Here is a 224,397-nt window from a genome sequence, read left to right as displayed (position 1 = left end):
GCAACTTCCAGCGAGACGGCCCGGGCGGCGATGTCGATGACGGGCTTTGCGACCAGGCACGGCACCGCCGTACTGCCGATGTGCTCCAGCTCGGTGACCGCGTCCCCGAAGGCTTCCTGCAACTCCGCGGCCAACGCCGCATACTGCCCGGCCCAGGCCTCGTCGTACTCCGCCAGAATCGTCACCCAGGCAGGCTAATCGGGGCGAAGGTCCTCCGGTACGCCGTCGGTGTCGTCGCGAGGGTTTTGGCGAAGTGCTGGCGGAGGAGGAGCGGGCTGCCGAAGCCACACGAGGTGGCGATCTGGTCGATGGTGAGGTCGGTCGTCTCGAGCAGCTCCTGGGCACGGGTGATGCGTTGGCGGATGAGCCACTGGAGCGGAGTACTGCCGGTCTGCGCTCGGAACTGGCGGCTCAGAGTGCGCGTGCTCATCGACGCTTGCGCGGCGATCGAGGCGAGGGACAGCGGCTCGGCCAGGTTCTCCTGCATCCACCGCATCACCGGCTCGAGCGAACCCTTGCCGGCGACGGTCGGTGCGGTGATGAACTGCGCCTGCCCACCATCGCGATGGGGTGCCATCACCAGTCGCCGTGCCACGTTGGCCGCGATCGCCGAGCCGTAGTCCCGGCGTACCAGGTGAAGACAGAGGTCGAGCCCGGCCGTCACCCCTGCCGAGGTCAGCAGGTCCCCGTCGTCGAGGTAGAGCACATCGGTCGCCACCTCGACCTGCGGATACTCGCTCGCGAGCCGCTCCGCGTGCGCCCAGTGGGTCGCGGCGAACCGTCCATCGAGCAGACCGGCCTCGGCCAGCGTGAACGCACCGGTGCAGATGGATGCGATCCGGATCCCTCGCCGATGCGCTTCCCGCACGAGCGCGACGACCTCGGCCGATGCCTTGTACGCCGCGGGCACGATGATCGTGTCGGCCTCCAGCGCTTCCTCGAAGCTGTACGGGGCTTGGGCGCGGAAGATCTCCAAACGGTGCGCGCGCACCGTCGTACCGGCCCGGTCGCCGCAGACGCGCACGTCGTACAACGGCTCTCCGCTGGCCGGGTCATGGGCAGCCGCAAACACCTGACAAGCGCCCGTGAGCTCGACCCCGACGACACCTTCGATGGCCAGCACCGCAACTGTCCTCATGGCTCGAATCTAGCCAACGCCGTCCATCGAGCCACTCTCGGCGGTGGGTGGCCGGCCGGGACCGACCTTGCGTACTGGTTGCTGGAACGAGCGCCGCGGTCGGTTGGTGGGGAGCTGCGTGGGGAGGGCCACGCAGCTCCCGGAGTACTACTTCGTGCCGAAGGTGTAGATGGTGGTGGAGGTGAAGGTTTGGCCGGGGCGGAGGACGGTGGAGGGGAAGGTGGGGTGGTCGGGGGAGTCGGGGAAGTGCTGGGTCTCGAAGGCGAAGGCGTCGCCCTGGCGGTACGACTTGTTGCCGATCCCCTGGAAGGTGCCGTCGAGGAAGTTGCCGCTGTAGAACTGGGCGCCGGGCTGGCTGGTGTGGACGGTGACCGTGCGGCCCTCGGTGGGCTCCCAGAAGCGGGCGGCGAAGCGGAGGCCGTCGTGGTCGGGCTTGCCGCTGAGGACGAAGTTGTGGTCGTAGCCACGCCCGATCACCAGTTGGGGGTGGTCGTCGCGGATCCGCTTGCCGATCGCCGTCGGGGTGTTGAAGTCGAACGGCGTACCGGCCACCGGAGCCAGCTCGCCGGTCGGGATCAGGCCGGCGTCCACCGGCGTGTACTTCGCGGCCTTCAGCTCCAGCACGTGGCCGTCGATCGAGCCGGTGCCCTCGCCAGCGAGGTTGAAGTACACGTGGTTGGTCAGGTTGAGCACGGTCGGCTTGCCGGCGACCGTCGCGAGGTAGTCGATCCGCAGGTTGTCCTGCTTGTCGAGCGTGTACGTGACCGTGCTGGTCAACTCGCCCGGGAAGCCCATCTCGCCGTCCGGGCTGACATAGGTGAACGCGACGCCGACCACCTTGTCGGTCTTCACGACCTTGGCCTTCCAGACCTTCTTGTCGAAGCCGATCGTGCCGCCGTGCAACGCGTTCTCGCCGTTGTTGACCGGGATCTGGTACGTGTGACCGTCGAGGGTGAACTTGCCCTTGGCGATCCGGTTCCCGTACCGGCCGACGGTGGCGCCGAAGTACGGGCTGAGGGCCGCGTAGTCGGGCAGGTTGTCGAAGCCGAGGCTGATGTTCTCGACCCGGCCGCGCCGGTCCGGCGTCTCGACCCGCTGGATGGTCGCCCCCCAGGTCAGCATCGAGATCGTGGTCCGGCCGTTGGTGAACGTGTAGACGTCCACGCCGACGCCTTCGGGAGTGGTGCCGAACGGATCCTTGCGGATCTCCAGCTTTCCGTGACCGTGCTGCGCATTCATGGCGGCGACCCTATCCGGGCTCGCGTCCGCGGTGCTGCTCAGCGCACCGGCCGCGGCGGCGCCGAGACCGAGCGCGCCGGCGGTGCGCAGTACTTGTCGGCGGGGCAGGTTGTCTGACATGGAATCCCCTCACTTGTGCTGGGCGGTCGTCGGCGGGGAGAGCGTGCACATGGCCGACCCGGGCACTGTAAGCAGGGTTGTCCAGTGTTTGGAATAGTTTGTAACGGTTCGAATTCGTCCGATGACTGGCCGGTATCGGCCAGTGTGACTGTCGTATTGACCAGATCCGTCCGGCTCGGGGCTGGTTGAAGCCTTACCGACGGTGGGGCTCGGCGCCGACGATGGAGCCATGACTCAGACAGCGCTTCTCGTGATCGACGTCCAGGAATCCTTCCGGGTTCGGCCGAACTGGAGCGAGGTGAACCACCCCGACATCGCCGACCGGGTGAACCGCCTCGTCCGCGCCGCGCGCGCGAACGGCGACCTGGTCGTCTGGGTGTTGCACACCGAACCCGGGACCGGGGGCGCCTTCGATCCGGCCAACGGTCACGTCCGGTTCATCGACGGACTCGAGCCCGCCGAGGGCGAACCGTTGCTGACCAAGACCTCACACAACGCCTTCACCACGACCAATCTGCAGCAGCTCCTGACCCAGCACGGCGTCCGCGAGGTCGTCGTCAGCGGGATCCGTACCGAGCAGTGCTGCGAGACGACCGCGCGGGTCGCCTCCGATCTCGGGTACGACGTGACGTTCGTGACCGAGGCGACCGCGACCACGCCGTTGCCGCACTGGACGATGCCGGCCGACGCGACCCTGGCCGACGTACTGGCCGACCCGCGGACGCTCTCCCCGGAGACGATCGTGGAGCGGACCGAGTACGTGCTGGCCGGCCGGTTCGCCACCATCCGGACACTGGACGAGGTTGCGCCACCGGTTCTGGCATCCTGACCGGATCATGCCTACCCGGGTCGTCTTCTTCCTGCTGCCGAAACTGCACCTGCTGGACCTCGCCGGTCCGGCCCAGGTGTTCTCGACCGCGAACGACCTCGGGTACGGCTACGACCTGACTTACGTCGCGGAGTCGGCGGAGATCGTCACGGCCCAAGGGGTGCCGGTCAAGGCGCAGTTGGAGTGGCCGGAGCTTGGGTGCGCCGACCTGATCGTCGTACCGGGCTGGCGCTCGCCTGCCTTCACGCCGACTCCGCACATGTCCGCGATGGCCAAGCATCGGCTGCGGGCTCATCATGCGGCCGGTGGTTCGGTGGCCAGCGTGTGTTCTGGCGCCGATGCGCTGGGCGCCGCCGGGCTGCTCGACGGGCGGCGCTGCACGACGCATCACGACCTCACTGATGAGCTGGCCGCGCGCTACCCGAAGGCGCACATGGTCCGCGATGTCCTGTACGTCGTTGACGACCGGGTGATCACCTCGGCCGGGATCGCCAGCGGTATCGACCTAGCGCTGCACCTGGTCGCCGCCGCCCGCGGAGCCGAGGCGGCGGCCCGAGTCGCTCGCCAGATGGTCGTCTACGCCCGTCGCAACGGCGACGACCGCCAGGAGAGCGCGATGCTCCGCCACCGCGGCCACCTCAGCGACCTGGCCCACCGAGTCCAAGACATCATCGACAGCCGGTACGCCGACCAGCTCCGCCTAGCCGACCTGGCCGCCGGCGTAGGCGTCAGTGAACGGACCTTGACCCGACTCTTCACGACCGCCACCGGCCTCACCCCGTTGCGCTACCAACAACTCCTCCGCCTAGAACGAGCCGAACACCTGATCAGCCACGGCACCACCGTAGAAGCCGCAGCCCGAGCCGTCGGCTTCGAAGACGCCCGAATGCTCCGCCGCCTCCGCTCCAGAACAATCCCAGCCTGACTGGCGGTGTGCCGCGTCGGGTGGGGGGCTCGGATGGCTTGGTGGCTGGAGTACGTGTCCCCACCCGTGCTCGTGCTGCGCGCACAGTCTTGAGCCCACCCGAACCACTGGGAGTGCGCTGCGTTGGGTGGGGGACTCGGATGGCCGGCGCGGGCTGGCGTGCGGGGCCTCGGTCGGTCACTTGCCGATGGTCGCGTTGCCGTTGGTGTCCTTGTCGCCTCGGTGGGTGCGGGCGATCATCGCGCCCTACTCGCACCCTGGCTGGCGGGGGTCGGCTGGCGACTTGTTCGGCGGCTGACGTCCTGTAGGCGGGCAGTCGCCGAACAACCGGCGTTCGCTCGCAGGGCTCGTCCCGGGGAGCGGGTGCTGCGTGCCACTGGTACCGAACCCGGCAGTGCCCCTTCCCGGGTCGGGAGGGGGCACTGCGGTGTGGTGCGCGATGCGAGTGCGGGTGGGCGAGTGCGCCGACCGGAGCAACCGTTTGAGTCCTTTAGTCGACGCGGTGACCCGCGGGTGGTTCGGGTGGGCTCAAGACTGTACGCGCAAGGCGAGTACGGGTGGGGCTGCGTATGGTCGGTGGGTTAGCCGACGAGGGTGACGGTTTGGGTTGCGTGGTTGAGGGTTTGGGTTAGGGCGGTTTTGTCGGTGGGGCGGCCGCCTACGGTTAGTTCGACGTAGGCGCGGCCGTCGCCTAGTTGGTCGGCGTAGCGGGTGGTGGCGAGGCGCTGGGCGCCGGTGGTGTCGCGGTAGGTGTAGGTGATGTCGTAGTAGGCGACGGTGGGGGCGTTGCCTTGGACGAGGGTGGGCTTTTTGCCGGAGCTCTGGGAGATGATTTTCAGGCCGGGGACCTTCTTCAGGGCGGCGAGCTTTTGGGCTTGTACGGAGCGCGGGCTGTACTTGCTGTAGATCGCGCGGACGCGTAGCTGCGAGGTGCCGTTGGTGAAGCGGGCCTGGAACTTGTCGAGTTTGGTGAACTTCCAGCCCTTCGGGGCCTGCACGGTGACGTTGCAGTGGTCTGCCGAGGTTCCCCAGCACTTGTAGGTGTAGCTCGGGCTCGAGGCCTGGGTGGCGGCGTCGCTGGGGAGGACGGTGGCGAGCATGCTTGCGGTGCCGAGCATCGCGGCGGTGGCCAGGACCCGGGTGAAGTGCTTGTTCATGGTTCGTGCTTTCTGTTCTCGTCGCCGTGCCCCGTTGGCCTGGCACAACTGAGACGCGCGGTTCTGCGAAAAGTTGGGAGCAGTTTGCCCACGTGTCCGTTCGGGCAGGAGGGGCGAAGGTAGGCCTAGCACCACCGGTCCACGGGGGCTGCCACTCCTGAGAACTCGGCAGCCAGCCGCCAGGCTCGTCGTGAGCGGGTACAGCGCCCGTGCGGGGACGGCGAGAGGGCTAACCAGGATGAGCAGGGGATCGGTGACGGTGCGCGTCGCGCGCTGGAGTGCTACCCATCCATGGCGGGCGATCGGCTTGTGGCTGATGCTCGTCGTCGTCGCGGTCGGACTGATGGTCGCGATACCCACCCAGAAGACGAAGGCCGAGGACACCTGGATCGGTCAGTCGGGGACGGCTTCGGAGCTGATCCGCGATGCAGGGCTGGAGGGGAAGCCGAGCGAGACCGTGCTGGTGACCGACGCCGGCCAAAAGCTGGACAAGGTGGCAGCGACGGCGGCGTTCGCGCAGTTGCGGCAGAAGATGACGGCGATCGACGCGGTGGCCTCGGTGGGGCAACCGGTCTGGTCGGGCGACGGCAAGGCCGCGCTGCTGCCGATCTCGTTGAAGGGTAACGAGGACGACGCCGCCGACAACATCGACAAGTTGCTTGCGGCAACCGCTGAGGTGCAGAAGTCCAATCCGGAGCTGACGATCGAGCAGGCCGGTGGCGCGTCGCTGGACAAGGGAATCTGGAAGCAGGTCGGCGACGACCTCGCGCGGGCGGAGAAGATCAGCCTGCCGTTGACGTTCGGGTTGATGCTGCTCGCCTTCGGTGCGCTGATCGCGGCCGGGATCCCTGTACTGCTGGCGTTCTCGGCCGTCGGGGCGGCACTCGGCTTCTACGCGCCGCTGTCCTACGCCTTCCCGGACGGTGGCTCGGTGGCGAACGTCGTCCTGCTGATCGGTATGGCGGTCGGCGTCGACTACTCGCTCTTCTACCTCAAACGCGAGCGCGAAGAACGGCGACGAGGTCATGGCACGGTCGACGCCGTCGAGATCGCCGCAGCCACCTCGGGACACTCGGTAGTGGTCTCCGGCTTCGCGGTCATCGTCTCGATGGCCGGCCTGTACGTCGCTCAGGACCCGGTCTTCTCCTCGATGGCCACGGCGACGATCGTTGTTGTCGCAGTTGCCGTGCTCGGATCGCTCACCGTACTTCCGGCACTGCTGGTGAAGCTCGGCCATCGGGTCGACCGCCCGCGCGTACCGTTGCTGTGGCGGCTCAACCGTCGCATCGGTCCGGGTGGCATCAGCCGGCGGATTCTGGCTCCCGTACTGCGCTTCCCCAAGGTCGCGCTGGTGATCTCGACCGTCGCGGTGGTGGCGCTCGCAGTACCGGCGCTGGGGATGAAGACCGAGCCGGGTGGGTTGAGCACCTTGCCGCAGAGCATCCCTGAGGTGAAGACGATGACTGCGCTGCAGAAGAGCTTCCCGTCGCAGGGCATGCCCTTCGATATCGTTGCGCAAGGCAAAGACGCGGCGGCCGGTCTGGTGAAGTTGCAGGACGCGGCGGTTGCGAGCAAGGAGTTTGTGCCCGGCGGTGAAGTGAGGCAGGCGGGCGATACCGCGGTACTGACGTTGGTGTCGGTGCGTCCGGATACGAGTGAGGACGCGCGGCTGGCTCTGGACAAGCTGCGTGACGAGCTGGCTCCGCAGACGCTGGGGTCGACGCGATGGGCGGTCGGTGGGGAGACGGCGCAATCGGCGGACTACGGGCAGCACCAGCGGGATCAACTGCCTTATGTGATTGCGTTCGTGCTCATTCTGACGCTGGTGATGATGGCGTTCACCTTCCGCAGCCTGGCGATCGCGCTCGTCACGACGTTGCTCAATCTGGCATCGGTGGCGGCCTGCTTCGGCGTACTGTCGCTGGTCTTCCAGCACACCTGGGCCGAAGGGTTGCTGGACTTCACCTCGCCCGGGTTCGTGGTGTCGTGGATCCCGGTGTTCCTCTTCGTCATCCTGGTCGGGTTGTCGATGGACTACCACGTGTTCGTGCTCGGGCGGATCCGCGAAGGGGTCCGCGACGGGCTGTCGCCGCAGGAGGCGGTGCGCAAGGGCATCACCGAATCGGCGGGCGTGGTGACGAGCGCGGCGGCCGTGATGGTCTCGGTGTTCGCCGTCTTCGCCTCGCTCGGGATGATCGAGATGAAGCAGATGGGCGTCGGCCTGGCGGTCGCCGTACTGGTCGACGCCACCCTGGTCCGGATCGTGATGCTGCCGTCGATCATGGTCCTGCTCGGCCGCAAGGCCTGGTGGCCGAACAAGCTCTCCGCGGCTCGGCCAGCACGCTCCGACGACCGTGAGCTTGTCACCGTATGAACAGCTGAGGGGGCCGGCGAGGTGCAACTCGCCGACCCCCTCGTCCTTGTCCGGCTACAGGTTGTACGCCGCGGTCAGCTTCGCGATCGCGTTGCTCAGTTGGCCGTCGAACGCCAGGTGCTCAGCATCCGACGTGAGCTTCGACGCAGCCTCGTCGAGGTTCTGCCCGATCTTGTTCTGAGCGATCCAGCGGGCGCCGGTGACGATAGCGTCGTCCTGGTTGGAGGTGTCCGCCGTCGTCAACTGCAGAGCCGCTGCCGCCTGACCGAGCTCGGCCAGCACAGTCGTTGCCTGCGGCCCCGACCAGTCCTTCACCTTCAGCGCCTGGTCGAGATGCGCGGTGGCCGCAACCACGTTCGGGTCGGACCCAGCCCGGCGCCGCAGATCGTTCCGCGTGTCCGAGACGTTCTCCCGGGCGGAGGCCTGCGTCGTGAGACCCCAGCCGAACGGGTACTGCGGGTCGTACGCCGCGTCGCCGACGTTGATCGGCTCCTGGGCCTCCGACTTCGGCCAGGTGACCGGCAGCCGGCCGCTGAACGGCTTCGTGCCGAAAAGTACGTCCGCCACGCCGGCGCCTTCGGTACCGGGCAGCCAAGACGCGACCAGCGCGTTGATCTTGCCGAGCTGGTCGGCGATCACCTGCGGGCGGCCGGACACGACCAGCACGACACACTTCATCGCGCCGCACACCTTGTCGACGGCAGCCTTGTCGGCGGCGGTCAGGCCGAGTGTCCGGCCGTTGTTGCCGACGTCGCCGATCCCTTCGGCATAAGGCTTCTCACCGACGACGACCACGCCCACGTCGTACCCGGTCAGCGGAGCCGAGGCATCCTGGCTGAACGTGGCGGTCGGTGCGACCTGCTTGATCCCGTCGAGGATCGTCGTACCGGTGGTGGTGTTGCCGGAGCCGCCCTGCCAGGTGATGCTCCAGCCGCCCATCTGGTTGCCCAGGTCGTTGGCGTTGCTGCCGGCCACGTAGACCTTGGCGGTCGGTGCCAACGGCAACAGGTTGCCGTCGTTCTTGAGCAGTACCTGCGACTTGGCGGCCGCCTCGCGACCGACCGCGCGGTTGGCGGCCGAGCCGACGGTGCCGAGCCGGGTCTTGTCGGCGTACGGGTGCTCGAACAGCCCGAGCTTGAACTTCTCGGTCAGGATCCGGCTGACGGCGTCGTCCACCCGGGCCTGGGTGAGCCGGCCGGCGGTGACCTCGTCGGTCAGGCCCTGGGTGAAGCCCTGGTAGTTGGTCGGCACCATGATCATGTCGAGCCCGGCGTTGATCGACGTCCGGATGTCGCTCGGGTAGTCGCCCGGCAGCTGGTCGATCGCCTGCCAGTCGCTGATCACGAACCCCTTGAAGCCCAGCTTGTCCTTCAGCGTGCCGTTGATCAGCGCGGCGTCGCCGTGCATCTTGGTCGGGCCGCTGATGGTCGCGCCGTTGTCGTCGAGGATCTCGACGCTCGAGTACGACGGCATCACGGTGCCGACGCCGAGATCGACCGCGGTCTTGAACGGCGCGAGGTGAATGTCCTCGAGCTGCTTCTGGGTCACCTGGGTGACGCCCTGGTCGATCTTGTAGCTACCCGTCGTGGACGACCCGTACGTCGTACCGCCGTCGCCGACATAGTGCTTGGCGGTCGCGAGCACCTTGTTGTACTTGCTCAGCTCGCTGCCGTCGGCCTTGCCCTGCATGCCGGTGACGACACTGGCCATCACCTTCACCAGCGCGGGGTCCTCGCTGTAGCCCTCGTACGAGCGGCCCCAGCGGTCGTCGCGGACGACGCAGAGGCAGGGGGCGAAGTCCCACGGGATGCCGGTGGCCCGGACCTCGGCCGCGGTCACCGCACCGGTCTTCTCGGCCAGTTCCTCGTCGTGGGTCGCGCCGATCCCGACGTTGTGCGGGAGGATCGTCGCGCCGATCACGTTGTTGTGGCCGTGGACCGCGTCGACGCCGTAGATCAGCGGGACCTGCAGGCGGGTGGCCTGCGCGTTCAGCTGGAAGGTGTCGATCATCGCGGCCCAGGCGGCCGGGGTGTTCGGCGATGGTACGGAGCCACCGCCGGACAGCAGCGAGCCGAGGGCGTAGGTCGCGATGTCGCTCTTGGAACGCAGCGCGTTGCGCTCGGTCTGGGTCATCTGGCCGACCTTCTCGGCCAGGGTCATCCGGCCGAGCAGGTCCTGGACCCTGGTCGCCACGGGCAGGGCCGGGTTCAGGTACGGGAGGTCGTGCGCGTTGATGACGACCTTCGGCTGGGTGACCGGCGGCTTCGCACCGGTGACGGTGAGGTCCAGCGGGATCGTCTCGGCGACCTCCGCCGTGGTGTCGCGCTGGGTGATGACCTTGACGGTCTGGGAGGTGCCTGACGGCGTACCGGCCGGGAAGGTGATGACGCCGGATACCGGGGTGTAGTCGCCTGCTCCGGCGGTGCCGGTTCCGGTCCGGTACTCGACGGTGACGGGCTCCTCGATCGGTACCGAGCCGGTGGTGGCGAGGCTGATCTTGACCTTCGCCGTACCACCTTCCTTGACCGGGTAGACGTCCGCGTCGGTGACGATGCTCGCCTTCAGCGCCGGATCCGCCTTGCCGTAGACCTCGACCTGGTCGATCGCGAACTCACCAGGAGTCCCGACCGGCATGGTGATCGCATAGCCCCACATCTTGTCGAGGTTGAGCACGTGGTCGATGCCGCCGACGGGCTGGTAGTCACCGCGGTAGGCGAGGTCGGCGAACGGGATCTCGACCAGGTGCCAGCCCTGCCAGTCGTCGGTGAAGCTGGTGTTCCACAGCTCCGACGCCTCGGCGTTCGCGCCGCCGTCCTTGATCTCGAAGAAGATCCGCTTGCCCGAGCCGGGCGGCAGCGGCGCGGTGTTCTGGCCGTACCACCAGAACCGGATGCCCTTGTGCGCCGACCAGTCCTGCGGGTTCTGGTCGTACTGCACGTCGTGGCTGAAACCGCCGTACCCGCTGATGTTGTACGTGCCGTGCAGCACCTTGCCGCCGACCGGCGCGTCGGCGCGGGCCTGGAACTCCATCGTGGGCGGGTCGTCGGCATCGCTGCCCCACCCGAAGATGCCGGCGTTGGGCGGCGAGGCGAACTGCTCGCCGCCCTCGAACGCCGCCAGCACGAGCGGCGCCGGGTCGTCGGCGTTGGCCTGAGCAGCCACTCCGAGCGGCAGCAGGCCGGCCAGCAGCGCGACGGAGCTGACCACCGCCGTCCGCCGTCTGGAACGAATCGATCGATTGACAGGCCACCTGGGCATGGGCGACTCCTCCAGCTTCGCTGCGCGAGCCTCACGCACGCGTCGCGCCCGACTCTCAGCCCTCGAACCGATGGCGTCAATACCCCGGCGGTTCCGGAACTAGAGCGCTCTCACTCCGCAAGATTCCCCCCATGGAGCCGGTTCCTGAGGTAAGCACTGCCCAGTACTTCGGGCCGCATGTACGGCCGTGAGCCACCCGGCGCATGCCAGAACCGGACGAGCTCGGCCCGGTCGATGACGACCTCCCCGAACGTGGTGTCTTGGCGGGCCCGCACCCAGTCGATGAGTCGGCCGGGGTCGGGGATGCCGGTGGTGAAGTGGACGAGGTTGAGATACCAGATGTCGCGCCGGCCGTCGGGGAGTTCGTGCCAGGCGTCGTCGCCGAGCTCGTCCTCGAGCCGGTCCATGAAGAGGTCGGCCTGGTCGTCGAGGGGGACGGCGCAGGCCATCACGGTGCCGCGAGTGAGGGTGAGGCCGGTGACCTCGACGCGGGCAGGGCCGGTGGCGGCTCGTTCCATGGCGGACAGGTAACGCTTGATGGCCGGCTCGTCGGGGTCGACGGTGGGGCGGTAAAGCTCGAGCGCGCGGACCGTGAGGTGGGCGGAGCCGAGTTGGCCGGTCTGCCAGTGGCCGTCAGCGCCGGCGTCCGGCCCGTTGGCCAGGGCTGCCGCCTCCGCTGTCAGCTGGTCGAGGGTTCGGCTCAGCGGGGAGTCGGCCGGCGGGCGTAGTACGACGCTGACCGGCCAGCGGCCGCCTTCCTCGGGCGGGGTGTCGCGGGTGTGGTTGCCCTGGGCGATCAAAGGGGTGGATTCGGTGAACAGTTGATTGAACTTCGGCGGGTTGATGGGGATTCCCCTCGTTGTCGGATGGAGCTCTGGACAGGGTCTGGTTGCTGCGTCACGGTGGTGCGAGGTTCGCGAAGCTAGGGGAGGGGCTCTGTGAAGAAGTCGACGTATCTGGTGAGCAGTTTGTTGCTGATTGCTCCGGCTTTGGTGACGGCGGCGGTGGTGCAACCCGCTGTGGCCGCGCCGGTGGCGGCTCAGCCGTCCAAGATTCCGACACTGTTGAGGGACAGCGCGGCGCTTGCGGGCGCGGCTGCCAAGGCGAAGGTCAGTACGGCCTCGCCGGAGGCGCGTTCGCTGGGGATCAGCGGCAACGGGCGGATCGGAGTACAGGTTTATGCGGCTGCGCCGGTGACGGCTCAGCAGGAGGCGTCGCTCACCTCGCTCGGGGTGTCGGTGCTGAAGAACTCGGCCGACTTCAAGGCCGTGCCGGGCGCTGATCTGCCGACGACCGGTCTGCTGTCGACGACCGTTCCGTACGACAAGCTCGACGCGGTGGCGTCGCTCGGCTGGGTCAGCGCGTTGCGGCCTTCGTTGCGGCCGGCGGTCGACGTCGGGCCGATCGAGGCCGAGAGCGTGCAGTTGCACAAGGCCGACCTGGCTCAGGCGCGGGGGCTGACCGGCAAGGGGCAGAAGGTCGGCGCCATCTCCGGCGATGTCGATCACCTGGCCGAGTCGATCGCGCAGGGCGAGTTGCCGGCCGACGTACAGGTTCTGCGGCAGGCGGCGTACGACGATGACGAGGGCACCGCGATGCTCGAGATCATCCACGACATCGCCCCGGACGCGAAGCTCGCCTACGCCAGCACGCGGGACACCACGGCCGAGTACGTCGAGGCGTTCCACGAGCTCGCCAACGCGGGCGTGACGATGATCGCCGAGGACATCGCCCTCGACGACGAGCCGGCCTTCCAGCAGGGCATCGGCGCAGCGACGGCGGAGGGCCTGGCCGCGCACGGCATCTGGGTCAGCTCGTCGGCCGGCAACCTCGGTGGCCGGCATGCGCCGCGGGTCACCGCCATCGGCACCGGCAAGGGAGCCGACGGCGCGGTGGGTCCGTTCACCGGCTGCCCGAACGCGGTCGACAATGTGGTGAAGCTGCGTGGCGACGACACGACGTACGACCTCAACCTGCTGCCGGGGGCGACGGTCATGCCGACGCTGCAGTGGAGTGAGCCGCGCGCAGTCTTCCCGACCGCGGGCCAGGGCGGGTTCACCGACCTCAACCTGTACCTGATGGATGCCACCGGCACCAAGTGCCTCGCGGCCAGCAACGCCGTCCAGGCCGATGGCGTCGGCGACACCATCGAGCAGTTCATCTACCAGAACACGACCGGGGTGGCGCAGCCCGCCAAGCTCGTAGTGGACGTGCAGGGCACCTCGTCGGCCAAGAAGGCGCCGGTGCTCGACCTGCGCTGGCGCGCGCTGTCGGCCGGCGTCCAGACGATCGACCCGCCGGAGCGGGCCGGTTCGATGAACCCGGACTCCAACTACCTGGGCTTCGCGACCAGTGCCGGCGCTGTCAACGCCAGCACCTCGGTCGACCCGAAGACGATCGCGCTGGAGGCGTTCAGCGCGGCCGGCCCGACCCAGATCATCACCACCACGCGCTGCCCGGGCGGCAAGCCCGGTCCGTGCAAGGGAGTCAGTGGACCGCTGTCCCAGAGCTTCCCGGCGCCGTACTGGACGGCCTCTGACGGCGTCTCGGTCAGCGGCGTAGGACCGTTCGGCTCGGGCACCTGCCCGACCGCGGTGGAAGGCCAGTGCCGCTTCTTCGGTACGTCCGCCGCGGCCCCGTCAGCGGCCGGAGTGGCCGCCCTCACCAGGCAGGAGTTCGGCGGCAAGATCCATCCCGTCGTGCTGAACACCATCCTCGCCGCCCGAGCCGTCCACCGAGACGGCGCCGCCTTCGGCGCCGGAGTACTGAGCGCCCGCTAACCGACCCTTACGTCCGAAGAAGTGGAGGGACGTCACTTCCACTTCTTCGGACGTAAGAGGGATTAAGAAGCTGGAGTGGGGATATTCAGTGGGAATTCAGTAGGTGAGGTGCTGGACCGGTTCAGCACCTCACCTATTGGATGGAGGCATGACAACACGGTTTGGATTGTTCGTTCCACAAGGGTGGAAGATGGATCTGGCGGGGTTCAGCGACCCCGTCGAGCAGTGGGAGGCGATGACCGCCGTCGCGAAGAAGGCCGACGAGGGGTCCTGGGACTCGATCTGGTTGTTCGACCACTTCCACACGGTGCCGGAGCCGAGCACCGAGAGCACCTTCGAGGCCTGGACCACGACCGCGGCGCTGTCCCGTGACACCAAGCGGGTGAACATCGGCCAGATGGTCGGCTGCAACGGCTACCGCAACCCGGCGCTCTACGCCAAGATCGCCTCCACCGTCGACGTCGCCAGCCACGGCCGCCTGTACGCCGGACTGGGCGCGGGCTGGTACGAGCACGAATGGAAGGCGTACGGCTACGAGTGGCCGGAGCTCAAGGACCGGATGGGCGCGTTCCGCGAGGCCACCGAGATCATCTACAAGATGTGGACCGAGGACGAGCCGGTCTTCGACGGCAAGTACTACTCGATCGACAAGCCGATCAACGAGCCGAAGGGTGTCCGCAAGCCGCACCCGAGTTTCTGGATCGGCGGCGGCGGCCCGAACGTCACCCTGAAGCTGGTCGCCAAGTACGCCGACGCGGCCAACATCGGCGGCGGCAACCCCGAGGTGATCAAGGAGAAGGCGGCGATCCTCAAGGGTCACTGCGACGCGATCGGCCGCGACTACGACGAGATCATCAAGTCGACCGGGATCAACGCGTTCCCGATCGACAAGGGCGACGACCCGGTCAAGGCGACCGGGAAGGCGCTCGGCCCGATGAACCGCGAGCGGTTCGACAAGGACAACCTGATCGGCACCGAGGACGAGATCGCGAACAAGGTCGAGGCGGCCCTCGAGGCCGGCGCCGACTACGTGATCTTCTACGTCCCCGGCGTGGCCTACGACCTCGACCTGGTCGACCGGATGGAGCAGATCACCAAGCGCTTCGCCTGAGGCCGGCCTGCAAGGCAAAGCTGAAACATCCTCAACTAAGCGCTTGATCACGTAAAGGGCGACGCCACGAAACCGGGGGGAGAGGTTCCGTGGCGTCGCCAGGGGCGCGCCTAAGGGAGGGGTGGGGGCAGGCGCGCCGGCCTTGGGGGTGTCTGCTCAGCCGCCGAGGAGGCCGCCTCCGAGGATGCCGAGCAGACCGAGCAGCGAGAGCAGGTTGCGGATGACCTGGTCGACGGCCTTGGTGCCGCCGGTCTGGAACGCGGTCACGCACTTCTGCAGTTGCTGCTGGGTCGGGTGGGTGATGGTGACCTTCGACAGCTCCGACTGGCAGTAGGTGGTCGCCTTGGTCAGCTCGGTCAGCGTGCTGCCGACCGTGCCGACGATCAGGCCGACCGAGGTCTGCAGCTTCGCGACCACCGGCGGCGCGGCCGGCGGCTTGGTCGTCGGCGGCTTGCTGGCCGGCGGAGTGCTGGGCTTGCTCGTCGGAGGCTTCGACGTGGTGGGCGGGGTCGACGGCTTCGAGGTCGTCGGCGGCCGCTTGGTCGGGGACGTGGTCGGCTTGCCGTCGCCGCCCTGGACCATGGTCGGCGCCGGGGTCGGCTTGACCCCCGGGTACGTCGGGAGGTTGACCGCCTGCGGCAGGTTCTGGTCGGCCGGAGCGTCGATGTTCGGATCGTCGACCACGCCACCGGCCCGGTCGACACCTTGATCGTCGCCCTCGGTGCCGTTGCCGACGGCGATCCAGCTGCCGCCCGCGTACGCCTTGGCGATGCTGATCACCAGGTCGACGTACTGCTGCGAGTGGTTGTAGCGCAGGACGGCCGCATTGAGGTCGGAAGCCTTGGACAGGTTCCCGGTGCCGGAGCACAGGTAGACGGCCGTCGACATCGCCGCGTCGTCGATGTCCTGCGGGTTCTTCACCCCGTCGCCGTCACCGTCGACGCCCATCATCTGCCACGTCTGCGGGATGAACTGCATCGGCCCGACCGCGCGGTCGTACGCCGCGTCGCCGTCGAGCTTGCCGCCGTCGGTGTCGGTGATCTTCGCCGTGCCCGAACCGTCCAGCCGCGGGCCGAGAATGCCCGGCGTGACGACCCCGTTCGTCATCAGCGAGTTGCCGCCGAAACGTCCGTGGTTCGACTCGACCCGGCCGATCGCGGCCACCAGGGTCCAGGGCAACTGACAGGTCGGATCGGCCTGCGCCATCACCTGCTGAGCCCGCGAGTACGCCTTCAGTGCCGCGTTGGGAATGCCGTTGCGAGACAGGCCGGAGACCACTTGGGTCGGCTGCTCACCGGGGTCGACACCGTTGCCGACCACACCGTTGACCGCCACGTTCGCGGGGTCTTCGATCGGCTGCTTCGGTACGACGACCGGGTTGTTCTTCCCCAACCCCTGATCCAGCGCCGCGGTCGCGACGGCCGGATCGTCGGTGGCACTGACGGTGAACGCGCTCGCGAACAACGCCAGCGGGATCAGTGGCGCCACCTGACGCCACCCGCTCCCGCCCATGGCGCGACGCTTGCCCTTCGCCATCGATGATCCCCTCCGTGACTCATCGACCTGCCCCGCCCCACACTGCGGACAAATCTTCTCGTCTGTACCGGTGCCACCGTCCGTTATCGGGTCTAACGCACGTCCCGTGTGTGGGTTACGAGTCGGGCGCAGACAGTGCACGCACGGTCACCGGGTACCCATACTGGCGCGTAACAAGCCAGCTGTGAACCCCCTGGAGACCGCTTACTCGCAGAACTGCCCGATGAGAGCGTGCTCCCCGCCCACCCGGCGCACTGGTCTGTCGGGGAGAATGGCCGCCGTGCCCGACCTCACTGAGCAGTCCGCCAGCTTGTTCGACCGAGCCTCCGCCGTCACCCCGGGCGGGGTGAACTCCCCGGTCCGCGCGTTCCGCGCCGTCGGCGGCGTTCCGCGCTTCATGTCCTCCGGTGACGGATGTCACATCACCGACGTCGACGGCAACACCTACGTCGACCTGGTCTGCTCCTGGGGGCCGATGCTGCTCGGCCACGCGCACCCGGAGGTGACGGCCGCCGTGCAGGAGGCGGTCAGCCGCGGTACGTCGTACGGCACCCCGACCCGTCCCGAGGTCGAGCTCGGCGAGGAGATCGTCTCCCGCACGCCGGTGGACAAGGTCCGGCTGGTGTCGTCCGGCACCGAGGCGACCATGTCAGCGCTCCGGCTGGCCCGGGGCGCGACCGGCCGGGCCAAGATCGTGAAGTTCGCGGGCTGCTACCACGGCCACGTCGACGCGTTGCTCGCCCAGGCGGGCTCGGGCGTCATCACGCTCGGCATCCCCGGTACGCCGGGCGTCACCGAGGCGACCACCGCCGACACGATCGTCCTGCCGTACAACGACCAGGCAGCCGTCACCGCCGCCTTCGCCCAGTACGGCGACCAGATCGCCGCCGTCATCACCGAGGCCTCGCCCGGCAACATGGGCGTCGTCCCGCCGCTGGACAACTTCAACGCCTTCCTCGCCAAGACCTGCAAGGACAACGGCGCACTGTTCATCTCCGACGAGGTGATGACCGGCTTCCGGATCACCAAGTCCGGCTGGTACGGCGTCGACGGCGTCGTGCCGGACCTGATGACGTTCGGCAAGGTGATGGGCGGTGGCTTCCCCGCGGCCGCGTTCGGTGGCCGGGCCGACCTGATGTCGCACCTGGCGCCGGAGGGCTCGGTCTACCAGGCCGGGACGCTGTCCGGGAACCCGATCGCCACCACGGCCGGCCTGACCACGCTGCGGCTGGCCACGGACGAGGTCTACGCCAGGCTGGACGAGACCTCGGCGACCATCCGGCAGCTCGTCACGACGGCGCTGTCCAAGGAGGGTGTGCCCCATCACATACAGAACGCCGGGAACCTCTTCAGCGTCTTCTTCGTGGAGTCTTCGGAAGGCGCCGTGACATCAGCAGGGCCGATTCGGGACTTCGCCGGGGCCGGAGCCCAGGTACTGCCCAGATTCGCTGCGTTCTTCCATGCCATGCTGGACGCCGGCGTCTACCTGCCGCCGAGCGCCTTCGAGGCCTGGTTCGTGAGCGCCGCCATCGACGACGACGCGCTGGCCCAGCTCGAGACCGCACTTGCCTCCGCCGCCCGCGCGGCAGCGGCCGTAGAGAACTGAAGGGACCGGCAACGGTGACCGAAACGACGGTCGTGCACCTGATGCGTCACGGCGAGGTGCACAACCCGACCGGCGTGCTGTACGGCCGGATCCCCGACTTCCACCTGTCCGAGCTCGGCCGCAAGATGGCCGACCGGGTCGCCGAGCACGTGGCCGGCCGCGACATCGTGCACCTGGTCAGCTCGCCGCTGGAGCGGGCCCAGGAGACGATGGAGCCGATCGCCAAGGTGTTCGGCCTGACGCCGGACATCGACGAGCGGGTGATCGAGGCGGCCAACCAGTTCGAGGGCAAGAAGTTCGGCGTCGGTGACGGCGCGCTGCGCCAGCCGAGTGCCTGGTGGCTGCTGCGCAACCCGTGGAAGCCGTCCTGGGGCGAGCCCTACAGCCAGCTGGTACGCCGGATGCGCGACGCCATCGAGACGGCCCGGCAGAAGGCGGCCGGGCACGAGGCGCTGATCGTGTCGCACCAGCTGCCGATCTGGATCGTCCGGTCCGCGGTCGAGCACCGCCGGATGCTGCACGACCCGCGCAAGCGGCAGTGCAGCCTGGCCAGCCTGACCTCGTTCACCTTCCACGGCGACGCGATCGTCTCGGTCGGCTACGCCGAGCCCGCCAAGGACCTGCTCCCGGTCAAGAACCCCAAGAAGTTCTCGGGCGGCGCCTGATGCGTTTGCTCCGTACTACGTCCGTCGCGGCCGCCGTGCTGCTGGCCGCCACGGCCTGCAGCTCCGGTCAGGACGTGAAGGACACCCGCCAGGGCCAGACCGGTTTCGTCAGCGGCAGCGGCCGGGTCTCCAGCTTCGCGCCGGCCGACCGGGAGAAGGCGCCCGACTTCAAGGGCACCACGCTCGACGGCAAGGAATGGAACTTCGCCGACCAGACCGGCAAGGTCACCGTGCTGAACGTGTGGGGATCGTGGTGCCCGCCGTGCCGCAAGGAGGCGCCGGACTTCAGCGCCGCGGCCAAGGAGCTCGGCGCGAGCGTCCAGTTCATCGGCCTGAACACGCGCGATCTCGACCCGGCTCCGGCGAAGAAGTTCGTCGAGGCGTTCGAGGTGCCGTACCCGAGCATCTACGACCCGTCCGGCAAGCAGTTGCTGCTGTTCCGGGGCCAGAAGATCTCGCCGAGCTCGATCCCGGCGACGATCGTGATCGACAAGCAGGGCAAGGTCGCGTCGAGAGTGATCGGCAGCGTGACCAAGCAGACCCTGCTCGGCATGGTGAAGGACGCGAGTTGACCCGTGGGTGAGTGGTTCGCCCAGTCGATGACTGGTTCGATGCTGGTGGCACTGCCGATCGCGGTGCTGGCCGGTGCCATCTCGTTCTTCTCACCCTGCGTGGTTCCGCTGTTACCGGGCTACCTGTCCTACGTGACCGGGCTGTCCGCGGCCGAGCTCGGGTCCGAGCGCCGCGGCCGGATGCTGGCTGGGACGAGCTTGTTCGTCGCGGGCTTCTCCGCCGTGTTCATCCTGACCGGCGTGCTGTTCGGTGCCGTCGGCAACGCACTGCTCGATCACCAGGCAGTGATCACCAAGGTGCTCGGTGGCGCGACGGTCGTCCTCGGCCTGATCTTCCTCGGTGGCTTCGGTTTCGCGCAGCGCGACGTGCGGGTGCACCGGGTGCCGGCCGTCGGGATCGCGGCGGCGCCGTTGCTGGGCGTGCTGTTCGGCTTCGGGTGGACGCCCTGCATCGGGCCGACGCTCGGTACGGTGATGAACCTGGCCGCGACCGAGGGAAGTACCGGCCGGGGTGCGATCCTGGCGCTGGTGTTCAGCCTCGGGCTGGGCATCCCGTTCATCGTCGCGGCGCTCGCCTTCCGGCGGATGCTCGGCGCGGTCGCCTGGGTGCGCAAGCACCAGGTGATGGTGATCCGGATCGGCGGCGTGCTGATGATCGCCGTGGGGCTACTGCTGCTGACAGGAGTGTGGGACTCGATGACCGCCGAGCTCAGGCAATGGGTCGCGAACTTCGGATCGGCGGTGTGACGTGACGGACGTGAAGGATCGCGTCGAGGCGCCGACGCCGCCAGATCAGCCCGACCTGCCCAAGCTCGGCCTGATCGGCTGGCTGCGCTGGACCTGGCGGCAGCTCACCTCGATGAAGACCGCGCTGGTGCTGCTCTTCCTGCTCGCGCTCGGCGCGGTGCCGGGCTCGCTGATCCCGCAGACCGCGATCGATCCGGTCAAGGTCTCCGACTTCCTCGAGGCGCACCCCAAGCTGGGTCCGTTCTACGACAAGCTCGGGCTCTTCTCGGTCTACAAGTCGGCCTGGTTCTCGGCCATCTACCTGCTGCTGTTCATCTCGCTGATCGGCTGTGTGGTGCCGCGCCTTCAGGTCTACCTGAAGGCGATGCGGGCCCGGCCGCCGAAGCCGCCGCGCAACCTGAACCGGCTGGCGGGCTACCAGTCCTTCGAGGCCGGTACCGACGGCGATGTGCTGGAGCTGGCCGCGACCGAGCTGCGCCGGCGGCGTTTCCGGGTCGAGCTGTACGACGGCGCGGTGGCGGCCGAGCGGGGGTACCTGCGCGAGGCGGGCAACCTGCTCTTCCACTTCTCCTTGATCCTGGCGCTGATCGGCGCGGCCTGGGGTGCGTTGTTCGGATACCACGGCACCGTGCTGGTTGTCGTGGGCAACGAGTTCTCGAACTCGATCGCGCAGTACGACGACTTCAGCCCGGGCCGGGTGTTCAAGCCGGACGATCTGCCGCCGTTCTCGCTGAAGGTGGACAGCTTCACGGTCAAGTTCCAGACCGACGGCCCGCAGCGCGGGGCGGCGCGTGAGTTCAAGGCGCCGATCACGTACCAGGAGACGCCGGACTCGCCGGAGAAGTCGTACGACCTGCAGGTGAATCATCCGTTGCAGGTCGACGGTACCGATGTGCACCTGCTCGGGCACGGGTATGCGCCGAAGGTGACGGTTCGGGACGGGAAGGGTGAGGTCGCGTTCTCCGGGCCGGCGCCGTTCCTGCCGCAGGACAGCAACTTCTCGTCGTTCGGGGTGATCAAGGCGCCGGACGCGCGGCCGGAACAGCTCGGTTTCGAAGGGTTCTTCCTGCCGACCGGGGTGATCGATCCGCAGCGTGGGCCGACGTCGGTCTTCCCTGATGCGCTCAACCCGGTGCTGGCGATGACGGCGTACTACGGCCGGCCGTCGGTGGAGACGGGCAAGCCACAGTCGGTCTATCAGTTGGACAAGTCGAAGCTGACGCAGTTCTCTGGCGACGGTGGGGACAAGCTGCGTTTCCAGCTCGCGCCGGGGCAGAGCTTCAAGCTGCCGGACAACCGTGGCTCGATCACCTTCGACTCGTACGACCGGTGGGTGAAGCTGCAGATCAGTCACACTCCTGGTCTGCATCTGGCGCTGGCCGGGATCCTGCTCGCCATCCTCGGGTTGATGGGGTCGCTGTTCATCCACCCACGGCGTACCTGGGTGCGGGTCCGGACGCAGGACGGGCGTACCGTGGTCGAGGTCGCCGGGCTGGACCGGGGGCCCGAACGCGGCCTCGGGGACGAGATCCAGGCCATCGCAGTCGCCCTGAAGCCAGCGCCGCAATCAGCAGAACCGATGCAGGAGAAGCCATGAGCCCGGAGAACTACGCACACCTCTCCAACCTGGTCATCCCGACGGCAACCGTCATCTACATCCTCGCGATGGTCTCCCACACCCTCGAATGGGCGATGGGCCGGGCTGTGGTGACCGAAGCAGTTGCAGAAGACGCTCTGGTCACATCCGCCGTCGGCGCCGGCACCTCCGCACGGGCCGGGTCCGCCGGCGGCGCAGATGGTGTTACGTCAGCCGGCACGCTTACTTCAGCCTCTGGCTCCGCTGGGGCGTCTGCCACCTCCACCATCTCCGGCGCCTCCGCCGCAGGCGGAGGCGCCGGAGATGCTGTGCGGTCGGAGCGCGCGGATGCGGCTAGTCGGGTTGGGTTGTTGCTGACCTGGTTGGCGTTTTTGCTGCATTTGACTGGGGTGGTTACTCGAGGGCTCGCGGCTGGGCGGGTGCCTTGGGGGAACATGTATGAGTTCTCCATCACCTCTTCGCTGGCGGTAGCGGCTGTTTATTTGTTGTTCGTGCATCGGGCCAAGTTGCAGTGGCTGGGGCTGGGCGTCACGTTGTTCGTGGCCGCGGTGCTGGGGCTGGCGACCTTGGCGCTTTATACGCCGGCTGGGCCGTTGGTGCCGGCGCTGCACTCGTACTGGCTGGTGATTCACGTGTCGGCCGCGGCGATCTCCGGTGGCGCGTTCACCATCGGCGGGCTGGTTTCGATCCTGTACCTGGTCAAGGCGCGCGCCGAGCGGCGGGTGCTGGACGGCGGGACGATGTCGGCGTCGCTGAAGCGGCTGCCGAGTGCCGAGGCGATGGACGGTACGGCGTACAAGGTGCTGGCGTTCGCCTTCCCGCTGTGGACCTTCGGCGTGCTGGTGGCCGGGCCGATCTGGGCGGAGTACGCCTGGGGCCGGTACTGGGGCTGGGACCCCAAGGAGGTCTGGTCGCTGGTCACCTGGGTCGTCTACGCGGCGTACCTGCACGCTCGCGCGACGGCCGGCTGGCGTGGCCGCCGGGCCGCGACGATCGCGATCGTCGGCTGGTTCGTCTTCATCTTCAACTTCGTCGGCGTGAACCTGCTCGTGTCCGGCCTGCACTCCTACGCCGGGGTCTGAGCCATGAAGGAATTCGCCATCTACACCGGCCTGCGGCTGGTGCTGTTCCTGGTCTCCTTCGGCATCCTCTGGGTCGCCTTCCACACCTGGCTGAGCGCCTGGCCGCTGGCCCTGCTCGCCCTGTTCATCACCGCCATCCTGTCCCTGTTCGTCCTCCGCTCCGCCCGCGACCGGCTCGCCGCCAAGATCGACGAGCGAGCCGGCCGGATTGCGTCCCGGATGGAGGCCGCCCGAGCGGCCGAGGACGAGGACTGACACCGCCGTGCAGCAGCAGGGCCGCCGGGCGGTTGATCCCCCCGACGGCCCTCAGCCGGGTCAGCCGGCGATGGTCCAGGCGGTGGTGTACCACGTGCTCGAGCTCGCTGACTTCATCCCGGTCTCGAGGTGCAGGAGCGTCTTGTGGCGGGTTCCAGCGCTTCGCTCCAGCGACGTGTAGGTGAAGCTGGAGGAGTAGTACCTCACCGTCTCGGTCAGTGAGGCGCTCTTGGTGCTGTACTTGCCCGCCGACTTGGTGAGCACCTGCACCTTCAGCCGGACGACGTTCTGGTTGCCGACCGTCTTGTCGGTCTTCTTGAGATACGTGCACCACTTGTTCTTGCCGGCGCCGGACTTGCTCAGGCTCATCGTACGGAGTTCGCCGATCTTGTTCCCGAACCCGTCCTTGCGCAGAGCGATCACGCCGACGACGCTCTTGTACCCCAGCGCTTCACACGCCTGCGCGTGCTTGATGGGGCCGCCTGCGGCCTCGGCCGGGAGGGCGGCGGCGGACAACAGCCCCACCGGCAGGGCGAAGGTGCTGAGCGCGACCAGGAGCTTCTTCTTCATGGGACCCCGAAAGTTCTGGTGAGGGCGGACATCTTCTGGCGAGCCTATGACTCGGTCAGACCATCTCCGGTTCCCCTCCCGGTCGAGGTAAGTCAGGCGGCGTGATACCAGCGGCCGACTGGTACGCAGAGTGACGTAGAACACTGTCAGATTTCCCGCTAATTCATTTGTGCACTCCTTCACTTGAGTCGTAACGTGGTTGATGAAACGAAACCGTTTCGTTCTATCAGCAATCAAACGACTACCGAGGGTGATACAGAGACCATGGCCGATGTTGCCGATGCAGGTCCGCGCCAGCGGCCGCGGGTCGAGGGCGGGCGCGAGGACGAGATCCTCGACGCGACGGTCGCGACGCTGGCCGAGCTGGGTTACGACCGGCTGACGATGGACGCGGTGGCGACGGCCGCCAAGGCCAGCAAGGCGACGCTGTACCGGCGATGGTCGACCAAGGCGGAGCTGGTCGTGGACGCGATCAGCCGCGCCAAGGGCTGCCCGATGCCCGAGGACGTCGACACCGGGAGCCTGCGCGGCGACCTGATCTCGATGTCGTGCGGCGAGGGCGGGTTCACCGAGGAGATGCCGATGTCGGTGATGGCCGGTCTGATGACCGCGCTGCACCGCGACGAGGATCTCAAGCAGGCCTTCCAGGAGCTGTTCCTGGCGCCCCGGATCGCGATCACCAACGGGGTCTACCGGCGCGCTGTGGAGCGGGGCGAGATCGGGCCCGACGTGGATGTCGAGCTGCTCTCGGTCACGCTGCCGGCGATCGTCGTCCACCAAGCCTTCGTACTCGGCATCGAGCCGACCGAGGACCTCATTCTCCGAGTGATCGACAACGTGATCATGCCTGCGGCGCGGGGGTCGCAGGTGAGCTGAGCCGGTGAGGGGCCGGCCGGCGACCTAAAAGCCAGTTACACCCAAGAGGGGATATCGCAGCATGTCTGAAGACGTCATCAAGGCCGACCCGCCAGAGGGGCGACCGGTCGACTCGGTGGCCGAACCGGCTACCCACGGCCACCGCAATCTCGGTATCGCGCTCGCGCTGATCTCCATGGCGCAGCTGATGGTGGTGCTCGACGGCACCATCGTCAACATCGCGCTGCCGCACATCCAGAAGGACCTCGGCTTCACCAACGGCTCGCTGCCGTGGGTCGTCAACGCGTACGCGCTCGCCTTCGGTGGTCTGCTGCTGCTCGGCGGCCGGATCGGGGACATCCTCGGCCGCCGCAAGGTGTTCATGTTCGGTGTGGTGCTGTTCGGCGTCGCGTCGTTCCTCGGTGGTATCGCGCAGAACGAGACCCTGCTGCTGGCCAGCCGGGTCCTGCAGGGCCTGGGTGCCGCGGCGGCCTCGCCGAACGCGCTCGCCCTGATCACCACCACCTTCCCGGCCGGCAAGGAGCGCAACCGCGCGATGGCCGTGTACGCCGCCATGTCCGGCGCGGGTGCCGCCGTCGGCCTGATTCTCGGTGGTCTGCTGACCGAGGCGTCGTGGCGCTGGACCTTCTTCATCAACACCCCGATCGGCCTGATCGTCGCGGTACTGGCGATCCGGTACCTCGGTGAGTCGGCGCGTCAGCACGGGAAGTTCGACCTGCCCGGCGCGATCACCGGCACCATCGGTCTGACCTCGCTGGTCTACGGTCTGACCCACGCCGGCAGCAAGGGCTGGGGCAACAGCGCCACCCTCGCGTTCATCATCGGCGGCGTCGCCCTGATCGGTGTCTTCCTGCTGATCGAGGCCCGCTCGCGGCACGCGCTGATGCCGTTCCGGATCCTCGCGAACCGGACCCGTGGGATCAGCTTCTTCGTGATGCTGATCGTCGGCGCGGCGCTGTTCTCGATGTTCTACTTCCTCGGCATCTTCATCCAGAACGTGCTCGGCTACAGCGCGCTGAAGACCGGCTTCGCCTTCCTGCCGTTCAGCTTCGGCATCGTGGTCGCGGCCCAGCTCGCCTCCACGCTGATCGCCCGGATGGACCCGCGCTGGATCTCCGGTGCCGGTGCAGCGATCGCCGCGGGCGGTATGTTCGGCTTCACCCAGCTCGAGGTGGGCTCCAGCTACGCCGCTCACCTGCTGCCGTACATCCTGCTGCTGTCCTTCGGAATGGGCCTGATCTTCGTACCGCTCACGCTGACCGCGGTCAGTGGGGTCGCGGACGAGGACTCCGGGGTCGGATCCGCGGTCCTGAACACGGTCCAGCAGATCGGTGGTGCGGTCGGCCTGGCGCTGCTGGGCACGGTCTCCACCAACGCGATCAAGGACAAGTTCACCGAGCTCGCGCCGGGGCTGGCCAAGGCATCGCAGGCCGCACCGGATCAGGCCGGAGTACTGGCCAAGCAGGCCGAGGCCGTCGCCACCACGCACGGTTTCACCACCGCGTTCATGGTGTCGGCGATCATGTTCGTCGGTGCCGCGTTGTTCACCCTGGTCGGTCTCTCGGTCAAGCACCAGGACCTGGCCAACGACGGCAAGCCGGTCCACGTCGGCTGACGTCACCGTAGTACGCGAAGGGCCGTCTTCCGGAGGGGGAGGCGGCCTTTCGTCATGCCCGGCTAGAGCGGTTTGCGCATCACGACTTCGTGGTGGACGCCGTCGGGCATCAGTTCGCCCTCGATGTCGGTATCGGCGAAACCGCTGCGCAGGTAGAGCGCGTGGGCCTTGTCGTTGCCATCAGCAACGGACAACTGGAGGGTGTGGGCGGCGGCCTGATCGCGCGCCCATTGCTCGACCTTGGCCATCAGCTGGTCGCCGATGCCGCGGCCACGGCCGGTCGGCGCGATCCACATCGAGATCAGCTCGACGACGCCGTTCTCGTCGGTGCGGACGCCGCTGGCCATGCCTACCGGCGTACCGTCGAGGACCGCGACGAAGTTGCGGGAGCCGGGGAGGTCGAGCCGGGCGCGCCAGCGCTCTTCCTCGGCGTCGACCCAGTCGGCCAGCTGCGAGCCGAAGGCGTAGGGGGCTTCCTCGAGGGCGGCCAGCCGCAGCTCACGCCAGAGCTGCCAGTCGTCGGTGGTGAGTTCGCGGAGTTCGATCACCCCGCCAGCCTCTCGCGCTGACGGGGTCGTGCTCAAATGACTAAGACCGCGGGGGCTGGAACTTCGAGGAGACCCAGTCGCGGACGCCGCCGAGGCCGTCGCCCATGTCGCGCAGCAGCTTGGCCAGCGGGTCCTGGGAGCGGGCGAAGGAGTCGGAGTACGACTTGGCGGCGTTCTTCGCCTCCTGCGTCATCGAGGCGTCGCCGTCCTCCTGCCGCTTCGGGTAGGTGCCGGAGACGATCGAGGTGTACTCGCCCTCGTCCACCCAGCGGCGCAGCTCGTGCGCGCGGATGACGGCCAGCGGGTGCGACTGCGCCTCGAGCAGCAGCAGCTTGAGCACACTGTCGCGCAGGTCGCCGGAGCTCTCGTACTCCGTGCCCTGGGCGAGGAACGCGGTCGTGTCGAGCTGGTCGAGCTGGCCACCGCTGGCGAGCTTCATCTGCACCCGCAGCGCGGCCGCCGGGTCCTGTACTGCGAGCAGGCCGGCCCGGTCGCCGGACAGCTCCGCCTTGCGGGACCACTCGTGCAGTGCGGCGATGATCGCGCGCAGCCCGAAGGCGCCGATCGGCATCCAGTTGACGGCGCCCGTGAGCCGCATCAACCAGAGCAGCAGCGACTGGTACAGCGCGTGCCCGCTCTGCGCGTGGCCGAGTTCGTGGCCGAGGATGAACCGGGTCTCCTCGTCGTCGAGGCCCTGGATCAGCGCGCTGTTGAGCACGATGAACGGCTTGTCCATGCCGATCGTGACCGCGTTCCACACCGGGCTGTTGGTGACGTACAGCTCGGGCAGCTGACGGACGTCGAGCGTCGTCGCGGCCTCGGTGTACAGGGTGTGGATCTTGGGGAACTGACGCTCGTCGACCCGGATCGCCGAACCGAGGAACTGCAGCCGGAAGGCCCGCTCGTTGATCAGCCCGGACATCTTCCGCAGGATGAAGTCGAAGCCCTTCAGCTGCCGCAGCGCGACCAGCGCGCCGCGGTCGGCGGGGTGCTCCCAGGCCCGCGAGCTGATGTCGGTCAGAGTCACCCGCGGCCGGGTCGGCCGCTCTTCGTTCTCACTCATCAATCCCCCACGGGTCGGCGTAGACCACCAACCTAGCTCGCTTCGGGGTCCGGTTGCAGAGAGTAGGAATACCTAAACTGTCGGTACTGTCCTAGCCTGACCAGATGAGTAGCAACCGTCCAATGCCGTCTCGGGAGGTTGATCGGCGCGACGACAAGGCTCGGGCCTGGGTCTCCGAGGCGATCCGGCTCGTCGAGGCCGATGCCAATCGCAGTGCCGACACCCACCTGCACGCCTTCCCGATGCCGGCCTCGGTCGGGGTCGACCTGTACCTGAAGGACGAGTCGGTCCATCCGACCGGCTCGCTCAAGCACCGGCTGGCCCGGTCGCTGTTCCTGTACGCGCTCTGCAACGGGTGGATCGGCGAGGGCACCACGGTGATCGAGGCCTCCAGCGGCTCCACCGCGGTCAGCGAGGCGTACTTCGCCCGGCTGCTCGGGCTGCCGTTCATCGCGGTGATGCCGGCCTCGACCAGCCCGGAGAAGATCGGGCTGATCGAGTTCTACGGCGGCCGCTGCCACTTCGTCGAGCGCTCCGGGCAGATCTACGGCGAGGCCAAGCGGCTGGCCGAGGAGACCGGCGGGCACTACATGGACCAGTTCACCTACGCCGAGCGGGCGACCGACTGGCGGGGCAACAACAACATCGCCGAGTCGATCTTCAACCAGCTCTCGCTCGAGCAGCACCCGGTCCCGACCTGGATCGTGGTCGGCGCGGGGACCGGCGGCACGTCGGCGACGATCGGCCGGTACGTCCGGTACCAGCGGCACGAGACGTCCGTCGCGGTGGTCGACCCGGAGAACTCGGCCTTCTTCCCGGCCTTCGAGTCGCTGGACGGTGACTTCGCCACCGGGCGGCCGTCGCGGATCGAGGGGATCGGGCGGCCGCGGGTCGAGCCGTCGTTCGTGCTCGGGGTGGTCGACCGGATGATCGCGGTGCCGGATGCTGCTTCGATCGCGGCGATGCGGTTCTGCTCGGCCGTGACCGGGCGGTTGGTGGGTGGATCTACCGGTACCAACCTGTGGGGGTCGTTGCGGCTGGCGGCGGAGATGCGGCGTACCGGCGTACAGGGGAGCATCGTGACGTTGCTGTGCGACAGCGGCGGGCTGTATGGCGACACCTACTACGACGACGACTGGCTGAAGCGCAGTGGGATCGATCTGGCGCCGTACACCGAGACGCTGGAGGGGTTTGCTCAGACTGGGCGGTGGCGGGAGCCTGTGCGCTAGTTGCCCAGGAAGAGGCCGACGGTCAGGCCGATGGCGTAGACCAGTTCGGTGAGGCCGGTGCCCTGGAGCACGGGGATGAGTGCGGGGCCTACTGCGTCGCTTAGGACCGTTTTGACGGCCTTGGCGGCCAGGGGCAGGGCAACCAGGGCTAGGAGAGTCCAGGGGGTTGCCACGGCTGAGACGGCTGCCAGGATGAAGGCTAGGGCGATCAGGGCGGCGTACAGGCGTCTTGAGTTGGCTGCACCCAGTACTACGGCCAGGGTGCGCTTGCCCGTTACTGAGTCGGTGGGGATGTCGCGGAGGTTGTTGGCGACCAGGAGTGCGCAGGCGATGCTGCCGATGGCTACTGCGCCGGCTACTGCAGTCCAGTGGAGCTTTTCGGCTTGGACGTAGGTCGTACCGAGTACTGCGACCAGGCCGAAGAACAGGAAGACGCTGATCTCGCCGAGGGCGCGGTAGCCGTAGGGCTTCTTGCCGCCGGTGTAGAACCAGGCGCCGAGGATGGATGCGGCTCCTGGGACCAGTAGCCACCAGGTGGTGGTGATGGCTAGTACCAGGCCGAGTGCTGCACCGATGCCGAAGCAGGTGAACGCTACGGTCTTCACCTGCTGCGGGGTGGCGACCTTGGCACCTACTAGGCGGAGCGGGCCGACCCGGTTCTCGTCGGTGCCGCGGATGCCGTCGCTGTAGTCGTTGGCGTAGTTGACGCCGATCTGGAGCATCAGGGCGACGCCGAGTGCGAGCAGGGCCTTCCACCAGACGAAAGCATCGAGGTAGGCGGCTGCGCCGGTACCGACGAGCACGGGAGCGATCGCGGCGGGCAGGGTGCGAGGGCGAGCGCCTTCGATCCACTGGGCAGGGGTGGCCATGGCAAACGATTCTGTCAGCCGGTCGGTAAGGGCTTGCAGCCGGTACGGGACGCGGGGTCGCGCGGGGTGCGCCGTACGCTCGGAGGGACATGTCTACGTTGCGCCTGGTCCCTGGCACCCCGGATGCCGTCCTGTCGGCACTGACCGCCTTGCTGGACGGCACCGGTACTGCGTTCGCCCCGTTGCCGGGCGATCCGGCCGCTGCGGCGCGCGTCCGCCAGGCGGTGGTACCGGACGAGCCCCTCGAGTCTTCCGAGGTCGGCGTGGTGCTGGCGACCTCCGGGTCCTCGGGTGAGCCGAAGGGTGTCTTGCTCTCGACGGCTGCCCTGGTCGCGTCGGCCACGGCCACGCATGAGCGGCTTGGCGGCCCCGGCCAGTGGCTACTCCCGATGCAGCCGTACTTCGTCGGCGGGCTGCAGGTCCTCACCCGGTCAGTGCTGGCCGGCTACACACCAGTGGTCGCGAGCGACTACCCGGACTTCGCGGCGGGGGCCTCGGCGATGACGGGGGAGCGGCGGTACACGGCGATGGTGCCGACGCAGTTGGCGCGGTATCTGCGCACGGATGTCGAGGTGCTGCGGGGCTTCGATGCGATCGTGATCGGCGGGGCGGCGATGCCGGCCGGGTTGAAGGCCGAGGCGGCCGAGGCGGGCGTGACCGCGATTCCGTCGTACGGGATGACAGAGACGGGCAGTGGGTGTGTATATGCCGGCGAACCGTTGGCGGGGACCTCGCTGCGGCTGGACGACCAGAGGATTCTGATCAAGGGGCCGACGCTCTTCTCCGGCTACCGCTTGCAGCCTGAGTTGACGGCGGAGGTGCTGCGGGACGGGTGGTTTCGGACTCAGGACCGTGGTGAGTTGGTTGATGGCCGGCTGCGGGTGGTGGGGCGGGTGGATGATGTCGTCATCTCTGGTGGGGTGAATGTGACGGTTACTGCCGTGCAGGCGCGGTTGCTGGAGCATCCGGGGGTCAAGGATGCTGTTGTGCTTGGGGTTCCTGACAGTGAATGGGGTTCGCGGGTGGTTGCGTTCGTGGTGGGGGAGGTCGGGCGCGAGGAGCTGCGGGATTTTGTGGGTGAGGTGTTGCCTCGGACGTGGGCGCCTCGGCAGGTGGTGAGGTTGAGCGCGTTGCCGATGCTTGCTTCGGGCAAGGTTGATCGGCAGAGGTTGCTGGACGGTGTGCGGTGATCACTTATGCGATCGGGTTGAAGAACCGGTTTCGCGGGATCACGGTGCGCGAGGGGATGTTGTTCGAGGGGCCGGCGGGGTGGGCCGAGTGGTCGCCGTTTCTGGACTACGACGATGCGACGTGTGTGGCTTGGCTTCGGGCGGCGTACGAGGCCGCTTATGACGGGTGGCCTGCGGCGGTGCGTTCCGAAGTACCGGTGAACTGCACTGTGCCGGCGATCGGGCCGGAGAAGGCTGCGGCGATCGTGCGGGCGTCGGGGTGCGGGACGGCGAAGGTGAAGGTGGCTGAGCCGGGGCAGACGCTCAGGGATGACTTGGAGCGGGTGGAGGCTGTCCGCGATGCCATTGGTGGCGGGCAGGTGCGCATCGATGCCAATGGGGCCTGGTCTGTGGATGAGGCGCTGCGGGCGTTGAAGGAGCTGCAGCGGTTCGACCTGGAGTATGTGGAGCAGCCGTGCGCTTCGGTGGAGGACCTGGCGGCAGTACGGCGGCGTACCGACGTACTGGTTGCTGCCGATGAGTCCATCCGTCGGGCCGAGGATCCCTTGCTGGTCAAGAAGCTTGAGGCGGCCGACATCGCCGTACTGAAGGTGCAGCCGATCGGCGGCGTCCGGGCCTGTCTGGACATCGCTGAGCAGATCGGGCTGCCAGTGGTCGTCTCCTCCGCGTTGGAGACCTCTATCGGGATCGCTGCCGGGGTTGCGCTTGCAGCGGCTCTCCCTGAGCTCCCGTACGCGTGCGGTCTTGCCACTGTCTCCATGTTCACGGCAGAGGTCGTCGACGAGCCGCTGCTGCCGGTCAACGGCTTCCTGCCGGTTAAGCGGCTCGTGCCGGCTCCAGAGTTGCCAACTGCTGACCAAGCGACCACAGCCAAGTGGGAAGCGCGGTTCGCGAGGGTAGAAGCACTGAGAGGAACCAGATGAACCCGTCCACGGCATTCGCGACTGTAGTGGTCGACGAGCTGATCAGGTCCGGGGTCCGTGAGGCCGTACTGGCCCCCGGGTCCCGCAGCACCCCACTGGCTCTCGCGCTGGCCGCTGCCGACCGCGACGGGCGTCTGCGGCTCCACGTACGCATCGACGAACGTACTGCGGGCTTCCTGGCGATCGGCCTGATCCGTGGCACCGGTCTGCCGGTACCGGTGCTGACGACCTCCGGGACTGCGGTAGCCAACCTCTACCCCGCGGTGCTCGAGGCGTCCCACAGTGGTCTGCCACTGATCGTGTTGAGCGCAGATCGCCCGCCGGAGCTGCGGGGGACGGGTGCCAACCAGACGACCGACCAGCTCAAGGTCTTCGGCGACGCCGTCCGCCTCTTCCATGAGCTCGGTACGCCGAGCAAGCAGCTCGGGCAGGTCGCCTACTGGCGCTCGTCGATCGCCCGCGCCGTCTCGGCAGCCGTCGGCGCCCGCACCGCCGACCCAGGTCCGGTCCAACTCAACTGCCCGCTAGTCGAGCCACTGGTCCCCACCGACGACGGCGACTGGCCCGAACCCCTCGACGGCCGCACCACCGGCCCCTGGACGAGTGTGCACGCGACGGGTGCGCAGCCCTCCGCCGTAGCCCCCGGCCCCAAGACGGTTGTGGTCGCAGGCGACGGCGCCTCCCAGGCGGCAAGGTTGGCGGCCGAGGCGGGTGGCTGGCCACTGTTCGCCGAGCCGTCCAGCCGCGCGAGGACCGGCCCGGCGGTCATCTCCGCCTACAGATTGTTGCTTGCAGCAACGTCCATTGCTGATGAGATCGAGCGGGTGATTGTGTTCGGGCATCCGACGTTGTCGCGGCCTATCTCCAAGCTGCTCGCTCGGCCGGAGGTTGAGGTGATCGTGGTTGCGCCGACCGGGCTCTGGCCCGATGCTGCGCACCGCGCTGCGTCGGTCGTGACCGGGCTTGAGGTGATCGGCTCGGATCAAACCGACTGGCTGGATCGGTGGTTGCATGCTGACCAGCTAGCCCGAGCCTCGATGGACAAGGTGCTTGCTCCGGCCGGGTCCGGGGCCGGTGGGCTTTCGGGGCCGCTGGTTGCGGCGGTGGTTGGGGAAGCGGTCGGGGCTGACGGGATGCTTGTTGTTGCCTCTTCCAATGCGGTGCGGGATCTTGATCTGGCTCCGGTGGTGCCGATTCGGACGGTGGCCAACCGGGGGCTGGCGGGGATCGATGGGACGCTCTCCACGGCGGTGGGTGCCGCATTGGCCAACGCGGGGGCGACGTACGCGCTGGTGGGGGATCTTGCTTTCCTGCATGACTCCAACGGGCTGGTGATCGGGCCTGCTGAGCCTCGGCCCGACCTTCGCATTGTGGTGCTCAACGACAACGGGGGTGGGATCTTCGCCACGCTCGAGCAGGGTGGTGGCGACCACGCCGACTACTTCGAGCGCGTCTTCGGTACGCCGCATGACGTCGACCTCGCAGCGCTCTGCGCCGCCACCGGTACGCCACACCAACTAGTGGAGACAGCAGACGAGTTGCGGGAGGTACTGGCTCGCACGGTGGCCGGCATCGACGTTGTAGAGGTCAGAGTGGATCGCTCGGCTCATCGAGAGCTACATGCTGACCTACACCAGGCAGTCAGCCAGTTGTAGCTGCAACTTTGGTTCGTGTGGGGAGAGCCGGCTGGAGGGTGCGGAGTCGGCCGAGTAGACAGCCGACTACGACTAGTACCAAGGCCGTGGTGACCAGGATGGGGATGACTGCGCCGCGCAGTGAGGAGTTGAGCGGCGAGGCGATCGTCAGGACGATGCTGACGCTTATCAAGGCAGTGGTGAGCTTGCGGCCGGGGCGGGCCACCGCCAGGAACGGTAGACACCAGATGAAGTACCAGTCGTGCGCAGTCGGCCCCAGCTGAACCAGTGCCAGCAAGGCAATCCCCACTGCCCGAGCAGCGTTGTGGATCGACGACCGCAACCCCAGTACCGCGATCAGCCCGATCGCGATGAGCATCGCCAGCAACCGCACGATCTGCAGCGCCTGCTGGGCAGCGGTGTCCTCGCCGAGCCACCCCAGTACGCCGGAAGCCCCCAACGCAATCAAGTTGGAAATCGACAAAGGCGACTTGATCAGCCCTGGAACATCGAGCGCACTGAGCCACCCCGACCCCACCCCGGTCAGCTCGCCAACGGTCACCAGGGTCAGTACAGAGATCGCCCCCGCAATCGTCAGGCTGGCCAGTCGCAGGCGAGCGCGCCCAGCCAGCGGACTCATCACTGCGGCGATGGCGACGACCACGAGCCCACCCGGGAGCTTCACGGCCGCAGCAACACCGGCGAGGACAGCAGCTGTGCCCCAATGACCAGTGAGGGCTATCGCGAAGGCAGCGCAGGCCAGTCCCAGCATGAGGATGTCGTTGTGGGCCGCGCCCAACCCGTGCGCGATCAGCATCGGGTTGGCGACGACTAGCCAGGTTGCGATGGCCGGGTTGACCCGGCAGGCGGTGGCGAGCCGTGGCACGGCCCAGGCGATCAGTACGAAGCCCAGTACTGCGAGCAGTCGGTGCGCCAGCATGAGTACGTACGGATCCATGGTCAGCCGCGCGACGAGACCGCCGTACGCGAGCGGTATCGGACCGTACGGCGCAGGCGTCTGCATCCACATCGGGTCGACAGCCTCGATCACATGCCCGGACAGCACCCCCGGGCCGACGCTGTAGGGGTCGTACCCCTCCGCGACCAGCGCGCCCTGCGCCGCATAGCTCCAGACATCCCTGCTGAACAAGGGCGGCCCGAGCAGCAGCGGCACACTCGTCCACACGATGAACGGCGTCAACCGGTACCGGACCCCCGCCAGCACCTGCCGTCCGACCGACAGCCAGGCCCAAACCATCAGCCCCAGCCCAGCCACCATGAACGCCAGCCCGGTCATCCGCCCCGGCAGCGTCGACCGCAGGTCACTGGCAATCGGCAACGACGCCACCCACGACGACTCCGGCACCACCGAGGTCACCAAGGAGGCGGCGGCGACAACGCATGAGCCAACCACCCCACGAACCAGCGCCGACGGTACTCGCATACCGCCGACGCTAGTTCGCTAAAACGACCCTCTGATGAACACGAGGGGTCAGGCGGATTCCTTGCGGAAGGTGCGGGCTCCCACGGCCAGGCCGACGACAGTGAGCAGTACTACCCAGAAGAGGCCCCACAGGGACGCACTGCTGGAGATGTCGCCGCGGAAGAGCGCACGGACCCCGTTGACGACATGCTTGAGCGGGCTGATGTCGGACAGCCGCTGCAGCCAGGTCGGGCCGATCTGCATCGGCAGCAGGATGCCGGACAACAGCAGGAGCGGCATGGCGATGCCGTTGAGCAGCGGCGCCAGGGCGTCCTCGCTCTTGGTGATGAGCGCTACGGAGTACGAGAGGGAGGCGAAGGTCGCGCCGAGCAGGGCGACGATCACCAGCGACAGCAATACGCCGCCCCACGGTGCGCGCAGTCCCAGTGGCAGCGCGGCCAGCAGCAGGAGGATCGACTGCACGACGAGTACCACGACGTCTCGTAGTACGCGGCCTGCCATCAGCGCGATCCGGGAGGCCGGCGTGACCCGGTCGGCCTCGATCACGCCGGCCCGGTACTCCGCGATCAGGCCGAAGCCGACGAACATCGCGCCGAACATGCCGAGTTGGACGATCAGGCCCGGGATGAACACCTGGTAGGCGTTCGTGGTCGCGCCCTGGCTGATCTGCGCGGTGATCGGCTTGAGCAGCGGGCCGAACAGGAACAGGTACATCAGCGGCTGGCTCAGCATCAGGATCGACCACATCGGATTGCGCAGCGACAGTCGCATCGCGCGGTTGAAGACGATCCAGGTGTCGGTCAGGACCTTCATGCGGCCTCCTCCTTGTCATCCGCCGAGGAGGCGTCCTCGTCGCGCAGGGACCGGCCGGTCATCGTCAAGAACACGTCGTCCAGGGTCGGCCGGTGGACCTCGACGCCGTGCAACTCGATGCCCTGGGCATCGATCGAGCGGAGCAGCGACGGAAGTACCGAACCGCCCTTGGGGATCCGGAAGCCCACCACATCACCGTCGGTCTCGACGGCGACCGCACCTGGCAGTTCGGCCACGATCTTGCTCACCGCGGGCGCCTGCGCGGCATCGGCCAGGCTCAGCCGTACGCCGTCACCGGAGACCTGCTGCTTGAGCTCCTCGGGCTTGCCGGCCGCGACGATCTTGCCGTGGTCGATGACCAGGATCCGGTCGCAGAGCGCGTCCGCCTCGTCCAGGTAGTGGGTGGTGAGGAAGATCGTCGCACCGCGGTCGCGCAGGCCGCGGATGTGCTCCCACAGGTTCGCCCGCGCCTGCGGGTCGAGGCCGGTGGTCGGCTCGTCCAGGAAGATCAGCTTGGGGTCGTGGATCAGCCCCATCACGATGTCGAGCCGGCGCCGCTGGCCGCCCGACAAGGTCTTGCACTGCCGCCGCCACAGGCCCGGCAGGTCCAGCTCGTCGAACAGCGCCTGGCCGTCGGCGGCTGCCTTCTTCTTGCTCACGCCGTACAGCCGGGCGTGGTCGACGACCTCGTCGCCGGCGATCGCTTCGGGCAGCGTCGAGCCGCTCTGCGGGACGTACCCGATCCGGCGGCGGACACCGACCGGATCGTTGGCCAGGTCGCAGCCGGCCACGGTCGCGGTCCCGCTGGTCGGCGTGATCAGGGTCGCCAGCATCCGCATCGTGGTGGTCTTGCCGGCCCCGTTCGGGCCGAGGAAGCCGACGATCTCCCCGTCGGCGACATCCAGGTCTACCCCCTGCACGGCCTGCACCGGCCCGCGCTTGGTCTTGAAGGTGCGGACGAGTCCGCGAGCTTCGATCATCATGCGGACAGTGTCGAACAATCAACATTGAATAGTCAATGTTGATTAAATCTGAAACCTGGCTCAGCCGGGCGGGTCGGGGATGGTGCCCCAATGGGTCGTGAGCCCGGGAGGCGGCTCCCAGCTCGGCGGCTCGCCGGCGAACGAGTACTCCCCGTCGGCCACCCGCTGGCGGAAGCCGCGCGTCCACTCCAGCTCGCCCCGGTCGCGGGCGCTGGAGATACGGAACATCTCGACCACGTGGTTCGGCGTACCGGGGTCTTCGGCGATCTGGCGCTCGGAGAACGGCTCGGCCTTCTCGAGTTGCTCCAGCTGCACGATGCGGGACTCCAGGGCGGCCAGCACCTCGTCGCGACGCAGCGACCAGAGGAAACTGAGCGCGGCCTGCATCTGGCCGGGCTGGAAGCCGTTGACCGTCCAGAGCGCCGATCGCAGCAGCGAGAAGTACTCCGACTCGCCGTCGTTGGTCAGCTTGTACGACGTCCTGCCGGGTTTGTGCCCGGCGCCTTCCTCCAGCTCCATCAGGTAGCCGTGCTTGGCCAGCGTGCGCAGCCCGGTGTAGATCGAGCCGGGGTTGATGTTCGCCCAGTGCTCCACCTGCCAGGTCATCAGCTCGCGGCGCAGCTGGTACCCGTACGCGGGCTGGAAGATCCGGACGACCCCGAGCAGGAGTAATCGCGTGGTGGACATGATCGCAGTATAAATTCACCTGCCCGTGTCCGTTGCTGCCCGTAGGGTGACTGGGCATGAGCACGCGGCTGACCACCGATCCGGCAGACTTCCAGGCGACCGTCTTCCCGTTCCTGACCCGCGATCCGGTCCGGCACACCCTCATCCTGAGCAACGTGGCCGACCGTGCCGCCAATCAGTACGAGCCCGAGCCCTCGTACTTCGTCTCCGTCCACGACGACGACACCGGCGAGGTGACCGGCGCCGCGATGCGGACTCCCGGCCGGCGCGTCTACGTCGGCGCCCTCCGAGCGGACCTCGCGGCCGAAGTAGCCGAGGCGTACTTCGAGGTGCTCCCCGGACTCGGCGGCGTCGCCGGCGACCGCGCCGCCGTCACCGCCTTCGGCCAACGCTGGGCGGAGCTGTCCGGCGCAGACCGTGCACCTTGGACGGAGTCAGCGGGCACCCGACTGCACCAACTCGAGACGCTCACCCCACTGACGGCCCCCGGCGCCATCCGTCCGATGCGCGAGACCGACATCCAACTCGCCCACGAGTGGATGCTCGACGGCTTCCCCGAGGAGGCCCCCTTCCTGGAACCCGACTGGGCCGAACACAAACTCGCGCAAGGCACTCTCTGGTTCTGGGAAGCCGACGACGAACCGGTATGCATGGCCGCCCACCGCACCCCCGTCTTCGGCGTCAGCCGCGTCGGCCCCGTCTACACCCCACCCACCCACCGCCGCCACGGCTACGCCGGCGCCCTCACCGGCGAGGTCACCGCAAAACTCCTTGCCCAAGGCATCAAACCCTGCCTCTACACCGATCTCGCCAACCCCACCTCCAACAAAATCTACGCCCAACTCGGCTACCTCCCCGTCACCGACTTCGTCGACTTGATCTTCACCCCATGAAGGTCCGCGTAACCGCCGACCCGGCGGAGTTCAAGGTGACCGTTTACCCTTTCCTGCAACGCGATCCGGTCCTCAACTCCTACATCCTCAGCAACACCGAGGACCGCATCAACGGCATCCTGCACGACCCCGCGCCGCCGGTGTTCCTGTCGATCCACGACGACACGGACGCGGTGCTGGGCGCCGCCTTCTGCACCGCACTCCGCGGCATCCAACTCGGCGCATTACCTGATGCCTTGGTCCCGGCGATCGCCGACACCTGCGCCGCCCAAGCACCCAACCCAGACGTCATCGCCGGTACTGCGAGCGCCGCCCTCCTGCTGACCGAGCTGCTTGCCGCGCGCGCCGGCAGAACCTTCCGCCGGACAACCGGCATGCGGCTGCACAAGCTCGGCACCTTCGTCGAACAGCACGCGGAAGGCACCGCCCGCCAGGCGGCCGCAGCGGATGTGGAGGCTGTCGTCCCTCTCCTGACCGCCTACGGAATCGAGCTCGGACATCCCCTGCCACCCGACGAGCAGGAGCGCTGGGTTCGTACCAGGATCGAACGCGGCCGACTATGGCTCTGGGAAGACGGAGGCCGCGTGGTCAGCGTCGTCGGCCACCAGCAGACCCTCTTCAACTCAACCCGGGTGGGCCCCGTCTATACCCCTCCCTCCGCCCGCGGCCACGGGTACGCCAGCGCTCTCACCGCCCACGTCACCCAGGTCCTCCGAGCCACGGGCTCCGAGGTTTGCCTGAACACCGATCTCGCCAACCCCACGTCCAACAAGATCTACGCCGCCATCGGCTACCGGCCCGTGAACGACTTCGTCGTCTACGAACTCAGCTGAAGCCGGTGCTGTTCAGGTGGGCCTCACCCTCGACGTGGAGTCTCAAGAGTGGTTGCTAGCGGCAACTAGTGGACGGCGGTGCATACCTAACACCGGCAGGCAACCGCTTACCCCGGCGCGCCGCGGTGGTTCGCGGGGGTTGTGTATGCGTGGCGGCCCGGTTCCTCACCGATCCAGGCTCTGAGGCGACTTTGTGCTCGAAGCTAGATCCAGCCGTGGGTGCGGGCTACTTGGACTGATTCGTGGCGGTTGGTGGTGTTCAGTTTGGTGGCGGCTGAGGAGAGGTAGTTGCGGACTGTGCCGGGGGAGAGGGAGACGCGGCGGGCTATCTGTTCGATCGGGGCGCCGTCCGCGGCGTGTTCGAGGACTTCGGCTTCGCGGGGGGTTAGGGGGTTGTCGCCGGCGGAGATGGCTTCGGCGGCTAGTTCGGGGTCTACGTAGCGGCCGCCGGTGTGGATGGTGCGGATGACGTCGGCCAGGACCTGGGCGGAGACGGTCTTGGGGAGGAAGCCGCGGACGCCTGCCGCGAGGGCTTGTTTCAGATGGCCGGGGCGGCCGTGGCCGGTGACGATCAGGCAGTGGCAGGTGGGGAGTTCGGTGCGTAGGGCTTGGACTACGCCTATGCCACCTATGGCGGTGGAGCCGGTTGCGCCGGGCATCTGGAGGTCCAGGACTGCTACGTCTGGGTGGTGGAGGCGGGCCATTGCCAGGGCCTCGTCGGCGGAGGCTGCTTGGGCTACTACGTCTAGGTCGGGTTCCAGGGAGAGGAGCGCGGCCAGGGCGGTGCGGATGAGGTTCTCGTCGTCGGCGAGGAGTAGGCGGATCATGTGCTGGCCGGGAGTTGGACGACGAGGATGAAGCGGCCGGGGGTGCTGCCGACGGTCAGGGTGCCGCCGAGGGAGCCCAGGCGTTCGCGGAGACCGGCGATACCGGTACCGGACGAGCCGCCGGCGTCGGCGGCTGCGGAGCGCGCGGAGGCGGAGGCGGTGGCGGAGACGGTGGAGACGGTGGGGGAAGGGGCGGCAGCGGAGGAGGAGGTGCGGACGCCGTCGTTTTCCATGCGCAGGATGGTGAGCTCGGGGCTGAGGTCCAGCTCGATCTTGCAGACGGTCGCGTCGCTGTGCTGGATGACGTTCGTGGTGCCTTCCCGGACCACCCAGCCGAGCGCCGTCTGGCTCGCGGGCGTCAGCGCGGAGCCGTCGCCGATGATGCGGCAGTTGACGCCGGCGGACCGGAGTACCGATTGGGCGCCGGCCAGTTCAGTGGCGAGGTCGGTGGCGCGGTAGCCGCTGACGACGGCCCGCATCTCGCGGAGCGAGTCGTGGGCGATCTGGCGGACGTCGAGCATCTGGTCGGCGGCGCTGGCGTCCCCTCGCGTCGCCAGTGCAGCAGCCAGCTCACTTCGTACTGCCACCAGGGACAGGTTGTGGCCGAGCGTGTCGTGCAGATCACGCGCGAACCGCAGTCGCTCCTCGGCGATCGCCAGCTGAGCGCTGACCGCCCGCGACCGGTCGATCTCCCAACCGAGCCCGAGGGTCCAGGCCGAGATGCGGCAGGTGAAGGCGATGAAGGCGACCGTACTGAGGTAGGCGAACCCCGGCTCCACCCGAACTGCCAACGCCGCGGTCAGAACGCTGCCGGCGAGCATGACCCCGAAGAGGCTCATCCAGCGCAGCATCGGCGTCAGTGCGAAGGTCAGCCCGCCGGCCAGCACCAGGATCACGCCGTCCCGGAGATCCGAGTCGCCGATCCAAGCGAACCTGGGGAAGGCCAGCGCCGCTGCCGGGACCCCGGCTACTGCCAAGGCGATCGGACCGATCAGCGCACGGCTGCTGACCTGCTTTCCATGCAGGTACCGCCCGAGACTCTCGCGAAGCAGGTAGAGGTTGGCCGCGGTGTGCGCGACAACGACGAGCAGAAAGACGACTACGCCCAGGACGCGGTGTTGCCGCTCGCTGAAGATGGCCAGGGCGGCGATCGGGATCTCGGCACAGCAAATGCCGTAGAGCGGCCAGCGGAGGCTGATGTCGAAGCGCTCGGCTCTGCTGCGCGCAAGCCACCAGCGCGGGACGGGAACCATGGTGGTCAGCCTGTCACGTTGCTCAACGACGGGGCTCCCAGCGGAACCAGCGGCGGGTCGCCACCCCACCGACGATCACCCAGGCCAACAGGACCAGCAGCGGCTGTACTGCGGGTACGAACGACCCCGCCAAGCTCACTGTGCTCCCACCCGGCGTGGTGCCCGACAGGCCGAGCCGCAGCAACTCCACCACCGGCGTCAGTGGCAGTAGCCGTGACAAGTGGTCCAGCCACGACGGTAGTTCGGACAGCGGGAAGTACAGCCCACTGAAGTTCAGCGGAACGATCAGGAAGGGCAGGGTCGTCAGTTGCGCCATCTCCACGCTGCGGGTCAGTGCGGTGGTAGCAGCCGCAAGTAGGACGAACACAGCCCCGCCGAGCAACAGGGCGAGCACCACCAGCAGGAGGTTCACCGGTACGGGTAACCCGACCAGCAACGCGCTGGCGATGGCGGCGAGCACCGCCTGCGCCCAGGCGATGACCACTGCGGGGATCGCGGCACCAGCCAGGATCTGCAGGTCGGTGGCTTCGCCGGTGCGCAGTCGTTTGAGGACGAGTTCCTCGCGGCGAGCGACCAGCGAGCTGACCAGGTTGTAGTAGACGAAGAGGTTCAGCGACACGGCCGCGATCATGGTGAGGATCGCCGTGCCCGGGTCCGGGCCGACGACGGACATCAGCTCTGCCGACGACTGCAGTCCGAGGACGACGAAGATCGGCAGACCGATGGCGACCAGTACGGCCAGCGGGTTGCGGCGGAGCAGCAGAGCCTCCGACCAGGCCAGTGAGGTCATGCGGCTGCTCCTTCGGTCGAGTCGGCGATCGGGCCCGCGGCGGCGATCGCGAGGAAGGCTTCCTCCAGCGAGGCCGGGCGGGCGGTGAGTTCGGTCAGCTGGATACCGGCCTGCGCTGCCCAGGCCAGCAGCGCGGTGAGGGTGAGCTGCAGGTCCTCGGTGTCGAGGAAGACCTTGCCGCCGGCGTCGACGGTGGCAACAGCCTGCGGAAGCGAAGGAAGCCGAGCGTCGGCCGGGAGATGGAACGAGATCCGGGCCGGACGGATGCCGGCGATCTCGGCCGGCGTACCGAGTCCGACGATGCGGCCGTGGTGCATGATCGCCAACCGGTCGGCGAGCTCGGCGGCTTCGGCGAGATAGTGCGTCGTCAGCAGCACCGTCGTACCCGACGACAGCAGCCGAGAGATCAGCTGCCACGTGCGTTGCCGGTTCTCCGGATCGAGACCGGCGGTCGGTTCGTCGAGGAACAGCAGGTCCGGCTGGCCGGCGATCGCGAGACCGAGGCTCAGCCGTTGCCGCTCGCCGCCGGACAGCTGGCGGACGCGGACGCCGGCCCGCGAGGTCAGCTCGACGAGCTCGAGGATCTCGCCCACCGGGCGCGGCGTGCTGAGCGTCCCGGCCCACATCTTGGTGGTCTCGGCGACGGTCAGATCGGCCGCGAAACCCCTGTCCTGCAACATGATTCCGATCCGCGGCCGGACCAATCGCCGATCCCGGTACGGATCGTGGCCGAGCACCCGGACGGTGCCGGAGGTCGGTTGCGCGAGTCCTTCGAGCACCTCCAGCGTGGAGGTCTTGCCGGCCCCGTTGGTGCCGAGTAACGCGAAGAGCTCACCCCGGCGTACTGCGAAGTCGACCCCGCGCACCGCCTCGTAGCCGGGCCTGCCGGCGTACCGGCGGGTGAGCCGCTCGACCTGGATGACCGCTGATTCGTCCATACGGATCAGCTTGGCGGCCGAGCGGCCCCGTACCGCGTGAAGCTGTCACCGGTACCGGTGACAAATGTCAGTTGACCTCGACCGTGGTGCCCGGCTCGAGCTGCTGGTACGGCCGGTCCTCGGCGTTGATGAAGCGCTGCATCATGCCCTGACCGATCGTGCTGAGCAGGGCGTCGTGGATGCCGATCGTCTGGACTGCGTCGACAGCGCGGGCGTACTCGACGGCCGGCGGCAGGGCGAACCACGGACCCGAGATCGGCACCAGGTTGGTGTGCACCTTGCGGTCCGGACGGGTGAACGAATCGCCCGGGTGGTAGACCGCGTCCTCGATCAGGAAGCCGACGTTCTCACACGGAACTCCCCACTCCGGCAGGATGATCGCGTGATCCTTGCCATAGGCACGGACCGCGAAACCGGCCGCCTCGAAGTTGGAGCCATCGGCAACGATCTGGACCCGCTCGCCCAGCTCGCCGAGTTGCCCGGCGACACCCGCGTTGGTCCAGATCGGCGCGTCGAGCCCCTTCACCCGGTCGACGTCGAGGTGGTCCTGGTGCTCGTGCGTGACCAGGATCGCGTCCACACCTTCGAAGGCCGCGTCCTCGGTGAAACTGCCCGGATCGACCAGCAACACCTTCCCGTCCTTCTCGAGCCGGACACAGGCATGCGTGTACTTCGTGAGCTTCAAGATCAATCTCCCAGAGCGTCTCGCATCGGAACCAATTTCGCGTTCGTCTCGGCCAGCTCGGCCTCTGGGTCGGAGCCGGCGACGATGCCGGCGCCGGCGAACAGGCGCATCCTGGTCGGGTCGTCGGGGTCGGCCTGGCCGCAGCGCAGGGCGATGCACCACTCGCCGTCACCGGCCGCGTCCATCCAGCCGACCGGGCCGCTGAACCGGCCGCGGGGCATGCCCTCGATCTCGCCGATCACGTCGCGGGCGACATCGGTCGGCGTACCGCAGATCGCCGCGGACGGGTGCAGGGCGGCGGCTAGGCCGAGCGCGGAGGCTCCGTTGGCGGCCACGCCGGCCACGTCGGAGGCGAGATGCATCACGTTCGGCAGGTGCAGCACGAACGGGGTCTCGGGCACGTTCATCGACTTGCAGTGCGGCTTCAGCGCGTCGGCCACCGAGCGGACGGCGTACTCGTGCTCCTCGAGGTCCTTGCTCGACCGGGCGAGGGAGGCGGCCAGCGCCAGATCGTGCGCGTCGTCGCCGGTACGCCGGATGGTGCCGGCCAGCACCCGGGAGGTGATCAGGCCCTTCTCGCGCCGGACCAGCAGCTCCGGGGTGGCGCCGATCAGCCCGTCGACGGAGAACGTCCAGCAGTTCGGGTACGCCGAGGCCAGCCGGCGCAACGGCCAGCGGAGGTCGATCGGGTTGGGGGAGATCGCGATCAGGTCGCGCGCGAGCACCACCTTGTCGAGCTCGCCGTTGGTGATCCGCTTCACCGCGTCGGCGACGATGCCGGACCACGCCGTACCGGAGCGCGCACCGTCCGCGAACGCGACCGCACCGACCGGTTCCGGCTCGTACGTCGTCAGCTCGGGCGGCGCGGCCAGCGAACTCGCACCCGAGATCGTGGTCACCCAGGTGATCCCGCCACGACGGCCGACGATCACCTCCGGCACCACCAGCTCACTGGCGTCGGTGTCGGTGAAACCGAACGAGCCGAAGCAGACCAGTCCCGATCCTGGTACGCCGATCTCGTCGCGCACCACGGCGTTGGCGGTGAGCTCCTTCCACCACGCCTGGGCCTCCGCGAACCGATTGCTGCCGGCAACGTCCAGCCGGGCGGCGACGCCCCAGCCGACGTGCCCGTCGCCACGGCGTACCCAGGCCAGCCCGCCGGTCTCCGGCAGATGGTCCATCAGCGCGGCGGCCACGCCCTCGACACGCTGGCTGCGAACCACCAGCTGCGGAGCCGGCACCGCGCTGCCGGGTTGGAGCGGGTCAGACAGGCTCACGGTTGCACTCCTCGCTCGCTTCCCGGCCCCGGGTCACGATGGCCGGCCGGCTCATTGGAGATTCGCTCACGAGAGGCAAGCGTAGGCCGCCCCTGTAACCGGCGAATTTCGGTGCCTGTCGCGGCCGTGATCAACTAGACAGGTGACCAGGGCGGATCTCAGCAAACAACCCGAAGCAGTGGCCGCGATGTTCGACAACGTGGCCGAGGGCTACGACCGGACCAACGCGGTCGCCACGATGGGGCTGGAGAAGGCCTACTGGCGGCCGCAGACGCTGGCCGAGATCGCGCCCCGGAAGGGGATGAAGATCCTCGATCTGGCCGCCGGGACCGGCGCCTCGAGCGTGAAGCTGCGCGAGGCCGGCGCCGAGGTGGTGTCCTGCGACTTCTCGGTCGGCATGCTCCGGGTCGGCAAGCGCCGCTACCCCGAGCTGGACCTGATCGCCGGCGACGCGCTGCGGCTGCCGTTCGCGGACGAGACCTTCGACGTGGTGACCATCTCGTGGGCGCTGCGGAACGTGAACGACGTCACGGTCGCGCTGGCCGAGATGCTCCGGGTGACCAAGCCGGGCGGCCGGCTGGTGGTGCTGGAGAACTCGCACCCGACCTGGAAACCGTTCCGGGTCGCCTACCTGGAGTACATGATGCGGGCCGTCCCGGTCGTCGCGAAGGCGGTCTCGACGAACCCCGACGCGTACGTGTACCTGGCCGAATCGGTCCGGGCGTGGCCGGCCCAGGCGCCGCTCGCCGACACGATCGCGGCCTCCGGCTGGACCCACGTCCAGTGGCGCAACCTGACGGGTGGTCTGGTCGCGATCCACCGGGCCGTCAAGCCGCTCTAATTACGCAACGAAAAGAGCGCATAAATCGGTTGCAGGCAAGGGGTTCCGGGCCGGTTTCGTGTCCAAGTCAGGCAGTCCTAGACTGTCGGATGACCAGGCCTCGTGAATCCCTTCACGAGTGACACAGCCCTCCACCAGGCCGGGATGAGATGAGCCAGAGCGTGCCTAGCAGGCAGCAGGCCGAGACCGCTGATGTGATCGTCGTCGGCGCCGGGCCCGCAGGCTCGGCAGCGGCGTACCATCTCGCGAACGCGGGCCTCGACGTGCTGCTGCTCGAGAAGACCGCGTTCCCGCGCGAGAAGGTGTGCGGCGACGGCCTCACGCCCCGCGGGACCAAGCAGCTGATCAACATGGGCATCGACATCTCGCCCGAGGCCGGCTGGATCAAGAACTACGGCCTGCGGATCCGCGGCGCCGGGCACGAGTTGCAGCTCGACTGGCCGGACCTGGCCAGCCACCCGAACTACGGGCTGACCCGCAACCGGATGGACTTCGACGACATGCTGGCCCGCCAGGCCGTCAAGGCCGGCGCCCAGTTGCGCGAGCGGACCAACGTGACCGCGCCGATCCTGGACGACCAGGGCTTCATCGTCGGCGTCACCGCCAAGCCGGTCGACGACAACGGCCGCCGGGCCGGCGAGGACCTCGAGTTCCGCGCCCCGCTGGTGATGGCCGCCGACGGCAACTCGTCGCGGCTGAGCGTCTCGATGGGCCTGCACAAGCGTGACGACCGGCCGATGGGCGTCGCGGTCCGGACGTACTTCACCAGCCCGCGGCACGACGACGACTACCTCGAGTCCTGGCTGGAGCTGTGGACCGACGACCCGAAGAACCCGGGTCAGCGCAGCCTGCTGCCGGGCTACGGCTGGATCTTCGGGATGGGCGACGGCACCGTCAACGTCGGGCTCGGCATCCTGAACACCTCCGACGCGTTCGGCAAGGTCGACTACGCGGACCTGCTCAAGCAGTGGCTGAAGAACACGCCCGACGAGTGGCAGTTCCGCGACGAGTTCCAGACCATCCCGATCCGCGGGGCGGCGCTGCCGATGGGCTTCAACCGGCAGCCGCACTACACCCGCGGCCTGATGCTGCTCGGCGACGCGGGCGGGATGGTGAACCCGTTCAACGGCGAGGGCATCCCGTACGCGATGGAGTCCGGCGCGTTCGCGGCCGAGGTCGCGGCGCAGGCTCTGCGCCGGCAACCGAACCAGCGCGAGCGGGCGCTTTCGGCGTACCCGAAGGCGCTGAAGCAGGAGTACGGCGGCTACTACACGCTCGGCCGGGTGTTCGTGAAGCTGATCGGAAACCCGGAGGTGATGCGGCTGTGCACCAAGTACGGTCTGCCGCGCACCACCTTGATGAAGTTCACCCTGAAACTCCTTGCCAACCTCACGGATCCGCGCGACGGCGACGTGATGGACAAGATCATCAACGGTCTCACCAAGGTGGCTCCCGCCGCCTGATCGGCGGGGCGCGTGACGTGAGACACAGCGGTACTGGTAACACAGTGCTGCACCGCAACAGGCAGTACGGCACTACGAACACGACCGACCCACGCAGTACCGGACGCAAGTAAGGAGGGAGCAGCGCCAAGATGCACCCTTACGTACCGATCCTCATCCTCGGTGTGCTCGCGACGATCTTCGTGGCGGGCACCTTGGTGACCAGCGCGCTGGTCGGCCCGAAGCGCTACAACCGGGCCAAGCTCGACTCGTACGAGTGCGGCATCGAGCCGACGCCGCAACCGGTCGGTGGTGGGCGTTTCCCGGTGAAGTACTACATCACCGCGATGCTCTTCATCGTGTTCGACATCGAGATCATCTTCCTCTACCCCTGGGCCGTCGCCTTCGACCAGATGGCGCTGTTCGGGTTGGTCGAGATGGTCATCTTCATCGTTACCGTCTTCGTCGCGTACGCCTACGTCTGGCGCCGCGGCGGACTGGAGTGGGACTGACCTATGGGTGTTGAAGAACAGCTTCCGGCCGGCGTACTGCTGACCACGATCGAGGGCCTGTCCGGCTACATGCGGAAGGCCTCGTTGTGGCCGGCAACCTTCGGGCTGGCCTGCTGCGCGATCGAGATGATGACGACCGGAGCGCCGCGCTACGACGCCGCCCGGTTCGGCATGGAGGTCTTCCGCGCTTCGCCGCGCCAGGCCGACCTGATGATCGTGGCCGGCCGGGTGAGCCAGAAGATGGCTCCCGTGCTGCGCCAGATCTACGACCAGATGCCGAACCCGAAGTGGGTGCTGGCGATGGGTGTCTGCGCCTCGTCGGGCGGCATGTTCAACAACTACGCGATCGTCCAGGGCGTCGACCACGTGGTCCCGGTCGACATGTACCTGCCCGGCTGCCCGCCGCGGCCGGAGATGCTGCTGGACGCGTTCCTCAAGCTGCACGAGGACATCCAGAACGGCAAGCTCGGCGCGAACAAGAAGGCGCTGCAGGCCGAGCAGGAGACTGCCGCCCTGGCCGCTTCCCCCACCCTTGAACTGAAGGGCCTGCTCAGGTGAGCGACACCCAACCAGAGAACCTTCCGGCGACTCAGCCGGGTGCGGACGCGCAGACGCCGGGCGCCGAGGTCATCGACCAGCGCGAGGGCATGTTCGGCGTCCGCGGTACCGGTGACACCTCCGGCTTCGGCGGCCTGCAGCGCCAGGTCGCGCTGCCCGGCGGATCGGCCAAGCCCTACGGCAGCTGGTTCGACGGCGCGACCGAGAAGCTGGAGAGCCTGGTCGGCGACGGCGCGATCGAGAAGGTCGTCGTCCAGCACAACGAGCTGACCCTGCACGTCGCCCGCGAGCGGCTGGTCGAGGTCGCCCAGCACCTGCGCGACGACGAGGCGCTGCGGTTCGAGTTCTGCTCCGGCGTCTCCGGCGTGCACTACCCGCACGAGACCGGGCGCGAGCTGCACGCGGTCTACCACCTGCTCTCGATCACGCACAACCGGCGGATCCGGCTCGAGGTGTCCTGCTCCGAGGCCGACCCGCACATCCCGTCCGTCGTCTCGGTCTACCCGGCCAACGACTGGCACGAGCGCGAGACCTGGGACTTCTTCGGCATCATCTTCGACGGACACCCGGCGCTGACCCGGATCCAGATGCCCGACGACTGGCCGGGCCACCCGCAACGCAAGGACTACCCGCTCGGCGGTATCGACGTCGAGTACAAGGGCGCCGTCATCCCGCCGCCCGACACGCGGAGGTCGTACAACTGATGACCACTACAGACCCCTACGCCACCACCCGGGACACCACCGAGGGCAAGGTCTTCACCGTCACCGGTCAGGACTGGGACTCGGTCGTCTCCGGCCTCGGTGACGAGCCCGAAGAGCGCATCGTCGTGAACATGGGCCCGCAGCACCCGTCCACCCACGGCGTGCTCCGGCTGATCCTCGAGATCGAGGGTGAGAACGTGACCGAGGCCCGCTGCGGCATCGGTTACCTGCACACCGGTATCGAGAAGAACATGGAGTTCCGCTCCTGGACGCAGGGCGTCACGTTCTGCACCCGGATGGACTACCTGTCGCCGTTCTACAACGAGACGGCGTACTGCCTGGCGGTCGAGCGGCTGCTCGGCATCGAGGACCAGATCCCGGAGAAGGCCAACGTGATGCGGGTGCTCCTGATGGAGCTGAACCGCATCAGCAGCCACCTGGTCTGCATCGCCACCGGCGGGATGGAGATCGGCGCCCTCACGGTGATGACGATCGGCTTCCGCGAGCGTGAGATGACGCTCGACCTGTTCGAGCTGATCACCGGCCTGCGGATGAACCACGCGTTCATCCGGCCCGGCGGTGTCGCCCAGGACCTGCCGGCCGGCGCGCTGGACAAGATCCGGGAGTACATCACCTGGATGAACAAGCACCTGCCCGAGTACGCCGAGCTGTGCAACGCGAACCCGATCTTCAAGGCCCGGCTGGGCAACGTCGGCTACCTGGACCTGACCGGGTGCATGGCGCTCGGCATCTCCGGCCCGCCGCTGCGCGCGACCGGGTACGGCCTGGACCTGCGCAAGACCCAGCCGTACTGCGGCTACGAGACCTACGACTTCGACGTACCGACCTGGGACACCGCCGACTCGTACGGCCGGTTCCGGGTGCGGCTGCAGGAGATGTGGGAGTCGCTGAAGATCGTCGAGCAGTGCGCCGACCGCCTGGCCAAGATGGAGGGCGAGCCGGTGATGGTGCAGGACAAGAAGATCGGCTGGCCGAGCCAGCTGGCCGTCGGCAACGACGGGATGGGCAACTCGCTCGACCACATCAAGCACATCATGGGCGAGTCGATGGAAGCCCTGATCCATCACTTCAAACTCGTCACCGAGGGCTTCCGGGTCCCGGCCGGGCAGGCCTACGTGGCGATCGAGTCGCCGCGTGGCGAGCTGGGCTGTCACCTGGTCTCCGACGGCGGCACCAAGCCGTACCGGGCGCACTTCCGCGACCCGTCGTTCGCAAACCTGCAGGCGATGCCGATCCTGTGCGAGGGCTCACAGGTCGCCGACGTGATCGTCGCCGTCGCCAGCCTTGACCCGGTGATGGGTGGAGTGGACCGATAGATGGCTGACACAACCGTTCCCTACAGCACAGGCGAGACGAAGATCGGTGACACCACGATCGCCGAGATGCGCGAGCTGGCCGCCCGGTACCCGGTCGGCCGCTCGGCCCTGCTGCCGATGCTGCACCTGGTGCAGTCGGTCGAGGGCCGGATCACCCCCGAGGGCATCGAGGCCTGCGCCCACGTGCTCGGGCTGACCGGCGCCGAGGTGTCGGCGGTGGCGACCTTCTACACGATGTACAAGCGCCGCCCGGTCGGTGACTACCACGTCGGCGTCTGCACCAACACGCTCTGCGCGGTGATGGGTGGCGACCTGATCTTCGAGCGCCTCAAGCAGCACCTGGACGTCGGCAACGACGAGACCACCGAGGACGGCAAGATCACCCTCGAGCACCTCGAGTGCAACGCCGCCTGCGACTACGCGCCGGTGATGATGGTGAACTGGGAGTTCTTCGACGACATGACGCCGGAGTCGGCGACCCAGCTCGTCGACGACCTGCGCGAGGGCACCGAGGTCAAGTCGCCGCGGGGCGCCACGATCTGCACCTGGAAGGAAGCCGAGCGCGTGCTGGCCGGCTTCCCCGACGGCCGTGCCGACGAGGGCCCGACCGGCGGCAAGGCCACCTTGGCCGGACTCCGGCTGGCTCGCGAGCGCAACTGGACGGCGCCGGAAGGCAGCCACTCCCGCAGCAGCAACGGGCGCGCCGCTGAGGCCAGCGTCTCGCCGGAAGCCGCTGCCGGCCCGCGTCCGGAAGACCAGCCGGGCAAGGAATCCCAGGCTGTGCACACCGACGACAGCCGCAAGGAGGACTGACCGTGCTCACTCCAGTGCTGTCCGACAACTGGGACCAGATCCGCGCCTGGCAGCTGGCCTCGTACCAGCGTTCCGGCGGGTACGACGCGTTGCGCACCGCGCTGCGGATGCAGCCGGCCGACGTGGTCACCGCGGTCAAGGACTCCGGTCTGCGCGGCCGTGGTGGCGCGGGCTTCCCGACGGGCATGAAGTGGTCCTTCATCCCGCAGGACAACCCGAAGCCGAAGTACCTGGTGGTGAACGCCGACGAGTCCGAGCCGGGCACCTGCAAGGACATCCCGCTGATGCTCGCCTCGCCGCACACGCTGGTCGAGGGCGTCATCATCTCCGCGTACGCGATCAACGCGAACACCGCGTTCATCTACGTCCGCGGTGAGGTGCTGCACGTCGTCCGCCGGCTGCAGCAGGCGGTCGCCGAGGCGAAGGAAGCCGGATTCATCGGCACCAACGTGCTCGGCACCGGCTACGACATCGACGTGATCGTGCACGCCGGCGCCGGCGCGTACATCTGCGGTGAAGAGACCGCGCTGCTCGACTCGCTGGAAGGTCGTCGTGGTCAACCCCGGCTGCGTCCTCCGTTCCCCGCGGTGGCCGGCCTGTACGGCTGCCCCACTGTCATCAACAACGTCGAGTCGATCGCATCCGTTCCCTCGATCATCAACAACGGCGCCGACTGGTTCGGCTCGATGGGTACCGAGAAGTCCAAGGGCCCGACGATCTACTCGCTGTCCGGCCACGTCACCCGGCCGGGTCAGTACGAGGCGCCGATGGGCATCACGCTGCGGCAGCTGCTCGACCTGGCCGGCGGGATCCGCGAGGGCCACGAGCTGAAGTTCTGGACCCCTGGTGGGTCCTCGACGCCGTTGCTGACCGCTGATCACCTCGACATCCCGCTGGACTACGAGGGTGTCTCCGGCGCCGGCTCGCTGCTCGGTACCAAGGCGCTGCAGATCTTCGACGAGACCGTCTGCCCGGTCCGTGCGACGCTGCGCTGGACCGAGTTCTACAAGCACGAGTCCTGCGGCAAGTGCACCCCGTGCCGTGAGGGCACCTGGTGGCTGGTGCAGATCCTGGAGCGGCTGGAAGCCGGCCAGGGCGACGAGAGCGACCTCGAGAAACTGCTGGACCTGAGCGACAACATCACCGGCCGCTCGTTCTGCGCGCTGGCCGACGGCGCGACCGCGCCGATCACCAGCTCGATCCAGCACTTCAAGGACGACTACCTCGCGCACTTCACGAACGGCGGCTGCCCGTTCGACCCGATGGCGTCCACCGTCTTCGCGACCGCTGGAGCAACCGCATGACGATCCAAGCCAACCCGCCGGCGGGCCAGGTCGAAAAGGTCGACCTGGTCACCGTCACCATCGACGACGTCGAGGTGAAGGTGCCGAAGAACAGCCTGGCGATCCGGGCCGCCGAGCAGATCGGCGTCCAGATCCCGCGGTTCTGCGACCACCCGCTGCTCGACCCGGTCGCCGCCTGCCGTCAGTGCCTCGTCGAGGTCGTCGACGCGGGCAACGGCCGGGGGATGCCGAAGCCGCAGACCTCGTGCTCGCTGACCGTTGCCGACGGCATGGTCATCCGGACCCAGATCTCCTCGCCGGTGGCCGACAAGGCCCAGCAGGGGCAGATGGAGTTCCTGCTGATCAACCACCCGCTGGACTGCCCGGTCTGCGACAAGGGTGGCGAGTGCCCGCTGCAGAACCAGGCGATGACGAACGGCCGGGGCGAGAGCCGCTTCGAGGGTGTGAAGCGGACCTACCCCAAGCCGATCAACATCTCCGCCCAGGTGCTGCTGGACCGCGAGCGCTGCGTGCTCTGCGCCCGCTGCACCCGGTTCTCCCAGCAGATCGCGGGTGACCCGTTCATCGAGCTGCTCGAGCGCGGCGCGCTGCAGCAGGTCGGTATCTACGAGAAGGAGCCCTTCGAGAGCTACTTCTCCGGCAACGCGATCCAGATCTGCCCGGTCGGCGCGCTGACCAGCGCGGCGTACCGGTTCCGGTCCCGGCCGTTCGACCTCGTCTCGGTGCCTTCGATCGCCGAGCACGACGCGTCCGGTGCGGCGATCCGGATCGACTACCGGCGCGGCAAGGTGATGCGCCGGCTGGCCGGTGACGACCCGGACGTCAACGAGGAGTGGATCTCCGACCGGGACCGGTTCGCGTTCAACTACGCGAACACCGGCGACCGGCTGACCCACCCGCTGATCCGCGAGGACGGCGAGCTGCGGCCCGCCTCCTGGCCGGAGGCGCTGGACTTCGCGGCCAAGAAGCTCGTCGCCGCGCGGGGCAACGCAGCGGTACTGACCGGTGGCCGGCTGACGCTCGAGGACGCTTACGCCTACTCGAAGTTCGCGCGGGTGGCCCTCGGTACCAACGACATCGACTTCCGTTCCCGGCCGTACTCGTCCGAGGAGGCCGACTTCCTGGCCGCCGCGGTCGCGGGCACCGGGCTCGGTACGACGTTCGCCGACCTGGAGAACGCGGCATCGGTACTGCTCGTGGGCTTCGAGCCCGAGGAGGAGTCGCCGTCGGTCTTCCTGCGGCTGCGCAAGGGCGTCAAGAAGAACGGCACCCGGGTCTTCACGGTCGCGCCGTTCGGATCGCGCGGCATCGAGAAGCTGTCGGGTGTCGTCGTCCAGAGCAGCCCGGGCACCGAGGCCGCGGTACTGAGCGATCTGCGCGGCACCGGTGAGACCGGCGCGCAGGCGCTGGACGCGCTCGGCGCCAACTCGGTCATCGTCGTCGGCGAGCGGCTCGCGTCCGTACAGGGCGCGTACTCCGCCGCGCTGCGGCTCGCGCTGGACACCGGGGCCCAGCTGGTCTGGATCCCGCGTCGTGCGGGTGACCGTGGTGCGCTCGACGCCGGCTGCCTGCCGGGTCTGCTGCCGGGCGGTCGCCTGGTGTCGGACGCGGCCGCACGGGTCGACCTGCAGGCCGCCTGGGGCGTCGAGAACCTGCCCAGCACGGTCGGCAAGGACGTCGGCGAGATCCTCGCCGCGGCCGGCTCGCTGCAGGCACTGGTCGTCGCCGGTGTCGAGATCGACGACCTGCCGGACCCGGCGGCTGCGCTGGCCGCACTGGCCGCCGCGCCGTTCGTGGTCAGCTTCGAGGTTCGCAACTCGCAGGTGACCGAGCACGCCGACGTCGTCTTCCCGGTGGTACCGCCGGCGGAGAAGGACGGCACCTTCGTGAACTGGGAGGGCCGCGAGCGGTCCTTCCCGGTCGTGCTCAAGGTGCCGGCCGCGATGCCGGATGTCCGGGCACTGGCCGCGCTGGCCCAGGAGATGGGCTCGCCGCTCGGCTTCAGCACCCCGCACGGGGCGAAGAAGGAGTTCGACGAGCTGGGCCGCTGGGACGGCGACCGGGCCGGCGAACCGACGTACCAGGCGGGTCCGCCGCTCGGCGCGTTCGACTCGACCCGGCTGGCCACCTGGCGGATGCTGATCGACGACAGCCGCGGCAACGACGGTGAGCCGCACCTGGTCGCGACCGCCCGCCGGCCGGTGGCACGGATCTCGCTGACCACGGCCCACCGGGTCGGCGTGAACGACGGCGACGAGCTCGTGGTGAGCACCGACGCCGGCTCGATCCGGTTGCCGGTGGCGATCACCGCGATGACCGACAACGTCGTCTGGCTGCCGGCCAACTCGGCCGACTCGCATGTCCGACGCTCGCTGCATGCCGATCACGGCTCGATCGTGACCATTGCCGGAGGGAACGCATGATGTCCATCCCGCTCGCCCTGCCGCTGGCGCCGCCACCGGACGCGGGGGTCGGCAACGACCCCTGGTGGGTGGTGCTGATCAAGGTGCTGCTGATCTTCGTCTTCCTGATCGTGCTGACGCTCTTCAACATCTGGTGGGAGCGCCGGGTCGTCGCCTACATGCAGAACCGGATCGGGCCGAACGTGCACGGCCCGTTCGGTCTGCTCCAGTCGCTGGCCGACGGCATGAAGCTGATGTTCAAGGAAGACCTGATGCCGAAGGGCGTGGACAAGTTCGTCTACGTCGCGGCGCCGGTGATCGTTTCGATCCCGGCCTTCCTGACCTTCGCGGTGATCCCGTTCGGGCCGACCGTGAAGATCCCCTTCACCGACACCTACACCCGGTTGCAGCTGACCGACCTGCCGGTCTCGGTGCTCTACGTGATGGCGATCGCCTCGATCGGCATCTACGGCATCGTGCTCGGCGGCTGGTCGTCCAACTCGACGTACTCGCTGCTCGGTGGTCTGCGGTCCAGCGCCCAGATGATCTCCTACGAGGTCGCGATGGGCCTGGCACTGGTGACGGTCTTCCTGTTCGCCGGCTCGATGTCCACCTCGGACATCGTCAACGCGCAGGCCTCGCACCAGACACTGAACCTGTTCGGGGCGCACATCCCGATCCCGGGCTGGTACGCCGTGCTGTTGTTCCCGTCCTTCGTGATCTACGTGATCTCGATGGTCGGCGAGACCAACCGGGCGCCGTTCGACCTGCCGGAGGCCGAGGGCGAGCTGGTGGCCGGCTTCCTGACCGAGTACTCCTCGATGAAGTACGCGATGTTCTTCCTGGCCGAGTACATCAACATGGCGACCGTGTCCGCGTTGGCCACCACGCTGTTCCTGGGCGGCTGGCGGGCGCCCTGGCCGATCTCGCTGTGGGACGGCGCGAACTCCGGCTTCTGGCCGGTGCTGTGGTTCGTCGGCAAGATGATGTGCTTCATCTTCATGTACATCTGGCTGCGCGGCACGCTGCCGCGGCTGCGCTACGACCAGTTCATGAAGCTGGGCTGGAAGATCCTGATCCCGGTCTCGCTGGGCTGGATCCTGCTGGTCGCCACGGTCCGCGCGGTCGGCCGTGAGGTGGACAGCGGCAACCAGCGCAACTACCTGCTGGTGGCGGCCGGTGTGGTCGCGGCCATCGCGGTGATCTCGATGTTCCTGCCGCAGAAGAAGACCGACCAGCCGGAACCGGTCGAGGGCGAGGAGTTCGACGCCTTCGCCGGCGGCTTCCCGGTGCCACCACCACTCGTCGATTCCACGAGCACGGACGTTCGTAGCAAGGAAGGCAGCCGTGGCTAGCGTCAAAGAGTCCCTCTGGGATCCGGTCGCCGGATTCGGGGTCACCTTCCGGACGATGTTCCGGAAGACGTTCACCGAGCAGTACCCGTTCGAGAAGAAGCCGACCGCGCCGCGGTTCCACGGCCGTCACCAGCTGAACCGCTGGCCCGACGGCCTGGAGAAGTGCATCGGCTGCGAGCTGTGCGCCTGGGCCTGCCCGGCGGACGCGATCTACGTCGAGGGCGCTGACAACACCGACGGCGGCCGGATGTCGCCGGGTGAGCGGTACGGCCGCGTCTACCAGATCAACTACCTGCGCTGCATCCTGTGCGGACTCTGCATCGAGGCGTGCCCGACCCGGGCGCTCACGATGACGAACGAGTACGAGCTGGCCGACCGCAGCCGCGAGTCCCTCATCTACGAGAAGAAGGACCTGCTGGCTCCGCTGCTGCCGGGGATGTCCGAGCCGCCGCACGACATGCAGCTCGGCGCCACCGACAAGGACTACTACCGGGGCCTGATCGGCGCCGCGGTTCCGACCGAGGGTGGTGACGGCAAGTGACCCCGCTCGTCACCGGCGGCCAGGTCGCGTTCTGGATGCTGGCGCCGATCATGGTGCTGGCCGCGATCGCGATGATCCTGGTCCGCAAGGCGGTGCACTCCGCGCTGCTGCTCGCGACCGTGATGATCTGCCTGGCCATCCAGTACGCGGCGCAGGACGCGCCGTTCCTGTTCGCGGTCCAGATCATCGTCTACACCGGCGCGATCCTGATGCTGTTCCTGTTCGTCTTGATGCTGGTCGGCGTCGACGCGTCCGACTCGCTGGTCGAGACGATCCGCGGTCAGCGGCTGCTCGCCGGGGTCGCGTTCCTGGGGATCGGGATCCTGCTCGTCTTCGCCGTCGGCAACGTGAAGTACGGCGACCCGGTCGGGCTCGGCCAGGCACAGCCGGACGGGAACGTGAAGGGCCTGGCGCAGCTGCTGTTCGGCAAGTACGTGTTCGCCTTCGAGGTCACCTCGGCGCTGCTGATCACCGCGGCGATGGGCGCGATGATGCTGGCGCACCGCGAGCGGCTGACCAAGAAGCTGACCCAGCGCGACCACGCCGAGGAGCGGATCCGCAAGTACGCCGAGGCCGGCGTGCACCCGGGCCCGCTGCCGACGCCCGGTGTGCTGGCCCGGCACAACGCCGTCGACACGCCGGCCCTGCTGCCGGACGGGTCGATCGCGCCGACCTCGGTTTCGCGCGTGCTGCAGGCACGTGGCACGGTGTTCCCCGAGACCGAGGAGCGCGACGACGTCGACCTGGTCCGCGAGATCGCCGACGGCGACGCGGGCGACGAGGTCCCGCCGGAGCCCACCGGTACGGATCTCACCGGATTCCGTGAAGGAGACAAGTCGTGACGACCGAGCCATACATCGTGTTGTCCGCGATGCTGTTCAGCATCGGGGCGCTGGGCGTGCTGGTACGCCGCAACGCGATCGTCGTCTTCATGTGCGTGGAGTTGATGCTGAACGCAACGAACCTCGCGTTCGTCAGCTTCGCCCGCCAGCACGGCAACCTCGACGGCCAGATCGCCGCCTTCTTCGTGATGGTGGTGGCCGCGGCCGAGGTCGTGATCGGCCTGGCGATCATCATGGCCATCTTCCGCACCCGTCGCTCGGCCTCGGTCGACGACGCCAACCTGCTCAAGTACTGAGGTCTGAAACCGATGAGTCATGAGCTGACGTGGCTGCTGGTCGCGATCCCGGCGGTGTCCGCGGCGATCCTGCTGCTTGGTGGCAAAGCCACCAACAAGTGGGGTCACCTGCTGGGCACCGCGGCGTCGCTGGCCTCGTTCGTCTGCGGGGTCCTGCTGTTCTTCCAGATGCAGGGCAAGTCCGGCGAAGAGCGGTCCGAGACGATCAAGCTGTTCGAGTGGTTCTCGGTCGGCAGCGTGCACGTGGACGTGACGCTGCTGGTCGACCAGCTGTCCATCCTCTTCGTGCTGCTGATCACGGGTGTCGGGTCGCTGATCCACATCTACTCGATCGGCTACATGGAGCACGACGCGCGCAGGCGCCGCTTCTTCGGGTACCTGAACCTGTTCATCGCGTCGATGCTGCTGCTGGTGCTGGCCGCCGACTACCTGCTGGTCTTCGTCGGCTGGGAAGGCGTCGGTCTGGCGTCGTACCTGCTGATCGGGTTCTGGCAGCACAAGCACTCGGCCGCGACCGCCGCGAAGAAGGCGTTCGTGGTGAACCGGGTCGGTGACATCGGCCTGTCGCTCGCGGTGATGAGCATGTGGGCGCTGTTCGGCTCCTCGGCCTTCGCGACCGTGAACGCCGGCGCCGAGCACGTCTCCAGCACCTGGGGAACGCTGCTCGGCCTGATGCTGCTGCTGGCAGCCTGCGGTAAGTCCGCGCAGGTGCCGCTGCAGTCCTGGCTGCTGGACGCGATGGAGGGCCCGACCCCGGTGTCGGCGCTGATCCACGCGGCGACGATGGTCACCGCGGGCGTCTACCTGGTGGTCCGCTCGCACGCGATCTACGAAGTCACCGACGCGGCCTCGACCGCGGTGGTGATCGTCGGCACGGTGACCGCGCTGGCCGGTGCGATCATCGGTTGCGCCAAGGACGACATCAAGAAGGCACTGGCCGGTTCGACGATGAGCCAGATCGGCTACATGATGCTCGCCGCGGGCCTCGGCCCGGCGGGTTACGTCTTCGCGATCTTCCACCTGCTCACGCACGGCTTCTTCAAGGCCAACATGTTCCTCGGCGCCGGCTCGGTGATGCACGGGATGAACGACGACGTGAACATGCGGCACTACGGCGGCCTGGCGAAGTACATGAAGGTCACCTTCGTGACGTTCGCCTTCGGCTACCTCGCGATCCTCGGCATCCCGCCGTTCGCCGGCTTCTTCAGCAAGGACAAGATCATCGAGGCCGCGTTCGCGGACAACATCGTGATCGGGCTCTGCGCGCTGCTCGGCGCCGGGATCACCGCGTTCTACATGACCCGGTTGATGCTGATGACCTTCTTCGGCGAGAAGCGCTGGGAGAAGGATGTGCACCCGCACGAGTCGCCCGCGGTGATGACCGGTCCGCTGATCATCCTGGCGGCCCTCTCGCTCGGTGGCGGCGCGCTGTACTTCGCCGGCCACTGGATCGTCGACTGGCTGGAGCCGGTGGTCGGTCACGAGGAGGAGCACGCTCCGGTCAGCGCCGTCGTGATGACACTGATCACCCTCGCGGTGGTTGCCGTCGGCATCGCGATCGCGGTGGTCCGGTACCGCCGTGACATCCCGAGCGAGGCGCCGGTCCGGGTCTCGCCGGTCACCACCTTCGCCCGCCGTGACCTGTACGGCGACGCGCTCAACGAGGCGGTCCTGATGCGCCCGGGCCAGTACCTCACCCGGACGCTGGTCTGGCTCGACAACCGTGGAGTGGACGGCCTGGTCAACGGGCTGGCCGCACTCTTCGGCGGGCTGTCCGGCCGGCTCCGCCGGTTCCAGACGGGCTTCGTCCGTTCCTACGCACTCAGCATGGTCTTCGGCGCCGCATTCGTGGTCGTCGCCCTCCTCGCGGTGAGGTTGTCGTGAAAATCGGTTGGCTGACCCTGACGCTGCTCCTGCCGTTGGTAGGGGCCCTGGCGACGATCGCGGTGCCGAAAGCCAAGGCGCTGCTGTCCAAGCAGGTGGCACTGGTCTTCTCCCTCGTCACGCTGGCGCTGACCATCGTGATCGCTGTCGGCTACCACCAGAACGGTGCCGCCGACTACGAGGAGAACCACACCTGGATCAAGGCCTTCGGCGCGCACTACGCGCTCGGGCTGGACGGCGTCGGGATCGTGCTGGTGGTGCTCACCGCGCTGCTCACTCCGATCGTGCTGATCGCCTCGTGGAACGACGCGAAGACCGGTCGCTGGAGCGAGAAGTCCTTCTTCGCCTGGATCCTCGGCCTGGAGGCGCTGTCGATCGGCGTCTTCAGCGCCACCGACGTGTTCCTCTTCTACGTGCTGTTCGAGGCCACGCTGATCCCGATGTACTTCCTGATCGGTGGCTTCGGCGGTCCGCAGCGGTCGTACGCGGCGGTGAAGTTCCTGCTCTACTCGCTGCTCGGCGGTCTGCTGATGCTGGCCTCGGTGGTCGGCCTGTACGTGGTGTCGGCCAAGAACGGCGGCGACCCGTCGTACCTGCTGACCGACCTGGTCAAGGTCGACATGTCGCAGAACACCGAGCGCTGGCTGTTCCTCGGCTTCTTCTTCGCCTTCGCGGTGAAGGCGCCGATGGTGCCGTTCCACACCTGGCTGCCGGACGCGGCCGCTGAGGCGACCCCCGGTACGTCGGTGCTGCTGGTCGGCATCCTGGACAAGATCGGCACCTTCGGGATGATCCGGTTCTGCCTGGGGCTGTTCCCGGAGGCGTCGCACTGGGCCACCCCGGTGGTCCTGGTGCTCGCCCTGATCAGCGTCCTGTACGGCGCGCTGGTGGCGATCGGCCAGACCGACATCAAGCGGCTGATCGCCTACACCTCGATCTCGCACTTCGGCTTCATCGTGATGGGCATCTTCGCGCTCACCTCGCAGGGGCTGACCGGGTCGACGCTCTACATGTTCAACCACGGACTCTCCACCGCGGCGCTGTTCCTGGTGGCCGGCTACCTGATCTCGCGGCGCGGTTCGGCCCGGATCGCGGACTACGGCGGCGTCGAGAAGGTGGCTCCGGTCCTGGCCGGCACCTTCCTGTTCGCCGGCCTGTCCAGCCTGGCGCTGCCCGGTCTGTCGCCGTTCATCTCCGAGTTCATGGTGCTGGCCGGAACGTTCAGCAAGCACAAGGTGATCGCGGTGATCGCGGTGCTCGGCATCGTGCTGGCCGCGCTCTACATCCTGATCATGTACCAACGCCTGATGACCGGCCCCGTCCGTGACGGGATCGAGAAGCTGAAGGACCTGAACTTCCGCGAGGTGTTCGCGATCGCACCGCTGGTCGTGCTGATCATCGGGTTCGGTATCTACCCGAAGCCGGTGGTCGACATCATCAAGCCGGCGGTCGAGTCGACGATGCAGCGGGTGGGCGTCACCGACCCGGCCCCGCAGGTTCCCGTGACGGAGGGACAGAAGTGAGTGCAGTTCTGATGCCGCTGGCGGCGCAAGCCCTGCCGCTGGCGGACTTCGTCAAGCCGAAGATCGAGTACAACGAGCTGGCTCCGCTGCTCGCTGTCTTCGGTGCGGCCTGTGTCGGCGTCCTGGCCGAGGCGTTCGTGCCCCGGTACGTACGCCACCTGGTCCAGATCGCGATCGCACTGATCGGTGTCGTCGCGGCCGGCGCCTGGACCATCTTGTTGATGAACGACAAGAAGGAACTGCTCGCGGCGCAGGGCGCGATCTCGGTGGACGGCCCCGCGCTGTTCACCTGGATCACGCTGCTCGCCCTGACGCTGGTCAGCATCCTGCTGTTCGCCGAGCGCTCGGTCGACGGTGGCTTGTCGGCGTTCGCCGGCCAGGCTGCCGCAGTACCGGGCAGTGAGGCGGAGCGCGAAGGTACGGCGCTGAAGGTCGAGCACACCGAGGTCTTCCCGCTGACGCTGTTCGCGGTCGGCGGGATGATGCTGTTCGCCTCGGCCAACGACCTGCTGGTGCTGTTCGTCGCGCTCGAGGTCTTCTCGCTGCCGCTGTACCTGCTCTGCGGGCTGGCGCGCCGTCGCCGGCTGATCTCGCAGGAAGCCGCGATGAAGTACTTCCTGCTCGGCGCCTTCGCCTCGGCCTTCCTGCTGTACGGCATCGCACTTCTGTATGGCTACGCCGGCACCATGTCGCTCGGCGGCATCTCGGACGCGCTGGCCACCAAGACCGGTGGCGACGCGATCCTGCTCGCCGGTACCGGCCTGATCGGGGTCGGCCTGCTGTTCAAGGTCGGCGCGGTCCCGTTCCACTCGTGGACGCCGGACGTGTACCAGGGCGCTCCGACGCCGGTCACCGGGTTCATGGCGGCCTGCACCAAGATCGCCGCGTTCATCGGGCTGATGCGGGTGTTCTACGTCGCCCTCGGCGGCTCGCGCTGGGACTGGGCGCCGATGATGTGGATCGTCGCGATCCTCACCATGGTGGTCGGCTCGATCGTGGCGCTGACCCAGACCGACGTGAAGCGGATGCTCGCCTACTCGTCGATCGCGCACGCCGGCTTCCTGCTGACCGCGTTCGTCGGGCTCTCGCAGGCCGGCAGTGGGGTCACCCACGGCATCACCTCGACACAGGCGGTGCTGTTCTACCTGGTCTGCTACGGCTTCCCGACCATCGGCGCCTTCGCGCTGGTGACGCTGGTCCGCGACGCGGGCGGCGAGGCCACCCACCTGTCGCGCTGGGCCGGACTGGGCAAGAAGTCGCCGCTGCTGGCCGGCATCTTCGCCTTCTTCCTGCTCGGCTTCGCCGGTATCCCGCTGACCGCGGGCTTCACCGGCAAGTGGGCCGTGTTCACGGCGGCGTGGACCGGTGGCGCTTGGCCGCTGGTCGTGGTCGCGGTGCTCTGCAGCCTGGTCGCCGCGTTCTTCTACGTCCGCGTGATCGTGCTGATGTTCTTCTCCGACCTGCCGGCCGACGCGCCGGACGTGGCCCTGCCGGGTTGGCAGACCACCACGGCCGTCGCGCTGGGTCTGGCCGCCACGGTGGTCCTCGGTATCGTTCCGGGACCGGTGCTCGACCTGGCTGCCCGGGCGGGTGAGTTCATCCGGTGAGTCCCACCCCGCTGCCGGCCGAGAGCCTGGGCTTCACGTTCGCCGACGAGGCGCTCGAAGCCCGGGTTCGCGCTGGGCTGGTCAAGGTCGAGCAGGCGCTGCGCGACTCCGCGCAGTCCGAGGCGCCGTTCGTCACCGAGGCCGTCCAACACGTGATGGTTGCCGGTGGCAAGCGGTTCCGGCCGTTGCTGGTGTTGCTCGCCGCTGAGCTCGGCCCTTCGTCTGGCTCTTCCGAGGTGATCGACGCGGCCGTTGTCGTGGAGCTGACCCACGTGGCGACGCTCTACCACGACGACGTGATGGACGAGGCGGCGTTGCGCCGTGGGTCGTCGACGGCCAACGCGCGCTGGGACAACTCGGTCGCGATCCTGGCGGGGGACTGGCTCTTCGCTCGCGCCTCGGACTTGGTTGCTTCGCTGGGGCCGGAGGCTGTCCGGATTCAGTCGCGGACCTTCGGGCGGCTGGTCGAGGGGCAGATCCGGGAGACCCTTGGTGTCTCGGAGGGGCAGGATCCGCTGGCGCATTACCTGTCGGTGGTTGCTGACAAGACCGGGTCGCTGATTGCGACGTCGGCTTTGTTCGGTGCTCGCTTCGCGGGGGCCTCGGCGGAAGTACAGGAGACTGTTCGGGCGTTCGGCGAGGAGATCGGGCAGGCGTTCCAGTTGGCCGACGACATCCTCGACATCATGTCCGAGGAGTCCGGGAAGACACCTGGTACGGACCTGCGCGAAGGCGTTCCGACGCTGCCGGTGCTGATCTTCCGGGCTCAGGCCGACCCGTCGTCACCGGTCGACGCGCGGCTGCTCGAGCTGCTCGACTCGGACCTGACCGACGACGCCCGGCTGGCCGAGGCGCTGGCGATTCTGCGGGTGCATCCGTCGCTGCAGCAGGCCGAGGACGACGTGCGGCGTCGCGCCGATGACGCCCGCAAACTGCTTTCCGATCTGCCTGAGGGCCCCGGCCGCTCAGCGCTCGAGTCCCTCTGCGACCTGGTGGTCACCCGCTCGATCTGAGCCGGAGCCGCAGATGACGCCCGTGGAACCGACCGGTTCCGCGGGCGTCGACGTTTGTCCGCCCCTCCTTCTGAGTCTCAGCTGAAGGTGATCCTGGCCAGTCGGTCTGCTTGGTCACGGGTCAGGATCACCGCCGAGGTCGCGCCGGGGACCACCCGGCCGGGATCGGTGACGGCCAGCTCGCGTAGTACCGGCCAGCGGTGGGCATGGGTTTGCATACTTGCCGTCCGGACGACCCGCTGCCGCGCATGCTGACCATGCCTGGCGATGTCGGCCGGCACATCGAGCATGACCAGGTGCACCGGCCGGCCCGCGAGCTTCGCTGCCTGGCCGATCAGGTGTCTGGCCAGCGGCTTCGTCGCGCAGTCGTGAATCACCAAGGGGCCTTTGGATCGGAGTGCACGGAGTACCTGGGCGTAGTAGGTCAGGTGGAGGAGGGGACGCCACGCGGCGTACGGGAGATTGCGCAGTACCGGCTTCCAGCGGTTGCGGATGGGCTCGGAGTCGAGGACCCGGACGGCGCCGGACCCGGCCGGGAACAGCCGCCGGAGCAGGGTGCTCTTGCCTGCGCCGGGGATGCCGGCCAGGACGACAACCGAGTCCTGTGGGTAGTGGAGTTCGCGGACACTCGGTGAGCTCAGCAATGCCGTCACGGGGAGCCTCCTTCGGCGTTCCCCCGATCATCGCCGGGGCCTCTGAGAGCCCTCTGAGAATCCGCTGAAGACGGCTAGCGGTTGGTCCAGGTGGGGCTGTCGACGTAGTGGTTGTCGTAGAGGTCGCTGGTGGTGGCGAGGACGGCGGGGTCGGTCTCGCCGCGGTAGACGCCTTCGAGCAGGCGGTAGTAGTCGAAGCGGGGCTTGGCGTGGGTGAGGACGAAGAGCACCTCGGCTTCCGGCGTACCGGCTGCTTCGAAGGCGTGCGGGGTGTTCGGTGGTACGACGAGGAAGTCGCCCTGGTCGAGGGTGATGAGGTCGTCGCCGGTGAGTACGCGCAGGCTGCCGGCGAGGACGAAGAACAGCTCGGACGCCTCCTGGTGCAGGTGCGGGGGAGCGCCTTCCTTGCCAGGCTTGAAGATCGAGCGGTGGCTGGTGAGGTGGCCGTTCGTGGCCGGGGTGTCGGCGAGCAGGGTGACACCGCTGGCCTCGAGAACCTCGGCGTCGGTGGAACGGATGAGGATGCTCATGTCTTGCTCCTTCAATGTAGACGTTTGATGTCCAGAATTAAGTCCTGCGTTTGCTGCTCCGGGTGGCGCTCAGGACTTGAGGTTGGCGAACCAGCCGCGGGTGTTCTCGGCGGTCTCGGGGTAGGTGCTCTCGACCTGCTCGACGAGGTCCGCGATCGTCTTGGCGGCCAGCTCACGCCGGTAGGTGAGCTCGGCCTTGCGCATGGACATCGAGACCACGCAGGTCTTCCGGTAGTCCGCCTTCTCGTCGGCGCCCGGCCCGGCCTTCAGAATCTGAGTGCACCGAAAGGCGTCCTCGGATCCGTCGATCGCCACCACCACGTCAAGCAAGGTGATCTTGTCGGGCGCCTTGGCCAGCTGAAACCCACCCTTGGGCCCCGAGGTGGAACTGAGAATGCCGGCCCTGGTCAGCGCCTGGAGTTGCTTGTTCAGATAGGCCGTCGGAAGCTCGTAGAACGCAGCGAGCCGCTTGGCGGTCACTGCCTCGCCAGGGATGAAGCACAGATTCACACAACTGTGCACCGCCCACTCGACCCCCTCGTTCATCTTCACAATCTAGATACTAAATATCCAGAATAAAAGTGTCAACCCATACCCCGCACACCACGCCGACGTTCCCCGAATGCCCTGGCGGAGCGGCCGCGGGCAGGTTTTGTGCCGCTGGCGTCAAGGATCACGCCAGCGGTACGAAACCCCGCTAGCGAACACTGTCCGTGACGGTTTGGGGAGGATTCTCTAGGGGGCTGGGGAGGCAAATCGCCCGGTTCGGGGGCAAGAGCCTCCCCAACCTCTTGCCCCCGGACTGCAGGAACGGTGTGTTGGTTACTGATACAGCGTTCTCGGGTCGAGTTGAGTGCTGGGTTGTGGGGAGTTGGTGGGGGTGTTCGTCGGGCGGGTGCGGTGGTGGTGGGGGAGGGAGTCTGCGGTGAAGACGGCTAGGGCTAGCCAGACGAGGGTGAAGCCGGTCCAGCGGATGGGGGACATGTGTTCGTGGAAGACGAGGGTGCCCAGGAGGAATTGGATGACCGGGGTGAGGTAGTTCAGGAGGCCGAGGGTGGTCATCGAGATTCGGGTTGCGGCGGCGCCGAAGAGGAGCAGGGGGATTGCGGTCAGGGGTCCGGTCAGTAGGACCAGGATGAAGTAGCCGGGGCCGTGGTCGGTGACCGTGGAGGTGCCGTGGGCGCCGAGGATGGCGATGGCGAGTAGGGCTAGCGGAGCTACGGTGGCGGACTCGACGGCCATGCCTTCGAGAGCGCCGGCGTTGGCCTTCTTCTTGGCCAGGCCGTAGAAGCCGAAGGAGAAGGTCAGGATCAGCGCGATCCACGGCGGGCGGCCGTTTTCGATGGTCATGCCGGCTACGGCGATGAAGGCGATCACGACTGCCACCCATTGCGCCGGGCGGAGGCGTTCCTTCAGGAGGAGTACGCCGAGGAGGACAGTGAACAGCGGCGTGATGAAGTAGCCGAGCGACGCCTCGATGATCCGGTCGTTGTTGACGCTCCAGATGTAGCCGCCCCAGTTGACCGTGATCAGGACGGAGCCGGCGATCAGCGGCCACCGGCTGCGCGGGTTGGCGAGCAATGCGCGGACCTGACCGAAGCGACGGCGTACCAGGACCAAGCCGGCGATCGTGACGAGCGACCAGACGATGCGGTGGGCGAGGAGTTCGACCGCGCCGGATGAGCTGATCAGCTTCCAGTAGAGCGGGACCAGCCCCCAGAACAGGTAGGACGCGAGACCGAAGAGGAACCCTCTGCGCTGTTCTGGCACGCTGGCGAGTCTAGGTGAGCCGTCATTTGTGTCAATGCACTTTGCTCATGACGTGAGACGGGCTTTGCGGATGAGGTTGGATAGAGGGAGAAAGAGGAGGTACGGCGTGGGTGTGCGGACCGGTCTGGTCTCGGTGACGTTCCGGAAGTTGGCGGTCGACGAGGTCGTCGAGGTGGCCAAGAAGGCGGGGTTGGCAGCGATCGAGTGGGGTGGTGACATCCATGTCCCGCTCGGCGATCTGCCCGCGGCGCGCAAGGCCCGTGAGCTGTGCGAGGCGAACGGTCTGGCCATCGCGGCGTACGGGTCGTACCTGCGGGCCGGCAGCGTCGACCGCGAGGAGATCCGTACGGCGGTCAACACCGCGGCCGAGCTCGGCGCGCCCCGGATCAGGGTGTGGGCCGGAACAGTCGGTACTGCGGAAGCCGGCGTCGGCGACCGGATGGCGGTCACCCGAGGCTTGGCGGAGCTGGCCGATGTCGCCGCCGGCGCGGGGATCGAGATCGCGATGGAGTTCCACCGCGGCACCCTCACGGATGAGGTCGACTCCACCATCACACTGCTACTCGATGTGGGTGCGCCGAACCTCACGACGTACTGGCAACCCCCGGTGGACCTCAGCGACGCCCAATGCCTCGAGCAACTCGAGTCCCTGATGCCCTGGCTGAGCACAGTCCACGTCTTCTCCTGGTGGCCGTCGAACAACCGCCTCCCGCTCTCCGGCCGAGAGTCCCTCTGGCGTCCAGTCCTGGACCGCCTGTCGAAGGAACCCCGAGAAATCAACGCCCTCCTAGAGTTCGTAGCCGACGACTCCGTAGACCAGTTCTCCACCGACGCAGCCCAACTCCACAACTGGATCTGAGCTACTCGGGCAGATAGATCGCGAGGTACAGCATCCCCTTCGTAGGTCGGCCGTCGACGATCTTCAGGGTGACCTTGCCGGCTGGTCCGGCCGGCGCGCCGTAGGTCTGGGTGAGGAAGCCTGGACCGACGTTGGCGGTGCCACCTCCGAGTTGGACGCTGGGATCATTGGCTAGCCCGAGCAGTTTGGCCTGAATCGGTGCCTGACCAGGTGTCGGGCCGCGGGCGGCAATGCCGTAGGCGATGACGTATGGCTTGTCGGCCGGGGTATCGATCGTCAACTCGTCGCCACCGGCCGCAGCGACGGTCCGTGCGTCGGTCCGCAGGTAGCGGTAGCCGCCGTACTCGATCACCTGGTCGATGAGAGCGGTCCCGCCCTGGCCGGTGAGCGCCTGGATGCTTCCCAATGCGTACGCGCCGAATCCGATGTGCAAGGGCGCACCCGCGAACGGCTTCCCGGTCGCGGTCTGCACCACCTGCAGCGTCACCTCGAGGTATCCGTTCTGGGGCCAGACCACGCTGAAGTCGGAACCAGCCTGCTGGAAGACCACAGGCTGCTTCGCGGTGCACCGGTACGACGTCAGCGGCTTCCCGTTGATGATGATCTTGAGGGTGAACTGGCCGGACACCATCTCTGCGGCGCAGAAGGTCCGAAGGCGGATCCCGGCGGAGGGGGCTTTGAACCGTCGGGTCAAGGTCTCTTCCCCGAAGTCGCTGACGGCCGCGCTGACCAGCGTGTCGGTGGCGGTCTTCGCGGGGAACCGGAATCCGTCCTTGACGTAGTCGCCGGGTCCTACCGGTGGGACCCGGACCGGTAGGCCGGCAACAGCCGGATCCACGGGCTGCGCGGTCGATCGATAGATACCGATCGCCAGGCCGGCCACGGAAGGGCTCTCCTTACCTGTGCTCCGGTCGACAACGAAGACCTGTACCCGGGTCGCCTTCCCGGGCTTCGCCTGGAGCCAGAGAAGGTGGTCCGATGGCACCGCCGACGCGTGCCGGGGTGAGTCGCCGGTGTCGTCGCAGGGCTGATCCAGGACGACGTGGGTGTCGACGGTGACTCGGACGAGCTGGCCCTCGGCCTCCGCCCGGCAGTAGGAGCGGAAGGTGAGGTCGGTGCTTCCCGGAGTCCAGCTGAACTCGAGACTGTCGGCACCTGGCTCGGCGATCTCAGCCTTGTCGAGGCGGTCCGCACCTACGGTGCCGGGGATGGTGATGCCGTTCCGGGTGACGTCCGGCGGCGGTTTGGCGGGATCTGGGGTCGAGGTGTCGATGGCGCCGGGCAGCACCGTCGCGATGACGGCGACGGCGGCGGCCGCGGTGGTGAGGATCGTCGCCGCGCGTTGGCGTTTCAGGACTTTGCGGCGGCGGCGGATGGCCGGCAGCGGTACCGGGGTGGCGGGGTCTATTTCGCCGGCCTGCTGGTGGAGTTGGGTGCGGAGGTCGTCGAGGTTCATGGGCGCCGCTCCTTCGCAGGGCTGTGGTCCAGCAGGCTGGGGTCGATGCGGAGCTTGGCCAGGGCTCTGTTGGCCTGGCTCTTGACTGTGCCCACCGAGCAGTTGAGGAGGCGGGCGGTTTCTGTTTCGGTGAGGTCTTCGTAGAAGCGGAGGACTATTACTGCCCGCATGCGTTTGGGGAGGCGGCGGAGAGCCTCGGTCAGGTCGGTGCGGTCTTCGACCTCGGTGCGGGCGTTGGGGGTGGGGGTGTGCGGGAGGTCGTCGGTTGGGTATTCCGAGTTCCAGCGGCGGCGCCACCAGGCGGTGTAGGTGTTGAGCATGGTGCGGCGGACGTAGGGCATCGGGTTGTCGTGGGCGATGCGCTTCCAGACGAGCCAGCACTTGGCGAGGGTGGCTTGGACGAGGTCTTCGGCGGTGGATCGGTTCTGGGTGAGCAGGTACGCAGTACGCAGCAGAGCCGCGTACTGCGTACTGGCAAACTCCTCGAAGTCCGCAGGCCCGCTCATCCCAGCCCTCGTCGTATGCACACCGACAAGGAGCGGCTGAGCGGCCCGGATGGTTGCATCCGGATCAGTCGGCGGGCAGGTAGAGCGCGATGAACAGCGTGCCTTGGGGGCGTTTGACGGGGCGCTCGTTGAAGTCCCTGAGGGTGATCTTGGCGGTGCCGGCCGGGCGGGCCGCGATGCCTACCGTGCCGTAGCCGCCTGCCTGGTCACCGATCTCGTCGCCGAGGCCGGTGAGGTGGACGACATCGCTGTTGCCCTCAGTCGACGGAGCTGCAGTGCTGCCGTAGGAGACCAGGAACGGCGTGTCGGCCGGCGTCGAGAGTTGGAGGTGATCGGCCTTCGCGGCCTCCACGGACACGAGCTGGGTGAGACGGTATTTGTGGCCGCTGTGCTCGGTCAGCTCCTCGAGGCTTGTGGTGTCGACAGTCCGCCGCTTGCCCAGGTCGTAGATGCCCATACCGATCCAGTCCTGCGGTCGGGCGACCGACTGTCCCAGGCTGTTCTCGAGCCGCACTGTCACCTTGACCTTCTGCCCGGCCGGCAGGGCCACGCCGTCGAAGAAGTAGCTCCCGCGTCCGGGATCGATGGTGTCACCGGAGCAAGACACCTTGTTGGCCGGTTGGTCGTCGATCTTGATGGCCAGCTGGTACTCGGGGAACTGGCCGGCGTTGGTCACCGTACAGAACGGGTTGAAACCGACCGCATTTCCGGTGCCGGTGACGTCGAACTCGAACTGGTTCCTGCCGCGGTCGGCGACCATGGCGCCCAGCAGGGTCTTACCGCCGATCTTGGCGCGGTAGCGGACTCCGTCCTTGGTGTAGTCGTCGTCGGAGGTCGGCGGTGCCTGCACGGGAGCGCCTTCCGTTGGGACGGCTGCGGTGCGGTAGATGCCGAGGGCAAGTTGGGTGATCTTGTTGTTGACCACCCGGCCCTTCTGGTCGGTGAGCTGGACTACGACGCGGGCGGGCTTGCCGGCCGGTGCCGCGAGCCACAAGGCACTGTCAGCCTGCAGGCCGATGCCGGCGTCGGGCATGTCCGGGTTGTAGCCGGTGTCGCATGTGTTGGTGCCGACGACGTAGTCGTTGACCGAGATGGTGACGTACTGCGTGCTGCTCGCACTCGACTGACAGATGCCCTCGAACCTGGTGTCTTGGGCCGCCTCCGGCGTCCAGATGAAGTCGAGCTTGCTCTCGCCGGGGCGGCCGATCCAGCCCTTCTCCAGCCGGTCCGCGCCCTCGAAGGCAGGCAGTGTGATGCCGTCCTTCGAGTAATCGCGTGGGGTGGGAGTCTCGGCCGGTTGAGGCGTCGTGCTGGTGATGCCTGGGATCAGGCCGGTGGCGAGGGCGGCGATGAGGGCTACGCCGGCCACGGCGCCGAGGGCTCCGGTCCTGCGGCGGCGCTTGGTGCGGGTGATTTTGGCGTGGACGCCGGCGAGGAGGTCGGGGGTTTCGTCGGTGGTTTCGGCGCGGGTGTTGAGTTCGTCGCGCAGGTCCGTGAGCTTCATCGCGTGGCCTCCCGGTCGGCGGTGGTGTCGGTGGTCAGCAGCGCGGGGTCCAGGCGGAGTTTGGCGAAGGCTTTGCTGGTCTGGCTCTTCACCGTGCCTGGGCTGCAGCCGAGGACTCGGGCGGTCTCTGCTTCGGACAGGTCTTCGTAGTAGCGCAGTACGACGACAGCGCGCTGCCGACGCGGCAGTCGCTGCAGGGCTCGCCACACGTCGGTGCGCTCCTCGGCGCACGTCTGTACTGCGTGCTCGGGCAACTCCTCCGTCGGCTGCTCACCGTTCCAGCGGCGGCGCCACCAGGAGGCGTAGGTGTTGACCATCACCTTCCGTACGTACGGCTCCGGGTCGCCGCCCTCGATCCGGGACCAGGCGAACCAGGCCTTGGCCAGGGCCGTCTGGACCAGGTCCTCAGCCAGCGCGTGGTCCTGAGTCAGCAGGTAGGCGGTCCGCAGCAGTCTGCGAGACCGCGCGAGTACGAACGCGTCGAACCCTTCAGCAGCCGTCACCGGTCGCCCCGTTCCCCGTGCACGCAGTGTGAGCGTGCTGTCGTCAATGGTCACATCATGGAGGACCGGCAAGCTCGTCCGATCGGTTGCCCGCAAGCTGCTGTTCGTCGAAAAGTTTCCAGCGAGCTCTGGTCAAGTGGTGGATTTTGCCGGGACAGTGGCCGGGTCAGGCGCGTTTCGCCCCAAATGCGTTCGGAGGTTCTCGGCATGAGTAAGTACTTCAGTCATCGCGTGATCAGAATTCTGTCCATCCTCGGCTTGTTCGGCGCCCTGCTGGTCGGCTCGGTGGCGACCCAGGCGGTGACCGCGACCAAGGCGTACGCCGACGGTTGCTACACCTGGGGCCGCACGCTGAGCGAAGGCGCCAGCGGCGAGGATGTGCGCCAGCTGCAGATCCGGGTCGCCGGCTACCCGGCGTACGGTGGGCACATCGCCGCGGACGGTGCCTTCGGTCCGGCCACCAAGGCGGCCGTCCAGCGGTTCCAGTCCGCCTATGGTCTGGGCGCCGACGGGATCGCCGGTTCCGCGACGTTCAGCAAGATCTATGCGCTGCAGGACGACGACTGCACCCCGATCCACTTCACCTACGCAGAACTGGACGACGGCTGTGGTGGCAGCGGCTGGGACGGCGGGCCGTTGTCGGCGGCTGCGACCAAGGCCAATGCCCTGCAGACCATGTGGCAGCTCGAGGCCATGCGGCACGCGCTCGGAGACCAGCCCCTGAACATCACCAGTGGCTTCCGCAGCATCCCCTGCAACAACTCGGTCGGCGGTGCGAGCAGCAGTCAGCATCTGTACGGCCGCGCGGCCGACCTGGTCGGCGTCCACTCCCTGTGCACGCTGGCCAAGCAGGCCCGGTACCACGGGTTCGGCGGCATCTTCGGTCCCGGCTACCCGGGCCACGACGACCACACCCACGTCGACATCCGTACCAGCAACTCCTGGTCGGCACCCAACTGCGGCATCTGAGCGGCCGCTGAGTATGGTCCGGGCGGGTCGGCCCGCCCGGACCAGCTGGGTCAGGCTGCCCGGACCAGCGCTGGGTCAGGCTGCCCGGACCAGCGCTGGGTCAGACTGTCCGGACCAGCGCTGGGTCAGACTGCTCGGACCAGCTGGGTGAGGGTGATGCCGGCCGCCCGGTCCAGGTGTTCGGCTGCGAGTCCGGCCGCGCGGGCGCCGAGGACGTCCTTCTCGAGGTTGTCGCCGATCATCAGGGCGTCGGCGGGGTCGACGCCTAGGGCTGCGCAGGTCAGCAGGTAGGACTCCGGAACGGGCTTGCTGACGCCGAGTCCTTCCGACGTGGAGACGACGTCGATGTGGCCGGCCAGGCCGATCGCGGCCAGCTTCGCGTTCTGCTGGCCGACCGTGCCGTTGGTCAGCACCCCGATCCGCCAGCCATTGCTTTTGGCAACTTCCAGTGCCGGGAGGGCATCGGGGAAGGCAGTCCAGTACTGCGGGTAGCGGTCGAGGAACCCGGAGAAGATCTCATCCAGCTCAGCGTCGCCCGTCGGTACCGGATGGCCGACCGCCGGGAGGAAGTCGCGCAGGCGGCCCCGGCGCTGGTCCTGATGGCTCAACTCGCCGGCCAGCCAGAGCTCGAAGTTGCGGTGCTCCGCCACGAACCACTGCGCCACGTGCTCGTCGGTCAACTCGCCGCCTCCGAGCACAGGAACCCAGGCGCGCAAGGTGGCGACGACGGACGAGTAGTGGTCGAAGAGGGTGTCGTCGAGGTCGAAGATGACCGCCTTCACGCGGGGACCACCGACGTCCGGTTGAGCTCCCGGTGGTTCGCATAGCCCGACAAGGCGAGGGTGAGGTCGAGCTCGGCCAGCAGGCAGCGCAGTACATGCTCGACCCCGGCCTGGCCCGCGAGCGCGAGACCGTACAGGAAGGGACGGCCGAGGAGGATCGCCTTGGCGCCGAGCGCGAGCGCCTTCGCGGCATCGGCTCCCGTCCTGACTCCCGAGTCGAAGAGCACGGTGACCTGCTCGCCGACGGCGTCAGCGATCGCCGGGAGCGCGTCGAGGGCCGCGATCGCGCCGTCGACCTGACGACCGCCGTGGTTCGAGACGACCAGGCCGTCGACGCCGTGCTCGGCCGCGAGCTTGGCGTCGTCGACCGAGGTGATGCCCTTGAGCACGATCGGGCCGGACCAGTTGTCGCGCAGGAAGGACAGCTCGTCCCAGCTCAGTCCGACGTTCGGGAACATCTGGGCCCAGTGCATCACCGCCGCCGTCGGGTCCTCCCCGATCGGCTTGGCGAGCTTCGCCTGGAAAGCAGGGTCGCTGAAGTAGTTCGCCAGCCCCTCACCCTTGAGGAACGGCAGGAACCCGCGGTCGAGGTCGGCCGGGCGCCACCCGATCGTGCCGGTGTCGAGAGTGACCACCAGCACGGAGTACCCGTTGTCCTTGGCGCGCTGGAGGAAGCTGAGGCAGACGTCCCTGTCGGTCGGCCAGTACAGCTGGTACCACTTGCTGTCGGCCTCGATCTGCTCGAACGCGTGACTGGCCTGGGTCGAGTGCGTATACGTCAGCCCGAGCGCGCTGGCCGCCCGCGCGGTCGCCAGCTCACCTTCGGGATGCGCCAGCGTCTGTACGCCGACCGGCGCGATCACCACGGGCGCGGGCATCTTGGTGCCGAGGATCGTGCAGGACAGGTCCCGCTCGGTACTACCGCGCAGCATCCGCGGGACGAGTCGCCACCGCTCGAACGCGGCCAGGTTGGCGCGGGCCGTCGAACCACTGCCCGCGCTGGGGACGATGTAGCCCATCGCCTCCGCGGACAGGCTGCCGGCGGCCTGGGACTCCAGCCGGGACAGATCGGTGGTGATCTCGGGCAGGGTGTTCTGGAACATCCCCTGCACGTAGATGCTCAGCTGGTGATCGCCGTAGTTGGCCATGCCGGATGCTTTCATGCTCGCTTGCTCCGCCTCAACGCCCCGAGTCCCACGAGTGTCAGCAGGCACGACAGCCAGGCGAACCAGTCACCCCAGCGGGTGTAGAGGGTGCTGTGGATTCCGGGGTGGAGCTCGCCCAGCAGCGTGGCGTCGGCGCCGCTCGGTGCTGCTACTTGGGTGGTGACGCGACCGTACGAGTCGCTGAGGGTGAGCAGGCCCTGGCTGCCGTTGCGGGCGATCGGGATGCCGTTCTCGATCCCGCGCAGGAGCGCATGCCGGCTGTGCAGCCAGCCGTCGTTGTCGAAGTCGAGCGCGGGGACGAGGAGGAGGCCGGCCTTCTTCTCGCCGTACCGCCGGGCGAGCGCGGGGAAGTCCAGGTCCTTGCAGATCATCACGCCCCAGCTGCCCATCATCGCGAGGTGATCGCCGGGCTCGAACGGCTCGATCCCGGGGATCAGGTGGTGCTTGTCGTACGAGAGGGGAGCGTCGCCGGTCGGGTGGAAGAGGAGGGCGCGGTTGTAGTCGTTGCCGTGATCACCGAAGACGGTGAGCCCGGCCAGCAGCTCGACCTTGCTGCCGGTGGCGATCTTCTGGAGATGTTCTTGCAGGTCGGGGAGGGCCGTGGCGTCGACGTCGATGAACTTTTCCGGGAGTACCACCACCTGGGCGCCCTTGGCCGCGGCTGCCTCGATCTGCTGCGTGTACGCCGTGAGGATCGTCGGTCCGTTGGCGCCGGACCAGCGGGTGTCGTCGAGGCCGTTGCTCGCCGAGACGATCGCGATCTTGACGGCCTGGCCGGTCTCGTCGCCAGAGAGTCGCCAGGCGCCGTAGGAGAAGGTGCCCATGGCAATCAATGCGAGCGTTGTTGCGAGCTTGATGCCGGTACGCCGGGGCGCATGGACAACCGCGGCGACGACGGCCGCCGGGGTGAGGATCAGGTAGCTGAGGCCCCAAACCCCTGTCAGGGACGCGATCTGGGCTACTGGATGGACGTCGGCTTGGGTGTACGCGAGGCTGGTGAAGGCGCCGTGGGGTGAGACGAGCGCGATCAGGTAGTCGGCGGTTGCCCAGCTGGCGGGTGCTGCGATTGCTGCCAGCGCGTAGCGGCCGCGCAGGATGAGGGCGCGGAAGAGCAGGACGGTCAGGGTGAAGACGCCGGCCAGCAGGACGAGGAAGCTCATCGCTGCCGGTGGGAGCTCGAGGTCGTTGAGCAGGTAGCTCCAGAGGTTGGCCAGGCCCAGGGACCAGCCGGTGAAGGCGGTCAACGCGGTCAGTCGCTTGGTGAGGAGTGGGGCGACGAGCAGGGCTGGGAGGGGTGCCAGCCAGGTGAGGGCGGGGATCGTGGTGAGGCCGCTTCCGAAGTACAGGAAGGCGCCGGTGAGGAGGGCGGCCAGAGCGGCATGCAGGCGGTTGTTACGTGCGGAGTCCATCGATCATCCTTTCGCCCAGGCTCAGGCAGAGGGCGCGGAAGTCGGCTTCGGGCATGCCGATCCGGTCGCCGTGGTAGAGCTGGATCAGGCCGTGCAGGAAGGCGGCGATCATCAGGCTGGACTCCCAGATGTCGTCGTCGCGGAAGAGTTTCTGCGTGATGCCGTCGGCGATCGCGTCGGCCAGCAGGGTGAAGGTGGGCGAACGGCGGGCCCGGAAGTCCTCGGGGAACTGCCGCGCCTGATCGCGTCGCTGGGTGAACATGTAGTCGTAGAGCCGCGGCTGGGCGAGGGCGAAGTCCACGTGGTCGACGAGCATCTCGCGCAGCCGCTGGTCGGCGGCGGCACTGCGCGGCTCGGCCTCCCAGCGCCGGACGAGCTCGGAGAACGCGGCATCGGCGACCTCGTGCAGGAGCGCGTCGCGGTCGGGGAAGTACTGATAGATCGCCATCGGCGTGATGCCCACCGCGGCGGCCACCTTGCGCATGCTGACGCCGTCGGCGCCCTTCTCGGTCAGCAGGTAGCTGGCGGCGGCAGTGATGCGGTCCTTGGTGGTCACCTCGGTCATGGTCGCCATTCAAACGCAAATGCCTATACGCCGTATAGGGGAATTACCCTGAACTCGCCCCTGAGGCCGCCGGGCTAGCCCTGGTAGTGCTCGTGGTCGCCTGGCGGCGGGTGGGCGTGGTCACACCGGCGGGCGAGACGGCGGCTGCCGGGGTGAGGGCGGATGCGACAATCAGGCGTGACAAGTTCGGTGACTCCTGACAGTTCGCTGACTGCGCGGCACGTCGGGCTGGCTCTGCTGGCTCTGGCGACCGGTGGTTTCGCGATCGGAACCACCGAGTTCGTCACGATGGGGCTGCTGCCGCAGATCGCCGACGGGGTGGACATCTCGATCCCGACGGCGGGGCACATCGTCTCGGCGTACGCGATCGGCGAGGTCGTCGGGGCGCCGGTGATCGCGGCGCTCGGTGCCCGGACCGGCCGCAAACGCCTGCTGCTCGGGCTGATGGCGGTGTTTGTCGTCGGCAACATTCTGTCGGCGGTCGCCAACAGTTACGAACTGCTGATGGCGGCGCGATTCCTGACCGGCCTGCCGCATGGCGCGTTCTTCGGGATCGGCGCGGTGGTCGGCGCGTCCATGGTGCCGGTCAATCGGCGGGCCTGGGCCGTGTCGATGATGATGGTCGGATTGCCGGTGGCGAACATCGTCGGCGTACCGGTGACCACCTTGCTCGGACAGAGGTTCGGCTGGCAGTTGCCGTTCGTTGCCGTCGGCATCCTCGGGTTGCTGACCCTGATCGCGGTCTGGTTCTGGATCGGGCCGCAGCCGGTCGGCAACGACGTGAACGTCCGCAGCGAGCTGAGCGCGCTGGCCAAACCGCAGGTGTGGATGGCGTTGCTGGTCGGCATGGTGGGCTTCGGCGGGATGTTCGCGACGTACTCGTACATCACCCCGACGATGACCGACCTGGCCGGCTTCAGCGAGGCCGCAGTGACGATCGTGCTGGCCGTCTACGGCATCGGTATGACCGGCGGCACCCTGGTCGGCGGCCGGCTCGCGGACCGCGCGCTGATGCCGAGCCTGTACGGCGGGTTGGTGGCCGTGACGGTCGTGCTGGCCACGTTCGGCTGGCTGGCCCATTCGAAGGCCGGCGCCTTGGTCGGGGTCTTCGCGCTGGGCTTCAGCGCGAGCATCCTCATCCCGGCGCTGCAGACGCGGCTGATGGACGTCGCCCATGAGGGGCAGTCGCTGGCCGCGTCGCTCAACCACTCGACGCTCAATGTGGCCAACGCGCTCGGCGCCTGGCTCGGCAGCGTCGTCCTCTCGGCCGGCTACGGGTACGAGTGGCCGAGCCGCGTCGGCGCGGTTCTGGCGGTCGCCGGGCTGGTTCTGGCCCTGGTGTCGGGGCGGATGGATCGCCGGCGGGCGTAGTACGGGGTAAGTCAAGGGGTGTTGCCTGAGTCCGATCCTTTGCCGGGTTGGTTGAATCTAGGTATGGCGACAATGGTGTTGAGCGGGCCGGATCTGGTGCGCCGGCGTGGGCTGCGGCAGATGCGGATGGTCGCGCTGTCGCTGCTGGTCCTGGCGGCGGTGATCTACGTGTTGACGCTGCACCATGAGGGCGGCTGGGCCTACGTGAACGCGGCCTCCGAGGCGGCGATGGTGGGCGCGCTGGCGGACTGGTTCGCGGTGACGGCGCTGTTCCGGCGTCCGCTCGGGCTGCCGATCCCGCACACGGCGATCGTGCCGACGCGCAAGGACAGCCTGGCCGAGAGCCTGGAGCAGTTCGTCACCGAGAACTTCCTGTCCGAGGAGGTTGTCGGGGAGAAGATGCGGACGGCCGAGGTGAGCCGGCGGGCAGGCGAGTGGCTGGCCGCCGGCAACCACGCCGAACGGATCGTCGAGGAGGGTGTGCGGACGATCGGCGCGGCGTTGCCGAAGCTGGGCGACGACGACGTGACCGCGTTCGTCCGGGGGTCGCTGCTGCCGCGCTTCGCGGAGGAGCCGTTGAGCCCGATCGCTGGGCATTTCCTCGGCTCGGTGGTCGACGACGGGGCGCATCACGCGCTGCTCGATCTGCTGATGGTGGAGGCGTACGACTGGCTGGCCGAGAACCGGGAGCTGCTGGCCGATGTGGTCGGGCCGCGAGCGCCGCGGTGGTCGCCGCGCTGGGTCGACTCGATCGTCATCGACCGGATCCATCGCGAGGCGCTGAGCTGGCTGGCCGCCGTACGGGACGACCAGCAGCACCCGGCCCGCAAGGCGATCGACCGGCTGCTGCTCCAGCTCGCCGAGGACCTGCAGCACGACCCCGAGATGATGGACCGCTTCGAGGCGTTCAAGCGGCGGATGCTCAGCCACCCCGACATGGGCCACAGCCTGACCGCGGTCTGGGACGCCGTCCGCACCGCCCTGATCGACGCGATCGGCGACCCCGAGGGCCCACTCCGCCTGCGCGCCACCCAGACGATCAAGGACCTGGGCAAACGGCTGCAGACCGACGAGGTCCTGATCGCCAAGATCGACACCCGGGCCGCCGAAGCGGTCGGCTACGTGGTCCGCACCTACGGCACCGAGATCGTCTCCATCATCTCCGACACCATCGAACGCTGGGACGGCCGCGAAGCCGCCGACCGGATCGAACTCCACGTCGGCCGCGACCTGCAGTTCATCCGCATCAACGGCACGGTGGTCGGGGCCCTTGTGGGGTTGACGATCCACACCCTCAGCCAGTTGCTCTAGGGGAACTGCCTCAGTCGCCGGGTTGCGGACGCCCGGGCGGCGTATTCTTTGCCGGCTGAGCCTGGGTGGGCCCGGTGTGGGGGAACAGACGGGATTGCGTGATGGATGACGAGCGAGCAGCCGGTACGCCGGCCAAGCGCGGGCCCAGGCGTGGGGTATGGATCGCCGGCGCCGCAGCGCTAGCGGTCGTGGCCGGTGGGGTGACGTACGGCGTGGCCGGACGAGACGAGTCGCCCAAGATCACGGCGGAGACGTCGGTGACGCCGTCGGCGACCGGGCCGGTGGTCTCGGCCGACGAGCTCGCTGAGCAGAAGATGATCGCGGGGATCGACGCCGCGCTCAAGGGGCGGGCTGCCGCGTTGCAGAGTGGAACGCTGGCGCAGTTCCTCTCGTACTCCGATCCGAAGAACGCCAAGCTGCTGCAGCGGGATCGGCAGGTGTTCGCCAACCTGCGGCTGATCGGGGCCAAGCACGTCAGCTATCTGCGCCAGCTCAGCTTCTCGCCGGAGTTGCGGCCGAAGCTCGGCGCGAACGCGCGAGCGGTCCGGATCAAGATGCAGACGCAGCTCACCGGGATCGACCCGGCGCCGCGGCTGACCCAGGTGGGGTTCACGTTGGCCGAGCGCGGGGGCCGGTGGTTGGTCGTGGACGATGACGACGCCGAGGCAGGGGATCGCGGCCCGGCGCGGGAGCCGTGGGAGCTCGGCCCGATCGAGGTGTCGCGCGGGCGCGGCGTACTGGTGATCTCGTCGCCGGGCGAAGAGAAGAACGGCCGGCGGCTGGTACAGGAGGCTGTGGCGGCGGTACCTGCGGTGCAGGCCGTCACCAAGCGTGCTCAGGCGGGAATCCTGGTCGTCGCGATGGCCGCGCCCCGGTCCTGGGCAGGGTTGATGACCGGCGGGCATCCGGCCGGCGCGGTGGCCCTTCGCAATGTGACGCTGACGAACGCCGACGGCACCGAGTTCAAGGTCACCGGCAGCCGGATCGTGATCAACCCGACCGAGCGGAAGACGGCGGATCGCTTCCTGCTCGCGCACGAGTTCACCCATGCGGCGATGGCCCCGCTCGGCGACGGCGCGCCGACCTGGCTGGTGGAGGGCTCGGCCGAGTACGTCGCGTACCGGCTGCTGGACCAGAGCAACTACAGCAACTACGTCGCCGACGAGCGCCGCGCGTACCGCAAAGCGGTCAAGGCGCTCGCGGTGCTGCCGATCGACGGTGTCTTCCACGGGGACTACGACGAGAACAGCTACGGCGTCGCCTGGCTGATCGTCGAGTACATCGCCGACAAGTACGGCCTCGCAACGCTCAACGCTCTGTACGCCGAAACCGCAGCCCAGACCGACGACCCGGTACTCCGCGACAAGGCCATCCACAAACAACTGAAACTCACCGACCCGGCCCTGGTCGCCGCGGTCAAGCAGTACAGAGGTGCCTGACGCAAGCTGCCGGGAACCATCACGCCGGCGCAGTCGAGCTATGTCTTCCGTCGGATTCGGGACGCGCGCTAGAAGTGTTTTGATACGCAGTGCGCGATCCGCGTACCGATTCCGTGTAATTCACGTCACAGTCGGCCGGACCGGCTGTCGTCGAAGCGTTTGAGTCGGCCGCATTTTCTGCGCATTGCCACGTTGCTTCGATCATTTCCTGCACCATCCAGGCGGGCTCCACTCGGGAGTTCGCCTGGCTTCATTTTCAATATCTCGGAACTTCTAGGAATCGTTGTTCGCCGAACGGGTTCTGCCCGCCGGTACAGTCGATCGCGTGTCGCAAGACTTGCGGCACTTCTACACACAGGAAGAGGAATTCGCATGAATCTCCACTCACCACCGCCAGATGTGCGGCCCGAGGCGGCCGGCGCAACATCAGGCAAGTACCAGGTCCCGTTGCTCCCGCTGCAGGTCCTCCTGGTCCTGTCCGTGCTCGTGCTCTCCGTTCGGCGCTGGTCCACCAGGCCGGACTCGTTCTCGCACCGCCTGACCGGCGACGGCGTCGCAGGTGACCACCCGAAGGCGGGACGTCTTCAGGACGTTGCCGATCGGAGCAGCGAACGCAGGCCTTCGGCAGTCCCCAGGGGCCGCTGATGAGCCGCTCATTGGAACGACTCTTGCCGGCCGGTAGGCCGTCTCGATACTGCCGTGTGTTGGAGGTGTCCGGCGACCGAGAGTGACCTGAACGCAGTTCATCGCTCCGCGTCGACACATCAAGCCTGAGAGAAAGCGAGGATCACCGAAACAACGTTCACGGACACCACAACACACGGCGCATCAACAGCAGGACGAGCGCATTCGGTGTAATTACCGTGGACAGAAAAATAATTGCCTCGGCCTCGGGTGTGCCCCTTGGCGTCGGCGCCCATTTCGCGGCTGCTCCCTGGTGGGCTGTCGCCCTGATAGCGGTATTGCCAACTGTGTTCGCCGGATTCGCGAGCTTTTGCCGATGGTTCGCCGGTACTCGTCCGGGTTGCTATATCGGCACCTTTCTCGGATATCGCTTCACCGGCGTTCCGTCCGAGGAAGCCCGCAAGAAGGCTGAGAAGTACGCATTCCCTGCAGGCGAGCAAGAAGTTGGATCCTCGACAACCCCCACACCTACCGACCCTCCCGTACGACCGAAAATGGTGGCGGCGGCAACACCTGAGCCTCCGCCCGGCGGACGTGCTGGACAGGCGAAAACAGCGGCCACCCCCGCAGCAGAGCCTGATCTCACAGCCGATCCAGATCCTCCCCCCGACCCGTCGACCAGCAAGCGGTGTCACCTGCGCGTCGTGCCGCCCCTGGATCGTGAATCCTGACCCATACCAGCCCCTTCTGGAGGTCCTGTCATCTGATCCCGGAACGGCTCCGCCCCGGCAGGCAAGGAATCCAGGGCGGAGCAGGCGCACCGGGCTTGCTCTAGTCGACGGTCCAGGTGTCCGAGCCGGTGATGAGGGACTGGAGAGAGCCGCCGGATTGGGTTTCTTTGGAGGTTTCCACCTGCTGGCGGACGAGGTCGTCGTACGCCGGGCGGGCCACCGAGCGGAAGATGCCGATCGGGGCCTGGTGGAGGACGCCCGCGTCGGTGAGGCGGGAGAGGGCGAAGGCGTAGGCCGGGTCTTCGGTGTGGGCGTCGTGGATGACCAGGTCGGATTCGCCGCCGGGGAGGTCGGCCACCTCGCGGACCGCCAAGGAAGCGAAGCCGTCGCGGACGACGCCGAGGTGGCCGTCGGTGCCGAAGCGGATCGGTTCGCCGTGGACGAGCGGGATGATCGCGTCGTCACGGGTCTCGGGGTTCTTGAAGGCGTCGAAGGCGTTGTCGTTGAAGATCGGGCAGTTCTGGTAGATCTCGACGAACGCCGTACCGCGGTGCTCGGCCGCTGCCTGTAGTACCGACGTGAGGTGCTTGCGGTCGGAGTCGACGGTGCGCGCGACGAAGGTCGCCTCGGCGCCGAGGGCCAGGGAGACCGGGTTGAAGGGGTTGTCGACCGAGCCCATCGGGGTCGACTTGGTGACCTTGCCGGGCTCGGAGGTCGGCGAGTACTGACCCTTGGTGAGGCCGTAGATCCGGTTGTTGAAGAGCAGGATCTTCAGGTTCACGTTGCGCCGGAGCGTGTGGATCAGGTGGTTGCCACCGATCGACAGCGCGTCGCCGTCACCGGTCACCACCCAGACGCTCAGGTCGGGCCGGGCCACCGCGAGTCCGGTCGCGATGGCCGGCGCGCGGCCGTGGATCGAGTGCATGCCGTACGTCGACAGGTAGTACGGGAAGCGGGACGAGCAGCCGATGCCGGACACCATCGCGACGTTCTCGCGCTTGATTCCCAGCTCGGGCAGGAAGCCCTGAAAAGCCGCCAGTACTGCGTAGTCGCCGCAACCCGGGCACCACCGGACCTCCTGGTCCGACACGTACTCCTTGCGGTTCTGCGGCTCGGTCGCGGCCGGTACTCCGGCCAGCCCGCCCGGCAGGCTCGGCAGGCCGAGGTCAACGGTGCTCATCGTGCTCCCTCCGGGTGGTGGACGCCGTTCGGCTGGACACCCAGCGCCTCGCCGTGAGTCACAGCGGCGGCGGCCTCACCGAGGTGCCGCGCGTCGTCGTCGATGCCTTCGGTCTCCTCGACCAGGTTGCCGATCACCTCGGCGAGCTCGGCGGCGCCCAGCGGCATGCCACGGACCTGCGCGTACGAGACGATGTCGACCAGGTACTTCGCGCGCAGCAGCATCGCGAGCTGGCCGAGGTTCATCTCCGGCACCAGCACCTTCTCGTACTGCGCGAGCACCTCGCCCAGGTTGGCCGGGAACGGATTGAGGTGCCGCAGATGCGCCGACGCGATCTTGCCGCCGACCTTGCGGACCCGGCGTACCGCGGCGCCGATCGGGCCGTACGTGCTGCCCCAGCCGAGCACCAGCACCCTCGCCGTACCGTCTGGGTCGTCCACCTCGATCGGGGGCACGGTGATGCCGTCGATCTTGGCCTGCCGGGTGCGGATCATCAGGTCGTGGTTCGCCGGGTCGTAGGAGATGTTGCCGGTCTTGTCCTCCTTCTCCAGTCCGCCGATCCGGTGATCGAGGCCCGGCGTACCGGGGATCGCCCAGGCGCGTGCCAGCGTCTCCGGGTCGCGCAGGTAAGGGAGGTAGACCGGCTCGCCCTTGTCGTTGGTCGAGTTGTGCTCGGTGGTGAAGTTCGGGTCGATCTTCGGCAGGCTCTCGATCTCGGGGACCTGCCAGGGCTCGGAGCCGTTCGCCAGGTAGCCGTCGGACAGCACGATCACCGGGGTGCGGTAGGTGACCGCGATCCGGGTCGCCTCGACGGCGATCGCGAAGCAGTCCGCGGGGGACTGGGCGGCGACGACCGGCAGCGGCGCCTCGCCGTTGCGGCCGAACATCACCTGCAGCAGGTCGGCCTGCTCGGTCTTGGTCGGCATACCGGTCGAGGGGCCGGCGCGCTGGATGTCGCAGACGACCAGCGGCAGCTCGAGCATCACGCCGAGACCGATCGTCTCGGACTTCAGGCTGATGCCCGGGCCGGACGAGGTGGTCACGCCGAGCGCGCCGCCGAACGACGCACCGAGTGCAGCGCCGACGCCGGCGATCTCGTCCTCGGCCTGGATCGTGGTCACGTCGAACCGCTTCAGCTTCGACAGCTCGTGCAGCACGTCGGAGGCCGGCGTGATCGGGTACGCGCCGAGCACCAGCGGCAGACCCGCCCGCTGGGCGCCCGTCACCAGGCCGTACGCCAGCGCGAGGTTGCCGGAGATGTTGCGGTACGTACCGGTCGCCATCCGGGCCGGCTTCACCTCGTACCGGACCGAGAACTCCTCTGCCGTCTCGCCGAAGTTGTAGCCGGCCCGGAACGCCGCGATGTTGGCGTCGCGGATGTCGGGCTTGCCGGCGAACTTGGTCTGCAGGAACGCGATCGTCGACTCGACCGGCCGCTGGAACAGCCAGGAGACCAGGCCGAGCGCGTACATGTTCTTGGCCCGGGAGGCGTCCTTGCGGGTCAGCCCGAACTCCTTGACCGACTCCACCGTCATGCCGGTCAGGTTCAGGCCGATCACGTGGTACGCCTCGAGCTCGCCCGATTCGAGCGGGTTCTCGTCGTACCCGATCCGCTTGAGGTTGCGCGCGGTGAAGTCGGCGGTGTCGATGATCAAGGTGGCGCCGCGCGGTACCTCCGGCAGGTTCGCCTTGAGGGCCGCCGGGTTCATCGCGATCAGCACGTCCGGCGCGTCACCCGGGGTCAGGATGTCGTGGTCGGCGAAGTGCAGCTGGAACGACGAGACGCCCGGCAGGGTGCCGGCAGGCGCCCGGATCTCGGCGGGGAAGTTGGGCAGCGTCGACAGGTCGTTGCCGAACGATGCCGTCTCTGCGGTGAATCGGTCTCCGGTGAGCTGCATCCCATCGCCGGAGTCACCGGCGAAACGGATCACCACGCGGTCGAGCTGCTTGACCTCGATGGTCACGTGTCAGTCATCTCCAAGTCGAAGCTTGGGCCGGCCAGTTCTCTTGTGGAGAAGAGGACGATCCCCCCAGTGGGCGATACCTCAATCTTAGTTCGCCCCTTGTACGGAACCATGTATGAGACCGGAAGGTCCACAGCCTGGGATCAGCCGATATCGAGTTGCATTTCGATGCTGTCGATGCGGGCCGCCGAACCTTTCAGTGTGACGCAGGGCAATCGTTCGCTTGCCATCCGCAGCCAGGTCGGGAAGAGTGTCTTCATCAAGCTGTGATCTACCCCGGGTGCCACCCGGGCTCGAGGGAGTTCCACCATGGGCGTTCGTCCCATCCTTGCTCTGTTGGCCGTCCTGGTCCTGCCGCTGAGTGGCTGTGCCGCCTCCGCGGTGCCGGCCGAGAGCGCGATGGCCGTCCAGGACGCTCGCTCGGTGCCGTCCGCCGTCGCCAGTACGCCGGTGCGGACGGTGAAGATCACCAGTATCAAGACCACCGACGCGACCAAGGGTGTGCTGACGGTGGTCGGGCAGATCACGCCGGCACCGGTGGCCAGGTCGCGGGTCTCGCTGCAGCGCTGGTCGGGCGCGCGCAGGTGGGAGGAGATCGGCTACGGCGTGACAGTGGGGACGAGCATCACGATCCCGCGGAAGCTGCCCGGGTCGATCAGGACGTACCGGCTGTCGATCGGTGCGCAGGCGCCGTACGCCGCTGCTGTCTCGCCGACGGCCAGGTTCTCGCACTACGTGTATCGCGGGATCTTCAAGAAGCCGCTGCTCGCCGCGGGCGGCAAGGGGCATCCGCAGTTCAACGTGGTGCCGGTGAGCGAAGGGCCGCGGCGCGCCGAGGCGGAGGTGCTGGCGGACAAGGCCGGCGTCGTCTGGGGTGACGTCGACAGCACCGGCTGCCGCTGGGTGCGGACCTGGCTGGGCAACATCACCGACGGCACGATCCGTGCGTCCCTGCTGAACGGCAACAAGGTTGTCGGCACGGTCGACATGAAGCAGGAGTCCGAGACCTGGCTGAACCGGGACATCCTCGGCGTCAACCGGCTCCGCCTGCAGATCGCCGACCTGAAGTCCGGCTACGGCCCGATCGTCGCCATCGACGCGTTGCTGCTCTGCACCAATTAGGGTGTTGCCCATGATCGGGCTCGTGTCGCAGTCGTACGGCGTGGTCGGCGCGATCGTCGTCCTCGGCCTGCTCGGACTCCTCGGTGCCTTCGCGCTGAACAAAGCGCTGACGATCACCTACCCGACGCCCGACAAGCTGAAGACGTACGAGTCCGGCGTCGACCCGGTCGGCGAAGGCTGGGCCCAGGTCCACATCCGGTACTACCTCTTCGCCTACCTCTACGTCATCTTCGCCGTCGACGCCGTCTACCTCTTCCCCTGGGCCACCGTCTTCGCGGCCGTCGGCGTAGCCAGCCTGATCGAGATGTTCATCTTCCTGGCCTTCGTCGCCGTCGGTCTGCTGTACGCCTACCGCAAGGGCATCCTGTCGTGGACCTGAGCGGTCTCCCCGAACACTTCGAGAAGTACCTCGGCGAGATCGAATGCGGCTGGAACACTGACCCGGACGGTCACCCGATGCCGTTTCAGGTCGTCCGGTACCCGCAAGGCTCAGGCGCTGGGTCGTGTGCCTTCAGCACACTGGGCATCAGCGGGCACGAGCTGGACTCACCCAGCGGGCGGGGCCTTCGGCAGGAGTTGCTGATGCTTGTCACGGACGATCATCGCGACGGTTCGATTCCGGCGGTGCTCCAGCAGGTCGGCATGATGCTGATGGAGCGCCATCGCGCCGTACTGCTGGGAGACCTCCTGGGACCGAACGGGCCGATCGTCGCCGGGTCGCCGCTGGAGGCGTTCTGGGTCCACCAGCCGGTGTATCAGCCGGATGACTTCGCCGTCTTCCAGGACTCGGTCGTCATCGCCTGGCTGATCCCCGTCTCACCTACGGAGGCCGGCTACATCTGTGAGGAAGGCTCCGAAGCCTTCAAGGAACTCCTGATCGAGCATGACCCCAACCTGATGGATCTCTCGCGGGCCTCAGTCGTCTGAGTTGGCGAGGGCTCGGGCGATGGACCAGTCCTGGCAGCCGACGCCTACTGATTTGAAGACCGTGCGGCCGGTGGGGTTGGGCTTGGTGGTCAGGGCGGTGCCTAGTTCCAGTAGGTCGGACTCTTTCAGGGCGCCTTTGGCCAGGGCGTCGATGATTTCGCCGGACTCCTCCAGGGCTGCCTCGCGTTGGTCGACCATGACGAGGTCGGCGGTGGCGAGGAGGTCGCGGGGGAGTTCTCGCATGGTGGGGCGGAAGGCGCCGATGGCGTTCACGTGGACGTTCTGTGGGAGGGCGTCGGCTGTGAAGAGTGGGGTGGTGGAGGACGTCGCGCAGCAGATGATGTCGGGGGTGGCGATCGCGTCGTCGATCGAGGTGGTGGGGGTGAAGGTGACGATGGGGAATTCGGTGGCCAGGGTCTTGGCCAATTCGGTGGCGCGGCGTTCGTTGCGGCCGGCGATGGTTGTCGTGGCGATTCGGCGTACGGCGAGGACCGCTCGGACCTGATCGGCTGCTTGGGCGCCGGTGCCGATCAGGGTCAGGCGGGTCGCGTCGGGTGGGGCGAGTAGGTCGGTAGCGACGCCGACGACGGCGCCGGTGCGCAGGGTGGTGATCGAGGTGCCGTCTGCCACCAGTTGTTCGCCGCCGCCGGTCCAGATGACAGTCGCCCGGATCGCCGGTACCTGGCTGAGGTTGATGCCGATCTTCTTCACCACGGCGGTACCGGTCGGGGAGTGGTACGCCGACATCACGAGCACCGTGCCGTCGCCGAAGATCTGCCGGGCGGGCAGGACGAAGTTCCCGGCGGCCAGCTCGAGGAAGCCTTCGCGGACCGCGTCGATGGCGGCCGGCATCGAGACGGTACGGCGTACGTCGGCCGCGGTGAGGACCTTCATCAGCTCAGCTCCTTCATGGTCGGCGACGTTATAGCGTGGCGGGACAGTCGACAGTTGGAGGGGCACCGATGACGGACCTGCACGGCGACGCGGTAGTGGCCGATGGGCACAACGATCTGTTGATGCTGGTGGCGCGGCGGCCGAAGGAGGTCTGGGTCGAGTACTTCCGGGATCGGTGGATTCCGCAGTTGCGGGCGGGCGGGATCGACGTACAGGTGCTGCCGGTGTTTCTCGATTCCGAGTTCCTGCCCGAGGGGGCGTTGCGGGAGACGCTGCGGATGATCGAGGCGGCGCATCGGATCGCCGAGGGCAATGCCGATCAGGTGACGCTGTGCCGGACCGGATTCGAGATCGACGAGGCTGTGGCGGCCGGGCGGATCGCGTTGGTGCTGGCGCTCGAGGGGTGTCCGCAGATCGACAAGGATGTGGAGATCTTTCAGACGCTGGAGCGGCTCGGCGTACGGATGGCCTCGTTCACGCACTTCGGGCGGAGCGCGCTCGGGGACGGTTCGGGCGAGGACGCGACCGGGAGCCGGCTGACGAAGGCGGGGGTCGAGGCGGTCGGGTTGCTGGAGGAGCTCGACGTACTGATCGACGTCTCGCATGTCGGCCGGCGCGGGGTCGAGCACATTCTCGAGCTGGCGACGAAGCCGGTTGTCGCGTCGCACTCGAGTGCTTTCGCCGTACGGGAGCATCACCGCAACCTGACCGACGAGCAACTCCGCGGGATCGCCGCGACCGGCGGGGTCGTCTGCGTCAACTTCTTCGCCGGCTTCCTGACCGCCGATCCGCGGCCGACGATCGAGCATCTGGCCGACCACATCGAGTACGTCGTGAGCGTGGCCGGCGAGGATCATGTCGGGCTGGGCAGCGACTTCGTCGACGAGGTGTTCGCGGAGAAGATCCCGGCCTGCGATCGCCCGCTGATCATCGAGGGCGTCGACACCGCGATCCTGGTCCCCGGGCTGGAAGGGCCGGCCGGGATGCCGCTGGTCACCGAGGCGCTGCAGAAGCGCGGCCTGCCTTCAGCCCTCATCCGGAAGATTCTCGGGACCAATCTGGTCCGCGTCCTGCACCAGGATTGATCACTGAGAGTAGTTGCTGGACCCTCGTGGAGATCGTTGCCTCGTCACCCTTGGTTATTGCATCGGTCAACGGTTGTGTTCGGAAACCTCGCTCTGTAACGGATTGCGATGAGACCATCGCCAATTGCTGAGATCGGGGTTACAGTAATTACTGGGGGGAACGGGGCGAATACGGGGCGGTGGGGTATGTCTTGGCAACTCTGGGTATTGATTGCGGCGGCAGCAAGCGGCATCGCGGCCATCCTGCTGGTGAAGCTCAGCCAGGCCCAAGAAGTCTTCGAGCGCATCGTCGAGCCCAACAGCGGCGCACGCTCCGACCGGAACCCGCGACCGCGGTCCGACCGTCCTGAGACCACGGTCGACGACCTGATCAGGTACCGCCGCCGGCAGGAGCCGCGGCTGACCTGGTTCCCTCTACCCGCCCATCCACAGCACCGCTCGCGCGGCCACCACTGACCCTGGTACGTGCCCTGCGGTGATAGTGGGCACCCGCCTGCACAACGTCGGCTCCCGGGCCACCTACCCCCCGGCCCCGGACCCCACAGTGCAGCTGGGTGCCCACCTCGCGTACCTGCGGGTGCCGCCGGGAGTGGTGGCACCCGCAGGGGGTCAGGCCCAGGGGTCGAAGGGGATGCCTGCTGGTTTGGAGGCGTTGAGGAGGTTGTGGAAGCGGTTGTCCTTGTCGGTGATCTTGATGGTGGCGGAGCCGAAGTCGGCGTTCATCAAGGTGTCGCGCAAGGTGAGGCTGGGCCAGCCGTTCCAGTCGACGAGCGGGGGGTAGCGCCAGTTGTGGTAGTGGTTTTCCGGCGGCTCGTCGTTGTTGTTGGCGAGGCGGAAGAAGTGCGTGCTGGCGCCGTCCTTGTGGTAGACGACCTTCGGGTGGGAGCCGTCGAAGCGGACCTGTGAGCGGGCGTACGTCACCTGGCTCGAGTGCTGCGTCGTGGTCACGTACTGGACCTCGTTCGCGGCCTGGTTGATCCACGAGATGACGTGCTCGAAGTCGTGCCGGTGGCCGCCGAGGCCGCTGCCGGCGACGGCCTGGTCCTTCTCGAAGTAGCTGGCGTAGACGACCGCGCACCAGCCGTTGTTGCACGACGAGCGGGCGTAGGTCTGCGAGTTGTCGAGGTCGGACTGGTCGCGGCAGTTGCCGTTGACCGCGCCGCTCGGGTTCAGGCCGGGGTTCAGGGTGCCGTTCGCGCCGATGGCGGGGGTGGCGTAGCAGCCGTCACCGTCGTAGTCGTACGCCGGGGAGAAGGACTGCTCCCACCCGCCGGCGTTCTGCGGGAGGCCCTGAGGCGGAGCGGCGAAGGCGAGAGCCGCGGAAGTGACCATCAGCGCGGCGGTACCGAGGGCGACGCCGGCGACACGGCGCCGGCGCTTGGACTGTGGCTTGGGGGCGGAAGGGGGCGACAGCTTGTCCATGCTTCGCTCTTTTCAACGATGTCGCTGGGCGGTTGCGAACGTTGAAGAGGATGACACCAAAAGGGCACGTCAGTACATACTTCACGCCAACAAGAATCGACGCCGAGTGAACAAGCCCCCACGCCAAGTGAACAGTTCTACTCGAGCAAGCCGTCCCGCCGGGCCACCGCGGCCGCCTCGGTACGACTCCGGACACCCAGCTTGGCCAGGATGTTCGACACGTGAACGCTGACCGTCTTCTCCGAGATGTACAGCTCCCGAGCCAGCTGCCGATTGGTCCGCCCCTCGGCCAGCAGAGCCAGTACTTCGGTCTCGCGCGCCGTCAACGCCGCCGGACCCGCACCCGCCCCACCGCCCTCGGCTCCGCCCAACTCATCCAGCAACGGCTTGGCGCCGAGCCGGCGAGCGGTCTCCGTCGCGAGCGCCACCTGCTCGTTCGCATCAGCCAACCGACCGGCCGCTCGCAACGCAGCCGAGAAGTGCAGCCGCGACCACGCCTGCTGATGGACGTCGCCGTACCCGAAGGCGTCGACCGCGCGCAGCCAGGCCGCGACGTGCTCGGCCGGTGTCGGCGGATCGATGTCGGCCAGCCAGCGGAGGCGCTCCCATTCCGCCTCCAGCCTGGCCAGCCATGCGATCCCCTCGGCGCCGAGCACCCGGCCGGGAGGCATCCCCTTCTCAGCTGTCGTCCGGCCGTCGCTGACCAGCTCGGCGCCACGTGCCACCAGCTCGGCGGCCGCGGTCGGTTCGTGGACGACGCGATGGCTCAGCAGCTGCAGGCCGATCGTCGAGAAGCGGACCCGGGCCGTGAACCACTCGGTCTGGAAGATGTCCGCGCACAGCGCCGACACGTCGGCGATCAGCTTCTCCGCCTCGGCGACCCGGTTCAGCGCGAGGTAGGCGTCGACGGCCGGCTGCAGCCCGATCAGCGGCGACAGCACGTCGAGCGACCACATGTTGCGCATTCGCTCCAGCTCCTCGGCGACCGAGGTATCGCCGCGACCGCCACGAACGCCGATCCCCACCGCACGCAAGGCGGCGTCCGCGACCGCCGGAGTCATGGAGTCGGTCCGCGTGGTCTCCGCGGCCTCATCCCACTCGCCCAGTACGAACTGGGTCAGCGCCAGCATCCGCCGCGCATCGAAGCCATAAACCGCCCACTGCCTCCCCAGCTCACCTGCTCTCCCAGTGGCCAGCTGGAACGCGGTCCGGGCACTGACCAGGTCACCCATCTCGTAGTGGTTCGACCCCAGCAAGAACCGGCTGCGGACCTCGGCCGCCGAGTCACCGGCCAGCTGGGCTCGTACCGCCGCCTCCTCCAACTGCTTGGCCGCGGCAACCGGATCGCCGGCCCGCCGACGCAACTGGGCAAGGGTGATCCCGGCGTCGCTCGCCGCCGACTCCTGGCCGACCTCTCGGGCGATCTGCAACGCCTCATGCGCCCAGCGCTCGGCCTCCATCGGTCGCCCGAGGGCATCCGAGACCCGCGCGTACATCGAGGCGACCTGGGCCTTGAACACCGTCGCGGGCTCGTCCGAGGTCAACCGCAGCGCTTGCGAGATCGCCTCGTGCGCTTCCTGGTCGTTGTCGATGGTGAGGGCGATCTCGGCCAGCGGCATCAGCAGCTCGGCCCGCTGGAGCCGCGGCGCGTCGGCCGGCATCTCGGCCAGCGCCTTGCGCAGCAGCTTCAGCGCACGCAGGTGTTGCGCCGACAGCGCCGCAGCAGTCGCCGTCTCGACGATCAGCCAGGTCTTGTCGATGCTCGCGTCGGGCGCCGCATTCGGCAGCAGCTCCAGCGCCATCTCGTAGTGCTTCAGCGCCTCCTGCGGCGCCGCCACCGAGATGGCCTCCTGTCCAGCTCGTACGCGCGCCTCGAAGGCAGTGGCCAGGTCGTGGGACCTGGTCGCGTGCCCGGCCAGCTCCGCCGCAGTACCGGCGACGGTCTGGTCCTTCAGAGCCTTCGCGTACGCCGCGTGCTGCCGCACGCGCTCACCTGGCAGCAGGTCGTCATACACAGCCTCCGCCAGCAGCGCATGCCGGAAGTAGTAGCTCGCATTGCCCGGGTGCTCGATGATGTGGGCGTCGATGAGCTCCCGTAGCGCCGCATCCAACTCGCGGTCGGGCAGCCCGGCCACAGCGGTCAGCAGCGTGTGCGGAACGCGTCGGCCGGCCACCGCGATCACCCGGGCGACCTGCCGGGCATCGTCCGACAGCGGGTCGAGCCGGACGAGCAGTAGGTCGGCCAGGTCCGGCGGTACGGCGTCTGCGTCGCCCATCGACGCTGCAGCGACCAGCTCCTCGGTGAAGAACGCGTTGCCGCCCGCACGCTCGAGGATGCGGAGCTCCTCCAGCTCGGGCAGCGGCTCGGTGAGCAGTGCGGTCAGCAGCGTGCGGGAGTCGGCGGCGTCCAACGGCAGCAGGCTCACCCGGCGTACGCGGGGGTTGCGGGACCACTCGGCGATCGGGCGGCGCAGCGGGTGCCGCCGGTGCAGGTCGTCGCTGCGGTAGGAGACGACGAGCGCGAGCCGCTGCGAGGTCAGCCGGGTGATCAGGAACCCGATCAGGTCGCGGCTGGAGTCGTCGGCCCAGTGCGCGTCCTCGATGATCACCACCAGCGGCTCGCTGGTCGACAGCGCGGTGAAGGCGCCCAGCACGGCATCGAAGAGCGCGGCCCGGTCGAGCTGCCCGTCCTGCGGGACCGTCTGTGCGCCGATCAGGCGGTGGGTCGGCAGCAGCCGGCCGATCGCCGGGAAGTTGGTCAGGACGCTCTCGACCACCTGCGGGCGCTCGTCGGCCAGCCGGCCGAAGATCTCGGTGAAGGGCAGGTACGGCAGACCGGCGTCGCCGAAGTCGGTGCAGTGCCCGACCAGTACGCCGAAGCCGCGCTCGTGCGCGCCGTTGGCCACCTCGTCGAGCATCCGGGTCTTGCCGACGCCGGCGTCACCGGACAGCAGGATCGCCCCGGCGCGGCGGGTCTTCGCCTCGTCCACGGCGCTGAGGAGTGCGGACAGCTCGGACGAGCGGCCGACGAGAGGTGTCGAGTTCCAGGGCACGTCGTCCATCTTCGCCCCTTGCACCGACACAATTCGACGGCATCCCGTCCGCGGAGCGTCCGCCGACAGAAAAACACCGTTCCCGACCGGGGCTATCCGGTCGGGAACGGCGGTCGCGGCGGTCATGCCGCGGTAGTGGGTCGCAGGGTGCGGCGGGCGTGCAGCGGCTCGGCCTTCTCGGCCCGCTTCGCGCGCAGCCGGCGGCCGTTGGCCCGGCCGTACTCACGCTTGATCCGCTCCTGCCGGTAGGCGGTCTCCGCCTGGATCGACTGGGTGCTCATGAACATTGACATGGTGTGTTCCTCCCTTCAGGCGCTCTTGGTGAACAGGTGGACGATGCGTCGCGTCACCGGCTTGCCGGTGGTCCTGCGGTAGTCGCGGGTGAGGCGCTCCTTGCGGTAGCTGACCTCTGCCTTGACCGACTCGTTCGTGAACATCTCGCTGCCTCCTGGCTGCTTCGGTTGATGCCCCTAATCTGCTCGTCTGAGGAGGACCGGCACATCGGAACTAGTCCCTATCCGGGGGTCCTAGGGGCCTACTAGGTAATCCGGTTGACGCCTAGGAACGGCTGGAACAGCAGTACGGCCGAGCCCCGGGTGAGGGGCTCGGCCGTACTGGATCGAGGGGGTCGGTGGTGGTCGCGCGCTCACATCGCGTGCCTGGCCTGTACCGCCGGCAGGCACGGTGTGCTGCTCACCGGCTTCCTAGGCGTGCGCTTGAACCACATCGGACGCTGGAAGTCGCGCTTGATTCGCTCCTGGCGGTAGGAGACCTCCGCTTGGAGCGCTGGCATCGTGAGATAGAACATGGTGTCCTCCGGGAGCTTCAGTCGATGCCATGACTGTGCTCGCCTGAGGAGGAGGGCCACATCAGCACTACTCCCTATGCGCCGACTAGTCGTCCCTTAGATAGGCCTCTAGCTCGTCCCTAGTGGGTGCAGTGGCCGGTCCGCGCCGGGTCACCGCAAGGGCTGCCGCTGCGTTCGCACGGCGGGCCGCCTCGGCCGGTTCCTTGCCCTGGGCAATCCCTGCCAGGAATGCCCCGGCATGCGCATCTCCAGCGCCATTGAGGTCCACAGCCTGTACTGCGAACCCGTCCACCTGCGTGACGCCCTGACCCCGTACTGCGAGCACGCAGCCGTCTGGTCCGGTGCGGACGAGCACGTCGGCCCGACAGGTCTTACCTCGTACTGCGCGAGCTGCGTCGACTGGATCCGCCTGGCCGGTCAGCAGGGTCGCCTCGGCGGCGTTGGAGCTCCACCAGTCGATGCGGTCGAGTACTGCCTCTAGTGCGCTGGTGGGGATCTCGGCGACGAGTGGGCCCGGGTCGAAGAAGACCTCGATGTCGTCGGGGAGCTTGGCTAGCCAGGGGAGGAGGGCGGCTCGGTTGGAGTCGTGCAACAGGCTGTACCCGGACAGGTACACGAGGTCGTCGTCGGCTGGGGTCGGGAGCTCGTCGCCGGTGAGGGTGGCCTCGGCGCCGCGGCTGGTGACGAAGGTGCGTTCGCCGGTGGCGTCGACGAGGGTGACGACGAAGGCGGTGTCGAGGTCCTCCCTTGCCGGGTGCAACCACTCGATGCCGGCGGTGGCAAGGGCTTCGCGGGCCATGGAGCCGAAGGGGCCGGTGCCGTGCGCACCGGCGTACAGGGTGGGGAGGCCTTGGCGGACGGCGGCAGCCATCACGTTGAAGCCGCCGCCGGGGGTGGTGGCGGTGCTGGAGGCGATGACGTCGCCGCCGCGGGGTGGGAGGTCTCCGACGGTCAGGACCAGGTCGATGACGACGTTGCCCAGGTGGAGGAGTCTCATCCGGATCGGACCTGCAGGAGTTGAGTGGCGAGTGTGTCCAGGTCGAGGTTGTTGACGGTGGCAACGGTGGAGCGGGCGTGGGCGGGGAAGCCGTCGAGGCCGTGGCAGGCGCCTGCGATCGCGCCGGCGATGGCGGCGATGGTGTCGGTGTCGCCGCCTACCGATGCGGCTAGGCGGACGGCTAGCCAGGGGTCGTCGGGGTAGGCGGCGAGGACCGCGAATGCGGCCGGTACTGATTCCTGGCTGGCCAGGCTGGTACCGACCAGGTCGTACAGAAGTGCAGACACGGCGCCCAGCCGAGGAGGGGTAGTGCCAGACGCCGTGTCGATCAGGGGGACGGCCGTATCGCCGTCGGCGGCGCGGGTTGCCGGTCCGCCGCCGGCGGCCGCGGTCGCGGGTCCGCCGCCGGGCCCGGAGCTTGCCGGCCTGCTGTCGACTGCAGAGGCGGGGCGGGTGAGGCGGGGGTCGGTCGCCAGGGAGGTGGCCCACTTGATGCGGGTGGCGATGTCTGCGCCGGCTACCCAGTGGCCGTTGGTTGAGGCTTTCGTGGCCGCTGCGATCGCGGCGGTGGTTGCTTCGGGGATGGTGGCGCCGTCTAGGCCTGCGCTGACGGCGGCGGCTACTGCTGCGGCTGCGGAGAGGGCCAGGCCGGTGTTGTGGGTTGCGGCGCTGGCGGCGATCACGCGGTCGATCAGCAGGTCGAGGTTGTCCGAAGGTGTTGCGATGCCGACCGGGGTGATCCGCATCGCGGCGCCGTTCGTCGTCCCGTACCGGCCGGTCTCGTCGATGTCCTTGCCCTGCAGGAGTTCGTCGATGGCGCGCTTGGTCGACGGCCCCAGCAGATCGAGTGACCCACGCGCCCGCATCCCGTCCTCCCACGCCAGCAACCGCTGCGCCAGCTCCCGCCCGTCAACCTTCCCACCGGACTCCACCACCAGCCGGCCCAGCAACACAGCCTGCTCGGTATCGTCCGTAACCGCCCCCGCCACCATCCCCGCCGCCAACGGCTGATCCTCCGGCGCCGCGTGAAACCCATCGACCACCTCGCCGTACCGCTCAACAATCAGTGCCCGAGGCAACGACTGGGTCGGCATCCCGAGTGCATCCCCGATCGCCAACCCGTACAGCGCGCCTGCCGCGCGTGAGCCCGCGGCGCCGGGCACCCCGCTCGGAACCAGGCCGTTCACGGCGTCACCCGCTTCGCCGCAGCTCGCACCGCGTTGCTACGAGCCATTTGAGGGGTTAACCCCTCAAATGGTGGGTTGCCCCCTCGGATGCAGGTGGGGCAACCCACCATCTCGGGGGTTAACCCCTGAGATGGCGGAGGGGCGCTCGGTCGGGCGGGGGGTGGGGGGTGTGGTGGAGGGGTGGCTGGTGCGGAGGGTGGTGTTGTCATTGGTTCGGTCCGGCGTACGTGAGGCTCAGCTCGAAGTGTTCTGGGTCCAGGAGGCTGTCTACCTGTTCGGCGAAGCGGTTATCGGGGGTGTAGCTGACTCGGCGGGTGTGGAGGAACCAGGTGCCTTCGGGGCGGCCCAGCAGAGTGGCTTCTTCGGGGTCGAGGGGGCGGCCTCGGAGGCGTTGTTCGCCGTGGTCGAGGTGGAGGCCGGCTCGGGCGAGGGTGGCGGTGATGGAGTTGTCGTCGAGGCCGCGTTCGGGGAGGTCTTGGAGTTCGTCCAACGCTGGGATGCAGCTGCGTTCGATGGAGATGGCGGCGCCGCCGACGATCACCCGCAGGCGCTGGATGACGATGACGTCGGGGGAGTCGAGGCCGAGGCGTTCGGCCAGTTCGTGGTCTTCTTCATGGGCGAGCCGCAGCATCTGCACCCGCGTCTCGACACCCTGCTGAGCCAGCGCGTGCGTCCACCCGAGCCGATCGTCCAGCGGTCGCCCGTCAAACAGTACAAACGAACCCTTGCCGGTCCGGGTAGTGATCAATCCGTCTTCACTCAGTACTGCGAGAGCCGACCGAACCGTATTGCGACTCACCGCAAAGCGCCTGGCCAGCTCCACCTCACCCGGCAGCTGATCGCCGTGCCCGACCCGCCCCGACCGGATCTCCCGCGCCAGGATGGACGCGATCCGCTCGTGCTTGAGGTTCATCCCACGGATCACTGGGTGCGTACTTCCTCGACCGTCACGACCTCCAACATCGGCGAGTACAACCGCATGATGTCGAGCGTCTTCTGATGACTCGCCTCGTCAACCCCAGCGCAGGCATCCGCAACCACCTGAACCCGTACGCCGGCATCGACCGCCGCGAGTGCCGTCGTCAACACGCAGCAATCAGTCGTCACGCCGGACAACACCAGCTGCCCGCCCGGCCCGACCGCCTCGGCCAACTCCGGCCCCCACTTGCCGAACGTCGTCTTGTCCAGGGTCGGCGCACCCCGGAACTCGTCCACCAGTTGATAGGCGTACGAGTCCGGCGGCTGCAACGCGAACGGCCACTGTTCGTAGTACGGGATCCACGACCCGGTCGGCTCCGAGGGCGCGACGAACCGGGTGAAGACGACCGTCGGGATGAGCTCGATGAGCTGCTGCGTCGGCTTGATCACCCGCTGGAAGTCGGGCGTCGCCCACCCGCTCTCCGGCTCGGCGAAGATCCGTTGCAGGTCGATCAGCGCGAGGACAGTCATGCGACCTGCTCCTGAACGCGCACTTGTGGCCGTGCCACGAAGTACTGGACCAGGAAGCCAATGACCAGCGCGAACAGTACGCCGAGGTTGGCGAACGCCCACGCGCCTTCCTTGCCGCCGAGACCCAGTGGCTTGAGCAGATAGCCCTGCCAGGTCAGCCAGCTGGCGAGGCCGTTGGTGACCAGGCCCCAGCCGATCGCCGTCGCGACCACGACGGTTGCTATCGGCAACCACTGGATGTCGCCGTACCGGCCGCGCCGGTCGAACAGCTCGGCCTCCGCGTAGTCGCGACGACGAGAGGCGATGTCGGCGAGCATGATGCCGCACCAGGCCGCCACCGGGACGCCGAGCGTGATCAGGAAGCCCTGGAACTGGGACAGGAAGCTGTCGCTGGAGAAGAAGACCACGTAGATCGTCCCGGCGATCATCACGAGGCCGTCGATGAAGGCGGCGACGTACCGCGGTGCGGGCAGCCCGACCGACAGCAGCGCGAGGCCGGAGGAGTAGATGTCCAGTACTGCGCCGCCGACCAGCCCGAGCACCGCGACGATCACGAACGGCACCAGGAACCAGGTCGGCAACGCCTCGGCCAGCGCGCCGATCGGGTCGGCCGCGATCGCACTGCTCAGGTCCTGTGACGAGCCGGCCAGCAGGAGTCCGAAGATGAACAGCACTACGGGCGCGACCGACGAGCCGAAGGTCGTCCAGCCGACCACGCCCCGGCTGGACGCAGTACGGGGTAGGTAGCGGGAGTAGTCGGCGGCGGCGTTCACCCAGCCGAGACCGAAGCCGGTCATCAGGAAGACGAGCGCGCCGACCACCGCCTGGCCCGAGCCGCTCGGCAGCGCGCTGACGGCGCTCCAGTGGACCTGGTCGGCGACGAGGATGATGTAGACGACGGTCAGTACTCCGGTGACGACCGTGATGACCGTCTGCGCGCGCATGATCAGGTCGAAGCCCAGTACGCCGCACGCCACGGTCAGCGTGCCGACGACGACCAGCGCGATCACCTTGGTGATGGAGCCGCCGCCCCAGCCGAGCCGTTCGAACACGGTCGCCGTGGCCAGCGTCGCGAGGATGGTCAGCACGGTCTCCCAGCCGACCGTCAGCAACCAGCTGATCAGCGACGGGAGCTTGTTGCCCCGTACGCCGAACGCCGCCCGGCTCAGCACCAGCGTCGGCGCCGAGCCGCGCTTGCCGGCCAGGGCGATCAGCCCGCAGAGCAGGAACGAGAAGACGATCCCGATGACTCCGGCGATCACCGCCTGCCAGAACGAGATGCCGAAGCCGAGCGCGAAGGCGCCGTAGCTGAGGCCGAGCACCGAGACGTTGGCGCCGAACCAGGGCCAGAAGAGCTGGCGTGGCGTGCCTTTGCGATCCGTGTCGCTGATGACATTGAGGCCATTGCTCTCGACCGAGAGCGCCGTGCGCCCCTCGACCGCATCGACCCGCAGCTGATCGGCCATTCGCGCTCCAACCCGAAATGAACCTGTCCAGTCCTGTCCAGTTCACGGTAGGTCGGCGGTGTCGCGGGGTCAAGGAGCTGGGGTTTGACCTAGACCGTTCTCTAGGACCTAGCGTCGGGAGCCCCCGACGCTAGGAGCTGGCTGTGCAGAGGTTCGAGAACAAGGTGGCCTTCGTGACGGGCGCCGCCCACGGGATCGGGCGGGCGACGGTACTACGCCTGGCGGCGGAGGGAGCGTTGGTCGGAGCGGCCGACATCGACGCCGAGGGGACCGCTGCTGTCGTCGCTGAGGCTGGGAGCTCCGTAGTAGCTCTCAATTGCGACATCACCTCCACTGCCTCGGTTGAGGCGGCCGTAGCGGCGACTGTCGAGCGGTTCGGGCGGCTCGACGTACTGGCCAATGTGGCCGGTCACAACCTCGCGCTGGAGGGAACGGACGAGCAGTGGGGTCGGCAGTACGACTTCACGTTCGTCGGAGCGACCCGCTGCATCGAGGCGTCGTTGCCGCATCTACTGGAGTCGCGTGGGTCCGTAGTGCTGGTCGGGTCGATCAGTGGAGAGGTAGCGCTCGGTACTGCGCCCTATGCCGCCGCGAAGGCCGCACTGGCCAACCTGGTTCGCAACCTGGCCACTGACCACGGGCCGAAGGGTGTGCGGTTCAACGTGGTCGCGCCGGCCACTGTCGCCACTGATCGGTTTATCGGCAAGGAGGCGCTGCTGGAGGAGCTCAAGGCGATCTACCCGCTCGGCCGGGTCGGCACGGGCGAGGACGTGGCCGCGGCGATCGCCTTCCTGGCCTCCGATGACGCTTCGTGGATCACCGGCATCACGCTTCCGGTGGAAGGCGGACTGACAACCGGCCCCGGGCACGTGCTGAATCTGCTCTGATGGAGCCATGCCGACTAGTGCAGCTGTAGACGGGTTCTCGCTGGCTTACGACCGCGACGGGGAGGGGCCGGCCGTCGTACTGCTCCACGGCTGGCCCGGTGACAGGACTGACTACCGGCGGCTGGTGCCGTTGCTGGTGGAGCAGGGGCATGAGGTCGTCGTACCGGATCTGCGGGGGTTCGGGGAGTCGGACAAGCATGTGGCCGACCCGGCTGCGCAGTACGGGGTCGCTGGGCAGGCGCGGAGCGTACTGGGGCTCATCGAGGAGTTGGGGCTCGATCGGCCGGTACTGGCCGGGTACGACGTCGGTAGCCGGATTGCGCAGGGGATAGCGCGCAGCCACCCGGAGCTGGTCGACGGGCTGGTGGTTGCGCCGCCGCTGCCGGGTATTGGGAAGCGGGTGTTCTCGGAGAAGGCGCAGGCGGAGTTCTGGTACCAGGCCTTCCACAAGCTGCCGGTGATCGAGTCGCTCGTCGACGGCCAGCCTGAGGCGGTACGGGCGTACCTGGAGCACTTCTGGACGCACTGGTCGGGTCCGGGCTTCGTACCCGAGCTGGATCACCTGGTGGAGATGTACTCGGCGCCGGGCGCGTTCACTGCGTCGATCAACTGGTACCGGGCCGGGGCCGGCTCGGTGGCGACGTCGGCGGCTGAGACGGCTCCGGCGTCGTACGACCGGATCGGCGTACCGACGGTGGTGCTGTGGCCGGAGTTCGATCCGCTGTTCCCGCGGGCCTGGTCGGACCGGCTCGACGACTTCTTCAGCGACGCCCGGCTGCGTCTGGTCGACGGCGTCGGCCACTACGCGCCACTCGAGTACCCAGAGATCCTCGCCGAAGAGATTGTCGGACTAGGCTGACCTCCATGCCTGACAGCCCGGTCCACCTGCCGACGCCGACGGTGCGACCGATGGTGGGCGCGCTGGCGAAGCTCGCGCCCGAGCCGGTGCGGTACCTGCTGAACTGGGGCCGCAAGTACTCGCTCTGGGTCTTCAACTTCGGCCTCGCCTGCTGCGCGATCGAGTTCATCGCCGCCTCGATGGGACGGCACGACTTCATCCGGCTCGGCGTGATCCCGTTCGCGCCCGGGCCGCGGCAGGCCGACCTGATGGTCGTGTCGGGGACCGTGACGGACAAGATGGCGCCGGCGATCAAGCGGCTGTACGACCAGATGCCGGAGCCGAAGTACGTGATCTCGTTCGGCTCCTGCTCCAACTCGGGCGGGCCGTACTGGGACTCGTACTGCGTCACCAAGGGCGTCGACCAGATCATCCCCGTCGACGTCTACGTGCCAGGCTGCCCGCCGCGGCCGGAGGCGTTGCTGCAGGGCATCCTCAAGCTGCAGGAGAAGATCGCAGGCGAGAACGTGACGTCGCGGTACGAGCCGTCTCCGCAAGCCCTGACCCGCGGATTGGTTGCCCCGCCCGAGGTATCGCAGTGAGTGATGACGTGGTCGGCGCCCTGACCGAGGCGGGCATCGCGGCGACCAAGGTGGACAGCTTCGGCCCGGAGACGATCGACGTACCGGCCGAGGCGTGGGTCGCGACGCACGAGGTGCTGCGCGACGAGGTCGGGCTGACCTTCTTCGACTTCCTCACCGCGAGCGACGAGCTCAACGACGGCTTCCGCGTCGTCACCCACGTCGCCGACTTCTGGGGCGGCGCGCATGTCGACCACCTGCTCGTGCGCACGCTCATCCCTCGCGCTGCTCCGTCGTTGGCGTCGCTGTCCGGCCTGTACGCCGGGGCGAACTGGCACGAACGCGAGACCTTCGAGATGTTCGGCATCACCTTCGACGGTCATCCGAACCTGATCCCGCTGCTGCTGCCGGACGGGTTCGAGGGGAATCCGCTGCGCAAGGAGTTCGTCCTCGCCTCGCGGATCGCCAAGCCGTGGCCGGGGGCGAAGGAGCCAGGCGAGTCCGATCACGCGCCGAAGGCCGGGGCGCCGAGTCGGCGTCGGACGTTGCCGCCGGGGGTGCCCGATCCCGAGTCGTGGGGTCCGCGGCCGCCGGGGTCGCCGGATCCGGATCCGCTGGCGCCGGCCTTGTCGGCGGCAACCCCGGCACGTCCTCGTCGAGCCGCGGGCGAGCGGCGTACGGCCAAACAAACCGAGCCGAAGCCGGTCGAGCCGGCGCCTGTCGAACCGGCGCCTGTCGAACCGGCGCCTGTCGAACCGAAGCCGGAGACTGAGTGATCCCCGATCCTTGGGAACTTGCTGCCTACACACTCGAACGCCAGCACCCGCTGACCCGGAGATGGGTGGACGACGAGACCCGGCTGGGATTGCTGGCCGAGCTGCACGCGGGAGTGGACATCCTCCTGGCGACCGACCGGTCGATTGCCGAGTCCCGCGCTGAGCGGATGGCCCCTGGTACGCCGGTAGACGCGATGCTCAACCACTGGGTGGCAGTGGCCGACGACCTCTCCGCCATGCTGAGCATGCGCTTCGAGGGCCTCGACATCACCAAGCCCTTCGTCGACGCCACCCCAATGAGCCGCCCACTGGAGCCCCGCGACCTCCCCGCCCTAGCTGCGGCAGCCCAAGACCTCTACGGCATCCATCACCCGCGCTACGTGCGGCTGCGGAGCGCAGAGCCAGTAGACGCCTTCCCCGGAGCGCTGCGCGACCGCCGCCAATACGCTGCGCTCATCAAAGACCTACAGCCCCGCAACGTCCCGCCCGGCCTGGTACTGACTCCTGCCACAAACGTGGACCACTACGAGGAAGCCCAGCGAGCCTACGACGCCGTAGACCAGGCCCACCCCGAGCACCCGACCCAGGCCCACCTCCAATCAAAGGAGAGCCTGCAGGAGTCGGTAGAAGCCGGCCGCCTCTTCGACGTCACTGTCGACGGCACCTGGGCCGGCTACGTAGGAGCCCTGACGGACAGCGAGGAAGCACTGGCCCTCCCCGCCTACGTAGTAGAAGAACTGATCCTCACCCCCGCCTTCCGGGGTAAAGGCCTGGGCACCCACCTCTCCACCCTGATGGCCCAGTCCCTCCCGCCTACCCACCCCATCCTCATAGGCACAATCCACGCCAACAACACCGGCGCCATCACCGCGGCCACCCAAGCCGGCCGCCAAAACATAGGCGGCTGGCTCCTCCAACCCCTCTAACCCCTGAAGTCGGCTGCGTGGTCTTCGGCCCATTGGTGGTAGGTGCGGGCGGGGTGGTTGAGGAGGGTTTCGACTGTGGTGGTTACTGGTTCGGGGGTGGTGACCAGGGACGCCCAGTAGGTGAGGGCGGAGTCGACGAAGGCTGGGTCTAGGCCTTGGGTGAGCATTGAGTGGCGGGCCTCAGGGGTGGGGATTTCTTCTACGCCGAGGGGCCTGTCCAGGACTTTGGCGAGGGTGGCTACCTGGGCGGCTTGGGTTAGGACCTCTGGGCCGGTGAGGGTGTGGGACTGGCCGATGTGGGTGTCGCCGAGGAGGGCTTGTACTGCTACCTCGGCGATGTCGCGTTCGTGGATGAGGGAACGGGCGGCGTTGGGGGAGGGCAGTCGGACTACGTTGCCGGTGCGGAGCTGGTCGGCCCACTCGAGGGTGTTGGTCGCGAAGCCGCCCGGGCGGAGGAAGGTCCAGTCCGCGCCCGCGTCCGTCAGCAGCAGTTCGAGCTCGCCCCACACGCCGCCGGCGGCTGGGTCGGCGTCCCTGACGCTCATTGATGACAGGTAGACGATGCGGGACACCTGCTTGGTCAGTGCGGTGACTACGTCGGCAGCGCGGTCGGCGGTGAAGGCAGGCCAGAGCAGGAAGGCTGCGTCGACACCAGTAGCTGCCTGACCGACAGCAGCAGGGTTGTAGATGTCGCCGCGTACTACCTCCACCTCCGCGGGTAGGGCGGCTAGTGCTGGGTTGCGGACGAGCGCCCGCACACCTACTCCCGCCTCCAGCAGGCCCTGTACTACGTGACGCCCGACGTTCCCGGTCGCGCCGGTGACGAGGATGGTGGTCATCTCGCAAACAACTCCTTCACTAGGTGCCACCCACCCTGCGACCTCAACGGCGGTTCAGGTCAAACCGGCGCGACGGACCACCTCAGCGCCAGCGCGATGGGGTGGCCAGTAGATAGGCTGCCGCCATGCTCGAATTCGTGGTGCGGGTCGTGGGAGTGCTGGTCGCGTTCCTCGTCGCGCCGCTCGTGGTCGGGCAGGCCGAGCACAAGGTGATGGCGCACATGCAGTCGCGGCTCGGGCCGATGTACGCCGGTGCGTTCCACGGCTGGGCGCAGTTGGTCGCCGATGGGGTGAAGTTCATCCAGAAGGAGAGCGTCACCCCGGCCGCCGCGGACAAGCGCGTCTTCGAGTGGGCGCCGATCGTCGCGATCCTGCCGTACATGGCGGCGCTCGCCGCGATCCCGCTCGCGCCGGGCATCGTCGGGGCGGATCTGGACTCGGGGCTGTTCTACGTGCTCGCGGTGATGAGCATCGGCGTACTGGGTTCGCTGATGGCGGGCTGGGCGAGCGGCAACAAGTACAGCCTGCTCGGCGGGTTGCGGGTGGCGGCGCAGTTGATGAGCTACGAGCTGCCGTTCGTACTGTCCGCCGCGAGCGTTGCTGTCGCCGCCGGGACGCTGAGCCTGAGCGGGATCGTCGGGGTGTGGAATCCGTGGTGGTTGCTCTGGCAACTGCCCGGCATGGTCGTCTTCTTCATCGCCGGGCTCGCTGAGCTGCAACGCCCGCCGTTCGACATGCCGGTGGCCGACTCCGAGGTGATCTTCGGGCCGTACACGGAGTACACCGGCCTCCGCTTCGCGATGTTCCTGCTCGCCGAGTACGCCGGAATCGTGGTACTGGCCGGCCTCACGACGGTGTTGTTCCTGGGCGGCTGGAGCGGCCCCGGGCCGGACAGCATCGGCTGGATCTGGACCGTCCTGAAGGTGGCGGCGGTGTCGTTGCTGGTCATCTGGGTGCGCGTGGCATTCCCCCGCCTACGTGCCGACCAACTCCAAAAACTTGCCTGGCAGGGCCTGGTGCCGGTGGCGCTACTCCAGCTAGCCCTCACCGGCATCGGCGTCGTCATCTTCTACTGAACACTCCCGTCCTGCCGTCTCCGCGTCTGGGGGTCGCCAGGTGTCCTCAGGGCGTTGCCAGCGCTTCCGTGGGGGAGAGGCGGGAGGCTCGGATGGCTGGGTAGAGGCCGGCCAGGCCGCCGATCAACAGGGTCGCCGCGATGCCGCCGGTCAACGCCCAGAGGGGGAGGACTGTCAGCCAGCCTTGGTACGAGGCGTAGGCGGCGGTTACTGCGCTGCCGAGGATTGCGCCGCCGACGCCGCCTAGAGCTGAGAGCAGCAGCGACTCGGTGAGGAACTGGGTCCGGATCTGGCCTCTGGTCGCGCCGAGGGAGCGTCGGAGGCCGATCTCGGCGCGGCGCTCCAGTACGGAGATCACCATGATGTTGGCGACGCCGACACCACCGACGACCAGGGCGACCGCGCCGAGGCCGAGCAGCAGTGCCGTGAACGCGTCACCGGCCGCCTGCTTCGCGGCGAGGGCGTCGGAGGGGCGGGAGACGTCGACCTCGTTGGGCGCCTCGGGGTTGGCGGTGGCGCCGAGTACTTCGCGTACTGACTCGACCTGGCTGTCCGGCGTACGGGTGTAGATCTTCGTCGCGTGACCGTCGAAGCCCAGCGTGGAATCCGCCGCGCGCCAGCCGATGAGAGCAGCGCTGTCCAGCTCAGGCGCCAGCGCGGCTGGCTCGAGGATCCCCAGAACGGTGAACCACTCGTCCCCGATCAGCACCTTGGTGTCCGCACCCGACCGATTGATCCCCAGCCGCTCAGCCGCCGCCGACCCCAGCACCGTCGCCGGATACGACCCGGTTGCCGCATCCAGCCATCGCCCATTGCGCACGGTCGCCCCGATGGTCTCCAGCAGATCGGTACGTGCCGCGTACGCCGCAATCCCATTGGTCTGGATCGCCGGAATCCGATCACTCCGATAGACCGAAGCCCCATCCACCAACCCGATGGCCGACAACGCCTCCACCGGCCCGATCCGCCGAACCATCCCCTCCGCCGCCAACGGCAACTCCGCCGCCTCCCCCGTCAACCGAGTCCCCGGCGCCACCGTCAGCAAGTTGGTCCCCAACGCATCCAACGTCTCATCCAGCTCAGCCCGCGAAGAAGCCGAAATCCCCACCACACTCACCATCGCCGCAATCCCGATAGCAATCCCCAACGCCGACAAGAACGCCCGCCCCGGCCGAGTCCGCAACCCCACCCCACCAACCCGAACCAAATCCCCAACCCCCAACCGCCCAGGCTGAAGCCCCCGTCCACTCCGCTGCGGTGGGACTGCTCGTCCGCCGCGCTCCGAGGACGCTGCCTGCGCATCTGGTTCGAGCGGGGCGACCTCGCTGTTCCGCTCGGGCGGGGATGTGTCGGCACTGGCACCGGCTTCTCGCGGCGCGGTCGGCTGCGACTCCGTCGCTCCCGCTCCCGCTTCCGGTGCCGCGGGTCCACTCCGTTCGGGTGGAACTGCTGGCCAATCGGCTCCTGGCTTGTCCTCGGTCATGGGTGGAGCTCCTGGGTTAGGTGGCCGTCTCGCATGTGGAGTTGGCGGGGGAGGGAGGCGGCTATTTCCCGGTCGTGGGTGATGATGACGACGGTGGTGCCGGTGGTGTTCAGGTCGTGGAGTAGTTGCATGACGGTGGCGCCGGAGGTGGAGTCGAGGGCGCCGGTTGGTTCGTCGGCCAGCAGGACGGCGGGGGTGCCGGCTACTGCTCGGGCGATGGCTACTCGTTGGCGTTCGCCGCCGGAGAGTTCGTGGGGGTGGTGGGTCAGGCGGTGGCCCAGGCCGACCCGTTCGAGGGCGGCGGCGGCTCGTTTGCGGCGTTCGGGGCGGCGTAGGCCGGAGTAGAGGAGGCCGTCGGCGACGTTGTCCAGGGCCGGTACGCCGGAAGCCAGGTGGAACTGCTGGAAGACGAAACCGATTCGGCTCGCCCGCAACGCCGACAAACCCGCGTCGGACAGTTGGGCCACGTCGTAGTGGTCGATGCGGACCTGGCCTGTTGTCGGGCGGTCCAGGGTGCCGATCACGTTCAGCATCGTTGATTTGCCGGATCCGGACGGGCCGACGATCGCGACCAGTTCGCCGGCCTCGATTCGCAGCGATACGCCGGCCAGCGCGGCGACGCCACCGGCGTACACCTTCGTCACCTCGGTGAGCTCGATCATTTCGGCACCGCCACGGCCAGCCCCTCGACGATCCCGGCCCCGCTGACCTCGACCCGTCCGGCCGCGAACAGCCCGGTCTTCACCGGCCGGTACTTCGGTGTGCCCGCGACCTCGACCCCGAACCCACCCTCCTGCAAGGCAAGCAGCGCCGAGACCGGCACCGTCAGCACACCCTTCCGCTCCGCCGCGGTGAACGTCACGTCAACCGAAGCCAACGCGTACGCCGCCACCGCCTTCTGGTTGCCCAAGGCAATGACCACGGAGACCTCGGTCGTGGGATCCTGATCCGGCGACGCGGCCGGCACGATCACCGTCGACACCTCGGAGACCTTGCCCGCGACCGTCGTGTCATCCGGCAATGTCACCGACACCGTCGCGCCCTTCTTGGCCAGCCGCTGGTCCGCAGCCTCCAACGACACCGTCACAGCCTTCGTCGTCCCCGTGTAGCTGAGCACTTTCTGCCCAGGCGCAACCGGATCGGACACCGCCGCCTCCAGGCTGTCCACCCGCACCGCCGAAGGCGCGAACACAACCTGCCCCAGCTCAACTACCCCCGTCTCCGGCAACCCGCGATCCTCCTGCCACTCCTCCACCGCCTCCGCGGTAGCCGAAGTGAACGTGTCGTCGACGGTAAACCCCTTGTATCCAAGGGCTTTGAGGTTCCGCTCAAGCTGCAGCACGTCAGCTCCCTCGCTGTCCTCCGCCAACCGCCGGTACGCCGGCAGCGCGCCGTAAAACAGAGTCGTGGGCAAGTTGTTAACCCGGTAAAGCGTTTCCCCTCGCCCGACCTGCTCTCCGCTCTCGGGAAGCCAAGTGAGCGTCCCGGCAGCCCTGCTGGTCGCGGTGGTGGTCGTGCCATAGGCGAGCTCGCCATCAGCCGTCTCGGTGTCCTTGAGCGTCTGCCGGGTGACCTTGGCAGTGTTGGTCAGCGCCGCCGGACTCTCGCCCGCAGCCTCACTGCTGTCGCCCCGAGTCAGCAGCCCGGCTGTGAGTCCACCACTCGCAGCCAGTACCGCGACCGCCGTCAGCACAGTCCGGCGCGCCATCACTTACCGGCCAGGATCGGCTGGCAGGCCTCTTGCGCCTTCGGGAAGTCCGGGTCCTCCCCGGCCGCCCGGTCGATCATCACCCCGCGCTGACCGGGCTTCGGGTCCGGGAACTTCTCCACTCCGTGTTCCCGCATGCAGGCGGCGAACTTGCGGCCGTTCTCCTCCTGCTGGGGATCGGGCCCCGCCTCCCCTTGCGGGTTGAACTCCTGGCAGTCCTCCATCGCCTTCTGCATGTCCTCCTGGCTGATCCCGCTGCTCGGGTCGAGCTTGATCATCGGGCCCTTGCCCGGTTCCGGATCGGGCACGTCGATGCCGTGCTCACGCAGGCATTGGGTGAACTTCACGCTCTTCTCGTCCCGGCTGAGGCCCTCGCTGCCGGGGCTGGTGCTGGTGCCGGCCCCGGCGCTCGTGCCCGTGGTGGGCTGAGCGCCGCTGCCGGAGGCGACTTGGTTGTCCTGGCCATCGGTGTCGGACCCGCAGCCGGTGAGGGCGATGGCGAGGGCGATGGTGGCCAGCGCGCCGAGGGCGTGCTTTCGCGTCACGGTCTTCTCCTTGAGGAATGGGGATGCCGGCCTCAAGACAAGTCGCGACGGCGTTTCCCTGCTGTTTCCTGCTCGGGTAACACCGGGGAAACGCGGCGTCGGGGATCATGGACAGTCACGACGGAAGGTGGCGTTGCGATGCGGGTACTGGTGGCCGAGGACGAACCGTTGCTCGCGGCAGCGATCGCGGAGTGGCTGCGGGACGAGCCGCATGCCGTCGACGTCGCGCCGGACGGTGAGTCCGCGCTCGAGCGGCTGGCGGTCAATCAGTACGACGTACTGGTACTGGATCGCGACCTCCCCGTCGTCCACGGCGACGAGGTCTGCAAGCAGGTAGTCGCATCCGGATCGCCCACTCGCGTACTGATGCTCACGGCCGCAGCAACCGTCACCGACCGGGTCGACGGGCTTGGGCTCGGCGCCGACGACTACCTGACCAAACCGTTCGCCTTCCCCGAGTTGGCGGCCCGCGTGCTCGCCCTCGGCCGGCGCAGCCGCCCTGCCGATCCGCCGGTACTACGACGCGCCGGCCTAGCCCTGGATCCGTCGCGGCATGAGGTCTTCCGGGACGGACGCTATGTACCGCTCGCGAAGAAGGAGTTCGCCGTACTGGCCGAGCTGCTGCGTGCCGACGGCGCGACCGTGTCGGCGGAACAGCTGCTGGAGAAGGCCTGGGACGAGCACGTCGACCCGTTCACCGGCGTGGTCCGACTCACCATCCTCAAGCTGCGGCGCAAGCTCGGCGACCCCGCCGTTGTCGAGACCGTCACCGGCGTCGGGTACCGGATCCCATGAAGCTGACCCTGCGCGCCCGCCTGATGCTGATCTACACGGGCCTCTTCCTGGTCGCCGGTGTGCTCCTCCTGGCCGTCACGTATGCCCTCTTCAGCAACCAGCTCTCCAGAGACCACCGGGTGATCATCCAAGGTAAGTACCTCTCACCACCAGCCAGTACGCCGACGGCGAGCGAAGAAAAGGTGCCCACCAAAGAGCTGTACGTGATGAACAGCGCCGGCGACGTGCTGACCGGGCCGGACGCCGAGGAGGTGATGCGAGAGCAGAACGCGCGCGTCAAAGCGGCCGCCACGAAGACCCTGCTGGCCCAGGGGAGTATCGCCCTGGTCATCGTCGGCGGGCTGGCCGCTGGGTTCGGGTGGCTGGTCGCGGGGCGGGTGCTGGCGCCGCTGCATCGGGTGACCGACACCGCCAAGCGGATCGCGGCGGCGCCCGCAGCAGGTCGCGGTCTGCATGAGCGGATCGCGTTGAAGGGTCCGGACGACGAGGTGAAGAATCTGGCCGACGCCTTCGACACGATGGTCGAGCGGCTCGACCACTCGTTCGACGGGCAGCGGAGGTTTGTCGCCAACGCGTCGCACGAGCTCCGTACGCCGCTCACTCTCGGCCGCGCGCTGGTCGAGGTCGCCATGCATCGCAAGACCGCCTCCGACGACGTACGGCAACTCGGTGAGACGTTGCTGGAGATCAACGCCCGGCACGAGCAGCTCATTGGCGGCCTGCTTCTGCTGGCGGATTCGGAGAAGCAGGTCACGGCCACGTACCCGGTGAATCTCGCCGACGTGATCACGCACGTCACCGCCCAGCTCACGCCGGAGGCCGAGACGGCTGGCGTCAGCATCACCACCGAGCCTGGTGATGCGCCGGCGACCGGCGACGCGCTCCTGCTCGAACGCCTTGTCCACAACCTGGTGGAGAACGGGATCCGGCACAACCTGTCCGATGGCGGGTGGGTCCACGTGGTCAGCCGAACGGCGGGGGAGCGGGTCGAGGTGGAGGTGACGAACAGTGGGCCGAGCGTTCCGCCGTACGAGGTGGATGGGCTGTTCAAGCCGTTCCATCGGCTGGCCGACGATCGGCTGGTCGGGGCCAAGGGGGCGGGGTTGGGGTTGTCGATCGTGCAGTCGGTCGCCCAGGCGCACGACGGGTCGGTCAGCGCGAAACCACGGGAGGTGGGCGGGCTGGCGATTATTGTGAGCCTGCCTGTCGATCCGGGCTGAGGGCGTTCGTGTAGGAGGTAAAGGAGGCAGCATGAAGCAGTACCTGCTCAGCATTTACCAGCCTGACGGACCGGCGCCGGCGCCCGAGATCCTTGAGCCGATCATGAAGAATCTCGCCGTCTGGAACGACGAACTGCGGGCGGCCGGGGCGTGGGTGTTCAGCGCCGGACTGCATCCGCCGGAGTCCGCGACGGTACTCCGCGCCGACGGCGACGAAGTCCTGCTGACCGATGGGCCGTTCACGGAGGGCAAGGAGCATCTCGGCGGCTTCACCGTCGTGCAAGCGGCCGATCTCGACGAGGCGCTGGCCTGGGCCCGCAAACTAGCTGCCATCCTCAAACCCCTGTCCATCGAAGTCCGCCCCTTCACCGGATGACCGACCACCCCGAGCGCCCGGCTCCCGCGCAGCCGGAGAGTCCGCGGCCCCCGTCGCCGCAGTCGGCGGAGCCGGAGCAACCGGTCCCCGGTCAGCCGGTGGTGGTGTCTGCGGCCGAGGTGGCGGGTGTGTTTCGGACCGAGCATGGGCGGGCGGTCGCCGTGCTGGCTCGGGTGTTCGGGGATCTGGATATCGCGGAGGACTCGGTTCAGGAGGCCTTTGCGAAGGCCTTGGAGAAGTGGCCGGCGGACGGGCTCCCACCCAGCCCGGCCGGCTGGATCATCACGACCGCGCGCAACCGCGCGATCGACCGCCTGCGCCGCGAGTCCTCCCGCGAGGACAAGCACGCCCAGGCCGCGCTGCTGCATGCCCAGGACGAACCAGCGGAGGAGGGGATTGTGCGCGACGACCGGCTCCGCCTGATCTTCACCTGCTGCCACCCCGCCCTGGCCCTGAACGTCCGCGTCGCCCTCACCCTGCGCCTGCTCGGCGGCCTCACCACCACCGAGATCGCGCACGCGTTCCTCGTCCCGGAATCGACGATGGCGCAGCGGATCGTCCGCGCGAAGGCGAAGATCCGCACCGCGGGCATCCCGTATCGCGTGCCCTACGAGGCGGACCTTCCCGAACGCGTCCGTGGTGTACTAGCGGTCGTCTACCTGATCTTCAACGAGGGGTACGCCGCTTCGTCCGGCGACGAACTCATCCGCACCGAACTCTGCCAAGAAGCCGTCCGCCTCGGCCGGCTCCTCGTCGAGCTGATGCCCGATGAACCCGAAGCAGTCGGCCTCCTCGCCCTGATGCTGCTCCAGGAATCCCGCCGCCCGGCCCGAGTCGACGCCACCGGCGCAATGGTCCTGCTGACCGACCAGGACCGCGACCTCTGGGATCGAGCGCTGATCGCCGAAGGGCAAGACCTGGTACGCCGATGCCTGCGCCGCGGCCGGCCCGGTCCGTACCAGTTGCAAGCGGCGATGAACGCGGTCCACAGCGACGCCGCCTCTGCGGCCGACACCGACTGGGGCCAGATCGTCCAGCTGTACGACCACCTGCTCACCTTCGAGCCGACCCCGATCGTCGAGCTCAACCGAGCCGTCGCGGTCGGCGAGGTGGACGGGCCGGCCGCTGCCCTCGCACTGGTCGACGACCTCGACCTCGGTGGCTACTACCTCTTCCACGCGATCCGCGCCGAACTCCTCAAGCGCCTGGACCGGCGCGACGAGGCGGCCTCGGCGTACCGGGCGGCGCTGGAACTGACCGTCAACACGGCAGAGCGCGACTTCCTGCAGCGCAGCCTCGACGCCCTCTGAGATTCACCCGCTCGCCACATCCGGGCGCTTGATCCGCACGCCCATCTTCAGCAGCGGGAGAGCAACGTCCGGGCGCGTGGCGTGTTCGCTGTCGTTCGGGACGCCGTCAGCCCGACGGAGCAGCCTCCGCCGACGCACCGTGCCGGCGATCCCACCGATGACGGCGAGGAACGGCGCCATAAACAGCGCCGGATCGGTCCACTCGTAGTGGTCAGGCGCAGTCGCGAACCAGCTGGGCGCGACGTTGGCGACAACCAGCGTGGCTGCGCCGGTCAGGCACCAGATCAGTGGCTGGTATCGGCCCATCCCAAGACCGGACGGCCGACTAGGGTCGGTTGCCATGGGTGACGGGTTTGAGCTGATCTGCGAGGTGGAGCCGCCGACGCGGCCGGATCTCAAGAAGGTGCGGCACCAGATCGGGGTGATGAGTCCGATCGCGGATGCGTTTCTGATTCCGGACAACCACATCGGGCGGGCAACGGTCAGCAGTGTTGCCGTGGCCAACGAGGTGCAGGCGATGGGGGCTCGGGGGATCGCGTGCCTGAACTCCCGCGATCGGAACCTGCTCGGTTTCCGCCGGGACCTGCTCACGGCGGCGGCGTACGGGGTGGAGCAGTTCCTCTTCGTTCACGGGGACGACCCGACCGAAGGCGCGCGGACCAGTCAGCTCACCGTGCGGACGATGATCGACGAGGCCCGGGCGACCAGCTTTCCGGGGATCGAGCCGTTTCAGGTCGGCGCGGCGACGCGGCTGCGCGCAGTACCGGGTTGGAAGGCCGAGGCCGACTTCCTTTACGTGCAGGTCAGCTATGACCTCGACGAGCTGCTCAGGTGGCGCGACAGCGTGGACCTGAACATCCCCGTGTACGCCGGGGTGATGGTGCTCGCGAGCGCCAAAATGGCCGCTGACCTGGCGAAACTGCCCCAGCTGACCATCCCCGACGCGCTCGTCGCCGCCGTCGAGCGCGACCGCGACGCAGGTGTGGAGGCTGCCTGCGAGCAGATCCTGCGGATCCGGGACAGTGGCGCGTTCCAGGGTGTCCATCTCATTCCGGTGAGCCGTTACCGGCAGGTCGCGGCACGCCTGGAACGCGAACTCTGACACCGGTTGGCACCGTCACCGGCCGAAACCGACTAATGTCAGCGTGCAGAGCTGACTGAGGGAGGAGGGGGCATGGTCGTACCAGGCAAGGGTCTGATCGATGGCCTGAAGGTCACCGCCAAGACGCTGGGCCGCCGTGCCGTCACCGAGCAGTATCCGGACGTGCAGCCCGAGCTGGCGCCCCGGACGCGCGGCGTGATCGCGCTGATGGAGGAGAACTGCACCTCCTGCATGCTCTGCGCGCGGGAGTGCCCGAGCTGGTGCATCTACATCGACTCGCACACCGAGACCGCGCCGTCGGTCGGTGAGCAGGCCCGCGAGCGCAGCCGGAACGTGCTCGACCGGTTCGCGATCGACTTCAGCCTCTGCATGTACTGCGGGATCTGCATCGAGGCGTGCCCGTTCGACGCGCTGTTCTGGTCGCCGGAGTTCGAGTACGCCGAGACCGAGCTGCGCAACCTCACCCACGAGAAGGACCGGCTGCGGGACTGGATGTGGACCGTCCCCGCGCCGCAACCGATCGACCCGGGCCCGTCGGTGATCGAACCGATCGAGGCCATCGAGGCGGCGCCGAGCGACGCGGCCCCGGCCGCCGGATCCGCGAGCGCGCCCGCGCCGCGCGAAGGCGGCTCGACTCCCCCCATCGCGGAGGGCGAGGAGTGACCACTGCGCTCTTCTCCATCGCGGGGGCGGTGGCGCTGCTGGCAGCGGTCGTTACGGTCACCTCCCGCCGGATCGTGCACGCCGCGCTCTGGCTGGTCGTCACGCTCGGCGCGGTGGCCGGCTGCTTCGGCGCCCTGCATGCCGAGTTCGTCGCGCTGGTACAGATCCTCGTCTACGTCGGCGCGATCGTCGTCCTCGTCCTCTTCGCCCTGATGCTGACCAAGGCGCCGACCAACCCGCTGCCCGCGCTGACAACCCGCCGCAGCCCGTTCGCCGCAGTGGTCGCCCTGGTGCTCGCGCTGATCCTCGGCACCGGCGTGGTACTTGCCTTTGGCAACCAAAAGATCAAGCCGGTACCGACCGGCAGCGCCGAATCCATCGGTACCGCCGTCTTCCGCAACTGGGTGCTCCCCTTCGAAGTCCTCTCGGTCCTGCTGCTGGCCGCCCTGATCGGCGCGATCGTCTTGTCCCAGCGCCCGGGGAAGAAGGGCGACTGACCATGCCGATCATCGTCCCGCTCCTGCTCGCCGTCGCGCTGTTCTGCATCGGCGTGTACGGCGTACTGGCGCGCCGCAACGCGATCACCATGCTGATGTCCTTCGAGCTGATGCTGAACGCGGTCACTCTCAACCTGGTCGCGTTCGACGCCTGGCGCGTCGACGGCCTCGCGACCGGGCAGACCCTCGCGGTCTTCGTCATCACCCTGGCCGCCGCCGAGATCGGGCTGGGCCTCGCCATCATCCTGCTGCTCTTCCGCGGCCACGGCCATGTGGACGCGGATGCGGCTCGCGACCTGGTCGAGGCCGCTCCTGGCGAGCACACCGAGGTCGAGCAGTGATCGCCACCGCCTGGCGCGTGATCGGCGTCGGCTTCTCCCTGCTCGTCCTGCTGACCGCCGGCCTGCTCTACGGTGTCGACCCGCAGCAGGAGCGCTTCGGCGGTGTGTTCCTCAGCCGCGACGTGTACCTCAGCTACGGCGTCCGTACCGACGATCTGACCGTCTTCATGCTCGCGATCGTCGGCGTCGTCTCGCTCTGCGTGCAGGTGTACTCGATCGCCTACGTCCACGAACGTGTGGCCTCCTACACGGCCCTCGTCACGCTCTTCACCGCATCGATGGTGACCGTGGTCGTCTCCGACAGCCTCTTCCTGCTACTCATCGGCTGGGAGCTGATGGGTGCGTGCTCGTACCTGCTGATCGGTCACTACTGGGAACGCCGCGACGCCCGCTCGGGTGCGATGAAGGCGTTCCTGATGACCCGGCTCGGCGACGTCGGCTTCCTGTTCGGCATCTTCGTGCTCGGCCTCGGCTACAAGACCTTCACCCTCTCCGAGCTCGGCGACCGGCAGATCTCGCCCGGACTGCTGACCACCGGCACGCTGCTGATCCTGGTCGGCATCGTCGGCAAGTCCGCGCAGGTCCCGCTGCAGACCTGGCTCCCCGACGCGATGCCCGGCCCGAGCCCGGTCAGCGCGCTGATCCACGCGGCCACCATGGTCGCCGCCGGCGTCTTCCTGATCGCCCGCCTGTACGACGTGTTCGCGGCGGCCGAGACGACCTTCACCGTGCTGGCCGTGATCGCCTGCGTGACGATGCTCTTCGCCGCCTTCTGCGCGATGGCGGCCGTCGAGGTCAAGCGCGTCCTCGCCTGGTCGACGGTGAGTCAGCTGGCGATCATGTTCGCCGGCCTCTCGCTCGGCACCCACGAAGGACGGCACGCGGCGCTCTTCCACTTGCTGACGCACGCAGCCTTCAAGGGTCTGCTCTTCCTCTGCGCCGGTGTCCTCCTGCATCAGGTCGGCAGCGCGGCCTTCGTCGTACTGCGCCGGTACACCCGTCGCGGAGCGCTGCGGAAACGGATGCCGGTCACCTTCATCACGATGACGATCGGGCTCGCCGCGCTCGCCGGAGTACCGGGCTTTGCCGGCTTCTTCTCCAAGGACTCCGTGATCGAGGCCGCCTGGGAGCACGCCCGCGACGGGTCGACGATCGGCTGGGTCGTGCTCGTCTCGGTCTGCCTGACGGCCGCGCTGACCGCCTTCTACTGCGTTCGCCTGTGGCTTTGGGTCTTCTTCCGTACGCCGGCCCTGGCGGGCGCGCTCGGTGCCTTCGAGGACGACGACCCGATGGCCGATCTCGAGGAGCCGGATACCGCCAAGCTGCGGGACGGGTCGTGGCTGATGCTCGCCCCGCTGGTGCTGCTCGCGGTCGGCGCCATCGGGCTGGGCTACACGGATGGTGTCCACCTCAAGTGGCCGATCGCGTTGGTGACGACGGTGCTCGGACTGTTCGGCGCGCTGCCGGCGTACTCGTTGTGGCAACGGGGGGCTGATCCGCGGCCGGTCGTGCTCGAGCGTGAGTTCGGGGTGGATTCGGCGTACCAGCGGGTCTTTGCCGTACCGGTGCAGTGGCTGGCGAAGCTGGCGGTTGGCGGGGATCGGGACGTGATCGGGGGGTATGTGCGTGGGGCCGGGCGGGCCGGCGTACTGGCCTCGGCCGGGTTCCGGAGGCTGCAGACGGGCAACGTGCAGACGTACTTGACGGCGGCCGTGATCGGGGCGGTCGCGCTGGCGATCCTGGCGGGGGTGATCGGCTCATGAGCGTGTTGCTGATCGCGCTGCTCGTCGTACCGGCTTTGACTGCGGCGATCCTGTGGGCACTGCCTGCTGGGACCGGTGATCGCGTTGCTGCGATCGTCGGATCGGTTGTCTCCGGGCTGGTGCTGGTCGGTTCGGCAGTGCTGTGGTGGGATCTGATCCGGCCTCGGAAGCCTGAGTTCGAGACGCTTATCGACCTGAACACCAACAGTCTGCCGCGCACGCTGCCGGGCAAGATCCACGCGTTCGCCGAGACCGACAGTTCGTGGATCCCGGCGCTGGACGTGCGGTTCCATCTCGGCGTCGACACTATCTCGCTGCCGCTGATCGTGCTGACCGCGCTGCTCGTCTTCCTCTGCTGCCTGTACTCGCTGCGGATCACCCCGCGCATCGGCCGCACGCGGTCCCTGATCGCGCTGCTGCTCGTCATCGAGACGGGTGTGATCGGGACCTTCTCGGCGCTCGACCTGGTGCTGTTCTTCCTGTTCTTCGAGGTCGTGCTGATCCCCATGTGGCTGGTGATCGACATCTGGGGCGACGATCACGACCCGGCCGGGCGACGGCGGGCGGCGACCACCTTCGTGCTGATGACGGTGTTCGGGTCGGCGCTGATGCTGCTCGGCTTCCTGCTGGTGCATCGGCTGGCGGGGACGTTCGATCTCGAAGTACTGGGCTCGAACCCAATCGCAGGTGGGCATGGGATCGCGCTGATCGCGGCCGTCCTGATCGCTCTCGGGCTCGCGGTGAAGATGCCGCTGTGGCCGCTGCACATCTGGCTGCCCGACGCGCACGCGAAGGCGCCGACGGTCGGTTCGGTGCTGCTGGCCGGCGTACTGCTGAAGCTCGGCAGCTACGGCATGATCCGGATCCTGCTCCCCGTGCTGCCCGACGCGACGGCCACCATCGCGCCGTACCTGGCCGGCTTCTCGACCGTCGCGATCATCGCCGGGTCGCTGGCCTGCCTCGCGCAGACGGACGTCAAGCGGCTGATCGCGTACTCGAGCGTCGGCCACATGGGCTTCATCGGGCTCGGGATCGCGACGATGTCACCGGAGGGCCTGGCCGGCGCGCTCTACGCGAACATCGCCCACGGCATCATCACCGGCCTGCTGTTCTTCCTGGCCGGCGCGATCAAGGACCGGCACGACACCAGCGACCTGCGCGCGATCGGCCGCGCCCTGTACGCCCGGTTGCCGCGCATCGGCGGACTGCTCACGTTCGCGTGCCTGGCGTCGCTCGGGCTGCCCGGGCTGGCTGGGTTCTGGGGCGAGATGCTGATCCTGCTGGGTGCCTACCATCCGGCGGATGTGTTGCCGCGGACAACGTTCCTGGTGCTGATGGTGATCGCTGGGCTGGGTGCGGTACTGACCGCGGCGTACTTCCTCAAGCTCATCCGCCAGCTCAACCAGGGTGACCCGGCCGAGAACCCGGCCAGTGCCTTCGCGGTGGACCTGAGCCGGATCGAGCTGATCACCTGGGCGCCGCTGATCGTGCTGACGGTCGTCCTGGGACTCTGGCCGCCCTTCCTGCTCGACTACTGGACGTTCGCATGACGATCACCTGGACCGACTGGCAGACGATCGCCGTACCGCTGGTACTGGCGGTGGGCGCTGTCGCCGTGCTGCTGATCGACGGGTTCTGGAGCAGTGGTTCCAAGCGGGCCAAGCACCTGGTGGCCACGTTGATCACCGGGGGCGTGATCGTCTTCGGGCTCGCCTTCGTGATGGCGCAGCGGAACGGGTTCAAGGCGGCCTTCTGCCGCTTTGCGGTCGAGGGTCCGGCTGAGTGCAGCCTGGTGCTCGATCCGCTGACGATCGGGTTGTGGGCGGTGCTGCTGATCGGTGGCCTGGGGGTCGTCGGGCTTTCGGCGTACCGGTTGTTGTCGGCTGAGATTCCGGTGGGGGAGTACCACTTCCTGCTGCTCAGCGCGCTGGTCGGCGCGACGGTGCTGGCGGGGGCGCGCGATCTGGCGACCGTGGTGATCGCTCTTGAGGTGGTGTCGCTGCCGAGCTTCGCGATGGTGGCGTTGCGGCGGGATCGGCGCGGGTCCGAGGCAGCTCTGAAGGCCTTTTTGGTGTCGGTGCTGTCGACGGCGGTGATGCTGTTCGGCATTTCCTACCTGTACGGCGTGACCGGGTCGCTCTACCTGCAGACGATCGCGAACCGGTTGCCGGGGATCGATCCGGATCTGCGGCGGGTGGCGTTCGCGGCCGGGTTGTTCGTGATCGTGGGGTTCGGCTTCAAGATTGCTGCGGTGCCGTTCCATGGCTGGCTGCCGGACACGTACGCCGGGGCGCCGGTCGAGGTGACTGCCTTCCTCGCCGTCGTCTCCAAGTCGGCCGGTGTCGCGGGGCTGCTCGTGCTGGTGACGTACGGGATCACGCCGTCGGGGCCGGATCTGCGGATCGCGGTGGCTGTGCTGGCGGCCTTGACGATGACGGTCGGCAACTTGGCCGCGCTGCGTCAGGTCGAGGCGGTCCGGCTGCTCGCATGGTCGTCGATCGGCCAGGTCGGCTTCCTGCTGGCGCCTTTGGCGGTCGGGGATGCGCAGGCAGTGGTGGCGTACTTGGCGGCGTACGTCGTCGTCACTCTCGGCGCTTTCGGGGCGGTCGCTGTGGTCCAGCGCCACCGGCCGGGCGGCCTGTTGCTGTCGGACTATCGGGGCATGGTCCGCTCGGAGCCAGGCCTCGGTACGGCCCTCATCTTCTTCCTGGTCGTCCTCGCAGGCCTACCACCAGGTCTGGCGGGCCTCTTCACCAAGTTCGCCGCCTTCCAGTCCGTCATCGACGCCCACTACGGCTGGCTGGCCGTGGTGATGGCTCTCAACGTGATGATCGGCCTGGCGGTCTACCTCCGCTGGATCGCCGAACTGGTCCGCCTCCCGGCCGACGACCCGTTCTCCGTCGACATCGAAACCCCCGCGGTCACCGTCATCTCGCTCTGCGCCGGCGGCGCCGTCGTCCTGTCGATCCTCCCCGGCACATTGTTCGCCCTGGTCAACTAGTTGACCGGTTGAGGACAGAGCCACCTGAGGGCCGCGCGACCTTTGCGATGGTTCATCGGGTCGCCGTACTGGGGCTGCTGCTCGTACTGACCGGGTGCTCGAGCCCGGCTGAGGAGAAGGGCGCTGCGCCGCAGCCGTCCAGCGCCCCGACCACGACGCCGGTGCCGACGCGGGTGCTCGTCATCTGGTCCGACGTGATGTGCTCGACGATCGGCGAGTTGACGTCGGCGCAGGCCGACCTGGCGAGCCTGAACCAGAATCTCACGGGTCCATCCAGGCTGATCTGGAGCTGGCTGGCGGGTTGTTCGCCCGCTAGCGACCTGTGGAGCGTCAGTCGGCGAAGAAACAGCGTTCGCTGGGAGGTTTTGGTGCCGCTGACGTGATGCTTCATGCGAGCAGCCCGAGAACCTGCCGGTGGGCGCGCGAGATTGCAGCCCCGATGTTGGCCGGGCAGGCAGGGCCGCAACCCCGCTGGTGGCCTGCTCATCAGGGCTGCCGGCGGCAGCAGCTGGGGCAAGAAGGACTCGATGACCTCAGGAAGGTCGTCGGTCTCAATGCCGCAGCCGCTGTCGTGGAGCTCAGTTCTACTTAGCAGCGAGGGCGAGGCGGAGGATGGTGTCGTAGTCGACCAGTTCGATGCCGGGCTCGGTGGTGGTTTCGTTGGTGGCTAGGACGAGGAGCTTGCGGGGGTCGGTGACCTCCACGTTGTACTTCGTCTTCGCGAACGCCTGGTTCTCCGCGTTGGCGAAGTACTCCCCGTACTGCGTGAGTCGGGCGACCCCGTCCTGCGCGGTGGTCGAGCGACGGCGCTTCTTGCCGTCCTTGCCCGTTTCGAGCAGGGGGAGGGCCAGGTCGCCGATGATGTGGCTGCCGTCTTCGCGCTCGAGGATGAAGTCGGGCGTCACCGAAGTACCGTCTGCTGCTTCGAGCACCGGCTCGCGGACCAGCTGCGTCGCGCTGAACGCGGACAGCAGGATCTCCTCGTGCTGCTGCAGGAACTCGCCGACCGTCGTCTTGTGCAGCCCGTGCTGGTACGTCGCCCCGAACGGCTCGGCCTTCAGCAACTCCTCCACCTGACCGCGCGGCACGGCGAGCGTGCCGATCGGGTCGAGGTGAGCGGCCTCGTTGACCAGCTGCTGCAGGTACTGGCGGTACTTGTCGGCCGGCTCGGAGCGGTGGATCGCGATCGCGAGGAAGGTCCAGCGGACCCGCACGGACGTGTCGACGCTGGAGGCGAGCAGTACGCGCTCGAGCGTCGTGTAGTTGCCCGGGGTGAAGCTCAGCAGCTTGCTCTCACCGGTGCCGACCAGCTCGCGGCCGATGATTCGCTCAGCGCTCGGGTACCGGCTGTCCAGGGCTGCGCGGCCGTACTCCGTCGCGATCGTCGCGTCCTGGTACCGGTCGTCGTTCCGCAGCACCACGACCGTACCGGCCTGGTCCTTTGCGGCGCCGAAGTACTCGTCGATCCCCGCAGCCTTCTGCCGCCGGACGTCCAGCGACCGGAACTCTTTCGACACTCCGACGAGCTCCAGGATGTTCCAGTCCGGCGTCTCCGTCAGCACCAACTGCCGCGGATACAGCAACGGCCCCACCAACTCGCGCCCATGACTCCCCGGCAGGTGCTCACTCACGCTCTTGAGGTGCTCCCCCCAGAACTGACTGTTCACCTTCACGAACTCGGTGGGTTTCATCGCCTGCTCTCTCCTACCTCTAGCCAACCCGACACAACAGCCAACCCCCGCCGGCCCGGCAAGTATTCCCCGTCACCCCGCTGATCGCATCGCCGGGGCCAACGAGAACAGCCCCCGGCCTGTTTCCAGGTCCGGGGGCTGTTTCAGCTCCTGTGGCGGGTGCAGGGTTCGAACCTGCGTAGGCATAAGCCGACAGATTTACAGTCTGCTCCCTTTGGCCACTCGGGCAACCCGCCAGGGTGCTGCCGGTTCGTGAACCGGCGTGAGAGACGATACAACAGACAGTGGCCCTGACAGCAAATCGGTTAAGACAGTCAGCTTCAGAAAGGACGTGCCCATGGCTTCGGAGTCCTCCTTCGACATCGTGAACAAGGTCGACCAGCAGGAGGTGGACAACGCCGTGAACCAGGCGGCCAAGGAGATCAGCCAGCGGTTCGACTTCAAGAACGTGGGCGCCGAGATCAAGTTGTCCGGCGAGGCGATCGACATGCAGGCGAACACCGAGGAGCGCTGCAACGCCGTCCTCGACGTACTCAAGGACAAGCTGGTCAAGCGGCAGATCTCGCTCAAGGGCCTCGAGGTCGACGAGCCCAAGCTGTCCGGCAAGATCTACAAGCTGCAGGCCACCATCAGCGCCGGCATCAGCCAGGAGAACGCGAAGAAGATCTCCAAACTGATCCGCGACGAGGGCCCCAAGGGCGTCAAGGCGCAGATCCAGGGCGACGAACTCCGCGTCTCCAGCAAGAGCCGCGACGACCTGCAGGCCGTCCAGTCCCTGATCAAGGGCCAGGACCTCGACTTCGCCGTCCAGTTCGTCAACTACCGCTGACTCTCGCCGGTGCCGGATTTGCGCAGGTGGATCAGGGACGACTTCGGTCTCGACGTGACCGAACTCACCCAGATCCACCACGGCGCCGACACCGGGGCCGAGGTCTGGCGAGCCGACCAGTACGCCGTGAAGTGGACCACCGGCGGCACGACGGCGGCGTACGAGGTGACGTCGTACCTGGCTGAGGCCGGCGTCCGTGGCGTCCCAGCTCCCATCAGGACCCCCGCCGGCGCCCTCTGGACGACCCGCGAAGGCAGGCGCCTCTCCCTGACCCCTTGGATCGACGGAGCTCGCGCATCCGAGACGGGCCTCACCACGGACCAGTGGAGGCAGTACGGCGGACTGCTGGCCGAGGTGCATTCTCAGGCGGTACCGGACCGGCTCAGAGCGCTACTGCCGCCCCTCAACCCCATCAACGCCCGCATGCCGGCCCTGGCCGGTGAACTCGGCCAGAGGTTCGCCACGCGGGCTCCTGAGGACGACCTGGAGGCTGAGCTCGCCACCACCTGGCTGGCCCACCAGGGCGCGGTCGACGCCCTCGTGGAGCGCACTGCCCAGCCCCCGGCTGCAAGCCCCCGCGTGATCTGCCATGCCGACCCGCACCTGGGCAACGTGCTCGTCACACCCGAGCAGCTCTACTTGATCGACTGGGACGACGCGGTACTGGCCCCCATCGAGCAAGACCTCCTCTTCATGCTCGGCGGCATGGGCTCCTTGGGCCCCACCACCGAAGCAGACCAAGCCGCCTTCTTCGCCGGCTACGGCTCAGCCGCCCTGGACCCCACCCGCCTCACCTACTACCGCTCAGCCCGAGCCCTGGAAGACGTAGCCCTCTGGGCCGAACAAGCCATCACCGGCCCCGACCGTGCAGAGTCCCTGGAGATCCTCCAAGAAGTCCTCGGCCCAGACGGCCTCGTAGTACAGGCCCTGAGCTAGGCGTGGCGGAGCCAGATGTTGGGTTCTGTGTAGAGGCCGGTGTTGGAGGGCTTGTCTATGGCGAGGGTGGCTAGGCCGCTCGGGATTACGTAGGTGCCGGTGGAGGGGAAGGCTAGGCCGGTCCAGGACTCCCACTCGGGGATGGTGCCGGTGATTGTTTGGGAGATGGGGGCGGGGGCCAGGAGGGTGGCGCCTAGGCGGATGTGGGTGCGGAGCCAGGGGTCCAGGGGGAGGCCGTCTTCACGGGTCCAGGTCATGAATTCGGCGATGTCGGTGAGGGGGTAGCTGGATTTCAGGGTGGGGCGGACGGGGGCGATCATGCGCGTGAGGCCGCGGGTCAGGGCTTGTTGTTTGACTGCGGTGATGACCCGGCTGGCGTGGCCTTTGCCTTGTTCGTCGTTGCGGACGGCGGCGGCCATCAGGACGAAGGTGTCCGGCTCGGCGCCTGCCTCGTAGGAGTCGACCGAGCGGACCAACGAGTCGGTGAAGCCGCCGGGGAGGTCGGGGACGGTGCCGTTCCAGGGGAGGGGGACGCCCCAGCAGCCGCCGATCAGGCGGCGGGTGTCGTCTACGAGGTAGAACTCCCAGTCGGAGAAGTACGAGCGGCGGCGATCGCGGTACTGGTGCACCACCTCGTCGTGGAAGATGAACTCGGGCCACTCCTCCACGAACCGCTGTTCTGCTTCAGCGTCCAGTTCCGGCGCGGAGGCTACCGGGATCAGCTCGTACATGCCCCAAACGCTAGACCGGCCGAGTACCCGCGGCCACCGCATTTCCAGCCCGTACTGCGCGTGGCGCGCCGCCCAGTTCGCGGTGGCAGGTCTTGTTGAAGGCCTGTAGGTCGGGGATGCCGACAGTGGCGGCTATTGCAGGGATGGAGAGCGTGGTGGAGACCAGGAGATGGCGCGCTCGGGCCATGCGACGTTGGCGGATGTAGGCGACTACTGTCATGCCGGTTTCGGTGCGGAAGAGTCTGGTGAGGTGGTTGTGGGATACGCCGGCTGCGGCGGCTAGGGCGGGCACAGTGAGAGCCCGTGCGAGGTTGGCCTCGATGTAGCTGATCGCTGCCGCCACTGCCGAGTGGCCGGCCGCTACGCCGCCTTCGGTCAGGGGCGCGGACAGTTGGGCGACCCGCCACAGCGCGGCCCACACCTCGGCCACTACCCGAGGAGAGCCGCTTGGTGAGGCCCCGATGGCTGAGCGGAGCATGTCGGAGAGGACAGGGGCCGTAGTACCGGCGTCCTGGACGACAGGCACGTATGACGGCTCGCCGGCGATCCGCGGCCGGAAGTGCGCGAAGAGGTGTTCCGAGCGACCCCGGTAGTCGAACTGCACCGGTACTCCGGCAGGGGTCAGGCTGACCGACCCAGGGGCGACCGGGTACGTCGTACCGCCCACCGTCAGGTCGGCCGAGTACCCGTAGAGGTGGAACTGCCACAGATCCGGCAGCCGGAACACATCCCGCAAACCACGCACCCCGTGCACCCCGACGCCGACGTTCACCAGCTCCGGCGGCTCGGCCAGGTGCAACGGAATCATGGTGAGAAATTACCACCAATGGTGAACACAACCCACACAAACACAGCGCGAGGAAACCTAGCCTGGAGGAGTAGCAACCACCAGCACTAGTCGCCCCGAAAGGGAGAGACATGCCGCATCCGCATCGCAAGAACCTCCTCACCTCCGTCCAGATGGCGAGTTTCGTCGCCACCGGCGCGTTCCGGATGGACGCCGTCGTGCCCGACGAGATGAACCAGCAGGCGCTCGACGTCCTGAAGGCCGGCATCCCCGGCGTCCCGTACGGCACCCCGCTGTCGGAGGCGTTCGTGGACAGCGAGTTCGTCCAGCGGCTGGTGCAACTGCCCGAGGTCGCGGGCGCCATCCACAGCCTGGTCGGCCCCGAGCCGACCGTCGACCACCACGCCGTGCACATCCGCAAGGCGCACGAGGGCGAGGCGCAGAACCTGCACGGCGACGCGATCATCGACGTCCGCGAGGACGCCTTCGACGTCCAGCTCATGTACTACCCGCAGGAGGTGACGCTCGAGATGGGCGGCACCCTCAGCGTCCCGGGCAGCCACCTGCGCCGCACCAACGAGTCCGACACCGGCCGGTACCAGAACCTGCTCGGCCAGACCCGGCTCACCTGCCCGCCCGGTACGGTCGTGCTGCTCCACCACGGCATCTGGCACGGCGGCCGCAAGAACGACAGCGCCATCGACCGGTACATGTTCAAGATCCGCTTCAACCCGACCGTCCGCCAGGTCCGGCTGTGGAACACCGACGACCTGTACGACGACGCCGTCGCGCAGGAGCTCGGCCAGTACTTCCCCTGGTACGAGAACGCCACCGGCCGGCTGGAGATCTACAACCGGGTCAAGCTGTGGCAGGCCCTCACCGGCGATGACACCTACGACCCGGACTATTGGGTCACCCGGGTGACCAACCGTCCGCGCCGCGTCGTCGCCCAGCGCAGCCTCAACCCGCACGCAGCGAAGAAGGAGATGGCATGAGCATCACCCCCGACCAGCAAGCCCTCGGCCTGCAGGCCATCGGCGAGCAGGTTGTGCGCCAGCAGGTTCTGGTGCTCTACCTGGCCTCATCCGCGCTGGACTCGCGCACGGTCGGCTGGTCGACGTACGACGGGACCGGTGCGACGACACCCACCACGGGTGACTCCGACGTCCCGCCGTACGCCAGCGGACTCGACGCGCTCAAGGACGGCTGGCGGCTCTTCCAGGCCGCGCAGCTGCTGCCGCCGCAGCCGGGTCACGAGTACGACGTGTCGTTCCTCAAGCACGAGTTCTTCTTCGAGAAGCTCGTCGCGATCTGACTAGTAGGGCAGGACACAGACCGGTTTCGGCCAGTTCAGCGGCGTCCCCGTTGCGGTGAGGGCGCCGCTGCTCTGGTCGACGGTGAAGACCGCGATGGTGTCCGAGGTCTCGTTCCCGGCGTACAGCTGCAAGCCATCCTTGCTGAAGGCGAGGTGCCGCGGCCAGGTCCCGCCGGAGCTGATTGTCTGGATCAGCTCGGCTTCGAGGCCTTCGGCGCCGGTCTCGAAGACCGCGATCGTGTCGTCGCCGCGGTTCGAGCCGTAGACGAAGCGGCCGTCGGCCGACACCAGTACCTCGGCCGGGAAGTTGTCGCCCTCGGCGCCGTCCGGCCGCGTCGACACGGTCTCGGCGATCGCCAGCTTGCCCTCGGCGTGGCTGAGCACGATCAGCGTCGAGTCGAGCTCGTTGATCAGGTACGCCGCGTGGCCGCCCGGGTGGAAGACCAGATGCCGCGGCCCGGCGCCCGGGTGGGTCTGCAGCCGGCTCACCTCTTCCAGCCGGCCCTCCTTGCTCAGCGTCGAGACGTACACGCTGTCCGACCCGAGATCGATGTCGAAGGCAAACGATCCGGACGGGTCGAAGGTGACATGGTGGGCGTGCGGGCCCTCCTGGCGCTCCTCGTTCGGGCCGCTGCCCTCGCGCTGCAGGATCTGGCTGGGGTCGCCGAGCGAACCGTCTTCCTTGATCGGGTGGACCGCGATCGAGCCGGAGCTGTAGTTGGCCGACAACAGGAACTTGCCGGACGGGTCGATCTCCAGGTGGCACGGGTCGGCGCCGCCGGTCGGCTGGTGGTTGAGGAACTCCAGCACGCCACTGTCCGCGATCGCGAACGCGCTGACGCGGCCGGACGGCAGTTCGTTGGTCGCGTAGAGGTACCGGCCGTCGGCCGAGATGGTCAGGAACGACGGATTGGCGGTCGCCGCGGCGACCTGCAACTCCTCCGTGGTACCGAACCCGATGCCTTCACCGCCACCGTCCCGAAGGGTGTAACTGCCGACATAGATCTGCTCCGAGGTCATGGCGTCCACCCTGCCAGGTAAGTCAACCGCAAGCACCCATGGGGCTCGTAGGCTCAGCCCATGGACACCGCCGCCTTCCTGCATCGCATCGGCCTCGCGTCGCATGCCTCCTCGTACGCCGCCGGGCACGCTGCCCCGAGCGTCGAGGGGCTGTCGGAGCTGCACGAGGCCTTTGTCGGCACCATCCCGTACGAGTCGGTTCAGTTCCAGTTCGGACAGGGCGGGTCGATGGACCCCGAGGCGGTTGCTCGGCGCATCATCGCGAGGGAAGGTGGCGGGTACTGCTTCCAGCTCAACGGAGTCCTGGCGCACCTGCTGACTTCACTCGGGTACGACGTGACGCTGCACCGCGGTGGCGTCCAGACGGCCACCCGACCAGCCGTCGTCGACGCGAGTCACATGGTGTTGACGGTCGAACTCGACGGGGAGACGTGGTTGGTCGACGCGGGGTTGGGCGACGGCCTGTTGACCCCGATGCCGTTGCAGGCCGGCGCATCGGCGTACCAGGACCCCTTCACCCTGACGCTGCGGAAGTCGGACCTCGTCGACGGCTGGCGCCTCGACCACGACCCCCGAGCCGGCCTGATCGGCATGGACTTCGAGTCGGCCCCCGCGACCTTCACCGACTTCGAAGCCCAGCACCAACACCTCTCCTTGTCCCCGGACTCACCCTTCGTCCGCACCTGCTCGGCATTCCTCCGCCGCCCCGGCCAGATGGCGGCCCTACGCTCCGTCGGCCTGACCCAAACGTACAAAGACCGGATCGACAATAAAATCATCGATTCCCAGCCCGAGTACTACGAAGTCCTCGCCGACCTCTTCCAGCTACCCCTACTGCATTTCACCGCTGCCGACCGCGACGCATTATGGCGCCGGGTCTGGACCCAGTACGAGAACTTCCTGGCAGCCCAGCAGCACGGTTAACCCGGCGGGACCAAGGTCCATTTTTGTTCCTTGCCGTCACCGCAGGTCCAGTGGATCAGTTTCACGACGTCCTCGCGCGGTCCGCCTGGTACGGCAAGGCAGTCCCCGCTGCTGTGGTTGTGCAGCCGATAGGCCTTGTCGTAGGACCAGATCTGGTTGTCGTGCGCGGCGAGGCAGGTGTATTGCCAGACCGGTCCGCCGTTGCCGCCGGCCGCCGTCAGGCATTTCCCGGTCTTCTTGTTCTTGAAGATGTAGGAACTGTTGTCGTAGTCGTCCAGGCCCACGTCCGTGACAGCCCACTGCTGTTCTGAGTCCAACTTGATGTTGCAAGGGAACTGAATCACCTGCACCTTGTCGGCCGGATTGGCGCCGGGAACGGCGACGCATTTCAGCGTCTCCCAGGTCGTGAGGTTGATGACAGGGTAGACGTTCTCCGTCTGAGACGAGGCGTTCGCGGACACTGCCAGGCCGGCCGTCAGGCAGCCGGCGCCGGCCAGCGCGATGAGTCCGGCAATTCGTCGTCGAGCGCGCACGGGTGATCCTCCGTTGGTTGTTGCTCCGGAGTCATAGGGAATGCGATCCGGGGGCGTGGGTCAACGGTGGAAAAAAGAATTGCAACTAGCTGCAGGGGCTGCAACTGAAGGGGGTTGGCCGGGTTTTGATGGCCGGCGTGGGGCGTCAGCGGTTTGTGGGTGGGGTGACTTCGTAGATCGTGTCCATTACCTGGCTGTGGTTGCGGAAGCCTCGGTGGTAGGTGATCTTTACGCCGGAGGAGTGCAGCGGGCGGGCGTCGGAGGTGACGCGGTAGCGGAGGTAGATGATGCCTTCGAGGGTGGACTCGGGGGCGATCTGTTGGCCGCCGATCGGCTTGGAGGGGAGGGTCGGCGGGCTTGAGCTCTCTCCTGAGCCGGGGGACCAGGCGAGCCAGGATCCCTCCTTGCGGGGTGGCGCGGGGTACAGCCGGGCCTCGATGAACTCCATGCCGGGGTCGGTTGTCTGCGGTTCGACGGCGACGAGTTCGAGCGGCTGGCGGCTCTTGTTGACCACGGAGGGCGCCAGGTAGTAGATCTCGTCGCCCTTGCGTGGGTTGCTCAGTCCGGTGGTGGTCGAGCCGTCGCCTACGTCCAGCGAGGAGCCGTTGAGATGGTCTGCCAGCCAGGCGCCGAAGACGAGTACGAGCACCAAGGCCATGGGCAGGATCTTCTTGCGCATGACGTCCCCCGGTCGGTCAGGCGTTCAGGAGGGTGAGGTCCTCCGTGGACAACATGATGGCTGCTGCGGCGATGTTCTGCTCGAGGTGGGCCGGGTTGCCGGTGCCGGGGATGGCCAGGACGGTGGGGGATTGGTGGAGCGTCCAGGCCAGGCGGATCTGTTGGTCTGTGGCGTTGTGGGACTTGGCGACGGTTTGTACTGCGGTCGCGGCCGTGCCCGTCGTACCGGCGATGGCGAAGAACGGGACGTACGCGACTCCGCGGTCGGCGCAGACCTGGATGAAGGCGTCGTCGGAGCGGGACGTCTCGAGGGAGTAGCGGTTCTGGACGCAGACGACCGGAGCGATCGCCTCCGCCTCGTCGAGGTGGTGCGGGCTGACGTTGGAGATGCCGAGGTGGCGGATCAGGCCGGCGTCGCGGAACTCGGTGAGCCAGTGGAAGCGTTCGGCCAGCGACTCGCCGGGCTGGTTCATGATCCGCAGATTGACCACGTCGAGGTGGTCGACGCCGAGCCGGCGCAGGTTCTCGTCGAGCTGGACGCGCAACTCGGCCGCGGTCGTCGCGTTGTGGAAACCGCGCTCCGGGCTGTCTCCGGGGCCGATCTTCGAGGTGATGACGAGGTTGTCCGGGTACGGCGAGAGCGCCTCCCGGATCAGGTCGAGCGCCGGCCCGTAGAAGGCGGCGGTGTCGATGTGGTCGACGCCGAGCTCGACCGCGCGCCGCAGGACCTGGAGGGCCACCTCGCGATCCGGACTGCCCGCCAACCGCATCGAGCCGAAGCCCATCCGGTTGACGGTGAGGTCGCCGAGTTTCCAGGTCCCCGCGGCGGCCGCGGTCAGCTCGTCAGAAGACACGCAAGGAGCCTACTCACTCCTCGATCGCGCCACCGACACCGCGAAGATGCTCGCGAAAGGTGAGCGACGGACGCTCCTTGCGGGCGGCGAGGTAGGCGTCGAAACCGACTTGCCGGCGCAGCGAAGTACCGGCTCTGATGAGTTCTGCCTGGCGTCGTTCGGTCGACTGGATCGAGGCGGCGAGGTCGAGCAGTTCGTCGGCGCGGCCGGCCGGGATGAAGATGACGCCGTCCTCGTCACCCAGTACTACGTCCGCCCTGGTGACCGTCCATTCGCCGACGACCGCATACTCCAAAGCGTCAGGCGCCTGCGGATCGAGCCGTAGCGGGCCGGTCGGCAGCGCGCCGAGGCTGTACACGGGCAGACCCACCGCCTGGACGTCGACGGTGTCGCGGTGCAACCCCCAGACGACAAGGCCGGTGACGCCGGCCGCCTTCGCCTCCTCGGCGACCAGGTCACCGACGCAGGCCTCGTCCCGGCGCCCGCCGTTGTCGACGACGAGCACATCACCGGCCTCGGCCGACTCGAACGCCTCCAGATAGATGTCGACGCTCCCGACGTGGCGTACGGGCAGCACCCGGCCGGCGACGCGCCCCGAGGTGACGGGCAGCAGCGACACCGTCCGCACCGGAACGTCCGCGCGCAGGCAGGCGTCGGCGACATGAGCAGTGGTCAGATTCTCGAACCGCTTCAGCAGATCAACCATTCCCTGACTTTAGTCAGATGATTGATACGGAGCTAGCAGGTTCCAGTACTACGGACTGACGTGGGACTGGGCGCCTATTCGGTGGCGGAGCGTGGTGGCGGCTGTGGTCGCGTCGGTGGCGGCGGGGTGGTTGCCGATGGCGGTGTAGTGGCGGGCCAGGCCGTCGAGGCAGTCGGCGGCCAGTGGGTCCTGGAGGCCTTCGGTCAGGCGGGCGGCTTCGATGAACTGGTCGCCGGCTTCGGAGGTGCGGCCGTCGTCGGCGGCCAGGTGGGCGAGTCCGAGGAGTGCTTGGGCGATTCCCCGGTCGTGGTCGATTTCGCGGAAGATCTCCAGACCTTGCCGGTACGCGGCGCCCGCAGCGGCGGAGTCGCCGCGTCGGCGTTCGACGTCGCCGACGGAGGTCAGGCCGAAGGCCAGGCCGTAGCGGCTGTCCATGTGCGCCGCCTTCGTGACGGTCGTCCGGAAGTACTCGGCCGCTTCGTCGTACCGGCCGAGGTCGTAGTACACGATGCCGAGGTTGTGGGTTGCGGCGTTGGCCGTGTTCAGGTCGCCGGCCTGCGTCGCGAGCTCGGCCGAGGCGAGGAAGAACTGCTCTGCCTGGTCGTACTCACCGCGCAGCCGGGCGGTAGTCGCGCTCCACAGCAGCAGTTTGGCCTTGATGAGCAGGTCGACGGAATCGTCCAGCAGCCCACGGACGGCGGCGAGCCAGTGGTCGGCTGTGGCGAGGCGGCCGTGCCAGGTCCAGTACCTCCAGAGCTGCCGCACGAACTGGATCGACCGCTGCGGATCGCCGGTCGCAACCACATGTCCGACGGCAGCGTCGACATTGGCGTCATCGGCGGCGAGCCGGAGCTTCCAGCGAGTCTCGTCCGGGCCGACCATCTCGGCGCGGGCGGTCAGCTCGAAGAAATACGCGTCGTACTTCGCCAGTACCGCCTCGCGATCCGCCGGCTGCAACTGCTCATCGGCGTACTGCCGAACCATCTCCAGCAACCGGAACCGCTCCCCGTCCGGCGTCACCAGGCTGCTGTCGACGAGCGCGGCGAGATCCCGCACCGACGCCCCCGTCACCGCGATCGCCGCCTCTGTGCTGAAACCACCGACGAACACCGACAACGCGGCCAGCGCCCGCTGCTGGCTCGCCGTCAGCAATTGGTTGCTCCAGGCAAGTGTGTTCCGCAATGCCTGATGCCGCTCAGGAAGGTCCCGCGGCCCATCCGCCAGCAACTCGAGCTTGCCAAGCTGCTCCAGCAGCTCCTGCTCCGACAACACCCGCACCCACGGCGCCGCCAACTCGATCGCCAACGGCAACCCGTCCACCTTCCGGCAGATCGCCGCGACAGTCCCCGAATTCCCAGCAGACACAGCAAATCCCGGTACGACGGCCAGCGCCCGCCGGGCAAAAATCTCCACCGCCGGCAGTGTCAGCAACTCACCGGCCGACAACTCCTCCGGAACGTCCAACGGCCGCAACGGAAACACCCGCTCACCACTGACCCGCAACGGCGTCCGACTGGTCGCCAGCACCCGAAGCCGCGGGCACGCGGCGAGCAACTCCGCCACCACCCCCGCCCCCGCCACCAAATGCTCGAAGTTGTCGACCACCAACAACATCGCACTACCCCCGATAGCCTCGACCGCCCTGGCTACCGGGTCCGTCCCACCCCGCTCCTTCACCCCCAACGACCGAACAACCTCCACCCCAACCTGCCCCACCTCCCGCAAATCCCCCAACCCCACAAACACCACCCCACCCCCAAACACCAGCCCCGCCCGACCCGGGACGTCCGTGGGCCGCGCGGGTGCCGCTGAATCCTCGCCATCCGCTGGCGCCCCCGCTACCAACTCGCCGTCGGGCGAGAGCGCCGCGCCACCAGCGAACTGGCTGGCGATCTCCAGTGCGAGGCGGGTCTTGCCCACTCCTCCCGGGCCAACGATGGTCAGCAAGCGGACTGATGAATCTGCCAGCAGCGTGATGGCCGAGGCGACCTCGGTGGTGCGGCCGAGGAGGGGATTGGGCGGGATCGGGAGCGGGCGTCGTTCGCCAGGGGTGCCGGGGGAGCGGGTGATCAGCTCCCCTTGGCGGGCGCGTTCCAAGTCCTCCCGGTCGGTGGGGGTGAGGTGTAGGGCGGCGGCGAGGGCGGTGAGGGTTTGGCGTTGGGGGCGGCGGCGTTCGCCTCGTTCGAGGAGGCCGATGGCGTCGACGCTGAGGCCGGCGCGTTCGGCCAGTTCCTCCTGGGTCAGGCCGGCGCGCTGCCGGTAGGCGCGCAGCAGTTCGCGGAACTCCCCCTCGGCCGGCTGCATCTGTCCGATGGTAGCCAGCCGGTTCGGCGTTTGTCGGGGTGTTTGTCGGTGGCCGGCAACGGACGGTGCGCGGAGGCTGTACGGCGTACAGGGACGTCGGACGGGCTGGGGGAGCTGTGGCGCACTATCGGGGGCTGGGCCGCGTACTAGCGGTCAAGGAACTGGATGATCGCCGGGAGGTTCGGCTGGTAGCCGTCGGTGGTGTCGACCGTCAGGGTGGGGACCGGCAGCGTGATCGGGTCGAACGCGGTGTGGCCGCGGCGCCAGGTCTCCGCGGAACGGTGACCGTCCTCGTGGGCCTTGCGGAGGGTGTTCTCGGTGGCGCGGGTGGCGATGCGGTCGTGCGCGATCTCGGCGGAGACCTCACAGTGCACGATCCGCAGTTCGGCCAGCCCTAGGAACGGCGTCAGCCCCGGCCGCCAGACACGATCCTGGAACGCGGCCTCGGCCACCACCGTCGAGCCGCGACCGATCAGCAGGCCGATGACGTCGAAGAACGTCGCGAGCGTGCGCATCGTCAGCGGATCCGCGGGACCCGGCACGAACCCCGGCGTCGCGTGCGCCATCCCTTCCTTGATCTCGTCCCGGCAGATCGCCGGACAACCGACAGCGGCCGCGATCCGGTGGGCGAGTGTGGTCTTGCCGCTGCCCGGGGGACCGCTGACCACGATGAGCATGGGCTTCGACGACATCCGGGCACCTTAGCGGCCTGTCCGGTGATGATCGGCATCTGTCCGGATATGACTGGACGGACCAGCCCAGTATCAGCACGATGGCTGAGTGACCACGTACTCCGCAGTCCGTACCACCGGCATCTACTGTCGCCCCGGCTGTGGCGCCAAGCCGTTGGCGGAGAACGTCGAGACCTTTGAGCTGCCCGCTGCCGCCGAGGCCGCCGGTTATCGCGCCTGCCTGCGTTGCCGTCCGTACCGTGTCGCCGGCACCGTTGCCGACGAAGCCCCGGAACTCGTCTGCCGAGCGGTCCAGTTGATCATCACTGGGGTGCTCGACGACGCGGATGAGGCCGCGTTGGCCGCACGGCTGGGGCTGTCGGCGCGTCATCTGCGGCGGATGTTCAACGATCATCTCGGCGTCACCCCGGATCAGTTCGCCCGGTCTCGTCGCGCGCATTTCGCCCGGCGCCTGCTGGACGACTCGGAGCTGACGATCGCCGATATCGCCTTCGCGTCCGGCTTCGGCAGCCTGCGCCAGTTCAACCGGGCGATGCGGGAGATCTTCCGGTCGACCCCACGCGAGTTGCGCGAGCGGCGTCGGCGTACCGACCGGCTCACGGCCGACGGAGGGCTCGTACTCCGGATGCCGTACACCCCGCCGTACGACTGGCCGGCCATGCTCGCCTTCCTCGAAGCCCGCGCGATCCCCGGCGTCGAGTCCGTCATCGACGGCGTCTACCGCCGCACGATCGCCCTCGACGGCGACCCCGGCCTCCTCGAACTCGCCGCCGGCGGCCCGGACCACCTCATCCTGCGAGCCCATCTCCCTTACTGGGAGGGCGTAATCCACGTCGTAGAACGCGCCGGCACCCTGGTCGGCCTCGAAACCGAACCCGTCCTGGCCACCGCCCAACTGACCGGCGACCCAACCATCGGCCCCCTCATCAAAGCCCGCCCCGGCATTCGAGTGCCTGGCGCCTGGGCGCCGTTCGAGATCGCCGCCGCGTCGGTCGTGCGAGACCTGCTGTCCAGCGGGCACCGTCAGTCGCTCGCGCAGTTGGTGGAGGCGGTTGGTACGCCGGTGGCTGGGCTCGGGTACGGGCTCACTCATGCGTTTCCTTCGGCTGAGACGGTGGCGAGGCAGTACGACCAGCCGGGGCGCGTCGGCGAGACCCTCCGGGCGCTGGCCAATGAAGTTGCTGTAGGCAACATCAAGCTGGACGGCGGCGAGCCGCTCGAAACCCTGGTCCCGGCCCTCACCCGCATCGACGGGATCAGTGCGACCGCCGCGCACCACATCGCCCTTCGCCTGGGCGCCCGCGATGCCTTCCCGGGCGAGCCCACCACGGACTCAGAAGCCTGGCGTCCGTGGCGGGCTCTCGCTTACCTTCATCTACTGCAGTAGTGCGTTGTGCTTGCCCAGGTCACCCAAGAACTCATAGGTGCCGGTGGTAAGCACCTCCTGCGCAGCCGCCGCCGCGAGCCCATAAGCGCCCGCACTGAGAGCCGGCCCAAGACTGATCCGAGCGACCCCCAACGCGGCCAGCTCGCCAATCGACGGCCCGCCGGGGCCGGTCATCACGTTCAGCGGAAGCGGTGACCCGGCGACGAGCTCGCGGATCGTTTCCGCGTCCCCGACGCCTGGTACGAAGAGTACATCGGCGCCGGCTTCGGCGTACAGGCGTGCTCTTTCGAGCGTCCCGGTCCCATCGCCGAACAGATGGGTGTCGGTCCGCGCGTTGATCACCAGGTCGATGCCTGCAGCAACCGCTGCCTCGCGTGCCGCGGCGATTCGCGAGGCCAGCAAGGACGGATCGCCCAGCACGTGCGCGACGCTGTCCTCGAGGTTGATGCCGACGACGCCGATCTCGATCACCTCGGCGACGGTTTCGCCGACCTCGGCCGGCGTCTCGCCGTACCCGGATTCCAGATCGGCGGTGAGTGGTACCGAGATGACGGCCGCGATGCGGCGCAGTACCGCAAGCGCCGCGGCGCGGGTGAGACCACCCGCGTCCGCGACTCCCTCGGCCCACGAAACCCCCGCGCTCGTCGTCGCGACAGCCTTCGCTCCGGCCGCCTCGATCGCCCGCGCCGAACCCGGGTCCCACGCGTTCGGCAGGACCAGCGGCCCGTCCGCATGCAGTGCCCGAAAAGCCCGAGCCTGGGCCTGGGCCCGCTCGGCGTTCACAGGCTGACCAGCAGTTCGTGATCGATCTCGACGAACTCCACGATCAGCTCGGCGAACTGCCCCGCGATCAGCTCCTTGTACGCCGACGAGCCGGTGTGCGCGTCGTACGCCGCCTGGTCCGCGAAGTGCTCCACGAACAGCAGGTAGTCGGGTGTCGCCGGGTCGCGATACACCCGGAACGACAACGTCCCTTCTTCCTGCCCCGGCCCCTGCGGCGCGAACGCCTGAACAAGCTCCTCGGCCTTCGCCTGGTTGCCGCTCTTCAGATGAATGGGAAACACCTTTGCCAGCACTTCTTCCTCCTGATGGATGCGTTCTCAGGACTCAAGAATCACCCGCCGGGCCGGTCCCGGTCTGGCCATATCCGGTCATCATCTTCGTCTCGATATTCAAGACAATATGTCTCATTGAGCAAGATGAAGCGCTAGCCTGAGCGGGTCGACCGAGGACAAGGGAGTCCGTCATGAACAACGTGTACACGCACGGCCACCACGAATCCGTACTGCGCTCGCACAGCTGGCGCACCGCCGAGAACTCCGCCGGCTACTTGCTGCCGCAGCTGCGTCCCGGCCAGTCCCTGCTCGATATCGGCGCTGGGCCCGGCACCATCACGGCCGACCTCGCCAGGCTCGTCCAGCCGGGCCGGACGACGGCCCTCGAGGCGAACGAGAGCGCGCTCGACATCACCCGCGCGACCTTCGCCGAGCTCGACATCTCGGTGGACTTCGTCGTCGGCGACGTCCACCGCCTCGACCTGCCTGACGACTCCTTCGACGTCGTCCACGCCCACCAGGTCCTGCAGCATGTCGCCGACCCGGTCCAGGCGCTCCGCGAGATGCGCCGCGTCTGCAAACCCGGCGGCATCGTCGCGGCCCGCGACTCCGACTATCAAGCCTTCGCCTGGTTTCCCGAGCTGCCGCAGCTCACCGAGTGGATGACCTTGTACCAACGCCTGGCCCGCGCCAACGGCGGCGAACCCGACGCCGGCCGGCGCCTGCTCTCCTGGGCCCTCGCAGCCGGCTTCGAGAAGGTCGAGGCGACAGCCAGCAACTGGACCTTCACCACCGACGAGGACCGGGCCTGGTGGGGTGGCATGTGGGCCGACCGCATCCTCCAGTCGGCGATGGCGAAGCAGGCGCTCGCTTCCGGCGTACCGCAGCAGACTCTGGATGAGATCTCCGAAGCCTGGAAGGCTTGGGCGGCCGACCCAGCAGCCTTCATCTCTCTACTCCACGGCGAGATCCTGGCCACTGCTTGAAGCCAGCACAACCAGGTAACCGTCGGGGTCGCGGAGCCAGAGTTCGTGGTGGTCGGCGTTGGGGTTGTGGTGGATCGTGGTCTGGACGGTGGCATCGATGGTGGTGGCGCGGTCGGCGGCTGCGTGCAGGTCGTCGACCTCGAACCAGAGCGCGACTCCGTTGCCCAGAGGCTGGCCGGGATCGCCGATGGTGCCGTGGTGGTGGCCGAGTTCCAGCTTGTGGAGTTGGAGGATCATCGCGTCGTCGACCAGCAGTTGCTCGTACTCCGGGCCGCCGTGGCCACTGGTCGCGCCCAGCACAACGCAGTACCAGGTGCTGCTCTTCTCGACGTCGGTGACGGCGATCATCGGTTGGGGACGAGTAGTCATGGCGACCAAGTTATGAGTCGCCGCTGCCGCCGGTCTTGAAGGATTGGGAACGCTGACGGGAGGTTTCGTAGAGGACGGCGGTTGCTGCGTTGGCGGCGTTCAAGGAGCTGGCCGAGCCGGTCATCGGGATGCGGACCAGGTGGTCAGCGAGTTCCTTCCAGGCGGCGCTGAGGCCTGAGGTCTCGTTGCCGATCAGGAGCAGGGTCGGCCGGGTGAGATCGAAGTCGAAGATGTCGGCCTCGCCGTGCTCGTCCGTGCCGACCACGACAACCGGCGTACCGGCCGCGCGCTGCTCCTCGATCCACGCCATCACCTCGCGCTGCGACGGCACCCGCACGGCCGGTACTGCGAACAGCGACCCCGTGCTCGCCCGGACGGCCTTCGAGTCGTACACGTCGGCAGCGTGCCCGGTGACGATCACGCCGTCAGCACCGAAAGCATCCGCGGACCGGATGATCGACCCGATGTTGCCCGGCCCGGTCGGCCGATCGAACACGACGCCGAGGAAGTCCGGCCCGACCTTGATCCGATCGAGGTCGTCCGCAGGCATCTCGACAACCGCGATCAGTTCGGGCGGCGTCTCGCCCTTCTCACCCAGTTCGGCCAGCAGCTCCGGCGCCATGCTCACCCGCTCGACGCTGCGATGATCCTGCAGCAGATCGCCGGCCCAGCGAGACAGTCCGCGTTCCGAGTCGTACAGGAACGCCCGAATGGTCCACCCGTGCTCGATCGCCAGGCTGATCGGCCGGACTCCCTGCACCAGGAACTCGCCGGCCCGGAGCCGCTTGTTCCGGTTGGTGAGCAGCGCCTCCCACACCTGGAAGCGAGCATTCCGGCTACTGATCCGCTGCGCCGCGGCCATCGGTCCTCCGTCTGGTCAGCCGAACGAACCCCCACAGTACGAGGCTCGGCAGCCAGACCAGCACCAGCCACGGAATCCACCATCCTCCGAACCCGTTGCCGACCTGCGGTTGTGGTTGAGCCGCAAACGGTCGCGCCGTCGCCGACCAGACCAGGAACGCGTCCCCGATCGGCATCAGCCCGAGCGCATATCGCTTCGTATGCAACCCAGTGACCGGTACGCCCAGCAGCTCACCCTCCCGAGCCAGTACGCCGGCCAGCCGATCGTGCTGCACCCTCGCCGCCCCGAGCCCGACCGTCGTCGCCGACAGGCTCACCCCGAACACCAGCGGCCCGGAATCGACATCCCCACTCCCGTCGGTCCCCTCAGGGAACTCCCGGATCGCCGGCCCGAGCCCAGTGACGAACTTCTCCCGGAACACTTCGTACTGCGACCGCGCGAACCCCGGATCGATCTCCAGCAGGAACCGATGGATCAGCGTCTGCGACGTACCCCGAGCCCCCGTGCTCACCGGCGTCACCTGGTGCGGCATCAGCCCGGTCGCCGGATCGAGCCGCGTCTTCACCCCGGCCACCCAGCGCTCCACGGTCGGTTGGAAACGAGGTGTCACCAGGTGGTCGTAGAGAGCGATAGAGGCCATCGCCACCGTCGAGTCGACCGGCCACGCCTGACCCGGATACGCATCCAGGTAAGGGGTTTGCGACGCATCGAAGGCTTTCGCCAGCTCGGTCGAGGTTTTCGTGTACGCCGTGAGGTCGCGCGACTCGGGCGGCTGCAGCGCGACGATGCCGCCGCGGAGCCAGTTGGTCCAGCCCGCGTGGAATACGCCGTACCGGGGGCTGAGTCCGGTGAGGTCGAAGGGTCTCGTGCCGTCGGCCGTGTAGAGCCGGTTGAGTGCCCACTGCGCTTGGGTTGTCGCTTCGGCCCGGCGTACCGGCGAGTCGAGACCGACCTGCACCCAGGACAGCCCGTAGAGCACATTCATGAAGAAGTAGCCCTCGGGCTTGATCCCCTGAGCGTCCTGATCGGCCCCGTTCTCGATCGCTTGCCTCAGGAACCGCAGTTGCTTGACCGCGCCGTCGGTGGGCTCCCCACGGGGGCCGACCAACCGCGCGGTTCCCACCAACGACAGCAGAGTCGCCACCACGGCGACAACGATCAGCAACTTGCGGAGCACTCGCATCCCCCTACGATTCTGCTCCCTGAACCGTAGGGGGCGCCGAGGTCAGGCGATGACCTGGATCAACCCCAGCGTGTTGCCGTCCGCGTCGGTCGTGGTCGCGAGGCGCTGGCGACCACTGGAGACGATCTGAGGGTCGGTTGCGGTGATCCCCGAGCCGGCGAGCGTGGAGAGCGTCGTGTCCAGGTCGTCGACGGCGAAGTTGACCGACGTACGACCTGCCCGATCGGGGTCCTGGAAGACCTGGACCACACCGAACTCGCTCAAGTGCCATTCCGCCAGGGTGTCCATCGGCTGCTGGTCCGCGGGCCGCCCGAAGAACGACTCGTACCACTGAGCCGCCGGCCCGAGCTCATGCACTGGAATCACCGCGAGCACAGCCTTGAACATCACGTCACCCTCACCTCATCGGACCGCCACCCGAGGTCCGAGTGACGCACTCCCTGGCCTGCCAGTGCCCACAATGCTCCTTCGCCATGCTTCGGTGGGTGTCATGCTCAGGTGCTCGCGCAGTCCGGCGGGCGCAGCTCTCAGCTGAGTTTTCGGCCCAGGAAGTCCTTGATCAGGTCGGCGATCTCCGGGGCGTTGGATTCGAGGGCGAAGTGGCCGGCGTCGAGGAGGTGGATCTCGGCGTCGGGGAGGTCGCGCTGGAAGGCCTTAGCTCCGGCGGGTGGGAAGATCTCGTCGCCTGCTCCCCAAGCTGCCAGCAGCGGGACCTGGCTGGTGCGGAAGTACTCCTGGAACTTCGGGTAGAGCTTGAAGTTGTCCAGATAGGTGCGGACCAGGTCCAGCTGCACCTGCTCGGCGCCGGGGCGGGCGAGCAGCGACAGGTCGTGCTGCCAGGCGTCGGGGCTGAGCAGAGTCTGGTCCTTGACGCCGTGTTGGTAGGCCCACTTCACCAGCGCCTCGGTCTGCATCTCGGCTGCCGCCTTGGCGGTCTCCGGGGTCGGGTTCGCGTCGTAAGCGACGACGGCGGCCCACATCTCCTCGACGTACCCGTCCTCGTAGGCGTTGCCGTTCTGGGTGATGATCGCCGTGATCCGCTCCGGGTGCTCCAGCGCCATCCGCCACCCGATCGGCGCGCCGTAGTCCTGCACGTACAGCGCGTACTGCGTGAGGCCGAGCGTCTCCGTGAAGGCGGTCGTCAGGCCGGCCAGCTCGGCGAAGCTGTACTCGAACTCGGCCGCTGATGGCATCGCCGAGTATCCGAAGCCGAGGTGGTCGGGCGCGATCAGGTGGTAGCGGTCTTCGAGCAACGGGATCAGGTCGCGGAACATGTGCGAACTCGCCGGGAATCCGTGCAGGAGCAGCAGTACGGGCGCGTCGGCCGGTCCTGCCTCCCGGTAGAAGATCTCGTGTCCATCGACCTCGACGGTGCGGTGGTGAACGGTCATCGTTTAACCCCTTTGCGAGTTTTATCTGGTTACAGGGGCTAGCGAACACTGTCGAGGTGTAACCTGTCAACATGGTTAATGCGGTTATGCCTGATGAGGCAGCCTTGCTCGCGCTGCTCAACTCGGCGCCGATCGTGGACGGCGTACCGACCGATGAGCTGCGCGGCGCGGGGGCAGCCGAGTGGCTCCGCGCGCACGACATCCCCGGTACGCCGGCCGCCGCGCGCGAGGTGCGTGATGCGATCGCGGGCGTAGTGCGGGGGCAGGAGCCGGCGGCTGGGCTGCAGCGGTTCGTCGCCGAGGTGCGGCAGGTGCCGGTCGTGGGGGAGGCCGGTGTGGAGTGGAAGCTGGAGGGCGCGCGGTTCGCGGCGCGGGTGGTGCTGGCGTGGGCGACGGTTCAGGGCCGGTTGCGGCCGTGCGAGAACGTTGCCGAGTGCACCTTGTTCCTCATCGACCGGAGCAAGGCGAACGCACGGCGGTGGTGCTCGATGTCAACGTGCGGGAACCGGTTGAAGGCGCGGCGGCATCAGGACCGGCTTCGGAGTACCTAGTCCGTGGTGGCTAGGACTTGGTGCTGGTCTGGCGGGTCTCGATGACGCGGGCGCAGAGCTCCATCAGCTCGGTCTCGTTCTTGACGATCTGCTTGGCTTTGGGGCCGAGGGCAATGATGTGCTCCTTGGACTCCTGCAGCCTGGCGAACAGGCGCTCGCGCTCGTTGGCGTCGTCGGTGTACTCCGCGTCGAGATAGGCGAGCGCGTCGCGGCGGATGTTGGCCATCGCCGTCTGGGTCCGGCCGCGGGTGCTGAACAGCGACGCGAGGATCGTGATCACCAGCACCACCAGGATCACCACCAGTGACAGGCCGGTGCTGATCTCCATCACCTCGATCGGCTCGCCGCCGTTGATGAACGGCAGGTTGTTCTCGTGCAGCGCGTGCAGGATCAGTTTCGCGCCGATGAAGGCGAGGATCGCGGCCAGCCCGAAGGACAGGTAGATCAGCCGGTCCAGCAGGCCGTCGAGCAGGAAGTACAGCTGCCGCAGGCCGAGCAGGCTGAACGCGGTCGCGGTGAAGACGACGTACACGTTCTGGGTCAGCCCGAAGATGGCCGGGATCGAGTCCAGCGCGAACATCAGGTCGGTACCGCCGATGGCGACCATCACGAGCAGCATCGGGGTCATCACCCGGCGGCCGTTCTGGTGCGTGATCAGCTTGTCCTCGTCGTAGTTCTCGGTGGTCGGGAAGAGTCTGCGGGCCAGCCGGACGATGACGTTCTGGGCTGAGTGGGATTCCTCGGTCTGGGGCTTGAGCATGTTGCCGGCGGTGATCAGGAGCGCCAGGCCGAACAGGTAGAAGACCCAGGCGAACGTGTTGAGCAGCGCCGAGCCGAGGAAGATGAAGCCGGCCCGGGCGATCAGCGAGATGACGATGCCGACCAGCAGCACCTTCTGCTGGTTCTCCCGGGGGACGCGGAAGCTGGTCATGATGATCAGGAAGACGAACAGGTTGTCGACCGACAGCGCCTTCTCGGTGATGTAGCCGGCGAAGTACTCCGAGCCCATGCCGGTGCCGCCGATGACGAGTGTGCCGAGTCCGAAGGCGATCGCGATCCCGACGTACAGGCTGGACCAGACGGCCGCTTCCCGCAGGGTCGGCACATGCGCGCTCCGCACGTGGAAGAAGTAGTCGAAGGCAAGCAGCCCGACAATCGCCAGCACGGTCAGAACCCAGACCACCGCAGAAACGCCCATCCTCAACATCCGATCACGAGGGACCCAGCCGCCCCCACCCAATCACGCCCACCCAACCAATGTCCCCAACCAACCCACATTCCCCGACTGCTTCCCCCACGCCGGCTGCGCGGGCCTGGGGGTCAGGAGCGTTCGGCCCAGCGGCGGGACCATGCGTCGAGGGGTTCGAGGGCGGCGCGCAGGTCTCCGCCCAGTGATGTGATGGCGAATCGGCCGTCGCTGTGCTGGATGACGAGTCCTGCTTCCGACAGCTCGCGTAGCCGTTGGTACAGGACGCTCGACGACATGTCGTCACACCTGTCCTTGAGCTCGAGCGCCCGCAGCGGCTGATGGGAAAGCTCCCACAGCACCCGCAACGCCCACCTCCGGCCAAGAAGGTCCATGGCCGCCATGACCGGGCGTCCGGTCGACGAACCGCGAACCGGATGACCCGGGGCCGGAGTGGTCGGCGTCACACATCCTCCTGGAGGTTTTCGGATTTAGAAATGCTAGCGTGCCGAGCAAGGATTTCGATTTACGAAATGAGGAACCGGCCGTGCGAATCACTCCGCTGGAAGCCCCGTTCGACCCGGAGGTGGCAGCTGCGCTCGCCCCGATGATGCCGCCGGGTGTCCCCCCGATCGGGCTCTTCCGCACGTTTGCCAAGAACCTGTCGATGACCAAGGCGATGCACGGCTGGGGCGCCTACGAGTTGAGCCGTGCGCTCTCCATCAGCATGCGCGACCGCGAGATCCTGATCGACCGTACGTGCGCCCGCTGCGGTTGCGAGTACGAGTGGGGAGTTCACGTCGCCTTCTTCGCGGAGCGGGTCGGCTTCTCGTCGGAGCAAGTCACATCCCTGACGCACGGAGGCCCCGGTGACCCTTGCTGGACCTCGACGCGGGACCGCCTCCTGGTTCGTGCGGCTGACGCACTCCACGACAACTCCACGATCCCGGAGCCGCTGTGGGACCTGCTCTCGGTTGAGTTCACCGAGGCGGAGCTGCTCGACATCACGCTGCTCTGCGGCTGGTACCACGCGATCTCCTTCGCTGCGAACGCCGCTGGGGTCCCGCTCGAACCGAACGCGCCCACCTTCGACAGCGTGCGCGTGCTCGACGATGCAGGCAGTGCCCGTGACGCATTGCGGCTCGCGAACCTCGATCCGGACGAGGTGCTCGGCCTGCTGCGGGCGGCAATGGCCGAAGATCTGTCCGAGGCGGGAGACCTCACATCGCTGGCGACGATCCCCGCCGACGTAGACCTCGAGGTCAGCTTCACCTCACGCAACGTCGGTGTGGCCTGTGGACTCCCCGTTGTGGCCTTGCTGTGCGAAGACGCAATCGGCCCGTCGGCCAAGTTCACGCCTTTGGTGACGGACGGAGACCGCGTCGCTCCCGGTCAGCACCTGGCGACTCTGAGTGCGCCGGCGCGAGCCGTGTTGGCGGTCGAACGAACAGCGCTGAACCTCCTCACTCACCTGAGCGGAATCGCGACCGCTACCCGGACCTGGGTCGACGCGCTCGAAGGTACCGGGGTCGTGGTGCGCGACACCCGCAAGACCACACCGCTGCTCCGCGCACTCGAGAAGTACGCCGTACGGTGCGGCGGCGGCGCCAACTACCGGCACGGCCTGTTCGACGAGATCCTCATCAAGGACAACCACGTCGCAGCCGCCGGAGGGATCCGCAACGCGCTTGCCCGCGTCGCCGAGGCTCACCCCCGTGGTGCGGTGCCGGTACAGATCGAGGTGGACTCATTGGACCAGTTCGACGAGGCTCTCGCTCACGGCGCTGACCAGATCATGCTGGACAACTTCGCCGTGAACGACATGCGGATCGCCGTCGAACGCGCACGCAGCTGCCCGCGCGACGTGCGACTCGAGGCCAGCGGCGGATTCACCTTGAGCGATGCCCGCCAGGTCGCGCTCACCGGAGTGGACTCGATCGCCCTCGGCGCCATCACCCATTCCGCGCCGGCGATCGATATCGGACTTGACGTCTTGATGCCCGCCGACCCGCAGTGACCAGGAGAGTCGCCGGCCTGGCGGCCTTGGGGCGGCTGCTTCGTCAGGTTGGTGGGGCGGGGACCTTGGTTTCGGTGCGGAGGGCTTGGAGGGTTTCTATCTCTCGGGTGATGTCTCGGCGTTTGGATTCGAGGCGTTCTAGTTGGTCGGCCAGGAGCTGCTCGAGGACGCCGGTGCGCTCCTCGGGTGGGGATTCCAGGCAGGGGAGCAGCTCGTTGATGGTGGTGCTGCAGAGGCCGGCGGCGAAGAGGTGCTGGATGAGGACCACGCGTTCGACCGTGTCGTCGTCGAAGTCGCGCCAGCCGGCGGGAGTACGGGCGGCCCGGATCAGGCCGTGCTCCTCGTAGTACCGCAAGGAGCGTGGGCTGACGCCGCTGGCTTCGGCCAGTTCTCCGATGCGCATGGGGGCCATTCTTGCAGTTGACGCCGGTGTGAGGGTTCACGATGAGGGCCGCATCAGGACCACGGAAGGACGGATCATGGAGTGGCTTCATCTCGGCGTCGCGGTCGTCTTCGAGATCACCGTCGCGATCGCGGCGAGTAAGGCGCAAGGGTTCACCCGGTGGGGATGGACCGTGGCGACGCTGGTCAGCGGTGGCGTTGCGACGTACTTCCTCAGCCTCGCGCTGCTGACCTTCGACGTCGGCGTCGGGTACGCCGTCTGGACCTCTGTCGCCGGGATCGGGATCGCCGTCTTGGGCGCAAGCCTGTTCGGGCAACGGCTCGGCCGGCGAAAACTGATCGGTATCGCCGTCATCATCGTCGGCGTCGCCGGACTGCAACTCAGCGGATCGACGCTGTGACGGCGCGGGCACGGGGATGGCTGGTGCTGCTTCTCGCCGGCGTGTTCGAGGTCGGCTACGCCCTGTCCGTCGGCGGAAGTCACGGGTTCAGCGTGCTGTCCTGGTCGCTCGTCGCGGTGGTGTTCTTCCTGCTGACGCTGTTCGCGCTCAGCGTCGCCCTGCGGACGATCGACATGGGGATCGGGTACGCGGTCTGGGCCGGGATCGGCGCGGTCGGCGCCGCGCTGCTCGGCCCCGTCTTCTTCGACGAGACCCTCACCCCGACAAAGGCGTTCTGGCTCGCCGTGATCGTCAGCGGGGTCGTCTGGCTCAAGCTGTCGGACCGGTCCACGCCATCTCCCGATGCGGCTGGTTCAGCGACTTTTGACCAAGGCAACGAGGTACCGGGTGGTGCTGGGCGTGGGGTTGATGAAGGTGCACGGCGCGGGGGCGCCTAGCTGAAGACAGTCGCCGGTCGACAGTTGGTGGAGGATCTCGCCTTCCTGGAAATGCAGGCTGCCCTCGAGGACCCAGATCTGCTGGTACTTGAAGATGTACGCGTCCGCCGGGTACGAAACCGAGGCGCCCGGCGGCAGCTCGACCTCGACCAGTTCGAGCGGGCTGTCGCTGATGGGGGAGATCGCCCGGCGACGGTACCCGGTGGCCGGGTCGGTCCATGTGGGCTGATCCGCCGCTCGCCGCAGCAGCTCATCGGCCCCGCCCTCCGCCCGCGCGACCAGCTCGGACAACGTCAGCCCGAGTGCTCCGGAGAGCCTGCCCAGCAGTACTGCGGTCGGCTGCGCCTCCCCGCGCTCGATCTTCCCGATCATCGCCCGGGACACCCCCGACCGGTCGGCGAGCGCGTTGACCGACAGCTCGCGACCGACGCGCGCGGCCTGCAACGTCGCCGCCAGCGAGGCGGACAGCGGATCATCCATACTTGCCACTATAGCGGCATGTATGGCTACTATCGTGGCATGGGAAAGATTCGCGATGCGACCGCACTGGACGCCGAAGCCTGCGCGGCGATCTACGCGCCCTACGTCCGTGACACCGCCATCACCTTCGAACTCGACCCGCCGTCGGTCGACGAAATGGCCACCCGAATCGAGACGGCCACGCGAACCCACGCGTGGCTGGTCCTCGAGGATGACGACGGCACGGTCGTCGGCTACGCGTACGGCGGAGTCATGAAGCCGCGAGCGGCGTACCGGTGGTCCTGCGAAGTCAGCATCTACCTGGAGCTGGGCCGCCGCCGCACCGGAGGCGGCCGAGCCCTGTACGAAGCCCTCTTCGACCGCCTGACCACCCGCGGCTATCGCACCGCCGTCGCCGGGATGACCCTCCCCAACCCAGCCAGCGAAGGCCTCCACGCAGCCCTGGGCTTCGAACCCATCGGCACCTACCGAAAAATAGGCTGGAAACACAACGCCTGGCACGACGTCCACTGGACCCAACGCCCCTTGGCCACCACCGACGACCCACCCACCGAGCCGACCTAAGAAAGCAACCCGAGCACCCGCTCGGCCTGAAGCTCGGCAGTCCCGGCCGGGTTGGCCAGCTCGATGGTGAGATCGCTCTGGCCCGCATCCTCGAAGTCGATGATGCGGACCTGACTCCCGTCCCAGAGATTGTTCGCCCGACGAGTTCCCTCGCCGAACCCGCTCGACGAAGGCCGTGTAGTCGACGGGCTCCAGACCAGTCGGAGCGATTGACCAGAGCTCGCTCAGGGCAACTTGAAGCCCCCGCAGTTGCTCTCCGGTCAAGGACCCGCCCAACGGCTCACCCGGAAGGCGGCTCATGGCGATCGACGGCTGTGGTCTCGGCGGTACGAACTCGATCGGCGTCGGCGCCAGATGAGACTTCGCGGCAGAGATCAGCTGCAACGCGCTCCACTCGCGCAGATGCTCGTCGCGCGCCCAGTCGACGTACGTCTTGATGACAACCTCACCAGCGATGTCGATCCGGTGCGTATGAGTCGTCATCCCTCTCCCGCTCTGAAGTCCTCGCGGAGGGCCTTAGGCCCGTAGTGCGGCGACGCTGCCCAACAGTCCGTTGTGGTCGAGCGAAGTCAGAACGTCGTCGACTGTGCCTGGTGGGTTTCGTCGAGCGTCGGCCATACGTTGCACCTGGGCGTAGACGGCGGGCCGGTTCAAGTCGATCAGATCCAGCACGAAATCGTCAGCGCTGCGGGCCTCGACGTTCCAGGGCGTGAGCTTGGCCTGGGGGAAGTCCTTCAGGTTGTCAGTGACGATCAGCTGGGCGCGCGCTTTGATCGCCGCTGCAAGGACATGCCTGTCATCGGGGTCCGGCAGGTCCAGCGCATCGATCAGAGGTTCGTAGTTGGTGACTATGACGTCGCGGATGGCCGTGTTCATCAACCGACGGGTGCGTTCGATTTTCGCCGGGTCAAGATCTGGCCGATTGATCTTGAGGTTCCGGAAGGTCTCGTCGAGGATCTTGTCGGTCCATTTCGCCTGAACCAGGTCAGCCTGTCCGATTCGGATCAGCAGGTCACGAAGGCTGTTGGGATAGAGCACGTTGGCGTCGTAGACAACGATGAACGGCACGTCAGTACAGACCCATCTCCCGATTGAGCTCGGTCAGCTCGTCGGCGACGTCGCGGCGCTCGCGATCATCCTTGCGCTTGTAGTCCATCAGGGAGTCGACCCGCACCCGGCGATGTGTTCCGACCTTGCGGTACTCGATCTCGCCGGCGTCCAAGAGGCCGATGAGATAGGGCCGAGAGACGTTCAGCAGGGAGGCTGCCTGTTGGGTCGTCAGCTCAGCGTGTGCGGGGACCACGGAGACGGCCTGGCCGGTAGCCATGTGAGCCAGGACCTTGGCCAGCAGCTCTACGACGCTGCGCGGAACAGCCAATGTGTCGTCGGGATCGCCGCCGACGGTCAGGCGAATTTCACCTTCCTCGGCGTGAGTGGCCAGGTAGCGCTTCACTCTGCGCATGGCGATGTCGGCAGAATGAACTTGAGCCGCGTCCGGTTGTGCGTCTGCCCGTTCTGGGCTGCCCATAGCTTCTCCTCCTCTGGTCGATCGCCGGTCTTCAACGGTGATCGACAAATGCAGTATCCGCAATAAACGCAGCAAACGCAACCGTTGTCAGCGGTCCACTGTCTGGGGCATGAGCTAGCGACGGAGGAGCAGCCGTCGGAGATTGCGTGGGGGAACCACGGTCGGCGTCATCACCAGTCGAGGTGGTGGGTGCCGAGGCGGTCGGTGTACCAGGTGCGGATTGCTTGGACGGTATCGGTGGGTAGGGGGTTGGAGGCTGCAGCGATGGTGGATTGGAGGTGAGTGATCGAGCGGGTGCCGGGGATGACGGTGGTGACGCCGGTGTTTGCGAGGAGGAACTGGAGGGCGGCGTCTACCAGGGATACGCCGGAGGGGAGTAGGGCGCGGAGTTCGTCTACCAGGCCGGCGCGGAGGGCTACGTCGTCGGGAGACCAGCGGGAGCGGACGTCGGTGAAGGTGCTGCGCGCGTCGTACCGGCCCGAGAGCCAGCCGGACTCCAGGGGGACCTTGACGACGACGCCGGCGCCGTGGGTGGGGGCTTCGGAGATGCTCGGCCAGGTTTCTTGGAAGAGTGCGGACATCCGGACCTCCAGGGCTTGCGAGCTGGTGTTCGTCAGGACGGTCCGGACGTCCCGGTCCCAGTCCACCGAGGCGCCGAAGGCGCGGATCAGACCCTTGTCGCGCAGGGCTTCCAGAGCGGCGTAGTGGTCGGCGCTGTTCAGTACCTCCGGCGGCGGGCTGTGCAGGACGACGATGTCGATATGGTCGACGCCCATCCGCCGGGCGCTGCCCTCGACCGACGTCGCGATCGCGTCGACCGACCAGTCGGCGCGCCCGTCGTGGGTCGGGCCGACCTTGGTGCAGAGCACGACCTGGTCGCGGGGGACGGTCTGCAGCGCGGTGCCGACGTTCAGTTCGCTCTGGCCGTCCGCGTACGCCGGGGCGGTGTCGATGAAGTTCACCCCGGCGTCCAGGGCGGCGTGCACGATCCGCACCGCCTCGTCCGGGTCGGGACCGGTCGGCCAGCTCGAGGACTTGCCGAGCTGCCAGGCGCCCAGCCCGATCGTGGTGACGTCGATACCGGAAGAACCGAGGGGACGCGTCTGCAGGGTCATGACGCCAAACCTAGCTGTCCGGCCTTGCGGCAGACCTGGGGTTTTACGGCTTCGCGCGGGTTGTCAGGTGTTCCCGCCACTTCTCCATCGCCTGTTGCAGGGCCTCGCTGACGAAGGTCAACAGTTCGGCGGATTTGTCGAAGCGGTCGCCCGCAGGGGTGGTGGGGCCCAAGAGGGTGGCGGCCTGGCGGGAAGCGGCGATCAGGGCGTTGTTCATCTGGAGGGATGCGAGCAGGTTGCGCAGCCAGATCTCGTCGTCGATGACGTAGCGCTCCCGGCGTTCGCCGGGGTCGCGTCGGCGGAGCAGCATGCCTTGTTGTTCCAGGAAGCCGACGGCATGGGAGATCGAGGCAGGGCTGACGCGGAGGCGTTGGACCAGGTCGGCGGCGCTGAGGGCGCCGGAGTCGGTGATGTGCAGGCAGGCCATCACCCGGGCTTCCATTCTGGGGAGGCCCTGCTGGACCAGGAGGTCGGTGAAGGACTCGGTGAACTCCTGGACAGCCTTGGGGTCACGACCGTAGCTGCTGTCGGTGGGGGCCGGCGCCGGCGGCTGCGGCTGGTTGTTGCGGCGGGCGCGGGTGCTGGTGTCCTGCTGGGCGCGGTCGGCCTGGTAGTTGTCGGGGCCGCCGTTGCGGGTGACCTCTCGCATGATCGTCGAAGCGGGGCGGTCCAGGCGCCGGCCGAGTTCCGCGTAGCCGAGTCCTTCGGCCAGGCCCGCGGCGATCAGCCGCCGGTCCTCCTCGGTGAGTCTGCCTCCGGGCATCGGTACTGGTCTCCTGTCGCTGTCGGACGTCCGCCAAGTATGCATTCACCCTCAGGCCATTGCAACGCAACGCCGGAGAGGCCATTGCGTTTACGATCAGACTCATTGCAAAGCAAGCCCAAACAAGCCAAAAATAAGGCGAAAGAGCGTGAAATCAGTGTTGCGTGATCTCTGAACGCAATGTAGCGTTCTTCTTGTTCGGAGATTCCTGAACACAAGAGCGCTAGGAGATCGTGATGGGAAACATGCAGATGGTGCCGGTCGACGACACGGCGCTGGCGATGACGGACAGCGGCGGCTCCGGCCAGGCGATCGTGTACCTCAACGGCGCGTACGCGGACCAGCGGCCGTGGCGCCCGGTGATCGAGGCCCTCGGCAACGAGTACCGGCACATCGCGTACGACGAGCGGGCCCGCGGCAAGTCGAAGCAGTCGGCGGACTACTCGTTCGAGGGGACCTTGCGGGACCTCGACGCCATCCTCGAGGCGACCGGCGTGGAGAAGCCGATCCTGGTCGGCTGGTCGTACGGCGCGACCATCGCGGCGCACTGGGCGGCCCGCCACCCGGACCGGGTGCTCGGGGTCGTCATGGTCGACGGCGCGATGCCGTACGGGCTGACCGGCGAGGAAGGGCAGGAGCGGATCCGCAAGCTCTTCCACAAGATGCGGTTCGTCCTCCCGCTGGCCCGGCCGTTCGGGATGGCGGCGCGGATGAGTGCCGCGATGCACGCCGAGGTCAACATCGAGATCAACGAGATCGTCGACTCGGTGGACGTGGAGCTCGACCAGGTGACCTGCCCGGTGCGGTACGTGCTGGCCACCGGGTCCAACCTCGGTGGCGGCGAGGAAGAGATGGAGGCCGCGCGGGCTTCCCTCGACCCGGTGCTGGAGCGCAACCCGAACATCCAGGTCAGCGCCAAGGTCCCCAGCAACCACTCGAAGATCCTCAAGAAGGACTTCAAAGCCGTCGCCCAGGCAGTCCGCGAAACCATCGCGGCCGCCCGGCAGCTCAACAACAACTAGTCAGCAAGACACCAACCAGCCAAGGAGAAACGCCATGACCATCACCCTGAACGACCAGGACAAGAACACCCTCCGTACCGCCGCGTACGGCGCCGTCTCGCTGATCGCCGCCGCCGCGAGCAAGCCGCACAAGGTCGCTACCGACGGCACCATCGCCCTCACCTCCGCGACCGGCCTGGTCGGCCACGTCCTCAACGAGAAGTCCAAGGGCATGAACCTGAGCGGCAAGACCGTCGCCGAGCTGGCCGACAACGTCCTGCCGGCCCTGACCGCGGCGATGACACTGCTCAAGGACCAGGCCCCGGCCGAGGCCGACAACTTCCGCAGCACCGTCGTCCTGGCGATCGAGGCGTCGCAGACCCACCTCGGTGAGCCCAGCCCGGTACTGGCCGACATGGCCCGCAAGATCACCGGTGCACTCGACGCCGCGTGATATCCCAGGAGACAGCACGTCCAGCGGCTACCTGCTGCTGGACGTGCTCTTCATGGGTGGGCAGGTCCCACCCGGCGTCGTGGCCAGCTCGAAGTGCCAGATCTCGTTGGCCAGCGTCTGGCAGAGCCCGAACCGCGCACCCTTGCGATTCAGCCAGTCGTCCGCGTCGGTCGGCCCGACGTCGACCGCATTGCCGGTGACGTGGTGCGATTCCTCCGGCGTAGCGACGTACTCGCTGGCCTTCTCCCGGCTGCCGTAGCGCTTGATCGCCTTCTCCAGCAGCTCTTCCTGGTACTCCTTGCTCCGCCACCCGGTCGTCAGATGCAGCTTGATCCCCGCCTTCTCGGCAGCGCGGGCAGCATCCTGGATCGCCTTCAGAAGGTCGGGATTCAGCTTCGCCACCCCTGGCAACGAGGTGTCGAACGGCGAGGCGTTGTCCGGCAGTACGCCGTCCTCCGGCCCTGGATCGCCACGGTGCTGCTTGGTGGACTTCACCGGATCCGGGGCGCCAGAGCCGGCCGGCTCCGAGGTCGAGGAGTGGGTGTCGTCGACCGAGGTACAGGCAGCCAGGGCGAAGCAGGCGATCGCGACCACGATCGCCACCACGACCAGCACGTTGAGCCGGCGCATTTTCTTGCGAGTGGCAACGAGTTCGTCAGGGATCATGCCATTCAGTGCACAGTTCACGACGTTGCCGGAGCGTCAACGTTTCCGGATACGTTTTCGATACGTCCGGCCTGCTTCAATGGTGGTCATGCGGGTTCTGGTCGTGGAGGACGAGGTGTACCTCGCCGAGGCGATCCGGGCCGGGCTGCGGCTGGAGGCGATCGCGGCCGACCTCGCCTTCGACGGCGAGACCGCGCTGGAGTCGATCAGCATCAACGAGTACGACGTGGTCGTGCTCGATCGGGACATCCCGCCGCCGAACGGTGACGAGGTGGCCCGCCGGATCCTCGCCGAGGGACTGCCGGTCCGGATCCTGATGCTCACCGCCGCCGGGGATCTCGACGACAAGATCAGCGGCTTCGAGGTGGGCGCCGACGACTACCTGACCAAACCGTTCGAGCTGCGCGAGCTCGTTGTCCGGCTGCGGGCGCTGGCCCGGCGGCCGGCTGAGTCGGCGCCGACGGTGCTCGAGTACGCCGGGGTCAGCCTCGATCCGTTCCGGCGGGAGGTCTACCGGTCCGGGCGCTACGTGAAGCTGACCCGCAAGCAGTTCTCTGTCCTGGAGGTGTTGATGACGGCCAAGGGTGGAGTGATCAGCGCCGAGACACTGCTCGAACGCGCCTGGGACGAGAACGCGGATCCGTTCAGCAACACGGTCCGGATCACGATCTCCACGCTGCGCAAGCGGCTCGGCGACCCGTGGGTGATCCACACCGTGCCGGGCGTGGGCTACCGGATCGGCGATTCATGAGTACTACGCCCGCCGTACCGGCAGGTCCCGGGCGTCCCGTAGTACCGGCTGAGCCTTTGATGAGCTGGCGGCCGCGGTTGACCGTGCGGCTCCGGTTGACGCTGAGCTACGCGTTGCTGCTCGTGCTCGCGGGTGGCGTGATCGGCGTCATCATCTACGCGGTGATGCGGTTCGTACCGAACTACCCGCTGACCGCGGCCAACCCGCGCGACCAGACGCCCGTGGCGACGCGCGGCGAGATCCTCGACACCGTCGTCAAGCTGACCCTGTATGCGTTGGCGTTGCTGGCCGCGATCGGGATGGGTGCCGGGTGGATCATCGCCGGGCGGATGCTGCGGCCGTTGCAGGAGATCACCTCGGCGGCGCGGCTGGCGGCGAACGGGTCGCTGGATCATCGGATCAGGCTGGGTGGGCCGCGGGACGAGTTCACGGATCTGTCCGACACGTTCGACGAGATGCTCGAGCGGTTGGAGCGGGCGTTCACGCAGTACCGGCGGTTCGCGGCGAACGCGTCGCATGAGCTGCGGACGCCGCATGCGGTGATGAAGACGATGCTCGAAGTGGCGATCGCGGATCCGGATCACCAGGACGTGCGGGAGTTGGCGCGCCGGCTGCACGAGACGAATCAGCGGGGGATCGACATCGTCGAGGCGTTGCTGGCGCTGGCGGCGCTCGGCAATCGCAAGGTCGAGCTGGAGCCGGTCAACCTCGCGTCGATCGCGCGGCAGGCGGTCGCCGAGCTGCAGCCCGAGGCGGAGGCGGCCGGCGTCGAGCTGAGCACGTCGATCGAGGGCTCGATCGTCGAGGGCAACGAGACGCTGCTGCACCAACTGATCATCAACCTCGGCCAGAACGCCATCCGCCACAACCTGCCCGTCGGCGGCACGGCGAAGCTGACCGTGCAGGCGGGCCGGCTGACTGTGGTCAACACGGGCGAGGTCATCGACCCGGCGAAGGTCGCCACCCTCGCCGAACCGTTCGCCCGAGGCGCCCGCCTCGCCAAACACTCCGGCGGCGGCCACGGCTTGGGCCTGGCCCTGGTTGCCGCCATCACCACCGCCCATGGCGGCACCCTGTCCCTAGCCCCTCGACCGGTAGGCGGACTCACAGCCTCAGTCCACCTGCGCCCCGCGACTCCAACCCCGCACACGACCTTCTGAAGCCAAGCGCGCGCGCCGCTCCGCCTGGGTTGGCTCGGCAGGCGCGCTCGAAAGCAGCGGGAGAGCCCGCAGCAGCCGAACCGAAGTTGGCCAGGGTGGGCCGGGAGCGGGGCGGCCCACAGCTCGGTGGACCTGGGGTGGGTGAGGATTGGGGTATGGGTGAGGTGACTGTGCGGCGGGCCGTCGAGGGTGACGAGGCGGCGCTGCTGGCGATCGAGTTGACGGTGTGGGACGCGTCGTCGGGGTTTCCGTCGATGACGCCGGCGGACAAGGACGCGTTCTTCAACGAACGGAGTGGGCCGGACGCCCATCTGGTGGCCGAGGACGACGGCGAGGTGCTGGGCTATCTCCGGCTACAGGACAAGTACACGTTCCCCGAGGGCGACGGCGTGCTGTCGATCAATGGGGTCGCGGTCGCCAAACAGGCGCAGGGCCGGGGCATCGGGTCCATCCTGCTGACCGCGGCGACCGAGGAAGGGACGCGCCGCGGCGCCCGCAAGATCACCTTGAATGTGCACGGTACGAACACCGTCGCAAGGCGGCTGTACGAGCGCCACGGTTACGTTCTCGAAGGAACCCACCCACGTGAGTTCGTGATCGAGGGCCAGTATGTCGACAAGCTGACGCTGGCCAAGGACCTCTGAGCCAGGGCCCGCTGAGACAGGGAATTACGGGTTGACCCCGTGCTCCCGCAGCCACGGCTTCGGGTCGATCGGGTCGCCGCCGCCGGGCAGTACCTCGAAGTGCACGTGCGGCCCGGTCGTGTTGCCGGTGACGCCGATCGCGCCGACCTGGTCGCCGGCCTTGACCGTGTCGCCGACCGAGACGTCGAACTCCGACATGTGGCTGTACGACGTGACGGTGCCGTCCGCGTGGCGGACCTTCACCTGACGGCCGTAGGCGCCTTCGTAGTCGGCCTGGATCACTTCACCCGCCATCACCGAGCGGATCGGCGTACCGAGTGGGGCCGCGAAGTCGAGGCCGGTGTGGTTCCTGGCCCAGCGTCCGCCTGCCTGGCCGAAGCCGGCCGTCAGGTGGTAGCCGGTCGTCGGCAGCACGACCTTGGGAGCTGCCGCAGCCTTGGCAAGAGCCTCGGCCTTCGCCGCAGCGGCTGCCTTGGCGAGCGCCTTGGCCTTGGCCGCGGCCTGTGCCTTGGCGGCCGACAGAGCCAGCGCGCGGCGGGCGGTCAGCGTTGCGTTCGCGGTGAGCTTCGCCTGACGAGCCTTGGCGACGGCGGCCGCGTCGATCTGCGCCTTGCGGGTGGAGGCGAGCGACAGATCGAAGCGCGACGCGTCTCGCGAGGCGAGGTCACGGCGCTCGACCCGGGCTGCGGTCATCGCTTCGAGCTGGCCTGCGGTGGCGCTGGTCCCGGCGTTGGCCGGACCAGCTGAGGGGGAGAGGGCGACGGCACTGGTGCCGGCGGCGGCCGCGAGGGCAGCCGTCAGGCCGACCAGTTGGACGCCACGGACGGAAGTACGGCGGGTCAGGCGGTGCTTCGCCACCCGACGCGCGCCGGCCGGAGTACGACGAGGTGCCGTACGTCCTGCTTCCGACACGTCATGGTGAGGGGACACGAGAGCCTTCCAGAGTCGAGTTGCCGCCAGGGTCATCCCCAGCGGCCCATCGACCATAACGAGGAGGTCACGGACTCCTCAAACGCGCATTGCGATCAGATCACCGAATCCCGCTACCCACGGTGACGGAATCCGCGCCATCCGTCGCCGCCCAGGCGTAAAAGTGACCAATGAGTAGTTGAATGATGCCGTGACCGGGATCACCCGAGTCACAGCTCCTCAGGGGCCTCCGGAACCGTTATGGAGCGTCCAGAATATGAGAGGTTTGTCTACCGACTTACTTCCCTTTCAATGTCCTCGCATACTGGGATCACCAGGCCCGAAGAAAGGAGACGGTGATGACAGAACCAGCCCGGCGTGAACTCGCCTTCTACCGTCTCCACATCGACCTGCAGCGCGTCTCCAGCGCCCTGTGTCTGCTCTGACAGCTCTCTAGAGCCACCTCTTCCACTGTCACGACGGTCCGACCGTCCGCAGCGCCGTGCCCGCAGCTCCTGCCGGTACCGGCGTCACCCCTGCCTGCCCGCCGCCCGGGAGTTCAACTGTGTCGACCACTTCGCTGACCTCGGCGACCGCCGCCGCCGATCCACCTGACAGCCCTGCCCTGCTGGACGCCGACCTGCCCGTGATCGGGCGCCGGCACCCCTGGCGCTGGGTCGGTGTCGCCGTCGTCCTGGTGCTGCTGGCCATGTTCGCGCACGGCCTGATCACCAATCCGGGCTGGGACTGGCCGACGTTCTTCCAGTTCTTCACCACCAGGACGATCTTCTCGGCTCTGGCCGTGACGCTGCAGTTGACCTTGTACGGAACGGTTCTGGGCTTCGCGCTCGGTGCGGTGATCGCGACGATGCGGTTGTCCAGCAGCCCGTTCCTGCAAGTAGTTGCCTGGGGCTACATCTGGGTGTTCCGCTCGATCCCGTTGATCGTCCAGCTGCTGTTCTGGTTCAACCTGGCCTATCTGTACCAAGAGCTGAGCATCGGGATCCCGTTCGGACCGGAGTTCGTGCGGTTCAGCACGAACAACCTGTTCGGGCCGCTCGGCGCCGCAGTACTGGGGCTTGCGCTGCACCAGGCGGCGTACGCGGCGGAGATCATCCGGGGCGGCATCATCTCGGTCGACCAGGGGCAGTCGGAGGCGGCGGCCGCACTCGGCATTCCGCGCAGCCGGCAGTTCTTCCGGATCGTGCTGCCGCAGGCGATGCGCTCGATCCTGCCGAACGGCGCGAACGAGGTGATCCAGCTCTTCAAGGGCACCTCGATCGTCTCGGTGATGGCGATCCCGGAGCTCTTCTACCAGGTGCAGGTGATCTACGGCCGCAACAGCCGGGTCGTTCCGCTGCTGATGGTGGCGACGGTCTGGTACATCGTGCTCACCACGGTGCTGTCGATCGCGCAGTTCTACCTCGAGCGGTACTTCGCCCGCGGTACCAGCCGGTCGTTGCCACCGACCCCGATCCAGCGGATCCGCCGAACCTGGCGGACCATCCAGGCCAGGGCCGCGGCACGACCCGGAGTGGGGGTCGGCTCATGACCGCCATGCTCGACGTCAAGGGCGTGCACAAGAGCTTCGGCACGCTGGAGGTACTGCGTGGGGTCGACCTGGAGGTCCGGGCCGGCACGGTGACGGTGATCCTCGGGCCGTCGGGGTCGGGCAAGTCGACGCTGCTGCGGTCGATCAACCACCTGGAGAAGGTCGATCGTGGCCTGATCCGGATCGACGGTGAGCTGATCGGGTACAAGCGGCGTGGCGACAAGCTGCACGAGCTGCGTGAGCGGGAGATCCTGCACCAGCGTTCTCAGGTCGGGTTCGTCTTCCAGAACTTCAACCTGTTCGCGCATCTGACCGCACTGCAGAACGTCGTGGAGGCCCCCGTCTCGGCGCAGCGCCGCAAGCGTCGCGAGGTGGAGCCGGTCGCGCGGGAACTGCTGGACCGGGTCGGAGTCGGCGACAAGGCCGATGTCTACCCGCGCCAGCTGTCCGGCGGGCAACAGCAACGAGTAGCCATCGCACGGGCTCTGGCCCTGCGACCGAAGGTGCTGTTGTTCGACGAACCCACCAGCGCGCTCGACCCCGAGCTGGTCGGCGAGGTGCTCGACGTGATCAAGGAGCTCGCCCGGGACGGCTCCACGATGGTCGTCGTCACCCACGAGATCGGCTTCGCCCGCGAGGTGGCCGACACGGTGGTCTTCATGGACGGCGGCGTGATCGTCGAGTCCGGCCCACCGCACGAAGTTCTCGACAACCCTTCCCACGAGCGCACCCGCGCCTTCATCTCCAAGGTTCTCTGATGAAACGATCCTTGCTCGCCGTCGCCCTGCTGCCGATAGCTCTCCTGGCGGCCTGCGGTGCAGATCCGGTGAATACCCAGAACGCCGCCGCCGACACCGGTGGCATCAATACGGCGCCCGAACAGAACCGGGTGGTGGCGGCGAAGAAGAACGATGCGGCCGCCGCGCTGCTGCCGGCCAAGGTTCGCGAGCGCGGCACCCTGGTGATCGGTGGAACGGTCGGTACGCCGCCTCTCGGCTTCGTTGCCGATGACAACAAGACCCCGATCGGCATCGAGATCGACATCGCCACCCTGGTGGCCAGCGAGCTCGGGCTGAAGCCGGACTTCCAGGTGACCAGCTGGGAGAACCTGTTCGTCGGGCTCGACTCCGCGAAGTACGACGTCGGCTTCTCCAACATCACGGTGACCGAGAAGCGCAAGCAGAAGTACGACTTCGCCACCTATCGCAAGGACGACATCTCGTTCGAGGCGAAGAAGGGTGGCAGCTGGAAGGTCGACAGCGGCAAGGACGTGGCCGGCAAGACGATCGCGGTCGGCAGTGGTACCAACCAGGAGAAGATCCTGGTCGACTGGAACGAGGCGAACCTCAAGGCCGGTCTGCCGGCCGCCTCGATCAAGTACTTCCAGAGCGCGTCCGACACCTACCTGGCGCTCTCGTCGGGCCGGATCGACGCGTACTTCGGGCCGAACCCGAGCGTCGCCTACCACGTGAAGACGAGCGGCCAGACCGAGACGATCGGCAAGTTCTCCGGCGCCGGCGCCTCGCTGCAGGGGCTGATCGCGGCCACCACGAAGAAGGACAGCGGGCTGGTGAAGGCCTTCCAGGCTGCTCTCAATGCGGCGATCGCGGACGGCAGCTACGCCAAGGTGCTGGCCCGCTGGAACGTGTCGAACGAAGCGGTCGGCAAGTCCGAGATCAATCCGCCCGGCCTTCCGATCACGAGCTGAGGACCTTCGATGAAGAAAGCATTTGCTGGTCTGGGCGTGCTGTTGCTGGCGCTGGCAGGCTGCGCGGATCCGGTCGCCGAGGCGCCGAAGGGCAGTGACGCTTCGGCGATCGCGTTCGACACCTCGGCCGGGCAGTCACACATCACGTCGGCCAAGGTGGACAGCATCGCGGCCGAGTTGCCCGCCTCCGTACGGGAGAGCGGGAGGCTCGTCGTCGGCAGCGGTTCGGCCGGTGGTGGGTTGCCGCCGCTGGCGTTCACGGCCGACGACAACAAGACGCCGGTCGGGGTCGACATCGACTTCGCCTACCTGGTCGCGAGCGTGCTCGGGCTGCAGGTGGAGATCCAGACCACCAGTTGGGAGAACCTCTTCCTCGGGCTGGACTCCGGCAAGTACCAGGCCGGTATCTCCAACATCGGCGTCTCCGAGCTGCGCAAGGAGAAGTACGACTTCGCGACGTACCGGCTCGGGCTGCACGCCTGGGAGGCGAAGAAGGGGTCGGGCTGGAAGATCGGCAAGCCAGCCGACATCGCCGGCAAGACGGTCGCGGTCAGCTCGGGCACCTTGCAGGAAGCGATCCTGCTCGACTGGAACAAGCAGAACGTCGCCGCGGGCCTGAAGCCCGCGACCCCGAAGTACTACCAATCGGCGACTGACTACTACCTCGCGCTGGATTCCGGCCGGATCGACCTGTACCTCGGCCCGAACCCGACCGCGACCTACCACGTGGCCACGTCGGGCAAGACCGAGATCGTCGGCACCGTCTCGTCGAGCTACCCGATCCAGGGGCTGGTCGGGGTGACCACCAAGAAGGGCAGCGGGCTGGCCAAACCCTTCGCGGACGCGCTGAACGCGGCGATCGCGGACGGCAGCTACGCGAAGGTCCTGGCCAAGTGGCACCTGGAGGCAGAGGGCGTGCAGAAGTCGCTGGTGAACCCGCCTGGACTGCCGAAGAACAAGCAGAAGTGAGAGAAGGAGCAAGGGGCTCATGGCAACTATCGCGACCATCTCCAGCAGTCCGTCCGACGTGTCCCGGACCGACGCGGTGCTCTCCTATGTGACGAAGCGGCTGCTCAGCCACGGGCATCGGGTTACGCCGATCGTCCTGCGCGACCTGCCGGCCACGCCGCTGCTGCGGGGGCAGGCCGACGACCCGGCGATCGCGCGCGCGGTCGAGACCCTGGCCGCCGCCGACGCGGTGGTGGTGACGACGCCGGTTTACAAGGCGGCGTACGCGGGACTGCTGAAGGTGTTCCTCGACCTGCTCCCGCAGTACGCGTTGCGGGGCAAGCCCGTGTTGCCGTTGGCAACGGGCGGATCGCCGGCTCACGTGCTGGTGATCGACTACGCGCTCCGGCCGGTGCTCACCAGCCTCGGCGCGGGCTCGATCGGGCAGGGATGGTTCGTGTTGTCGTCGCACATCCGCCTGTACGACGGGGGCGGACTGCTGCTCGACCCGGAGGCGTCGGTGCCGCTCTATCAGGTGACCGAGGCGTTCCTGTCCACGGTGGAAGGCCAGCAGGTGGTGGAGAGCCTGCCGGTCCAGCCTTCGGCGCTGGAGGTTGTCCGGGTACGGCCCGAGGACCCGGAGGCCGCGCCCCTACTGGCCGACCTGGTGGTCGAGTACAGCACTCGGTACGGGCGGAGCAACGACCAGATCCTGCTGACCGAAGTACCGCCGTCGGACTTCCATGCCGAGCGCGGTGGCTCGTTCGTCCTGCTCCGGCACGGCGGGCAGACCGTTGCCGGGGGCGCCATTCGCCGGTACGACGACGAGACCGCGGAGGTGAAGCGGATGTGGACCTCACACCTGCATCGACGGCAAGGACTCGGCCGGCGGGTGCTGGCCGAGTTGGAGGTGGTGGCGCGCGATCTCGGGTACCGGCGGTTGTACCTGACCACCGGGCCGCGGCAGCCGGAGGCCAGTGCGTTGTATCTGGCGGCCGGGTTCGAGCCGCAGTTCGACGTCGACGCCGATCCGGAGTCGATCGGGCCGCTGCCGTTCAGCAAGAACCTGCCGGTGAGCTTGCAGGTGGCGTCATGAGCCGGCGACTGATCACGGCGATCGAGATCGATGGCGCCGGTAGCCATCCTGATGCTTGGCGAGGGGCCTCGGTCGATCCGTCGGCGATTCTGACGGGGGAGTTGGCCTTGCGTGCGGTCCAGCGGGCGGAGGCGGCGGGGATCGACTTCGCGACCTTCGTGGACACGTTGGAGGCTCCGGCTGATGAGCCGTCGCGGGTCAGTGCGCGGCTGGATGCGTTGGGGTTGGCTGCACGGATTGCGCCGTCGACCGATCGGATCGGGTTGATTCCGACGGTGACGGTCACGCATACGGAGCCGTTCCACGTGCAGGCGTCGGTTGCGACGCTCGACTACGTGTCCGCGGGGCGCGCGGGGTGGCTTGCTGAGGTCTCGACCAGCGCTGAGGCGGCTGCGGTCATCGGGCGCCGGGAGCCGGCGGAGGCTGCTGACACCTGGCGGGAGGCTCGGTATGTCGTCGATGTGAGTCGCCGGCTGTGGGACTCGTGGGAGGACGATGCGATCATCCGGGATGCGCCGACTGGGCGGTTCATCGATCGGGATCGGATTCATTACGTCGACTACAGCTCGCCGGCGTTCTCGATCAAGGGGCCGTCGATCGTGCCGCGGCCGCCGCAGGGGCACCCGCTGGTCGCAGTACGGCTGAGTTCTGCTGAGGCGCTGCAAGCCGGGGCGGATGCGGATCTGGTGTTGTTGCCGGGGGCAACTGGCCTCGACGATCGGCTGGCGGAGGTACGGGCGGCGAGTCTGACGCCGCGGGTGCTGCTCTCGGTGAGTGTGGCGCTCGGCGACGGGCCGGCCGCTGGGGTTGATTACGCCGGTGGTGTCGAGGAGTTGGCCGATCTGGTGGAGGGCTGGAACGCGGCTGGGGTGGATGGGATCCATCTGCGGCCCGCGTCGCTCGAGCTCGACGTGCCGGTGATCGCGGAGCAGCTGGTGCCGTTGCTGCGGGAGCGGCGGTTGCTCGGGCCGGCGGTGGAGCGCGCGACGTCGCTGCGGAACCGGCTCGGGTTGAAGCGGCCGGCCAATCGGTATGCGGGGAGTGGGCGATGACGAAGCAGATCCATCTGGCGGCGCACTTTCCGGGCGTCAACAACACGACCGTGTGGTCGGATCCGGAATCGGGATCGCAGATCGACTTCGCGTCGTTCCGGCAGTTGGCGGAGACGGCCGAGCGGGGGACCTTCGATTTCTTCTTCCTGGCCGAGGGATTGCGGCTGCGGGAGGTGAAGGGGCAGATCCACGATCTCGATGTGGTCGGGCGGCCGGAGTCGCTGACTGTGCTCAGTGCGCTGGCGGCGGTGACGACGCATCTCGGGCTCGCGGCGACGGTGAATTCGACCTTCAACGAGCCGTACGAGCTGGCCAAGCGGCTCGCGACGCTCGACCATCTGTCGGGCGGTCGAGCGGCGTGGAACGTCGTCACCTCGTGGGACGCGTTCACCGGCGAGAACTTCCGGCGCGGTGGATATCTGGACAAGAGCGATCGGTATGTCCGGGCGCGGGAGGCGCTGCGGGTGGTCCGGAAGCTGTGGGATTCCTGGTCGTCGGAACTCGTGCTGGACCAGGACGGTGGGGTCTTCGCTCGTGAGGGCGCTGGGGCCTTCGCGGACGAGGGCGCCCACTTCTCCATCCGCGGACGGTTTGGGTTGCCGCCTTCGCCGCAGGGGCATCCGGTGGTGATTCAGGCGGGGGACAGCGATCAGGGTCGGGACTTCGCGGCTGAGGGCGCGGATGTGATCTTCAGCCGGCATGGGAGTTTCGAGGCTGGGCAGGCGTTCTACAAGGACGTGAAGGCGCGGCTGCCGCAGTACGGGCGGTCCGAGGACTCACTGAAGATCATGCCTGCGGTGACAGTTGTCGTCGCCGCTACCGATGCTGAGGCGGCGGAGAAGGCGCAGTACATCCGCGAACAGCAGGTCTCCGGACCCACCGCGATCGTCCTGGCCGAACTCCTGTGGGGCCGGGACCTCTCTTCCTACGACCCCGACGGCCCGCTACCCGCCGAGGACCCCGTCGTCGGCTCAGCTGTCACCCAAGGCCGCGTCGGCTACAACGATCCGGCCCCCATCGTCGCCGAATGGCGGGCCCAAGCCGAAGCTCACGGCTGGTCCCTCCGCCAAACGGTCATCAACCAGCAAAACCGCCAAACCTTCATCGGCTCCCCATCAACAGTCGCCACCGCGATGAACCGCCACGTCCAGGAAGACGCCGCCGACGGCTTCGTCCTCGTCCCCCACCTGACCCCCGGCGGCCTGGACGACTTCGTCGACACGGTCGTCCCGTTGTTGCGGGAACGAGGAGTCCTCCGCACCGAATACACCGGTACGACGCTTCGCCACCACCTCGGACTCGACGCATGACCACGCCGACTGTTCTTCACCCGCATCGTCCTCTCGCGGACCCGGCGACGATCGTCTTCGTCGGGGGTGGGCCGAGGACGGTTGGTCTGCTCGAGCGATTCGCCGCGAGTGCTGAGGAATTGCTCGGCGATCGCGAGGTGGAGATCCACGTCGTCGATCCGTATCCGGCGGGTGGGGGGCGGATTTGGCGGCGGGAGCAGTCGCGGTTGTTGTGGATGAACTCGATGGCCTCCGACGTCACGATCTTCACCGACGAGTCGGTGGTGTGTGAGGGGCCGATCGTGCCGGGGCCGGATTTGGCTACCTGGGCCAACGGGGTGGGGGCGACGCTGCTGGAGGAAGCCGGGTTGGAGACGACCGGGCCGATGGATTTTCCGCCGCGGTTGTTGCAGGCGGAGTACTTGAGCTGGGTTTGGGATCGGGTCGTGCGGTCGTTGCCGGCGGGGGTGACGGTGACAACGCATCTCGAGCGGGCGGTGTCGCTGACCTCGGGGTGGGGCAACCGCGTGGAGCTGGCATCGGGGGAGGTGCTGGAGGCGGACCTCGTCGTACTCGCTCTCGGGTATCTCGACCGGGTGCCGACGGCTGACGAGGCGGCGCTGGCGGACTCCGCCTCGTCAGCCGGTCTGACCTACATCCCGCCCGGCTACACCGCCGACGTCGACCTGAGCGAGCTGCGCCCGGCCGAGCCGGTGATCGTGCGCGGCTTCGGCCAGGCGTTCGTCGACCTGATGGTCCTGCTGACCGAAGGCCGCGGCGGCTGGTACGACGGCTGCAGCGGCCGGCTCGAGTACAACCCCTCCGGCAGCGAACCGATCCTGTACGTCGGTTCGCGCCGCGGCGTCCCGTACCACGCCAAACTCGGCTACACCGTCCCCGGCACGACCCCCGTCCCCACCCGGTACCTGACAGCCGAGGCGTTGGGCACCGAGCCACTCGATTTCGTCACCCAGGTGCAGCCGCTGGTCGAGAAGGAACTGACCTTCGCCCACTACCAGCAGCTCTTCCTGGCCCATCCGGAACGAACTGCCTGGCCATGGCAACAGTTCTTCGGGGTGCTCGACCGGACCTTGCCGTCCTCACCCGAATTCATCGCTGCCGTCAACGAGGCCGTCCCCGCTGTCGAGGATCGCTTCGTGCTGGCAGCCATCGACCGGCCACTGGCCGGGCTGACCTTCGACGATCCGGAGTCGCTGGACCGGGAGTTGGTGCGGCTGATCGAGGACGACCTGCTGCGCCGGGCCGATCCCACCTTCTCGGCCGATCTCGCCGTCTTCAACGCACTGCTGAGCGTCTACAGCGTGCTCTCGGTGGCGATCACGGCCGGCCTGCTGTCCGACGAGGACCGGGTCCGGCACGTCGAGACCGAGTGGCACGGCTTCTTCTCCTTCGTGGCCAGCGGTCCGCCACCGCGCCGCCTGGAGGAGTTGCTCGCCCTGCACCGAGCCGGCCTGGTCCGCTTCGCCGGCCCATCGCTGGAGGTTGCCCTACGCAACGACCGCTTCGTCGCCTCCAGCCCGGCCCTGCCGAGGGAGATCGAGGCACGCGCCTTCGTGGAAGCCCGCCTGCCGCGGCCGGATGTCCTCGCAACTCCGGATCCCTTGCTGAAAGGACTGCTCGAGTCAGGTCTGCTCGCCGCCGACGAGCTGATCGCCTCCGACGGTACGAGCCTGGGCGGCGGCCAACTCAAAGCCGATGGCGAATGCCGCGCGATCAAGGCCGACGGCTCGGTCCATCCATCGCTGTTCCTGCTCGGCCCCTCGGTGTCCGGCTCGGCCGGTTCGTCGGGCTTCTCCCGCCCACATTTCAACGGTCCGGGCTTCCGCCAGAACGACGCGGTCGCCCGTCAACTCCTTCAGCTCGTCGCTGTTCAGTCCGAGAAAGCAGGTCGACGTCATGCCAGTTGAGTTCCTCGGTATCGCCGGGACGAACCCGGCCAGCGAGGTCACGCCGCGAACCGGTGGCGCCCTCGATCTCGAGTACACCGCCAAGCTCGCCAGGGCCCATGAGGACAACGGGTGGGACCGGATCCTGTTCGCCTACCACTCGGGTTCGCCCGACCCGTCGCAGGTCGCGGCGTACGTGGCGGGCAAGACCGAGCGGATCAACCTGGTGGTGGCGCATCGGCCCAACGTGGCCTACCCGACGTTGACGGCGAAGACCTTTGCGACGCTGGACCACCTCAGTGGCGGGCGGTTCGAAGTCCACGTGATCACTGGTGGGTCGACGGCCGACCAGGCCGCGGAGGGTGACTTCCTGGCCAAGGACGATCGGTACGGCCGGACGCGCGAGTTCATCCAGATCCTCAAGCAGGCTTGGACTTCGGACGAGCGCTTCGACTTCGCCGGCAAGCACTACCAGTTCGAGCAGTTCGTCGCGGACATCAAGCCGTTGCAGCAGCCCCGGCCGCGGATCTCCTTCGGTGGCTCGTCGGCGGCTGCCTATGCTGTCGGGGCGTCCGAGGCGGACATCTTCGCGCTGTGGGGCGAGCCGTTGGCCGGTACCAAGGAACAGCTGGCCACGATCGACGCGGAGGCTTCGAAGGCCGGCCGTGTCGACAGGCCGACCATCCAGATCGCGTTCCGGCCGATCCTGGCGGAGACCGGGGAACTGGCTTGGGCGAAGGCGGAGCGGATCCTCGGCCGGATCAAGGACGCGCAGGCCGGCGGCGGAGCGGCCCGCGGCCGGTACCGCGATCCGCGCAAGACGCCGGAGAACGCAGGCTCCCAGCGACTGTTGAAGGCGGTCGAGGCCGGCGAGCGGCACGATCGCGCGCTGTGGACCGCACCGACCGGCCTGACCGGTGGTGGCGGCAACTCCACCGCACTGGTCGGTACGCCGGAGACCGTCGCCGCCGCGTTGCTCGACTACTACGACCTCGGCGTACGGATCTTCTCCGCCCGCGGCTACGACATCTACGACGACGCCGTCGACTTCGGCCGCTACGTGATCCCGCTCGTCCGCGAGGAAGTCGCCCGCCGCGAGAACGCCACCAGAGAGGACCTGGCCTCATGACCATCACGACTTCGCAGGAACAGGACTGGCAGACCTGGCACACCCTGCGTGAGCAGGACCTCAACACCGACTATGGCTGGCTCACCATCGTCGCCTTCAACTGGTTGCCTGCTTCGCCGTCGGCGCTCCCGGGGTTGCCCGGTGAGTGGTGGACTGCTGACGGACTGGCGCATGTGAGGGCAGCTGACGGCCTGACGCTCAATGGAGAGCCGTTGGAGGGCACTGTCTCGGCCAGCGTCGCCGAGGCTGGTTCGCTGAGCTGGCTGCTCCATGGGGACAAGCTGGTTGAGCTAGTACTCCGCGGAGGCCGCTACGCGATCCGCCAGCGCGACCCACGCGCCGCTACCCGGGCCGGCTTCAGCGGGGTGCCCACCTTTGCGGTGGACCCGTCCTGGGTGGTCACCGGTCACTTCAGCCCGTACGAGGAGCCTGTGCGGGTTGAAGTCGCTACTGCCCGGCCTGACCTTCGACAGCACGTGACGGCCATTGGGACGGTTCACCTGGCGCTGGGCGATTCGGCGTACGAGCTGGTGGCGACTGCGGCGGGGGAGGGGAAGGTGTCGCTGTCGTTCCATGACGAGACCAATGGGGGCGAGACGGCTCCCTGGCGCACGGTGACCACTGGACCGGTGCAGGCCGACCGGAGTGTGGTGGTGGACTTCAACCGGACCATCAACCTGCCCTACGCCTTCACCGACTACGGCACCTGCCCAGCGCCGGTCACTGGGAACCAGTTGGCTGTAGCCGTCACAGCGGGGGAGAAGAAGCCCCGGTGAAGTTCTGTACGTACACGCTGATCGACAACTCGCCGGACCCGATCAGCGGTCGCCAGCTCTCGACGTCCGAGCGGTTCCAGCACGTGGTCCGGCAAGCGCAGTGGGCGGAGGAGCTGGGCTTCGACGCCTATGGGGTGGGTGAGCGGCATGCGCAGCGGTTCATCTCGTCCTCGCCACCGGTGGTGCTCTCCTACATCGCTGCGTCGACCAGCCGGATCAGGCTACTCACTACGGTGACCGTGCTGTCGCTGCTGGACCCGGTGCGGGTTGCCGAGGACTACGCGACGCTGGACCAGCTGTCGGGTGGGCGGCTCGACATCATCATCGGCAAGGGCAACGACCCGGATCAGAACGCACTGTTCGGGTACGACGTCGACGGGCAGTGGGACCGGAACAGGGAGAAGTACGAGCTGCTGCGGCGGCTACTGCGGGAAGAGTCGGTGTCCTGGTCCGGTACCTACCGTCCCTCGCTTGTGGATGCCACTACTCAACCGAGGCCGCTGCAGTCGCCGCTGCCGATCTGGCACGGCTCTGCGTCGTCTACCGAGTCCACGGAGCTCGCGGCGAAGTGGGGAGAGCCACTGTTCTCGGCGAACGGCTTCCACCCGATGGAGAAGTACGCAGGGTTGATCCGGCACTACCGGGAGCGCTGGGAGGCGTACGGGCATGACCCGGCCGATGCGGTGGTCGGGGCCGGGTTCAACGGGCTGTACGTGAAGAAGAGCTCGCAGGAGGCGGTGGAGGGGTACCGGCCGATCTTCGACGCGTTCATGGACTCACCGGGGGCCAAGCACAACAAGCTGCCGTTCACGACGCTGGAGGAGTTCCTCGAGCAGGGGTCGGTGCTGGTGGGGTCGCCGGAGCAGGTGATCGACAAGTTCGGGCGGTACCAGGAGGCGTTCGGGCACGAGCTGTCCGGCGTCTCCCTGGAGGTCTCCGGGCTGTCCGACGAGGAGAACCGGGCCAGCGTCGAGACCTTCGTGACCGAGGTCATACCGGTACTCCGCGCGACGTACCCCAGTCGGGTCTGGAACTAGTGTCCTGCGTCCGGCGCTGGTCGGCGCTTGCGGCGCCCAGGCACGCACCTCGCGGCACTGGCGAAGCATCCACGATGCTCCGCATCGAGGACGCTCCTCCAGCACCGCGCTGCACGCACCTGGACACCGCAATCACTCGACCAGCGCCGGACGCAGGACACTGGGGCTAAAACTGGTCGGAAGCACTCCCGGGAACCGGTATGCTTCTCTGGTCGGAACGAGGGGCCTGCAAGGCGCTTCTTCCCCGATTTCACATCGGGGCGGGAGACCGTGTAATCTCTCTCCTCGGCCCGCCCCTTTAGCTCAGTCGGCAGAGCGTCTCCATGGTAAGGAGAAGGTCTACGGTTCGATTCCGTAAAGGGGCTCAGAGATCGCGTCCCACCCGGTCGCCCGGGTGGGATGGCGGACTTACCCGGCGGGGTAGCTCAGGTGGTTAGAGCACACGGCTCATAATCGTGGTGTCGCGGGTTCGACTCCCGCCCCCGCTACTTCGAGAACGCGATCACTCCAGTTGCGCGTTCCAGACAAAAGAGGCAGTAATGGCTAAGGCAAGCGACGTCCGCCCGAAGATCACCCTTGCGTGCACGGTCTGCAAGGAGCGCAACTACATCACCAAGAAGAACCGGCGCAACGACCCGGACCGTCTTGAGCTGAAGAAGTACTGCGCCCGCTGCAACGACCACACCGATCACCGCGAGACCCGCTGATCTCAGCAGTCTTCACGTCAGGCCCGCTTCACTCCCAGTGAAGCGGGCCTTTCGCTGTCCCAAACCCCTTACGTCCGAAGAAGTGGAGGGACGTCACTCGACTTCTTCGGACGTAAGGGGTTTGGGTCAGACGGTGAGGATGGGTTTGCCGGCCTCGTAGGCGGTCAGCCGGTCCTCGCGAGGCGTGAGGCAGCAGGAGCCGCAGACTGTCCCGCAGCCCTTGACGCTCGTGTAGTAGAGGCAGCAGGTGTTGCGGAGGTACACGAGCTTGCCGGCCGCCTCCGTGACCTCGCCCAGGCGGGCCAGCCCGGCCGGGGCCTTGGCGACGAAGGTCTGCCAGCGTTCGAGGAGGTAGGACGGGGCGACCGTCTCCTGCTCGCGGGTGGCGGCGCAGAAGGCCATGGCGCATCCGGCGGCCACCCCGCCGTGGAGCTGGCGCAGGCCGGCCCGGGTCCGGCGGTGAAGCTCGGCCGAGAGGGGGAGCAGGTGCTGGGTCAGCACCACGTCGTACAGGGTCTGCAGGCCGCCGGGGAGGAAGTCGGCGGAGCGGATGGCGACTGAGGCGATGCCGTGGCCGTCATGCGGCTTCACCCAGAGGTTGTGCGGGCGGATGTCGAGCACGCGGCCTTCGAGGGCCCAGAGCAGCAGCGCGGTCGCCGGGGCACGGCCCGCGTAGAAGGACATCAGGCTGAGCGCGTTCGCGTGGGCCGAGACGTGGTCGCTCGCGTCGTGGTCGCGTTTGAGCAGCTCGGTCAGTTCGGGACCGTCCGGCTCGAGCAGCCGGTCGACCCGGAGCCAGTCCGTCCCGCTCGGCTCACCGATCTCCAGCCCGTACCTCGGGGCGTAGCGGGCCAAAGCGGCTACACCTCCGCGCTTTGAAACGACACTGTCTGCCGTCACGCGTGTCCTGCCCTTTCCGTCTCGGGAGGAGTGGGTGGCGGCACTCGGCTCCCAGTCTGCCAGTAGGGTTACTGGACATGACGATCGACGCCACGATGGTCGGCCGGAGCTATTCGGCCGCCGAGTCCTACCAGGTCGGCCGGGAGAAGATCCGGGAGTTCGCCGACGCGATCGGCGACCCCAACCCGGCGTACCGGGGGGTGAACGCGGTCGCGCCGCCGACCTTCGCCTTCATGGTCGCCAACCCGGCGCTGCTGGAGTTGCTCGCGGACGAGGAGCTCGGGCTGCGGCTGGACCGGATCGTGCACGGCGCGCAGAAGTTCAGCTACACCCGCCCGATCAAGGCCGGCGACGAGATCGCCGCGACCGCCACCATCACCACCGTGCGCAAGGCCGGTGACGTCGAGGTGATCATGTACGAGACCGCGCTGACCACCGTGGACGGCGAGCCGATCGCCACCTCCACGTCGACGATCTCGCACAACCGGGCGGACTCATGAGCACCGTCGAGGTGGGTTTCGAGCTGCCGCCGCTGACCGTCACGCTGCGGCGCGAGGACCTGGTCCGGTACGCCGGTGCGAGCGGCGACTTCAACCCGATCCACTGGAACGACCGGATGGCCGCGGCCCTCGGGCTGCCCGGCGTGATCGCGCACGGCATGCTCACGATGGCGAGCGCGGCCCGGGTCGTCACCGACTGGCTGGACGACCCGGCGGATCTGGTCGAGTACGGGGTGCGGTTCACCAAGTTCGTCGTCGTACCGGACGACGACAAGGGCGCGACCGTCACGTTCTCGGCCAAGGTCGACAAGCTGACCGACGGCCACGCCGAGATCGACATCACCGCCCTGGCCGGCGAAGAAAAAGTCCTGGGCCGCGCCCGAGCGGTCGTGCGACTCCCGTGACCACTCCGAACGTTCCTGTCACCGGCGCCACGGCTGCCGGGGCAACCATCTCCAAGGATGTCCGGCTGGCGGACTTCACCACGTTGCGGATCGGCGGACCCGCCGACCGCCTGGTCGAGGTGACCACCGAGCAGGAACTGATCGACGCGGTCCGCGAGGCCGACGCCGCATCCCAGCCGGTGCTGCTGCTGTCCGGCGGCAGCAACGTGGTGATCGGCGACGAGGGCTTCCGCGGCACGGTCATCAAGATCGCCACCCGCGGCATCCGGGTCGACGCGGACGCCTGCTCCGGCGCGATGATCCACATCCAGGCCGGCGAGGACTGGGACGCCGTCGTCCAGCGCGCGATCGCCGAGGAGTGGAGCGGCCTGGAGTCGATGTCCGGCATCCCCGGGCTGGCCGGCTCGACACCGGTCCAGAACGTCGGCGCCTACGGCCACGAGGTCGCCGAGACGATCGCCTCGGTCCGCGTCTGGGACCGGGTCGACAACGCAGTACGCACGATCTTCGCCGCCAACTGCGGCTTCACCTACCGCAACTCCCGCTTCAAGGCCGACCCGACCCGGTACGCCGTACTGGAGGTCGCCTTCCAGCTCCCCCTGGGTGACCTCTCCGCCCCGATCGGCTACGCCGAACTCGCCCGCACCCTGGACGTAGAGCCCGGCTCCCGAGCCCCCATGACCGAGGTCCGCGAAGCCGTCCTGGCCCTCCGCCGCAGCAAAGGCATGGTCCTGGACGAGACCGACCACGACACCTGGTCAGCCGGCTCCTTCTTCACCAACCCCCTCCTGGACACCACCGCCGACGTCCCCGCCGGCGCCCCCCAATGGCCCCAACCCGACGGCCGCATCAAGACCAGCGCCGCCTGGCTGATCGAGCACGCCGGCATCGCCAAGGGCTTCTCCATCGGCAACGCCGCCGTCTCCACCAAACACACTCTGGCGCTGACCAACCGAGGCAACGCCACCTCGAAGGAACTCCTGGCCCTGGCCACCCACGTCCGCACCCAGGTCCACCACGCCTTCAACATCACCCTCGTCAACGAACCGGTCCTGGTGAACTGCGCCCTCTGACGCGCTGATCAATTCGTCGGGGATGTGGTTGCTGCTTGTTGCAGCGCCGCGCTCTTGATTCGATTTTTCGCGGCAATGACGCTGTATTCGTGTGCGAGTCAATCCGCCCGAATTCGCACAGGCCCGGCTCGAGCGCAGCGGTAATCGCGGCAAATGCATTGGCCACGATTCTTTGTTGTCCCGCGCCACCGCTGTGTCGTCGCGTGTCCCCGCGACCGGTTCTCCTTCCGGGCGGAGCTCTCTGGAGGGTGGGAACACGATGCAGAGAAAACGAATACTCGCGCTGGCGGCGGTCGCCGCGCTGGCGGTGGGCTTCACGCCGGCCGGGAACGCCATCGCGCATCTGACGGTGGCCGAGGGCGATCCGGTGGTCAAACCGGGCAGCCCGGGCTCGGGGCAGGTGGACCTGCGACAGCCCCCGGACGCCACCGGCAGTGTGCCGGTCGATCCGAACGCGGGGGCGGCCAGTCGCGACATCGCGACCCTGAACCAGCGGTACGCGCTCACCGCCGCTCAACGGGTGCAAGCCGAGACGATCCTGCAGAACAGCACGGTTCTGGGCAGCGCGCTCAAGAAGAAGAGCGCGAGCAGCCTGCCGTACACGGTCGACCAGTTCGGGGCCTGGCGAGACGACGACACCGGCGTGATGCACGGTGCGATCTACGACATCACGCTGAGCCGGCCGATCAACACCTTGATGTCGCGGTTGCCGGTGCTGACCGCCGACGGCCAGCCGTCGACCATCCAGGTCAAGCTGACGAACCTGCAGAAATTCACCATGATCGTCTCCTTCGACACCCAGGCGGTGGTCGAGGTCGATCCGATCGCCACCGAAGGCGCCGTCTTCACTCCTGGCCCGGAGACGACACCGCGGCCGACCCCGACCGGAGACGGTGATCAGTGATGGGAACGCGATTCAAGCGGCTGGCCGCGCTGGCAGGTGCCCTGGTTCTGGTCAGCTCGGTCTCCGGCCCGATGATCGCCCGGGCGGCCGAGGCAGGCAACGCGCAGGGGCTGCGGATGGGTACCGACCTGTTCTGGAACTACGACTTCACCACCAAGGTCGGGGCCGGCTGGGACAAGGTCGACTGGAACGTGACGTTGCTGTTCTACAACAACGCCGAGGTCGACAAGGTGAAGAACTCCTCGGCGATGCGGTTCTCCTACCCGTTCTCGGGCGGCTCGATGTACGCCTTCATGAACGACGGCGCCGGCGGTTACTACGACTCCGACCGGGGACCGAAGACGGACACCCCCAGTTGCTTCGGTGACACCCGGCACTTCCGGATCTACGCCGACGCGGATGACCGGATGTACACCACCGGGCTGGGCTACTGGGTCTTCGCGACGACGCACAAGGACTTCAACGAACTCTGCGCCGACTACTACGGGGACACCAACGGAACCGAGGCAGACGTCGCCAACCGGTTCGCGAGCAAGGGCTACACGGTGCTGCGGAACTACAGCTACTTCTACAACTACGAGCCGTACCACCTCGATCCACGCAACAAGAAGCACCGTTGGCAGTGCGACGGGTACGCCACCTACATCCGGATGTGAGCGGCGTGCGCAGAGTCCTCGCAGTGCTGGCCATCGGTCTTGCCCTGCCGTGCTCCGCCTCGGTCGCTACTGCGGCCGAGGCGCCGGCCCCGGTGACGATCGAACCCTCGAAGGCGTCGTGGCCGGTGGCAGACCTCGACCCGGCGGCGCGCACCGGCGTCCAGTTGGTCGGCGCCAAAGGTCAGCGGTACGACGTGAAGTTCCGTCTTCCGGAGGGTGCGGCGAACGGCAAGCCGGACTGGTTCCTGATGAAGCTGGACCTGCGCTTGCGGTTCGCCGCCCAGGCGCGCGGCGAGTGGGCGGTGGTCGGTGACATGAACGGCTTCACCGGCGCCCGGGTGGACTTCTCGGTCGAGCAGGGACAGGCGACGGTGAGCAGCCTGTCCCTGCTCGGCGGCCGACGGACCCGGACGACGGACGCGGCCGAGGTGACCGAGCAGTTCGTCAACTACGCCCAGGACGGTGGCTTGATCCCGGGCAAGGTGAACGTGCTCTCGTTCCGGATCGAAGCCGAGAAGGCCGCCGGACTGACCTCGGTGGAGGTGATGCCGACCTCCGGCCTCGAACTGACCAAGGCCCAGCCGGACGAGATCGGGCTGGGGACACCGGACAAGGCGCTGGTGGCGGCGGTCGGTGAAACCATCGAGGTTCCGTTCGGGGTCAGCCGTCGCGGCGGGCATCCCGACGCCCCGATCGACGTCGAACTGAGTCCTTTGCGATCGGGAATGTCGGTGGTCGGGGAATCCCATCAGAAATTCCCCGGAGTGGGCTCCGGAATACGCGGGAAATTCGTCATCAAGGTCGACAGCGCGGGCGAATACCGGGTCGCTGTCCGGGCTATCGGCAGTTACAATCCGGCGGGCGGTGAGATCAGTATTCTGGCCGGTCCGCGAGGCCCTGATCGGGTACGCTGGTGGTTGATCATCCCGGTGGCGCTGTTGACGCTGACCTTCGGGCTTCGACGGTTGCTGCGACACCGCAAGAACACAGCGGAGGTCCCATGATGCCGACGACGAACGACTCGGCGGTGCGGCGGCGGCCGTTGCTGGCGGTCGGCGGGCTGGCACTGGTGGCGCTGGTCGTCGGCCTGCTGTTCGGGGTGATCTTCGCTCTCCCGGTGGCACTGCTGGGCGTGGTGGCTGCCGTGGTGCTCCTTCGCAAGACGCCCGGGCCGTTGGTTCTCGGCGGCGGGCTGAACGTCGGCGTTCTCGTGGTCCTGTACCTGATCGCCGCCTTCACCGGGAAGTGACGGCCGGTCAGGCCAGCGCCTTGCCGGTTTCCTGGTCCAAGGGGCTGCGGACCGTGGCCGGGTGGCGGGTGAAGTCGAGGATGCTGTTGCGGAGTGCCTGGGCCGCGGGGGCGTCGACGTAGCTGCGGGTGGTGGTCATCGCCGCCACCTCGCTGATGCGGTGGATCAGGGGGCGCATCCGGTACTCCGTGCGGGTCTCCAGGACTGGGATGAGGGTTTCGCGGGCGCCGTCCAGCTCTCCCAGGAGGAGGTGGGCCTTGACCTGCTGGAGGCGGGTCATGCGTTCGGAGCCGTGGTTGCGCAGGGCGTGCGGGGCCGACTCGAAGAGGGCGACGCTGCGGTTGGCGTGCTCGAGGGTCAGGTCGGGGTGGCCCAGCGTCAGGTAGGCGTCGGACCAGAGGCCCTCGGCACGCTCTGGGGTGCAGAGGAAGAGGCCGCCTACCTCTGGTGCGGCCGGGTCGGGGGTGGTGCGCTTGGCCTGGTCGAGCATGGTGCGGGCCTCGTCGGTGCGGCCGGCTCGGGCCAGGTCCAGGGCGGCGGCCGACGCCAGGAACAGGGCGGAGGTACCGGAGGCGTACCGCAGGCCGTCCAGGGCGAAGTCCACCGCGTGGTCGATGTCGTCCTGCCAGAAGGCGGCCGTGTGCTGGGTGGCGCGGACCCAGGCGCGCAGCTCGTCGTAGCCGGAGGCATCGGCGCATGCCCAGGCTGTCCGGGTATGGCTCTCCGCGACCTCCGGGCGACCCAGGTCGACCGACATCCACCCGAGCAGGGTCAGTGCCCAGCCGGCTGCGGCGTACAGGTCGCGGGTCTGCTGCGGTGGCTGTCGGCCGCCGAGCAGCTTGAAGGCGCGGTCGCGGACGGCGATGCTGCGCTGGAACAGAGCCTTGGTCGGCACCTTGAGGTAGTTCTGCGCGATCCGCTGGATGTCGGCATGCAACTGCTCGACGGTGAGGCCGCCGACGTTCGACTCCTCGGCCAGGGCGAGCAGCGAGACCGACTGGTCGCCCGCGTCGATCAGCTGGTCCTCCATCCCGGCCATGGAGCAAGTGGTCAGCTCCGGGCCCAGCGGTCCCAATGTCCCGGCCTGGCCGAAGCCCAGCTCGCTGTCGGTGGCGACGTGCAGCACCTCCCGCAGCCCGGCCCGGTACGCCGCACCCGGCCAGCGCACCGCGCCGCGTTCGAGTTTGGCGATGTAGTGCCCGTCCAGCTCGTACCGCGTATCGGTGGTGGCCCACAGCCAGGCGCAGACCGCCTCGGCCAGTTCCGCGCGGGACAGGTGGGCGCCCGGCGTGTTGGGGGACGGCGTCCGTTCCCGGGCGGCTCGCAACAACTCGTTCGACTCTGGCATGACGGTAACTGTAGGTGCCCGGACACGCTCCGCGACGGTGTTCAGGGCCCCTGTGGAGGAGCTGCCCCAAGCTGCCCCGCGGTGCCCCGAGCTGCCCCGTTTCCCAACCCCGCTTAGGCTTTGGCAGATGGCCGAAGAAGCAGTGACGACGTTGCGCGCCGAGCTGCGCCGGTTCGGGCGGGCCGAAGAGGCGTTCGCCCTGCTGGAGACCTTCCTCGAGGTCGCCCGCCCCCGGCTCGAGACCGCGTCGCTCGACCCCAGAGAGCTGTACCTGCCCGAGGAGATGACCGACGACCGGGCCGTCGTCCGGGATTTGATCGATGCCATCGGCAACGAACCGAAGCCGCAGCGCCGGCTCCTGGTCGTCGCCGAGCGCAAGTACGACCTGGATGACGTGCAGGCCCGCTGGGACTTCACCCGGCTCGCGTACTGCTCCGACCTGGCCACCGTCTGGAGCCGCGGCCGGCGGACCACCTATTTCGAGGTGACCGACAAGAGCAGAGCGACGTACTGGCTGCCGGACACCCTCAAGATCCAGTACTTCGACGCGATCGCCGCCAAGGGCTGGGCGGTCCCCGAGGACTGGCTCAGCGCCCCCTCGAAGACCCCCAAACCCTGGTGGCGCCGCTTCTAGACCGCAGGCAGCTTCTCCAGCGCCGCCGCGACCGAGGCCTGCAAGTCGGCGTCGTCCCAGGCCCGGTCGGTCATCGCGCCGGACAGATAGGCGTCGTACGCCGCCAGATCCAGATGCCCGTGCCCGCAGAGCGCCGTGAGAATCACCTTCGACTCGCCCGACTCCTTGCACCGCTGCGCCTCCTCGATCGCCGCGGCCAGCGCATGCGTCGGCTCCGGCGCCGGCACGATGCCCTCCGACCGCGCGAACAGCACGCCCGCCGCGAAACACTCCGACTGTGGCTTCGCGATCGCCTCGATCTCGCCCGTCTCGTAGAGGTGGCTGATCAGCGGGCTCATCCCGTGGTACCGGAGTCCGCCGGCGTGGATCGGATCCGGGACGAAGTCGTGCCCGAGCGTGTGCATCTTCATCAGCGGCGTCATCCCGATCGTGTCGCCGAAGTCGTAGGCGTACGTGCCCTGCGTCAGTGACGGACACGCGGCCGGCTCCACGGCCCGTACCACGGGAGACATCCGCCCCGCCCACTTCTCCCTGAGGAACGGAAACGCAAGGCCGCCGAAGTTCGACCCGCCACCGGTGCAGCCGACCAGTACGTCGGGAGTCTCGCCGACCATCGCGAGCTGCATCAGCGCTTCCTCACCGATGATCGTCTGGTGCAGCAGCACGTGGTTGAGCACGCTGCCGAGCGCGTAGTGCACGTCAGGATCGGCGACCGCCATCTCGACGGCCTCGCTGATCGCGATCCCGAGTGAGCCGGTGGAGTCAGGATTCTCGGCGAGGATCTTCCGCCCCGACTCGGTCAGGTCCGACGGGCTCGGGTGCACGGTCGCGCCGAACACCTCCATCATCGTCCGCCGGTACGGCTTCTGGTCGTACGAAGCCCGCACCTGCCAGACCTCGCAATCCAGCCCGTACTGCGCGCAGGCGAAGGCCAGCGCGGTGCCCCACTGACCAGCGCCAGTCTCGGTCGTGAGCTTCCGGACCCCCGACTTGGCGTTGTAGTACGCCTGCGGCACCGCCGTATTCGGCTTGTGCGACCCGGCCGGCGACACGCCTTCGTACTTGTAGTAGATCCGGGCCGGCGTATCGAGCGCCTTCTCCAGCCGATGCGCCCGATAGAGCGGACTCGGCCGCCACAGCCGGTAGACGTCGAGCACCTCACCGGGGATGTCGACGTACTGCTCCTGCGACACCTCTTGCAGGATCAGGTCCATCGGGAACAGCGGCGCCAGGTCGTCCGGCCCCACGGGCTGCCCGGTGCCGGGATGCAGCACCGGCGGCGCTGGCGTCGGCAGATCGTGCAGCACGTTGTACCAGCGGGTCGGCAGCTCGTCTTCGGGCAGCAGGATCTTCGTCGGCGTCATGAACGCAAAGTAAGGCCTACAGCCCAGCCTTTTCCAGAGTGTCGACGCCGAGCCACGTGTCGATCTCACCGAGCAAACTCTTCTGTACTTCGGGAGGCGCCGTCGACGCGAGCACCGAGCCCTTCGCCAGGCCGGCCAGCTCGACATCGGTGAAGCCGTGCACGCTCCGGGCCGTCTCGTACTGCTCCGCCAGCCGCGACCCGAACAGCAGCGGGTCGTCGGCCCCCAACGCGATCCGGGCGCCCGCCTCGTACAACTGCCGCAGCGGCACGTCCTCCGGTCGCCGGTACACCCCCAGCGACACGTTGGACGCCGGGCAGACCTCCAGCGCGACCTGTGCGTCGACCACCCGCTTCAGCAGGTCGGGGTCCTCGACGACTCGCACACCGTGACCGATCCGGCCGGCACCCAGCTCGTCGAGACACGTCCGCACGGTCGCCGGACCGCAGAGCTCGCCGCCATGAGGTGCGGCCAGCAGGCCCGCGTGGTGGGCGATGCGGAACGCCGGGGCGAACTCGGACGTAGTACCGCGCCGCTCGTCGTTGGAGAGTCCGAAGCCGACGACTCCACGGCCGACGTACTGCGCGGCGAGCCGGGCCAGGGTCCGGGCGTCGAGGGGATGTCGCGTGCGGTTGGCGGCGATCACGACCTGGACCGAGATGCCGGTGCTCGCGGATGCGTCGCGGGCTGCGTCGAGTACCAGATCGGTGAACTCGGTGATGCCGCGGAAACGGCTCGCATACCCGGACGGGTCGACCTGGATCTCGAGCCAGCGGGAGCCGTCGGCGCGATCGTCCTCGGCGGCTTCGCGGACCAGGCGACGGACGTCTTCCTCGGTGCGCAGGACCGACCGGGCGACGTCGTACAGGCGCTGGAAGCGGAACCAGCCGCGCTCGTCGGCCGCGGACAGCTGCGGCGGCCAGTCGGTGCGCAGGGCGTCGGGCAGCCGGACGCCGTGCTTGTCGGCGAGCTCGACCAGCGTGAGGTGCCGCATCGACCCGCTGAAGTGCAGGTGCAGGTGGGTCTTCGGCAGCAGCCGCAGGTCCCGATCCGTCATTACAGAAGGTTACCGACAGACCGCCCGGAGAAGAAACCGGGCGGTCTGCCAGTGGTCGGCCAGGGGCCGGCCGGTGGTCAGCCGAGCAGCTTGGCGATCCGGCCGATGCCCTCGGTCAGATCCGCGTCGCCGAGTGCGTAGGACAGCCGCAGGTAGCCGGGCGCGCCGAACGCCTCGCCGGGCACGACCGCGACCTCGACCTCGTCGAGGATGATGCCGGCCAGGTCGGTCGAGGTGTTCGCGACCTTGCCGTTGATCTCCTTGCCGAGCACGCCCTTGACCGACGGGTAGGCGTAGAACGCGCCGGTCGGCTCCGGGCACTCGATGCCGGGGATGTCGTTGAGCAGCTGGACCATCAGCTTGCGCCGGCGGTCGAAGGCGACCTTCATCTCCTCGACGGCGCTCAGGTCGGCCGTCAGCGCCGCGATCGCGGCCCGCTGGGCGACGTTGCAGACGTTCGAGGTCTGGTGCGACTGCAGGTTCGTCGCGGCCTTGATGACGTCCTTCGGCCCGATCATCCAGCCGACCCGCCAGCCGGTCATCGCGTAGGTCTTGGCGACGCCGTTCAGCACGACGGTCTGGTCGGCGAGCTCCGGTACGGCGACCGGCAGCGAGGTCGACTTGGTGTCGCCGTAGGTGAGGTGCTCGTAGATCTCGTCGGTGATCACCCAGATGTCGTGCTCCAGCGCCCAGCGGCCGATCGCCTCGATCGCCTCCGGGGTGTCCACCGCGCCGGTCGGGTTCGACGGCGAGCAGAACAGCAGCGCCTTCGTCTTCTCGGTCCGGGCCGCCTCCAGCTGCTCGACGGTGACCAGGTAGTTCTGGCTCTCGTCGGCGAGCACCTCGACCGGCACGCCGCCGGCCAGCTGGATCGTCTCCGGGTACGTCGTCCAGTACGGCGCGGGCAGCAGCACCTCGTCGCCCGGGTCGAGCAGGGTGGCGAACGTGTTGTAGACGGCGTGCTTGCCGCCGTTGGTGACGAGCACCTGGCTCGCCTCGATCTCGTACCCCGAATCCCGCTTCGTCTTCTCGACGATGGCCTGCTTCAGCTCGGGCAGACCACCCGCCGGGCTGTAGCGGTGGTTCTTCGGATCGCGGGCGGCCACGACGGCCGCCTCGACGATGTAGTCCGGGGTCGGGAAGTCCGGCTCGCCGGCGCCGAAGCCGATGACCGGACGGCCGGCCGCCTTGAGGGCCTTCGCCTTCGCGTCGACAGCGAGGGTGGCCGATTCACTGATTGCACCGATACGTGCGGAGATGCGGGAGACCATGGGCCCCATCCTGGCACTGACCGGCCGCTGGTCACATCCGGGTATCGCCTGGTGACCGGAACCATGGTGGCCCCCCTGGCGTTGCAAGGGCGTGGAGACGGTAAGGTTCTGCCCGCAGTACGACGTCCGGCCCGAAGTCCACGGAGGTTCGCCGCCGTGGTGGGGACCCGGAGCAGCCTGGGGCTCAGTTCGACCAGGTGGCCCCGACCCCGTACACTCTTCTGGTCTGGGCGTTGATGGCCCTGACTCGGCATGCCCGAGATCAGGTCCGGCGGCGTTCGGAACTTTGCAGAGGGCACTAGCTCAACTGGCAGAGCATCGGTCTCCAAAACCGAAGGTTGGGGGTTCAAGTCCCTCGTGCCCTGCAAATCCTGATCGGTACAAGGCCGGTCAGGCCGCCGCTAGCGAAAGAGGTAGGTCGTGACGGAGACGCGCACCCCGGCACCGTCCGGCGCCGGCAAGCCTGCGGAGAGCAAGGGCGGAAACCGCCTGCTGCGCTTCTACCGCCAGGTGGTCGCCGAGCTCCGCAAGGTGGTCTGGCCGACCCGCAAGCAGCTGTCCACCTACTTCGTGGTCGTACTGACCTTCGTGGTGTTCGTCATCGCGATCGTGTCGGTGCTCGACCTCGCCTTCGGCTGGGCGATGTTCAAGATCTTCGGCTGACGCCACAGCCGCCGCCCGCACCACAGCCGGAGCCCACCCCGGTTCCACCACCCGATGCACAGATGACGGAGTACAACGTGTCCGACCAGCGCGACGACGAGGTCCTCGACGAGGACGAGTTCGACGTATCCGCTGACTCCGACGACGACCTCGATCTCGACTTGGGTTTCGACGACTCCGACGACGATGACGACGACGACCTGTTCAAGGACATCGAGGTCGAGGTCGGCGACGATGACGACGTGCCACTGGCCGCCGACAGCGAGTACGCGGCTGACGACGAGGCCGAGGACGGTACGGCCGACGAGGACGACTCCGACGACGAGCCGGTGGTGGTCGTAGCGGCCGCCGACGACGCGGAGGACGCCGAGGTGGTCACCGAGGCCGACATCGACGACGCCGCGGACGAGCTCGCCGAGGAGACCGCCGAGACGGCTCCGGACGACACCACCGAGTCGGAGCCCGAGGTCGACGAGGTCGTCTTCTCGTCCGCCGGTGACGACTCCGACTCCGACTCTGCTGACGAGGACGAAGCCGAAGAAGAGGTCGAGCCGGCCGAGCCGGGCGACCCGCTGGAGGAGCTGCGCGCCACGCTGCGCTCCCAGATCGGCGACTGGTACGTGGTGCACACGTACTCAGGGATGGAGAACCGGGTCAAGGGCAACCTCGAGAACCGGATCAACTCCCTGAACATGGAGGACTTCATCTTCGAGATCGTCGTGCCGACCGAAGAGGTCGCCGAGATCAAGAACGGGCAGCGCCGGATGGTCAAGCGCACCGTGCTCCCCGGCTACGTGCTGGTCCGGATGGACCTGACGGACGAGTCCTGGTCGACCGTGCGGCACACGCCGTCGGTGACCGGTTTCGTCGGGAACAGCCAGAAGCCGGTCCCGCTCAGCCTCGAAGAGGTCGAGAAGATGCTCGCTCCGGCCGTCGTGGCGGCGGCCGAGGCAGCGGCTGCCGAGACCGGCGCCGCACCCACCAAGACCGCGGCCAAGAAGAAGGTCGAGGTCGCCGACTTCGGTGTGGGCGACTCGGTCATGGTCGTCGACGGGCCGTTCGCGACCCTGCACGCCACCATCACGGAGATCAATGCCGACGCCCAGCGGATCAAGGCGCTGGTGGAGATCTTCGGCCGGGAGACCCCGGTGGAACTCAGCTTCAGCCAGATCCAGAAAGTCTAAGGACCCGAGAGAATGCCTCCCAAGAAGAAGATCGCTGCCCTCGTGAAGGTGCAGCTCCAGGCCGGCGCCGCGACGCCGGCCCCGCCGGTCGGTACCGCGCTCGGTCCGCACGGCGTCAACATCATGGAGTTCTGCAAGGCGTACAACGCCCAGACGGAGTCCATGCGCGGAAACGTCGTGCCGGTCGAGATCACCATCTACGAAGACCGCTCCTTCACGTTCATCACCAAGACGCCGCCGGCGCCGGAGATGATCAAGAAGGCCGCGGGCCTGCAGAAGGGTTCGGCCGTCCCGCAGAAGGACAAGGTCGGCAAGATCACCAAGGACCAGGTCCGCGAGATCGCCACCACCAAGATGCCCGACCTGAACGCGCGCGACATCGACGCCGCGATGAAGATCATCGAGGGCACCGCGCGCTCGATGGGCGTCACGATCGAGAAGTAAGCACCTCTTTCCGGTTCACCTCGGTGAGCCAGCAGGAGTGGAAGGGCGATCAGTTCGCCCGTCAAGACCACATCGGACGACGAGTTGCCGTCCGCAAACAGGAGATTTGAAATGGCACAGCGCAGCAAGAGCTACCGCGCGATCGCGGAAAAGATCGACTTCGACCACCTGTACACCCCGCTCGAGGCGATCAAGCTCGCCAAGCAGGGTGCGACCGGCAAGAAGTTCAACTCGACCATCGACGTCGCGATGCGGCTCGGGGTCGACCCTCGCAAGGCCGACCAGATGGTGCGCGGCACCGTCAACCTTCCGCACGGTACCGGCAAGACGGCACGGGTCCTCGTCTTCGCCACCGGTGAGAAGGCCGAGGCCGCACTGGCCGCCGGCGCCGACTACGTCGGTGACGACGACATGATCAAGAAGGTCACCGACGGCTGGCTCGACTTCGACGCCGTCGTCGCCACCCCGGACATGATGGGCAAGGTCGGCCGGCTGGGTCGCGTGCTCGGACCGCGTGGTCTGATGCCGAACCCGAAGACCGGCACCGTCACCCCGGACGTGACGAAGGCTGTCACCGACATCAAGGGCGGCAAGATCGAGTTCCGCGTCGACCGGCACGCGAACCTGCACTTCATCATCGGCAAGGTCTCCTTCGACGAGGCCCAGCTGGTGGAGAACTACGGCGCCGCACTGGAGGAGATTCTCCGGCTGAAGCCCTCCAGCTCGAAGGGTCGCTACATCAAGAAGACCGTCTTCTCGACGACGATGGGTCCGGGCGTCCAGGTTGACCCCAACCTGACCCGCAACCTGCTCGAGGAGAACGTCGAGGCCTGAGCCTCCCGCTTTTCGTCTTCACCAGAACGCCCCGGTCTCCCGACCGGGGCGTTCTGCTGTCCCCACGCGCCCCGCGCTGCACGCTGCTCCCTGCTCCGGGCGCTCCCGCCCGCCCTTTTGCGAGCACATGCGTGCTGCGCCCGCTCTTCTGCGAGTGCGCGCGTGCTGCGCCCGCTTGGTGAGAGCTGGGTGCTGTCCCGCGCAGAGGCGACCGTCTGGGGTGGTGCTGTCCCCACGCGCTCTGCGCCGCTCGCTGCTCCGGACGCTCCCGCCCGCCCACCTGCGAGTGCGCGCGTGCTTCGCCCGCTTGGTGAGAGCGAGGTCGGGCGTCGGGGAGCCGCCTGGCGTGGTACCGGGTGGTGTGCTCCTGCGCCAGCCGGCTAGGTGTGAGCAGGACGGCGGGGTGCTCATGCTGCGGGCGAGTGTCCGGTGTGGTGCTGGGTTGCGCGTGCTGGTGCATGGGTGCTTGGTCGGGGCGGGGTAGCTCGGATCTCGAGGAGGGCGAGCGTGCGTGGTGGCGGCCGAGCGCGGGTGGTCGGCGTCTCACGCAAGGGTGATCGGCTGGGGTGGTGCTGGCGGGGTGGGCTCGCTGCGTCGCCTGCCTAGTGAAGGTAAGCGGCTGGCGTCTCGCGCAACGGTGGTGAGCGTGTGGGGTGGTGCTGGGCGCGGGGCTGACGGCCGCTTGTTAAGGCGGGGGACGGACCTCCGGGGTGGTACTGGCGGGCGGGCTCCTGCGTTGCTTGGAGCCGTCGGCTGTCCGGGGAGCGGGCGCTGCGCTTGCGGTGAGCACGGCTTGGTGAAGGTAAGCGGCTGGCGTCCCGCGCAACGGTGGTGAGCGTCTGGGTGGTGCTGGGCGCGGGACTGTTGTGCCGCCTTCGCAGATAGCCAGACTGGTCGCCACCGTCGCGCCGTTTGGTCTGGGGTGGGTTGTTGGGGGGCAGCTACGGCCAGGTCGGGGCAGGTGGGATGGCCGGAGTGGTGGGGCATCGTAAGGGACAGGTGTTGGTGGGGGAGCTAGCTGGTGAGGAGGTCTGGGGTTAGGTCGGTGAAGGTGCGGGCGCCGGCTAGGCGCATGGCGTGTTCTAGTTCTTCGGCTAGGTCTGTGAGTAGGCGGGTGACTCCGGCCGAGCCGTCGACTGTGAGGGCCCAGAGGGCGGGGCGGCCTAGTAGGACGGCTCGGGCGCCTAGGGCCAGGGCGGCGAGGATGTGTTCGCCTCGGCGGATTCCGCCGTCTACGTAGAGTTCGGTGGTAGTGCCGGAGAGGGCTGCGGCTACCTCGGGGAGAGCCTGGGCGGTGGGGATTGCGCCGTCCAGTTGGCGGCCGCCGTGGTTGGAGACGATGATGCCTGCGGCGCCGGCGTCTGAGCAGCGTTTGGCGTCGTCGCCTCGGAGTACGCCTTTGACCAGGACGGGGAGGCCGGTGCGTTCGGTGAGCCAGCCGATGACGTCGGGGGTGAGGTCGTCGGCTTTGGCCAGGTCGTCGTCGGCATAGTCGCCAGCGGGGAGGTTGGCCAGCAGGTGGTCAGTGGGGGCCACCGTCCAAACAGTCGGGCCGTCATCCTCCTTGCGTCCGACCACGGGTGTGTCAGCGGTCAGTACTACGGCCCGCGCGCCCCCAGCGACGGCAGCATCCAGCATCTTCAGCGTGATGTCGCGGTTCCGAACTACATAGATCTGCACCCACCACGGCGTACCGACCTCGCCGACCGCCGCGAACGTAGTACCGGCGTTGCTCGACACCGCGAGCGCCGACCCGGCCGCGCCGACCCCAGCGGCCATCGCCAGCTCGCCATCCGGATCGGCCTGGCGCTGCAGCGTCGTCGGCGCCACCAGCACGGGCAACTGGACCGGCGTCCCCAGCACGGTCGTCGTCAGGTCAACGGTCGACACATCAGTCAGCACCCGCGGACGGAAGCGGTACGAACTCCACGCCGCCACCGCCTCGCCGACACTGATCCCGCCGGCGGAGCCCTGGCGGAAGTACCGGTGCACGGGCTCCGGGAGCTTCTCGCCGGCGGCCGCTTCCAGACCGTCGATCCATCGCATGCCACCGATCCTTCCACGCATCGGCGCGGTACCCCGAGCACCCCCAGCCAGCCTTCCGCGCCAACTCCAGTACCCGGTCGTCGGTAGTCTCTCGCCCACTTTGTGCTCGACCTGAGCAATTCCTCCGGCCAGATTTGCTCAGCTGAAGCACAAAGTGGTCCCGTCCCCACAAACCCGCCGCCCAGACCTCGGCTGCGGCTCTGCGGCCGGGGAAAGGTGGGCGCGTGGTTGGCGGCGGCAGGTAAAGTGGGGGGCATGAGGCAGTACGGGCAGCGATTTCTGCGCCCCGGCCGGCACAGTGGTGCCGACGGGGTGAGTCGCTGCTGCGCTCTCTCCTGAGGTGACCGCGGCCGGTCGGGGTGTCTGTTCCCCGGACCCGCTGCTCACAGGAGAGAACCGAAATGTCTGTACTGACCGCTGAAGAACTGAACGCCAACCTTGCTCTGCGCGACCTGGCCGACCCGGCCCAAGGCCCGCATGCGATCCAACTGGTCGTCGACCAGATCCGCACCGCGCTCGGCCAGGCCTGGCCGTACACGGAGATCTGGACGCGCCGGGATCACCCCGTCGTCACCCTGGCCGACAACTACGACAACCTCGGGTACGCCGCCGGCTCCGTCACCCGCGAGGAGCGCTACACCCGCTACGCCTCACCAACCCAAGTACTGCGAAGCCACACCTCCGCAATGATCCCGCCCGCCCTGCGCGAGCTGGCTACATCAGAGGCATCCGACGTGCTGATGGTCTGCGCCGGCATCTGCTACCGCCGCGACTCCGTCGACTGGCAGCACACCGGTACGCCGCACCAGCTCGACCTCTGGCGGATCAGCCGCAACGTCACGCTCGGCGAGCCCGAACTGGAAGCCATGATCGCCAAGCTCGTCGAGACCGTCCTCCCCGGCCAGACCTACCGCACAGTCCCTGCCGTCCACCCGTACACGATCCACGGCCGCCAGATCGACGTCCTGCTCGGCGACCAATGGATCGAGATCGGCGAGTGCGGAGTCGCGGCTCCCGCCGTACTCCGCAAGGCCGGGCTGGACGAGAGCTGGTCGGGACTCGCGATGGGCCCCGGTCTCGACCGGCTGCTCATGTTGCGCAAGGGCATCCGGGACATCCGCTTGCTCAGGTCAACCGACCCACGAGTCGCCGAGCAGATGCTGGACCTCACGCCGTACAAGCCGGTCTCGGCGATGCCCGCCGTACGCCGCGACCTGTCGGTCGTGGTCGGCCCCGACGTCGACATCTCCGACGAGGTGCTCGGCGACCGGGTGCGGCAAGCCCTTGGCGCCGACGCCGAGGCGGCGGAATCGGTCGAGGTGCGCGGCGAGACGTCGTACGACGACCTGCCCGCGGCTGCCCGCGAACGGCTTCAGCTCGAGCCCGGGCAACGGAACGTGCTGGTCAGGCTGGTCCTCAGACCGCTCGACCGGACGCTGACCGATGCTGAGGCCAATCGGCTACGCGATCAGGTCTACTCGGCGCTACACGAGGGACCCGTGCTGGAACTGATAGGCCGATAGTCACCCGCTCGGGACGCGGCCGGAGGGTCCTGCTGGCGAGAACGAACGCGCAGATCGCCAGCGGGACCTCCAGCACCAGGCCTTGGGCGAGCGCGAGTCGGTGGTCGAGACCGGGACCGGAGGTGTTGATGTCGAACCAGGCGTCCGCGATCAGCAAGGTCCCGGCCGCGACCGCGGTCAGCGCCGCGCGCGGATCGTGGCGGCGCAGGAGGAAGGCAGTCAGACCGGCGGTCACCGCGATGGCCAGGTCGAGCCCGATCCAGGCGAGGTTCCAGTTGTTGGCCTCGTAGGTCGACGGCAGCGTGACGGCAAGGATCAGCACCCAAGGCAGCAGCACGACCGCCACTCCGCCCGCGACCAGGGTCGCGATGCCGACCGCGGATCGGCGCGGACGGATCTTCCCGTCCAGCCGCCCCTCGGCCAGGTAGTCGTCCAGCGCCTCGGCGACCCGGTCGTCGATGGCGTCTCCCAGCACGTTGTTGATCAGCGTCGTCATGCCCTCGAGAATTCCTCGATGTGTGCCATGGCACAGCCCGGCCAACCCACGAACCGGACCGGGGGATAACCCCCAGTGGTTTCGGGGGTTTCCCGGCTGCCGGGTGATCACCCAGCGCCGTAGGTTGTTGCCTGTGGCCAATACCCCCAGCGAGAGCGCCGTGCCCCGGACGCCGTGGGGGCTGTGGCGTTCGCCGTACCTGTGGCTGGCGACCGTGCACCTGGTACTGGACACGGCTGTCGTGGTCGGCGGGGGACTGCTGGTCCTGGCGATGCTCTGCGTGGGGGTGCTCGGGTTGCCGCTGGCGTACCTCGGCCTGCCACTCACCGTCTGGGCGAACCGGGGCGTGTACGCACTGGGCGGCATGGAGCGGTCCCGCGCACTGCTGACCCGCAACCAGGTGATCCGCGGGCTCATCCCGCCGCAGCGGACCGGTTCGACCATCGCCGACGCCCGGGCCGCACTATCCGACCGGGGGCTGTGGCGTCAGGTCCTGTACTTCGTACTGCTGCTCCCGCTCGCGATGCTCGGCCTGGCCGGGGTGGTCCTGGCCTGGTCGGTACCGCCGGTGCTGATGGCGCTCCCGCTGTACTTCTCCAAGTTCGCGGCTGCCCAGGCGCAGCTGGGTCCGTTCACCGTCGACGCGGCCGGCGAGGCGCTGAGCGTCGCAGGGGTGGCGCTGGTCTTCCTGCTGCTCGTCTCGCCGCTGCTGATCCGCGGGCTGTCGGCCAGGGATGCGCAACTGGCCCGGGCGTGCCTGGGCCGGTCCGAGACGGGTGAGCTGGCCGAGCGTGTCGATCAGCTGGTCACGAGCCGGCAGAAGGTCGTGGACTCGGCTGAGGCTGAGCGCCGCCGGATGGAGCGGGATCTGCATGACGGCGCTCAGCAGCGGCTGGTCTCGCTGGCGATGACGCTCGGCCGGGCCAAGAACAAAGCGGCTGGTGTGGATGGCGGGTTGCAGGAGCTGATCGCTGAGGCGCACGCGGAGGCGCTGCTGGCCATCGGCGAGCTACGGGATCTGACCAGAGGGCTGCATCCTCCGGTACTGACCGACCGCGGGCTCGACGCGGCGATCTCGGCGGTGGCGGCCCGGGCGCCGTTGCCGGTGCGGGTGGAGGTACAGGTGTCGCCGAGGCCGTCTCTGACGATCGAGGCGATCGCGTACTTCGTCGTCACCGAGGCGCTGACCAATGTCGCCAAGCACGCCAAGGCAGCCCGGGCGGAGGTCAGCATCCACCGCAACGACGACGTACTGCGCATCACCGTCACCGACGACGGCAAAGGCGGCGCCGACGCAGACCTGGGCACCGGCCTCCGCGGCCTCGCCGACCGAGTCTCCGGCGTCGACGGCAAGTTCGCCGTAGTCAGCCCCCTCGGCGGCCCGACCATCCTTACCGTCGAGGTCCCCTGTGGCCCGGACACACAGCCTGTGGAGGACCGATGAGAGTCGTGATTGCCGAGGACTCGGTGTTGTTGCGGGAAGGGCTGGTGCGGCTGCTGGACGAGCAGGACTGCGAAGTACTGGCTGTGGTCGGAGATGGGGACGGGCTGCTCAAGGCGGTCGATGAGCATCGGCCGGATGTCTGTGTCGTCGACGTGAGGATGCCGCCGACCTTCACCGACGAAGGGCTGCGGGCAGCATTGGTCATCCGCCGGCGGTCGCCGGAGATCGGGGTGCTCGTGCTCTCGCAGTACGTGGAGGAGCGGTATGCGAGCGAGCTGATCGGCAACAACCCCGGCGGCGTCGGCTACCTGCTCAAGGACCGCGTCGCCGACGTCGACCAGTTCATCGACGGACTCCGCCGGGTCGCGGCAGGCGGTGCCGCGCTCGACCCCGAGGTGATCTCGCAACTCCTGGTCCGATCCCGCAAAGCCGACCCACTCGCAGCCCTGAGCCCACGCGAACAGGACGTCCTGAGAGCGATGGCCGAGGGCCGTTCGAACGCAGGGATCGCGCAGGCGCTCGTGGTCGGCGAAGGGTCGGTGGAGAAGCACATCAGCAACATCTTCGCGAAGCTCGGCCTGGCACCCACCGACGGTGAGCACCGGAGAGTCCGCGCAGTACTGAAGTTCCTGGAGAGCTGATGAGTCTCACCGGAGCCCAGCGCAGGCTGCTCACCCTCGGCCTGATCCCGGTCATCGCCCTGGTCCTCGGCGGTGGTGCCGTCACCGTCGCCACGATTCGCGGCAAGGTCGACTACGACGTCTCCTCGGCCTACGTCCTGCCGCGCAACGGGGTCAGCATCGTCACCGACGTACCGGTGACAGTGACGCCGAGCACCGATGACAAGGTGCACGTCACCGTCGGCGGGACCTACACCAAGCTCGAGCCGTCGGTCGACGTGCGCAAGTCGGCGGGGGAGGAACTGCAGGTCAGCACGGCCTGTCGCGGTTCGGGCTGCCGGATCGACCTGACCGTCCGGGTGCCGAGGGCGGCCTCGGTGAAGCTCACCACCTCGGGCGTCTCGGTCGACCTGGTCGGGCTGGCCGGCGATGTCCGGCTGGTCGTCGGCAACGGCTCGATCAACGCGGTCCAGCTGCAGAGCCAGCAGGTGTCGGTGAACGCCCGGAACGGCTCGGTGGATCTGTCCTTCGACAGCCCGCCGCGCAACGTCGTGGCGAACACGACGAACGGGTCGGTTCAGCTGCTCGTACCGACCGGTTCGTACGCCATCGACGCCGCCGCCCTGAACGGCAGCACCCAGCTCGACCTGCCCAACGAGCTGGGTGCTGAACGTCAGCTCCACGTGCGCACCACCGGCGGCAGCATCACCGTGGCAGCGTCCGACTAGATGATCACCCAGAGCAGGGAGGCCATGCCGAAGCCGACCAGGGAGAGGATGGTTTCGAGGACCGACCAGGTCAGCAGGGTTTCCTTGACGGTCATGTTGAAGTACTTCGCGACGATCCAGAAGCCGCCGTCGTTGACGTGGCTGAGGATGATCGAGCCGGCGCAGATGGCCGCCGCGATCAGCGCGAGATGCGCCTGCGAGTAGCCGTCGGTCGTCAGCAGCGGGCCGACGATGCCACCGGTCGTCACGATCGCCACGGTCGCCGAGCCCTGCGCGATCCGCAGACCACACGAGATGACGTACGCGAGCAGCAGCACCGGAAGCCCAGCACTGGAAAGGCTCTTGGCGAGAGCCGCACCGACACCCGTGGCCGAGATGACCGCGCCGAAGAAGGCGCCGGCGCCGACGACGAGCAGGATCATGCCGACCGGCTTGAGCGAGTTGCTGCTCAGCTCGCTGAACTCCGCGTTCGTCATGCCACGCCGTACGCCGAGCAGGTAGTACGCAAGCAGCACGGCCAGCAACAGCGCCACAGCCGGGTTGCCCAGGAATGTGAGGAAGCTCAGCAGATCGCGATGCGGGTCGAGGATCAGGGTGCCGAAGGTCGCGCCGAGGATCAGTACCAGCGGCAGCAGGATGACCGCCATCACCAGACCCAGTGACGGTTCGGGCTTCTCCTCGCCCTCGACCTCGGCGGCGATGAACTCGTCCGGCACGCTCACCGGCACCCGGGGAGCGATGTAGAGCGGCCAGACGATGCCGGCCACGGCGAACGCGGGCAGACCGCAGGCCAGGCCGATGATGATCAGCCAGCCCATGTCGACGTGCAGCAGTCCGGCGACGGCGGTCGGACCGGGGTGGGGTGGCAGGAACGCGTGCGTCATCGAGAGGCCGGCCAGGACCGGCAGGGCGTAGAGCACGAGCGACTTGCCGCCGCGCTTCGCGGCGACGTACACGAGCGGCGCGAGCACGAAGATGCCGATGTCGAAGAAGACCGGGATGCCGAAGATCAGGCCGACCAGGCCCATCGCGACCGGGGTGCCCTTCGGCCCGAACAGCTTCAGCAACCGGCGGCTGAGCACGTCGGCGCCACCGGACTTCTCCAGCAGTGCGCCGAGCACGGTGCCGAGGCCGATGATGACGGCGATATGGCCGAGGATGCCGCCGAAGCCCTTCTCCAGCACGGAGTCGCTCGACTTGAGCGCCGTACCGACGATGGTCCGGACGTTCAGCCCGGCGGCCAGGGCCAGGAACAGGCCGGTGGCGAGCAGCGAGATGAACGGTTCGAGCTTGATCTTGATGATCAGGAACAACAGCAGCGCGATGGCCACCAGACACAGCAGCAGCAAGCCTGCGGTGTCATGGTGCAGCCAGTCGATGGCTCCGGACATGGGGACGCTCCGAGGGGTGGGGTGGGGGCGGAATGGGGGCGGGGCTCAGCTCAATGCGGCGCAGAAAGCCTTGGCGTTGCTGGTGATCTGGGACCAGTTGGCAGCGGTGATGTCGGCGGGGGAGACGACGTCGGTACCGGCGCTGACCGCGAGCGCGCCGGCTTCGAGGAACTGCTTGGCGTTGCCGGCGTTGACGCCGCCGGACGGCACCAGCGGCACACCGGGGAACGGGCCGTTGAGGTCCTTCAGGTACTTCGGGCCGAGGTGGTGGGCGGGGAAGATCTTGACCGCGTCCGCGCCGAGCGCCAGCGCCGTCATCACCTCGGAAGGGGTGAAGGACCCGAGCACGATGGGGATCCCGGCGTTCTTCGAGGCCGCGACGATCGCCGCGGCCTCGGGGCCCTGCCCGGGCGTGACCAGGAAGGCCGCTCCCGCGTCGATGGCTGACTGAGCCTGCGCGGCGGTCTGCACGGTACCGGCGCCGACCACTGCTCCGGTATCACCGGAAGCGGCCCGCTCGAGGTGCCGGGGGAGGTCGGGGGTGGTGAACGTCAGCTCGATCACATGGATGCCACCGGCAACTAGTGCGGAGCACAGGTCGCGGGCGTCGTCGAGGGCCGGCGCGCGTACGACGCTCAGCACCCGGTCGGCGCGGAGCAGGTCAAGGGTGGTCATCTAGGTCCTTCCTCAGGGGCGGCAGGGCCGGCAGGCGCAGCGGGGCCGGCAGGGGCAACGGGAGCGGCGGTGGGAACGGGGGCGGCAGAGGCGACATCGGTGCGGCGGATGGCGCGGCCGGGCAACGCGTCGGTGCGGTGGCCGTTCTCGATGACGGGGACGCCGTCGACCAGCACCCATGGGATGCCCTCGGCCTGCTGGCGGGGGTTGTCGAAGGTCGCGGTGTCCCGTACGCCGGCGGGGTCGAAGAGCACGAGATCCGCGTGGTACCCCTCGCGGACCAGCCCCCGATCGGTCAGCCGCAGCCGCTTGGCGGGCCGGCCGGTGAGGTGGTGGATGCAGTCGGCGAGCTCGAGAACGCCCAGCTCACGGACGTACTGGGACAGGTACCGGGGGAAAGTGCCCCACGCTCGCGGGTGCGGTTTGCCGCCGACCAGGATCGCGTCCGAGCCGCCCGTGTGCGTCGGGTGCTTCATGATCGCCTGCACGTTCTCCTCGTGGCCGACGTGCTGCAGGATCGTCGTCGCGAGGTTGTCGCGGATCAGCAGGTCGAAGAAGACCCAGGACGGCGGTTTGCCGATCCCGGCCGCGATCTCCGCGACGGTGTTGCCGACCGCGCCGCTGAGCGTCGCGTTCTTGACCCCGCCGATCTCGATCGTGTTCCAGTCGGTGACGCAGCCGTGGCAGCCGTCGGTGCCGACCTGCTCCAGCTCGTACGTGATCCGCTCGCGGTCGGCCGGATCGGCCAGCCGGGCGAGCAACGCGTCCGAACCGCCCTCGGCGCTCCAGCTCGGCAGGATCGCCGACAGAGTGGTTGCCCCGGGCAAGTATGGATAGGTGTCGGTGGTGATGTCGGCGCCGTCGGCGAGCGCCTCGTCGATCATCGCGAGCAGGTCGACGCCGCGGCCCTTGTTCGGCTCGAAGTTCATCGTCGCGTGAGTCAGATGCAGTGCGCAGCCGGACTGCCGGGCGATGTCGATCATCTCGCCGTACGCCTCCAGCGCGCCCTTGCCGTAGGAGCGCTGGTGCGGGCTGTAGTAGCCGTCGTACTCCGCGAGCACCTTGCACAGCTCGACGAGCTCCGTGGTGTCGGCGAACATGCCGGGCGTGTAGGTGAGCCCGCTGCTCATCCCGACCGCGCCCTGCTGCAGCCCCTCGGCCAGGAGTCGCTTCATCTCGTCCAGCTCGGCTGGAGTGGCGGGGCGGTTCGCAGTACCGACCACCATCATCCGCAAGGTGCCCTGCGGGACCAGGTACGCCGCGTTGCAGGCGATGCCCTGGTCGAGCCGATCCAGGTAGCCGGCGACGGTCGACCAGGAGAAGTCGAAGTCGTCGGGCTCGCCGTTCCAGCCCGCGATCTGGCGTCGTACCGCGATCCTCGTCGGGTCGTCGATCGGGGCGAAGGACAGCCCGTCCTGGCCGAGCACCTCGAGCGTGACGCCCTGGCTGACCTTGGCCGTATGGTCCGGGTTGGCCAGGATCTGCAGGTCCGAGTGCGCATGCATGTCGATGAAGCCGGGCGCCACGACCAGCCCGGTCGCGTCGATGGTGCGGCCGGCACTGACGCTGCCCGGCAGGTAGTCGCCGATGGCCACGATCCGGCCCGCGTCGACGACCACATCGGCCCGCCCGCCCGGTGAGCCGGTCCCGTCGATGACGGTCGCGCCGGTGATCAGTAGGTCTGTCATGAGAAGAAGGTTCGGACAAGGTCGACGATCACGGGGTCATCTGCGGCGGGATCGTCGATGACCGGGATCAGGCCCCACTTGTCGAAAGCCGTGCAGGGATGGGACAGGCCGACCCGCAACTCGTCGCCGATCACCAGGGGGATGTCCGATGGGAAGCGCAGGAAGCCGTGCTGGTCGTTCATCTTCGTCACGGTCATGCCCTCGACCGGCCGCACGTGCTCGTCGGCGGATCGCGGCCGCAGCAGCTGCGGCTCGGGCAGGCCTTCGTCGAATGGTAAGTCCCGCTTACCGGCATCGAAGATCGCCAACCCTGGTTCGGGTTGTGAGGTGACCCGGATCCAGCCGTGCATGGCCGGCACCAGCTGCTCGCCATCCGTCCGCGGGTCGAGGCCCAGCGGCGAGATCTCCCGGTAGTACCCGTCGTCGTGCGCGATGTAGGCGCCGGACCGCAGTACGACCCTTGCACCCTCCTTAGCCAGCGGAGCGAGCACCTGCGCCACCTGCTCGAAGTACGCGCTACCGCCCGCACTGACGACCGGTACTACGCCGTCGTCGTACTTGAGGCTCTGGTGCACAGCAGCCAGGTCCCGCAGATAGGAGCGGACATGCTCGAGCCCCTCGTCGGAGGCCCCGTGCGCGATCGCCCCTTCATAGCCAGCAACCCCAGCAAGCCGCAGCGTCGGGGCAGCCGCAACTGCAGCGGCCACAGCCAGCGCTGTCTCGGCACCACGAGCCCCTGTCCGCCCACCGACACCACCGACCTCAACCAGTACGTCGAGCTGCCGCGCCCCCGCATCGACGTGTGCTGCCCGCGCCGCCTCCATGATCTCGACAGTGCGCACCGAATCCGCCCACACCATCACGCTGAACTCGGGGTCGGCCGCGAGCTCGTCGGCGATCCACCGGAGCTGCAGCGGCGAGACCACCGAGTTGGCGACCATCACCCGGCTCACCCCGTAAGCCCGGGCGACTCCTAGCTGGAAGACGTTCGCCAGCGTGATTCCCCAAGCGCCTGCCTCGAGCTGCTTGGCCCAGAGCGCCGGAGCCATCGTCGTCTTGCCGTGCGGCGCCAGCTGGACCCCGTGCTCGGTACACCAGCGGGCGAGTGTCTCGACGTTGTGCTGCAGGCCGGGCGCGGACAGGGTGAGCAGGGGAGTCGGCAGCTCGGACAATCGCGGCTTGCCGGCCAGTACGTCGGCGACGGTCCGGCCCCAGAAAGCAGGCGGCAGCGCCTTGTCCCGCCAGCTCACCTGCTGGTCGGCCAGGGCTGCGACGGCGGCGGCATCGTACGAAGCTGACATGACGTCCTCTGCGCTGGTTGCGTTCTGCGCAACGCTCGTTGCGCATTCTGACGTCTCGGTTGTAGCATCACGCCAGAACTTCCGTCAACGACATCCCGCCCGAGAGGACTCATCGATGGCCGATCTGGTACCTCGGGCGGTCTGTCTGGGCGAGGCGATGATCATGCTCGCCGCCGAGACCGGTGCCCCGCTGGAGGATGTCGAGACCTTCCGCCGGTCGGTCGGTGGCGCCGAGTGCAATGTCGCGGGTGGACTCGCCGCGCTGGGGATTCCGACGGGCTGGATCTCGCGACTCGGCGCTGACGGCTTCGGGCGGCACGTCTTGAGCGACCTGGAGAGCCGCGGGGTCGAGGTAGGCGGAGTAGAGGACGACCCGACGCGGCCGACCGGGCTCTATGTGAAGCACACGATCAACGGCCGGACACGGATGCACTACTACCGCTCCGGCTCCGCTGCGGCGGCCATGGATGCCGACTTCTTGGACCGGCCCGCAGTGCGCAACCGGTTGGTCGGTGCGGAGTTGGTGCACACCACTGGGATCACTGCGGCTATATCTACGACGGCGGCTGCGTTGCTGGACCGGTTGGCCGCGCTACGGGACACCCTGGGCTTCACCTTGAGTGTGGACCTCAACTGGCGGCCGGCGCTGTGGCGGGACACCGACCCTGCTCCACTGTGGCGACTGCTGCGGGCGGCTGACGTAGTACTGATCGGTGCGGACGAGGCTGCTCTCTTTGCGGGCACCGGTGATCCCGACGAGTTGCGCGAGCTGTTCGGGGCGCGCGCGACCATCGTGGTGAAGTCGGATGCTCATGTGGCGCTCGCGCTGGAGCCGGGTGGGCGGCGTACCGAAGTACCGGCGCTCACTGTCGAGGTCGTGGAGCCGGTGGGTGCAGGGGATGCCTTTGCAGCCGGCTACTTGGCTGCGACGCTGCAGGGGTTGCCGATGGAGCAGCGGCTACGGCTGGGACACCTGAGTGCTGCGGCCGTACTGGCTGTGCCGGACGACCATGCGACGCCTCCGGACGCCCGGGTGCGGCAGGCGTTGCTGGACTGCTCCGATGACGACTGGGCCAACACCCAGGTGGGTCCGGCCGGGATCAGGTCCCCAGCGCTGATGGGAGGTGTGGTGTGAGTCAGAGTTTGGCTAGAGCCCTGCAGATCCTGGTGAGCCTGGGGGAGGGGGACCGGTCGCTGGACCAGCTCGCTACCGAGCTCGACGTCCACAAGACGACAGTGCTCCGGCTGCTGCGGACCATGGAGGTCGAGCGGTTCGTTCGCCGCGATGAGGCGCACCGCTACCGGCTGGGGTCCCGGCTGTTCTCTTTGGCCGACTCCGCGAGGGAGCAGCACGTAGTACGGGCTGTTGCTGCTCCGCACCTGCGGCAGCTCAACCAGCGGACCGGGCAGACGGTGCACCTGGCGGCATACGAGAACGGGCAGGTCATCTACATCGACAAGCTCGACAGTGTGCAGTCGGTGCGGATGTACAGCCAGATCGGCGTACCGGCGGCGCTGCACTGCACCGCAGTCGGCAAGGTGCTGCTCGCCGCGCAGCCGAAGCGCCAGCGGGAAGGCCTGCTGAACACCATCGAGTACCACCGGTTCACGCCGAACACGATCTCCGGCCCGGACGAGCTGCGCGACGAGCTCGACCTGGTCCGGTCGCAGGGATGGGCGCACGACCGGGCCGAGCACGAGTCGTTCATCAACTGCATCGGGGCGCCGATCACCGAGCGCTCCGGCCGGGTGGTGGGGGCCGTCTCGGTGTCGGTACCGGACGTTCTGCTCAACTATGAGCAGGTGCTGGAACTGCTGCCCGACCTGCTCGCCACCACGGCCGCCATCGGCGCCGACTACAGCAACTGACCTACGACAACTGATCGAGAGGAACCCTCGAAATGTCTGACAAGACCGCCATCTCCACCCCCGACGCCCCCGCGCCGATGCCGGTGTTCTCCCAGGGAGTCCGCAAGGGCAACGTGCTGCAGGTGTCCGGCCAGGGCTCGGTCGACCCGGAGAGCGGCGCGTTCGTCAACGAGGGCGACGTCAAGGCGCAGACCACCCGCGTCCTGCAGAACATCGAGGCGATCCTGAAGGCCGGCGGCGCCACCTTCGACGACGTCCTGATGCTCCGCGTCTACCTCACCACCCGCGACGATTTCGCCCCGATGAACGAGGCCTACGCCGAGTTCGTCACCCCGCGCACCCCGAGCGGCATCCTCCCCTCCCGCACCACCGTCTTCACCGGCCTCCCCCTCCCCCAGATGCTGGTGGAGATCGACGCCCTCGCCGTCCTTTCCTGACCCGGGCCGCTCCAGGCACATGGTGCTTATGCGATAGCACCATGTGCCGACTTCCGGCGATGATGGCCAGATGAGCGGACAGCCCGAGAGCACGCCATCTGAGTCGCCGATCGGATCCGGTGACCTTGCCTCCACCCCGCTGGGCGCCCTGCGCAAGTTCGTCTCGTGCCCTGAGTTCGCAGTGCTGTCCCGTTCTGCGCCGGATGTCGCGCTCGAAGCTTTCCGTGCTGACCAGGACACTCTCGTCAACCAGGAGTCAGACGACTTCCATCTGCCCAGAGACAAGGCCTGACCGCTTACTTGTGGAAATAGCTGTTTGTCTTCAGGTCTTCCAGGAGGGTTGGGCCGGTTGGGGTCCAGCCCAGGAGGGTTTGGGTGGCGGTGCTGGACGTTAGTAGGTCCATGGCGAAGAAGCCGCCGAGCCAGCCGAGGTGGGTGATTGCGTCCTCCGGAGTGACGGAGGTGGCGGGGAGGTTCAGGCCGTCAGCTATTGCTTCGGCGATTGCGTGGGTGGGGACGCCTTCCTCGGCGACGGCGTGCAGGATGGCGCCGGCCGGAGCCTTGTTGATGCCTAGGGCAACCAAGCGGGCGGCGTCGGAGCGGTGGACGGCGGGCCAGCGGTTGGCGCCGTCGCCGACGTACGCCGAGAAGCCGGCCGCCCGGGCTCCGGTGACGAGCATCCGGATCAGGCCGTGGTCGCCGGCGCCGTGGACGGTCGGGGCGAAGCGTACGACGATCGGGTGCACGCCCTTGTCCTGGTAGGACAACGCGAGGTTCTCGGCTCCGCCGCGAGGGCTATCGGGGCCGTGGTGCGGTGAGCGGTCGGCCTCGGTCGAGGCGCGGCCAGGGACCGGGTTCATTCCGCCGGCGATCAGCAGCCGTCGCCCCGACCCGGCGAGTTCGTCGCCGATCGTCTGGACGGCGATCCGCTCGGCGTTGTTCGCGGCGGCGTCGAAGGTGTGTTTGTTCGCCAGGTGAATGACCGCGTCGGCGCCGGCCGCGCCGGTCCGTAGTACCTCGAGATCGTCGAGGTCGCCGCGCAGTACCTCCACGCCCTTGGCGGCCAGTGAAGCCGCGGAAGCGTCCGAGCGGGCGAGGCCGACGATCTGATGTCCGTCGGCGAGCAGTTCGTCGACGCTGGCGGAGCCGATCCAGCCGGATGCTCCGGTGACGAATACGCGCATGGGATTCTCCTCGGAAAAGTTATGTCAGTGGCTGACATCAACCACAGTAGCTCGCTATGTCAGTCACTGTCATCAACTAGACTGTCCGCATGGTGCGATGGGAGCCGGGCGCGACGGATCGGCTGCGCGTCGCCGCGCTGGAGCTGTACGTCGAGCAGGGCTTCGAGCAGACGACGGTCGGCGAGATCGCCAACAGCGTCGGACTGACCGAGCGCACCTTCTTCCGGCACTTCGCCGACAAGAAGGAAGTCCTCTTCGACGGCCAGGACCAGCTGCGGCAGGCGTTCGTCGACGGCATCGCCGCCGCGCCGCCGAGCACCCCGCTGGGCCTGGTCGCCACCGCGCTGACCCAGGTCGCCGAGTACTTCACCGAAGACCGGCGTACCTGGTCGAGAAAGCGGCATCAGGTGATCCAGGCCAACCAGCCCCTCAAGGAGCGCGAGCTGCTGAAGCTCGCCGGCCTCGCGACCGCGGTCACCGAAGCACTCCGCAAGCGCGGCATCAAGGACCCGGCGGCGACGCTGGCGGCAGAGACCTGCGTCACCGTCTTCTCGATCGCCTTCGTGCAGTGGATCGCCGACGGTGAGACGCGATCGCTGGCCGAGGTGGCCCGGGATACGTTGAGTGAGTTCAGGATCCTCGCCTTGGAGACAGCCGAGCCTTAAATGGCAGACCCCGTCAGCCTCTGGAAGATCGCGCCTTCGGTCTATCTGCCGGCGCTGCTGTACGGCATCGGCTCAGGGGCGATCGCGCCCGTCGTCGCACTCTCCGCGCTCCAGCTCGGCGCTCCAGTCGCGGTCGCCGGTCTGGTCGTCGCCGCTGCCGGTCTCGGTCAGGTGATCGGCGACATCCCGGCCGGCACGCTGGCGACCCGTGTCGGGGAGCGCCGCGCGATGGTGCTCGCCACCGTCCTGGTCACCGCCGCGCTGGTCGGCTGCCTGGTCGTACCGACGGTCTGGGGTCTGGCGATCGCGATCGCCCTCACCGGGGTCGCCGGAGCCGTCTGGAACCTGGCCCGCCAGGCCTACCTCAGCGAAGCAGTGCCGCTGAACATGCGGGCCCGCGCGCTCTCGACCCTCGGTGGCGTCAGCCGGATCGGCTCGTTCATCGGCCCTTTCGTCGGCGCCTTCGCGATGAAGTTCCTCGGTACCGACGGCGCCTACTGGGTCCATCTGGTCGCCGCCGCGCTCGCCTGCGTGGTCCTGCTCAGCCTCCCCGACATCGAGTCCGTACGCCGTAAGCGCATGGCCAACCCAGTAGTCATGCAATCGACCGCCGCCGTCATCCGCGAACATCTGCCGGTACTGCGAACGCTCGGCTCCGGCGCACTGCTCGTCGGCGCGGTCCGAGCCTCTCGTCAAGTCGTGATCCCGTTGTGGGCCGAGCATCTCGGCCTGGATCCGCAGACCACCAGCATCATCTTCGGCATCTCCGGGGCCGTGGACATGCTGCTCTTCTATCCGGCCGGCTCCGTGATGGATCGCTTCGGCCGCAAGTGGGTCGCAGTACCGTCGATGTTCGTTCTCGGGCTGGCCCACCTGCTGCTGCCACTGACCCACTCGGTCACCTCGCTGACGGCGGTCGCGCTGCTGATGGGAGTCGGCAACGGCCTGGGGGCCGGCGTGATCATGACGCTCGGCGCCGACGCCTCGCCACCCGTCGGCAGGGCGCAGTTCCTCGGCGCTTTCCGGTTGTTCGCCGACGCGGGGAGTGGGGCGGGACCGTTCATGGTCGCCGCGGTGACGGCGGTGGCCGGGCTCGGGCCCGCAGTACTCTTCATGGGACTGGTCGGCTGGGGCGCCGCGACCGCGATGAACCGGTGGATCCCGGCCCGTCCGCAGGCGCCGGAGTAACCGATTTGGTCGTCGTGTCACCGGCGGTTACTCTTGACTCTGCCGAAGACCGCTGGTCGTTGCTCCCGGAGCAACTGAAAGTCCCATGAATTTCGTGGGCGGCCCGCGCAGGTGACAAGTAAGTGAAGCAGTTTCTTTCACGCCCTTGCGCCTGCGCAGGGGCGTTTTCGATTTTCTGGGTCTTGGCTTGCGCGGCAAGAGAAGCCAACTCTGCGGATTCGCAGAGCGGAAGGAGACCCATGGCGAGGCCGGACAAGGCAGCCGACGTCGCGGAGCTGACTGAGAACTTCAGAAGCTCAGGCGCCGCCGTACTGACCGAGTACCGCGGACTCACCGTGGCGCAGTTGCGGCAGTTGCGCACTACGCTCGGTGACGACGTGCACTACGCCGTGGTGAAGAACACGCTGACCAAGATCGCGGCCAAGGACGCGGGTGTGGAGTCGTTCGACTCCCTGCTCGAGGGTCCGTCGGCCATCGCCTTCATCAAGGGCGACCCGGTGGTCGCGGCCAAGGGGCTGCGTGACTTCGCCAAGGCCAATCCCCTTCTCGTCATCAAGGGCGGTGTGCTGGACGGCAAGGCACTCGGCTCCGACGAGATCACCAAGCTCGCTGACCTGGAGTCGCGTGAGGTTCTCCTCTCGAAGCTCGCAGGTGCGATGAAGGCGGCCCCGCAGCAAGCGGTGTCGCTGTTCGCTGCTCCGCTCGCACAGGCTGCCCGCCTGTTCGCGGCGCTGCAGGACAAGCTGCCGGCCGACGCCGCCCCCGTGGCGGACGAGGCTCCGGCTGCGGAGACCGTACAAGACGCGGTCGACGCACCTGCCGAGGAGACGAGCACCGAGGAGACCGCTTCAGCTGACAGCTGACGCGTTCGATTCACTGCAGGACCCCAGTCAGTAATCACCTAGCAACACGTGAAGGAAGGACCGCCAAAATGGCGAAGCTCAGCACCGAAGAGCTGCTCGGTCAGTTCAAGGACCTCACCCTGCTCGAGCTCTCTGAGTTCGTGAAGGCCTTCGAGGAGGAGTTCGGCGTGACCGCCGCCGCTCCCGTCGCCGTCGCCGCTGCTCCGGGCGCCCCGGGCGCCCCGGCCGAAGAGGCCGCGGAGCAGGACGAGTTCGACGTCGTCCTGGAGTCGGCCGGCGACAAGAAGATCCAGGTCATCAAGGAGGTGCGTGGCCTCACGAGCCTCGGCCTGAAGGAGGCCAAGGACCTCGTCGAGAGCGCGCCGAAGGCCATCCTCGAGAAGGTCGACAAGGCTTCGGCCGAGAAGGCGAAGGAAGCCCTCGAGGGCGCCGGCGCCACCGTCACCCTCAAGTGACCTGTGCGGCGTAGCCGCACAACGAAGTGATACCAGTTGGAGGGCGGTCCTACGGGGCCGCCCTTCGGCATGTCTGGGGCGGGTCTAGGATTCCCAAGGTTCCGGTGCGTGACCGAAGCGTGACTCGTCGGTCATCGAACACTTGACACACAGGGGTTACGTAAAACCGTACTCGTGCGTAACCTAAGCAACCGCGCCCTCGTTGAACCGGCGAAAGCACGTCGGTCGGGGCTGCACGACGAACCCGTTGAGGAGGACCGGTGGGCGTAGAGGTCCGTGTCGAGGGACTGTCCAAGTCCTTCGGGAGCCAGCTGATCTGGGGCGACGTGTCCCTGACCCTGCCGGCCGGCGAGATCTGCGTCATGCTCGGCCCTTCCGGCACCGGGAAGTCCGTATTCCTGAAGACGCTGATCGGTCTGCTCAAGCCCGACAAGGGTCACGTGCACATCGAGGGCGTCGACATCGCGACCTGCTCCGAGCGGCAGCTCTACGAGGTCCGCAAGCTGTTCGGCGTGCTGTTCCAGGACGGCGCCATGTTCGGCTCGATGAACCTGTACGACAACGTCGCCTTCCCGCTGCGCGAGCACACCAAGAAGTCCGAGTCCGAGGTCCGCTCCATCGTGATGGAGAAGATGGAGATGGTCGGCCTGGTCGGCGCCGAGCGCAAACTGCCCGGCGAGATCTCCGGTGGCATGCGCAAGCGGGCCGGGCTGGCCCGCGCGCTGGTGCTCGAGCCGGAGATCCTGCTCTTCGACGAGCCCGACTCCGGCCTCGACCCGGTCCGGACGGCGTTCCTGAACCAGCTGATCATCGACCTGAACGAGATGACCCAGGCGACCTGCCTGATCGTCACCCACGACATCAACACCGCCCGGACGGTGCCGGACAACATCGGCCTGCTGTACCACCGGCACCTGGCCATGTTCGGCCCGCGCGAGATGCTGCTGTCCAGCGAGGAGCCGGTGGTCCGCCAGTTCCTGAACGCGCAGCGGATCGGCCCGATCGGTATGTCGGAGGAGAAGGACGCCGACGAGCTCGCGGCCGAGGCCGACCAGGAGCTGCCGCCGCTGCCCCCGATCCCGATCCAGCAGCTGCCCAGTTCCGGCGTACTGCGCCCGACCCAGCGCCCGCCGGGCCAGTGGTGCGCGGACAACGGCGTGATTCCACCGCCCGGTTCCTTCGCCAGTGATGTGGTGACGACTCAGTGACCGTCGACGCCACCGCCCCGCTGAAGCACGCAGGATCGCTCTTCGCTTTCGCGCTCGACACCGCTAGGGCCTCGGTCCGGCGGCCGTTCCAGCTGCGCGAGTTCCTGCAGCAGGCGTGGTTCGTGGCGAGCGTGACGATCATCCCGACCGCGCTGGTCGCCATCCCGTTCGGCGCGGTGATCGCGCTGCAGGTCGGCGGCCTGATCAAGCAGTTCGGCGCGCAGGCCTTCACCGGTTCGGCCGCGGTACTGGCCGTCGTCCGGGAGGCGTCGCCGATCGCGACCGCGCTGCTGATCGCGGGCGCCGGCGGCTCGGCCATCTGCGCCGACCTCGGCGCGCGCAAGATCCGCGAAGAGCTCGACGCGATGATGGTGCTCGGCATCGACCCGATCCAGCGCCTGGTCGTCCCGCGGGTGCTGGCCACCATGCTGGTCGCGTTCTTCCTGAACGGCTTCGTCAGCGTGGTCGGCGTGATGGGCGGCTACGTCTTCAACGTGGTCCTCCAGGACGGTACGCCCGGTAGTTACATAGCCTCCTTCACGGCGCTCGCCCACCTGCCCGACCTCTGGCAGGGCCAGGCGAAGGCGCTGGTGTTCGGCTTCATCGCCGCGGTCGTCGCCTCGTACAAGGGCGTGAACGCCGGCGGCGGCCCGAAGGGCGTCGGCGACGCGGTGAACCAGTCCGTCGTGATCACCTTCATGCTGCTGTTCGTCGCGAACTTCTCGATGACGGCGATCTACTTCCAGCTCGTCCCGCCGAAGGGAGCCTGACGATGTCCTCGATCGTCGACACCCTGGTCAAGAAGCCGCTGAACTCGCTCGACCGGCTCGGTGAGCAGCTCGCCTTCTACATCAAGGCGCTGGCCTGGTCCGGCAAGTCGGTCACCCGGTACCGCCGCGAGATCCTCCGGCTGCTGGCCGAGGTGACGCTGGGCACCGGGGCGCTCGCCGTGATCGGCGGCACCGTCGGCGTGATCACCTTCCTGGCCTTCTTCACCGGCACCGAGGTCGGCCTGCAGGGCTACTCGGCGCTGAACCAGATCGGCACCTCGGCCTTCGCCGGCTTCGTCAGCGCGTACATCAACACCCGCGAGATCGGCCCGCTGATCGCCGGCATCGCGCTCGCCGCGACCGTCGGCTGCGGCTTCACCGCCCAGCTCGGCGCGATGCGGATCAGCGAGGAGATCGACGCCCTCGAGGTGATGGCGGTCCCGTCCCTGCCTTACCTGGTCACCACCCGGATCATCGCCGGGCTGATCGCGGTCGTGCCGCTGTACGTCGTCGGGTTGCTGTCCTCGTACTTCGCCACCCGGCTGACCGTGACCACCTTCTACGGCCAGAGCACCGGGACGTACGACCATTACTTCCATCTGTTCTTACCACCGGGCGACGTGCTCTGGTCCTTCGGCAAGGTGCTCGTCTTCTCGGTCCTGGTGATCCTGGTGCACTGCTACCACGGGTACCACGCGACCGGCGGCCCCGCAGGCGTCGGCGTCGCGGTCGGCCGCGCAGTACGGACCTCGATCGTCGTGATCAACGTCGTCGACCTGCTGCTGTCGATGGCGATCTGGGGCACCACGACCACCGTCAGGCTGGCGGGATAGCTGATGACCAGACGAGTGCTAGGTACCGCCTTCATCGGGATGCTCTGCTTCCTGCTCTGGCTCACGTACGCCTTCTACGCGAAGGTCTTCACCGCGACCGTCGACGTGAAGCTGCAGACCAGTCACATCGGCCTGCAGCTCAACCGGCACGCGGACGTTAAGCTGCGCGGCATCATCGTCGGCGAGGTCCGCGACGTCTCCACCGACGGCGACTTCGCCACCGTCCACCTGGCCCTGAAGCCGGACCAGGTGAAGGAGATCTCCGCCCAGGTCAGCGCGCGGATCCTGCCGAAGACGCTGTTCGGCGAGAAGTACGTGGCCCTGGTACCACCGCCCGGCCCCGAAGGCCGCGCGATCAAGGCCGGCGACACCATCTCGCGGGACAAGACCGCGGTCGGCATCGAGATCGAGAAGGTGCTGAACGACGCGCTGCCGCTGCTGCAGGCCGTCGACCCGGCCGATCTGAACGCGACGCTGAACACGCTGGCGACCGCGCTGGAGGGTCGCGGCAGCGAGATCGCCGACACCCTCACCCAGCTCGACGGCTACCTGAAGAAGCTCAACCCGAACGTGCCGAACCTGATCGCGGCGCTGACCAAGCTGACCCAGGTCGCCAAGATCTACGGCGACGTCACGCCCGACCTGGCCCGCGCGCTGCGCAACCTGACCGTCACCGGCAACACGGTGGTGGAGAAGGAGAAGCAGTTGCAGACGTTCTTCACCGACGTGCAGACGCTGTCGACGACCGGCAACGCCTTCCTCAAGGAGAACGAGGACCGGGTGATCCGGCTCGGCGAGGTGAGCAGGCCGGTACTGGACCTGCTCGAGCGGTACTCGCCGGAGTTCCCCTGCTTCCTCAAGGTGATGACCGACACCATCCCGACGCTGAGCGACACGTTCCGGGACGGCCGGCTGAACATCAACCTCGAGCTGATCACCAACCAGCCCACGCCGTACCAGCCGAACGAGACGCCGGTCTTCGGCGACCACCGCGGCCCGACCTGCGTCGGCCGCAACTACACCGTGCCGGGGGAGCACCCGGGTCCGTACACGCAGGACAACCCGGCGCCGTACGTGACGGGTGTGGACGGCGTGATCGGTGACCACGGCAAGAAGACCCGCTTCCCGGTCAACCTGCAACTCAACCGCGCGATGCCCGGCTTCGTCAGCGACACCGGCGGCGCCGGTACGCCGGCCGAGCAGAAGGTGATCGACGCCGTGGCCGGCCCCGCGATGGGCATCCCGGCGGACGAAGTACCGGACCTGACAACCCTGATGCTGGGCCCCCTGATGCGCGGCGGGCAGGTGAATCTCAAATGAAGCTGCTGGACAAGAAGACCTCGATCGACACCGTGCGGCTGGCGATCTTCGTCGTCGTCACCACGGTCGCGACGGCACTGCTGGCCGTGACGATCGGCAACATCAGTTTCAACGCGACCACGAAGTACCGGGCGGTCTTCACCGACGTGGTCGGGCTGAACAAGGGCGACGACATCCGGATCGCCGGTGTGCGGGTCGGGCAGGTCGACAAGATCGCGATCTACCAGGACAAACTGGCGATGGTCACCTTCAGCGTCGACTCCGGCCAGGTCCTCGACACCACGACGCACGCGACGATGCGCTACCGGAACCTGGTCGGCAACCGCTACATCGCGCTGACCGAGGGTGTCGGCGGCGGTACCCGGATGAAGAAGAACGGGATCATCGACAAGGACCGGACCGCGCCCGCGCTGGACCTGTCGGTGCTGTTCAACGGGTTCAAGCCGCTGTTCACCGCGCTCACCCCGAAGGACGTGAACCAGTTCGCGTTCGAGGTGATCAAGGTGCTGCAGGGTGAGGGCGGCACGATCGAGAGCCTGCTGGCCCGGACCGCCTCGCTGACCACCACGCTGGCCGACTCCGACCAGGTGATCGGCGACCTGATCACCAACCTGACCTCGACCCTGCAGATCGTCTCGCAGCGGCAGCAGAACTTCTCCCAGCTGCTGATCAACCTGCAGCAGTTCATCACCGGGCTGAGCCAGGACATCAACCCGATCCTCGGCTCGCTCGGCTCGATCAACTCGCTGAACACCAAGACGGCCGGCCTGCTGCAGCAGACCCGGGTGCCGCTGAAGGCGGACCTCGACCGGCTGCGCGAGGTCTCGACCACGCTCGACGACACCCAGGCGATCTGGGTGAAGACCCTGCAGAACATGCCGAACAAGCTCGAGACGCTGACCCGGACCGCGTCGTACGGGTCCTGGTTCAACTTCTACCTGTGCGGCTTCGACGGCAACGTCACGCTGCCACTGGGGGTCCGCATCCCGATCAGCCACGACGTCAACTCGGCGAGGTGCGCGAAGTGACCCCCATCGAACGCCGGGCACGCATCTCCGGCGCCCAGGCGGACACCTCGCTGCGTTGTCGTCGGGGCACGATGAACACCGCATCGTGCCCCTCCTCCGCCTTGCGATGCACCCACCTGGACACCGGAGCTACGCACCCGAATTCCGATGGGGGCCACTTGTGAAGCCGTTCAGGGAACAGAACCAGGTCACCATCGGGGTGGTCGGGCTGACGGTGATCGGGCTGATCATGCTGGCCGCGTTCAAGGCGCAGGATCTGCCGCTGATCGGGGGCGGCACGAAGTACTCGGCGCAGTTCTCCGAGGCCGGCGGGCTGAAGCCGAACGACGAGATCCGGGTGGCCGGTGTCCGCGTCGGGCAGGTCCGCAAGGTGGAGCTCGAGGGCACGCACGTTCGGGTGGACTTCGTCGTCGACCGGGGTGTGAAGCTGGGCGACAAGACCGGCGCCGAGATGAAGATCAAGACGCTGCTCGGGCAGAAGTACCTGAAGCTCGACCCGGAGGGCGGGGGAGAGCTCAAGGAGGGCTCGGTGATCCCGCTGGCCCGGACCATCGCGGCGTACGACGTCGTGGACGCGTTCACCGACCTGGCCAACACCACCGAGCGAATCGACACCGCACAGCTCGCGAAGGCGCTCGACACCTTGTCGGCGACCTTCAAGAACACCCCGGAAGAGGTTCAGGCCTCGCTGACCGGGCTGTCCCGGCTGTCCCGCAACGTGGCCAAGCGCGACGAGCAGCTGAAGCTGTTGCTGCAGCACTCCGACGTGGTCACCAAGGTCCTTGCCGATCGCAACCAACAGCTGATCAAGCTGATGAAGGACGGCAACACGGTGTTCCAGGCGGTGCAGGCACGCCGGGCGCTGATCCATGAGTTGCTGGTCTCGACGCAGAAGCTGGCCGCGCAGGTCAGGGCGCTGGTGCAGGAGAACCGCAAGGACCTCGCGCCGACGCTGACCAAGGTGAACGCGGTGCTGGCGACGTTGCTGAAGAACCAGGACGCGCTCGACGCCAGCATCAAGGGGCTCGCGCCGTACGCGCGGGTGTTCACCAACACGCTCGGTACCGGGCCGTGGTTCGACACGTACGTGCAGAACCTGGTGCCGGTACCGGAGATCCCGTTGCCGCAGATCCCGATCCCTGGGCTGCCACCGATCCTCAGCGGACTGACCGGGGGTGCGGGCCGATGAAGGTTGCGTCCCTGTCCCGGCTGATCGCGTTCGGCGTGGTCGTGGTGATCCTCGCCGTCAGCGTCATCTCGTTGTGGCCGCACCCCGAGCGGGTGAGCGCGACGGCGTACTTCCCGCGCGCGGTCAGCGTCTACCCGGGCTCCGATGTGCGGATCCTCGGCATCAAGGTCGGCGAGATCGAGAGCGTGACGCCGGCCGGACGCGCGGTCCGGGTGAAGTTCTGGTGGGAGGCCAAGCACAAGGTGCCGGCCGACGCGAAGGCGGTGATCGCGTCGCCGTCGATCGTCGCGGACCGCTACATCCAGCTCACCCCGGCGTACTCCAAGGGCGCCGTGATGGCCGACGGCGCGTCGATCCCGCTGGACCGCACGGCCGTGCCGCTCGAGCTGGACCAGATCTACCAGAGCCTCAACGACCTGTCCGTCGCGCTCGGGCCGAAGGGCGCCAACGACCAGGGCGCGCTGTCGCGGCTGCTCGACGTGTCCGCGGCCAACCTGAACGGCCAGGGCAAGAAGCTCAACCAGACCATCACCGACGTGTCGACGCTGACCACGACCCTGTCGAGCAACTCCAAGAGTCTGTTCAGCACGATCCGGCAGTTGCAGACCTTCGTCTCCGCGCTGGCCGCGAACGACGGCCTGGTGAAGCAGTTCAACGCCAACTTCGCCGGTGTCACGACCACGCTGGCCGGGGAACGTCAGGACCTCTCGGCCGCGCTGTCCACGCTGGCGGCGGCGCTCGGCGAGGTCGCGAACTTCGTCAAGGACAACCGGTCGTTGCTGAAGACGACGATCTCCGGCGCCACCGACGTCTCCCAGATCCTGGTCAAGGAGAAGGCCGCGCTCGCCGAGATCATCGACACCGCGCCACTCGGCCTGGGCAACCTGGCCCGCGTCTACAACCCGCAGTTCGGCACGCTGGACCAGCGGATCAACCTGGCCCAGCTGGACGACCCGGCGACCTTCATCTGCTCGCTGCTGCTCCAGGCCAACCAGCCGTTGTCGACCTGCTCGGCGCTCAAGCCGGTCTTCAACGCGTTGCCGAAGCTCCCGCTGCTGAGCGCCATCACCGGCTCGGGCGGCCCAGCCGGTACGCCGTGGGCACCGGCCCCGCAGCCCAAGCTCCCCAGCCCCGACCCCGTCGACGACACCCTCGGCGGCCTGGTCCCGGGTGGTTCGCGATGAGGCGCCGTACTACGAGAAGCGGCGGCGCGGCTCGTCGGCGTACCGGCCTGGTGGCGGGTGTCGTTGCGATGGCGACCCTGCTCAGCGGGTGCGACTTCAGCGTGTACTCCCTGCCGTTGCCGGGTGGCGCCAAGATCAAGGGGCCGTCGTACACGGTGACCGTGGAGTTCACCGACGTACTGGACCTGGTGCCGAAGTCGTCGGTGAAGGTCGACGACGTCACCGTCGGCACGGTCGAGAAGGTCTGGCTGGACGGCTACGTGGCCAAGGTCCGGGTCAAGCTGCCGAAGAGCCTCGACCTGCCCGACAACGCCCGCGCGACGATCCGCCAGACCAGCCTGCTGGGCGAGAAGTTCGTCTCGCTGGAGCAGCCGTCGGGCAGCGAGAAGCCGCACGGCAAGCTGGAGAACGGCGAGCTGATCCCGCTGTCCCGGACGACCAGCAACGTCGAGGTCGAAGAGGTCCTGTCGGCGCTCTCGCTGCTGCTCAACGGCGGTGGCGTGGCCCAGCTGCAGATCATCACCCAGGAGCTGAACAAGGCGCTGACCGGCAACGAGCCGGCCATCCGCAGCGTGCTGACCCAGCTGAACACCTTCGTCGGCACGCTGGACCAGAACAAGCAGAAGATCGTCACCGCGATCACCGCCGTCGACCAGCTGGCCAAGCAGCTGAACGCGCAGAAGACGACGATCGCGACCGCGATCGACTCGCTGCCCAAGTCGATCGCCACCCTGGACAAGCAGCGCGCCGCACTGGTCAAGACGCTGCAGGCGCTGGCCTCGCTGGGCAATACCGCGACCCGGGTGATCACCGAGTCTCAGAAGGACCTGGTCGCCAACCTGCAGTCGCTCTACCCACTGCTGACCAAGCTCGCCGAGGCCGGTGAGAACCTGCCCAAGGCGCTGCAGCTGATGCTGACCTACCCGTTCCCGGACGCCGCGACGGGTGCGGTCAAGGGTGACTTCACCAACCTGAACATCACCCTCGACGTGAACACGCAGAAGGCGCTGCAGGGCCTGCTCGGGCTGAACCTGCCGAACGTCGGCCTGACCCTGCCGACCACCGAGATCAGCCTGCCGCTGCACAACCCGCCGAAGTTCCCGACCAGCAAGCCGACGGCCGGCGGTCTGCCGCAGCTGCCGGTCCCGACCGGCGCGGGGACCACCTGCGTGACGATCCTCGGCCTGCCGGTCTGTACGCCGAAGCTCAACCGCGCCGGGTTCGATCCGGAGCTCGCGAAGGTCCTGATGCCGGGGGTGGCCAAGTGATCACCAGAACGGTCCGGATCCAGCTGATGGTGTTCCTGCTGATCACCCTGCTCGGCGTCTCCTACGTGGGCGCCAAGTACGCGCAGGTCGACAAGCTGCTGTTCGACGACGACTACACGGTCAGCGCCAGCTTCGCCGAGTCCGGCGGCATCTTCTCCGGCGCCGAGGTGACGTACCGCGGCCAGCCGGTCGGCCGGGTCGGCGAGCTGAAGCTGCTGTCCGACGGCGTCGAGGTCAACCTCGACATCGAGAAGAAGACCAAGATCCCCAACGACCTGCTCGCGGTGGTCGCGAACCGGTCCGCGATCGGCGAGCAGTACGTCGACCTGCAACCGCGCCGCGACGGCGGGCCGTACCTGCAGAACAACTCCAAGATCAGCCGGCAGAACACCGCGCTGCCGATCGACACCACCGAGCTGCTGCTGAACCTGGACCAGCTGGTGAACTCGGTCGACAAGAACAGCCTGAAGACCACCGTCAAGGAGCTCGGCGACGCGCTCCGCGGCCGGGGCAGCGACCTGCAGAAGATCATCGACAGCTCCGGCGCGCTGATCAGCGACGCGGACGCCAACATCCTGCAGACGATCAAGCTGATCAACGACGGCAACACCGTGCTGGCCACCCAGGTGGCCAGCGGCGACGCGATCAAGACCTGGGCGAAGAACCTCGCGCTGCTGTCCGACACCCTGGTCAGCTCGGACGCCAGCCTGCGGGCCGTGATCGACAACGGCTCGGCCGCGTCGACCCAGCTGACCGCGCTGATCCAGGAGAACAAGGCCGACATCGCGGTACTGCTCGGCAACCTGCTGACGGTGAGCGAGCTGACCGCGGTCCGGCTGGACGCGGTCGAGCAGCTGCTGGTGGTCTACCCGGCGGTGGCGATGGGCGGATACGTCGTACCGGGCAAGGATCCGGGGACGGGGCACTACGACGCGCACTTCGGTCTCGTACTCGGCTTCAGCCCACCTGCTTGCCGGGCCGGGTACAACGGAACGGACAAGCGCGTGCCGCAGGACACCACCAACAAGCCGGCCAACACCAAGGCGAGCTGTACGGCGTCGCCGGGGTCGGGGATCAACGTCCGCGGCTCGCAGAACAAGCCGACGCCGTCGACGCGGTCGTCCGACGCCAACCGGATCGGGTACGGCGTCGGGTACGACCCGGCCACGGGCGCTGCCGGTGGTACGGATGGAATGCCGTCGCTGGTGCTCGGCTCGACCGGAGGACAGGAAGAGATGCTCGGTAAGGACTCGTGGAAGGCCCTCATCCTCGGACCGGTGACCGGCAAGTGACCGCGCCGCTCGTCACCCCCCGGCCGCCGGCCGAACGCCCGCGGCCGAAGGGCCCGATGATCGTGGCCTGGGCGCTCAGCGTGCTCGTGCTGGTCGCCCTGGTCGGCGCGACGCTGTCGGTGGTCGCGTTGCGTGGGCAGGACGCTCGCAAGAGTGAGCGCGAGGGGGCGATGAAGGCGGCCCGGCAGTTGGCGCTGGACTTCACGACGTACGACTACAGCACCTGGGACGCCGACGCGAAGCGGGTGCTGGACGACTCCACCGGGCAGTTCAAGGAGGAGTTCAAGTCGGGCTCGGACTCGGTCAAGACCGAGGTGGTCGCGAACAAGGCGACCTCCAAGGGCGATGTGAAGGAGGCCGCGGTGGTGTCGAACGACAAGGACTCGGCCCAGGTGCTGGTGATCGTGAACGCCGTCGTCACCAACACCGCCTCCAAGGACGGGGTGGAGCGCCGGTACCGGATCAAGCTCGACCTGGTCCGGGAGAAGGACCGCTGGCTCACCGCCGACTTCCAGGTGGTCGGCTGATGCCCCGCAAAATCGCCGGCCAACGCCGCCGCCCCGAAACCACCCCCGAAGTCAACCCCCAAACCCCCCCAATCAAACCAGTGACTCAGGCCACATCGGGGCTTCCCGAGGCCCCTGCGGGGCGGTCACAGGAGACGCCCGCGACTACGCTCGGTGACGAAACGGCCGCCGCTGGGCCCTCGGATCCGCACTCGGGAGCCGCCGACGAGCGGGCGCTCACCACCCCGGAAAGCGACGCCGAAGGCGCTGGTGCCGCCCCGGCGGCGGAGGCCGTGCGCGCCGACGCGGGCGTAGCTGCGATGGCAACGCCGGCAACTGCCGATGCGGGCTCCGCTGCCTCCTCCGCCCCGTCCGTGACCGCGCAGCGCTCGCGGACGGCGGTGGTGTTGTCGGCTGCTCTCGGGGTTCTGCTGGTGGTGATCTTGGCTCTGACCGCGATTCTGGGTGTGAAGGCCTGGAAGGGGAAAGAGGCTGAGGATGCTCGGGATCAGGCGGCCGCGGCGGGGCGGAAGGCTGCTGAGACTGCTTTGAGTTACGACTACCGGACGCTGGACAAGAGCTTCGCGGCGGCGCGGGCGACGATGACGCCGGAGTTCGCCGGGCAGTTCGACGCGACCGCCAAGGTGGCCGGCGAGCTGGCCACCAAGACCAAGGCGACGGTCCGCGCCGAGGTCCGCGAGGTCGGCGTCCGCGACGGCGACGCGAACCGGGTGACGCTGATCATCTTCGTCAACCAGACGACCACCAGCACGATCACGAAGGGTAGTCCCCGGGTCGACCTGAACCGGACGAGATTCACAATGGTCCGAAACGGCGATCAATGGCTGGTCCAGGAGATCGCCGGACTGTAGTCTCTAGGTGACTCCGGAGAGGTCGTCCGGGCGGCTCGCAGGCTGGTTACCTGCTGGAGAACCCGGGTCGATTCTTGACGGAGTGGGTGGTCCGACGGCATAGTGTCGGACCCCATTGGACAGACTTGCCCAGATCGGGTAGCCTATTGCTTTGCGCTGCCTTTAACCGCACCCTTGTTCATCCTCAGAACTTGACGAGGGTCGTTTGGCATGCGCTCCCAGCACCGAAGTGCCGCTTCGAAGTTACTTTGCGAGCCCGTGGAAGGACGCCCCTTGGTCGCCTCGCGCAACCCCCAGTCCGACAGCACTACGAATGTTTCCGGCGCACCCCGTCGCATCAGCTTCGCGAAGATCTCCGAGCCTCTCGAGGTTCCGGATCTTCTTGCGTTGCAGGTGGACAGCTTTGACTGGCTGGTCGGAAACGAAACCTGGCAGGCCAGGGTGGCCGCCGCCGAGGCAGAGGGACGGACCGATCTGTCCTCCCCGTCCGGCCTCGAGGAGATCTTCGAGGAGATCTCCCCGATCGAGGACTTCAGCGGCACCATGTCGCTGTCGTTCCGCGACCACCGGTTCGAGCCCCCGAAGAACACGGTCGACGAGTGCAAGGAACGTGACGTCACCTACTCGGCGCCGCTGTTCGTCACTGCCGAGTTCATGAACAACGAGACCGGCGAGATCAAGAGCCAGACCGTCTTCATGGGTGACTTCCCGTTGATGACGCGCAAGGGCACGTTCGTGATCAACGGCACCGAGCGTGTCGTCGTGTCCCAGCTGGTCCGCTCGCCCGGCGTGTACTTCGAGCGCACGCCGGACAAGACCTCGGACAAGGACATCTTCACCGCCAAGATCATCCCGTCGCGCGGTGCGTGGCTGGAGTTCGAGGTCGACAAGCGCGACATGGTGGGCGTGCGGCTGGACCGCAAGCGCAAGCAGAACGTCACCGTGCTGCTCAAGGCGCTCGGCTGGACCGACGCGCAGATCCTCGAGGAGTTCGGCGAGTACGAGTCGATCCGGCTCACCCTGGAGAAGGACCACACGTCCGGCCAGGACGACGCGCTGCTCGACATCTACCGCAAGCTGCGCCCCGGCGAACCGCCGACGCGTGAGGCTGCCCAGGCGCTGCTGGACAACTACTACTTCAACGGCAAGCGCTACGACCTGGCCAAGGTCGGCCGGTACAAGATCAACAAGAAGCTCGGCCGGGACGAGACGCACGACACCGCGGTGCTGACGATCAACGACATCGTCGCCACGATCAAGTACCTGGTGGCGCTGCACGAGGGCAAGACCGAGCTGACCGCGCCGCAGGGCGAGATCGTCGTCGAAGAGGACGACATCGACCACTTCGGCAACCGCCGTCTGCGGACGGTCGGCGAGCTGATCCAGAACCAGCTCCGCACCGGCCTGGCCCGGATGGAGCGGGTGGTCCGCGAGCGGATGACGACCCAGGACGTCGAGGCGATCACGCCGCAGACCCTGATCAACATCCGTCCCGTGGTGGCGGCGCTGAAGGAGTTCTTCGGTACTTCGCAGCTGTCGCAGTTCATGGACCAGACCAACCCGATCGCGGGTCTGACCCACAAGCGCCGCCTGTCGGCGCTTGGCCCGGGTGGTCTGTCGCGTGAGCGGGCCGGCTTCGAGGTTCGTGACGTGCACCCGTCGCACTACGGCCGGATGTGCCCGATCGAGACCCCGGAAGGCCCGAACATCGGTCTGATCGGCTCGCTCGCGACGTACGGCCGGGTGAACCCGTTCGGCTTCGTCGAGACGCCGTACCGCAAGGTCGTCGACGGCCGGGTCACCGACCAGGTCGACTACCTGACCGCGGACGAGGAGGACCGGTTCGTCATCGCTCAGGCCAACGCGGCACTGACCGACGACGACGCGTTCGCCGAGGACCGGGTGCTGGTCCGCCGGCGCCACGGTGAGGTCGAGCTCGTGCTGGTCGACGACGTGGACTACATGGACGTCTCGCCGCGCCAGATGGTGTCGGTCGCGACGGCGATGATCCCGTTCCTCGAGCACGACGACGCCAACCGCGCCCTGATGGGCTCCAACATGCAGCGCCAGGCCGTTCCGCTGATCACCGCGGACGCCCCCCTGGTCGGTACCGGCATGGAGTTCCGTGGAGCGGTCGACGCCGGTGACGTGCTCGTCTCGGAGAAGGCCGGCGTCATCAAGGAGGTCTCGGCCGATCTGATCGAGGTCGCCGCCGACGACGGCACGTACCAGACGTACCGGCTGCAGAAGTTCCGTCGCTCGAACCAGGGCACCTGCATCAACCAGCGTCCGCTGGTCGACGCCGGGCAGCGGGTCGAGGTCGGCTCGCCGCTGGCCGACGGTCCGTGCACCGACGAGGGCGAGATGGCGCTGGGCCGTAACCTGCTCGTGGCGTTCATGCCGTGGGAGGGTCACAACTACGAGGACGCGATCATCCTCAGCCAGCGCGTCGTGCAGCAGGACCTGCTGACCTCGATCCACATCGAGGAGCACGAGGTCGACGCCCGCGACACCAAGCTGGGCCCGGAGGAGATCACCCGCGACATCCCCAACGTCTCCGACGAGATGCTGGCGGACCTGGACGAGCGGGGCATCATCCGGATCGGCGCGGAGGTCACCACCGGTGACATCTTGGTCGGCAAGGTCACGCCCAAGGGTGAGACCGAGCTGACCCCGGAGGAGCGGCTGCTCCGGGCGATCTTCGGTGAGAAGGCGCGCGAGGTGCGCGACACCTCGCTGAAGGTGCCGCACGGTGAGAACGGAACCGTCATCGGGGTCCGCGTCTTCGACCGCGACAACGGCGACGAGCTGCCGCCGGGCGTGAACCAGCTGGTCCGCGTGTACGTCGCGCAGAAGCGCAAGATCTCCGTCGGCGACAAGCTCGCCGGACGCCACGGCAACAAGGGCGTCATCTCGAAGATCCTGCCGGTCGAGGACATGCCGTTCATGGAGGACGGCACCCAGGTCGACATCATCTTGAACCCGCTGGGCGTGCCCGGCCGGATGAACGTCGGTCAGGTGCTCGAGACCCACCTCGGCTGGGTTGCCAGCCGCGGCTGGAAGGTCGACCCGGACAGCCCTGAAGAGTGGGCCCAGCGACTGATCAAGATCGGCGCCGGCGAAGCCGAGCCGTTCACGAACGTCGCCACCCCCGTCTTCGACGGCGCGCGTGAGGAAGAGGTCACCGGCCTGCTCGGCTCGACCCTGCCGAACCGCGACGGCGACCGGATGGTCAACAGCACCGGCAAGGCCAACCTGTTCGACGGCCGCTCGGGTGAGCCTTTCCCGCAGCCCGTCGGCGTCGGCTACATGTACATGCTGAAGCTGCACCACCTGGTGGACGACAAGATCCACGCCCGCTCGACCGGTCCGTACTCGATGATCACGCAGCAGCCGCTGGGTGGTAAGGCGCAGTTCGGTGGTCAGCGGTTCGGCGAGATGGAGGTGTGGGCCCTCGAGGCCTACGGTGCCGCCTTCGCGCTGCAGGAGCTGCTGACGATCAAGTCGGACGACGTGGTCGGCCGGGTCAAGGTGTACGAAGCGATCGTCAAGGGCGAGAACATCCCGGAGCCGGGTATCCCGGAGTCGTTCAAGGTTCTCGTCAAGGAAATGCAGTCCCTGTGTCTGAACGTTGAGGTGCTCTCGTCCGACGGAAGCCGGGTCGAGATGCGCGACAGCGAAGAGGATGTCTTCCGCGCGGCGGAGGAACTGGGAATCGACCTGTCCCGGCGTGAGCCGAACAGCGTCGAGGAGGTCTGAGCGGGTTGCCGCTTTCGATCAACAGTCAACTCACTCAGACCATTTTTACAATCGGGAGATAACACATCGTGCTCGACGTGAACTTCTTCGACGAGCTTCGGATCGGCCTGGCGACCGCGGATGAGATCCGCCAGTGGTCGCACGGCGAGGTCAAGAAGCCCGAGACGATCAACTACCGGACGCTCAAGCCTGAGCGTGACGGCCTGTTCTGCGAGAAGATCTTCGGTCCCACCCGGGACTGGGAGTGCTACTGCGGTAAGTACAAGCGTGTTCGCTTCAAGGGCATCATCTGTGAGCGGTGTGGCGTAGAGGTCACCCGTTCCAAGGTGCGCCGCGAGCGGATGGGCCACATCGAGCTGGCCGCGCCGGTCACCCACATCTGGTACTTCAAGGGTGTCCCGTCGCGACTCGGCTACCTGCTCGACCTCGCCCCGAAGGACCTCGAGAAGGTCATCTACTTCGCGGCGTACATGATCACCGACGTCGACGACGAGGCGCGGCACCGCGACCTCACGTCGCTGGAGGGCCGGACCGATGTCGAGCGCAAGCAGCTCGAGGGCCGGCGCGACAACGACATCGAGACCCGGATGAAGAAGCTCGAGGAGGACCTCGCCCAGCTCGAGGCCGAGGGCGCGAAGGCCGACGTTCGCCGCAAGGTGAAGGAAGGCGCCGAGCGTGAGGTCAAGCAGCTGCGCGACCGTGCGCAGCGCGAGATCGACCGCCTCGACGAGGTGTGGAGCAGGTTCAAGAACCTCAAGGTCCAGGACCTGGAGGGCGACGAGATCCTGTACCGCGCCATGAAGGAGCGGTTCGGCAAGTACTTCGAGGGTGCGATGGGCGCGGCCGCGATTCAGCGGCGCCTGGAGACCTTCGACCTCAAGGCCGAGGCGGACAGCCTGCGCGAGACGATCAAGACCGGCAAGGGCCAGCGCAAGACCCGCGCCCTGAAGCGGCTCAAGGTCGTCACCGCGTTCCTGGCCACCAACAACAGCCCGATGGGCATGGTCCTGGACTGCGTCCCGGTCATCCCGCCGGACCTGCGGCCGATGGTCCAGCTCGACGGTGGCCGGTTCGCCACCTCCGACCTGAACGACCTGTACCGCCGGGTGATCAACCGGAACAACCGCCTCAAGCGGCTGCTCGACCTCGGCGCGCCCGAGATCATCGTCAACAACGAGAAGCGGATGCTCCAGGAGGCCGTCGACGCACTGTTCGACAACGGCCGCCGTGGACGTCCGGTCACCGGCCCGGGCAACCGGCCGCTGAAGTCGCTGTCCGACATGCTCAAGGGCAAGCAGGGTCGTTTCCGTCAGAACCTGCTGGGCAAGCGCGTCGACTACTCGGGCCGCTCCGTCATCGTGGTCGGCCCGCAGCTGAAGCTGCACCAGTGCGGTCTGCCGAAGGCGATGGCGCTGGAGCTGTTCAAGCCGTTCGTGATGAAGCGGCTGGTCGACCTCAACCACGCGCAGAACATCAAGTCCGCCAAGCGGATGGTCGAGCGTCAGCGCGCCCAGGTCTGGGACGTGCTGGAAGAGGTCATCACCGAGCACCCGGTTCTGCTCAACCGTGCACCAACCCTGCACCGGCTGGGTATCCAGGCGTTCGAGCCGCAGCTGATCGAGGGCAAGGCGATCCAGATCCACCCGCTCGTCTGCTCCGCGTTCAACGCGGACTTCGACGGTGACCAGATGGCGGTGCACCTGCCGTTGTCGGCCGAGGCGCAGGCCGAGGCCCGGATCCTGATGCTGTCGACGAACAACATCCTGAAGCCTGCTGACGGCCGTCCGGTCACGATGCCGACCCAGGACATGATCATCGGCATCTACTTCCTGACGATGCTCAAGGAAGGCGAACTCGGCGAGGGCCGGGCGTTCAGCTCGATGGCGGAGGCCCTGATGGCCTTCGACCGCAAGGAGCTGTCGCTGCAGGCCAAGATCACGCTCCGGCTCGACCAGGCCGGCGCGCCGGCCGGTTCGACCGAGCGCCCGAACGGTGGGTTCTCGCTGGAGACCACGCTGGGTCGCGCCCTGTTCAACGAGGCGCTGCCGAGCGACTACACCTTCGTGGACACCGAGGTCGGCAAGAAGCAGCTGGGCTCGATCGTCAACGATCTGGCCGAGCGGTACTCCAAGGTCCAGGTGGCGTTCTGCCTGGACGCGCTGAAGGACCTCGGTTTCCGCTGGGCCACCCGTTCCGGTGTCACGGTGTCGATCGACGACTTCAGCACGCCGCCGAGCAAGCCGGAGATCATGGCTCGCTACGAGGCCCAGGCCGAGAAGGTCCAGAAGCAGTTCGAGCGGGGTCTGATCACCTCGTCCGAGCGGCGGCAGGAACTGATCGAGATCTGGACCGGCGCCAACGCCGAGGTCGGTAAGGCCATGGAGGAGAACTTCGCCAAGGCCAACCCGATCTGGATGATGGTGCACTCGGGTGCGCGAGGCAACATGATGCAGATCCGGCAGATCGCCGGTATGCGTGGTCTGGTGGCCAACCCGAAGGGCGAGATCATCGCCCGGCCGATCAAGTCCAACTTCCGCGAGGGCCTGTCGGTGGTCGAGTACTTCATCGCCACCCACGGTGCTCGTAAGGGTCTTGCCGACACCGCGCTGCGGACCGCCGACTCCGGGTACCTGACCCGTCGTCTGGTGGACGTGTCGCAGGACGTCATCATCCGCGAGGAGGACTGCGGCACCGAGCGTGGCCTGCCCAAGCAGATCGGCGAGGCCGGTCCGGACGGCAAGGTCGTGCACGCGGAGAACGTCGAGACGAGCGCCTACGCGCGGACCTTGGCGACCGACACCTTCGACGCCAAGGGCAACCTGGTCCTGGCGGCGGGCAGCGATCTGGGCGACGTGTCCATCGCGCTGCTGGTGGAGGCCGGGATCGAGCAGGTCAAGGTCCGCTCGGTTCTGACCTGTGACGCCAAGACCGGTACCTGCGCGAAGTGCTACGGCCGTTCGCTGGCGACCGGCAAGCCGGTCGACATCGGTGAGGCCGTCGGCATCATCGCGGCCCAGTCCATCGGTGAGCCCGGTACGCAGCTGACCATGCGTACCTTCCACACCGGTGGTGTCGCGGGTGATGACATCACCCACGGTCTGCCGCGTGTGGTCGAGCTCTTCGAGGCCCGTCAGCCCAAGGGCAAGGCGCCGATCGGTGAAGCCGCCGGCCGGATCGCCATCGAGGACACCGACAAGACCCGCAAGCTGGTGCTCACCCCGGACGACGGTTCCGAGGAGGTCGCCTACCCGGTGTCGAAGCGCGCCCGGCTGCTGATCGAGGACGGTCAGCACGTCGAGGTCGGCCAGCAGCTGACGCAGGGTACGCCGGACCCGCAGGAGGTTCTGCGGATCCTGGGCATCCGCAAGGCGCAGGAGCACCTGGTGGACGAGGTCCAGGAGGTGTACCGGTCGCAGGGTGTGGCCATCCACGACAAGCACATCGAGATCATCGTCCGGCAGATGCTGCGCCGGGTCACGGTGATCGAGTCCGGCGAGGCGAACCTGCTGCCGGGTGAGCTGGCGGACCGGCTGATGTTCGAGGCCGAGAACCGTCGCGTCGTGGCCGAGGGCGGTACGCCGGCCTCGGGTCGTCCGGTGCTGATGGGTATCACCAAGGCGTCGCTCGCGACCGAGTCGTGGCTGTCGGCCGCCTCCTTCCAGGAGACGACCCGGGTCCTGACCGAGGCCGCGATCCACGGCAAGTCCGACTCGCTGGTCGGTCTGAAGGAGAACGTCATCATCGGAAAGCTGATCCCGGCGGGTACCGGCATGGACCGTTACCGCAACATCCGGGTGGAGCCCACCGAGGAGGCGAAGGCCGCGATGTACTCGATGGTCGGCTACGAGTCGTACGACTACGACTTCGGCCCGTCCGCCGGGCAGTCGGTCCCGCTCGACGACTTCGACCTGGGCTCGTACCAGAACTGAAGTCAGCAACACCTGCCGAGGGCGGCACCCCACCAGGGGTGTCGCCCTCGGGCATTTCCGGGTGCCGCGGCCCGGCCCCGCCCTCCGGGGCGCAGCCCGGCCTCCGCCACCCGGGGCGCGGCTCGCACTCCGCCTTCCTTCGCTTCCTCCAACACCCTTGTTGCCCTTGGCAACAAGGGTGTCGGAGGTCAGATCGCCGTACCGGCAGGGGTTGTCGGGGAGAGCGTCGGTGCGACACGCCGAGGGTGGTCGATCGGCTGCGGAGTGTTGCGAGGGGTCGGCGTGGAAGTGTCGGCGGGATGCGCGAAGATGACGCGTATGACGGACCTCCCGCCCTACCTGCAACCGTTCGTGCTGGACGTCGAGCAGGGTGCGGAGCACCGGGTCGACCGGGTCGGCGAGCTCGACTTCCACCGGCCTGCCGGGACTGCTCGCACCGGCGCGATCCTGTTGGTCCACGGTGGTCCCGGACCTGCTGATCTCGAGGTGCCGCCGCGCGACTGGCCGGTGTACCAGGGCTATGCCGCGGCCATCGCTCAGCGCGGCCAGGTGGCCGTCGTGGTCGACCACAGCCTGATCCGTGGACTCGACCAGCTGGCCACCGCCGCGGACGACGTAGAGGCCGCTGTCGGCGTCCTGCGGGCCGATCCGCAGGTGGACCCCGAGCGGGTCGTGCTGTGGTTCTTCTCCGGCGCCGGCCTGCTGGCGGGGGAGTGGCTGGACAGCCGCCCCGACTGGCTGCGCGCCGTCGCCCTCACCTATCCCTTGCTCGCCACTCCGCCTGGTGTCGACGAACTGGTTTCCGCCGCCGAGGTAATCGGCAAACACAAGGACCTGCCGGTGCTGCTGACCCGGGTCGGGCGCGAGCGCGAAGAGCTCGCCCGACCGGTGGCGGAGTTCGTCTCCGCCGGTGGCGCCGCGCTGGACATCATCGACGTACCGAAAGGGCAACACGGCTTCGACATGCTCGACCACAGCGAAGAGTCCCGCGCCGCGGTGACCAAGGCCCTCGACTGGGCCATCGCCCACCTGGGCGAAGACCCCACCGCACCCACCCAACTCCCCATCCCCGCCGCCACCATCCCAGCCCCCCAACCCACCAAAGCCGCGGCAGCAGTAGCCGCGCCTCGTGCGTCAGCCAACCAAGCTGCCCCGGCGGCCACAGGTTTGGTAGCCCCTCCCGCCGCACGGGTAGAAGTACGTGCCGAGAAGGCTGCTGTGCCCGCCAGCCAGCAGAGTGCACCGGCGACCAGCAGTACCCCCGCGACCACCACCAGTGCGACTGCGACCGCCTCTGCTCCGGCTGTGGTGCAGGAGGAGACTGCTGCTTCTCGGGTGGTGGCTCGGGAGCATGCTGCGTTTGAAGCTCATGACCTGGAGGCGTTCCTGGCGATGTACTCGCCGACGGCTCTGCTGCAGTTTGCTGATGGGCCGGTGATGCGGGGACGGCGTTCCCTGCGTGAGCACTACCGGCCGCAGTTCGAGGCGGGCGAGTGCAAGCGGGAGCTGGTGCAGCGGATGCTGGTCGGCGACTGGGTGATCGAGCAGACGATCACCAACCAGACCCCGACCGTCGCGCTGTACCAGGTCCAGGACGGCCTGATCACCGAGGTCCGCTTCATCAGCTGAAACACGAAGCCTTGAAGTGGTTCGAGCGCACTGCGACCAACCGGACGCAGTGCGCTCGAACTGCTCAGGCCATGATGCCGAGCGGCGCCGGCTTCCAGCCCGGGAAGACCTTGCCTGCTTGCGCTTCGCTGAGCCCCAGCCGCCGCATCACGATCTCCGACAGCACATCGCGGTAGTCGTTGGTCCCCGGCACGTCACCTTGATCCAGTACGCCGGGCGCCAACCCCTCCCACTTCCCGTGCACCCCGCCCTTGACGCCCCCACCAAGCACCAGCGCCACCCCACCGTGCCCGTGATCCGTCCCGCTGTTCGCGTTCTGCTCCACCCGACGCCCGAACTCGCTCATGGTCACCACCGTGGTGTTGTCCAGCTCAGGCCCGAGCTCAGCAGCAAAAGCGGCAAGCGCCGTCGCCACCGTCTTGAGCGAGTTCGTCATGTCACCACCGTCGACCGTGCCGAGATCCGTGTGCATGTCCCAGCCACCCAGATCCACCGTGGCCACCCGCACTCCGGCCTTGGCCTTGATCAACTGCGCCAGCGTCGCCATGGACGCCCCGAACTCGCCATCCGGATAGCCACGCTCCTTGGCTGGCTTCTCCTGCTGCTTGGCATACCCCTGTGCCTGCGCCGAAGCCTGCAAGGCATCCAGCCCCTGCACCCCCAGCGGATGGTCTATGCCCGTATAGAGCGTCTTCAGCGCCGCCAGCGTCTGCGGTGCCACGCCATCGATGCCCTTGACGGTGAAGTCCTTCAGC

General features: G+C 67.8%; 224 protein-coding genes, 4 tRNA genes and 1 pseudogene (2 of these 229 cut by a window edge). 136 read left to right on the top strand and 93 right to left on the bottom strand.

Features of this window, described 5'->3' with window-relative positions; translation table 11 throughout:
• The 3 genes from ABD768_RS12530 to ABD768_RS12520 form a co-directional block, all read right to left on the bottom strand.
• Positions 1-185 carry the 5' end (the start) of a GrpB family protein gene (locus ABD768_RS12530; RefSeq protein WP_344840429.1) on the bottom strand. It extends 343 nt beyond the left edge of the window, so the window shows 185 of its 528 coding nt (coding positions 1-185); the start codon lies at positions 183-185; the stop codon falls past the left edge of the window.
• On the bottom strand, positions 182-1,138 hold the full coding sequence (locus ABD768_RS12525; protein WP_344840428.1) for a GlxA family transcriptional regulator: 957 nt from the start codon (positions 1,136-1,138) through the stop codon (positions 182-184). Before ABD768_RS12525 ends, ABD768_RS12530 begins: the two co-directional genes overlap by 4 nt.
• Before the next feature lie 147 nt (positions 1,139-1,285).
• Entirely contained in the window at positions 1,286-2,497 is a 1,212-nt protein-coding gene (locus tag ABD768_RS12520) for an aldose epimerase family protein (RefSeq protein WP_344840427.1), read from the bottom strand.
• Between the two features lie 229 nt (positions 2,498-2,726).
• On the opposite strand from ABD768_RS12520, the gene ABD768_RS12515 reads away from it, so the two are divergent.
• Together ABD768_RS12515 and ABD768_RS12510 are read left to right on the top strand one after the other, a co-directional pair.
• The gene (locus tag ABD768_RS12515) at positions 2,727-3,326 is read left to right on the top strand and encodes a cysteine hydrolase family protein (protein WP_344840426.1); all 600 of its coding nucleotides are present in this window, start codon (positions 2,727-2,729) and stop codon (positions 3,324-3,326) included.
• 7 nt (positions 3,327-3,333) lie between these two features.
• On the top strand, positions 3,334-4,251 hold the full coding sequence (locus tag ABD768_RS12510; protein WP_344840425.1) for a GlxA family transcriptional regulator: 918 nt from the start codon (positions 3,334-3,336) through the stop codon (positions 4,249-4,251).
• Between the two features lie 581 nt (positions 4,252-4,832).
• On the opposite strand, the gene ABD768_RS12505 is transcribed toward ABD768_RS12510, so the two are convergent.
• On the bottom strand, positions 4,833-5,408 hold the full coding sequence (locus tag ABD768_RS12505; protein ID WP_344840424.1) for a hypothetical protein: 576 nt from the start codon (positions 5,406-5,408) through the stop codon (positions 4,833-4,835).
• A gap of 238 nt (positions 5,409-5,646) precedes the next feature.
• Between ABD768_RS12505 and ABD768_RS12500 the strand changes: the two genes are divergently transcribed.
• Positions 5,647-7,782, top strand: a complete 2,136-nt coding sequence (locus tag ABD768_RS12500) for an MMPL family transporter (protein ID WP_344840423.1) — start codon at positions 5,647-5,649, stop codon at positions 7,780-7,782.
• 54 nt (positions 7,783-7,836) lie between these two features.
• Here ABD768_RS12500 and ABD768_RS12495 read toward each other — a convergent pair whose 3' ends face one another.
• Together ABD768_RS12495 and ABD768_RS12490 are read right to left on the bottom strand one after the other, a co-directional pair.
• Positions 7,837-11,040 (bottom strand): glycoside hydrolase family 3 N-terminal domain-containing protein, encoded by a 3,204-nt coding sequence (locus tag ABD768_RS12495; RefSeq protein ID WP_344840422.1) that lies wholly within the window; start codon positions 11,038-11,040, stop codon positions 7,837-7,839.
• Between the two features lie 110 nt (positions 11,041-11,150).
• Positions 11,151-11,840, bottom strand: coding sequence for a hypothetical protein (locus tag ABD768_RS12490; protein ID WP_344840420.1), 690 nt, complete (start codon positions 11,838-11,840; stop codon positions 11,151-11,153).
• Positions 11,841-11,978: 138 nt separating this feature from the next.
• Here ABD768_RS12490 and ABD768_RS12485 point away from each other — a divergent pair, with 138 nt between their 5' ends.
• Positions 11,979-13,820 carry a S8/S53 family peptidase gene (locus ABD768_RS12485; protein ID WP_344840418.1) on the top strand — a complete coding sequence of 614 codons (1,842 nt, stop codon included), beginning with the start codon at positions 11,979-11,981 and terminating at the stop codon, positions 13,818-13,820.
• Positions 13,821-13,968: 148 nt separating this feature from the next.
• Positions 13,969-14,931 (top strand): LLM class F420-dependent oxidoreductase, encoded by a 963-nt coding sequence (locus ABD768_RS12480; RefSeq protein WP_344840416.1) that lies wholly within the window; start codon positions 13,969-13,971, stop codon positions 14,929-14,931.
• A 156-nt stretch (positions 14,932-15,087) separates the two neighbouring features.
• Here the strand turns inward: ABD768_RS12480 and ABD768_RS12475 are convergent, their stop codons facing one another.
• Positions 15,088-16,467 (bottom strand): lytic transglycosylase domain-containing protein, encoded by a 1,380-nt coding sequence (locus ABD768_RS12475; RefSeq protein ID WP_344840415.1) that lies wholly within the window; start codon positions 16,465-16,467, stop codon positions 15,088-15,090.
• Positions 16,468-16,738: 271 nt separating this feature from the next.
• Here ABD768_RS12475 and hemL point away from each other — a divergent pair, with 271 nt between their 5' ends.
• Genes hemL through ABD768_RS12440 form a run of 7 tightly spaced genes read left to right on the top strand, consistent with a single transcriptional unit; the run spans position 16,739 to position 22,991 of the window.
• Entirely contained in the window at positions 16,739-18,073 is a 1,335-nt protein-coding gene (hemL, locus tag ABD768_RS12470; protein WP_344840413.1) for a glutamate-1-semialdehyde 2,1-aminomutase, read from the top strand.
• A 14-nt stretch (positions 18,074-18,087) separates the two neighbouring features.
• On the top strand, positions 18,088-18,738 hold the full coding sequence (locus ABD768_RS12465; RefSeq protein WP_425552153.1) for a histidine phosphatase family protein: 651 nt from the start codon (positions 18,088-18,090) through the stop codon (positions 18,736-18,738).
• Positions 18,738-19,310, top strand: a complete 573-nt coding sequence (locus ABD768_RS12460; protein ID WP_343975830.1) for a TlpA family protein disulfide reductase — start codon at positions 18,738-18,740, stop codon at positions 19,308-19,310. Before ABD768_RS12465 ends, ABD768_RS12460 begins: the two co-directional genes overlap by 1 nt.
• A 27-nt stretch (positions 19,311-19,337) precedes the next feature.
• A complete protein-coding gene (locus tag ABD768_RS12455; protein WP_343975833.1) occupies positions 19,338-20,057 on the top strand; it encodes a cytochrome c biogenesis CcdA family protein in 720 nt (239 codons plus the stop codon).
• A 1-nt stretch (position 20,058) separates the two neighbouring features.
• Positions 20,059-21,654: a cytochrome c biogenesis protein ResB gene (resB, locus tag ABD768_RS12450; protein ID WP_343975836.1), complete on the top strand. Its 1,596-nt coding sequence runs from the start codon at positions 20,059-20,061 to the stop codon at positions 21,652-21,654.
• Entirely contained in the window at positions 21,651-22,736 is a 1,086-nt protein-coding gene (gene ccsB, locus ABD768_RS12445; protein WP_344840410.1) for a c-type cytochrome biogenesis protein CcsB, read from the top strand. Before resB ends, ccsB begins: the two co-directional genes overlap by 4 nt.
• Before the next feature lie 3 nt (positions 22,737-22,739).
• The gene (locus ABD768_RS12440; RefSeq protein ID WP_343975841.1) at positions 22,740-22,991 is read left to right on the top strand and encodes a DUF4229 domain-containing protein; all 252 of its coding nucleotides are present in this window, start codon (positions 22,740-22,742) and stop codon (positions 22,989-22,991) included.
• 60 nt (positions 22,992-23,051) lie between these two features.
• Here the strand turns inward: ABD768_RS12440 and ABD768_RS12435 are convergent, their stop codons facing one another.
• Complete coding sequence (locus tag ABD768_RS12435) at positions 23,052-23,561, bottom strand: hypothetical protein (RefSeq protein ID WP_344840409.1); 510 nt, start codon at positions 23,559-23,561, stop codon at positions 23,052-23,054.
• 264 nt (positions 23,562-23,825) lie between these two features.
• Here ABD768_RS12435 and ABD768_RS12430 point away from each other — a divergent pair, with 264 nt between their 5' ends.
• Both ABD768_RS12430 and ABD768_RS12425 read left to right on the top strand, forming a co-directional pair.
• A complete protein-coding gene (locus tag ABD768_RS12430) occupies positions 23,826-24,437 on the top strand; it encodes a TetR/AcrR family transcriptional regulator (protein WP_344840407.1) in 612 nt (203 codons plus the stop codon).
• Positions 24,438-24,498: 61 nt separating this feature from the next.
• Positions 24,499-26,052, top strand: a complete 1,554-nt coding sequence (locus ABD768_RS12425; protein ID WP_343975846.1) for an MFS transporter — start codon at positions 24,499-24,501, stop codon at positions 26,050-26,052.
• 62 nt (positions 26,053-26,114) lie between these two features.
• Here ABD768_RS12425 and ABD768_RS12420 read toward each other — a convergent pair whose 3' ends face one another.
• Both ABD768_RS12420 and ABD768_RS12415 read right to left on the bottom strand, forming a co-directional pair.
• Positions 26,115-26,600 carry a GNAT family N-acetyltransferase gene (locus ABD768_RS12420; protein ID WP_343975849.1) on the bottom strand — a complete coding sequence of 162 codons (486 nt, stop codon included), beginning with the start codon at positions 26,598-26,600 and terminating at the stop codon, positions 26,115-26,117.
• A 40-nt stretch (positions 26,601-26,640) separates the two neighbouring features.
• Entirely contained in the window at positions 26,641-27,663 is a 1,023-nt protein-coding gene (locus ABD768_RS12415; RefSeq protein ID WP_343975852.1) for a M48 family metallopeptidase, read from the bottom strand.
• 104 nt (positions 27,664-27,767) lie between these two features.
• Here ABD768_RS12415 and cds1 point away from each other — a divergent pair, with 104 nt between their 5' ends.
• Positions 27,768-28,892, top strand: a complete 1,125-nt coding sequence (gene cds1, locus ABD768_RS12410) for an L-cysteine desulfhydrase Cds1 (protein WP_343975855.1) — start codon at positions 27,768-27,770, stop codon at positions 28,890-28,892.
• On the opposite strand, the gene ABD768_RS12405 is transcribed toward cds1, so the two are convergent.
• The gene (locus ABD768_RS12405; RefSeq protein ID WP_344840404.1) at positions 28,889-29,761 is read right to left on the bottom strand and encodes a 1,4-dihydroxy-2-naphthoate polyprenyltransferase; all 873 of its coding nucleotides are present in this window, start codon (positions 29,759-29,761) and stop codon (positions 28,889-28,891) included. The two genes, cds1 and ABD768_RS12405, sit on opposite strands and share 4 nt — an antisense overlap.
• Positions 29,762-29,850: 89 nt before the next feature.
• Between ABD768_RS12405 and menE the strand changes: the two genes are divergently transcribed.
• Genes menE through menD form a run of 3 tightly spaced genes read left to right on the top strand, consistent with a single transcriptional unit; the run spans position 29,851 to position 33,529 of the window.
• Positions 29,851-30,951, top strand: a complete 1,101-nt coding sequence (gene menE / locus ABD768_RS12400) for an o-succinylbenzoate--CoA ligase (protein ID WP_344840402.1) — start codon at positions 29,851-29,853, stop codon at positions 30,949-30,951.
• Positions 30,948-31,874 carry an o-succinylbenzoate synthase gene (locus tag ABD768_RS12395; RefSeq protein ID WP_343975864.1) on the top strand — a complete coding sequence of 309 codons (927 nt, stop codon included), beginning with the start codon at positions 30,948-30,950 and terminating at the stop codon, positions 31,872-31,874. The genes menE and ABD768_RS12395 overlap by 4 nt, the downstream gene beginning before the upstream one ends.
• Positions 31,871-33,529: a 2-succinyl-5-enolpyruvyl-6-hydroxy-3-cyclohexene-1-carboxylic-acid synthase gene (gene menD, locus ABD768_RS12390; RefSeq protein ID WP_344840400.1), complete on the top strand. Its 1,659-nt coding sequence runs from the start codon at positions 31,871-31,873 to the stop codon at positions 33,527-33,529. Before ABD768_RS12395 ends, menD begins: the two co-directional genes overlap by 4 nt.
• Here menD and mptB read toward each other — a convergent pair.
• From mptB to ABD768_RS12370, 4 genes are read right to left on the bottom strand one after another with little or no spacing between them, the layout of a single operon-like run.
• Complete coding sequence (gene mptB / locus ABD768_RS12385; RefSeq protein ID WP_344840398.1) at positions 33,516-34,952, bottom strand: polyprenol phosphomannose-dependent alpha 1,6 mannosyltransferase MptB; 1,437 nt, start codon at positions 34,950-34,952, stop codon at positions 33,516-33,518. The genes menD and mptB overlap by 14 nt on opposite strands.
• 48 nt (positions 34,953-35,000) lie before the next feature.
• Positions 35,001-35,765, bottom strand: coding sequence for an ABC transporter permease (locus tag ABD768_RS12380; protein WP_343975873.1), 765 nt, complete (start codon positions 35,763-35,765; stop codon positions 35,001-35,003).
• Positions 35,762-36,748: an ATP-binding cassette domain-containing protein gene (locus ABD768_RS12375; protein ID WP_344840396.1), complete on the bottom strand. Its 987-nt coding sequence runs from the start codon at positions 36,746-36,748 to the stop codon at positions 35,762-35,764. The genes ABD768_RS12380 and ABD768_RS12375 overlap by 4 nt, the downstream gene beginning before the upstream one ends.
• A 60-nt stretch (positions 36,749-36,808) precedes the next feature.
• Positions 36,809-37,435 (bottom strand): PadR family transcriptional regulator, encoded by a 627-nt coding sequence (locus tag ABD768_RS12370; protein WP_343975879.1) that lies wholly within the window; start codon positions 37,433-37,435, stop codon positions 36,809-36,811.
• 56 nt (positions 37,436-37,491) lie between these two features.
• Between ABD768_RS12370 and ABD768_RS12365 the strand changes: the two genes are divergently transcribed.
• Together ABD768_RS12365 and ABD768_RS12360 are read left to right on the top strand one after the other, a co-directional pair.
• Complete coding sequence (locus ABD768_RS12365; RefSeq protein ID WP_343975882.1) at positions 37,492-38,328, top strand: GNAT family N-acetyltransferase; 837 nt, start codon at positions 37,492-37,494, stop codon at positions 38,326-38,328.
• Positions 38,325-39,161 (top strand): GNAT family N-acetyltransferase, encoded by an 837-nt coding sequence (locus ABD768_RS12360; RefSeq protein ID WP_344840394.1) that lies wholly within the window; start codon positions 38,325-38,327, stop codon positions 39,159-39,161. Before ABD768_RS12365 ends, ABD768_RS12360 begins: the two co-directional genes overlap by 4 nt.
• A 203-nt stretch (positions 39,162-39,364) precedes the next feature.
• On the opposite strand, the gene ABD768_RS12355 is transcribed toward ABD768_RS12360, so the two are convergent.
• From ABD768_RS12355 to ABD768_RS12330, 6 genes are all read right to left on the bottom strand, one after another.
• Complete coding sequence (locus tag ABD768_RS12355; RefSeq protein ID WP_344840392.1) at positions 39,365-39,988, bottom strand: response regulator transcription factor; 624 nt, start codon at positions 39,986-39,988, stop codon at positions 39,365-39,367.
• The gene (locus ABD768_RS12350) at positions 39,985-41,241 is read right to left on the bottom strand and encodes a sensor histidine kinase (RefSeq protein ID WP_344840391.1); all 1,257 of its coding nucleotides are present in this window, start codon (positions 41,239-41,241) and stop codon (positions 39,985-39,987) included. Before ABD768_RS12350 ends, ABD768_RS12355 begins: the two co-directional genes overlap by 4 nt.
• 22 nt (positions 41,242-41,263) lie before the next feature.
• Positions 41,264-42,031: an ABC transporter permease gene (locus ABD768_RS12345; protein ID WP_344840390.1), complete on the bottom strand. Its 768-nt coding sequence runs from the start codon at positions 42,029-42,031 to the stop codon at positions 41,264-41,266.
• Complete coding sequence (locus ABD768_RS12340; protein ID WP_344840388.1) at positions 42,028-42,969, bottom strand: ABC transporter ATP-binding protein; 942 nt, start codon at positions 42,967-42,969, stop codon at positions 42,028-42,030. The genes ABD768_RS12345 and ABD768_RS12340 overlap by 4 nt, the downstream gene beginning before the upstream one ends.
• Before the next feature lie 67 nt (positions 42,970-43,036).
• On the bottom strand, positions 43,037-43,654 hold the full coding sequence (locus ABD768_RS12335; RefSeq protein ID WP_344840386.1) for an MBL fold metallo-hydrolase: 618 nt from the start codon (positions 43,652-43,654) through the stop codon (positions 43,037-43,039).
• A 2-nt stretch (positions 43,655-43,656) separates the two neighbouring features.
• Entirely contained in the window at positions 43,657-44,931 is a 1,275-nt protein-coding gene (locus ABD768_RS12330; protein WP_344840385.1) for an isochorismate synthase, read from the bottom strand.
• 142 nt (positions 44,932-45,073) lie between these two features.
• Here ABD768_RS12330 and ABD768_RS12325 point away from each other — a divergent pair, with 142 nt between their 5' ends.
• The 17 genes from ABD768_RS12325 (at position 45,074) to ABD768_RS12245 (ending at position 63,905) form a co-directional block, all read left to right on the top strand.
• Positions 45,074-45,772, top strand: a complete 699-nt coding sequence (locus ABD768_RS12325) for a demethylmenaquinone methyltransferase (RefSeq protein ID WP_344840383.1) — start codon at positions 45,074-45,076, stop codon at positions 45,770-45,772.
• A gap of 149 nt (positions 45,773-45,921) precedes the next feature.
• A complete protein-coding gene (locus ABD768_RS12320) occupies positions 45,922-47,235 on the top strand; it encodes a geranylgeranyl reductase family protein (protein WP_343975909.1) in 1,314 nt (437 codons plus the stop codon).
• Between the two features lie 131 nt (positions 47,236-47,366).
• Positions 47,367-47,726 carry an NADH-quinone oxidoreductase subunit A gene (locus ABD768_RS12315; RefSeq protein WP_164601696.1) on the top strand — a complete coding sequence of 120 codons (360 nt, stop codon included), beginning with the start codon at positions 47,367-47,369 and terminating at the stop codon, positions 47,724-47,726.
• A gap of 3 nt (positions 47,727-47,729) precedes the next feature.
• Positions 47,730-48,284, top strand: coding sequence for a NuoB/complex I 20 kDa subunit family protein (locus ABD768_RS12310; RefSeq protein WP_328329756.1), 555 nt, complete (start codon positions 47,730-47,732; stop codon positions 48,282-48,284).
• The gene (locus ABD768_RS12305; protein ID WP_344840381.1) at positions 48,281-48,988 is read left to right on the top strand and encodes an NADH-quinone oxidoreductase subunit C; all 708 of its coding nucleotides are present in this window, start codon (positions 48,281-48,283) and stop codon (positions 48,986-48,988) included. Before ABD768_RS12310 ends, ABD768_RS12305 begins: the two co-directional genes overlap by 4 nt.
• Positions 48,988-50,325 (top strand): NADH-quinone oxidoreductase subunit D, encoded by a 1,338-nt coding sequence (locus ABD768_RS12300; RefSeq protein ID WP_343975920.1) that lies wholly within the window; start codon positions 48,988-48,990, stop codon positions 50,323-50,325. Before ABD768_RS12305 ends, ABD768_RS12300 begins: the two co-directional genes overlap by 1 nt.
• Positions 50,326-51,138 (top strand): NADH-quinone oxidoreductase subunit NuoE, encoded by an 813-nt coding sequence (gene nuoE, locus ABD768_RS12295; protein ID WP_343975923.1) that lies wholly within the window; start codon positions 50,326-50,328, stop codon positions 51,136-51,138. It begins immediately after the preceding gene.
• 2 nt (positions 51,139-51,140) lie between these two features.
• Positions 51,141-52,442 (top strand): NADH-quinone oxidoreductase subunit NuoF, encoded by a 1,302-nt coding sequence (gene nuoF, locus ABD768_RS12290; RefSeq protein WP_425552154.1) that lies wholly within the window; start codon positions 51,141-51,143, stop codon positions 52,440-52,442.
• Entirely contained in the window at positions 52,439-54,865 is a 2,427-nt protein-coding gene (locus ABD768_RS12285; RefSeq protein WP_343975926.1) for an NADH-quinone oxidoreductase subunit G, read from the top strand. Before nuoF ends, ABD768_RS12285 begins: the two co-directional genes overlap by 4 nt.
• Positions 54,862-56,199 (top strand): NADH-quinone oxidoreductase subunit NuoH, encoded by a 1,338-nt coding sequence (gene nuoH / locus ABD768_RS12280; RefSeq protein ID WP_344840378.1) that lies wholly within the window; start codon positions 54,862-54,864, stop codon positions 56,197-56,199. Before ABD768_RS12285 ends, nuoH begins: the two co-directional genes overlap by 4 nt.
• Positions 56,192-56,740 carry an NADH-quinone oxidoreductase subunit NuoI gene (gene nuoI, locus ABD768_RS12275; RefSeq protein WP_343975931.1) on the top strand — a complete coding sequence of 183 codons (549 nt, stop codon included), beginning with the start codon at positions 56,192-56,194 and terminating at the stop codon, positions 56,738-56,740. The genes nuoH and nuoI overlap by 8 nt, the downstream gene beginning before the upstream one ends.
• A gap of 35 nt (positions 56,741-56,775) precedes the next feature.
• On the top strand, positions 56,776-57,582 hold the full coding sequence (locus ABD768_RS12270; protein WP_343976843.1) for an NADH-quinone oxidoreductase subunit J: 807 nt from the start codon (positions 56,776-56,778) through the stop codon (positions 57,580-57,582).
• On the top strand, positions 57,579-57,878 hold the full coding sequence (gene nuoK, locus ABD768_RS12265) for an NADH-quinone oxidoreductase subunit NuoK (protein ID WP_020391937.1): 300 nt from the start codon (positions 57,579-57,581) through the stop codon (positions 57,876-57,878). Before ABD768_RS12270 ends, nuoK (ABD768_RS12265) begins: the two co-directional genes overlap by 4 nt.
• Before the next feature lie 12 nt (positions 57,879-57,890).
• The gene (gene nuoL, locus ABD768_RS12260) at positions 57,891-59,762 is read left to right on the top strand and encodes an NADH-quinone oxidoreductase subunit L (protein WP_343975934.1); all 1,872 of its coding nucleotides are present in this window, start codon (positions 57,891-57,893) and stop codon (positions 59,760-59,762) included.
• On the top strand, positions 59,759-61,285 hold the full coding sequence (locus ABD768_RS12255) for an NADH-quinone oxidoreductase subunit M (protein WP_344840377.1): 1,527 nt from the start codon (positions 59,759-59,761) through the stop codon (positions 61,283-61,285). Before nuoL ends, ABD768_RS12255 begins: the two co-directional genes overlap by 4 nt.
• Before the next feature lie 11 nt (positions 61,286-61,296).
• Positions 61,297-62,892, top strand: coding sequence for an NADH-quinone oxidoreductase subunit NuoN (nuoN, locus tag ABD768_RS12250; protein ID WP_343976847.1), 1,596 nt, complete (start codon positions 61,297-61,299; stop codon positions 62,890-62,892).
• Positions 62,889-63,905 (top strand): polyprenyl synthetase family protein, encoded by a 1,017-nt coding sequence (locus ABD768_RS12245; protein WP_344840376.1) that lies wholly within the window; start codon positions 62,889-62,891, stop codon positions 63,903-63,905. Before nuoN ends, ABD768_RS12245 begins: the two co-directional genes overlap by 4 nt.
• A gap of 77 nt (positions 63,906-63,982) precedes the next feature.
• Here the strand turns inward: ABD768_RS12245 and ABD768_RS12240 are convergent, their stop codons facing one another.
• The 4 genes from ABD768_RS12240 to rarD all read right to left on the bottom strand — a co-directional run bounded on the left by ABD768_RS12240 (position 63,983) and on the right by rarD (position 66,858).
• Positions 63,983-64,558 (bottom strand): AAA family ATPase, encoded by a 576-nt coding sequence (locus tag ABD768_RS12240; RefSeq protein WP_343975943.1) that lies wholly within the window; start codon positions 64,556-64,558, stop codon positions 63,983-63,985.
• Positions 64,559-64,632: 74 nt separating this feature from the next.
• The gene (locus tag ABD768_RS12235; protein WP_344840372.1) at positions 64,633-65,088 is read right to left on the bottom strand and encodes a cupin domain-containing protein; all 456 of its coding nucleotides are present in this window, start codon (positions 65,086-65,088) and stop codon (positions 64,633-64,635) included.
• A 69-nt stretch (positions 65,089-65,157) separates the two neighbouring features.
• Positions 65,158-65,634 (bottom strand): RrF2 family transcriptional regulator, encoded by a 477-nt coding sequence (locus tag ABD768_RS12230; RefSeq protein WP_343976850.1) that lies wholly within the window; start codon positions 65,632-65,634, stop codon positions 65,158-65,160.
• A gap of 276 nt (positions 65,635-65,910) precedes the next feature.
• Positions 65,911-66,858: an EamA family transporter RarD gene (rarD, locus tag ABD768_RS12225; RefSeq protein ID WP_344840369.1), complete on the bottom strand. Its 948-nt coding sequence runs from the start codon at positions 66,856-66,858 to the stop codon at positions 65,911-65,913.
• Between the two features lie 106 nt (positions 66,859-66,964).
• On the opposite strand from rarD, the gene ABD768_RS12220 reads away from it, so the two are divergent.
• Complete coding sequence (locus ABD768_RS12220; protein WP_344840367.1) at positions 66,965-67,717, top strand: sugar phosphate isomerase/epimerase family protein; 753 nt, start codon at positions 66,965-66,967, stop codon at positions 67,715-67,717.
• Position 67,718: 1 nt separating this feature from the next.
• Here the strand turns inward: ABD768_RS12220 and ABD768_RS12215 are convergent, their stop codons facing one another.
• The 4 genes from ABD768_RS12215 to ABD768_RS12200 form a co-directional block, all read right to left on the bottom strand.
• Positions 67,719-69,173, bottom strand: a complete 1,455-nt coding sequence (locus ABD768_RS12215; RefSeq protein WP_344840364.1) for a hypothetical protein — start codon at positions 69,171-69,173, stop codon at positions 67,719-67,721.
• A complete protein-coding gene (locus ABD768_RS12210) occupies positions 69,170-69,679 on the bottom strand; it encodes a SigE family RNA polymerase sigma factor (protein WP_343975959.1) in 510 nt (169 codons plus the stop codon). Before ABD768_RS12210 ends, ABD768_RS12215 begins: the two co-directional genes overlap by 4 nt.
• 64 nt (positions 69,680-69,743) lie before the next feature.
• Positions 69,744-71,183 (bottom strand): hypothetical protein, encoded by a 1,440-nt coding sequence (locus ABD768_RS12205; protein ID WP_344840362.1) that lies wholly within the window; start codon positions 71,181-71,183, stop codon positions 69,744-69,746.
• Positions 71,180-71,686, bottom strand: a complete 507-nt coding sequence (locus ABD768_RS12200) for a SigE family RNA polymerase sigma factor (RefSeq protein ID WP_344840359.1) — start codon at positions 71,684-71,686, stop codon at positions 71,180-71,182. Before ABD768_RS12200 ends, ABD768_RS12205 begins: the two co-directional genes overlap by 4 nt.
• A 207-nt stretch (positions 71,687-71,893) precedes the next feature.
• Here ABD768_RS12200 and ABD768_RS12195 point away from each other — a divergent pair, with 207 nt between their 5' ends.
• Positions 71,894-72,655, top strand: a complete 762-nt coding sequence (locus tag ABD768_RS12195) for a D-Ala-D-Ala carboxypeptidase family metallohydrolase (RefSeq protein WP_344840357.1) — start codon at positions 71,894-71,896, stop codon at positions 72,653-72,655.
• 125 nt (positions 72,656-72,780) lie between these two features.
• Here the strand turns inward: ABD768_RS12195 and ABD768_RS12190 are convergent, their stop codons facing one another.
• The 4 genes from ABD768_RS12190 to ABD768_RS12175 are packed head-to-tail and all read right to left on the bottom strand — an operon-like array spanning position 72,781 to position 76,577.
• The gene (locus ABD768_RS12190) at positions 72,781-73,437 is read right to left on the bottom strand and encodes an HAD family hydrolase (protein WP_343975970.1); all 657 of its coding nucleotides are present in this window, start codon (positions 73,435-73,437) and stop codon (positions 72,781-72,783) included.
• Positions 73,434-74,600, bottom strand: coding sequence for an alpha-hydroxy-acid oxidizing protein (locus ABD768_RS12185; RefSeq protein WP_343975973.1), 1,167 nt, complete (start codon positions 74,598-74,600; stop codon positions 73,434-73,436). The genes ABD768_RS12190 and ABD768_RS12185 overlap by 4 nt, the downstream gene beginning before the upstream one ends.
• Complete coding sequence (locus tag ABD768_RS12180; protein WP_344840354.1) at positions 74,597-76,012, bottom strand: nitrilase-related carbon-nitrogen hydrolase; 1,416 nt, start codon at positions 76,010-76,012, stop codon at positions 74,597-74,599. The genes ABD768_RS12185 and ABD768_RS12180 overlap by 4 nt, the downstream gene beginning before the upstream one ends.
• Complete coding sequence (locus ABD768_RS12175; protein ID WP_343975979.1) at positions 75,996-76,577, bottom strand: TetR/AcrR family transcriptional regulator; 582 nt, start codon at positions 76,575-76,577, stop codon at positions 75,996-75,998. The genes ABD768_RS12180 and ABD768_RS12175 overlap by 17 nt, the downstream gene beginning before the upstream one ends.
• Before the next feature lie 177 nt (positions 76,578-76,754).
• Between ABD768_RS12175 and ABD768_RS12170 the strand changes: the two genes are divergently transcribed.
• The 4 genes from ABD768_RS12170 to ABD768_RS12155 all read left to right on the top strand — a co-directional run bounded on the left by ABD768_RS12170 (position 76,755) and on the right by ABD768_RS12155 (position 81,343).
• Positions 76,755-77,948, top strand: a complete 1,194-nt coding sequence (locus ABD768_RS12170) for an MFS transporter (RefSeq protein WP_344840350.1) — start codon at positions 76,755-76,757, stop codon at positions 77,946-77,948.
• A gap of 63 nt (positions 77,949-78,011) precedes the next feature.
• Positions 78,012-79,259, top strand: a complete 1,248-nt coding sequence (locus ABD768_RS12165; protein WP_344840348.1) for a DUF445 domain-containing protein — start codon at positions 78,012-78,014, stop codon at positions 79,257-79,259.
• A 101-nt stretch (positions 79,260-79,360) separates the two neighbouring features.
• Positions 79,361-80,698 carry an ImmA/IrrE family metallo-endopeptidase gene (locus ABD768_RS12160; protein ID WP_344840346.1) on the top strand — a complete coding sequence of 446 codons (1,338 nt, stop codon included), beginning with the start codon at positions 79,361-79,363 and terminating at the stop codon, positions 80,696-80,698.
• Positions 80,699-81,070: 372 nt separating this feature from the next.
• Positions 81,071-81,343: a hypothetical protein gene (locus ABD768_RS12155; RefSeq protein WP_344840343.1), complete on the top strand. Its 273-nt coding sequence runs from the start codon at positions 81,071-81,073 to the stop codon at positions 81,341-81,343.
• Positions 81,344-82,153: 810 nt separating this feature from the next.
• On the opposite strand, the gene ABD768_RS12150 is transcribed toward ABD768_RS12155, so the two are convergent.
• Positions 82,154-83,233 carry a 2-oxoacid:ferredoxin oxidoreductase subunit beta gene (locus ABD768_RS12150; RefSeq protein WP_344840341.1) on the bottom strand — a complete coding sequence of 360 codons (1,080 nt, stop codon included), beginning with the start codon at positions 83,231-83,233 and terminating at the stop codon, positions 82,154-82,156.
• Positions 83,230-85,197 carry a 2-oxoacid:acceptor oxidoreductase subunit alpha gene (locus ABD768_RS12145; RefSeq protein WP_344840339.1) on the bottom strand — a complete coding sequence of 656 codons (1,968 nt, stop codon included), beginning with the start codon at positions 85,195-85,197 and terminating at the stop codon, positions 83,230-83,232. The genes ABD768_RS12150 and ABD768_RS12145 overlap by 4 nt, the downstream gene beginning before the upstream one ends.
• 309 nt (positions 85,198-85,506) lie before the next feature.
• On the opposite strand from ABD768_RS12145, the gene ABD768_RS12140 reads away from it, so the two are divergent.
• The 3 genes from ABD768_RS12140 to ABD768_RS12130 are packed head-to-tail and all read left to right on the top strand — an operon-like array spanning position 85,507 to position 87,246.
• Complete coding sequence (locus ABD768_RS12140) at positions 85,507-86,319, top strand: hypothetical protein (RefSeq protein ID WP_344840336.1); 813 nt, start codon at positions 85,507-85,509, stop codon at positions 86,317-86,319.
• A 10-nt stretch (positions 86,320-86,329) separates the two neighbouring features.
• A complete protein-coding gene (locus ABD768_RS12135) occupies positions 86,330-86,698 on the top strand; it encodes an NADH-quinone oxidoreductase subunit A (protein WP_343975999.1) in 369 nt (122 codons plus the stop codon).
• Complete coding sequence (locus ABD768_RS12130) at positions 86,689-87,246, top strand: suppressor of fused domain protein (RefSeq protein WP_344840333.1); 558 nt, start codon at positions 86,689-86,691, stop codon at positions 87,244-87,246. The genes ABD768_RS12135 and ABD768_RS12130 overlap by 10 nt, the downstream gene beginning before the upstream one ends.
• On the opposite strand, the gene ABD768_RS12125 is transcribed toward ABD768_RS12130, so the two are convergent.
• A complete protein-coding gene (locus tag ABD768_RS12125; protein WP_344840330.1) occupies positions 87,235-88,140 on the bottom strand; it encodes an ornithine cyclodeaminase family protein in 906 nt (301 codons plus the stop codon). The two genes, ABD768_RS12130 and ABD768_RS12125, sit on opposite strands and share 12 nt — an antisense overlap.
• A 68-nt stretch (positions 88,141-88,208) precedes the next feature.
• On the opposite strand from ABD768_RS12125, the gene ABD768_RS12120 reads away from it, so the two are divergent.
• On the top strand, positions 88,209-89,225 hold the full coding sequence (locus ABD768_RS12120; RefSeq protein ID WP_344840327.1) for a dipeptidase: 1,017 nt from the start codon (positions 88,209-88,211) through the stop codon (positions 89,223-89,225).
• 186 nt (positions 89,226-89,411) lie between these two features.
• On the top strand, positions 89,412-89,681 hold the full coding sequence (locus ABD768_RS12115) for a hypothetical protein (protein ID WP_343976012.1): 270 nt from the start codon (positions 89,412-89,414) through the stop codon (positions 89,679-89,681).
• A 153-nt stretch (positions 89,682-89,834) separates the two neighbouring features.
• Here the strand turns inward: ABD768_RS12115 and ABD768_RS12110 are convergent, their stop codons facing one another.
• From ABD768_RS12110 to ABD768_RS12070, 9 genes are all read right to left on the bottom strand, one after another.
• The gene (locus ABD768_RS12110; RefSeq protein WP_344840324.1) at positions 89,835-90,647 is read right to left on the bottom strand and encodes an NPP1 family protein; all 813 of its coding nucleotides are present in this window, start codon (positions 90,645-90,647) and stop codon (positions 89,835-89,837) included.
• A 137-nt stretch (positions 90,648-90,784) separates the two neighbouring features.
• Positions 90,785-93,709, bottom strand: a complete 2,925-nt coding sequence (locus ABD768_RS12105) for a helix-turn-helix transcriptional regulator (RefSeq protein WP_344840321.1) — start codon at positions 93,707-93,709, stop codon at positions 90,785-90,787.
• Positions 93,710-93,822: 113 nt separating this feature from the next.
• Positions 93,823-93,993 carry a hypothetical protein gene (locus ABD768_RS12100; RefSeq protein WP_343976019.1) on the bottom strand — a complete coding sequence of 57 codons (171 nt, stop codon included), beginning with the start codon at positions 93,991-93,993 and terminating at the stop codon, positions 93,823-93,825.
• A 15-nt stretch (positions 93,994-94,008) separates the two neighbouring features.
• Positions 94,009-94,137 carry a hypothetical protein gene (locus ABD768_RS12095; RefSeq protein WP_343976021.1) on the bottom strand — a complete coding sequence of 43 codons (129 nt, stop codon included), beginning with the start codon at positions 94,135-94,137 and terminating at the stop codon, positions 94,009-94,011.
• A gap of 456 nt (positions 94,138-94,593) precedes the next feature.
• Entirely contained in the window at positions 94,594-95,505 is a 912-nt protein-coding gene (locus ABD768_RS12090) for a PfkB family carbohydrate kinase (RefSeq protein WP_344840316.1), read from the bottom strand.
• Positions 95,502-96,692, bottom strand: coding sequence for an ADP-ribosylglycohydrolase family protein (locus ABD768_RS12085; protein WP_344840313.1), 1,191 nt, complete (start codon positions 96,690-96,692; stop codon positions 95,502-95,504). The genes ABD768_RS12090 and ABD768_RS12085 overlap by 4 nt, the downstream gene beginning before the upstream one ends.
• A 205-nt stretch (positions 96,693-96,897) precedes the next feature.
• Positions 96,898-97,605, bottom strand: a complete 708-nt coding sequence (locus ABD768_RS12080; protein WP_344840311.1) for a GntR family transcriptional regulator — start codon at positions 97,603-97,605, stop codon at positions 96,898-96,900.
• An 8-nt stretch (positions 97,606-97,613) separates the two neighbouring features.
• Complete coding sequence (locus tag ABD768_RS12075) at positions 97,614-98,141, bottom strand: cysteine hydrolase family protein (protein ID WP_344840308.1); 528 nt, start codon at positions 98,139-98,141, stop codon at positions 97,614-97,616.
• Positions 98,138-99,607 (bottom strand): purine-cytosine permease family protein, encoded by a 1,470-nt coding sequence (locus ABD768_RS12070; protein WP_344840305.1) that lies wholly within the window; start codon positions 99,605-99,607, stop codon positions 98,138-98,140. Before ABD768_RS12070 ends, ABD768_RS12075 begins: the two co-directional genes overlap by 4 nt.
• 143 nt (positions 99,608-99,750) lie before the next feature.
• On the opposite strand from ABD768_RS12070, the gene ABD768_RS12065 reads away from it, so the two are divergent.
• The 5 genes from ABD768_RS12065 to ABD768_RS12045 are packed head-to-tail and all read left to right on the top strand — an operon-like array spanning position 99,751 to position 103,615.
• Positions 99,751-100,494: an SDR family NAD(P)-dependent oxidoreductase gene (locus tag ABD768_RS12065; protein ID WP_344840302.1), complete on the top strand. Its 744-nt coding sequence runs from the start codon at positions 99,751-99,753 to the stop codon at positions 100,492-100,494.
• Positions 100,495-100,501: 7 nt separating this feature from the next.
• On the top strand, positions 100,502-101,353 hold the full coding sequence (locus tag ABD768_RS12060; protein WP_343976039.1) for an alpha/beta fold hydrolase: 852 nt from the start codon (positions 100,502-100,504) through the stop codon (positions 101,351-101,353).
• 5 nt (positions 101,354-101,358) lie between these two features.
• The gene (locus ABD768_RS12055; RefSeq protein WP_425552155.1) at positions 101,359-101,934 is read left to right on the top strand and encodes an NADH-quinone oxidoreductase subunit B; all 576 of its coding nucleotides are present in this window, start codon (positions 101,359-101,361) and stop codon (positions 101,932-101,934) included.
• Positions 101,931-102,689 (top strand): NADH-quinone oxidoreductase subunit C, encoded by a 759-nt coding sequence (locus tag ABD768_RS12050; protein ID WP_344840299.1) that lies wholly within the window; start codon positions 101,931-101,933, stop codon positions 102,687-102,689. Before ABD768_RS12055 ends, ABD768_RS12050 begins: the two co-directional genes overlap by 4 nt.
• Positions 102,686-103,615 (top strand): GNAT family N-acetyltransferase, encoded by a 930-nt coding sequence (locus ABD768_RS12045; RefSeq protein ID WP_344840297.1) that lies wholly within the window; start codon positions 102,686-102,688, stop codon positions 103,613-103,615. Before ABD768_RS12050 ends, ABD768_RS12045 begins: the two co-directional genes overlap by 4 nt.
• Here ABD768_RS12045 and ABD768_RS12040 read toward each other — a convergent pair.
• Positions 103,612-104,454: an SDR family oxidoreductase gene (locus tag ABD768_RS12040; protein WP_344840295.1), complete on the bottom strand. Its 843-nt coding sequence runs from the start codon at positions 104,452-104,454 to the stop codon at positions 103,612-103,614. The genes ABD768_RS12045 and ABD768_RS12040 overlap by 4 nt on opposite strands.
• A gap of 125 nt (positions 104,455-104,579) precedes the next feature.
• Here ABD768_RS12040 and ABD768_RS12035 point away from each other — a divergent pair, with 125 nt between their 5' ends.
• Positions 104,580-105,530, top strand: coding sequence for a complex I subunit 1/NuoH family protein (locus ABD768_RS12035; RefSeq protein ID WP_344840293.1), 951 nt, complete (start codon positions 104,580-104,582; stop codon positions 105,528-105,530).
• Positions 105,531-105,576: 46 nt separating this feature from the next.
• On the opposite strand, the gene ABD768_RS12030 is transcribed toward ABD768_RS12035, so the two are convergent.
• The 4 genes from ABD768_RS12030 to ABD768_RS12015 form a co-directional block, all read right to left on the bottom strand.
• Complete coding sequence (locus ABD768_RS12030) at positions 105,577-106,719, bottom strand: ABC transporter permease (RefSeq protein ID WP_344840291.1); 1,143 nt, start codon at positions 106,717-106,719, stop codon at positions 105,577-105,579.
• 290 nt (positions 106,720-107,009) lie between these two features.
• A complete protein-coding gene (locus ABD768_RS12025; protein WP_343976055.1) occupies positions 107,010-107,675 on the bottom strand; it encodes an ABC transporter ATP-binding protein in 666 nt (221 codons plus the stop codon).
• Complete coding sequence (locus ABD768_RS12020; protein WP_344840288.1) at positions 107,672-108,721, bottom strand: peptidoglycan-binding protein; 1,050 nt, start codon at positions 108,719-108,721, stop codon at positions 107,672-107,674. Before ABD768_RS12020 ends, ABD768_RS12025 begins: the two co-directional genes overlap by 4 nt.
• Positions 108,721-109,266, bottom strand: coding sequence for a hypothetical protein (locus ABD768_RS12015; protein ID WP_344840286.1), 546 nt, complete (start codon positions 109,264-109,266; stop codon positions 108,721-108,723). The genes ABD768_RS12020 and ABD768_RS12015 overlap by 1 nt, the downstream gene beginning before the upstream one ends.
• A gap of 138 nt (positions 109,267-109,404) precedes the next feature.
• On the opposite strand from ABD768_RS12015, the gene ABD768_RS12010 reads away from it, so the two are divergent.
• Genes ABD768_RS12010 through ABD768_RS11995 form a run of 4 tightly spaced genes read left to right on the top strand, consistent with a single transcriptional unit; the run spans position 109,405 to position 112,967 of the window.
• Positions 109,405-110,061: a response regulator transcription factor gene (locus ABD768_RS12010; RefSeq protein ID WP_344840284.1), complete on the top strand. Its 657-nt coding sequence runs from the start codon at positions 109,405-109,407 to the stop codon at positions 110,059-110,061.
• A complete protein-coding gene (locus ABD768_RS12005; protein ID WP_344840282.1) occupies positions 110,058-111,281 on the top strand; it encodes a sensor histidine kinase in 1,224 nt (407 codons plus the stop codon). Before ABD768_RS12010 ends, ABD768_RS12005 begins: the two co-directional genes overlap by 4 nt.
• 31 nt (positions 111,282-111,312) lie before the next feature.
• Positions 111,313-111,657, top strand: a complete 345-nt coding sequence (locus tag ABD768_RS12000) for a YciI family protein (RefSeq protein ID WP_344840280.1) — start codon at positions 111,313-111,315, stop codon at positions 111,655-111,657.
• The gene (locus ABD768_RS11995; protein ID WP_344840277.1) at positions 111,654-112,967 is read left to right on the top strand and encodes an RNA polymerase sigma factor; all 1,314 of its coding nucleotides are present in this window, start codon (positions 111,654-111,656) and stop codon (positions 112,965-112,967) included. The genes ABD768_RS12000 and ABD768_RS11995 overlap by 4 nt, the downstream gene beginning before the upstream one ends.
• A 3-nt stretch (positions 112,968-112,970) precedes the next feature.
• Here ABD768_RS11995 and ABD768_RS11990 read toward each other — a convergent pair whose 3' ends face one another.
• Positions 112,971-113,273: a hypothetical protein gene (locus ABD768_RS11990; protein WP_344840274.1), complete on the bottom strand. Its 303-nt coding sequence runs from the start codon at positions 113,271-113,273 to the stop codon at positions 112,971-112,973.
• A gap of 34 nt (positions 113,274-113,307) precedes the next feature.
• Here ABD768_RS11990 and ABD768_RS11985 point away from each other — a divergent pair, with 34 nt between their 5' ends.
• From ABD768_RS11985 to ABD768_RS11955, 7 genes and pseudogenes are all read left to right on the top strand, one after another.
• Positions 113,308-114,069, top strand: a complete 762-nt coding sequence (locus ABD768_RS11985) for a methylenetetrahydrofolate reductase (protein WP_344840272.1) — start codon at positions 113,308-113,310, stop codon at positions 114,067-114,069.
• Between the two features lie 207 nt (positions 114,070-114,276).
• Positions 114,277-114,492 (top strand): annotated as a pseudogene (locus ABD768_RS11980) (4Fe-4S binding protein); the annotation flags it as partial.
• Positions 114,493-114,728: 236 nt separating this feature from the next.
• Positions 114,729-115,229, top strand: a complete 501-nt coding sequence (locus ABD768_RS11975) for an NADH-quinone oxidoreductase subunit J family protein (protein WP_344840269.1) — start codon at positions 114,729-114,731, stop codon at positions 115,227-115,229.
• 2 nt (positions 115,230-115,231) lie between these two features.
• Positions 115,232-115,570, top strand: a complete 339-nt coding sequence (gene nuoK, locus ABD768_RS11970; RefSeq protein ID WP_343976085.1) for an NADH-quinone oxidoreductase subunit NuoK — start codon at positions 115,232-115,234, stop codon at positions 115,568-115,570.
• Complete coding sequence (locus tag ABD768_RS11965; protein WP_344840267.1) at positions 115,567-117,333, top strand: NADH-quinone oxidoreductase subunit 5 family protein; 1,767 nt, start codon at positions 115,567-115,569, stop codon at positions 117,331-117,333. Before nuoK (ABD768_RS11970) ends, ABD768_RS11965 begins: the two co-directional genes overlap by 4 nt.
• Positions 117,330-118,883 carry a complex I subunit 4 family protein gene (locus ABD768_RS11960; protein ID WP_344840263.1) on the top strand — a complete coding sequence of 518 codons (1,554 nt, stop codon included), beginning with the start codon at positions 117,330-117,332 and terminating at the stop codon, positions 118,881-118,883. Before ABD768_RS11965 ends, ABD768_RS11960 begins: the two co-directional genes overlap by 4 nt.
• Positions 118,880-120,334, top strand: coding sequence for an NADH-quinone oxidoreductase subunit N (locus ABD768_RS11955; RefSeq protein WP_343976094.1), 1,455 nt, complete (start codon positions 118,880-118,882; stop codon positions 120,332-120,334). The genes ABD768_RS11960 and ABD768_RS11955 overlap by 4 nt, the downstream gene beginning before the upstream one ends.
• Positions 120,335-120,386: 52 nt before the next feature.
• On the opposite strand, the gene ABD768_RS11950 is transcribed toward ABD768_RS11955, so the two are convergent.
• From ABD768_RS11950 to ABD768_RS11940, 3 genes are all read right to left on the bottom strand, one after another.
• Positions 120,387-120,599, bottom strand: a complete 213-nt coding sequence (locus ABD768_RS11950) for a hypothetical protein (protein ID WP_344840260.1) — start codon at positions 120,597-120,599, stop codon at positions 120,387-120,389.
• Positions 120,600-120,918: 319 nt separating this feature from the next.
• A complete protein-coding gene (locus ABD768_RS11945; protein WP_344840257.1) occupies positions 120,919-122,025 on the bottom strand; it encodes a hypothetical protein in 1,107 nt (368 codons plus the stop codon).
• Between the two features lie 153 nt (positions 122,026-122,178).
• Positions 122,179-122,261, bottom strand: a tRNA-Tyr gene (locus tag ABD768_RS11940).
• Positions 122,262-122,362: 101 nt separating this feature from the next.
• Here ABD768_RS11940 and ABD768_RS11935 point away from each other — a divergent pair.
• Both ABD768_RS11935 and ABD768_RS11930 read left to right on the top strand, forming a co-directional pair.
• The gene (locus ABD768_RS11935) at positions 122,363-122,854 is read left to right on the top strand and encodes a YajQ family cyclic di-GMP-binding protein (RefSeq protein ID WP_343976105.1); all 492 of its coding nucleotides are present in this window, start codon (positions 122,363-122,365) and stop codon (positions 122,852-122,854) included.
• 54 nt (positions 122,855-122,908) lie between these two features.
• Positions 122,909-123,790 carry a phosphotransferase enzyme family protein gene (locus ABD768_RS11930; RefSeq protein ID WP_344840254.1) on the top strand — a complete coding sequence of 294 codons (882 nt, stop codon included), beginning with the start codon at positions 122,909-122,911 and terminating at the stop codon, positions 123,788-123,790.
• On the opposite strand, the gene ABD768_RS11925 is transcribed toward ABD768_RS11930, so the two are convergent.
• Together ABD768_RS11925 and ABD768_RS11920 are read right to left on the bottom strand one after the other, a co-directional pair.
• A complete protein-coding gene (locus ABD768_RS11925; RefSeq protein ID WP_344840251.1) occupies positions 123,787-124,521 on the bottom strand; it encodes a GNAT family N-acetyltransferase in 735 nt (244 codons plus the stop codon). The genes ABD768_RS11930 and ABD768_RS11925 overlap by 4 nt on opposite strands.
• Positions 124,522-124,531: 10 nt before the next feature.
• The gene (locus ABD768_RS11920) at positions 124,532-125,329 is read right to left on the bottom strand and encodes an AraC family transcriptional regulator (protein ID WP_344840248.1); all 798 of its coding nucleotides are present in this window, start codon (positions 125,327-125,329) and stop codon (positions 124,532-124,534) included.
• Between the two features lie 110 nt (positions 125,330-125,439).
• On the opposite strand from ABD768_RS11920, the gene ABD768_RS11915 reads away from it, so the two are divergent.
• Both ABD768_RS11915 and ABD768_RS11910 read left to right on the top strand, forming a co-directional pair.
• On the top strand, positions 125,440-126,303 hold the full coding sequence (locus ABD768_RS11915; RefSeq protein WP_344840245.1) for a phytanoyl-CoA dioxygenase family protein: 864 nt from the start codon (positions 125,440-125,442) through the stop codon (positions 126,301-126,303).
• Positions 126,300-126,623, top strand: a complete 324-nt coding sequence (locus tag ABD768_RS11910; RefSeq protein WP_343976121.1) for a hypothetical protein — start codon at positions 126,300-126,302, stop codon at positions 126,621-126,623. The genes ABD768_RS11915 and ABD768_RS11910 overlap by 4 nt, the downstream gene beginning before the upstream one ends.
• On the opposite strand, the gene ABD768_RS11905 is transcribed toward ABD768_RS11910, so the two are convergent.
• Complete coding sequence (locus tag ABD768_RS11905; protein ID WP_344840242.1) at positions 126,624-127,643, bottom strand: lactonase family protein; 1,020 nt, start codon at positions 127,641-127,643, stop codon at positions 126,624-126,626.
• Between the two features lie 60 nt (positions 127,644-127,703).
• Between ABD768_RS11905 and ABD768_RS11900 the strand changes: the two genes are divergently transcribed.
• The gene (locus ABD768_RS11900; RefSeq protein WP_344840239.1) at positions 127,704-128,567 is read left to right on the top strand and encodes an arylamine N-acetyltransferase family protein; all 864 of its coding nucleotides are present in this window, start codon (positions 127,704-127,706) and stop codon (positions 128,565-128,567) included.
• Here ABD768_RS11900 and ABD768_RS11895 read toward each other — a convergent pair.
• The 6 genes from ABD768_RS11895 to ABD768_RS11870 form a co-directional block, all read right to left on the bottom strand.
• Positions 128,564-129,100: an RICIN domain-containing protein gene (locus ABD768_RS11895; protein WP_344840236.1), complete on the bottom strand. Its 537-nt coding sequence runs from the start codon at positions 129,098-129,100 to the stop codon at positions 128,564-128,566. The two genes, ABD768_RS11900 and ABD768_RS11895, sit on opposite strands and share 4 nt — an antisense overlap.
• 145 nt (positions 129,101-129,245) lie before the next feature.
• Positions 129,246-129,779 (bottom strand): hypothetical protein, encoded by a 534-nt coding sequence (locus tag ABD768_RS11890; RefSeq protein ID WP_344840233.1) that lies wholly within the window; start codon positions 129,777-129,779, stop codon positions 129,246-129,248.
• 16 nt (positions 129,780-129,795) lie between these two features.
• On the bottom strand, positions 129,796-130,632 hold the full coding sequence (locus ABD768_RS11885) for an oxidoreductase (protein ID WP_344840231.1): 837 nt from the start codon (positions 130,630-130,632) through the stop codon (positions 129,796-129,798).
• Positions 130,633-130,645: 13 nt separating this feature from the next.
• Entirely contained in the window at positions 130,646-131,338 is a 693-nt protein-coding gene (locus tag ABD768_RS11880) for an RraA family protein (RefSeq protein WP_343976137.1), read from the bottom strand.
• A 48-nt stretch (positions 131,339-131,386) separates the two neighbouring features.
• Positions 131,387-133,642 carry an ATP-binding protein gene (locus ABD768_RS11875; RefSeq protein ID WP_344840229.1) on the bottom strand — a complete coding sequence of 752 codons (2,256 nt, stop codon included), beginning with the start codon at positions 133,640-133,642 and terminating at the stop codon, positions 131,387-131,389.
• 146 nt (positions 133,643-133,788) lie between these two features.
• Positions 133,789-134,334, bottom strand: a complete 546-nt coding sequence (locus ABD768_RS11870) for a P-loop nucleotide/nucleoside kinase family protein (protein ID WP_344840227.1) — start codon at positions 134,332-134,334, stop codon at positions 133,789-133,791.
• A gap of 88 nt (positions 134,335-134,422) precedes the next feature.
• On the opposite strand from ABD768_RS11870, the gene ABD768_RS11865 reads away from it, so the two are divergent.
• Complete coding sequence (locus tag ABD768_RS11865; protein ID WP_344840224.1) at positions 134,423-135,721, top strand: AlkA N-terminal domain-containing protein; 1,299 nt, start codon at positions 134,423-134,425, stop codon at positions 135,719-135,721.
• On the opposite strand, the gene ABD768_RS11860 is transcribed toward ABD768_RS11865, so the two are convergent.
• Positions 135,710-136,504, bottom strand: coding sequence for an isocitrate lyase/PEP mutase family protein (locus tag ABD768_RS11860; protein WP_343976149.1), 795 nt, complete (start codon positions 136,502-136,504; stop codon positions 135,710-135,712). The genes ABD768_RS11865 and ABD768_RS11860 overlap by 12 nt on opposite strands.
• Positions 136,501-136,797: a putative quinol monooxygenase gene (locus tag ABD768_RS11855; protein ID WP_343976152.1), complete on the bottom strand. Its 297-nt coding sequence runs from the start codon at positions 136,795-136,797 to the stop codon at positions 136,501-136,503. The genes ABD768_RS11860 and ABD768_RS11855 overlap by 4 nt, the downstream gene beginning before the upstream one ends.
• A gap of 170 nt (positions 136,798-136,967) precedes the next feature.
• On the opposite strand from ABD768_RS11855, the gene ABD768_RS11850 reads away from it, so the two are divergent.
• Positions 136,968-137,762: a class I SAM-dependent methyltransferase gene (locus ABD768_RS11850; protein ID WP_344840220.1), complete on the top strand. Its 795-nt coding sequence runs from the start codon at positions 136,968-136,970 to the stop codon at positions 137,760-137,762.
• On the opposite strand, the gene ABD768_RS11845 is transcribed toward ABD768_RS11850, so the two are convergent.
• From ABD768_RS11845 to ABD768_RS11825, 5 genes are all read right to left on the bottom strand, one after another.
• Positions 137,730-138,131 carry a VOC family protein gene (locus ABD768_RS11845; RefSeq protein ID WP_344840217.1) on the bottom strand — a complete coding sequence of 134 codons (402 nt, stop codon included), beginning with the start codon at positions 138,129-138,131 and terminating at the stop codon, positions 137,730-137,732. The genes ABD768_RS11850 and ABD768_RS11845 overlap by 33 nt on opposite strands.
• Before the next feature lie 10 nt (positions 138,132-138,141).
• On the bottom strand, positions 138,142-138,993 hold the full coding sequence (locus ABD768_RS11840) for a TrmH family RNA methyltransferase (RefSeq protein WP_344840215.1): 852 nt from the start codon (positions 138,991-138,993) through the stop codon (positions 138,142-138,144).
• Positions 138,968-140,176 (bottom strand): hypothetical protein, encoded by a 1,209-nt coding sequence (locus tag ABD768_RS11835; protein ID WP_344840212.1) that lies wholly within the window; start codon positions 140,174-140,176, stop codon positions 138,968-138,970. Before ABD768_RS11835 ends, ABD768_RS11840 begins: the two co-directional genes overlap by 26 nt.
• A gap of 42 nt (positions 140,177-140,218) precedes the next feature.
• Positions 140,219-140,563 (bottom strand): VOC family protein, encoded by a 345-nt coding sequence (locus ABD768_RS11830; RefSeq protein WP_344840209.1) that lies wholly within the window; start codon positions 140,561-140,563, stop codon positions 140,219-140,221.
• A 140-nt stretch (positions 140,564-140,703) separates the two neighbouring features.
• Positions 140,704-141,567: an alpha/beta fold hydrolase gene (locus tag ABD768_RS11825; protein ID WP_344840207.1), complete on the bottom strand. Its 864-nt coding sequence runs from the start codon at positions 141,565-141,567 to the stop codon at positions 140,704-140,706.
• Positions 141,568-141,638: 71 nt separating this feature from the next.
• On the opposite strand from ABD768_RS11825, the gene ABD768_RS11820 reads away from it, so the two are divergent.
• On the top strand, positions 141,639-142,118 hold the full coding sequence (locus tag ABD768_RS11820) for a CGNR zinc finger domain-containing protein (RefSeq protein ID WP_344840205.1): 480 nt from the start codon (positions 141,639-141,641) through the stop codon (positions 142,116-142,118).
• Positions 142,119-142,128: 10 nt separating this feature from the next.
• On the opposite strand, the gene ABD768_RS11815 is transcribed toward ABD768_RS11820, so the two are convergent.
• Both ABD768_RS11815 and ABD768_RS11810 read right to left on the bottom strand, forming a co-directional pair.
• Complete coding sequence (locus ABD768_RS11815) at positions 142,129-143,316, bottom strand: TerC family protein (RefSeq protein WP_343976175.1); 1,188 nt, start codon at positions 143,314-143,316, stop codon at positions 142,129-142,131.
• A gap of 122 nt (positions 143,317-143,438) precedes the next feature.
• The gene (locus ABD768_RS11810; RefSeq protein WP_344840202.1) at positions 143,439-143,771 is read right to left on the bottom strand and encodes a winged helix-turn-helix transcriptional regulator; all 333 of its coding nucleotides are present in this window, start codon (positions 143,769-143,771) and stop codon (positions 143,439-143,441) included.
• 80 nt (positions 143,772-143,851) lie between these two features.
• Here ABD768_RS11810 and nadC point away from each other — a divergent pair, with 80 nt between their 5' ends.
• Entirely contained in the window at positions 143,852-145,321 is a 1,470-nt protein-coding gene (gene nadC / locus ABD768_RS11805) for a carboxylating nicotinate-nucleotide diphosphorylase (RefSeq protein WP_344840199.1), read from the top strand.
• Between the two features lie 43 nt (positions 145,322-145,364).
• Here nadC and ABD768_RS11800 read toward each other — a convergent pair whose 3' ends face one another.
• Positions 145,365-145,724, bottom strand: a complete 360-nt coding sequence (locus ABD768_RS11800) for a MerR family transcriptional regulator (RefSeq protein ID WP_344840197.1) — start codon at positions 145,722-145,724, stop codon at positions 145,365-145,367.
• A 76-nt stretch (positions 145,725-145,800) separates the two neighbouring features.
• Between ABD768_RS11800 and ABD768_RS11795 the strand changes: the two genes are divergently transcribed.
• Positions 145,801-146,124 carry a DMT family transporter gene (locus tag ABD768_RS11795; RefSeq protein ID WP_343976188.1) on the top strand — a complete coding sequence of 108 codons (324 nt, stop codon included), beginning with the start codon at positions 145,801-145,803 and terminating at the stop codon, positions 146,122-146,124.
• 23 nt (positions 146,125-146,147) lie between these two features.
• Positions 146,148-146,561, top strand: a complete 414-nt coding sequence (locus tag ABD768_RS11790) for a DMT family transporter (protein ID WP_344840195.1) — start codon at positions 146,148-146,150, stop codon at positions 146,559-146,561.
• On the opposite strand, the gene ABD768_RS11785 is transcribed toward ABD768_RS11790, so the two are convergent.
• Positions 146,478-147,041 (bottom strand): helix-turn-helix domain-containing protein, encoded by a 564-nt coding sequence (locus ABD768_RS11785; RefSeq protein WP_343976193.1) that lies wholly within the window; start codon positions 147,039-147,041, stop codon positions 146,478-146,480. The two genes, ABD768_RS11790 and ABD768_RS11785, sit on opposite strands and share 84 nt — an antisense overlap.
• 39 nt (positions 147,042-147,080) lie before the next feature.
• On the opposite strand from ABD768_RS11785, the gene ABD768_RS11780 reads away from it, so the two are divergent.
• The gene (locus tag ABD768_RS11780; protein ID WP_343976196.1) at positions 147,081-147,605 is read left to right on the top strand and encodes a GNAT family N-acetyltransferase; all 525 of its coding nucleotides are present in this window, start codon (positions 147,081-147,083) and stop codon (positions 147,603-147,605) included.
• Between the two features lie 516 nt (positions 147,606-148,121).
• Here ABD768_RS11780 and ABD768_RS11775 read toward each other — a convergent pair.
• The 4 genes from ABD768_RS11775 to ABD768_RS11760 all read right to left on the bottom strand — a co-directional run bounded on the left by ABD768_RS11775 (position 148,122) and on the right by ABD768_RS11760 (position 151,011).
• Positions 148,122-148,673 carry a VapC50 family PIN domain-containing toxin gene (locus ABD768_RS11775; protein WP_344840193.1) on the bottom strand — a complete coding sequence of 184 codons (552 nt, stop codon included), beginning with the start codon at positions 148,671-148,673 and terminating at the stop codon, positions 148,122-148,124.
• Between the two features lies 1 nt (position 148,674).
• Complete coding sequence (locus ABD768_RS11770; RefSeq protein WP_344840190.1) at positions 148,675-149,133, bottom strand: helix-turn-helix domain-containing protein; 459 nt, start codon at positions 149,131-149,133, stop codon at positions 148,675-148,677.
• Positions 149,134-149,303: 170 nt separating this feature from the next.
• Entirely contained in the window at positions 149,304-150,248 is a 945-nt protein-coding gene (locus ABD768_RS11765) for an aldo/keto reductase (protein ID WP_344840187.1), read from the bottom strand.
• A gap of 43 nt (positions 150,249-150,291) precedes the next feature.
• The gene (locus ABD768_RS11760) at positions 150,292-151,011 is read right to left on the bottom strand and encodes a GbsR/MarR family transcriptional regulator (protein WP_344840184.1); all 720 of its coding nucleotides are present in this window, start codon (positions 151,009-151,011) and stop codon (positions 150,292-150,294) included.
• Between the two features lie 236 nt (positions 151,012-151,247).
• On the opposite strand from ABD768_RS11760, the gene ABD768_RS11755 reads away from it, so the two are divergent.
• Together ABD768_RS11755 and ABD768_RS11750 are read left to right on the top strand one after the other, a co-directional pair.
• Positions 151,248-152,033: an alpha/beta fold hydrolase gene (locus tag ABD768_RS11755; RefSeq protein ID WP_344840181.1), complete on the top strand. Its 786-nt coding sequence runs from the start codon at positions 151,248-151,250 to the stop codon at positions 152,031-152,033.
• A 34-nt stretch (positions 152,034-152,067) separates the two neighbouring features.
• On the top strand, positions 152,068-152,466 hold the full coding sequence (locus ABD768_RS11750) for a hypothetical protein (protein ID WP_344840179.1): 399 nt from the start codon (positions 152,068-152,070) through the stop codon (positions 152,464-152,466).
• Between the two features lie 27 nt (positions 152,467-152,493).
• Here ABD768_RS11750 and ABD768_RS11745 read toward each other — a convergent pair whose 3' ends face one another.
• The gene (locus tag ABD768_RS11745; protein WP_344840177.1) at positions 152,494-153,132 is read right to left on the bottom strand and encodes a M15 family metallopeptidase; all 639 of its coding nucleotides are present in this window, start codon (positions 153,130-153,132) and stop codon (positions 152,494-152,496) included.
• Between the two features lie 88 nt (positions 153,133-153,220).
• Between ABD768_RS11745 and ABD768_RS11740 the strand changes: the two genes are divergently transcribed.
• The 3 genes from ABD768_RS11740 to ABD768_RS11730 all read left to right on the top strand — a co-directional run bounded on the left by ABD768_RS11740 (position 153,221) and on the right by ABD768_RS11730 (position 155,687).
• Positions 153,221-153,883: a response regulator transcription factor gene (locus ABD768_RS11740; RefSeq protein ID WP_343976215.1), complete on the top strand. Its 663-nt coding sequence runs from the start codon at positions 153,221-153,223 to the stop codon at positions 153,881-153,883.
• A complete protein-coding gene (locus ABD768_RS11735; RefSeq protein ID WP_344840174.1) occupies positions 153,880-155,043 on the top strand; it encodes a sensor histidine kinase in 1,164 nt (387 codons plus the stop codon). The genes ABD768_RS11740 and ABD768_RS11735 overlap by 4 nt, the downstream gene beginning before the upstream one ends.
• A 155-nt stretch (positions 155,044-155,198) precedes the next feature.
• Positions 155,199-155,687: a GNAT family N-acetyltransferase gene (locus tag ABD768_RS11730; protein ID WP_344840171.1), complete on the top strand. Its 489-nt coding sequence runs from the start codon at positions 155,199-155,201 to the stop codon at positions 155,685-155,687.
• A gap of 24 nt (positions 155,688-155,711) precedes the next feature.
• On the opposite strand, the gene ABD768_RS11725 is transcribed toward ABD768_RS11730, so the two are convergent.
• Positions 155,712-156,617 carry a M23 family metallopeptidase gene (locus ABD768_RS11725; protein WP_343976224.1) on the bottom strand — a complete coding sequence of 302 codons (906 nt, stop codon included), beginning with the start codon at positions 156,615-156,617 and terminating at the stop codon, positions 155,712-155,714.
• Between the two features lie 338 nt (positions 156,618-156,955).
• On the opposite strand from ABD768_RS11725, the gene ABD768_RS11720 reads away from it, so the two are divergent.
• The 15 genes from ABD768_RS11720 (at position 156,956) to rpmG (ending at position 169,797) form a co-directional block, all read left to right on the top strand.
• Positions 156,956-157,042: a putative leader peptide gene (locus ABD768_RS11720; RefSeq protein ID WP_343238371.1), complete on the top strand. Its 87-nt coding sequence runs from the start codon at positions 156,956-156,958 to the stop codon at positions 157,040-157,042.
• 119 nt (positions 157,043-157,161) lie between these two features.
• Positions 157,162-158,148, top strand: a complete 987-nt coding sequence (locus ABD768_RS11715) for an amino acid ABC transporter permease (RefSeq protein ID WP_344840168.1) — start codon at positions 157,162-157,164, stop codon at positions 158,146-158,148.
• Positions 158,149-158,153: 5 nt separating this feature from the next.
• The gene (locus ABD768_RS11710) at positions 158,154-158,906 is read left to right on the top strand and encodes an amino acid ABC transporter ATP-binding protein (protein WP_486327390.1); all 753 of its coding nucleotides are present in this window, start codon (positions 158,154-158,156) and stop codon (positions 158,904-158,906) included.
• A complete protein-coding gene (locus ABD768_RS11705) occupies positions 158,906-159,856 on the top strand; it encodes an ABC transporter substrate-binding protein (RefSeq protein ID WP_344840165.1) in 951 nt (316 codons plus the stop codon). The genes ABD768_RS11710 and ABD768_RS11705 overlap by 1 nt, the downstream gene beginning before the upstream one ends.
• A gap of 9 nt (positions 159,857-159,865) precedes the next feature.
• Positions 159,866-160,825 carry an ABC transporter substrate-binding protein gene (locus ABD768_RS11700; RefSeq protein ID WP_344840162.1) on the top strand — a complete coding sequence of 320 codons (960 nt, stop codon included), beginning with the start codon at positions 159,866-159,868 and terminating at the stop codon, positions 160,823-160,825.
• Positions 160,826-160,844: 19 nt separating this feature from the next.
• Positions 160,845-161,900, top strand: coding sequence for an NADPH-dependent FMN reductase (gene ssuE, locus ABD768_RS11695; protein WP_344840159.1), 1,056 nt, complete (start codon positions 160,845-160,847; stop codon positions 161,898-161,900).
• Positions 161,897-162,952, top strand: coding sequence for an LLM class flavin-dependent oxidoreductase (locus ABD768_RS11690; protein ID WP_344840156.1), 1,056 nt, complete (start codon positions 161,897-161,899; stop codon positions 162,950-162,952). The genes ssuE and ABD768_RS11690 overlap by 4 nt, the downstream gene beginning before the upstream one ends.
• Positions 162,949-164,262: an NtaA/DmoA family FMN-dependent monooxygenase gene (locus ABD768_RS11685; RefSeq protein ID WP_343976245.1), complete on the top strand. Its 1,314-nt coding sequence runs from the start codon at positions 162,949-162,951 to the stop codon at positions 164,260-164,262. The genes ABD768_RS11690 and ABD768_RS11685 overlap by 4 nt, the downstream gene beginning before the upstream one ends.
• On the top strand, positions 164,259-166,169 hold the full coding sequence (locus tag ABD768_RS11680; RefSeq protein ID WP_344840153.1) for an FAD/NAD(P)-binding protein: 1,911 nt from the start codon (positions 164,259-164,261) through the stop codon (positions 166,167-166,169). The genes ABD768_RS11685 and ABD768_RS11680 overlap by 4 nt, the downstream gene beginning before the upstream one ends.
• Positions 166,159-167,277 (top strand): LLM class flavin-dependent oxidoreductase, encoded by a 1,119-nt coding sequence (locus tag ABD768_RS11675; protein WP_344840150.1) that lies wholly within the window; start codon positions 166,159-166,161, stop codon positions 167,275-167,277. Before ABD768_RS11680 ends, ABD768_RS11675 begins: the two co-directional genes overlap by 11 nt.
• A complete protein-coding gene (locus tag ABD768_RS11670) occupies positions 167,274-168,053 on the top strand; it encodes a DUF1684 domain-containing protein (protein WP_344840148.1) in 780 nt (259 codons plus the stop codon). Before ABD768_RS11675 ends, ABD768_RS11670 begins: the two co-directional genes overlap by 4 nt.
• Positions 168,050-169,090, top strand: a complete 1,041-nt coding sequence (locus tag ABD768_RS11665) for an LLM class flavin-dependent oxidoreductase (protein ID WP_343976256.1) — start codon at positions 168,050-168,052, stop codon at positions 169,088-169,090. Before ABD768_RS11670 ends, ABD768_RS11665 begins: the two co-directional genes overlap by 4 nt.
• A 292-nt stretch (positions 169,091-169,382) precedes the next feature.
• Positions 169,383-169,455: transfer RNA gene (locus tag ABD768_RS11660), tRNA-Thr, on the top strand.
• 49 nt (positions 169,456-169,504) lie between these two features.
• Positions 169,505-169,578: transfer RNA gene (locus tag ABD768_RS11655), tRNA-Met, on the top strand.
• A gap of 51 nt (positions 169,579-169,629) precedes the next feature.
• A complete protein-coding gene (gene rpmG, locus ABD768_RS11650) occupies positions 169,630-169,797 on the top strand; it encodes a 50S ribosomal protein L33 (protein ID WP_020388160.1) in 168 nt (55 codons plus the stop codon).
• Positions 169,798-169,923: 126 nt separating this feature from the next.
• Here rpmG and ABD768_RS11645 read toward each other — a convergent pair whose 3' ends face one another.
• Positions 169,924-170,652, bottom strand: a complete 729-nt coding sequence (locus ABD768_RS11645) for a hypothetical protein (RefSeq protein ID WP_344840146.1) — start codon at positions 170,650-170,652, stop codon at positions 169,924-169,926.
• A gap of 122 nt (positions 170,653-170,774) precedes the next feature.
• Between ABD768_RS11645 and ABD768_RS11640 the strand changes: the two genes are divergently transcribed.
• The 7 genes from ABD768_RS11640 (at position 170,775) to ABD768_RS11610 (ending at position 175,483) form a co-directional block, all read left to right on the top strand.
• Positions 170,775-171,197, top strand: a complete 423-nt coding sequence (locus ABD768_RS11640; RefSeq protein WP_343976261.1) for an FAS1-like dehydratase domain-containing protein — start codon at positions 170,775-170,777, stop codon at positions 171,195-171,197.
• The gene (locus ABD768_RS11635; RefSeq protein ID WP_343976264.1) at positions 171,194-171,601 is read left to right on the top strand and encodes a MaoC family dehydratase; all 408 of its coding nucleotides are present in this window, start codon (positions 171,194-171,196) and stop codon (positions 171,599-171,601) included. The genes ABD768_RS11640 and ABD768_RS11635 overlap by 4 nt, the downstream gene beginning before the upstream one ends.
• Positions 171,598-172,674: a UDP-N-acetylmuramate dehydrogenase gene (locus tag ABD768_RS11630; RefSeq protein ID WP_344840143.1), complete on the top strand. Its 1,077-nt coding sequence runs from the start codon at positions 171,598-171,600 to the stop codon at positions 172,672-172,674. The genes ABD768_RS11635 and ABD768_RS11630 overlap by 4 nt, the downstream gene beginning before the upstream one ends.
• A gap of 259 nt (positions 172,675-172,933) precedes the next feature.
• A complete protein-coding gene (locus tag ABD768_RS11625; protein ID WP_343976270.1) occupies positions 172,934-173,578 on the top strand; it encodes a hypothetical protein in 645 nt (214 codons plus the stop codon).
• Positions 173,578-174,234, top strand: a complete 657-nt coding sequence (locus ABD768_RS11620; RefSeq protein WP_344840140.1) for a hypothetical protein — start codon at positions 173,578-173,580, stop codon at positions 174,232-174,234. The genes ABD768_RS11625 and ABD768_RS11620 overlap by 1 nt, the downstream gene beginning before the upstream one ends.
• 5 nt (positions 174,235-174,239) lie before the next feature.
• Positions 174,240-175,238, top strand: a complete 999-nt coding sequence (locus tag ABD768_RS11615) for a hypothetical protein (RefSeq protein WP_344840137.1) — start codon at positions 174,240-174,242, stop codon at positions 175,236-175,238.
• Positions 175,235-175,483 carry a hypothetical protein gene (locus ABD768_RS11610; protein ID WP_343976279.1) on the top strand — a complete coding sequence of 83 codons (249 nt, stop codon included), beginning with the start codon at positions 175,235-175,237 and terminating at the stop codon, positions 175,481-175,483. The genes ABD768_RS11615 and ABD768_RS11610 overlap by 4 nt, the downstream gene beginning before the upstream one ends.
• A 7-nt stretch (positions 175,484-175,490) precedes the next feature.
• On the opposite strand, the gene ABD768_RS11605 is transcribed toward ABD768_RS11610, so the two are convergent.
• The gene (locus tag ABD768_RS11605; RefSeq protein ID WP_343976282.1) at positions 175,491-176,831 is read right to left on the bottom strand and encodes an NsdA family TPR-like regulatory protein; all 1,341 of its coding nucleotides are present in this window, start codon (positions 176,829-176,831) and stop codon (positions 175,491-175,493) included.
• A gap of 127 nt (positions 176,832-176,958) precedes the next feature.
• Here ABD768_RS11605 and ABD768_RS11600 point away from each other — a divergent pair, with 127 nt between their 5' ends.
• Complete coding sequence (locus ABD768_RS11600) at positions 176,959-177,465, top strand: hypothetical protein (protein ID WP_343976285.1); 507 nt, start codon at positions 176,959-176,961, stop codon at positions 177,463-177,465.
• On the opposite strand, the gene ABD768_RS11595 is transcribed toward ABD768_RS11600, so the two are convergent.
• The 3 genes from ABD768_RS11595 to ABD768_RS11585 form a co-directional block, all read right to left on the bottom strand.
• Positions 177,462-178,829 carry a TrpB-like pyridoxal phosphate-dependent enzyme gene (locus ABD768_RS11595; RefSeq protein ID WP_344840133.1) on the bottom strand — a complete coding sequence of 456 codons (1,368 nt, stop codon included), beginning with the start codon at positions 178,827-178,829 and terminating at the stop codon, positions 177,462-177,464. The genes ABD768_RS11600 and ABD768_RS11595 overlap by 4 nt on opposite strands.
• A 16-nt stretch (positions 178,830-178,845) precedes the next feature.
• On the bottom strand, positions 178,846-179,886 hold the full coding sequence (locus ABD768_RS11590; protein WP_343976291.1) for an adenosine deaminase: 1,041 nt from the start codon (positions 179,884-179,886) through the stop codon (positions 178,846-178,848).
• A 77-nt stretch (positions 179,887-179,963) separates the two neighbouring features.
• Positions 179,964-181,157 carry a pyridoxal phosphate-dependent aminotransferase gene (locus ABD768_RS11585; RefSeq protein ID WP_343976294.1) on the bottom strand — a complete coding sequence of 398 codons (1,194 nt, stop codon included), beginning with the start codon at positions 181,155-181,157 and terminating at the stop codon, positions 179,964-179,966.
• Between the two features lie 292 nt (positions 181,158-181,449).
• On the opposite strand from ABD768_RS11585, the gene ABD768_RS11580 reads away from it, so the two are divergent.
• The 5 genes from ABD768_RS11580 to rplA all read left to right on the top strand — a co-directional run bounded on the left by ABD768_RS11580 (position 181,450) and on the right by rplA (position 184,282).
• Positions 181,450-181,522, top strand: a tRNA-Trp gene (locus tag ABD768_RS11580).
• 55 nt (positions 181,523-181,577) lie between these two features.
• The gene (gene secE, locus ABD768_RS11575; RefSeq protein WP_328329499.1) at positions 181,578-181,820 is read left to right on the top strand and encodes a preprotein translocase subunit SecE; all 243 of its coding nucleotides are present in this window, start codon (positions 181,578-181,580) and stop codon (positions 181,818-181,820) included.
• 62 nt (positions 181,821-181,882) lie between these two features.
• Entirely contained in the window at positions 181,883-183,004 is a 1,122-nt protein-coding gene (gene nusG / locus ABD768_RS11570) for a transcription termination/antitermination protein NusG (protein WP_425558417.1), read from the top strand.
• A gap of 12 nt (positions 183,005-183,016) precedes the next feature.
• The gene (gene rplK / locus ABD768_RS11565; RefSeq protein ID WP_020388147.1) at positions 183,017-183,448 is read left to right on the top strand and encodes a 50S ribosomal protein L11; all 432 of its coding nucleotides are present in this window, start codon (positions 183,017-183,019) and stop codon (positions 183,446-183,448) included.
• A gap of 111 nt (positions 183,449-183,559) precedes the next feature.
• Positions 183,560-184,282, top strand: coding sequence for a 50S ribosomal protein L1 (gene rplA, locus ABD768_RS11560; protein ID WP_343976300.1), 723 nt, complete (start codon positions 183,560-183,562; stop codon positions 184,280-184,282).
• Between the two features lie 1,014 nt (positions 184,283-185,296).
• On the opposite strand, the gene ABD768_RS11555 is transcribed toward rplA, so the two are convergent.
• Positions 185,297-186,328: an alpha-hydroxy acid oxidase gene (locus ABD768_RS11555; protein WP_344840129.1), complete on the bottom strand. Its 1,032-nt coding sequence runs from the start codon at positions 186,326-186,328 to the stop codon at positions 185,297-185,299.
• A gap of 401 nt (positions 186,329-186,729) precedes the next feature.
• Here ABD768_RS11555 and srmL point away from each other — a divergent pair, with 401 nt between their 5' ends.
• Positions 186,730-187,851, top strand: coding sequence for a PheS-related mystery ligase SrmL (gene srmL / locus ABD768_RS11550; RefSeq protein WP_344840127.1), 1,122 nt, complete (start codon positions 186,730-186,732; stop codon positions 187,849-187,851).
• Here srmL and ABD768_RS11545 read toward each other — a convergent pair.
• Positions 187,745-188,347: a hypothetical protein gene (locus tag ABD768_RS11545; RefSeq protein ID WP_344840125.1), complete on the bottom strand. Its 603-nt coding sequence runs from the start codon at positions 188,345-188,347 to the stop codon at positions 187,745-187,747. The two genes, srmL and ABD768_RS11545, sit on opposite strands and share 107 nt — an antisense overlap.
• Before the next feature lie 133 nt (positions 188,348-188,480).
• Between ABD768_RS11545 and ABD768_RS11540 the strand changes: the two genes are divergently transcribed.
• Genes ABD768_RS11540 through ABD768_RS11530 form a run of 3 tightly spaced genes read left to right on the top strand, consistent with a single transcriptional unit; the run spans position 188,481 to position 191,139 of the window.
• On the top strand, positions 188,481-189,791 hold the full coding sequence (locus ABD768_RS11540; RefSeq protein WP_344840123.1) for a sensor histidine kinase: 1,311 nt from the start codon (positions 188,481-188,483) through the stop codon (positions 189,789-189,791).
• Positions 189,788-190,432: a response regulator transcription factor gene (locus ABD768_RS11535; protein ID WP_343976315.1), complete on the top strand. Its 645-nt coding sequence runs from the start codon at positions 189,788-189,790 to the stop codon at positions 190,430-190,432. The genes ABD768_RS11540 and ABD768_RS11535 overlap by 4 nt, the downstream gene beginning before the upstream one ends.
• Positions 190,432-191,139, top strand: a complete 708-nt coding sequence (locus ABD768_RS11530; RefSeq protein ID WP_344840120.1) for a DUF4097 family beta strand repeat-containing protein — start codon at positions 190,432-190,434, stop codon at positions 191,137-191,139. Before ABD768_RS11535 ends, ABD768_RS11530 begins: the two co-directional genes overlap by 1 nt.
• Here ABD768_RS11530 and ABD768_RS11525 read toward each other — a convergent pair.
• From ABD768_RS11525 to ABD768_RS11510, 4 genes are read right to left on the bottom strand one after another with little or no spacing between them, the layout of a single operon-like run.
• Positions 191,136-192,530 (bottom strand): GntP family permease, encoded by a 1,395-nt coding sequence (locus ABD768_RS11525; protein ID WP_343976321.1) that lies wholly within the window; start codon positions 192,528-192,530, stop codon positions 191,136-191,138. The genes ABD768_RS11530 and ABD768_RS11525 overlap by 4 nt on opposite strands.
• Positions 192,531-192,575: 45 nt before the next feature.
• On the bottom strand, positions 192,576-193,205 hold the full coding sequence (locus tag ABD768_RS11520; RefSeq protein WP_343976324.1) for a bifunctional 4-hydroxy-2-oxoglutarate aldolase/2-dehydro-3-deoxy-phosphogluconate aldolase: 630 nt from the start codon (positions 193,203-193,205) through the stop codon (positions 192,576-192,578).
• Positions 193,202-194,893, bottom strand: coding sequence for an N-acyl-D-amino-acid deacylase family protein (locus ABD768_RS11515; RefSeq protein ID WP_344840117.1), 1,692 nt, complete (start codon positions 194,891-194,893; stop codon positions 193,202-193,204). The genes ABD768_RS11520 and ABD768_RS11515 overlap by 4 nt, the downstream gene beginning before the upstream one ends.
• Positions 194,890-196,194 (bottom strand): type III PLP-dependent enzyme domain-containing protein, encoded by a 1,305-nt coding sequence (locus tag ABD768_RS11510; RefSeq protein WP_344840114.1) that lies wholly within the window; start codon positions 196,192-196,194, stop codon positions 194,890-194,892. Before ABD768_RS11510 ends, ABD768_RS11515 begins: the two co-directional genes overlap by 4 nt.
• 115 nt (positions 196,195-196,309) lie before the next feature.
• Here ABD768_RS11510 and ABD768_RS11505 point away from each other — a divergent pair, with 115 nt between their 5' ends.
• From ABD768_RS11505 to ABD768_RS11490, 4 genes are all read left to right on the top strand, one after another.
• Positions 196,310-197,329, top strand: a complete 1,020-nt coding sequence (locus ABD768_RS11505; protein ID WP_344840112.1) for a sugar kinase — start codon at positions 196,310-196,312, stop codon at positions 197,327-197,329.
• Positions 197,326-198,063 (top strand): IclR family transcriptional regulator, encoded by a 738-nt coding sequence (locus tag ABD768_RS11500; RefSeq protein WP_343976335.1) that lies wholly within the window; start codon positions 197,326-197,328, stop codon positions 198,061-198,063. Before ABD768_RS11505 ends, ABD768_RS11500 begins: the two co-directional genes overlap by 4 nt.
• A gap of 32 nt (positions 198,064-198,095) precedes the next feature.
• Positions 198,096-198,500 (top strand): RidA family protein, encoded by a 405-nt coding sequence (locus tag ABD768_RS11495; RefSeq protein ID WP_343976337.1) that lies wholly within the window; start codon positions 198,096-198,098, stop codon positions 198,498-198,500.
• A 70-nt stretch (positions 198,501-198,570) separates the two neighbouring features.
• Positions 198,571-198,792, top strand: coding sequence for a hypothetical protein (locus ABD768_RS11490; RefSeq protein WP_344840109.1), 222 nt, complete (start codon positions 198,571-198,573; stop codon positions 198,790-198,792).
• 4 nt (positions 198,793-198,796) lie between these two features.
• Here the strand turns inward: ABD768_RS11490 and ABD768_RS11485 are convergent, their stop codons facing one another.
• Complete coding sequence (locus ABD768_RS11485) at positions 198,797-199,684, bottom strand: SDR family oxidoreductase (protein ID WP_344840107.1); 888 nt, start codon at positions 199,682-199,684, stop codon at positions 198,797-198,799.
• Positions 199,685-199,773: 89 nt separating this feature from the next.
• Here ABD768_RS11485 and ABD768_RS11480 point away from each other — a divergent pair, with 89 nt between their 5' ends.
• From ABD768_RS11480 to ABD768_RS11395, 18 genes are all read left to right on the top strand, one after another.
• Positions 199,774-200,349, top strand: coding sequence for a TetR/AcrR family transcriptional regulator (locus ABD768_RS11480; protein ID WP_343976346.1), 576 nt, complete (start codon positions 199,774-199,776; stop codon positions 200,347-200,349).
• On the top strand, positions 200,350-201,537 hold the full coding sequence (locus ABD768_RS11475) for an MFS transporter (RefSeq protein WP_343976349.1): 1,188 nt from the start codon (positions 200,350-200,352) through the stop codon (positions 201,535-201,537).
• Between the two features lie 239 nt (positions 201,538-201,776).
• Positions 201,777-202,400 (top strand): 50S ribosomal protein L10, encoded by a 624-nt coding sequence (rplJ, locus tag ABD768_RS11470; protein WP_343976352.1) that lies wholly within the window; start codon positions 201,777-201,779, stop codon positions 202,398-202,400.
• Between the two features lie 68 nt (positions 202,401-202,468).
• Positions 202,469-202,855 (top strand): 50S ribosomal protein L7/L12, encoded by a 387-nt coding sequence (gene rplL, locus ABD768_RS11465; protein WP_343976355.1) that lies wholly within the window; start codon positions 202,469-202,471, stop codon positions 202,853-202,855.
• A 260-nt stretch (positions 202,856-203,115) separates the two neighbouring features.
• Positions 203,116-204,063 carry an ABC transporter ATP-binding protein gene (locus ABD768_RS11460; protein ID WP_344840102.1) on the top strand — a complete coding sequence of 316 codons (948 nt, stop codon included), beginning with the start codon at positions 203,116-203,118 and terminating at the stop codon, positions 204,061-204,063.
• The gene (locus ABD768_RS11455; protein ID WP_343976361.1) at positions 204,060-204,833 is read left to right on the top strand and encodes an MlaE family ABC transporter permease; all 774 of its coding nucleotides are present in this window, start codon (positions 204,060-204,062) and stop codon (positions 204,831-204,833) included. The genes ABD768_RS11460 and ABD768_RS11455 overlap by 4 nt, the downstream gene beginning before the upstream one ends.
• Before the next feature lie 2 nt (positions 204,834-204,835).
• Positions 204,836-205,666: an MlaE family ABC transporter permease gene (locus ABD768_RS11450; RefSeq protein WP_343976364.1), complete on the top strand. Its 831-nt coding sequence runs from the start codon at positions 204,836-204,838 to the stop codon at positions 205,664-205,666.
• Between the two features lie 3 nt (positions 205,667-205,669).
• Positions 205,670-206,986: an MCE family protein gene (locus tag ABD768_RS11445; RefSeq protein WP_344840099.1), complete on the top strand. Its 1,317-nt coding sequence runs from the start codon at positions 205,670-205,672 to the stop codon at positions 206,984-206,986.
• Entirely contained in the window at positions 206,983-208,014 is a 1,032-nt protein-coding gene (locus ABD768_RS11440) for an MCE family protein (RefSeq protein WP_343976370.1), read from the top strand. The genes ABD768_RS11445 and ABD768_RS11440 overlap by 4 nt, the downstream gene beginning before the upstream one ends.
• A gap of 160 nt (positions 208,015-208,174) precedes the next feature.
• Positions 208,175-209,203, top strand: a complete 1,029-nt coding sequence (locus tag ABD768_RS11435) for an MCE family protein (RefSeq protein ID WP_343976373.1) — start codon at positions 208,175-208,177, stop codon at positions 209,201-209,203.
• Entirely contained in the window at positions 209,200-210,387 is a 1,188-nt protein-coding gene (locus tag ABD768_RS11430) for an MCE family protein (RefSeq protein WP_343976376.1), read from the top strand. The genes ABD768_RS11435 and ABD768_RS11430 overlap by 4 nt, the downstream gene beginning before the upstream one ends.
• Positions 210,384-211,655: an MCE family protein gene (locus tag ABD768_RS11425; protein ID WP_344840096.1), complete on the top strand. Its 1,272-nt coding sequence runs from the start codon at positions 210,384-210,386 to the stop codon at positions 211,653-211,655. Before ABD768_RS11430 ends, ABD768_RS11425 begins: the two co-directional genes overlap by 4 nt.
• Complete coding sequence (locus tag ABD768_RS11420; protein WP_344840093.1) at positions 211,652-212,947, top strand: MCE family protein; 1,296 nt, start codon at positions 211,652-211,654, stop codon at positions 212,945-212,947. The genes ABD768_RS11425 and ABD768_RS11420 overlap by 4 nt, the downstream gene beginning before the upstream one ends.
• The gene (locus ABD768_RS11415; RefSeq protein WP_343976385.1) at positions 212,944-213,474 is read left to right on the top strand and encodes a hypothetical protein; all 531 of its coding nucleotides are present in this window, start codon (positions 212,944-212,946) and stop codon (positions 213,472-213,474) included. The genes ABD768_RS11420 and ABD768_RS11415 overlap by 4 nt, the downstream gene beginning before the upstream one ends.
• Before the next feature lie 80 nt (positions 213,475-213,554).
• A complete protein-coding gene (locus ABD768_RS11410) occupies positions 213,555-214,325 on the top strand; it encodes a hypothetical protein (RefSeq protein WP_344840090.1) in 771 nt (256 codons plus the stop codon).
• A gap of 273 nt (positions 214,326-214,598) precedes the next feature.
• Complete coding sequence (rpoB, locus tag ABD768_RS11405) at positions 214,599-218,084, top strand: DNA-directed RNA polymerase subunit beta (RefSeq protein ID WP_343976856.1); 3,486 nt, start codon at positions 214,599-214,601, stop codon at positions 218,082-218,084.
• Positions 218,085-218,152: 68 nt separating this feature from the next.
• Positions 218,153-222,013, top strand: a complete 3,861-nt coding sequence (locus ABD768_RS11400; protein WP_343976391.1) for a DNA-directed RNA polymerase subunit beta' — start codon at positions 218,153-218,155, stop codon at positions 222,011-222,013.
• A gap of 309 nt (positions 222,014-222,322) precedes the next feature.
• Positions 222,323-223,642, top strand: coding sequence for a nuclear transport factor 2 family protein (locus ABD768_RS11395; RefSeq protein ID WP_344840087.1), 1,320 nt, complete (start codon positions 222,323-222,325; stop codon positions 223,640-223,642).
• A 64-nt stretch (positions 223,643-223,706) separates the two neighbouring features.
• On the opposite strand, the gene ABD768_RS11390 is transcribed toward ABD768_RS11395, so the two are convergent.
• Positions 223,707-224,397, bottom strand: partial view of a DUF1501 domain-containing protein gene (locus tag ABD768_RS11390; protein ID WP_343976397.1) — the 3' portion only. Its footprint extends 665 nt past the window's final position; only the last 691 of its 1,356 coding nucleotides appear in the window; the start codon falls outside the window, past its right edge; it ends in the stop codon at positions 223,707-223,709.

This window comes from Kribbella ginsengisoli (assembly GCF_039537185.1).
GTDB classification, from domain to species: domain Bacteria; phylum Actinomycetota; class Actinomycetes; order Propionibacteriales; family Kribbellaceae; genus Kribbella; species Kribbella koreensis.
The sequence above is the reverse complement of the archived record's forward strand: the minus strand, read 5'-3'. Positions and strand labels throughout refer to the sequence as shown.

Bases quoted from the DNA above. Each gene is read 5' to 3' on its own strand.
- ABD768_RS11485 (WP_344840107.1), bottom strand. From the start codon at position 199,684: ATGCGCGTATTCGTCACCGGAGCATCCGGCTGGATCGGCTCCGCCAGC.
- ABD768_RS12080 (WP_344840311.1), bottom strand. From the start codon at position 97,605: ATGAACCTCAAGCACGAGCGGATCGCGTCCATCCTGGCGCGGGAGATC.
- srmL (WP_344840127.1), top strand. From the start codon at position 186,730: ATGTCTGTACTGACCGCTGAAGAACTGAACGCCAACCTTGCTCTGCGC.
- ABD768_RS12205 (WP_344840362.1), bottom strand. From the start codon at position 71,183: ATGAAGCTCACGGACCTGCGCGACGAACTCAACACCCGCGCCGAAACC.
- ABD768_RS11635 (WP_343976264.1), top strand. From the start codon at position 171,194: ATGAGCACCGTCGAGGTGGGTTTCGAGCTGCCGCCGCTGACCGTCACG.
- ABD768_RS11945 (WP_344840257.1), bottom strand. From the start codon at position 122,025: ATGAAACCCACCGAGTTCGTGAAGGTGAACAGTCAGTTCTGGGGGGAG.
- ABD768_RS12210 (WP_343975959.1), bottom strand. From the start codon at position 69,679: ATGAGCGGGCCTGCGGACTTCGAGGAGTTTGCCAGTACGCAGTACGCG.
- ABD768_RS12495 (WP_344840422.1), bottom strand. From the start codon at position 11,040: ATGCCCAGGTGGCCTGTCAATCGATCGATTCGTTCCAGACGGCGGACG.
- ABD768_RS11920 (WP_344840248.1), bottom strand. From the start codon at position 125,329: ATGATTCCGTTGCACCTGGCCGAGCCGCCGGAGCTGGTGAACGTCGGC.
- ABD768_RS11595 (WP_344840133.1), bottom strand. From the start codon at position 178,829: ATGACGCCGACGAAGATCCTGCTGCCCGAAGACGAGCTGCCGACCCGC.
- nuoK (WP_343976085.1), top strand. From the start codon at position 115,232: ATGCCGATCATCGTCCCGCTCCTGCTCGCCGTCGCGCTGTTCTGCATC.
- ABD768_RS12320 (WP_343975909.1), top strand. From the start codon at position 45,922: ATGAGCCAGAGCGTGCCTAGCAGGCAGCAGGCCGAGACCGCTGATGTG.
- ABD768_RS11640 (WP_343976261.1), top strand. From the start codon at position 170,775: ATGACGATCGACGCCACGATGGTCGGCCGGAGCTATTCGGCCGCCGAG.
- ABD768_RS11505 (WP_344840112.1), top strand. From the start codon at position 196,310: ATGGCCGATCTGGTACCTCGGGCGGTCTGTCTGGGCGAGGCGATGATC.
- ABD768_RS11995 (WP_344840277.1), top strand. From the start codon at position 111,654: ATGACCGACCACCCCGAGCGCCCGGCTCCCGCGCAGCCGGAGAGTCCG.
- nuoL (WP_343975934.1), top strand. From the start codon at position 57,891: ATGAGTCATGAGCTGACGTGGCTGCTGGTCGCGATCCCGGCGGTGTCC.
- ABD768_RS11705 (WP_344840165.1), top strand. From the start codon at position 158,906: ATGAAACGATCCTTGCTCGCCGTCGCCCTGCTGCCGATAGCTCTCCTG.
- ABD768_RS12195 (WP_344840357.1), top strand. From the start codon at position 71,894: ATGAGTAAGTACTTCAGTCATCGCGTGATCAGAATTCTGTCCATCCTC.
- nusG (WP_425558417.1), top strand. From the start codon at position 181,883: ATGACGGAGTACAACGTGTCCGACCAGCGCGACGACGAGGTCCTCGAC.
- mptB (WP_344840398.1), bottom strand. From the start codon at position 34,952: ATGCGAGTACCGTCGGCGCTGGTTCGTGGGGTGGTTGGCTCATGCGTT.
- rpmG (WP_020388160.1), top strand. From the start codon at position 169,630: ATGGCTAAGGCAAGCGACGTCCGCCCGAAGATCACCCTTGCGTGCACG.
- ABD768_RS11610 (WP_343976279.1), top strand. From the start codon at position 175,235: ATGATGCCGACGACGAACGACTCGGCGGTGCGGCGGCGGCCGTTGCTG.
- ABD768_RS11600 (WP_343976285.1), top strand. From the start codon at position 176,959: ATGGCCGAAGAAGCAGTGACGACGTTGCGCGCCGAGCTGCGCCGGTTC.
- ABD768_RS11585 (WP_343976294.1), bottom strand. From the start codon at position 181,157: ATGGTCTCCCGCATCTCCGCACGTATCGGTGCAATCAGTGAATCGGCC.
- ABD768_RS12165 (WP_344840348.1), top strand. From the start codon at position 78,012: ATGGCGACAATGGTGTTGAGCGGGCCGGATCTGGTGCGCCGGCGTGGG.
- ABD768_RS11880 (WP_343976137.1), bottom strand. From the start codon at position 131,338: ATGGTTGATCTGCTGAAGCGGTTCGAGAATCTGACCACTGCTCATGTC.
- ABD768_RS11625 (WP_343976270.1), top strand. From the start codon at position 172,934: ATGCAGAGAAAACGAATACTCGCGCTGGCGGCGGTCGCCGCGCTGGCG.
- ABD768_RS12455 (WP_343975833.1), top strand. From the start codon at position 19,338: ATGACTGGTTCGATGCTGGTGGCACTGCCGATCGCGGTGCTGGCCGGT.
- ABD768_RS12185 (WP_343975973.1), bottom strand. From the start codon at position 74,600: ATGAAAGCATCCGGCATGGCCAACTACGGCGATCACCAGCTGAGCATC.
- ABD768_RS11475 (WP_343976349.1), top strand. From the start codon at position 200,350: ATGGCAGACCCCGTCAGCCTCTGGAAGATCGCGCCTTCGGTCTATCTG.
- ABD768_RS12365 (WP_343975882.1), top strand. From the start codon at position 37,492: ATGAGCACGCGGCTGACCACCGATCCGGCAGACTTCCAGGCGACCGTC.
- ABD768_RS11795 (WP_343976188.1), top strand. From the start codon at position 145,801: ATGGAGTGGCTTCATCTCGGCGTCGCGGTCGTCTTCGAGATCACCGTC.
- ABD768_RS11755 (WP_344840181.1), top strand. From the start codon at position 151,248: ATGGGAAACATGCAGATGGTGCCGGTCGACGACACGGCGCTGGCGATG.
- ABD768_RS11740 (WP_343976215.1), top strand. From the start codon at position 153,221: ATGCGGGTTCTGGTCGTGGAGGACGAGGTGTACCTCGCCGAGGCGATC.
- ABD768_RS11800 (WP_344840197.1), bottom strand. From the start codon at position 145,724: ATGCGCATCGGAGAACTGGCCGAAGCCAGCGGCGTCAGCCCACGCTCC.
- ABD768_RS11535 (WP_343976315.1), top strand. From the start codon at position 189,788: ATGAGAGTCGTGATTGCCGAGGACTCGGTGTTGTTGCGGGAAGGGCTG.
- ABD768_RS12115 (WP_343976012.1), top strand. From the start codon at position 89,412: ATGTCTTGGCAACTCTGGGTATTGATTGCGGCGGCAGCAAGCGGCATC.
- ABD768_RS12175 (WP_343975979.1), bottom strand. From the start codon at position 76,577: ATGACCGAGGTGACCACCAAGGACCGCATCACTGCCGCCGCCAGCTAC.
- ABD768_RS11510 (WP_344840114.1), bottom strand. From the start codon at position 196,194: ATGTCAGCTTCGTACGATGCCGCCGCCGTCGCAGCCCTGGCCGACCAG.
- ABD768_RS11925 (WP_344840251.1), bottom strand. From the start codon at position 124,521: ATGTACGAGCTGATCCCGGTAGCCTCCGCGCCGGAACTGGACGCTGAA.
- ABD768_RS12350 (WP_344840391.1), bottom strand. From the start codon at position 41,241: ATGGTTCCCGTCCCGCGCTGGTGGCTTGCGCGCAGCAGAGCCGAGCGC.
- ABD768_RS12300 (WP_343975920.1), top strand. From the start codon at position 48,988: ATGACCACTACAGACCCCTACGCCACCACCCGGGACACCACCGAGGGC.
- ABD768_RS11820 (WP_344840205.1), top strand. From the start codon at position 141,639: ATGGTTAATGCGGTTATGCCTGATGAGGCAGCCTTGCTCGCGCTGCTC.
- ABD768_RS11675 (WP_344840150.1), top strand. From the start codon at position 166,159: ATGCCAGTTGAGTTCCTCGGTATCGCCGGGACGAACCCGGCCAGCGAG.
- ABD768_RS11845 (WP_344840217.1), bottom strand. From the start codon at position 138,131: ATGACTACTCGTCCCCAACCGATGATCGCCGTCACCGACGTCGAGAAG.
- ABD768_RS11900 (WP_344840239.1), top strand. From the start codon at position 127,704: ATGGACACCGCCGCCTTCCTGCATCGCATCGGCCTCGCGTCGCATGCC.
- ABD768_RS11825 (WP_344840207.1), bottom strand. From the start codon at position 141,567: ATGACCGTTCACCACCGCACCGTCGAGGTCGATGGACACGAGATCTTC.
- hemL (WP_344840413.1), top strand. From the start codon at position 16,739: ATGGCCGCCGTGCCCGACCTCACTGAGCAGTCCGCCAGCTTGTTCGAC.
- ABD768_RS11760 (WP_344840184.1), bottom strand. From the start codon at position 151,011: ATGCCCGGAGGCAGACTCACCGAGGAGGACCGGCGGCTGATCGCCGCG.
- ABD768_RS11960 (WP_344840263.1), top strand. From the start codon at position 117,330: ATGAGCGTGTTGCTGATCGCGCTGCTCGTCGTACCGGCTTTGACTGCG.
- ABD768_RS12090 (WP_344840316.1), bottom strand. From the start codon at position 95,505: ATGAGACTCCTCCACCTGGGCAACGTCGTCATCGACCTGGTCCTGACC.
- ABD768_RS11490 (WP_344840109.1), top strand. From the start codon at position 198,571: ATGAGCGGACAGCCCGAGAGCACGCCATCTGAGTCGCCGATCGGATCC.
- ABD768_RS12405 (WP_344840404.1), bottom strand. From the start codon at position 29,761: ATGGCCACCCCTGCCCAGTGGATCGAAGGCGCTCGCCCTCGCACCCTG.
- ABD768_RS11515 (WP_344840117.1), bottom strand. From the start codon at position 194,893: ATGACAGACCTACTGATCACCGGCGCGACCGTCATCGACGGGACCGGC.
- ABD768_RS11530 (WP_344840120.1), top strand. From the start codon at position 190,432: ATGAGTCTCACCGGAGCCCAGCGCAGGCTGCTCACCCTCGGCCTGATC.
- ABD768_RS12380 (WP_343975873.1), bottom strand. From the start codon at position 35,765: ATGAAGGTCCTGACCGACACCTGGATCGTCTTCAACCGCGCGATGCGA.
- ABD768_RS12000 (WP_344840280.1), top strand. From the start codon at position 111,313: ATGAAGCAGTACCTGCTCAGCATTTACCAGCCTGACGGACCGGCGCCG.
- ABD768_RS12180 (WP_344840354.1), bottom strand. From the start codon at position 76,012: ATGGACTCCGCACGTAACAACCGCCTGCATGCCGCTCTGGCCGCCCTC.
- ABD768_RS11430 (WP_343976376.1), top strand. From the start codon at position 209,200: ATGAAGGTTGCGTCCCTGTCCCGGCTGATCGCGTTCGGCGTGGTCGTG.
- ABD768_RS12230 (WP_343976850.1), bottom strand. From the start codon at position 65,634: ATGAACGAGGGGGTCGAGTGGGCGGTGCACAGTTGTGTGAATCTGTGC.
- ABD768_RS11730 (WP_344840171.1), top strand. From the start codon at position 155,199: ATGGGTGAGGTGACTGTGCGGCGGGCCGTCGAGGGTGACGAGGCGGCG.
- ABD768_RS11990 (WP_344840274.1), bottom strand. From the start codon at position 113,273: ATGGGCCGATACCAGCCACTGATCTGGTGCCTGACCGGCGCAGCCACG.
- ABD768_RS11750 (WP_344840179.1), top strand. From the start codon at position 152,068: ATGACCATCACCCTGAACGACCAGGACAAGAACACCCTCCGTACCGCC.
- ABD768_RS12150 (WP_344840341.1), bottom strand. From the start codon at position 83,233: ATGAGCACCGTTGACCTCGGCCTGCCGAGCCTGCCGGGCGGGCTGGCC.
- ABD768_RS11685 (WP_343976245.1), top strand. From the start codon at position 162,949: ATGACGAAGCAGATCCATCTGGCGGCGCACTTTCCGGGCGTCAACAAC.
- ABD768_RS11955 (WP_343976094.1), top strand. From the start codon at position 118,880: ATGACGATCACCTGGACCGACTGGCAGACGATCGCCGTACCGCTGGTA.
- ABD768_RS11935 (WP_343976105.1), top strand. From the start codon at position 122,363: ATGGCTTCGGAGTCCTCCTTCGACATCGTGAACAAGGTCGACCAGCAG.
- ABD768_RS12105 (WP_344840321.1), bottom strand. From the start codon at position 93,709: ATGGACGACGTGCCCTGGAACTCGACACCTCTCGTCGGCCGCTCGTCC.
- ABD768_RS11720 (WP_343238371.1), top strand. From the start codon at position 156,956: ATGACAGAACCAGCCCGGCGTGAACTCGCCTTCTACCGTCTCCACATC.
- menE (WP_344840402.1), top strand. From the start codon at position 29,851: ATGTCTACGTTGCGCCTGGTCCCTGGCACCCCGGATGCCGTCCTGTCG.
- nuoE (WP_343975923.1), top strand. From the start codon at position 50,326: ATGGCTGACACAACCGTTCCCTACAGCACAGGCGAGACGAAGATCGGT.
- ABD768_RS11875 (WP_344840229.1), bottom strand. From the start codon at position 133,642: ATGCAGCCGGCCGAGGGGGAGTTCCGCGAACTGCTGCGCGCCTACCGG.
- ABD768_RS11770 (WP_344840190.1), bottom strand. From the start codon at position 149,133: ATGGGCAGCCCAGAACGGGCAGACGCACAACCGGACGCGGCTCAAGTT.
- ABD768_RS11910 (WP_343976121.1), top strand. From the start codon at position 126,300: ATGAGCATCACCCCCGACCAGCAAGCCCTCGGCCTGCAGGCCATCGGC.
- ABD768_RS11445 (WP_344840099.1), top strand. From the start codon at position 205,670: ATGACCAGACGAGTGCTAGGTACCGCCTTCATCGGGATGCTCTGCTTC.
- ABD768_RS12310 (WP_328329756.1), top strand. From the start codon at position 47,730: ATGGGTGTTGAAGAACAGCTTCCGGCCGGCGTACTGCTGACCACGATC.
- ABD768_RS11590 (WP_343976291.1), bottom strand. From the start codon at position 179,886: ATGACGGATCGGGACCTGCGGCTGCTGCCGAAGACCCACCTGCACCTG.
- ABD768_RS12160 (WP_344840346.1), top strand. From the start codon at position 79,361: ATGGATGACGAGCGAGCAGCCGGTACGCCGGCCAAGCGCGGGCCCAGG.
- ABD768_RS12100 (WP_343976019.1), bottom strand. From the start codon at position 93,993: ATGTCAATGTTCATGAGCACCCAGTCGATCCAGGCGGAGACCGCCTAC.
- ABD768_RS12035 (WP_344840293.1), top strand. From the start codon at position 104,580: ATGCTCGAATTCGTGGTGCGGGTCGTGGGAGTGCTGGTCGCGTTCCTC.
- ABD768_RS12505 (WP_344840424.1), bottom strand. From the start codon at position 5,408: ATGAACAAGCACTTCACCCGGGTCCTGGCCACCGCCGCGATGCTCGGC.
- ABD768_RS12510 (WP_344840425.1), top strand. From the start codon at position 3,334: ATGCCTACCCGGGTCGTCTTCTTCCTGCTGCCGAAACTGCACCTGCTG.
- ABD768_RS12055 (WP_425552155.1), top strand. From the start codon at position 101,359: ATGCCTGACAGCCCGGTCCACCTGCCGACGCCGACGGTGCGACCGATG.
- ABD768_RS12500 (WP_344840423.1), top strand. From the start codon at position 5,647: ATGAGCAGGGGATCGGTGACGGTGCGCGTCGCGCGCTGGAGTGCTACC.
- ABD768_RS11605 (WP_343976282.1), bottom strand. From the start codon at position 176,831: ATGCCAGAGTCGAACGAGTTGTTGCGAGCCGCCCGGGAACGGACGCCG.
- ABD768_RS11545 (WP_344840125.1), bottom strand. From the start codon at position 188,347: ATGACGACGCTGATCAACAACGTGCTGGGAGACGCCATCGACGACCGG.
- ssuE (WP_344840159.1), top strand. From the start codon at position 160,845: ATGGCAACTATCGCGACCATCTCCAGCAGTCCGTCCGACGTGTCCCGG.
- ccsB (WP_344840410.1), top strand. From the start codon at position 21,651: ATGAGCCCGGAGAACTACGCACACCTCTCCAACCTGGTCATCCCGACG.
- nuoN (WP_343976847.1), top strand. From the start codon at position 61,297: ATGCCGCTGGCGGCGCAAGCCCTGCCGCTGGCGGACTTCGTCAAGCCG.
- rplL (WP_343976355.1), top strand. From the start codon at position 202,469: ATGGCGAAGCTCAGCACCGAAGAGCTGCTCGGTCAGTTCAAGGACCTC.
- ABD768_RS11850 (WP_344840220.1), top strand. From the start codon at position 136,968: ATGAACAACGTGTACACGCACGGCCACCACGAATCCGTACTGCGCTCG.
- ABD768_RS12340 (WP_344840388.1), bottom strand. From the start codon at position 42,969: ATGGACGAATCAGCGGTCATCCAGGTCGAGCGGCTCACCCGCCGGTAC.
- ABD768_RS11905 (WP_344840242.1), bottom strand. From the start codon at position 127,643: ATGACCTCGGAGCAGATCTATGTCGGCAGTTACACCCTTCGGGACGGT.
- ABD768_RS11745 (WP_344840177.1), bottom strand. From the start codon at position 153,132: ATGATCCCTGACGAACTCGTTGCCACTCGCAAGAAAATGCGCCGGCTC.
- ABD768_RS11870 (WP_344840227.1), bottom strand. From the start codon at position 134,334: ATGTCGTCGAAGCCCATGCTCATCGTGGTCAGCGGTCCCCCGGGCAGC.
- cds1 (WP_343975855.1), top strand. From the start codon at position 27,768: ATGAGTAGCAACCGTCCAATGCCGTCTCGGGAGGTTGATCGGCGCGAC.
- ABD768_RS12360 (WP_344840394.1), top strand. From the start codon at position 38,325: ATGAAGGTCCGCGTAACCGCCGACCCGGCGGAGTTCAAGGTGACCGTT.
- ABD768_RS11680 (WP_344840153.1), top strand. From the start codon at position 164,259: ATGACCACGCCGACTGTTCTTCACCCGCATCGTCCTCTCGCGGACCCG.
- ABD768_RS12440 (WP_343975841.1), top strand. From the start codon at position 22,740: ATGAAGGAATTCGCCATCTACACCGGCCTGCGGCTGGTGCTGTTCCTG.
- ABD768_RS12480 (WP_344840416.1), top strand. From the start codon at position 13,969: ATGACAACACGGTTTGGATTGTTCGTTCCACAAGGGTGGAAGATGGAT.
- ABD768_RS12110 (WP_344840324.1), bottom strand. From the start codon at position 90,647: ATGGACAAGCTGTCGCCCCCTTCCGCCCCCAAGCCACAGTCCAAGCGC.
- ABD768_RS12215 (WP_344840364.1), bottom strand. From the start codon at position 69,173: ATGAACCTCGACGACCTCCGCACCCAACTCCACCAGCAGGCCGGCGAA.
- ABD768_RS12135 (WP_343975999.1), top strand. From the start codon at position 86,330: ATGATCGGGCTCGTGTCGCAGTCGTACGGCGTGGTCGGCGCGATCGTC.
- ABD768_RS11525 (WP_343976321.1), bottom strand. From the start codon at position 192,530: ATGTCCGGAGCCATCGACTGGCTGCACCATGACACCGCAGGCTTGCTG.
- ABD768_RS11785 (WP_343976193.1), bottom strand. From the start codon at position 147,041: ATGGATGATCCGCTGTCCGCCTCGCTGGCGGCGACGTTGCAGGCCGCG.
- ABD768_RS11670 (WP_344840148.1), top strand. From the start codon at position 167,274: ATGACCATCACGACTTCGCAGGAACAGGACTGGCAGACCTGGCACACC.
- ABD768_RS12285 (WP_343975926.1), top strand. From the start codon at position 52,439: ATGACGATCCAAGCCAACCCGCCGGCGGGCCAGGTCGAAAAGGTCGAC.
- ABD768_RS12040 (WP_344840295.1), bottom strand. From the start codon at position 104,454: ATGACCACCATCCTCGTCACCGGCGCGACCGGGAACGTCGGGCGTCAC.
- ABD768_RS12025 (WP_343976055.1), bottom strand. From the start codon at position 107,675: ATGATCGAGCTCACCGAGGTGACGAAGGTGTACGCCGGTGGCGTCGCC.
- ABD768_RS11840 (WP_344840215.1), bottom strand. From the start codon at position 138,993: ATGGCCGCGGCGCAGCGGATCAGTAGCCGGAATGCTCGCTTCCAGGTG.
- ABD768_RS12315 (WP_164601696.1), top strand. From the start codon at position 47,367: ATGCACCCTTACGTACCGATCCTCATCCTCGGTGTGCTCGCGACGATC.
- ABD768_RS11700 (WP_344840162.1), top strand. From the start codon at position 159,866: ATGAAGAAAGCATTTGCTGGTCTGGGCGTGCTGTTGCTGGCGCTGGCA.
- ABD768_RS11395 (WP_344840087.1), top strand. From the start codon at position 222,323: ATGACGCGTATGACGGACCTCCCGCCCTACCTGCAACCGTTCGTGCTG.
- ABD768_RS12120 (WP_344840327.1), top strand. From the start codon at position 88,209: ATGACGGACCTGCACGGCGACGCGGTAGTGGCCGATGGGCACAACGAT.
- ABD768_RS11835 (WP_344840212.1), bottom strand. From the start codon at position 140,176: ATGCGAGTGCTCCGCAAGTTGCTGATCGTTGTCGCCGTGGTGGCGACT.
- ABD768_RS12140 (WP_344840336.1), top strand. From the start codon at position 85,507: ATGGGCGTTCGTCCCATCCTTGCTCTGTTGGCCGTCCTGGTCCTGCCG.
- ABD768_RS11815 (WP_343976175.1), bottom strand. From the start codon at position 143,316: ATGGGCGTTTCTGCGGTGGTCTGGGTTCTGACCGTGCTGGCGATTGTC.
- ABD768_RS11780 (WP_343976196.1), top strand. From the start codon at position 147,081: ATGGGAAAGATTCGCGATGCGACCGCACTGGACGCCGAAGCCTGCGCG.
- ABD768_RS12475 (WP_344840415.1), bottom strand. From the start codon at position 16,467: ATGGCGAAGGGCAAGCGTCGCGCCATGGGCGGGAGCGGGTGGCGTCAG.
- ABD768_RS12075 (WP_344840308.1), bottom strand. From the start codon at position 98,141: ATGACTGTCCTCGCGCTGATCGACCTGCAACGGATCTTCGCCGAGCCG.
- ABD768_RS12155 (WP_344840343.1), top strand. From the start codon at position 81,071: ATGAATCTCCACTCACCACCGCCAGATGTGCGGCCCGAGGCGGCCGGC.
- ABD768_RS11690 (WP_344840156.1), top strand. From the start codon at position 161,897: ATGAGCCGGCGACTGATCACGGCGATCGAGATCGATGGCGCCGGTAGC.
- ABD768_RS11710 (WP_486327390.1), top strand. From the start codon at position 158,154: ATGCTCGACGTCAAGGGCGTGCACAAGAGCTTCGGCACGCTGGAGGTA.
- ABD768_RS11985 (WP_344840272.1), top strand. From the start codon at position 113,308: ATGGGTGACGGGTTTGAGCTGATCTGCGAGGTGGAGCCGCCGACGCGG.
- ABD768_RS12425 (WP_343975846.1), top strand. From the start codon at position 24,499: ATGTCTGAAGACGTCATCAAGGCCGACCCGCCAGAGGGGCGACCGGTC.
- ABD768_RS11520 (WP_343976324.1), bottom strand. From the start codon at position 193,205: ATGACCACCCTTGACCTGCTCCGCGCCGACCGGGTGCTGAGCGTCGTA.
- ABD768_RS11480 (WP_343976346.1), top strand. From the start codon at position 199,774: ATGGTGCGATGGGAGCCGGGCGCGACGGATCGGCTGCGCGTCGCCGCG.
- ABD768_RS11450 (WP_343976364.1), top strand. From the start codon at position 204,836: ATGTCCTCGATCGTCGACACCCTGGTCAAGAAGCCGCTGAACTCGCTC.
- ABD768_RS12005 (WP_344840282.1), top strand. From the start codon at position 110,058: ATGAAGCTGACCCTGCGCGCCCGCCTGATGCTGATCTACACGGGCCTC.
- ABD768_RS11915 (WP_344840245.1), top strand. From the start codon at position 125,440: ATGCCGCATCCGCATCGCAAGAACCTCCTCACCTCCGTCCAGATGGCG.
- ABD768_RS11830 (WP_344840209.1), bottom strand. From the start codon at position 140,563: ATGTTCAAGGCTGTGCTCGCGGTGATTCCAGTGCATGAGCTCGGGCCG.
- ABD768_RS12235 (WP_344840372.1), bottom strand. From the start codon at position 65,088: ATGAGCATCCTCATCCGTTCCACCGACGCCGAGGTTCTCGAGGCCAGC.
- ABD768_RS12270 (WP_343976843.1), top strand. From the start codon at position 56,776: ATGCTGGCGCCGATCATGGTGCTGGCCGCGATCGCGATGATCCTGGTC.
- rplK (WP_020388147.1), top strand. From the start codon at position 183,017: ATGCCTCCCAAGAAGAAGATCGCTGCCCTCGTGAAGGTGCAGCTCCAG.
- ABD768_RS12435 (WP_344840409.1), bottom strand. From the start codon at position 23,561: ATGAAGAAGAAGCTCCTGGTCGCGCTCAGCACCTTCGCCCTGCCGGTG.
- ABD768_RS12095 (WP_343976021.1), bottom strand. From the start codon at position 94,137: ATGTTCACGAACGAGTCGGTCAAGGCAGAGGTCAGCTACCGCAAGGAG.
- ABD768_RS11765 (WP_344840187.1), bottom strand. From the start codon at position 150,248: ATGACCCTGCAGACGCGTCCCCTCGGTTCTTCCGGTATCGACGTCACC.
- ABD768_RS11555 (WP_344840129.1), bottom strand. From the start codon at position 186,328: ATGCGATGGATCGACGGTCTGGAAGCGGCCGCCGGCGAGAAGCTCCCG.
- ABD768_RS12520 (WP_344840427.1), bottom strand. From the start codon at position 2,497: ATGTCAGACAACCTGCCCCGCCGACAAGTACTGCGCACCGCCGGCGCG.
- ABD768_RS11735 (WP_344840174.1), top strand. From the start codon at position 153,880: ATGAGTACTACGCCCGCCGTACCGGCAGGTCCCGGGCGTCCCGTAGTA.
- ABD768_RS11495 (WP_343976337.1), top strand. From the start codon at position 198,096: ATGTCTGACAAGACCGCCATCTCCACCCCCGACGCCCCCGCGCCGATG.
- rplA (WP_343976300.1), top strand. From the start codon at position 183,560: ATGGCACAGCGCAGCAAGAGCTACCGCGCGATCGCGGAAAAGATCGAC.
- ABD768_RS12515 (WP_344840426.1), top strand. From the start codon at position 2,727: ATGACTCAGACAGCGCTTCTCGTGATCGACGTCCAGGAATCCTTCCGG.
- ABD768_RS12375 (WP_344840396.1), bottom strand. From the start codon at position 36,748: ATGATGATCGAAGCTCGCGGACTCGTCCGCACCTTCAAGACCAAGCGC.
- ABD768_RS12125 (WP_344840330.1), bottom strand. From the start codon at position 88,140: ATGAAGGTCCTCACCGCGGCCGACGTACGCCGTACCGTCTCGATGCCG.
- rplJ (WP_343976352.1), top strand. From the start codon at position 201,777: ATGGCGAGGCCGGACAAGGCAGCCGACGTCGCGGAGCTGACTGAGAAC.
- ABD768_RS12010 (WP_344840284.1), top strand. From the start codon at position 109,405: ATGCGGGTACTGGTGGCCGAGGACGAACCGTTGCTCGCGGCAGCGATC.
- ABD768_RS11425 (WP_344840096.1), top strand. From the start codon at position 210,384: ATGAGGCGCCGTACTACGAGAAGCGGCGGCGCGGCTCGTCGGCGTACC.
- ABD768_RS11440 (WP_343976370.1), top strand. From the start codon at position 206,983: ATGAAGCTGCTGGACAAGAAGACCTCGATCGACACCGTGCGGCTGGCG.
- ABD768_RS11620 (WP_344840140.1), top strand. From the start codon at position 173,578: ATGGGAACGCGATTCAAGCGGCTGGCCGCGCTGGCAGGTGCCCTGGTT.
- nuoH (WP_344840378.1), top strand. From the start codon at position 54,862: ATGATGTCCATCCCGCTCGCCCTGCCGCTGGCGCCGCCACCGGACGCG.
- ABD768_RS12415 (WP_343975852.1), bottom strand. From the start codon at position 27,663: ATGAGTGAGAACGAAGAGCGGCCGACCCGGCCGCGGGTGACTCTGACC.
- ABD768_RS12020 (WP_344840288.1), bottom strand. From the start codon at position 108,721: ATGGCGCGCCGGACTGTGCTGACGGCGGTCGCGGTACTGGCTGCGAGT.
- ABD768_RS12060 (WP_343976039.1), top strand. From the start codon at position 100,502: ATGCCGACTAGTGCAGCTGTAGACGGGTTCTCGCTGGCTTACGACCGC.
- ABD768_RS11890 (WP_344840233.1), bottom strand. From the start codon at position 129,779: ATGCGCAAGAAGATCCTGCCCATGGCCTTGGTGCTCGTACTCGTCTTC.
- ABD768_RS12430 (WP_344840407.1), top strand. From the start codon at position 23,826: ATGGCCGATGTTGCCGATGCAGGTCCGCGCCAGCGGCCGCGGGTCGAG.
- menD (WP_344840400.1), top strand. From the start codon at position 31,871: ATGAACCCGTCCACGGCATTCGCGACTGTAGTGGTCGACGAGCTGATC.
- ABD768_RS12370 (WP_343975879.1), bottom strand. From the start codon at position 37,435: ATGTCCACCACGCGATTACTCCTGCTCGGGGTCGTCCGGATCTTCCAG.
- ABD768_RS12355 (WP_344840392.1), bottom strand. From the start codon at position 39,988: ATGATCCGCCTACTCCTCGCCGACGACGAGAACCTCATCCGCACCGCC.
- ABD768_RS12460 (WP_343975830.1), top strand. From the start codon at position 18,738: ATGCGTTTGCTCCGTACTACGTCCGTCGCGGCCGCCGTGCTGCTGGCC.
- ABD768_RS12525 (WP_344840428.1), bottom strand. From the start codon at position 1,138: ATGAGGACAGTTGCGGTGCTGGCCATCGAAGGTGTCGTCGGGGTCGAG.
- ABD768_RS12345 (WP_344840390.1), bottom strand. From the start codon at position 42,031: ATGACCTCACTGGCCTGGTCGGAGGCTCTGCTGCTCCGCCGCAACCCG.
- ABD768_RS12070 (WP_344840305.1), bottom strand. From the start codon at position 99,607: ATGGCCGATCAGCTGCGGGTCGATGCGGTCGAGGGGCGCACGGCGCTC.